The sequence below is a fragment of the Brachybacterium sp. JB7 genome, from assembly GCF_003335205.1.
GTDB lineage: Bacteria > Actinomycetota > Actinomycetes > Actinomycetales > Dermabacteraceae > Brachybacterium > Brachybacterium alimentarium.
Genome location: NZ_QPGN01000002.1, coordinates 168171 through 398856 on the forward strand (window position 1 = coordinate 168171; position 230686 = coordinate 398856).

Below are 230686 nucleotides of genomic sequence, written 5' to 3' on the forward strand. Positions count from 1 at the left end.
AGCACGGAGGGGTGTGCGGGCAGGAGTTCGGCGACGGCATCCGCCATGAACACGATGCGCATGTCCGTCGCGCCGTGCGCACGATGCTGGTGGACCGAACCTGCCGGGATCCAGGCGGCGCGATTCGGCGGCGCGATCCAGGAGCCGTCCTCGGTGACCAGCGAGAGCACCCCGCTGGCGGGATAGACGAGATGACCCTGGTCGTGGACGTGCGACGGCGTGCGTTCGTCGTGCCCGAGCACGTGGATCTGCTCGGGAACCAGGGAGTGAAGGCGGGATTCGAGCATCATGGGTCAGCGTACCGGTTGTGCGCCCCGTGTTCGGAGTGTCCAATGGAGGGGCCGCCGTGGTCGTCGTGTGAGCCCCAGTGGGCCCGGGCATCGCCGCTGGCAGCATTCCGTGGCCTTCATGACTGACAAGGAGCACAGCCCGTGCCCGCTGACGACCCCTCCCCGCTGGACGACTACCCGATCCCGGGCGGGCAACCGCCGGAGCCTGTCGAGATCGGGGCCCCACCCGAGGCCGTGCGCGGCCGCTGGGGACTGCTGCTGCTCGGCGCCGGCTTGATCCTCATCGGGCTGAACCTGCGCATCAGCGTCGGCTCCATCGGGCCCGTCCTCGGGGACATCCGTGCCTCCCTGGGCTTGTCGGCGACGATGGCCAGCCTGCTGACCACGATCCCGGTCTTCGCGTTCGGGGCCTTCGCCTTCTTCACGCCCGCGCTGACGCGCCGCATAGGGATGCATCGGTTGCTGGGAGCGACGATGATCGCCCTGGCCGTGGGGATCACTCTGAGACTTCACCCCAGCCTCATCGCCCTGTTGCTCGGCACAGTGATCGTGGGCGCCGCAATCGCGATCGGCAACGTCGTCATGCCGCCAGCCATCAAGCAGGACTTCTCGCACCGGGCAGGACTGATGATGGGGCTGTACTCGACGGCGCTGTTCGTCGGAGCGGCCGCGGCATCCGGCCTGACGGTGCCGATGCTCCCGCTCACGGGCGGTGGCTGGCGTGCTGCGCTGGCGCTCTGGGCGGTGCCGGCCGTGCTGGCCGCCGTGGTCTGGATCCCGCAGATCCGGCGTGCCCCCGGTCGTATGAGGGCCGGCAGCGACGTCGCGGACGCCCCTTCCGAGCGTGGTGAGCCGCCGCTGCGCTCGATCTTCACCCACCCGACCGCTCTCGCCGTGACGGCGCTCATGGGCCTGCAGAGCACCAGCTACTACGCGGCGCTGACCTGGGTTCCCACGATCCTCCAGGATGCCGGGATGGCGCGCGGGACGGCCGGATGGATGCTGTCCTACTCCGCCTTCCCTGGCATCCTCGCCGCGCTGGTGACGCCCACGATCGCCAGGCGACTGCGGCCTCTGTGGCTCCCTGTCCTGATCGCCGTGCTGCTCACCGCTGCCGCGTACCTCGGCCTCGCCGTCGTCCCGACCAGCGCCACCTGGGCGTGGATGACCATGATGGGCCTGGGGCAGGGCGCCTCGATCAGCCTGTCGCTGACATACATCGTGTGGCGCTCACCGGACACGCACCACACCGGCCAGCTCTCCACCATGGCGCAGGGGTTCGGGTACCTCCTGGCGGGCCTCGGCCCCATCGGCCTCGGGGCCGTGCACGCCCTCGCGGGCGGCTGGGACGTCCCCCTCATCGCGCTCGGCGTCCTGCTGATCGCCCAGCTCACAGCCGGTGTCGTCGCGAGTCGGCCCGTCCATATCCGCGCCAGCATCCCCGCTCAGCAGCGGTCTCTCGAACGCACGGCGGCCTGAGACGTGACGGGCGTGACGGGCGTGACGATCGCCACGACCGGGCCATCCGCTGAGGTCATGCGCTCAACGTTGGTCCGGATCTGTGAACCGCGCGTCGGTTTCCTGGGATACGGGCGTCTGCTCGTTCAGAAGTCCCAGTCCTCGTCGCTGGTGTTCTCTGCCGTGCCGATGACGTAGGACGAGCCGGATCCGCTGAAGAAGTCATGGTTCTCGTCGGCGCCAGGGGACAGGGCGGCGATGATCTCGGGGTTCACCTGGGTCTCCTCGGCGGGGAAGCGCGCTGGATAGCCGAGGTTCATGAGCGCCTTGTTCGCGTTGTAGCGGACGAAGGCGGCGACGTCGTCCATCAGGCCGAGCGGTTCGTACAGCTCGCCGGAGTACTGCAGCTCGAGCTCGTAGAGCTCCTCGAGCAGGGAGTAGGTGAACTCCCGCATGTGCTCGCGCGTCGCGTCGTCGTGGTGTTCGAGGCCCCGCTGGTACTTGTAGCCGGAGTAGTAGCCGTGCACGGCCTTGTCCCGCAGGATCAACCGGATCATGTCGGCGGTGTTCGTCAGGGTGGCACGGACGGAGAAGTGCAATGGCAGGTAGAAGCCGGCGTAGAGCAGCAGCGAGGACAGCAGTGTCGAGGACACCTTGCGCTTGAGCGGATCGTCCCCGTAGTAGTGCTTCAGCACCTTCTTGCACCGTTCCTGCAGCAGGTCGTTGTCGACAGCCCACCGGTAGGCGCTGTCGATCTCCGGAGTGCTGGTCAGCGTGGAGAACACGGACGAGTACGAACGGGCGTGCACGGACTGCATGAAGGCGATGTTCGTGTAGACGGCCTCTTCGTGCTCGGTGCGGGCGTCCTGGATCTGGCAGACCTCTCCGACGGTCGCCTGGACCGTATCGAGCATCGTGAGCCCGGTGAAGACGCGCATCGTCAAGGTGCGCTCCTCCTCTCCCAGCCTCCTCCACGCCTGGAGATCGTTGGACAGCGGCACCTTCTCGGGGAGCCAGAAGTTCGCGGTCAGCCGGTTCCACACCTCGAGATCCTTCTCGTCGGTCACGCGATTCCAGTTGATCGGACGCAGTCGGACGGAGGGGTCGTGGCGGTAGGTGGGCGGAGTGACGGAGCGCTCGGTGAGAGCGACGGCAGCTGTCGGAGTGGTCATCGGTGTCCTTCGTCGGTGAGGGTGGAGGGGATTGAGTGGTCGGCGGCGCGGTTCACGCAGGGACGTCGGTCGCTGCGGATCGTTCCCAGAACTGGTCCAGGCCATCGTCTACGCGCGCCACGTCCTGGGGCGTGCCGAGCAGCTCGAAGCGGTACAGCACCGGCACCTGGCATTTCGCGGAGATCACCGGGCCGGCCAAGCAGTAGTCGGCGCCGAAGTTCGTGTTGCCGGCGGCGATCACCCCGCGCAGCAGACCGCGATTGGTGGGGTCGTTGAGGAAGCGGATGACCTGCTTGGGGACGGCTCCCGACAGGGTGCCGCCGCCGTAGGTCGGGACGACCAGGACATAGGGGCGGGTCACGTGCAGCGAACCTTCGATCCGGGGCCGCAGGGGGATCCGCACCGACGGGCGTCGGAGCCGTTCGACGAACCGGTGCGTGTTCTCCGAAACGCTCGAGAAGTGCACGAGGTCGGGCGTCTCGGGAACGACGGACTCCGTCGCAGCGCTCGCGCCGCTGTCGTGGCGCCATGGAAGTGACATCTTCGGAGATCCTCTCGATCGCCGGGCGGCACTAGATGTAGTGATGTGGACGGGCTGGGGCCCTAGATCTAGTTGTAGCACGCAGAACTACGGTGAAGCAAAGTCGCAAGTACGACGCGACGAACTCTGCTCGCCATGGCGGACCGAGGACCATGGGGCTGATGCGTGTGCTGTGCGGAGAGCGGTCGGCCGCTCAGCGCGGAGACACTCCAGTGATGAGTGCTCCGTGGGCGACCGGGCACACTGGATCGATGGACGATCCACCAGGAGGGGCCGGCACCCCGCACGACCGGGCCGGGCAGCTCGCCTCCAGGCGCCGCGAGATGCAGACGCAGCTGCAGGACATCGAACGCGAACTCGCTGCCTTGAGGCGCTCGCGTGAGGGTGCGGCGGACGATGACGAGCACGACCCCGACGGGGTGCCGCTGTCGGAGCAGTGGTCCCGCCTGGAGGGCCTGCGGCTCGCACGCCTCGAAGCGCTCGCCGGGATCGACGACGCGACGGAGCGCCTGGCACGTGGGGAGGACGGTGTGTGCCGATCCTGCGGGAACCTGATCGCTCCGGCCCGGCTGGCCGTTCGCCCCGAGGTCACCACCTGCATCGACTGCGCTCCCTGAGTGCACAGGTGTCTGGGAGCGCACGCTTCCCGGCGCCGAGCATCATGCGGAACAGGAGGGCGTCGTATCGGTCGATGGGGTCCGCTTCTCTGGGTCTGCGGGCGAGTTCGGCACTCCCGTGGATGAAGATCGCACTGCCGTCCTCTCACTTGACCTCGGCGATGTCTTCGACGCTGCGGAGGAGCCGGGTCTCGCCCCATACGCTGAAGAGGTCCGCCTCGTCGAGCGGCTCGGACACGACGAGCTCGAGCTTCGCGAGGCCCTGGTGCGCGGCATGGTCGTCGGATCCCGACCACACGGGCGCGAAAGTGCTCGTAGCTGCGCCGCCCGAACAAGAGTGCCGAGGCCTCGGCGATCTCCTCGCCGTTCAGGAGAAGGACTCCGGGTTGAACAGGGTGGTGAGCGCCCAGCCTTCCAGAGGGTGTCCCTCAACAACCCCCTCAGTAGTACCCATGAACAGTCAGGCAACGCGGATCCCGTAGAGCAGTGCACGGACCGCCGTGACGATGAGGGCAACCATCCGGGTCTATCGCTGTGCCGTCGTCATGGCCTACTTCGCTTCGAGGGCTCAATCGTCGCTGAATCAGGTGGGCTCGCTTCCGAAGGTCTGCGGTGGGACGCGGACGAGGCTTCGAAGAGGATCTCAGCGCGCTCACGCGGGGTGTGGTGCCGATCGAAGTCACGCTCGTTTGGGATCCAGACGTCGTGCCACAACGCTTCGTGATCCCGACCGAGCGCTCGATCCCGTGCGATGCCACGTCGTGCGGCGACGTCGAGCTCGACGTCGCACCAGATCCGGATGTCGAGATGGGGAAGTGCGTCCGGATGGAAAAGTCCGATGAGGTCGACGATGAGGAGATCGGTGCGAGGGAGAGGCTCGGGATCGGCCAGGGACCGTGTGGACCAGTCGAAGCGACGGAAGGTGCCAGGCCGCTCTTGGCGTAGCGGGTCCAGGACCTCCGTGACAAGGCGTGTGCGGTCGACGCCGTCCCAGTCCGAGGACCTCTGGTGCGATCGACACGGGTCCAGGAAGTCATCCCCGCGAAGTCGCACCGCGCCGGGGAGCGATTCCGCCAAAAAACGGGCCAGGGTCGACTTTCCCGATCCGGCGTATCCGGAGATCCCGACGATGAGGGGCTGCCGCGTCGTGCGACGGAGAGAGGAGATGTGCTCGAAGATGCCGTCACGGTCCATCGGGCGAGTGTAGGCGCCGCACCGGATCCGCCTCTTCTGCGTCAGTCCGCCGTGCCGGCCGGACGCTCGAAGATGACGCGCGATTCCAGGAACCCCTGAGCCTGGAAGAAGCGGTGAGCCTGCTTGTTGAAGGACCATGAGTCCAGGCGCACGGTGTCGGCGGATGCCTGCCGCGCCCTCTGGGCGATCTCCTCCATGAGGAGTGCGCCGACGTGCTGACGGCGAGCGTCCTCATCGACCGCGATGTGATGCACGTACACAGACCTGTGGGCGAGGAGGAAGGGCGAATCGGGCCGCGAGACCACCTCCGCCAGCAGGTATCCGAGGGCCTTCCCGTCATGATCGCCCGCAATGAGGAGGATCGCGCCGTCCGCGAGGCGGGCGACCAGGAAGTCGCGCAGCGCACTCTCGTCGGCCGGGCGGAAGAGATCCGGGCGCCCCTCGGCGTGGAGCGTCTGCACCTGAACCGCGAGGCAGGTCAGTGCTTCGACATCATCGCTCGTCGCATCACGGACGCGGATCGGTGGGGTCTGCATGGGCAGAGCGTAGCCGCGTGCCGAGCCCGGCGAGCGGTGCTCACCGGGCTCGTTCCACGTGTGGGTCAGGCGGCCGACGGGCGCGCCGGATTCACGCGCTACAGCGCGTACGCGTACTGCTCGAGGAATCGGGGAGCCTCCCCGAGCAAGCGGGACGCGTGATTGGCCCAGGACGGGTCGCGAAGCATCTCGCGGCCGACGAATACCGCGTCGGCCTCACCGTTGCTGAGCAGTTCGGCGGCGCGGCGGGCGTCCTTCACCCGGCCGACCGCGGCGACGGGGACCGTCGTGTCCGTGCGCAGGCGTGCCGCGTAGCGCGTCTGATAGTCCTCCTCATGTGGGATCGGCACGATGTCGGTCCCTCCGGAGGAGGCGTCGACCAGGTCCACGCCGTGCTCGCCGGCCCAGGCGGTCAGCTGGGCGGACTGCTCGTAGGTCCAGCTCTCCCGGGAGTCCTCGGGGTTCTCCTCGATCCAGTCGGTCGTGGAGATGCGCAGGAAGACGGGCGCGTCCTGCGGCCAGACCGCGCGGACGGCGTCGATCACCTCGAGCGCGAGCCGGGCGCGGCCGGCGAGATCGCCGCCGTACTCGTCGGTGCGCTGGTTGGCGATGGGGGAGAGGAAGGAGTGCAGCAGGTAGCCGTGCGCGGCGTGCACCTCGGCCACCTGGAAGCCGGCCTCGAGGGCGCGGCGGGCCGCCTCGGCGAACGAGGTCACGACGGCCGCGATGTCCTCACGGCTCATCTCATGCGGGACCGGGCCGCCGGGGAAGGCGACCGGGCTGGCGCCGTACGGCATCCATCCGTACTCCTCGGTGCTCAGCCAGTCGCCGCCCTCCCACGGGCGGCCCGTGGATGCCTTGCGGCCGGCGTGCGCGAGCTGGATGCCCGCCACCGCTCCCTGTGCGCGGATCGCCGAGGCGATGCGCGCGAAGTCGGGGGTCTGTGCGTCGTCCCAGATCCCCAGGTCGAAGGGCGAGATGCGGCCTTCGGGGGCCACGCCCGTCGCCTCGACCATGACCAGTCCGGCGCCACCGGCGGCTCGGGCCGAGTAGTGGGCAAGGTGGAAGTCGGTGGGGCGCCCGGCCGCCGACGGCGAGGGATCCGCGCTGTAGGTGCACATGGGAGACATCCAAGCCCGGTTGGGGATCTCGAGGTCGCGGAGCCGGATGGGGCTGAACAGGGTCGTCACAGGAGGGGTCTCCAGAGGTCGTCGGATAGTACGAGGGTCACCGTACTACGAGAAGAATAGTACTATGGAGGTTGTTCCGAGAGACCAGGAGGCGACGGTGCGCTCACTCCCTCACCCCGACGTCCAGGAGATCGCCCTCGATCAGGTGCTCTCCGCACTGGCGGACCCGATCCGCCGGGTGATCGTCAGTCAGCTCGCGGGCGGGCATGACGATCAGGCCTGCATAGCCTTCGACCTGCCGGTCACGAAGTCGACGTCGACCCATCATTTTCGGGTGCTCCGGGAGGCCGGCATCATCTCGCAGCGCTACCGCGGCACCGCCATCCTCAACTGCCTGCGCGATGAGGAGCTGGCGGAACGCTTCCCGGGCCTGCTCGACGCCGTCCTCGCGGCAGAGGGTTCCGAAGTGCAGGGCACGACGGCGACAGCTGCCGCCGCTCGCTGACTCTGACTGCCATCGTCGAGCCTCGGCCGACCGAGGGGTCTGAATGAGCTCTCTGCTCAGGGCCGACGGGCGATCACGCGAAAGGTGTGCCAGTGCTTGGGGCCGCTGAAGGAGCGGCCGTCGCGTTCGTCCTCGGTGAGCTCGAGGATCTCGAGTTCGTACGGGAGCAGATCCGCCGGAGGCAGCTCTCGCAGCTGAGCGAGGTCGACGCTCGTGTGATGGATCGGCAGCTGCGCAGAGAGCGCCGCCATGGGGCGCTCGACGCTCGCGTCCCCGTCGACGGTGTGCACGGTGAAGCCGCTCTCGGCCAGGAAGCGTGCCTCGACACCGATACCGCATCCGAGCTCCACCGCTGTCGCCGGTCCGTCGGTCCGCGAGCACTCCGCCACCATCGTCGGCTCGCCGCGCCGGATGAGCGCGAACCCAGCGGGATGCGACCCAACGCGGAAGAGGTGCGCGTGGCGATCCGCCTCGTTGCGATAGGCGTCCAACCAGGCACAGTGATACTCGCCGCGCTCGTCGATGTCGTTTCCCGCGTGTTCGGAAGGCCTGATCGCGCAGTACCAGCCCGATCTGAACGAGCTGTGCGAAGACTGCCGATGAAGTCGAGATCCCGTATCGGTCAGGGCGCGACTGGCGGCGTGTGCTGACGCGCTCCTGCCCAGGGTCGGAGAGCGTTTACGGCGCCCGCCAGTCGATCACTTCGGCGGAGTGGAGCGGAACGGGACCCTTCGCGAGGATGTGCGGTGTCCCGTTGAACCAGGCCCCGCGCTTGCCCGCTCTCGCGAGCTGGTCGATCCACCGAGCATTTCGCGGCGTAGTCTCGTCCCGGGAGCGGTAGGCGGCGACGTCGAGGACCTCGATCTCCTGCGGATCGATCGGATCGCCCGTGCTGCTCAGATGCCGGTCGAAGACAACCGCGGGGCCGAGGTCGTCGACAGGGATCGCCCAGAACTCCTGCGCGGGCAGCTCCACCCCTGCGATGGCGCGCCACGCTTCCCGGATCGCGTGCGGCTGGATCGGGGACAGGAAGACCACCCCGGTCCACGTCGCCTCGAGAACCGGGATCCACGTCTCCCGGAGCCGTCGGCGTTCTGGCGTGTCGTCGTACTTGGCGATCGCGGCGGCGAAGGCACGAGGGTCCGTCCGCTCGAGCGCACTGAGAGGGTGCAGCTCGTCTGCGTCGGCGTTGTGCGTGGTGCGGGAATGGAACACGCAGCGCTCTGGGGTCATCACTCGATTCTGCCTCTTGAGGTGTCGCGTCTGCACCGTGCCGGAAAAGGTCTGACCCGTAGGAGATGAGCGCATACCCTCGTCGCATGCTCTTCGCGTGAGGTTCCGAGTCCATGACCCCGATCCGCAGGAGATCTATGTCCTTCACGATCCGCAGCTACGAGCCGACTGACGAAACCAGCTGGCTGCGATGTCGAGCCCTGTCCTTCCTGAGCACCTGCTACTACGACGATGTGTGGACGCAGCGCCCGGCGAGCCCCGCCGTGCAGCTCGTGGCGAGGTGCGGTGACACCGTCGTCGGCATCCTGGACGTCGAGATCGAGGATGATCTGGCAACGATCGACACCGTGGCAGTGCACCCGGACAACCAGGGCGAAGGAATCGCCGCAGCACTGCTCACGCACGCGCGGCGCGAGCTGCCCAGCACCGTGACCACCGTGGACGCGTGGACCCGCGAGGACGAGCCCGCACTGGGTTCGTACCACGCCCAGGGCTTCGTGGAATCGGAGCACTACCTCCACGTCTACAAGACCTGCGAGGACTCGGACGATGGCTGGACCAGCCCGGACCGGCTCTCTGCCCCGCTGGCGGCCTTCTGCCATGCGAGGCTTGAGGACGAGTCTGACCTCCGCGCTCGGTTCTCGCGGGTCTACGTGTGCAGGCGCTTCAGTCGGTCCGTCCCCTCGGAGTGACAGGGCGAGCCTGAGTGTCCGAGGTCGTCGGCCACGGCCTTTGTTCGTCGGACGCCGGTGCCCCCTCCCGTGCACAAAAATCGCTGGGCGCCTCCGTGCGCAGGGCCTAGGGTCTTTCCGTGACGCACTGTGAGCCCTACCGGCCCCTTCCTGATCCGGACGACGGTGTCCGCTACGAGTACGGCCCGTTCTCCGTGCCGCGGACCCGAGCACCAGGGGAGACCCGGTCCTTCGAGATCGTCGACCCCCGGGCCTACCCAGGAACGACCCGCCGTGTCTGGGTGCATACGCCCGGGGGCCACGACTCCACTGTTCCGGCGGCGGTGATGGTCTTCAACGACGGTTGGTGGTATCTCGATCCGGACGGGGACGTACGCGGCGGGACCGTGCTCGACAACCTGGCCGACAGCGGGGACGTGCCGCCTCTGGTGGGCGTCTTCGTCGACCCGGGTGTCTTCCCCGACGCGGAGAATCCGAAGAACCGCAACGTCGAGTACGACGCGGACGACGGCCGCTATGGCGATTTCCTCGCCACCGAGGTGCTCCCGCGGGTCGCGGAGATGCACTCACTGGCGGATGACCCGTCCGGGCGGGGCATCTGCGGAGGCAGCTCCGGCGGTGACGCCGCCTTCACCGCCGCTTGGCAGAGGCCGGACGTCTTCCGTAAGGTCATCACGTTCAATGCGAGCTTCGCCCAGATGCCCGACGGCAATCCCTACCCGCGGCAGCTCGCCCAGGGGGTCGATCGGCCGATTCGCGTCTTCCTCCACGCAGCACAGCGGGACCTCGGTTGGGGCCGGCGCGAGATGAACTGGTTCGCGGAGAACCTGGAGACGGCGGCGGCCTTGTCTCGTGCGGGGTACGACTCGCGCGTGGTGGTCGGCGACGGGGGGCATAGTCCCAACCACGGCGGTGTTCTCCTTCCCGACGCACTCCGCTGGCTCTGGCACTAGCAGCCCGAGCCGACCGGGTCGCCCAGGGCAACGTCCGTACTGTCGGGGCGGCATGGTGGCGAGCAGGTCGATCGTGGCGGCCGCGATGATGTCGCCCCGGAAGTTCTCGCCTCACCGGCCGAACGGCATGTGTGACGTGACCTGGTCGTAGCCGACGAGGTCCGGAGTCGGCACCCCAGCAGCCTGGACCAGCGGGATGACCTGTGACTCCTCTCAGCCACCGCAAGCACATCATCGTGGACGGCTTGGGGCAGGGGAGCGGGCATGGGCCCATCCTTGCGTGCGACAGCGCGGATGGCGAGCCGTGGCCAGGGCGCCCCCGCGCGCAGTTCATCGGATCGTCGCAGTCTGAGGGTCCGCCTGGACGGACAGGATTCGTGAACCCAGCGACTCCAGGTCGTTGCTGTACTCCAGGAGCGGCTCGTCGTCCTGCGGAGGTTCGAATCGGTCGATGAAGTCATCGAGTGCGCTCTCGGTCACCGTGAGGGAATTGGCGTCAGAGCGGTGATTGCGGAGCGTGAGCCGTGCCAAGAGCTCATCGCGTTCCACGGGCAGGTAGATCAGGACTGGTATTCCTCCGGAGCCGCGCGCGATGTCGCGCCATCGAGTCCGCTCGGCCCGCGTCCAGAGGCCGTAATCCAGCACGATGCTCATGCCGTCGTGCAGGAGAGTCGTGAATTCCCTGCGGACGGCGTCGACGACAGGTTGCTCTCGCTCGAAGTACGTGTCCTCCGGGTAGTCGATTCCGTAGCGTCCATGGAGACGGAACACTTCTTCGTCGACGGAAAGCCGCTGGAAACCCAGTTCGGTGAGAGCGGTGGCGACGGTTGTCTTCCCGGAGCCCGTGAGGCCGGCCAGGAGAACGGCGAGGGGTTGTGGAGCGCGTCGAATCGGATCGGCAGGGACCATCCTTGCAGTATTCAGCCCGGACCAGTCGTTGGCCAGCGCTATTGCCGACGCGGAGCCTCGCCGGGTCCCGATCCCGAGGTGACGTAGTGCGTACACAGTTTGATCTGCACCGACCGGGAGGCGCTGCAGCTGCGCTCAACCTCGCAGATCTGGGCCGGGGTGGGACACCTGCTTGTGCGGGCAGCATCGGCTGGCCAGCTGCCTGGTCTCGCCTTCAGGCGCGCTATCAGAGGTCACCCAGGCCTTCGGCGTGAGCCTCCGTCCGGGGAGATCTGGCAGTGCAGCCCGCTGCAGGATGACGGTCTGCCCGAGACCGCCGCTCTGAGCCGCCGTCCGATCTTCGATGACGACCAGTCGGAGCGGGTCCTTCCCTGGTGTGCCGCACAGTTCGCTGTCACCCGGCGGACTTCCTGGCGCGCCGCCCGGACGGTGCGGCGCAGGCGGACGATTCAGACGGTGCTGTCGAGGCCGTGCCGCCTGCTCCCGAGCACCCGTTCGCAGTTCGCCGCCTCCGCAGCGGGGGAGAACGGATCGTCAGCCTCGTCGGCGTCCGGTGTGTCAGGTCTGCGAGCGGCCCAGACGAGTCGCGTGGTGCGCAGGGTGAGGTCGGATCGGGACAGGATGCTGTGCGGGCTCGTGGTGTCCAGGAGCTCATCGAGAGCAGCGAGGTCCTCGGCGGGCAGGAGCTCCGCGCCCGCTCGGCGGAGTCCTGTGAGCGCGGCGAGGGCGTAGGGCCCGATCGCCTCGTTCTCGGTGCTGTCGATGGCGACGTCCAAAGCCAGGTGGGCAGCGACCTCCAAGCCGGCGGCAGTGAGCTTCGGCGCCCAGTCCGAGCCCCGATGAGGCATGCGGGCGGAGGTCGACGGCTCGAGGGCGGCGTGGCAGCGTTCCTCCAGGCCGGGACGGCCCTCAGGCGTGTCCGGCGAGAGGAATCTGGGGAGTCCGGAGAGTTCGAGGACGACGAACAGACCCTTGTCGCCGAGAGCGTCTCGGACGGTGCGAAGGGCGCGGTCCGGGTCGGCGAGGTGATGCATCGACGCCGAAGCCCAGACGAGATCGGGCCTGCCCAGATCGGGCCAGTCGGCCGCGTCGAGATCGACCTGCAGGGTCCGGATGCGGTCGTCGAGCCCGTCACGGCGTGCACGGTAGCGGAGGAACTCGAGGTGCTCCGCGGAGGAGTCGACGGCAGTCACGACGGCGTCGGGGAACGCGTGCAGCAGCGCGAAGGTGCCGGCACCGGTCCCGGCGCCGAGGTCGACGATCCGTGTCGGAGCGCTGTGCACAGGCATCCATTCGATCACCGCATCGACATGGTCGGCCATGACCTTCGCGTCCAGATCGAGCACCTGCGCCTGGATCGCATCGGCATGAGGGTGGGCCGTCGGGCCGTGCGCATGAGGTGAGTGCTGGTGGGGCGTGGTCGTCCTCATTGGGCGCTCGCCCCCGCGAGCACGAACTCGCCGACCATCGCGGAGGCCGCGGCAAGGCCGCTGGCTGCAGCGTTGACCACTTGGCCCATGGGCTCGCTGGCGTTTCCGGCGATCCGCACGCCCGGCACGTCAGTGGATCCGCTCGGCCCGGTCTCGATCTGCGTCGCCATGGTGTGGCCGTCCACGGCGAACTCCGTGGGCTGCAGTCCCAGGGGCGCGAGGAAGTCAGCGCGAGCATGCACGACGGGCGCCACGACCAGAGCGTCCAGCTCGATGCGCGTTCCGTCCTCGAGCACGACACCGCTGAGGTGATCGCTCTCGCTCAGCACCTCCGTGACGGTCCCTGAGGCGACGGCGATTCCCCGACGAGCGAGATCCTCGTGCTGTTCAGCGCTCGGCGCGGCGGTGTGCGCCAGCAGGGTCACGTGCGGGCTGAGCAGGCGGAACATCATGGCCTGGTGGGCTGCCATGGGGCTGGTGGCGAGCACGCCCACCCGCTGGTCCCGCACTTCGTAGCCGTGGCAGAAGCCGCAGTGGATCACGTCCTTGCCCCACCTCTCCGCCAGGCCCGGCAGCTGCGGAAGCTCATCCCAGCCACCGGTCGCCACGATCACGCGACCGGCAGTGAGCCGTTCGTCGGCCACGTCCAGGGTGAATGCGCCCAGCTCGCCGCGGACCGCGTCGACCGTCCCCCTCACGAACTCGCCTCCGAAGTCGTCCACCTCGTCCCGGCCGAGACGGTAGAGCTCCTCGGGTGAGACGCCATCGCGGCTCAGCAGGTTGTGGATGTGGCCGGCAGGTGCATTGCGCGGCGTGCCGTCGTCGATCACGACGACGGAGCGTCGGAAGCGCGAGAGGGCCACCGCGGCGCTCAGGCCCGCGGTGCCACCGCCGATCACTGCCACGTCATAGGTCGGGCCGTCGTCTGGTCGGACGGTTTCGGCGGGAGGGAGGGACGCGGTGGGGTCGCCGTGGCCCTCGGAGGCTGTCTGGTGGAGGTCAAAAGGTTCTGGGTGCATGCACCCAGAATGTCGAGACATCCCATAGCTCGCAACGACTCTTGCGGTAACCGCAAAAACTGGTGGACGGGGCGGATCTATGCCTCGGAGCGGGTAGACCGCCGGTGGGCCTGCTCGCCGTCCGCATCGAACATGGTCAGGATCTCGACCGTCCCCTCGAGGGTGCCGATGGAGTGCGGGGTCATCGTGCTGAACTCGGCGGCCTGGCCGGCTTCCACGGTGATCCGCCGCTCTCCCAGATGCAGCAGCGCGACGCCGGAGAGGACCATGAACCATTCCCGGCCAGGATGGACGGCCAGGCTGCCGGGCCCGTGCCGCCGCTGGCTGGTGATCCGCATCTTGGCGACCAGGGACCCGCCGTGCTGCGGGGAGTCCCGCGAGAGAGCCCACATGGTCAGGCCCGGTTCTTCGTGGGGAATCGGGCGGATGACCACGTCGTCGTCCTGATCCGAGGCGACCAGCTGATCGATCGTCGTCTCCAGCGCCCGGGCCAAGGGCGCCAGCTGCTCCAGACCGATGCTGCGATGGCCGGTCTCGATGCGGCTCAAGGTCGACGCGCTCAGCTGGCAGCGACCCGCGAGAGCCTCCAGGCTCCACCCGCGCGCCTGCCTCAGCCCCCGGATGCGCTGGCGCACCACCGTGGAGACCTCGGATCCGGAATCGGCTTCGTCACTCATGCCCGCACGACCTCTCCTCGAAGTGCTCCGAGTATCGCCCATCTCGTGAAGGCCCACGTCGCGACGCAGTCATTCAGGTGAGGTCGAGGAAGGCCTGCAGCTCGGCGAAGGCGGCGGGGATCACCGAGTAGTAGGCCCAGCGTCCACGTTGTTCTCGAGTCAGCAGTCCGGCGTCGACGAGCTTCTTCGTGTGGTGGCTGACGGTGGGCTGGCTGATGCCGAGCTCCTTCGTGAGATCGCAGGCGCAGACCGTCTCGCAGCCTTGGCTGGCGATGTGGGAGAGCAGCCGCAGGCGCGTGGGATCGGACAGGGCTTTGAGGAGTGCGGCGAGGCGCTCGGCGCTTGCGATCTCGAGGGGGCCGGTCGAGAGTGAGCAGCACCCCTGGCCGCCGGCTGCCGACGGGGCGTGGTTCGTTGCTGAACTCGCAGTCATGCCCTCACCTTACATTGACGAACATCAATGTGTCTGCGTACCGTTCGCATCGACAACCATCGATGCAAGGGAGTTCTGGACCTCGTGAGTACCAAGGCGGCTGCGGTGGAGCCTTCCGCTCCGGTGATGAGGGAGATGTCCTTCACGGACCGGTGGTTGGCGCTGTGGATCCTGCTCGCCATGGCCGTCGGACTGCTGCTGGGGCGGTTCGTTCCTGGCCTGAACGCTGCGCTGGAGTCGGTGAAGATCGGCGGGATCTCGGTGCCGATCGCGATCGGGCTGCTGGTGATGATGTATCCGGTGCTGGCGAAGGTCCGTTACGACGAGACCCGTCGGATCGGCGCGGACCGGCGTCTGCTGGTCACGTCGCTGGCGCTGAACTGGATCGTCGGCCCAGCACTGATGTTCTCCCTTGCCTGGCTCTTCCTGGCGGACCTGCCGGAATACCGCACGGGCTTGATCATCGTCGGGCTCGCGCGGTGCATCGCGATGGTGTTCGTCTGGAACGACCTGGCCTGTGGCGACCGTGAGGCGGCCGCTGTGCTCGTGGCGCTCAACTCCGTGTTCCAGGTCCTCGCATTCGGGGCGCTGGGCTGGTTCTACCTGCAAGTCCTGCCGTCCTGGCTGGGACTGCCGACCGCCTCAGCGGAGTTCTCGATCGGCACCATCGTGATCAGCGTGCTGGTGTTCCTGGGCATACCGCTCGTAGCCGGGTTCCTCACCCGCCTGATCGGTGAAAGGGTCAAGGGCCGCACCTGGTACGAGGGACGGTTCTTGCCCGAGGTCGGTCCGTGGGCCCTGTACGGGCTGCTGTTCACCATCGTGCTGCTGTTCGCGCTCCAGGGCGAAGCGATCACCACCAGCCCCCTGGACGTCGCGCGCATCGCACTGCCACTGCTGCTGTATTTCACTCTCATGTTCCTGGGCTCACTGTTCCTCGCGCGCGGGGTCGGGCTGAACTACGCGAAGTCGACCACCGTGGCCTTCACCGCCGCGGGCAACAACTTCGAGCTCGCCATCGCCGTCGCCATCGGCACGTTCGGCGTCACGTCCGGGCAGGCGCTGGCAGGAGTCGTCGGCCCCCTGATCGAAGTCCCGGTGCTCGTCGCTCTGGTCTATGTCTCTCTGTGGCTGGGGAAGCGGCTCTTCCCGAACGATGCCACCGTCCCGGCCCGCTGACCGCCTCACACAGGAGCTCCTGATGACCACCGACCCTCCGACAGTTCTGTTCATCTGCGTGAAGAACGGCGGAAAGTCGCAGATGGCGGCGGCCCTCATGCGCCATCACGCCGGCGAGGCCGTCGAGGTGCACTCGGCGGGAACTCTGCCCGGCACGAAGCTCAACGCGCAGTCGGCCGACGCCATCGCCGAAGCCGGTGCCGACATGTCCGGCGCGACCCCGAAGCCGGTCACCGCAGAACTGCTGCGCAGCGCTGATCGGGTGGTCGTCGTCGGCAGTGAAGCCGTCGTCGAACCTGTCGACGGGATGACGGCACCGATCCTCACCTGGCAGACCGACGAGCCTTCCGAACGCGGCATCGAAGGCATGGAGCGGATGCGTCTCGTGCGCGACGACATCGATGCCCGCGTCCGCGCACTGCTGTCCGAGCTCGCCTAGACCGCAGGCAGGGCGACCGTCGAGGAGTCCGCGCATGCTCGCCGGCCCGGTGGGAGTGCGACGCGGCACGCAGCGGCCGGAGGGTCTGCGATGACGGGGGCAGGCCCGGGACACCGCCCCGGTGGCAACAGCCAGCCCATCCTTGGCGTTCCCTGCTCAGGCGTCGCATCATGGAGCGATGAGCGAGCAGACTGCAACGGTGCCGACCATCCAGCCGATCCCCGAGGGTCTCGCGGAACGCGCCGCCCTGCTCGGAGGCCCGGAGGGCACGCTGACCGACGAACAGATCCGGGACTTCGTCGCCGAGCAGCTCGCGGGCACCGACTACGACGGCAAGAGCGTCTGCCTGATCATCCCCGACGGCACCCGCTCCGTGCCGCTGCCCAAGGTGCTGCCCGCCATCCATGACGCGCTCGCCGGCCGCGCCTCCTCGGTGACCGTGCTGATCGCGCTGGGCACCCATGCCGCGATGAGCGAGGAAGCGATCGACAAGCTCCTGGGCTCCACCGAGCGCGGAGCGAAGGCCGCCTATCCCGAATGGACCGTCGTCAACCACGCCTGGGACGACCCGGAGCAGATCGCCGACCTCGGCGAGATCTCCGCCGAGCGCATCGGCGAGCTCACTGGTGGCCTCCTCACCGACGTCCCCATGCGCGTGCAGATCAACAGACTGTGCGTCGAGAGCGACGTGAACCTCATCGTCGGCCCCGTGTTCCCGCACGAGGTCGTGGGCTTCTCCGGTGGCAACAAGTACTTCTTCCCCGGCTGCTCGGTGCACGACGTCATCGACATCTCCCACTGGGTGGGTGCGCTCATCACCGCCAGCCGCATCATCGGCGCTCTCGGCATCACCCCGGTGCGCCAGCTCGTCGACGCCGCGAGCGACCTCATCGATGCCGAGAAATACTGCCTCACCATGGACGTCAAGGAGGGCGGAGCGGACCTCGGCGCGATCGCCTACGGCGATCCCCAGGCCGCCTGGGCCGCCTGCGCGAAGATCTCCGCGCTCACGCACATCACGTACGTCGACAAGCCCTACCAGCGGATCGTCGCGCTGGTCCCGGAGATGTACGAGGACATCTGGACCGGCGCCAAGGGCTTCTACAAATCCGAGCCCGTGTGCGCAGACGGCGGCGAGGTCATCCTCTACGCCCCGCACATCACCGAGGTCGCCGCCATGCACCCGGGCCTGCGCGACATCGGCTATCACAACATCGAGTACTTCACGAAGCAGTGGGACCGGTTCAAGGACCACCCCTGGGGCGAGCTCGCCCATTCCACGCACGTCACCGGGTTGGGCACCTACGATCCCGCGACCGGCGAGGAGAAGCAGCGCGTCAAGCGCTCCTTCGCGACCTCCATCCCGCCCGAGGTGTGCGCCGAGTACAACGTGCCCTACATCGACCCCGCCTCCCTCGACCTCGAGGCGCTGCGGGCCGACCCCGACACCCTCGTCATCGACCACGCCGGCGAAGTGCTCTTCCGCCTGGCCACGGAACGTGACGGTGGAGAGGAGCAGGACCTGTGACCACCACCGACCGCCGCACCGGCCACCTCACCCTTGCGACCACCCCGTCGGCCCCGGACTCCCCACCGGCTGCCGACCCCTCCACGCGAACCGCATCGCTGTTCACCCCCGGGCGCCCCTCCTTCGAGGTCACCGAGATGACCGTCGCGGCGCTCGGCGGAGAGGAGCTCGCGCTCGCCGACGAGGTCTCCGCGCAGCTCGAGGGCGTCCAGCGCCTCGGCGTCGCCTACTCCGGCGGCGTCGACTCCGCGACCCTCCTGGCCCTGGCCGTCCGCGCGCTCGGCGCCGAGAACGTGGTGGCGCTGCTGGGCGTCTCCCCGTCCCTCGCCCGTCGGGAACGCCGCCTCGCCCACGAGGTCGCCGCCGTGATCGGCGCTGACGTGGTCGAGGTCCACACCCACGAGGGCGAGAACCCCGACTACCAGAAGAACGACGGCACTCGCTGCTTCCACTGCAAGAACGAGCTGTTCACCCGCATCGGGGATGACATCGTCGGCGCCCACCAGCTCGACGCCGTCGCCTACGGGGAGAACGCCGACGACGCCACCCGGCACGACCGTCCCGGCGCCGGCGCCGCCACCCGCCACCAGGTGCTGCGGCCCCTGTCGACCGTGGGCGTCACCAAGCAGCAGGTGCGCAGCATCGCCAGGGCCCTCTCGCTGCCCGTCGCCGACAAGCCCGCCGCGCCGTGCCTGGCCTCCCGGGTCCCCTTCGGGCAGAGCGTCACCCCCGAGAAGCTGCGCCAGATCGACGATCTCGAGGACGCCGTGTACGAGCAGGGCTTCAGCGACTGCCGGGTGCGCCATCACGGCGAGGTGGGGCGCATCGAACTGCCCACCGACGAGCTTGCACGCGCCATGGAGCCGCAGATCCGCGCCGCCCTCGTCGCCGCCGGCAAGGAGACGGGCTTCTCGCACGTCACCATCGACCTCGACGGCATCCGCTCGGGCCTGTTCTCCCTGCAGATCCTCAACTCCAGCAGCCGTGGCTGAGAGCGCTCCGGGACCGGACGGGCGTCCCGTTCCGGACGGTGGAGCGGCCGACGGGCAGATCGAGGGCGTCCTCGAGCTCGACCTGGACCGGACCCGTCGGCGCGGCGCCCCCGAGGCCGTGCTGTGCGACGCCAAGAGCGTGGACCAGGTGGCCTCGATCGCCGAGGAGTACGCCCGGCTGGCCGCAGCCGGGTGGGAGGACCTCGGGCCGGTGCTGTTCACGCGTGCCGATCCGGCCCGCGCCGAGGCGGTCCTCGCCGCCCTGCCGGGTGCCTTCCACGATGCGGACGCCCGCCTGCTCGCCTGGCCCGCCGAGGCCCCGGAGCCGACGGGAGGCCTGGTCATCGTGGCCTGCGCCGGGACCAGCGACCTGCCCGTGGCCCGCGAGGCCGAGCTGACCGCCCGCTACCTGGGCCGGCCCACGAGGCTCATCGCCGACATCGGCATCGCCGGTCTGCACCGCCTGCTCACCCGCCTTCCCGAGCTGCGCGAGGCGGCCTGCGTGGTGGTCGCCGCCGGCATGGACGGCGCACTGCCCACCGTGGTCGCCGGCCAGATCAGCGCGCCCGTGGTCGCCCTGCCCACGTCGGTGGGCTACGGCGTCGCGCACGGCGGCGTCACCGCGGCGCTCACCATGCTCTCGGCCTGCGCCCCCGGAATCGGCGTGGTCAACATCGACAACGGTTACGGCGCCGGTCACCTCGCCGCCCAGATCGCCCGCTGGGCCCCCGCCGCGGGGGAGTAGCGCTGCGGAGGCCGGGTCGGCGCCAGCGGGAGAGGGCCACGGCGGCCTGCAGATCTATGGATGGGCAGACCTCGCGACCTCACAGGGCCGTTGTCGGCCGATGGGCGGCGGAGTCGAGAAGACCGAGCTCCCTGACCGGCCCTGCTCCCAGGCCCTCGATGAGGGTGTGCAGATCGTCTCCGCGGCGTGCGCCGCTTACCTAGCCAACAGGTAAAGTAACACGCATGTCCCCTTCGTCCGACCCGATGGCCTCCGCGACGTCGGCCCGCCCCGCGCACCGACCTTCCGCCCGCGAAGCGATGCTCGACGCCGCCGAGGCGCATCTCGGGGCCGACGGCACGCTGAGCCTGGACTCCGCCGCCCGCGCGGCCGGCGTCACCAAGCCTGGGCTGATGTACCACTTCGCGACGAAGGAGCAGCTGCTCACAGCCATCCTCGACCGCCTCGCCGCCCGCTACGAGCAGGAGATGGCGGAGGCGGTGTCGACGCTGGTGAAGAGGGCGCCCGCTGGGCGCCCTCCGGCGGGGGCCGTGCTCGGCTCCATCGACCGTAGCCCGTCGGACGGTGCCCCCGAGGAGGGACGTCCTGCCGACGCCCAGGCCGGTGCTGGTGCCGGCACCCACGACGCCGTCTTCGCCGAGGCGACCGCGCCGCAGCGCTTCCTGGCCTACCTCGAGTGGGCCGGCCGGGCCTCGCTGAGCTCCGCCGACCTCGTGATCTTCGCGGATCCGAAGCTGCGGGTCGCGCTCACCCAGCGCTGGCAGGAGCAGGTGGATCGCTGGCTCGACGTTCCCGCGGGAACGTCCGTCGGCCTCCGGAGGCGCCTGCTCGCCGTGCGCCTCCTGGCCGACGGCCTCTGGTTCGACCGTGCCAGCGGCCTGCTCGAGACCTCCGCCGAGGAGGCCGTCACGCTGCGGAAGATCGCCGTGGACCTGCTGGGAGGCGACATATGAGTGCCTGGCTCCTGCTGATCGGCGCGATTCTCAGCGAGGTCACCGCGACCCTCTCGCTGCGCGGCGCCCTCGACCATTCCGCGCTCTACGTGGTGGTCGTCGCCGGCTACGCGCTCTCCTTCGGCTTCCTCGCGCTGGTGCTGCGCCGGGGGATGGGTCTGGGAGTCGCCTACGGCATCTGGGCCGCGTGCGGCGTGGTGCTCACGGCCATCCTCTCCGCACTGCTGTTCGGCGAGGCGTTCACCGTGCTGAAGGCCAGCGGCATCGTGCTGATCGCGGCCGGTGTGGCGGTGGTCGAGATCGGCTCCCACCGCGCCCGCGGAACCGTCGATGCTCGCTCCGACGGCTCCGACGGCTCCGACGGCTCCGACGGCTCCGACGGCTCCGTTGCCGCCGACGCTCCCCACGCCCCGGATGCCCTCGGCGCAGCGGCGCCCGCGCGACGGAGGGAGGACGCATGAGCTGGCTGCTGCTGAGCGGCGCGGTGGCGAGCGAAGTGGTCTCGACACTCGCGCTGAGGGTCGCCGCGGGCGGCCGACGATCCTGGTACGCCCTGGTCATCGTCGGATACGCCATCGCCTTCGCTCTGCTGTCCGGGTCGCTGCAGGCGGGCATGCCGCTCGGTGTGGCGTATGGGGTCTGGGCCGCGGCCGGGATCGTGCTGACCGCCCTGCTCTCCCGACTGCTGTTCCGGGAGGCCCTCACGCCGGTGATGATGGCCGGAATGGGACTGATCGTCGCCGGGGTGCTGCTCGTCGAGCTCGGAGGGGCCGGCTGAGGGCGGCAGTCCTGCGGGTCTGGCACAGTGGCGGGGGACCGGACCCCTCGCTCGTGGGGGCCCGGCGAGCAGGAGCGGAGGCGACATGACCGGAGCGAACTCGTCCGAGTCCGAACCCGGCACGGGTCGGCAGCTTCCCCCGCGCCGCCGGTTCCTGGTCCCCGCCGTGATCATCGTGGTCGTCGCGCTGCTCATCGCAGCCGTCCTCTGGCTCAGGCCAGGTGGCGAGCAGGCCGACGGCGACTCCGTCAGCACGGCCGGATCCTCCGTCGACGTCTCGGACCTTCCGCCTCCCTCCGAGGTCGCCGTGCCGGACCTCAGCGACGCGGAGTCACGGGACCCCGAGGACCTCCTCGCCGACGGACCGGTCGACGCACCCGTCGTGCTGGTCGTCTTCACCGACTACCAGTGCCCCTACTGCGCCCGCTGGACGCACGACACCCTGCCCGCCCTGCAGGACTACGTCGAGCGCGGAGAGCTGCGCATCGAATGGCGCGACGTGAACGTCTACGGCGAGGACTCCGTGCGCGCCGCCCGCGCGGCCCTCGCCGCGGCCATGCAGGGACGGCACGCCGACTATCAGCAGGCGCTCTTCGACGGGGGCGAGATCCGATCGTCCTCGCAGCTCAGCGACGAGGCGCTGATCGAGCTCGCCGACGACCTGGGGCTGGATCCCGTGCAGTTCGCGGAGGACATGCACTCCGAGCAGGTCGGGAGCACCATCGTCGACAACGCCGCCCGCGGCATCGAGCTGGGCGCCATGACGACCCCGTCGTTCGTCATCGGAGGCACTCCGAGCGTCGGCGCGCAGCCCACCGAGGTGTTCACCGACCAGATCGACGAGGCCCTCGAGGAGGCGGACGCCTGACATGGAGATCGGTCTGCTCTCGGCATTCCTCGGCGGGGCCCTCGCCCTGCTCAGCCCGTGCGGAGCCCTCCTGCTGCCCGGGTTCTTCGCCTCGACGGTGACCACGCGCGCCGGGCTCCTCCTGCACGGAGCGGTGTTCTACCTGGGACTCGTGCTGACGCTCGTCCCGCTCGGCGTCGGCGCCGGAGCACTGGGCACCCTGTTCGTCGCGCACCGCTCGGCGCTCATCGCCGCGACGTCGCTGGTGCTGATCGTGCTCGGCGCGATGCATGCGCTCGGGTTCGGCATCGACCTCGCGCGGATCCTGCCGGGAGCGGACCGCGCGCAGCAGGCGTCCCTGCGCGGCGCCGGCCTGCCGCGCACCTTCCTGCTGGGCGCCGTCGGTGGAGTGGCCGGATTCTGTGCAGGACCGATCCTCGGAGCCGTGCTCACGCTGGCCATGGGGCAGGGGAGCATCCCCCTGGCGGCCGTGCTGCTGGCCGTCTACGGCGCGGGCATGGTCGTTCCCCTGATGGTGCTCGCGGCGCTCTGGGAGCGTGTGGGCCCCCGAGCCCGTTGGGTGCTGCGAGGTCGATCGTTCACCGTGCTGGGCCGCACCCTGCACACCACCACCGTTCTCACCGGCGCGGTGATCATCGCCGTCGGGATCCTGTTCTGGGCGACGAACGGACTGGTCACTATGCCCTCTCTGATCCCGACGGCCGTCCTGGCCCGGTGGCAGGAGAGCACTGCGGCGCTGTCCGGCACGGGCCTTCAGATCATCGTGATCCTCGCGCTCGGTGCCCTCGCCCTGGCGCTGTGGTGGCGGGCCGACCGCCGTCGCCGCACGCAGGCAGGGGGCCGACGATGAGGCGCCGCGGCCTCCTCCTGGCCCTTCCGCTGGGTGCGGTCGCTCTCGGCTCGTGCGACCCGAATGCCCCGGCCCCTCCGGAGGACCCGCCGGGCTCCGGCGCGGGCACGGAGTCCGATGGTCGCCCGGACATCGCCGTGGATCCGGAGCCGACCCTCATCGGGGAGTTCGCCGACCCCGTCGACCCCACCACGGTGCGCCTCCCGCTCGAGATGGGCGTGATGATCGTGGTGGACCCCGGGTGGACGGCGATGCCCCAGGTGCTGGACGGGATCTTCCTCGGCTACGAAGAGGTCGGGGACGATGCAGGCGGCGCTGACGGCGCTGACGGTGAGGACGGCGCTGACGGCGAGGATCGGCTCCGCTTCACCGCGCTCGACCAGGACGGCACCGCCCTGTGGTCCGCGCAGCGGCCGCTCAGCTGCACCGGCTTCGCCCTGTCCCGGGATGCCGACGGTCGGGCCGTCGCCGTCCTCACGGACCGGGCGGCCGATGGGGGCGCGGACCCGATGACGACCGCGACCGGCTACGACCTGCGCACCGCCGAGACGCTCTGGGGCCCGGTGGCGGTGCCGGGACCGCTGGTCGCCCCGGGCCTGATCTTCTCCGCGGCCCCGGAGAGCGACGACGGTGCGCGCATCGCGTTGTCCGCCGGTACGGGGGAGGTGCTCCTGACGGACGACGCGCTCGACGAGGGCCGCCTGCTCGCCGAGCACAGCGGCCTCGTGCTCCATACCGAAGGAGCCGAGCTGGTGGCGCGTGACAGCGGGGACGGGGCCGACGGGGCGGACGGGGCGGACGGGGCGGACGGAACCGACGGCTCCGATCGCTGGCGGCTCGATCTCCCCGAGGGGGTGGACGCCTCGACCGTGCGGGTCGCCGGGCCGGTCGACGATTCCAGGCAGCGGGCGGTGCTCGTCGACGGTGCGCACTCCGGAGTCCTCGTGGACCTCGCCGAGGGTCGCCTCCTCGCCGAGGACGTCTCCGCCGCGGCCTACGACCACGGCCTGGACGTCACGGTCGTGGCCTCCGGGCGACTGGTCCGCGGTCTCGAGGGGGACGGCACCGAGGCCTGGCGGCACGAGGATCCCGAGGAGCTCGTGTTCCTCACTGCGGGGGAGCGGCTCGCCTATGCGCAGCGTCCCGAGGAGGGCACGCTGGTCGTGCTGGACACCTCGAAGGGAGAGATGGTCCAGCCCTACGACGCCGACCTCACCGGACTGCTCGCCGTGCCCGAGCTCTTCACCGAGGACGCCGCGACCTCCGTGCACGTCGAGGACACCCGGTATCTCGTGACGACGCGGCTCGACGAGGAGTACGGCATGCGCGGCTGACCGTGTTCGTGCCCGTGCCCGTGCCCGTGCTCATGCCTCGCGGATCTCGCATCGCGCTTTTCGCCCGGCGCCTCGCGTCTCGTGCTCGCACGCTGCGCACCCCACCGCACCCCCGTGGAGTTGCCGCTGGTTGCCCGTGACCCCGGGGTAGGATCATCGCGCACACAGCGGGTGCGAAGACCGCGTCGGCTCCTGGCCGATGCGGGTGGAGCCCCTCATCCGACAGGCATCGCCGAGCAGGCGAGGAGGGAGCCGGCCAGGTGGCGGACAAGCGCGTGACCATCTATGACGTCGGGAAGACGGCAGGGGTGGCCCCGTCGACCGTGTCCCGTGCCTTCTCCCGCCCGGGCCGCGTCAGCGCCTCCACCCACGCGAAGGTGATGGCAGCCGCGAAGGAGCTCGGGTATCGCACCGCCGCCCCGGATTCCCAGGAGCGCGGCGAGCGCCATCACCGCCTGGGCATCGAGATCGCCGACCTCACGAACCCCTACTTCGCCGAGCTCGTCTCCGGCATGCAGGAATCCGCGCAGGAGCAGGCCTTCCTGCTTCTGCTGCTGGACACCGTCGAGGACGAGGTGCGCGAGCGCTCGAGCCTCGAGAGCGCGATCCACGTCGTGGACGGCCTCGTGCTGTCGGGGACTCGGCTGTCGGACGCAACCCTGAACCACCTCACCAAGCGGATCCCGCTGGTGGTCCTGAATCGGCGCGTGGCCGGTCTGGATTCGGTGACCCCCGATTACGAGCACGGGATGCAGCAGGCCATGGCGCATCTCGCCGAGAACGGCATCCAGACCGTCACCTATGTCGCCGGTCCCGTGAACTCGTGGTCCGACGGGGAACGCTGGCGCGCCGCGCGCGCTGCGGCCCGCATCCACGGCCTCGCGATCCAGCGCCACGGACCCTTCGCCCCCACCACCGCCGGCGGGGAGCAGGCCTTCGAGGAGCTGCGCGACTCCCTGCCCCACGCCGTGGTCTGCTACAACGACCTGGTCGCGTTCGGTTTCCTGGTCTCCGCCCTGCGCGCCGGCGTGCGGGTGCCCTCCGAACTCTCCGTCATGGGGCACGACGACATCCCGCTGTCGCGGTTCATCGGCTCGGGCCTGACCACCGTGGTGACCCCGAAGCGTGCCCAGGGCCGCGCCGCCGTGGAGCGCCTGGTGCGCCGCATCGAGAACCCGTCGGCCCATCGCACCCCGGTCGAGGGCTCCCTCCCGGTGCGGCTGGTGCCGCGCGGCACCACCGGGCCGCGCAGGAAGAGCTGAGCACGCGCCACGCCTCCGACGCGGAGGCCCTGATGCGGAGCCACTGACGCGGACGCTCTGAGAGGCACGCTCTGACGCGGGGCCTCTGACCTGCTGGATCAGTCGCTCGCGAGTCGATTCTGTCGGCAACCAGTGACAACAGGGCGGCGGCCCGCGCCCCCTCGCGCCATCATGGGGGCATGAGCAACGACGCCTATGTGCCGCACCCTGATCGCCTCCTGCCCTCCGACCCCGCCGTGCGGGACATCGCGCGTGGACTCTATGCCGAGATGAAGGATCAGCCGATCGTCTCGCCGCACGGCCACGTCGATCCCCGCCTGCTGCTCGACGACGAGCCGTTCCGCGACCCCACCTCGCTGTTCATCACGCCCGACCATTACGTGAACCGCCTGCTGCACGCCCGCGGCGTCGACCTCGCCGACCTCGGCGTGGGCCGCGGCCCGCTGGACGAGCAGGACTCCCGCAAGGCCTGGGGCCTGCTCGCCGAGCACTGGCACGCCTTCGCCGGCACGCCCTCGCGCTACTGGATGGAGCACGAGTTCTCCGAGGTCTTCGGCCTGACCACGGTGCTGAACCCCCGCACGGCCGACGCGATGTACGACGAGCTCGCCGATAAGCTCACCCGGCCCGAGTTCCGGCCGCGTGCGCTCTTCGACCAGTTCAAGATCCAGGTCATGGCCACCACCGACGACCCGACCGACGACCTGGCCCCGCACGACGCCCTCGCGGCCGACGCCGCCTTCACCGGCCGGGTCATCCCCACCTTCCGTCCGGACAAGTACCTCGAGGCCGGGCGCTCGGACTTCCCTGGCCTCAGCGACGCCCTGGGCGAGGCCGCCGGGGTCGACGTCAGCACCTATGACGGTTACCACGAGGCGATGCGCGCCCGCCGCCTCTACTTCCGCGATCACGGCGCCGTCTCCTCGGATCACGCCCACATGGATCCGGGCACCGCGCGCCTCCCTCTCGAGGACGCCCGTCGGCTCTACTCGCAGGCCCGCGGCGGCACGATCGGTGAGGCCGACGCCGTCGCCCTGCGCCGTCACCTGCTCGGCGACCAGGCCCGCCTGGCCGCTGAGGACGGCCTGGTCATGACGCTCCACCCCGCCGTGTACCGCAACCACAGCGAGAAGATGTTCCAGAAGTTCGGGCCCGACGTCGGCTTCGACATCCCCGTCGCCGTGGACTTCGTCCACCACGTGGCGCCCATGCTCAACGACGTCGGCCACGACCCGAACTTCCGCACCGTGCTGTTCACGATCGACGAGACCGTGTTCTCCCGCGAGATCGCCCCCCTGGCCGGCGTGTACCCCTCGGTGTACGCCGGTGCACCGTGGTGGTTCATCGATGCGCCCGATGCGATCCTGCGGTACCGCCGCGCCGTGTCCGAGACCATCGGCTACAGCCGCACCAGCGGGTTCATCGACGACACCCGGGCGTTCTGCTCGATCCCCGCCCGCCATGACATGTCCCGTCGCCTCGACGCGACGCACCTCGCGGGACTGGTCGCCGAGCACCGGATGCGTCACGAAGATGCCCTGGAGCTCGTCGCCACCCTGCCCGATCAGCAGCCGCGCGAGGTCTTCCGCCTCGGCGCCGCAGGAGAGAAGAACTCATGAGCGCTCCCAGCCCCTCCGACGAAGGCCGCCTGGTCCACCTCGGCATCGGCAACTTCGCCCGCGCCCACACCCTGGTCGCCACGCAGCGCGCCGGCGGCTGGTCGGTGAGCGCCTTCACCGGTCGCACCGCCGCGATGGCCGACGCGCTGAACGCGCAGAGGGGCCAGTACGGCCTGATCGTGCGCGGCGCCGAGGACGACGAGGTCAGCATCGTCGACGTGATCGACGAGGTGTTCCCGGCCGACGACGTCGACGCCCTGGTGCGTCTGGTCGCCGACCCCTTCACCGCCGTGGTCACCCTGACCATCACCGAGAAGGGCTACGCGGCCGGCAACGACCCCGCGACCTCCGCCCCGGCCCGCCTGGCGCTGGGCCTGAAGGCCCGCCGCGAGGCCGGGGTCACCGAGCCCATCGCCCTGGTCTCCTGCGACAACCTCACCGGCAACGGAGAGGTGCTGCGCGAGGCCGTGCTCGCCGCGGCGGACGAGGACACCCGCACCTGGTTCGAGGACCACGTCGACGTGGTCTCCTCGATGGTCGACCGGATCACGCCATCGGCCGACGAGGGTGCAGCCGATCTCGTGCAGGAGCGCACGGGCCTCGCCGACACGGTCCCGGTCGTCACCGAGCCCTTCACCGAGTGGGTCGTGGAGGACAGCTTCCGCGGCCGCCGCCCCGAGTGGGAGAAGGCCGGCGTGCAGTTCACCGACGATCTCGAGATCCACGAGCTGCGCAAGCTGCGCCTGCTCAACGGGGCCCACACCCTCATGGCCTATGCCGGCCAGGTCGCCGGCGTCGAGCGGGTCGACGAGGCGATCGGCCACCGCGAGGTGCGCGCCCTGGTCGAGCAGCTGTGGTCCGAGGCCCGGGCCACGCTCGACCTGCCCGCCGCCGACCTCGACGCCTACACGGACGCGCTCGAGGCACGGTTCCGCAACCCGCGCCTCGCGGACAACCTGATCCGCATCGCGGCCGACGGCTCCGTGAAGCTCCCCGTGCGCGCCCTGCCGGTGATCGCCGAGCTCGGCGGCCCGGAGAAGGCCCCCGGAGAGGTCGCCGCCGTCGCCGCCTGGACCGCCTGGGTCACCGACCGCGTGCGCGCCGGCGCCGAGGTCAAGGACCCCAGGGCCGACGAGATCGCGACCGCCGCCGCGATCGAGGACCCGACCGAGCGGGTCACCGCTCTGCTGGCCCTGCTCGACGTGCCCGCCGGAGACCCCCTGGTCGCAGCCGTCGTCGCCGAGGAGCTCCGCCTGCCCCGGCCGTGACTCCGGCGGGGGCTCCGGCGGTGGCCCCGTCCGTGACTCCGTGACTCCGGCGGTGACCAGCCACGAAGCCAGTGCGGGGCAACGACCCTTCGCCCCGTCCATCACGGGGCTGCTCTGGGCCTACCCAGGCCTACCCAGCAGTTATGTGCACCTCTCTTCCAACCATGGCAGAGAGGTGCACATAACTGGTGAGTAGCCCGGCGCATGCAGGCAGCCCGGCAGTGACTGGTCCCCGGCACTGCGTGGTAGCCCGGCGGTGACCGGTCCCCGGCACTGAGTGGCGCCCGCCACTGCGGGGTAGCCCGGCACTGACTGGCGCCCGCCACTGCGGGGTAGCCCGGCACTGACTGGCGCCCGCCACTGCGGGGTAGCCCGGCGGTGTCTGGCGTCCGGAACTGGGAGGTAGCCCGCCAGCGACTCGTGCCAGCACTGATTGGTAGCGCGGGCGCGGGCCGGTCCCTGGGGGCTTCCCGGCGTCAGGTTCTCGGAGCACCGAGGTGCGCGATTCGGCCCAAGAACATCCCGGGGCTCTCCAGATCGGCGTCCGCGAGCCGCACGACGTTCCACGACAGCTCGTGCAGCACGTCGTCCTTACGTCGATCACGGCGGTGACGTCTTCTGTCGGTGCTGTGCCAGAATCCGTCGTACTCGATCGCCAGCCTCTGTTCGGGATAGGAGAGGTCCAGCCGGAAGGTCTCACCAGTGCCCGGTGCACGGACGGTCAGGTTCACGACCGGCTCCGCGAAGCCAGCCTCTCGGAGGAGCAGCCGTGTCTCGGTCTCCTTGGGCGACTCGACCCTCTCTCGGGAATCCCTCACCGCAGCTCGCACGTCGTTGATCCGATAGCCCGCCGTGGCCTCGTGCACCAGCTGCCGGAGGTCGGCGAGCGAGAGTCGTGGCCTCACGCGAGACGCAGGGCCGACGAGATGATCGCAGCAAGCGACGAGCTGCGTATGGTCGAGCATCCCGGCGAGCTCGCGGAGCATGGTCACCGGCGCGCTCAGACGCACGCCCCGTATGCGTGAGGCCGGATGATCGTCCGCGGTCGTATGCATGATCGCTCCGTGGCCCGAGCGGCGCCTGCGGACGGTGGGGACCGAGCAGTGCACAGTTCGAGACGTGGCGTATTCCAGGTGCCGGGGAAGGGGCAGTCCGAGCATCTCCGCTGCGGAGGCGTGACTGATCACCGCACCGGGGACGGCCTTCTGCTGCAGGGTTCTCGCCGCAAGCTCGAGAGAGGCTGGGGCGGCTGATGGGGTGAAGAAGCCGGGAACAGCTTCATGGAACTCACGTGAGGCGAGCCGCCGCGGATGGACGCCCCAGGCCAAGAGCTCGGCGCGGCTGTACAGACTACGAGGGTTGGGGGACCAGCGGGGTGTCATGACCTTGGATGCTAGGGAGCGCCGCGAGAGCAGCAAGCTCGGAGGCCCGCCTTGTGGATGATGAGCCCCTGTGGAGGGGCCTGTGCTCCGTGCATGCCACGTGGTGCTCGTGCATTCGCAACGTGGTGCCCGTGCTCTTGCTCCTGCCCGTACCCGTGCCCGCAGGGCTACCGGTGAGTTATGTGCGCGCTGGTTCCATGGGTGGAAGCCAGATGCTCATAACCGGGGAGTAGCGATTTTGGGCAGGAGCAGAGCCAGTGTGCACTGCGTGCGGGCCAGCGAGAGGGCGTGCTTGCGGGCTCCACAGCGCCGCTCACCGCGACCGCTCGGTCAGCGCGCTGTGAATGCTCCCGATCACCGCTCTGATCGGCGGCATTGCTCCGGGCCTGGTCATTCGCACGGTGGGGCGGACGGCTGCCGTGCTGGTCCGGCCCCGCCGTCGGGCATAACCTCGCGGCACGGCCACCGGAGCGGGGCACGCGCCGGGGCGCAGTCGGCGGGCGATGGCCCGCGGTCGAGGAGGAGGGCATGATGGCGCGCACCGAGCTGAAGACCGTCACGACAGACATACCGGCACGCTTGGACCGCCTGCCCTGGTCGCGATGGCACTGGAAGATCCTCATCGGGCTCGGGACCGTCTGGATCCTCGACGGCCTCGAGGTCACGATCGTCGGCAATGTGACCACCCGGCTGTCCGAGTCCGGCAGCGGTATCGACATCACCGATGCCCAGGCCTCCGGCACCGGCGCCGCGATGTACGTGCTGGGCGCCTGTCTGGGTGCCCTCTTCTTCGGCTATCTGACCGACCGCCTGGGCCGCAAGAAGCTGTTCATGGTCACCCTGATCCTCTACCTCGCGGCGACCGCCGGAACGGGCCTGGCCACGGAGGCCTGGATGTTCTTCATCCTGCGCTTCCTCACCGGTGCCGGCATCGGCGGCGAGTACGCGGCGATCAACTCCGCCGTCGACGAGCTGATCCCCGCCAGCCATCGCGGCCGGGTGGACATCATCATCAACGGCTCGTTCTGGCTCGGCGCGGTGGGCGGTTCGATGCTCTCCATCGTCGCCCTGGACACCTCGATCTTCCCCATCGACATCGGTTGGCGCCTCACCTTCGCCCTGGGCCTCGTGCTGGGCCTGGCGATCCTGCTGGTGCGCCGCACGGTGCCGGAGAGTCCACGATGGCTGGTGATCCACGGGCGCGAGGAAGAAGCTGAGCGTCTCGTCTCCGGCATCGAGGGCGAGGTACGCGCCGCCACCGACCGGGAGTTCCCGGAGCCGAGCGGCTCCATGAAGATCCGTCAGCGGCACTCGATCGGCTTCGGCGAGATCGCCTCGACGATGTTCCGCACGTACCCGAAGCGCTCCGTGCTCGGCTTCTCCCTGTTCATCGGCCAGGCGTTCCTGTACAACTCGATCACCTTCGGCTACGCGACGATCCTCTCGACCTTCTACGACGTCCCCTCCGGCAGCACCGGCTACTACTACGCGGTGATCGCGGCCGGGAACTTCCTGGGCGCGCTGCTGCTGTCGCGGCTCTTCGACACCTGGGGCCGGCGCCAGATGATCGCGAGCACCTATCTGCTCTCGGGTGCACTCCTGCTGGCCACCGCGTGGATGTTCAACGCGGGGATGCTCACCGCAGTGACGCTCACCGCCTGCTGGTGCGTTGCCCTGTTCTTCGCCTCCGCGGGCGCCAGCTCGGCCTATCTCACCGTCTCCGAGGTGTTCCCGATGGAGACCCGCGCACTGGCCATCGCCTTCTTCTACGCGATCGGCACCGCGGCCGGCGGCATCAGCGGCCCGCTGCTGTTCTCGAAGATGGTGGAGACCGGCGAACCGATCGACACCGCGATCGCCTTCGGGATCGGTGCGAGCCTGATGGTGGCCGCAGGCATCGTGGCCGTCTTCCTCGGCGTCGCCGCCGAGGGCAAGGGGCTCGAGGCGATCGCCCGACCGCTCACGCAGCAGGACGACGAGGAGGACGCGGACGAGAGCACGGCCGACGAGAGCAGGGCGACGAGCGCACGGCCGACGAGCGCAGGGGGTAGGGCGCGGCCCGCGTCCCGCGGATAACTGCCCCACCGCAGCGGTCGGCTGCGGCGCGTCGTTAGGCGAGGTCGGCGAGCTTCTCGAAGCGCTCGAGACGCTCGCGGTAGTACTCGGTGTGCTCGGCGACCGGCTCGACCCGGTTCAGCACCGGCACCTCGGCGACCTTCGTGTCGGGGGAGGCCTGCTCGAGGGCCATCACGGCGGAGCCGCGCATGGTCGAGCGGGACACCGCGACGTGGTCGATCGGCGCACCGATGGCATCGGAGAGCAGGTGCAGCCAGGCAGGGATCGCCTCGGTCATGCCGCCGGAGAGCACGATCCGCTCGGGCTCCCCGCCGGCCTCGCGCATCTGCTCGGCGATGCGCAGGAACGACAGCGCCACGCCCTCCATCGCACCGCGCAGCATGTCCTCGGCCGTGGTGGAGGCGCCGACGTTCGCGAACAGGGCCCGCGAGGAACCGCGCCACTTGGTACCGCGCTCACCGGAGAAGAACGGGATGACCAGCGGAGTCCCGGCCGACGGCGGTGTCGAGAAGAGGGTCGTGGTGTCCGTCTCGGAGATGTCCTCGGGGATGCCGAGCTGGAAGCGGGCCCAGTCGAGCACGCGCCCGCAGTCGCTCATCGCGGAGCCCACGAGAGTGCGTCGCTGATCCACGCGATAGGCCCACAGGCCGCTGGGGAGTGAGGCGATCTCGGTGTCCAGGAGCTGACGGATCGCGCCGGAGGTCGCGGTCGAGATGCCCCAGGTGCCGCTGCCGAGCGCGCCGATGCCCATGTTCGCGGCCAGGCCGTCCCCGATCACCGGGAGCCAGACGGCGTCCTTCAGCTGCGGGAACTCGGAGGCCAGGGGGGTGCCGGCCACGGGAAGGGCGTCGGACGGATCCAGCGCCGTGCCCATCGCCGAGGGGTCCACGCCCACAGCCTCGAGCAGCTCGGGGACATACTGCCCGGTGCGGCGATCGATCATGCCCGACCAGGCGGCGGACGCGGTGCCCAGCGCGCTCGTGCCCAGCAGCTTCAGCGCCGCGTACTCGCCCAGCGCCATGAAGCGCTCGGTGCGGGCGAAGACGTCCGGATGCGCCTGGCGCAGCCAGGCCAGCCGGGGCGCGGTGTACGAGGAGTGCATCCGTGCACCGGTGCGCTCGTGGAGGTCATCGACGTCGAGCGATCGCGCGAGCACGTCGACCTGCGCCGAGCAGCGGGTGTCCGCGTAGGTGATGCAGGGGGTCAGCGCATTGCCGGAGGCGTCGACCGCGATCAACGAGGAGGCGAAGGTGTCGAAGCCGATCGCGCGCACGGTGCCCGGCAGGTCGCCCCCGAGGACCGCCGCGAGGGAGTCGCGGATCTCGCGCACGACGACGTCGGCATCGATAGTGCTGGTGCCGTCGGCGCCGACGGTGAACTCGTGCGGCTCCTTGTGCGTGAGCTTGCCGACCTCGCGGCCGCTGACGTCGTACACCGCGGCGCGCGTGCCGCCGGAGCCGATGTCGATCCCGACGACCAGCGGGCCGTGGGCGTCGTCGGCGGAAATGTTGAAGCGAGGCATGGCTGTCTCCTGCGGATCGGATGTGTTGCCTGCGCTCCCTCGGGCACCGATGCGTGAGCGCGTGGCGTCGGACCAGCATACGAGCGGTCCGTCCCACCGTCCGGACTGCGCCACGGGTTGCCACCGGTGCGACGCGTCCACTCCGGTGCGTGTCCGGTGAATCTCACGCTCGTCACGCACAGTATTCGGTGCTCGGTGCTCGGTGCTCGGTGCTCGGTGCTGGGTGCTGGGTGCTGGGTGCTGGGTGCTGGGTGCTGGGTGCTGGGTGCTGGGTGCTGGGTGGCGGGTGCATGGTGCAGGCCGGCCCGAGCGGAGCCTCCGTGCCGTCTGACGCGTCGCAGCAGCGGCTTCCCGTCGACGCGTCAGACGGCACGGACGGGACGTGGCTATTCGAGCACGGACTGGCCGAGGTACTCGCCCTCGGCGCAGCCGGGCGGGATCGCGAACACCGCCGAGCCGATCGGAGTGGTCCATTCGTTCAGCAGATCCAGCTCCGCGAGACGCTGCTGGATGGGCAGGAACTGTCCGGCCAGGTCGGCCTGGAACGAGATGAACAGCTGCCCGGACTCCGAGACCGCCGTCGACCGCGCGGGCGGCGGCACGTCGTAGTTGTACGGCCTGCGGAAGATCTCCTGATGCTCGCCGTCGTCGACCCCGCGGGCCCGTCGCAGGTGCGAGAACTCCGGGATCACCGCGAAGCCGTTGTCCGAGACCTGCTCGAAGTCGGCGAGGGAGGACTCGGTGCCTCCGCTGAGCGGCGCCCCGTCGGACATCCGGGTGCCGGTGGCCTGCTCCCGGGCGGTGCGGTCGGCCCGATCCCATCCGTCGAGGTCCATGCGGATCCGTCGGACGACCATCGAGGTGCCGCCTGCGAAGGGACCCTCGTCGATCCACACCACGTGCGCGAAGTGGTCGCTGCCCAGCTCGGGGTTCGCGCTGCCGTCGAACTGCCCGAAGAGGTTCCGCATCGTGGTGCCGGGCGCCTGCGTGCCCGGTGAGCGGCGGAAGCCGCGCTGCACCCAGCGCACGGCCGCGAAGGAGCGGGCGTCCTTGAGGAGCATCCGTGCGGCGTGGGAGACCGTGAGGGGGTCCTCCGCGGCGATCTGCAGCAGCAGATCGCCGCCGCTGAGGTCGTCCTCGAGGTCGTCGATGTCGTAAGCGGGCAGCGGGGCCAGCCAGGCCGGCGGCGTCCGCTCCGCCCGTTCCATCAGCCGCGGGCCGAAGCCCACGGTCACCGTGAGGGAGGCCGGCTCGGCGGCCAGCTCCGGTTCGGTGTCGGCGAGGGCGCCGCGGCCCTGGGTGAGCCGGGCGGCGTCATCGGTGAGCAGACGGAGCATGCGCACGATCCCGTCCCGGTCCACGTCCTCGTGCAGATCGAGCGCGAGGAGCGTGGCCGAGGCGGGCGCAGGGGTCTCGATCCCCGCTTGGTGCTCGCCGTGGAAGGGCACGGTGTCGCTGCCGTGCAGGGCCGGGGCGGCCGACGCAGCGGGTGCGCCCCCGTCCCGCAGAGAACGGTCCAGGCCGACCGCTGCGGCGCCGACGCCGAGCACCCCGACGCCCGTCGTGCCGGCGAGCAGCAGCTGGCGTCTGCCCGGACCGGGCGTGGTCGACGGCCGGGAGGTCACTGGTCCTCCCCGTGCTCAGCGTGGCCGGAGTGTGCGTCCTCCGCGTCGTGATCCCCGTGATCCCCGTGCTCGTCGTGCTCGCCCCCGCCGTCGGACGCCTCATCGCCCTCGCCCGGGGCGTAGTTCTCCTCCGCGCCGGTGAAGTCCTTGACGGTCGCGGTGAACGGGTACTCGGTGCCCTCGGAGAACACCAGGGTCAGCTCTATCTCGTCGCCGGGCTGGAGGGGCTCGGGCAGGTCCATGAGCATGATGTGGTCCCCGCCCGGCTCGAGCACGAGCTCGGCGCCGGCGGGCAGCTCGAAGCCGTCCTCCTTCTCCTGCATGCTCATGCCGCCGGAGCCGTCTGACGTGGTCTCGTGCAGCTGCACCATGTCGGTGGCCGGGGTGGTGACGGCGGTGAGCACGAGGTCGGACCCGGTGCCGTTGACGACGGTGCCGAATGCTGCGGTCATGCCGTCGTCGGCGGCCTTCACCCAGGGGTCGGTGACAGTGATCGAGCCCGACGCGGTGGCATCGGCACCGCCGTCGGAGGCGCCGGTTGCTGAGTCGTCGTCCCCGTCGGCCCCGTCGCCCCCGTCGGCTCCGCCGGCGCTGCAGGCGGCGAGGGGGAGCACGAGGAGGGAGGCGAGCGCGGCGCGACGTGGCACGGCGCGGGCAGCAGCGCCGCTGGTGGGACCGGCAGGAGCGCGGCCGGCACTGCGGGCGACGGAACGGGCATCGGGGTGGAACGCGGTACGGGTGGTGCGGGACATGAGAGGTCCTCTCGGAAGGCGCAGGGCGGCCCCGGGCACGTCAGGGTGCGGAGGGCGCGATGCGCGGGGAGCCTGCCGGGGCATCGGGGCCGGGCAGGATGATCGACCGAAGGGCCGCCGGAGGAGCGACGCTGGGCGTCGGCAGGTCTCAGGCGGCCAGGACCAGAGGCGGGCCGCGCCGCAGCTGGGGTGCGGCCACCGCCCGGCGCACGGGGCGCACGGGGACGCCGACGGCGAGGATCCGCGCGGGGGCGGGCAGGACGAGAGCGGGGGCGGAGACCGCGGCGACGGGTCGGCGCAGCGCACCGAACAGGCGTGCGGCCAGCGCGAACGAGCCCAGCACGATCGACTCACCGCGATGCAGCAGCACCGCGGTGACGAGCGCGGCGACCACGTGCCACAGGAGCATCCGCAGATCGCCGTGGCTGCCGTGCAGGGCGTGCTCGGCTGCGGCGCCCACCCCTGAGGGGCCCGCGTGCGCGGCATGGGCTCCGGCGGAGGCCGATGCGTCGGTGAGCTGCCCGCCGTGGCCGGCGTGCGCGCCATGGCCGAGATGCGAGCCGGGCGGGGCGACCAGCTGCACGGAGGGATCGCCCGGGGTGCCTGCGAGGAACAGCCCATGGAACAGGGCCTGGCTGGCCAGCACGGCCGCGGTCATCCGCGGCAGTGAGAAACGGGTGCCCGCGAGCACGGTGCAGGCCGCGACCGACAGCCACCACGGCAGGGCGATACCGATCCACGACGGCACCGCGCCGCCGCCCACCAGGTGACCGCCCAGGGCGATCACGGTGGCCAGCGTCGCGGCGATGCCCCCGCGCACCAGGCGCAGGGGGGAACGGCTCGGGGTCACGACCCTATTGTGCCCCGTTCAGCGAGGACACTCAGCGCGGACGAGCCGGGTCGTGCTCACCGCTGCCGTGAGAAAGCGGGGGCACCACCATCACGGGGCCCTCGGCGCGCTGCAGCAGGGTCCGGGAGACGGAGCCCAGCAGGACGCTCGCGATCCGTCCGTGGCCTCGCGTGCCGACCACGGTCAGCTGCGCTCGGCCGCTGTGGTCCACCAGCTGGGTGGTGGGGTCGGCCAGCTCGACCTCGCAGGTCACCGTCAGCTCCGGGAACGCGGGGCGCAGGCTGTCGTCGGCGAAGTTCTCGAGGTCCGCCAGGAGCCGCTCGCGATGCTGCTCCAGCACGCTCTGGTCCGGCGGCATCGCGGTATACCACGAGCCCCAGTCCTCGGGCGGCTGCATCGTCGTGACCAGCAGCAGCGGGGCCGATCGGTTGTGCGCGGCCTGGGCCGCCAGCCGCGCGGCCTCGCGGCTGTGCTCGGAGTGGTCGACTCCCGCCACGATCGGTGCCTCGCCCTGGAACGGGGCGTAGCGGTCCGCGCCTTCGCCGGTGCCCGTCTCGTACTGCCGGGGGACGACGACGGTGGGGCAGTGGGCGTGCGCCGGCAGCGCGGAGGAGACGGATCCGAGCAGCCGGCCGACGAAACCGCCGCGTCCGCGTGCGCCCACCACGGCGAGCTCGGCCCGCGAGGAGAGGTGGACGAGCACGCCGGCGGCGTCGCCCTTCTCGGCATGCAGCTCGACCTCGCCGGGATAGCCGGCGAGCTGCTCGCGGGCCTCCGCGAGCACCTGTTTCGCGGCGTCGAGTGCGGCGACGTCCTCGGGCACCGCGGGCATCGAGGCCATGTTGACGTAGATCATCGACGGCACCGTGTACGCAGTGACGACGGTGAGGCGGGCACCGAGGCCCTGCGCCGCGCGCGCTCCGTAGTGCAGCGCCTGGTTCGCCTGGTCCGAGCCGTCGTACCCGACGATCACGCCGAGCGGCCTGGCCGCGGGGACATACGGGGTGGTCGGATCCGAAGTGCGGATGTCGTCGTCGTGCATCTCAACCTCCAGTGCCGGGGGTTCCCGAGGGTCGGCGACGACGCCCCCGAGTCGAGTCCGTCGCCGACACCTCCATGGTAGGCCCGCGGGCCGCGGTCGGCACCGGCGAAGGTCCCGTCGTGCTCAGACGCCCGGCTGGTCCGGCAGATCGAGCTCCTCGGCGTAGCGGGTGCGCAGCTCGTCCCAGCCGTGCTCGAGCGCGTCCCTGCCCACGATCCGCTCCTGCTCGACGCCTGCCAGGCGGGCGTCGAGCACCGCGAGGCACACCTGCCAGCCGGCGATGGAGGTCGGTGCGTAGCGGGGCTCGGCGAGCTTCATCAGCAGCGTGAGCCGCGCTTCGTCGACCAGCCACTCCAGGGTGTCGTCTCCCCAGCGGTGGCTGAGGGCGTGGCCGCCGGCCGTGGCCAGCACGTCCGTGGTCACCGGGTCCGCCTCCGGGGTCTCGCGGGACAGCACCGGCCCCACCCCGTCCAGTGCGCGCTCCGGGATGATCGGCGACCACGTGGCCAGGAGCTCGGGGTCCGTCAGGTGCGCCCAGATCTGGTCAGCCGTGCCGGAGAGGTCGACCTCGAGGATGACGGCGTCCTCGGTGAGATCCACGGCGACGGGGAGGTCGGCGATCCGCTGGTCGATGTCTGCTGCGTTCATGGGTGCTCCTTCCGGGCGCGGCCTCACGGGCGGCGCGAGAGACGTGAGGCCATTGTCCACCCGGGCGAACAGGCCCAGGGCCTCAGGCAGAGTCCGCGACGAGGTGCATGAGCCCGGGGATCTCAGCGGCGCGCCTGGCGGCGACGGCGTGGATGCGCTGGACGATGTACTGCGCCGCGGGGTTCCGGGCGACGGTGCGTCGCACCTGGACGCGCAGCCGCCGGCGCGGGGCCGGGGGAGCCAGCGGGATCGCGACGATGTCCGCACGGAGGTTCTGGGCGATCACCGAGGGCTGCACGCTCACGTGATCCCCGGTGGCCACGAACCCGAGCACGGTAGGGAAGTCCGAGGGGTTCACGTCGACGCACGGGGAGAACCCGGCGGCCCGGCACGCGGCGCCGATGCGGTCGAACCAGAACGAGTCGATCGGGTCGTCGGTCACCCAGGACTCCTCGGCCAGGTCCTTGAGCTGCACCGTCGCCCGTTCGGCGAGCGGGTGGTCCGCGCTCACGAGCGCGACGTATCCCTCCTCGAGGATCTCGTGGATCTCCCAGTCGACGGAATCGATGGGCCCCACGCCCTCGCCGACGACGATGTCCATCCCGGCCTCGGCGAGATCCTCGCAGCTGCAGTCCCGCAGGGCCAGCTCGAGGCCGAGATCCGGGTAGGCGCGTCGTACGTCGCGGGCGAGCTCGGGGACCCACGTCGCCGCGATCGAGGTCGCGTAGCCGAGGCGCAGGGTGCCGGTGCGACCGGAGCGCAGGTTGCTCACGGTGCGCTCGAGCGCGCTGAGCGCGTCGAGAGCGGGACCAGACTCCGCCGCGAGGAGCCGGGCATGGGCGGTGACGAGGATGCCGCGTCCCGACCGCTCGACCAGCTCCAGGCCGGTCTCCCGGCGCAGGGCCGAGAGGTGCTGGCTGACGGCCGACGGGGTGTATCCGAGCGCATCGGCGCTCGCGCGGATGCTGCCCGTCTCGACGACGGAGCGCAGCACGCGGAGCTTCACGGGATCGAGCATGGAAAGACACTACCTCTGTTCAGTGATGCTGAACAGAACGGTGCGAATCATCGCTTGTCCTTACGAGAGGGTCGACGCAGGATCGATGCATGGTCTCCGTACTGATCGGCATCGCCCTCATCCTCCTCATCGCCCTCGTCACCGTCGCCCTGGGGTCGCTGACCCGTCTGCTCGCCGCCCGGATCGCCGCGCCGCGCGCGCTCGAGGAGATCCCTCTGACCCCGCTCGAGCGCATCGCGCTGGGCAACGAGATCATCGCCCGTGACCTCCAGCCCGACGACATCCATCCCGTCGCCCGCACTGCGGCGCCCGGTGCTCTCGCGCGCGGCGCTCACGCTGACGCGGCCAACGCGCTGGTGCAGCGCCAGGACCTGGCCGTGCGCTACCCGGAGATCGCCGCCCACGCCCTGCGGTGACGACCGCCCACGCCCTGCGGTGACGACCGCGCAGGGCCGACTGGTGCGCGAGTCGCCCCCGTCGGCCCTGCGATCGCGGTCAGCCCTTCGCGTGCCCGAAGCGCGGCCCCGGCAGCGGCGGTGCGACGGCGGCTGGCGTCTGCTCGAGCAGCGCGAGCGCCTCGGTGACGCCGCGCTCGAGCTGCGGATCCTGGCCGCCCACCCAGGCGTTCGGCGGCAGGTGCACCTCGATGTCCGGATCCACGCCGTAGTTCTCGATGCTCCAGTCCACGCCCTCGAACCAGCTGGCGTACTTCGGCTGGGTGACCCCGGTGCCGTCGACCAGGTCGTAGCGGCCGTCGATGCCGATCACACCGCCCCAGGTGCGGGTGCCGATCACAGGACCGATCTTCATGGCCTTCGAGACGGCGTTCACGATGTCGCCGTCGGAGCCCGCCTCCTGGTTGGTCACCAGCACCACCGCACCGCGCGGCGCGAACTGCGGGTAGGTCCCCGGCGTCTCGTGGCGGGGGTAGTCCCAGGAGAGCACCCGCCGGGCCAGCCGGTCGGTGACCAGCTGCGAGGTGTGGCCGCCGCTGTTGTAGCGCACGTCGACCACGAGCCCCTCCTTGGTGGTCGCCTCGCGCAGGTCGCGGTGCATCTGCGCCCAGCCGGAGGAGACCATGTCGGGGATGTGGAGGTAGCCCAGGCGACCGCCGGAGAGCTCCTCGACCCGCGCGCGGCGGGAGGCCACCCAGGCCTGGTAGCGCAGCTGGGCGTCGTCGGCCAACGGGGTCACCGCGACGCGGCGCTCCACCCCGTCGCGCTCGAGCACCAGCTCGGTGGGCTTGCCCGCCGAGCCGACCAGCTGACCCTGCACGCCGGTCCCGGCCTCGCCCATCGGGCGCCCGTCCACACGCACGATCGCGTCGCCCACCTCTGCGGCCACGCCGGGCGCGAGCAACGGGGAGCGGGCGTCGGGATCGGAGGAGTCGCCGGGCAGGATCCGGGTGATCACCCAGCGGCCGTCCCGATGCTCGATGTCCGCGCCGAGATAGGCCGGGAGCATGGGCGGGTCCGCCTGGTACGGCGTGGCCTGCACATAGGCGTGGGAGGTGCCCAGCTCGCCCTGGACCTCCCACATCAGGTCCTGGAAGTCATCGTCGGTGACGACGCGCTCGATGACCGGGTCGTATCGCGAGGTCATCGCGTGCCAGTCCATGCCGTCCATGTCCGCGCGCCAGTACTGCTGAGCCATGATCCGGTAGTTGTCCCAGAGCATCCCGCGACGCTCCTTGACCGGGTCGACGAACAGGCGCAGGCGCCCGGTGTCGATGACCACGCGCGCCGGATCCTCGTCCTCGACCTTGCGGCCGGCGGGGATCTGCACCCAGTTCTCGCCCTGCTTGATCACGAGGGTGGTGCCGTCGCCGGAGGCGGCGAGCTCGGTGACGCCCTCGGCGAGCACGGTGAGCTTGCGGTCCGCGAGGCTCCAGTGCTCGAGGGTGGGCGCGGGGGCCTCGCCCTCCACGCCCGCCCGCGCGGAGCCGAGCACGCCCTGCTGCGGGTGGCGCAGCCAGACGAAGCCGCCGGTGACCGCGGTGAGGTCGGAGTAGGAGCCCGAGACGACGGGGAAGGGCACCAGGCGGGCCTCGACCGACTCGAGGTCCACGATCGTGGCCGGCGGCTTCGTGGCGTCCTCGGACCCCGCGGGGCTCGACGCGCTCGCCGGATGCACTGCACCCGCGGCAGCCGCTGCTGCAGATCCCGGCGCAGACCCGGCCGACGACGCGGCATCCTGCGCCGCAGCATCCGTGGTCGCCGCGGCGCTCGATCCCGCGGGAGCGCCGGGAGCATCCTTGCCGCTCTTGTCATCCTCGGCGCCGGGGCCCCAGCCGTCCGGATGGGGACCGAAGGGGTCGGCCGTGGATCGCTCCAGGGGGATCAGGAAGGGCCGTTCGGCGTTGACGAAGCCCAGGTCGAAGACCATGTCGTCGTAGACCGTCTCGAAGGTGCGCAGGGACAGCAGCGCCAGGTGCTTGCCGTCGGCGCTGAAAGCGGGAGCGGAGTCCTGGTACTTGCCGGAGGTGAGCGCACGGCCCGTCGGCTCGGCATCCTCGGTGTCCGAGATCATCAGCCGGCTGAGCATCCACGAGTTCGGCTCGGTCCACACCAGCCAGCGGCCGTCCGGCGACCAGGCCAGATCGGCGATCTCGCCGCCGGTGGAGCGACCCACCTCGCGCACATGGTCCAGGCGCGGCGAGGCCGGTGCGGGCTCCGCCGCGGCGGAGGCGTCGTCCGGGGCGGGCACGGAGACCGTGGCCGGGTCGGTGACGCCCCGCAGGGTCACCAGGCGCACCACGTTGTCATGGGTGGAGATCGCGATCTTCGAGCCGTCGGGGGAGGGGATCGCATGGAGGATGCGGCCCACGTCGCCGAGGTCGAAGCGGACCTCGTCGCCGCCGCCGTCCAGGCGGGCCAGTGCCAGCACGTCGGAGCCGACACCGCCGTTCTCGCGGTCCGCGAGCGCCTCGACGTCCGTCACGAAGACGGCGAAGGGCGTGCGGCCGAGCGGCCGCACCTCGCGCAGCCGCAGCCCGCAGGTGCCTGCCAGCAGGCGCGCCGGGCCACCGCGGTGGGTGAGGGCATGCGCGCCGCCGCGCCACTCGACCACGCTCGAACGGGCGTCGTGCACCGGGCGCATGGCCAGCAGGTTCGAGCTTGCCGAGGCCGGGCGGGGCACGCGGGCGGCGCCCACGCCGGAGACGGCGATCTCGACCTCGCGCGGCTCCGCGTCCAGGGAATCCATCGCGAACAGGCGCCCGCGGGAGGTGAACACGATCGTGCTGCCGTCGGTCGAGGGCTCGCGCAGATAGCCGTCCTCGCCGGTGAACGCCGTGTGGGAGGTCAGGTCGGAGCCGTCCAGGGCCACCGACCACAGGTTCGCGCTCGCACGGTCGGTGCGGGCGGCGCTGGGGCCGGGGGTGTCGGAGGCGAAGATCAGGCGGTCCCCGTACCAGGAGATGCTCAGCGTCGAGGCGAGCACGTCCTGCAGGATCCGTGACCAGGAGCGCGCGGCGTGCGCGGAGACCGGGGCCTCCAGCGCCACGTCCTCCTCGGAGAGCCACAGCTTCACGGCGGTGCCGCCCTGGTAGTGCTTCCAGGCGGACTGCTCGCGGCGCCAGGGGGTGGCGACCACGGTGGTGCCGGACGGATGGATCGCGACCTCGCCGCTGCGGCCCAGCGGGAGCACCTCGGCGTTGCCGTCCAGGTCGACGGCCCACAGCTGCGCATCCCGTGCGACCGGGGCGTTGTAGCTGGTCGAGGCGACGATCCGGCCGTCCGGCAACCAGCCGACGACCTTCGTGGACGCCTTGCCCCAGGCGGTCAGGCGCTGGGGAGCGGTGTCGCCCTCCGCGGCGATGACCCACACCTCGGGCCCGCCGGAGGTGCGGGAGGTGTACGCGACCTGCGTCCCGTCGGGCGAGAAGCGCGGGTAGGCGACGGGGGCGCCCTCGTCGGTCAGGCGCCAGGCCCGCCCGCCGGCGAGAGGAGCGAGCCACACGTCGTTCGCGGCGGTGAAGGCGATCGTGTCCCCGTGGACATCGGGGTGGCGGAGATAGGCGGCATGAGCGGGAGTCGAAGGCATGGCCCCATGCTAGGCGTGAGCGGAGACACGTCCAGAAGAATTCTCGCGCCGAGGCCGACGGATCCCGGCCTGTCCCCGCTCAGTCGAGCGCGTCGACGATCACCGTGTTCGCGCGGTGCAGCGCGGCGGCCAGGCCGGCGCGGGTCGCGTCGGAGTCGCCGGTGAGATCGGAGTCGCCGGCGGGAGCTGACTGATCGGCCCGCTCAGCCCCGGGGGCGGGCGACGGGGCGATGCCCGCCTCCTGCAGCCAGTCGGTATCGGTCGACGAGCCGTCCATGAGGGCCTCGCCGTCGAGCACCGGGCGCAGCAGGGCGGCGAGCAGGCCGGAGGCGTCGGCGACGGTCGCGGACCGTTCAGGATGAACCTTGAGATCGGCGTCGCCCCACAGGGCGCCGCGGCCGTGGAGCCACAGCAGAGCAGCGGCCTGCTCGGGCACGTCGCCCAGGTCGACGATCAGCGCGGGCAGGCCGCCGGGCACCTCGGGGCTGCCGGCGAAGCGGTGCAGCGCCACCGCGACGTCGCCGCGGGTGACGCCGGAGGAGGGGGCGTAGGTGCCGTCCGCGAGGGCGGGGAGCACGCCGACGCTGTCGGCCCAGACCATGGCGTCCAGGTCGTCGGCCCCATCGTCCACATCGGAGAACGGGCTCGAGGAGGAGCCGCCGGGGGCCGAGGCGAGCGAGCGCCCTTCGCCGCGGGTGAGCAGTGCTCCGGCGGAGACGGCACCGGTCACCGCGGCGGCGCCGCTGCGCGCGGCCAGCAGCACGGTACGGCGACGCATGCCCCGTTCGCCGGTGCGGGGCGCGACGCGGACGGTGGTGCGTGGGCGCGGGGGGGCGCGCTGACGCGGACGGGGGCGCCTGCCGCCGGTCGCCGTCGGCTCGGCAGCCGTCACCGTCTCGGCCGGCGCGATCGGAGCTGCGGGCGTGACCGGCGAGCTGCGGGCGTGACGGGCCGGCGCGGCACGGTCGGAGCAGCGGGCCCGGCCGGCTCGACCGGGGGCCGCAGGGGCCGGCAGAGCGGGCGCGACGGGCACGCCCGGGCTGCCGGCGTGGAGGCGAGGGGCGGCGGGTCGTCTCAGAGCCATTGCAGCTCCCTCATCCGGCGCACGATCGCCCAGCTCACGGCGAGGTTTCCCCAGCCGTTGAGGTGGATGCCGTCCGACGCGATCAGCAGCGGAGGGACCACGCCGCGCTCCAGGGCGTCCTGCGTGGCGCCCTGGTCCAGCAGCTGCAGGGGCGCGAGCGGCGAGCAGCGCAGACCGTCCTCGCCGGTCAGCAGTCGCTGCACGTCCAGGAAGCGGTCGCCGTAGCGGGAGGCCTGCTCGGAGTTGACGTCCGCGACGGCGTCGCCGGTGAGCGAGCCGCGGGCATCGACCTCGGTGCACCAGTGACCCAGCACCAGGGTGTCCGTCTCCGGGCTGCGGGTGGCCTCCCACATGCGATGGGTGTCCTCGAGCACGCCGTCGACGTCAAGGATGTTGTTCTTGCCCATCCACAGCACCTGGCGGGCGTCCTGGGCGACCTCTGCGAGCGAGGAGGTGAAGGTGCCGCCGGTGATCGCGGTGGAGCCGTCGTCGGGCGTGAAGCACCAGGTGCCGGTGCTGCCGTCGAGCGTCCCCGCGACGCCGTCGACCGTGCCGGGGATCGTGATCGGACCGGCCGGAGCCGGCCCCGGGTCGAGCGTGACCTGCACCCGGGCGGTATCAGGGTCCGGAGAGCCGATCGTGAGCAGGGAGGGGGAGTCCAGGCCGCGCATGAGCAGCGTGTGCGAGGAATTCGTCGCGCCCACACCGAAGGGATGCACGGCGGCCGGCGCGGCGGAGAGGGCGAGGTGCTCGTGGATGCGGATCGGCAGCGGGGTGGCGTCGCCGCCGCCCTCGGAGCTCATCGAGGAGGAACCCCACAGGACGAGGTCCCGGGCGCCCGTGTCGGGCTGGAGCAGGAGCCGGGAGGCATCGGTGCCGGTGCTCGAGGCGGGCGGCGCCGCGAGAACAGGGGCAGCAGGCGCGGCGGCGTGCTGCGGCGTGGGCATCGATCCTCCGTGAGCGGTGCGGAGCGAGCGCTCCGACCGGCACTCACGAGGCCTCATCTTACGGGAGGAAACGGTCGTCGACCAGGCCGGGCGGGTGTGATCCGCGCAGGCCGCCCTGCCCGGGCCGACGGACCGGCGCAGTGCCCGGATCCCGTCGGCCCTGCAGGTCAGCGCGGGTCCGGTGCCGTCACGCCTCGTGCAGTGCGGGCTCACCCGCGGGCACCACATAGGTGCGATCGATGCCGATCTCGGCGTCCGGCCGGGTGACGGCGGGCAGGGTCTTGAAATCCACGCGCAGCTCGTCGGTCGAGTACTCCGAGAGCACGTACCCGCGCCGGCCCCGGATGTACTTGATGTGCGGGTTCTCGGCGTAGACGACCTCCTCGCCGTTGACCGTGTCGCCGCCGTCCCCGCCCGAGGTGATCGACGTGGTCACCAGCTCGACGCCGACGGTGCGGGAGTCCGGATCCAGGAAGTCGGACTTGATCTCGTTGGCGAAGTGCACGTGGACGTCCCCGGTGAGCACCACGGGGTTGGCGATCTGCCGCTCGGAGAAGGCGTCCACGAGGGTGTCGCGGCTGGGCCGGTAGCCGTCCCAGCCGTCCGAGGAGAGCGTGGAGGTGGGGCCGGCGGCATTGTCGCGCCGAGCGAAGAAGACGCTCTGCGGGATCAGGTTCCAGGTCGCGGTCGACTCCGTCATGCCGTCCAGCAGCCATTGCTCCTGACGGTCCCCGAGCATGGTGCGCGAGGGATCGACCTGCTCCTCGCAGTCGGTGAACCACCAGGTCTTCCCGCCGTCGTGGCAGGCCTGCAGGTCCCGGTGCTGACGGGTGTCCAGCACGTGGAAGGTGGCCAGGTCTCCCCAGCTCAGCCGACGGAACAGCTGGATGGAGGAACCGTTCGGAGCGCTCGAGCGGCGCAGTGGCATGTTCTCGTAATATGCCTGCTCGGCCGCGATCTTCCGTGCCACCCAGGCGTCGGTGGGCACACCGTCCTTGGGGTACTGGCCGGCCCAGTTGTCCTGGATCTCGTGGTCGTCCCAGGTGACGATCCAGGGCGCGGTGGCGTGCAGCAGCTGCAGGTCGGGATCGGTCTTGTAGGTCGCGTACCGCAGCCGGTAGTCCTCCAGCGTGGTGCACAGCTTGTGGGGGTGCGTGCGGATGTCGGACTTCCCGGGGCCGCCCTCGTAGATGTAGTCGCCCAGCCCGAAGACGAGGTCGGGACGGTCCTCGGCGGCGCGGCGATAGGCGGTGAACCAGCCACCCTCCCAGTGCGAGCAGGACAGATGCACCATGCGCAGCGAGCGGGTGTCACCGGGCGGAGGCGTGGTCAGGGTGCGGCCGACGGGGGAGACGTGACGCCCTGCGCGGAAGCGGTAGAAGAACTCGCTCCCGGCTGGCAGGTCCTCGAGCTCGACATGCAGGCTGTGCGCCTCCTCGGGCCGGGCGGTCTCCGTGCCGCGGCGCAGGATCGACCGGAAGCTCTCGTCGGACGCGAGCTCCCAGCGCACCTCGACCGGCACGTTCGGCATGCCGCCGCGGCCGTCGAGCACGTGCGGATCCACCGCGAGACGGGTCCACAGCACCACCGAGCTGCTGGTGGGGTCCCCGGAGGCGATCCCGAGCGTGAACGGGTCCTTCTCCCGCCAGGTCACCTCGGCCGTGGCCGGCAGCGCGCCCAGCACACCGGCGGTGGCGAGCGAGGTCAGGGCGGTGCCGGTGAAGATGCGTCGACTCATCCGGCGCTGGCGGGCGAGGTTCGCCCGACGGTCCGGGGCGATGAAACGGGTGGGCTGAGGGGGCTCAGGGGACTCAGGGGATTTTTCGCCGAGGAGGCCGCCGGAGAGATCGCTCATGATCATCCTGTTCAGGAGGGGCGCGGGCTTCCCATCCTGACCATGGACACTGCAGGTCACAGACCGATCTGCGCAGGGTTGAATCGATGGTCATCCAGTGGTCATCGTGCGCCACGCAGGCGTTCACGATCGCGCCATGGACGACCGGGATCCGGGGCGGCCATGACGGATGCCGGAACGTGACGCTCAGCGCAGGTCGTAGTCGACGACCACCGGCGAATGGTCCGAGAGCCGCACACCGCGGAACTCCCGATCCACCTCCGCGCGGACAGCGCTGCGCGCGAGATGCGGCGTGGCCAGGTGGTAGTCCAGGCGCCATCCTGCGTCCTTCGCGAAGGACTGACCCAGCCACGACCACCACGAGTACGGACCGTCTTCGTCGGGGTGCAGGCTCCGGACGACGTCGACCAGCGTGCGCGGGGAGAGCTGCTGCCCGAACCACTCGCGCTCCTCCGGGAGGAACCCGTCGTTCTTCTGGTTGCGGCGCCACGCGGCGAGATCCTGCGTGGTGTGGGCGATGTTGAGGTCACCCATGAGCAGGAACTCGCGGCCCGCTGCGGCAGCCGCTCGACGGGTCCGCGTCAGGTAGCGGGAGAACGCGGCCATGAACCTCATCTTCCGGGCATAGCGCGCCCCGCCGTCCGGTGCCTCGCGCATCCGCCCCGGCCGCTGCAGGTGGGCGGGCAGGCCACCCTTGGGCAGGTAGAGGCACGCGATCGTGACCGGCACGTCCGCCAGGTCGACCTCGAGATAGCGGCCCTGGTCGGCGAACGGGCCGAGACCGCGTGCGAGCGGGACATGATCGGGCGAGGCGACGGGGGCAGGAGCAGGGGAGGAGTCCGGCCGGTCCGCCGGTTCGGCCGAGCCCGGCGCTGAGAGGGCGGAGCCCGGTGCCGATAAGGCCATGTCCGGCGCCCATGGGGCCCTGCCCGGTGCCGATGGAGCCGTGCTCTGCATCGATGGGGCCAAGCCCGATGCTGATGGGGCCGTGCTCTGCGTCGATGGGGCCATGCCCGATGCTGATGGGGCCGTGCTCTGCGTCGATGGGGCCGTGGCCGGTGCTGATGGGGCCGGGTTACTGTCGTCGGCGGGCCGCTGGTGAGGCGCTCTGGCAATATCGCCAGAGCGCCTCACCAGCGGCCCGCCCGTGACCGCGTCGCGCCCCGGGGGATCCGGGACGTGGCCCGTCGGCCCCACCGCCTCCGCGAAAGCACCCGTCTCCGTGAAAGCACCCACTTCCGCGCGAGCAACCACCTCCGCAGGAGCATCCGACGCCGCAGGAACGCCCATGAATGCGGTCCCGCCCCAGGTCCGGACGGCAGCAGGCGGGTGGCGGGTGAGCACGGCGACACCGTTGCGGCCGGGCAGCGTGCCGGTGTCGAGGGCGACGTGGTAGTCCCCGAACGACCCGTCGGGGATCTTGTCGGCCTGGGCCCGGACCTCCTGGAGCGCGACGACATCGCAGCCGCGCCCGGCCAGCCAGTCGTCGAACCCTCGGCGGCGGGAAGCCCGGATCCCGTTGATGTTGGCGGTCGCGATGCGGAGCATCCCCCGAGGCTACGTGCTGGTCAGGCAAGTGCCCTCCCCGGCTTCGCGAACCTTTCGAATGTCAGCCGCCGGCTCCGGGATGAGCCGGGAGCCAGGCCCCGTGCGTATCGTGCGGCTCGCCCGACGGACTAGGCAACGCGGCCCGCGCCGCCAGCCCGTCCAGAAGGATCTCCAGTCCTGCGAGGAAGTCCCGATCGGCCTCGTCGGCTCCGGTCCTGTCGGTCGCGAGTACCTGGGATGCGAGCATCGCGGCCGTCTGCGGGAACCTCTCCGCGTCGACGAGGCTATGCAGGGCCTCCCCGTACTCACGCTCGCTCTCGGATTGCGCCTGGCCGGCCTCGCGACCCTCCTCCAGTTCGTGCTGAAGCAATGAGGATTGGCGCACGAAGCCGCTCAGCAGTGTGAGTGCCGTGAGCTTCTGGTCCCAGTCGAGCTCCGTCGACTCCAAGAGCTCGAAACCGCGCTCGAGCCACGCGATCTGATGGGGGCCCGAGGGTGCGCGGTAGATGGGGACGCGGGGGATCCATGGTCGGTCCTGGTAGAGGGACCAGAGGTCGGTGGCCCACCGCCGCAGTCCGTCGCGCCATCCGGTGGAATCGTCCGGCGCGGGTGCGCCCGGCTCGCTCGCCGCATCCATCATGAGCTGGAGCAGCTCGTGCTTGGAGCCGACGTGCCGATACAGCGACATGGCTGTCACGCCCAGCTCTTCGGCCACCCTGGGCAGGGTCGCCGCTTCCAGGCCGCCCGCGTCGGCGAGCCGGACGGCTGTGCTGACCACTGCCTCGACATCCAGGGTGGATTTGCGGCCCATCCGGTGAGGGGCGACCGGCAGGCGCCAGAGCCGCCGGAAGAAGTCGGGCACGGACACGTCGTTCATACGATCACTCCTCCGGCTGGTATGGCCTGAGCCTACACAGCACCTAGCACATAAACTCTATGCCATATAGTTTATGTGCTAGGTTTCGACGCATGACTTCTCGAACAGTCGCGCGCAGGCCCGTGGTGAGCGGGCGGGTCCATGATGTCGACGCCCTCCGCGGGTTCGCCCTGCTGGGGATCCTCGCCGTCAACATCACGTTCATGGCCTCGGCCTATCCGGGCAATCTGGTCGACGATCCGGCGTTCTCCTCGCCTCTCGACGACGCAGCCCGGTTCGCGGTGGCGTCCCTGTTCTCGATGAAGTTCTACCTGCTCTTCTCCTTCCTGTTCGGCTACAGCTTCGTCCTGCAGATGGATGCCGCTGAGCGCGCCGGCACGGCGTTCGTGCCGCGGATGCTGCGCAGGGTGCTGGGTCTTTTCGTGCTCGGGGCGGCGCACATCGTCCTGCTGTACGGAGGGGATGTCCTGACCACTTACGCGGCGGTATGCCTCGTGCTGCTCGCCATGCACCGAGTGAGTGACAAGGTGGCCCTGCGCACGGCTGGCGTGATCTATGCGGTGGTGATCGCCTCTCTCGTGGGAAGCGCCCTGTTCCTCGATCGGTCCGCGTTCATGCCCGAGCACGACGAGGCACTCGCCGCAGCGGCCGCGCAGACGCAGGCCATGCTCGGGCCACCGGCCGACATCATCGGCCACCACCTTGGGGGCCTCGACCTGCTCGTCGTTCAGGCGGTGTCCCTTCAGGGGCCGACGGCGCTGGCGATGTTCCTGCTGGGGATGGTCGCCGCCCGGAGGCGCCTGTTCTCGGACGTCGGCGATCAGGCCTCACTCCTGCGTCGAACACAGTGGATCGGCTTTCCGGTGGGGCTGGCCGGCGGCACCGTCTACGCCGCGCTCGGGGCCGACGGCAACACCTGGGCCACTGCGGTGAGCGTCCTGACAGCCCCGTTCCTGACCGCCGCCTATGTCGCGACCCTGGTGCGGCTGATGCACTCTCCTGGTGCTGCGTGGGTGCGCGCGGTCCTGGCGCCGGTCGGTCGCGTCGCGCTGACGAACTATCTGGCGCAGTCGGCAGTGGGGATCATCGTGTTCACCGGTGTCGGTCTCGGGCTCGCCGGACGGGCGTCGCCGCCGATGCTGCTCCTGCTCGCCGTCGTCGTCTTCGCAGGCCAGGCGGCCGTGAGCGCCTGGTGGCTGACGCGTCACCGCTACGGTCCGGCGGAGTACGTGCTGAGGTGGTTCACCACCTGGCGCAGACCGGGCCGCTGATCAGGCGGAGTGCACCGGCTCGCCCTGGACGGGACCTTCCGAGTTCGGCACCCAGCCCAGCGCCGGCGCGACATGCTGCGCGAAGCTCTCGAGGATGTGGAGGTTCAGCTCCACGCCGGCCTGCGAGGGGATCGTGAGCATGAGCGTGTCGGCCTCCTGCACGGCCGCATCGCCCTTGAGCTGTTCGATGAGCTGGTCCGGCTCCCCGGTGTAGGTCTTGCCGAAGGTGGAGCGGTGGCCGTCGATGATGCCGATCTGGTCCGCGCCGTCGCCCGACCGCAGGCCGAACATCATCCGGTCCTGCTCGGTGACGATCGGGAACACGCTGCGGGAGACGGAGACGCGCGGGGTGTGGGCGTGCCCGGCCTCGCGGAACGCCGTGCGATAGGCGTCGATCTGCTCGGCCTGGAGATCGCCGAACGCGGCGCCCGTGGCCTCGGTGAGCAGCGTCGAGCTCATCATGTTCAGGCCCTGCGTGCCTGTGCGCTCGGCGGTCTCCCGGGAGCCGGCGCCCCACCAGATCCGACGGATCAGCTCAGGGGAGTGCGGCTCGATGCGCAGGCCCTGGCCGGGCTGGACCGGCGCGCCGTAGGGCTGCTCGGCGGCGCGGGCCATCGGCTCGCCCTGGATGGCCCGCAGGAAGGCGTCGAACTTCGCGTGGGCGATGTCGGCGCCGCGGGGGTCGGTGGAGCCGGTGTAGCCGAACGACTCCCAGCCGCGCTCGGCGGGCTCGGGGCTCCCACGGGAGACGCCGAGGGCTACCCGACCGTCCGCGATGAGGTCCAGCGCGGCGGCCTCCTCCGCGAAGTACAGCGGATTCTCGTAGCGCATGTCGATGACCCCGGTGCCGACCTCGATCCGCTGCGTGCGCGCGGCGACCGCGGACAGCAGGGGCATGGGGGAGGCGGACTGCTGGGCGAAGTGGTGCACGCGGAAGTAGGCGCCGTTCACGCCGAGCTCGTCCGCGCCGACGGAGATGTCGATCGCGTCGTGGAGCATCTGACGGGCGCTGAGACCTCCCTGCGCGGGGCTGCCGCCGTAGTGGCCGAAGCTGAGGAATCCGAAGGCTCGCATGAGCTCAGCCTACAAGATGATTGATAAATAAAACAGATGGGGTCGGCGGTATCGACGAGCTCGTCGCGGCGACCGGCGAGACGGTGGCTGCGCATTCCTGGCAGCCCTGGCCTTCTCCGGATATCGCGCGCTGCGGTCGCTCATCGGGCGTGCCGACCGTGCGGCAGACGCTCTCCCCAGGGACTCCGACGAGAGATCTCCCGGGTCTCTGACGAGAGATCTCCAGGGACTCCGACGAGAGGTCGTGAGTCGGCGCGGACGAGACCTGCGCCCCATATTTCCGCGAGAGCACCCGGTGCAGGGCCTTCTTCCCCTTAGGGTGGGGCGCTCCGCGACCGGACCTCGCCGCATGCCTGTCGGCTCGTCGACCGTCGCAGCCCCCCTCATCTTTCGCTGCCCGCCCTCATGCCTTCCTGCATTCCTCGCGCGGCAGCGCCCTCACGATCGGACCGCGCCATGTCGCTGGACACCCCTGCCGACCCACTTCCCGCTGAGCCTCGCCCGGCCGACCGATCGTCGGCCGCCGATCTCCCGGCCGACGCCGACGACGACCCCGGACCACGCCGCGCCCGGCGCGAGGCCGACCGCTTCCCCAGCGCCCCGCAGGTCCCCGGCAGTGCCCGCGGCGCCGTGGTCTGGGTGGCGGTCGCGCTCATCGTCGCCCTCCTCATCGCCGCCGGCTTCTGGCCGGCGCAGATGAGCTCCGCCGCCGGCGCGGCGATGCAGTGGGTGACCACGACCGGCGGCTGGTCGCTGCTGCTGATCCCGCTGTGCCTGATCGCGCTGCTGCTGGTCCTCGCCTGCACCCGCTTCGGCGACATCCGGCTGGGCCCGGACGATTCCCGGCCCGAATACCCCACCTTCGCGTGGATCGCGATGCTGCTGGGCGCGGTGATGGGCATCGGGATGGTCACCTACGGCGTCGCCGAACCCGTCTCCCACCTGGTCTCCCCGCCGCACGGCCTCGCCGAGCCCGGCAGCCAGGAGGCCGTGGTCGACGCCCTGCGCTTCACGTTCCTCGACTGGGGCCTGCACGCCTGGGCCGTGTTCGCCACCTTCGGCCTGGCGATCGGGTACTCCACCCACCGCCTCGGGAACAAGGGGCTGGTCTCGCCGATCCTGCGGCCGCTGATCGGTCGTCACGCCGACGGCCTGGTAGGCAAGGCGATCGACGTGCTGGTCATCCTGTCCACCCTGTTCGGCACGACGACCTCGCTGGGACTCGGCGCTGCCCAGATCAGCCAGGGGATGAGCCGGATGACCGGCCTCGACCTCACCACCACCGGCGTGCAGCTCATCATCATCGCGCTGGTCACGGTGCTGTTCACCGCGTCGGCGATGAGCGGGATCGGGCGCGGGATCCGCTACCTGAGCCAGACCACGATGGTCATCGCTGCCGCGCTGCTGCTGTTCGTCCTGGCCACCGGCCCCACCAGCTGGCTGATCAACCTCTTCCTCCGCTCGCTCGGCGGGTACGCCGGAGGGTTCGTCGAGATCAGCCTGATGCTGCCCACCGACGGCGCGGACGTGGAATGGATGCAGGCCTGGACCTACTTCATGATGGCCTGGTGGATCTCCTGGGGCGCTTTCGTGGGCATCTTCCTGGCCCGGATCTCGCGCGGTCGCACCATCCGGCAGTTCGTGCTGGTCGTGCTCGGCGTGCCGAGCCTGATCTTCTCCGCCTGGTTCACGGTGTTCGGCGGCTCGGCGATGTTCATGGATCTCGAGCGCGATGCGGGGATCGGCGAGGCCGCGACGGAGAACGTGAACACTGCCTTCTTCGCACTGCTCGACCAGCTGCCGCTGACGGGGCTCACCTCGGTGGTCGCCGTGGTGCTGGTGATCATGTACTTCGTGACCAGTGCGGACTCCAACACCTACGTGCTCGCGGTGATCTCCTCCGACGGCCGCTTGCATCCCAGCCGCCCGCTGATGGGCATGTGGGGCGTGCTCACCGGGGCGACGGCCGCCGTGCTCCTCTACGCCGGCGGTCTGGAGGCGCTGCAGACGGCGGTGATGCTCTCGGCGGCCCCGTTCATCTTCGTGATCCTCGCGCTCGCGGTCTCGCTGGTGATGATGCTGCGCCGCGATCCGCTGATCAGCGGGCGCGGGCCTCGGGCGGCCAAGGGCCCGCAGGCCAGCAGGAATCCTCAGGCCGACGAGGATCGTCAGTCCCACGAGGATGCCCAGTCCCACGGGGATGCTCAGCCCGACGAGGATGCTCCCATCGGTGAGGACGCTCCGATCAGCGCCAGCTGAGCCATCGCACGACGAGAAGCGCGCGCCACCCGAACCGGGTAGCGCGCGCTTCTGCGTGGGCGGGTCAGTTCTCGTCGGCCTCGGTGGACTCGGCGGGCCGACGACCCAGCTCGGCGTCCAGGCGCAGGAGGCCGGAGCCGTCGTTGCCGATCAGCTTGACGCGGCCGATGATCTCGGAAGCGGTCGCCTCCTCCTCGATCTGCTCGTCGACGAACCAGTTCAGCAGCGGGCGGGAATCGTAGTCGCCCTCCTTGTCGGCGCTGCGGTACAGCTCGCGGATCGACTCGGAGACCTTCTGCTCGTGGGCGAGAGCGGCCTCGAAGATCTCGAGCACGGACAGGCCGGGGCGCACGGCCGGCGCATTGATGGCGCCGATGGCAGCGTGGTTGTCGCGGTCGGAGACGTGCTGGATGAACTTGTTGGCGTGCACGATCTCCTCGTCGGCCTGGTGGCGCAGCCACGCGGCGATGCCGGGGAGGTCCTGCTCGTCCGCTTCGATGGCGAGCTGGCGGTAGGTGATCGAAGCCTCGAACTCGAGGGTGATCTGGGCCTGGAACTTCTTCTCAAGGTCATTGCTCATCTTCATGGCACTGACGATAGCCGCCTTCGGCACCCCTGTCATCCATGGAAAGGCTTCCCTGACCTGCAGTGATGCGGTTTGGGCAGGCTTACCTCGCCGCCCGTGACGAGGTGGTGATCCGGCGTCGGGTCGCCGAGCCCCCGCCGGCGCAGACGCCCGCCACGCACAAGGTCTCTTGACTTCAAGATAAATCGGGAGCATCATCGAAGTGCGGCTTAGGTGAGGCAAGCCTAACCTGCAATTCCGGTCCGTCTCCCCACGCCCGAAGTGCTCGGGGCGCTCGACCGGAACCGGTCCGTCACCACGAGGAGGACATCGTCATGGCCGCATCCGCCCATCGCTCCCCATCCGCCGTCGCCGTCTCCACGGCATCGCCGGGCACTCCCGCAGTCGCCGTCTCCGGGGCGCCGAGCGCCTCGCCCGAGGCCCTGGACGGGAGCCGTCCCGGTGGGCCCACGGAGGTCCAGGAGCTGGCCGCCTACGTCCACTCAGCCACCTTCGAGCAGATCGGGGACGAGGCCCTGGAGCAGCTGAGGATCCGGATCCTCGACACCCTCGGCGTCGCGATCGCGGCGCTCGACGCGGAGCCGATCCGAGCGGTCCGCGAGCTGCTCGAGGATCTCGGCGGCGCGCCTCGTGCCACGCTCATCGGCGGCGGACGCACGTCCCCCGATCGCGCCGCTTTCTACAACAGCGCGCTGTCGCGCTACCTCGACTTCATGGATTCCTACCTGGCGGCAGGGGAGACCAACCATCCCAGCGACAACCTCGGCGCGGTGCTCGCCGCCGCGGAGAGCGTCGATGCGAGCGGCCAGGAACTCCTGACGGCCCTCGCGGTCGCCTACCAGATCCACACCCGGCTGTCCGATGTCGCCCCGGTGCGCGCGAAGGGCTTCGACCACACCACCCAGGGCGCCTATGCCGCCGCAGCCGCCGCGGCCAAGGCCATGCGCCTGCCCGCAGAGCAGATCGCGCACGCCATCGCGATCGCCGGCACCGCGAACAACGCACTGCGCGTGACCCGCACCGGCAGCCTCAGCCACTGGAAGGGCCTCGCCTACCCGCAGGTGGCGAAGGAGGGGACCTTCGCCGCGCTGCTCGCCGGGCGCGGCATCACCGGCCCCGAGGAGGTCTTCGAAGGCAACAAGGGCTTCAAGGACTCGATCGCCGGGGACTTCACGATCGACTGGTCCTCCGAGGGCCTCGACGCCGTCCGCCGCACGATCATCAAGAAGCACAACGCCGAGATCCATTCGCAGTCCGCGCTCGATGCCGCCCAGGACATCCGTGCTCAGGACGGCTTCGCCATCGAGGCCGTCCGGAGCATCCGGCTGCGCACCTTCGACGTCGCCCACTCGATCATCGGCGGGGGTGAGGAGGGGGACAAGCGGACCGTCCGCACGAAGGAGGAGGCGGACCATTCGCTGCCGTGGATGCTCGCCGTGGTGCTGCTGGACGGTGAGCTGACCCCGGCCCAGTACCACCACGAGCGCATCGTCGCCGATGACGTGCAGGACCTCATGCGTGCGGTCGAGATCGTCTCCGATGACGCGTCCTCCGCCCGGTTCCCGGATCTCATGCCCGCGGACCTCGAGGTCACTCTCGCCGATGGCACCGTCTTCCGCTCCGCTCAGGACTCCTACGAGGGATTCCATACCGATCCGCTGAGCTGGGAGGGCGCCCGGGCGAAGTTCGACCTGCTGACCACGCCTTTCGCCACGGAGGAGCTCCGGGAGGAGATCGCCGGCATCGTCCGCGACCTCGAGCACCACAGTGTTCGCGAGCTCACCGGGGCCCTTGCCCGTGCCGGCACGAGCCGTGCCACGCCCGCCGAGCGCTGAGCCCACCCCGACCGGACGCACCGACCGCACCGACCGCACCCATCGAACACCGGAAGGACACACCATGACCCACGAGATCCCCTTCGACGTCGCCTTCAACATCGTGCCGCGCGCTGCGCGCCCCACCAAGCCGCGCAGCCACGGCCTCACCGAGATCCGCGCCCCGTACTACTCCACCTTCGGCACTCGCCACCTGCAGGACGTCTTCGACGTCGCGGGGCAGTGGGTGGACGGCATCAAGTGGGCCGGCGGCTCCTTCGCCCTGGTCCCGCCCGAGCAGGTGCGGCGCTTCTCCGAGATCGCCCACGAGAACGACGCGTACGTCTCCTCCGGGGGCTGGATCGAGACCGTGCTGCGCTACGGCGACGAGGCGGTGGACCACTACCTCAAGGAAGCCAAGGAGGTCGGCTTCGACGTCATCGAGATCTCGACCGGCTTCATCATGCTGCCCACGTCCGGCCTGGAACGACTGGTCGAGAAGGTCACGAAGGCGGGCCTGAAGGCCAAGCCCGAGCTCGGGATCCAGATCGGCTCCGGCGGGGACTCGGGCGAGGTGGAGCTCGCCGCCGAGGGGGCCAAGGACATCGGCGACCTCATCGACCGCGGCAGGCGGGCGCTGGACGCCGGCGCCGAGATCATCATGATCGAGTCCGAGGGCATCACCGAGAACGTGACCAGCTGGAACACGGGTGCGGCCGCCTCGATCATGAACGGTCTCGGGATGGAGAACGTGATGTTCGAGGCGGCCGACGGCCCTGTGTTCGAGTGGTACGTCAAGAACTACGGCAACGAGGTGAACCTCTTCGTCGACCACTCGCAGATCCTGCAGCTGGAGGGCCTGCGCCAGAACATCTGGGGCAACAAGTCCACCTGGGGCCGGGTCATCAACCCCGCCTGACCGGTCCGGGCCGACAGGTCCGCTCCGGCACCGCGCCGGCTCACTCCACGAGCTTGCCGCGCGGGGTGTCGTCGAGATGCTCCGCGGCCAGGTCGCGGAACGAGTCCGGGGCCGGGCCGACGGGCTCGAACTCGACGCCCGTACGCGGCGTCCACACCATGCTCCCGCGCAGCGCGGGATCCTGGTCGGGGAAGTCCGAACGGTTGTGGCAGCCGCAGGTCTCGCGGCGCTCGAGAGCGCACTCGAGCGTCGCGCGGGCCGCCAGCAGGGAGCCGCGGAGGTCGAAGGCATGGACGAGGTCGTCGAAGCCCGCGACGTCCGGATGCGCGGTCACGCGGGTGGCCCGCTCCTCGAGGAGCGCCAGCTTCTCCAGGCCCTTCCGCAGCCCGGAGTCGTCGCGCACCACCCCGGCGTGCGCGGTCATGAGATCCCGGACCTCGCGCTGCAGGCGACGGGGCACCTCCATGCCGTCGCCCGTGAGCAGGGCGGCCTGTTCGGCGCGGGCCTCGGCGACGGCCTCGGGGTCCCGTCGGACGCTCGTACGGCCGGCGGCGAACGCGGCGGCCACCTGGCCTGTGATCCGGCCGTAGACCAGCAGCTCGATCAGCGAGTTCCCTCCGAGCCGGTTCGCCCCGTGCAGTCCCGAGGAGGCCTCACCGATCGCGAACAGGCCCTCGACGCCCGTGCCGTGGTCCTCTGGCCGCACCCACACCCCGCCCATCGAGTAGTGGGCGGTGGGGGCGATCTCGATCGGCGTGGTGGTGATGTCGAGCATCTGCAGGTCGATCAGGGTGCGGTAGACCCGCGGCAGCTTCGCGAGGATCTGCTCGCGAGGCAGATGGGAGACGTCCAGGTGCACGCCGCCGTTCGCGGTCCCGCGGCCCTCCGCGATCTCGGTGTGGTTCGCGAGCGCCACCCGGTCGCGGGTGGACAGCTCCATCCGTTCGGGGTCGTAGCGCTCCATGAAGCGCTCGCCCTCGGCGTTGCGGAGCACGCCGCCTTCGCCGCGGGCGGCCTCTGAGACCAGGGTGCCGGCGGCGTCGTCGGGCTCGAGCAGGCCCGAGGGGTGGAACTGGACCAGCTCCGCATCGCGGATCCGCGCACCCGCGAGGGCCGCGAGGCGGAAGGAGTCCCCGGTGTTCTCATCGCGCCGCGAGGAGGTCACGCGCCAGATGCGGGTGTGGCCTCCGGCGGCGAGGATCACGGCGTCGGCGTGGATCTGCACGCCCTGCCCGGTGACGACGTCGAAGCCGTAGGCACCGAAGATCGTGCCGTCGGCGACGAGCAGGCGGGTGATGTAGACGGTGTCGATGACGGGGACGCCCAGCTCGGCGGCCCGGCGCATGAGGGTGCGCTGGATCTCCAGCCCCGTGTAGTCGCCGGCGTAGCAGGTGCGGCGGTAGGTGTGCGCGCCGAAGAAGCGCTGGGAGAGGCGGCCGTCGGCCTCACGGGCGAACGGCATGCCCCAGCGCTCGAGATCCTCGATGCCGCGCGCCGCGCCGCGCGCCACGGTCTCGACGATCTCGGGGTCCGCGAGGAAGTACGACTCGCGCAGAGTGTCCGCGGCGTGCTGCTGCCACGAATCCTCAGGATCGATGGTGCCGAGCGCCGCGTTGATGCCGCCCGCCGCGAGCGACGTGTGGGCGTCGTGGGCGCGTCGCTTGCCGACGGCGAGCACCTGCACTCCCTGCTCGGCGAGCTCGATGGCCGCGCGCAGGCCCGCGCCGCCGGTGCCGATGACGAGGACGGACGTGGCGATCAGGCGTTCATCGGCGGTAGTGGAGGGGGAGACCGGGGAGCTGGTAGAGGCCGTGTGCGAAGACATGCTTGTCAGGCTAGGCAGACCTGCAGGAATACGGCCAATGCCAATGTGGCAACCGTTCCATGCGGTTAATGTATAGCTCATGAGGACAGAGCATCTGCGGGCGTTCGAGACGGTGGCCCGGCGCGGCACCTTCACCCGTGCCGCGCAGGAGCTCTACCTCACCCAGCCCTCGCTCTCGCGGCAGGTCGCGGCGCTCGAGGCGGAGCTCGGTGCGGAGCTCCTCGAGAGGGGCAGGCGGGGCGCCGTGCCGACGGCCGCCGGAGCAGCCCTGCTCCCGATCGCCCGGCGCATGCTCGCGGACGCGGACTCCCTCCGGCTCGAGCTCGACGAGCTCGCGGGCCTGCGCCGCGGCAGGGTGCGGCTCGGCGCTCCGCCCACGCTCTGCGTCTCCCTCGTCGCCGAGGTGCTCGCCGACAGCGTCGTCCGCTTCCCGGGGGTGGAGCTGCAGATCAGCGAGGCGGGCTCGCTCGCGGTCATGCAGAAGCTGCACGAGGGCGACCTGGACCTCGCCGTCGTGGTCACGCGCGGAGACACGTTCGAGAGCGAGGGGGCGGAGCTGATCCCACTGCTCCGAGAGCGCCTCGTGGTCGTCTCCGCTGCGACTCGCGAGGGGTCCCTGCCCGAGTCGGTCACCCTCGCTCGGCTCGCCGAGATGCCTCAGGTCTGCTTCGACCGCAGCTATGCCCTGCGCGCCGCGACCGACGCCGCCTTCGCCGCCGCGGGCCTCACGCCGCGGATTGCCGTCGAGGGTGCCGAGATGGATGCGGTGCTGCGGTTCGTCGAGCGGGGGATCGGAGTCGCCGTGGTGCCCGCCATGGTGGTCGCCGGACGCCCCGGCCTGACCTGGTCGCCTCTGATCGAACCGGAGCTGGACCGCACCGTGAACCTCGCCCGCCGCCGCGGCGTGCGGTTGTCCACGGCAGCGGCCGCGATGCAGGAGCTGGTCTTCGAGACGGTCGCGCTCATGGAACTGCCCGGGGTGCTGCGCCTCGGCGACTGACGCCGAGGTGCCGGGCGTCGGCGCAGGGTAGCGCAGAGGAGACGGCCCATCGGGGCCGACGGGTGACTGCCGGGTGAAGCCTCGGTGCGCCGAGGCCCCGAACGGCGGGGCCCGCGGGGAACAGTTGCGGACCGGGCGATGAACAGTCGGTGGACCGCGGCCCGAGAAGCCCTCGGAGCTGCTGCCGACGACTCTGCGGAGCGTCCGTGATGTCCGCTCTCACCTGCAGTGATGCCGTGAGTTCAGGTCTGGTTCACCGGGGTGTCGGGGCGCTGGCCATGCCGGTCGAGGCCTCCCTACGGTGAGCGGGAACGACGAGGGGAGCAGCCGTCGGCTGCACCCCGTCGATCGCCCGGCCGCACCGCGGCCCGTTTCTCTCACCGGCCCCTCCAGCTGCGGTGGACCGGCCCTTCGACCAGGAAGCTGGGAACGCATCCATGACAGTCGTCGCTCGACCGCAGCCCCACCGGGGCTCGTCGGCCCCGCACAGGGCCGAGGGGAAGGGCGGTCCCTCGGAGCCGTCCGGTGCGTCCGCCGCGGGGACCGGGACGCACCGCCCGGTCGCGCCCCGCCGGCCCTCGGCACAGCGTCGCCGACGCCGTCGCCGCGACGCGCTCCTGTTCGGCGCGCTGATCGCCCCCAACCTCATCGCGATCATGGTCTTCTCGTACTACCCGGCGCTCTACAACATCGGCCTCAGCTTCGCCGAGTGGGACTTCGTCGCACCGACCCCCGAATTCGTGGGCCTGGAGAACTACCGCGACCTGCTCACCGACCCGAGCTTCGGGCAGGTGCTGCTGAACACGCTGATCTTCACGGGCGTGAGCGTGGTCGGCTCGATCATCTGCGGCCTGCTGCTGGGCAGCCTGCTGGCGACCAAGGTCCCGCTGACAGGCTTCGCGCAGACCATGGCCTTCGCGCCCCATATGCTCCCCGGCGCCGCCGTCGGCATCCTGTGGCTGTTCATGTTCGACCCCAACTACGGGCTGTCCCGGTGGGCATTCTCGCTGGTGGGAGCGGCCTCGCCGGACTGGACCACCACCTCGGACTGGTCCCTGTGGGCGATCACCATCGCGTACACCTGGCAGCGCCTCGGCTTCGTCACCGTCATCTGCTACACCGCGATCCTGGACCTGCCCAAGGACCTCTACGAGGCTGCGGCCCTGGACGGGGCGCACGGCTGGAAGCTGTTCCGGAACCTCACGCTGCCGCTGCTGAGCCCGATCACCTTCTTCCTCTCGGTCACCGGCATCATCTCCGCAGCCCAGGCCTTCGACATCATCTCGATCATGACCGACGGCGGCCCGGGAGTCTCCTCGACCACGCTCAGCTGGATGATCTACGAGGAGGCCTTCAAGAAGTTCGACATCGGCTCCGCCTCGGCGGCCGCCACCGTGCTGCTGGTGCTCCTCCTGGTGATCACCTTCGTGCAGGTCCGCTACGGCGAGAAGAAGGTGAACTACGCATCATGAGCACCCTGACCGCCGATGCCGCCCCCAGGACGGGCGCCCCGACACCGCGCAACCGGGGCCGCAGCCGTGGCCCGCGCCGTCCGCTGTGGGCGACGATCCTGCTCACCGCCGGAGTGCTCGGCACCATCGCCCTGTTCCTGGTGCCGCTGTACTGGCTGTTCTCCTCGTCGCTGAAGCCCCACCAGGACATCTACTCCTGGCCGCTGCACTGGGTCCCCGGGTCGCTGACGTTCGACAACTTCACCGAGGCCTGGAGCTCCGCGCCCTTCGACCGGTTCTTCCTCAACTCGATCGTGACCACCGGGGCGGGGACGTTCCTGGAGATCTCGCTCGCGATCCTGTGCGCGTACGCGTTCGTGTTCGTCGACTTCCGGTACAAGAAGATCGCCTTCGGCCTGATCATCGCCTCGATGATGCTTCCGGGCCACGTCACCCTGATCGTCAACTACATCACCGTGGCGAACCTGGGCTGGCTGAACTCCTATGCCGGGCTCGTCCTGCCCGGGGTCGCCAGCGCCTTCGCGATGTTCCTGCTCTACCAGTTCATGCGCACGATCGACCGGGACATCCTGCAGGCCGCCGAGATCGACGGGGCCGGCCACCTGCGGCGGATGCTCACGATCGTGGTGCCGCTGACCAGCCCCATGATCCTCACCGCGACCCTGATCGTGATGGTCGGGAAGTGGAACGAGTACGTGTGGCCGCTGATCGTGACGAGCACGGCCAGCATGCGCACCCTGCCCGTCGGCCTGCTGTTCCTGCGCAGCCAGGAGGGCTACAGCAACTGGGGCGTGATCATGGCCGGCGCCGTGTTCGTCTCCCTGCCGATGCTCATCCTCTTCTTCCTCGCCCAGAAGCGGATCATCGGCGGGCTCACCGCGGGCGCCCTGAAGTGAACCCCGCCCGCATGCCCGATCCCGCCGGCACTTGCAATCTGTCCCGCACCTCCAGCCCCTCCCGTTCCTCCCGCTCGATCCGTCACCAAGGAGCCACCCGCATGTCTCGCACCCTCCACACCCCCTCCCGTCGCCACCTGCTGGCCGCCATGGGCCTCGGCGCCGGTGCCGCGGGGCTCGCCGCCTGCGGTGCACCTGCCGGTGGCGACGAGGCCTCCGGCCCCGTGCGCGACGGCTTCACCCAGGCGGACCTCACCGTGCCCGGCGAGTACGAGGGCCGCACGCCGATCCTGTTCTGGGCACCGTTCACCGGCGACACCTACGCGGTGCTCGCCCAGCTGTTCCAGGACTTCAACGAGTCGCAGGACGAGATCGTCGCGATCGCGGAGTCCGTCGGCAGCTACGCGGACCTGAACCAGAAGTTCACCGCGGCGCTCCAGGCGCGCGCCGTGCCCGACATCGTCTGCTTCCCCGAGATGCAGTGGCTCCAGTTCTACTTCTCCGACGCGCTCGCCCCGTTGGACGACTACTTCGACGACACCTGGAGCCTGGACAGCTTCCTGCCCAACTACATCGCCGAGGGCAAGGCCGCCGGAAAGACCTACGTGGTGCCCTTCGCCCGGTCCACGCCGCTGTTCTACTACAACAAGTCCCGCTACATCGAGGCCGGGCTGCCCGAGGAAGGGCCCTCCACCTGGGAGGAGCTCGCCGAGTTCGCCCCCGAACTGGCCACGTTCGACGTGGACGGCCGCCCGCTGTCCGCGCTCGCCCTCTCCGGGGACGCCTGGCACGGCCAGGCCGACATCTGGGGCTTCGGCGGCGCGAACTCGACCGACGGCTTCGAGGTCACGATCAACGGCGACGCAGGCATCGAATGGCTGGAGTGGCAGCGCCAGTTCATCAGCGACGGGTTCGGCTACCTCGCCAAGGATGCGAGCACCGACTTCTCCTCCGGCATCGCCGCGGGCATGCGCGGATCGACCGCCGGCCTGACCGGCACGACCGCCGCCACGGAGGGCGTGTTCGAGCTCGGCACCGCGTTCATGCTCTCCAAGGAGGGCGAGGACAAGGCGGTCCCGACCGGCGGCTCCGGCCTGTCGATCGTGCGCAGCGAGTCGAAGGAGCGCCAGGACGCCTGCGCGGAGCTGTTCCGGTTCCTCGGCGGCGCCGAGCAGTCCGCGACCTGGCACCTCGGCACCGGCTATGTGCCGATCGTCAAGGAGGCCGCGGAGACCTCGCAGGTCAAGGAGCAGGTGGCGAGCAACCCGAACTACGGGGTCGCCCTGGACCAGCTCGCCAATGCCCGCACTGCGGACTACACCAACTGGAACCAGGGTGCGGTCACCGAGATCTCGGCCGCCCAGGCGGCGGTCTACGGCGACGGCACCCCGGCGAAGGAGGCCCTGGACGCCCTGGCCCCGACCCTGCAGGAAGTCCTCGACGACAACCGTGAGGACTACGAGTCCATCGCGTTCGAGGGCTGGAAGTGACCGCCCCCGCGCGCACGCCGGGCCCGACCGGGACCCCGCAGGTGCGCCTCGACCTGCCTGCACTGGTGGGTCACCGCGGCGCCGCCGAGGTGTCCCCGGAGAACACCGTGGCGTCCTTCGTGCGCGGCATCGCCGAGGGCTCCCGGCTGCTGGAGTGCGATGTGCACCTCAGCAGCGACGGCGTGGACGCCGTGATCCATGACGCGACCATCGATCGCACCGCGCAGGAGGACTCCCCGCTGCGCACCGGCGCCGTCGCGGACCTCACCCGCGCGCAGCTGGACCGAGTGCTGGTGGGGGAGGGGCAGCACATCCCCACCCTCCGCCAGGTGCTCGACGCCGCAGTGCGCGAGGACGGCGCCCGGGTGCCGCTGCTGGTGGAGATCAAGGCCCCGGCAGCGGCCCGCCCGGTCGCCCGGATCCTCACCGAGTACTTCGGCGAGGAGACCTGGAACGCGCAGGCCTGGAAGGATGCGAGCGCCACATCGGCCCCCGCCCACGTGATCTCCTTCCATCCCGAGGCGCTGCGGACCGCCGCGGAGGAGAACCCCCGCATCCCGCTGCTGCTGACGACCACCGCCACCTCGCCCGAGTTCTTCGAGACGGCGCGCGAGCTCGGGGTCTCCCAGGTCGGGGTGCGGATCGCGGACGCCCGTCAGGCCGATGTCGAGCGGGCGCGGGACCTCGGCGTGCGGCTGAACCTGTGGACCGCTCGCTCCGAGGAGGAGCTGGCGCGGGCCCTCGAGCTCGGCTGCGACTCGCTCACCGTGGACGACCCCGCCTGGGCGTCCGCCCGACTGGAGGAGCTGGTGCAGCCATGACCCGACGTCGACCCCACGCCCCGCTGATCACCGGTCATCGCGGTGCGGCGGCCGTCGCCCCGGAGAACACCGTCACGGGTTTCCGCCGCGGTGTCGCCGACGGGGCCGACCAGCTCGAATGCGATGTGCACCTCAGCCGCGACCGGCGCGACGTGATCATCCACGATGCGACCATCGACCGCACCGCGCAGGAGGACTCCCCGCGGCGCACCGGAACGGTCGCGGACCTCACCCGGGCCGAGCTCGACGAGGTGCTGGTGGGGGAGGGCGAGCACATCCCCACACTCCGCCAGGTGCTCGATGCCGCGGTGCGCGAGGATGGCACCCGCGCCCCGGTGCTGGTGGAGATCAAGGCCCCGGCCGCCGCAGCGCTCGCCGCCCGGATCCTCACCGACACCTTCGAGGCCGCGGCGTGGTCCTCGGATCAGCCGGCCCCGGCCCGGATCATCTCCTTCCACGCCGATGCCCTGCGCATCGCGCTCGAGAAGGCGCCCGACGTGCCGCGCGGGCTGCTCGCCAGGGAGCTCTCGGACGAGGTGCTCGATGCCGCGATGGAGACGAAGGCCGAGATCCTCGGCATCCGTCTGTCCGACGTGCGGGACGGAGATTTCGAGCGGATCCGCGGGGTGGGCCTGACCCCGTCGGCCTGGGCCGCGCGCAGCGACGAGGAGATCCGCCAGGCGATCGACCTCGGCGTCCCCGAGATCGGCGCCGATGATCCGGCCCGCGCCCGACGGGTGGTCGAGGAGCACCTGGACGGGCAGTGAGCCCTCCGCCCGAATCTCGAGAGCCCTCCGCGCCTCGGGAACCCTCCTTGCTCCGGCACGTCAGCCGATGCCGCGAACAGGCGCGGCGCGCGTCGGAGCGCTGCGCCCGGTGTGACCCATAGCACCGATAGGGTGCAACAACTCCCACGGTCCGCCGTGAGCACCGGCCGCAGCACCAGCGGCCGGAGATCCGTCCCTCACCAGGAGAGTCATGTCTGAGCAGCCCACCTCGTCCGCGCAGCGCCCCGCGATCGTCGGGCACCGCGGAGCCTCCGCGCACGCGCCCGAGAACACCCTGGCGGCCTTCCGCCGCGGCATCGAGGACGGCGCCCAGCTGCTGGAGTGCGACGTCCACCTGAGCGCGGACGGCCAGGTGGTGGTCATGCACGACGAGACGATCGACCGCACCGCTGCTGCGGACTCCCCGCTGCGCACGGGCGCGATCGGTGACCTCACCCGGGCCGAGCTGGACACCGTGCTGCTGGAGGATGGCGAGAAGGTCCCGTCGCTGAAGGAGCTGCTGGAGATGACGACCGTGCCGGTCTTCATCGAGGTCAAGATCGCCGCCGCCGCGAAGGCCGTGGCCGAGCAGCTGCGCGCGCTGCCCGCCGGCTCCCCGGCGGCCGCCTCCACGGTGATCTCCTTCCACGCCGACGCACTCGCCGAGATCCGCCGCACCACCGACACCCCCGTCTCCTATCTCGTGGAGCAGGTCGGGGAGAAGGAGCTGGCCACTGCCAGAGAGCTCGGTGCCGCCGGGATCGGCCCCTCGGTCAAGGGGCTCTCGCTGCGCGCCGCCGCGGCCGCGCGCGAGGCGGGGCTGGCGGTGAACCCGTGGACGATCAACTCGCCCGAGCAGCTTGACGTCGCCCTCGCCTGCGGCGTCGCGTCGGTGACCACCGATGACCCGGCATGGGTGCAGCACGAGCTGGACGTGCGGGGCCGCTGAGGCGGAGCACGCCCAGGGGCCCTGCCCCACCGGCCCCGAAGGCGAGGGCGCCGATCCTGCTGATCGTCGGCGCCCTCGCCCTTCGTGCGGGAAGGGGCTCAGCCGTTCCTCCTGTCGTGGGACGCCTGGTGCGCCTGGACGTACTCCTCGAGCCCCATGTTCTCGAACTGGGCCACGTAGTCGTCCCACTCGGACAGGGGCTTCTTCCCGGTGATGAAGGCCGACCGGGACTCCTCCAGATGCTTGGTCAGGTCGTTGCCGACCGAGCTGAGCATCAGCGACTCCTCCTCGGTGAAGGTGAACTTCGGCCAGACCTCCTCGAGGGCGTACGGCTCGACGAGCTCGGAGCCGGCGACGGCCTGATCCGTCGTCTCGACACCGCGGAACCAGGTGTCGTTGGCGAGACCGGGATAGCGGCCGCCGAGGTAGAGGGCGTAGGGCTCGAGACCCTCGTCGATGGAGCCCGCCTCGGTGATCTCCGGCAGCAGCTCGTAGCGGCCGTCGACCTCTTCGTAGCTCTCTCCCTCGATCCCCATGAAGAACGCCTTGGCGCCCTCGTCGGAGAACCACCAGTCCATCCAGCGTGCGAGCTCGACCGGATGCGAGCAGCGATCGGTCATCGCGAACTGCCCGATCGAGGCGACCTCCGAGCGCACTGCGTGCCAGGCAGGGTCAGGATTGCCCTCGCGCGTGAGCGGAGCGAGAGCGGTGTACGCCTCGCCCTCCTTCCCGAAGAACCCGGCGGGCGTCTGCGTGTAGGTGCTGCCGACCAGCCCGTCGGACCCCAGAGCGTTCACCTTCTGGGCGTCGGTGCTGAAGATGTCCTTCATGATCAGGCCGTTGGAGTACAGCTTGTTCAGGTAGGTGAGGAGGTCGCGGTATCCGTCGGTGACCGGGTAGAAGCGGACGGTCCCCGGGGAATCGGGATCCTCGTCGATGGTCCCGACGTCGGTCCCCTGGTTGCCGATCTCGAAGGTCCCCAGCAGCGCTTCGATGAGGGTGTTGATCCCGTCGGCGACGAAACCGTTCCCGGCCCCGGCCTCCTTCGGGCCGTTCTTGACGGACTCCTCGAGGTAGGCCTCGTAGGCGTCGAGCGAATCGGGCGTATCCATGCCGAAGCGGTCGAGCCAGTCCTGCCGGACCCACAGCTTGAACATGTACCTCATGCCGAGGAACTCGGGGTCGTAGATCTGCGGCAGGGAGTAGATGTGGCCGTCGGGCTGCGTCAGCCCGTCGCGGATGGTCGGATTCTCCGTCATGATGCCGGAGAGGTTCGGCATGTACTTCTCGATGAGGTCGTCCAACGCGATGAACGTGCCCTGCGAGGAGTACTTGGCCAGGTCACCGTTGCTGATGCTGGTGCGGTAGAAGGCCTCGGGGTACTCGCCGCTCGCCAGCGAGAGGTTCTGCTTCTCCCCGACGCCGTCCAGGGGGACGAGACCGAAATCGATGTGGAGGTTGGTGGTCTCCTCGGCGAGCTTCACGCAGGCGACGTCGTCCCAGTCCTCCGCCGTCGTCGGCGGGCGGCCGGACATCAGCGAGATCGTCGTCTTCTCCTTGACGATCTTCGGATCGTCGGTGTCGGTGATGACGTTCTCGTCGGGGGATTCGATGGCTCCTTCGGTGTCGATCTCGTCGTCTCCGCCGCCGCACGAGGTGAGGGCGAGGGTCGAGGCCAGGGCGGCGCCTCCGGCGAGGGCTGAACGTCGGGTGATGGGACGCATGGGTCAGATCCTTTCGGGGATGGTCGTGCCAGTCGTGCCAGTCGTGCCAGTCGTGCCCGTCAGCGGGCGCGGGGGCGAGGAGGAAGGAGGCGGGTCGTCATCGGGGGCGACGGATACCCGGGCCAAGCACCAGGCGCCGACGAGCAGCGGGACCGATGCCCCGCACACGGGCAGCAGACCCGGCCACCTCGCCAGCACCAGGGCGACGGGCCAGACGATCCATGTCGCGGCCATCAGCACGGTGAGCACGGGCCGGGAGACGGCCACGGCGAGCGCAGCGGTGAAGACGCGGGCGACGCCTGGTGCGCGTCCGCTCTCGCGCTCGCGCAGCTCCGCCGCGCTCAGCCAGATCAGGTGCGGGATGATCGCGGCCATGACCAGCAGGCCGACCAGACATGCGCCCTGGGCCCCGGCGGCGAGCAACGGGGGCCCGCTGCGTGAGAGCAGCCATGTCAGGGCCAGCGCCCCGACCAGAGCGCCGGCCAGGAGGGCGACCCGGTTGGCGGGCCACCAGCAGCGTCGCCAGATGGACGTCATGACGTGGGGGACGGAGTGGACCTCCTGCCCCCGTGCCCACGTGGCGGCGACCTGATGCGCGGCGACGGTCGCGGGGCCGATCCCGAGGAGGATGCCGCCTGCAAGGCTCAGCAGCAGCCACCAGAAGTTCAGCCAGACGAGCCGCACCACCCAGCCCAGCAGCCGATCGATGCCCGCGAGCAGGCCGCCGGAGCGGGGCGCGGTCCACGCGGTGCGAGAGGCCGTGTTCATTCCTTGACCGATCCGATCAGCACGCCCTGGGTGAAGAAGCGCTGCAGGAACGGGTAGATCACGAGCAGCGGCAAAGACGAGACGATCATGACCGCGTATTTGATCAGGGACGCCAGTCGCAGCTGTTCGGTGAGCGACTCCGCGGAGTCGCCGTCGCCACCGCCCTGCGAGGCGTCCTGGGAGACGACGAGCAGCTCGCGCAGGACGAGCTGCAGGGGATATTTGTCGCGGTCGGAGAGATAGATGAGCGCGTTGAAGTACTCGTTCCACAGGCCTACGCCGTGGAAAAGTGCCAGGGTCGCGATGATCGGCGCGGACAGTGGGATCGCGATCCGGAAGAACACCTGGAAGTCGCTCGCGCCGTCGACCTTCGCGGACTCGTTCAGCTCCTCCGGCACGGTCTGGGTGAAGAAGGCTCGGCCCACGAGGATCGCCCAGGCACCGGCCGCTCCCGGAAGGATCACCGCCCACAGGGTGTCCAGCATCCCGAGGTCCTTGACCAGCAGGTAGGTAGGGATGAGACCGCCGGAGAACAGCATCGTGAACAGGATGTACCAGGTCACGAGCTTGCGGCCCACGAACTGGGTGCGCGACAGCGCGTAGGAGCACGGCAGGACGATCGCGAGATGCACGGCGACGCCGACGAGCGTGTACACGATCGTGTTGCGGTAGCCGATCCAGATGGAGGACTCCGCGAAGACGCGTCGGTACCCGTCGAGCGTCATGTCCACGGGCCACAGCCACACGCGCCCGGTGTCCACCGCCTGCGGGTCGGAGATCGACGCGATCATGACGAACCACAGCGGGTAGCCGATCACGAGGATCACGACGATCAGGAAGACGATGTTCACGCGGTCGAAGCGACGATCGCTGATCCGTCGGACGGGACGGTGCAGGATCGCGCTCCCGTCGAGCGGCGCTTTCGCAGCGGGGTTCTGTCGGGTCGGGAGGCTCATGGCATCACCACAGACTGGTATCGGAGATACGGCGAGCCAGGTGGTTCACGCCGACGATCATGAGGATGTTGATGACCGAGTCGAAAAGCCCCACCGCGGCGGCGTAGCTGTACTGCCCCTGCAGCAGACCGGACTTGTAGACGAAGGTCTGGATGATGTCCGAGGTCTCGGCGTTCAGCGAGTTCGACATGAGCAGGACCTTCTCGAAGCCGACTGACATGAACGAGCCGAAGTCGAGGATGAACAGGATGACGACGGTCGGCAGGATCGCGGGGATGTTCACGTGGCGGATGCGCTGCAGCCTGGTCGCCCCGTCGACCTCTGCGGCCTGGTGGAGCTCCGGGTTCACCCCCGCGAGGGCCGCGAGGTAGATGATCGTCCCCCACCCGAGCGACTGCCATACGCCCGACCAGACGAACAGGTGGCGGAACCATCCGGCCTCCTGCATGAAGGGGATCGAGTCGATCCCGATGAGCCCGAGGAAATGATTGGCGATCCCGATGCGTGGATCGAGGAAGGCGACCATCATTCCTACGACCACGACGACGGACACGAAGTGGGGGGCGTAGGTCAGGGTCTGGGCGAAGCGCTTGAAGAAGCGGTTCTTCACCTCGTTCAACGACAGCGCCAGGATGATCGGCAGCGGGAAGAGGAGCAGCTGGTACAGGCTCAGGCCGAGGGTGTTGCGCAGCAGCCGCCAGAAGTAGAACGAGCTGAAGAAGCGCTGGAAGTGTTCGAGGCCTACCCACTCGCTGCCCCAGATGCCCTTCGAGGCGATGAAGTCCTTGAACGCGATCTGGACGCCGTACATGGGGACGTACTTGAAGACGAAGAAGAAGACGACGGCGGGCAGGACCAGGATCCACAGCTGCCATGAGTTGCGGACCCGGCGACGGAAGCGTCCGCCGCGCCGAGGGAGAGCCTGCGCCGGCTGCGTGCCGACGGTCCGGCCCGGCGCGATGACGCTGTTCATCGATCGACCTTCTTCCGCTCGGCGCGCACCGGAGTCGGCGTGCTGCGACCCCTCCGGGCTGCGGTGACCGGACGGGCAGCAGCACCCAGGGGTGATTTCGCACACACGATATGCAAATGACTTACGTAATGCAAGACGCGGGGGCGGCGGGCTCGGACGTCGGGGCGGCCGGTCGGACTAGGCCAGCGGCGCGCGCGGGTCGAGGATCTGAGGAATCGGAGGGTCGTCGACCTGCAGTGTCGTGGTGAGGACGTCGCGCAGCGCAAGGGTGAGCGCACCGTGCAGCGTCGCGTCCTGCCCCCGTTGATCGGTGAGGATGAGCGGGGCGTCGCCGATGGTGGTGCGCTCGGCCAGTCGCTCGCGCAGGCTCTCGAGTTCGGCCGGCCCGGTCGTCGCAGGCGGTCCGTCGATGATGAACGCTTGGGGATCCAGCATGTAGCGCATGGCGAGCAGGATGTCGACCAGGGCGTCCTGGAGGACGGCCAGCCAGCCGGCATCGAGCGTGCCGTCCTCGAGTCCGAGGGCGATGCGTCGGAACTCGACCTCCAGCCCGTCATGGCGGAGGGTGCTGGGCACGAGTCCGACGTGGGTGAAGCTGTTGTCCTCGCCGAGCGTGAGGTGGGCGCCCCGGCGCAGATGGCCGCCGAGGACGACGGCCGGGCGCAGATGGCCGTTGTCGGTGAGGTAGACGAAGTCGTGCAGCCCCTGGGCGGAGCCGTCGTGCATCGCCGCGAGGGCGCGCAGGTTCATGTCGTTCTCCACTCGAACCTGCGCCGTGGGGAACCGTGCGGACACGATGTCGCGCAGGGGGAGACCGGTCCAGGAGGGGATGATCCGCGAGAGTCGGACGGTCCCCGAGGGGTCGACGATGCCCGGCACCCCGAGCACGACGGCCAGCGGTCCACCGGTGCCGCAATCGTTCGCGACCTCGTCCATGAGCGCCTCGACGGATCGGAACACCTGCTCCAGGCGGATGTCGTCGTCGACGTGCTCATGGGGCAGATCCTGGCGGCCGTGCACTCGACCGGTCGTGCTCGTGCAGATGATGTGGGTCGAGAGGGGGCGCACATCGATGCCGACGAGTCCGGGGGTGCCCGGGCCGCGTTCGTACTGCACCGCCGGACGCCCTGCATCGGAGGCGCGCAGTCCGGCGGCGCGGATCAACGAGTGGGATTCGAGTCCGTCCAGGGCGCGGCGCACGGTGGGCCGGCTCGCGGAGAGCCCTTCCGAGAGCTCGGTGATGGTGCGGGGTCCCGAGTCGACGACCCTGCCGAACAGCTCGGAGCTCAGTGCGCGGAACGCCTCGGTGATCTCCGGTGCGGGGCCTCGGGGTCGGGGGGATTTCTCGGAGTCTGACCTTTCCATGCGATGCACTCACTCCATCTCCGGGGGCGCCTGCCACAGTGCCGTCGCGAGGTCGAGAACGGTTTCCGCAAGGTACCTCCGGCCGCGAGGGTGGTCAAGAATTCGCGGCGGCGCCGACGACCCTGTTCGGGCCCGGCGCTGAGAACCCGAGACCCGTGCCCTCCTTCCTGGTACGTTGGGCGGGACCCTATGGCGCACGTCACAGCATCGTGGTGTGCGTCGTCCCGCGTCCCCCACCCCGCGCCTCCTGCTGCGAGGCCTCGGAAGGTCCCTGTTGTGAATCGATACACTGCCGGTCATCAGCTCCTGCCCGCCTCCTTCACCCGCCGTGCCGCTCTCGGACTCGGCCTCGCCGCCGGAGGCGCGATCGCGCTCCCGATGAGCGGTGCGCTCGCCGCCGGCGAGGGCTCCCGCCCCGGCGACCGCGTGGTGCGCCCGCAGCCCAGCGCCCTCGAGCGCACCGAGCGCGAGGTGGCGCTCGGCCGCACGGTCTCCGTGATCGTCGGCGAGGACACCGACGAGGTCGCCCTGCAGGACCTCACGGAGCTGCTCGAGGCCAACGGCTGCACGGTCGCGACCGTCCTCGCCGACGACGCGGGCACCACCGCCTCCGGCACCCGCATCCACCTCGGCAGCCCGGAGGACAATCCCACGCTCCCCGCCGCCCTGGAGGTCGTCGGCGTGCCGGGCCCGGAGGATCTCGCGGCCGACGGCTACGTGCTGGCCGCGGCGAAGGACAAGGGTGCCGTGGTGGTCCTCGCCGGGCACGACGCCCGCGGCACCTACTACGCCGTCCAGACCCTGCGCCAGCTCCTGGCCGGCGGCACCCGTCTGCCCGCCGTGCAGGTGCGCGACGAGCCGCTCATGGAGATCCGCGGAGCGATCGAGGGCTTCTACGGGATCCCGTGGTCCCATCAGTCGCGTCTGGACCACTTCGCCTTCTACGGCGCCCACAAGCTGAACACCTACATCTATACGCCGAAGGACGACCTGCTGCTGCGTTCGAAGTGGCGCGAGCTCTACGCCGGCGAGGATCTCGACCAGCTCGCCGAGCTGGTCGAGGCCGCGAACGCCCATCACGTGGACTTCACCTTCGCCCTCTCGCCCGGCAACGACATCACCTATGGCAGCGACGAGGACTTCGAGGCCACCGTCACGAAGTTCGAGCAGCTGCGCGAACTGGGCGTCTCCAGCTTCTACATCGCCCTGGACGACATCCCCACCGAGCTCGGCGAGGACGACGCCGCGCAGTTCAGCTCCCTCGCCGAAGCCCAGATCCACTACCTCAACCGTGTGCAGACGGACTATGTCGAGGCCCATGACCTCGCCCCGCTCCAGACCGTCCCCACCCATTACTCGGGATCCGACCCGAGCGACTACAAGACAGAGTTCGGCAGCAGCGCCCACCCGGAGATCCGCATCCAATGGACCGGGGAGGGCGTCTTCTCGCCGTCGATCACGGAGGAGTCCGTGGTCACCGCGGTGGCGTCGTACCACACGGAGCACCTGTACATCTGGGACAACTTCCCGGTCAACGACGGCCGCCGCGACCGGCTGTTCCTCAATCCCCTCGAGGGCCGGGCGCCGACCCTGCACGAGCATCTGGCCGGTTTCACCGCCAACCCGATGATCGAGCCGTACGCCTCGCTGATCTCGCTGGCGAACTACGCCGACTACTGCTGGAACCCGCCGGTCTACGACGCCGAGGACTCCTGGGAGGCGGCAGTGGACGAGCTCGCAGGATCCGCGCCGGAGGTGCGCGAGGCCCTGCGCGTGTTCACGGATCTCCACCAGAACTGGCCGTACCGCGAGGGGTCCCCGTCGGCTCCCGCGCTCACGGCCGACGTCGAGGCCTTCTGGGCCGGGTACGACGAGGGCGAGGACGACTCCGCCCTGGTCGCCCGGCTGGAGGCGATCGTCGACCTGGAGAGTTCGCTCGCGCCGATGGCCTCGGCCGGCTTCTACGAGGACACCCTGCCGTGGATCGTCGCCGGCGGTCACTGGGCCCGCGCCCTCCTCGCCCAGCACGAGATGCTCCTGGCGCTGCTCGAGGACCGGCTCGAGGACGCCTCGGATGCGGCGGCGGAGGTGGCGCAGCATGTGGCCGCCGCCGGCGAGGCGACCGTCCCCGACCAGCGCGAGGACGGCGTCTACAAGGAGGATCAGATCGTCCCGAGCGTGGGCGACGGCGTGTTCGAGGGCTTCCTCGCCCGTGCCTGGGAGGAGCTGCGCGAGGTGCTCCCCGAGGACCCCTCCCTGCCCTTCCGCGGCCTGCCGGGCACGGCGACGACGACGCTGGACACCTACCAGGACTACGCCGTCGAGCGGATCGTCGACGGGGACCTGGCGACCATGTTCTGGTCCAGCAGGGCCCCGAAGGTGGACGACGTGGTGCAGGTCGAGCTCGACGGGTCCCATCCGATCCGGGCCGTGAAGGTGCAGATGGCCGGGAGCGACACGACCGCGGGCGATCAGATCCACGAGGGCGTCCTCGAGCTCTCGGCCGACGGGGAGAGCTGGGAGGAGGTCGGGGCGACCGACGGCACCCCCGTGCTCGAGGTGGCGCTGGACGAACCGGTCGACGCCCGGTTCGGCCGACTCCGCGTGACCGGGAAGAATCCGAGCGGTCAGTGGGTGCAGATCCGCGAGTTCGGCCTGGCGGAGACCGCGCCGTCGTCCTGACGTGCGTGCCTCCGGGCTCCCGCTAGGGTCGGTGCATGCCAGCCCGCCCCCGTCGCCACGATCCGCAGCGCCGTGATCGCATCATCGACGCCTGTCTCGACGTGATCGCGGACCACGGCGTCGCGGGCACCTCGCATCGTCGGGTCGCGGCGAGGGCGGATGTGCCGCTGGGGTCGATGACCTATCACTTCGACGGGATGGACGACCTCCTGCGCGAGGCCTTCCTGCGGTACGCGGACCAGGGTGCCGCCGTGGTGGAGCGCCGCATGGCCTCCGCCACGACGCTCGATGAGGCGCTGGACGCGTTCGCCGTGAACATCGACGAGGACGTCTTCGGGACCCAGCGCGATCTGGTCATCAGCCAGGAGCTCTACACCCTGGCGGCCCGTCGGCCGGAGTTCCGGGACATCACCAGCGGCTGGATGGCGCGCACGCGGGCGACGCTGGCCGCCTTCGTCGACGCCGACACCGCGGTCATGCTCGACGCGCTGAACGAGGGCCTCGCCCTGCATCGCGCGCTGCACACCGATCCCTCGGCCGCCGCCCTCATCCGCGGGGCGCTGGGGCGCCTGGCCCGCCCCGACTGATCGCGCGCGGGCCTCACACCGCCGCAGAGATCTGCTCGGATTTCTGGTGAGCGCCTCGGCGCCGGCCGCTCAGCACCCCGGAGAACACGAGGACCAGGATCCCGGCGACGGGAAGCACCAGCAGACCGGTGCGCAGGCCGGCGTGGTCCGCGATCAACCCGACCAGCGGTGGCGAGACCAGGAACCCCAGCCGCATCAACCAGGACACCACGGTGAGACCGGTGCCGTGACGGAGACCGGGGAGGTCGTCCGCCTCCTGCATCGCGGCCGGCACGAGGGTCGCGCTGCCGAGTCCGGCCAGGGCGAAGCCGGCGATGGTTCCGGGCACGGAGGGGACTGCGAGGGCCGTGGCCATGCCGACGGCGATGACCCCGCCGCCGGCCCGGGCGACCGTGCGCTGCCCGAAGCGGTCCACCAGCGTGTCCCCGAGCAGCCGGCCCACGAACTGCGCTCCGACCAGGGCGATGAAGCCCGTCGCCGCGATCGCCGCCGGGGCGCCGAGATCCCGCGAGAGGTAGAGCGTGGCCCAGGAGTTCCCGGAGTCCTCGACGAGCGTGCCGCCGATGGCGATCACGACCAGCGCGCCCAGCAGGAACGCGGTGCGGCCGCGGCCGGGGCGCATCACGCGGGCCGACGTGGCTGCTCCCGCGGTGCCCGCTGCTCCCGACGCGCCGTCGGCTCCCACCGCGGAGGCGGGGTTCTCCGGATCCTTGCCCGGCAGGGCGAAGCGGAGCGCCACCAGGGCGGTCACGGCGAACAGGGTGCCGGAGACCGCCAGGTGCACCCGCAGCGGCACCTCGAGCGCGATCGCCGCGGCGGCCATCGAGCCGCCGAGCACCGCGCCGATGGACCACACGGCGTGGAACGAGTTGATGATCGAGCGTCCGTAGCCGCGCTGCACCCTCAGGCCGTGGGCGTTCTGCGCGACGTCGGTGATCGCGTCGCAGGCGCCGGCGACCAGCAGGGCGAGGGCGAGGGCGGCGGCCACCGGGGCCCAGGAGGCGGCGATGAGCCCGAGCGCCGTGAGGATCGTGCCGACGACTGCGAGCGGGGCCGAGCCGAATCGGCGGATCAGGGTTCCGGCTCCCAGCCCGGCGAGGATCGCGCCGGCCGGGAACGCGGCGAGCACCAGGCCATAGGTGGAGTTCGCCAGACCCAGCTCGCCCTTGATCTCCGGATACCGGGGCAGGATGTTCGCGATCAGGGCGCCGTTGGTGAGGAACATGGCGGCGACGGCCCCCCGGGCACGACGCACCTCGGGGAGGGCAGCAGTCATGCGTACGAGCGTACGCAGCGGCGCTGCGGGATGTCGACAGTGATCCTCGACTCTCTTCACCGCGAAAGCGTCCGGCCAGCAGAAATCCCGGCCGAGCAGGGACTTCTGCTGATCTGGACCAGAAGTGCTCCCGGCACCTGCCCACCGCTCGGACTCCGTATTCCGACATCTGGGATGACTGCGTACTCTGGAACGGCTCTGACCGCAGGGCGCCGCGGGCGTGCCACGCCTGCAGTCGCCGCAGACGCCCCTCTCCAGAGGACCCTGAAAGGACCGCGATGATCGATTCGATGCTCCAGAACACGTATGACCAGGTGCTGCACCGCAACCCGGGTGAACCCGAGTTCCACCAGGCAGTGCGTGAGGTCTTCGAGTCGCTCGAGTACATCCAGGGTCGCCACCCGGAGTACAACGATGAGGGCATCATCATGCGCCTGTGCGAGCCGGAGCGTCAGATCATCTTCCGCGTCCCGTGGGTAGACGACGAGGGGACCGTGCAGATCAACCGCGGCTTCCGCGTCGAGTACAACTCCGCCCTCGGCCCCTACAAGGGCGGCCTGCGCTTCCACCCCTCGGTGAACCTCGGCATCGTGAAGTTCCTCGGCTTCGAGCAGATCTTCAAGAACTCCCTGACCGGCCTGCCCATCGGCGGCGGCAAGGGTGGCTCCGACTTCGACCCGCACGGCCGCTCCGACGGCGAGGTCATGCGCTTCTGCCAGTCCTTCATGACCGAGCTGCACCGCCACATGGGCGAGTACACCGATGTTCCCGCCGGTGACATCGGTGTGGGCGCCCGCGAGATCGGCTACCTCTTCGGCCAGTACAAGCGCCTCACCAACCGCTACGAGGCCGGCGTGCTCACCGGCAAGGGCCTGGACTGGGGCGGCTCCCTCGTGCGCAAGGAGGCCACCGGCTACGGCGCCGCCATCTTCGCCGACGAGATGCTCAAGGTCCACGGCGCCGCAGTCGACGGGCGTCGGGTCTCCGTCTCCGGCTCCGGCAACGTCGCGATCTACGCGATCGAGAAGATCAGGCAGCTCGGCGGCACTCCCGTGACCGCCTCGGACTCCTCCGGCTACGTGGTCGACGAGAAGGGCATCGACTTCAAGCTGCTCCAGCAGATCAAGGAGGTCGAGCGCGGCCGCATCGCCGAGTACGCGGAGCGTCGTGGCGACAGTGCCCGCTTCGTGGCCGGCGGCAGCGTCTGGGACGTCCCCGTCGACATCGCGCTGCCCAGCGCCACCCAGAACGAGCTCGGCGTCGACGCCGCTCGCACCCTGGTCAAGAATGGTGTGCGCGCGGTCTCCGAGGGCGCGAACATGCCCTGCACCCCCGAGGCCGTCTCGGTGTTCCGCGAGGCGGGCGTCGCCTTCGGGCCCGGCAAGGCCGCGAACGCCGGCGGCGTCGCGACCAGCGCGCTGGAGATGCAGCAGAACGCGAGCCGTGACGCCTGGAGCTTCGAGCACACCGAGGAGCGCCTCACCCAGATCATGAAGGGCATCCACACGACGTGCGTGGAGACCGCCGACGAGCTCGGCCGCCCCGGCGACTACGTGGTCGGCGCGAACGTGGCCGGCTTCCGCAAGGTCGCCGACGCCATGATCGCCTTCGGCGTCATCTGAGCCGACACCTCCTGGTCGCGCCGCCGGTCCGTCCGGCGGTCGACCGATGACGGGCCCTTCCGTGCCGTTCCCTGCGCGTGTGCAGGTCGGCGGCACGGGAGGGCCCTCGTGCGTGCGCCTGTGCATTCTGTGACCTGGAACACCACCCTCTCGCTGAGAATGGTTCTCAGGAACTGTTAGTGTTCCTTTCATGCATCAGATGAGAACCATTGTCATGAAACGACGTGCTGTCGCCCTGCTCGGCGCGGGCGTGCTCGCGCTGTCCGCGTGCGGCGGCCCGAGCGGGGGCGCCGCCGACGAGGGTGCCTCCGACGGCGGCGGCGAGGCGGCTCCGACCTCGGACCGCACCGAGGTGGGCGCGCTGTCCCCGCGGATCGTGCTCGCCCACGACGGCGGCGTGACCACCCTCGACTCCTCCGACGGCAGCACCCTCGGCACGGCTGACGTCGACGGCTTCGTGCGCCTGAATCCCGCCGGGGACGGCCGCCATGTCGCAGTCAGCGCGTCGGACGCGATCACCATGTACGACACCGGCCTGATCTCCCAGGCCCACGGCGACCACTTCCACTACTACACGCAGGATCCGGCGCTCACCGAGCTGTCGCTCGACGCCCCCATGCCCGGGCACGTCGTCCCCCACGGCGATCGCACCGCTCTGTTCGCCGACGGCACCGGCGGCATCACCGTGATCGACCCGAGCAAGCTCGCCGACGGCGACCTCGGCGTGGTCGAGGAGACCGCCGCAGCCGATCCTCACCACGGGGTCGCGGTGCCGCTGTCCGATGGTGGGCTGCTGCGCACCGAGGGCACCGAGGACGAGCGCCACACCGTCCAGGTGCTCGACGCCGACGGCGAGGTCACCGCCGAGACCGACGACTGCCCGGGCGTGCACGGCGAGGCCGCCGCCCAGCCCACCGAGTCCGGCGACGTCATCAGCCTGGGCTGTGAGAACGGTGCGGTGATCTACCGCGACGGTGAGTTCCACAAGGTCGACATCGAGGGCGACTACGAGCGCTCCGGCAATCAGAAGGGCCATGAGGACTCCCCGATCGTGCTGGCCGACCGAAAGGTCGAGGCCGACCCCGAGGGCGGCATCGAGCGCCCCACCGAGATCGCCCTGATCGACACCCGTGACGACACCGAGCAGATCGTCGACCTCGGATCCGAGTACTGGTTCCGGTCGCTGGATCGCGGACCGGATGGCGAGGCCCTCGTGCTCACCACCGACGGCGAGCTGAACATCCTGGACCCCGAGTCCGGCGACATCCTCCACGAGGTCCCGGTGACCGAGGAGTGGAGCGAGCCGGACAACTGGCAGGAGGCCGGCCCGATGATGTCGGTGGCCGACGGCACCGCCTTCGTGGTCGACCCCGAGGCCAAGAAGCTCACGATGGTCGACATCGCCAGCGGCGAGGTCTACCGCGAGCTGGACCTGCCCGTGGTCCCGCACGAGATCCAGGTCGCCACCGGCACCGCCTCGGGCGAGTACGAGATCACGCCGGGCGCGGATGACCACGACGACCATGACGAGGACGCCGACCACGACGAGGACGCCGACCACGCCCACGACGAGACCAGCGATGGCGGAGGCCACGAGGGCCACGACCACTGACGTCGCCGCGTGCCTGCCCCGCCGGACTGAGCCTCTCAGCCTGCCGGGGCAGGCACGCGTTCCCAGGGGCCGACCTCGATCACGGCTCCTCCGGGCACCCCGGACACGAGATCGAAAGGCGCTTCCCCGGGCCCGACCTCATCACGGGCGGCAGCGGCCGGGGCGTCGTCGCCCGATCCAGGAGTCTCCGGATCATCGCTCCCGGAGCCGGAGAGGTCGACGGACTGGGGCGCGCCCCCGGGCGCGAGGCGCAGGGTCAGGGTCTGCGGGGTCTCCTGATCGGCGGCGGTGCGATACCCGGGCCAGTACAGCAGCGATCGCGCGGAGTCGCCGGGGCGGAGTCCGATGCCGTCCTCCGGCTGCTCCGTGGCCTCGAGGTGCGTGAGGGGCTCCGGACGCAGGGCGATCTCCTCGCCGCCCTGCGTGAGGGTCAGCTCCGGGGTGCCGCGCACAGCACACGCCTCCTCGCCGTCGTTCGTCGCGGTGAGGGCGCCGGCCGAGTTGCCGGTCCACCAATCCCAGCCGCCGGCGCTGATCGCCAGGTTCCCGGCGGCGCATTCGGGCAGGTCAGAGGCGTCCATGGGAGGGGAGGACTCGGGATCCCGGGGCCGGCCCGCAAGCGTCCCGTCCGCCGTTCCCTCGCCCGAACCGGTCGAGCCGTCGCCTGACGTGCTGCCGCCGTCGGCCGATCCGTCGCTGTCCGATCGCCCGCCGGGGCCCACCTCCGTGCCCGCCCCCTCGGGGGCCTCGGACCTCGCCGCGTCGACCCAGGCATCGTCGGCAGGTGCGTCGACCGGCCAGGCCGCCCGCACCCCGAGCGCCAGCAGTGCGACGACGGCGAACGCCGTGACGAGCCTGCCGGCGTCGGGTCGTGCGGGCACCGGCCGGGCAGCACCGCCGGACGCCCTGCTCTCCACGGCTGCCTGCCGGGGGAGCAGCCGGCCCGTCACGACCGCCCCGGCGAGCACCAGTGCGCTGAGCATCGGGATCCCGCGCAGCGGGGCGGCCACCACCAGCATCGTCACCACGAACGCCACCGGGTGCAGGCATACCAGCCCCAGCACGAGCAGCGGGCCGCCCGTCCCGGCGCCCGCCATCCAGTACGCCGTCCGATCGGACGCTGCGCCGGGCCGCATCCAGCGCCAGGCGCCGCCCGCGGCCACGGCGACTGCGACGCCGGCCCCCGCGAGGCCCATCGGCCGCGACACAGAGATCGCCAGCCATCCGGCACCGACGAGCAGTGCTCCGGCCAGGAGCATCACGCCGAGCAGTCGCCAGACCCCGGTCGCACGGCGCCCGCGCGGCGTGGGAGATGGCGGTGCCGGTGCCGGTGCCGGTGCCGGTGCCTGTGCCGGAGCGGGAGCCGACGCCGGGGCGTCGTCGGTGCGGAGCACCGGCTCGGGGGCAGCGACGGAGGGGGCAGCAGGCACCGGACGAGCGGGCACGGCGAATCCTCCTACCAGCCAGCCGAGGACCGCGGCGACACCGGCCCCTGCGGAGACGCCGAGGTAGTGGCGTCGGGCGTCGATCCAGAGGTCGGTGCAGGTGGTGTCATCGCAGTCGAACGCCCACGCCGGAGGATCGCCGAGGTGACTCGCCCAGAGGCCCACGCAGATCAGCACCGCCAGCGCACCGACGCACAGGGTGAGCGCGATGGCCCAGGGCGCCGGCCGCAGAACGGCGAGGGCGCGGCGGGGCGGGGTGGGGCTGGGCACGCTCGAAATCTAGTCGAGCGGGCCGGCGCCCACGCTCAGCCGGGACGGATCTGCACGATGCGCGCACCGATCCTGCACGCTGACGAGAATGCGGCGCTCAGAAGCCCAGCTGACTCGGTAATCCCACTGGTTCAGGAGCCCAGCTGGTTCAGAAGCCCAGCTGGTCGGCACGGGCGGTGATCGCCTCGGCCGTGGCGATGGCCTGGTCCACATAGGCCTCGCCGAACAGGTGGACGTGCGCGAGCAGGCCGAAGAACAGGTGCGCGCAGAGGTCCTGCTCCCAGTCGCCCGGCATCGGGTGCTCGGCCTCGTATCCCTCGAAGATCTCCTCGAGGAAGGGCGCCCCGAACAGGGACAGCATCGCGAGGTCCTCGAGGCGGTGCCCGCCGTGCGCGGCCGGGTCGATGAGGGTGGCGCCGTCCGCCGTCCACAGCAGATTCCCGGACCACAGGTCACCGTGGACTCGAGCGGGCTCTTCCGTGCCCTGCCCGCTGATGCCGTCGAAGGCGCCGTCGGCGATCACGTCGATCGCCTCGTCGATGGTGTCGTGCCCGTCGGCACCGAGGGTGCGGGTGATGCGATCGGCCAGCGGTCGCAGGCGGTCCTCGGACCAGAAGTCGGGGAAGTCCTCGTGCTCGGCGGTGGCGACCTCGAACGGGCTGTCGAGGGGACCGAACCAGGCGGTCGGGGCGGGGGACCAGCCGAAGCTCTGCGCCCCGGCGTCGTGCAGTCGGGCGAGCTGCGCACCGAACTCGCGGGCGGCGTCGGCCGAGGGTGCGACCTCCTCCAGGCGCTCCAGTCGCAGGAAGTCCTTGCCCTCCTCGAGCACCGGGACCACGGGCACCACCTGCGGCTCTGCCAGCCACTGGAGGCCGGCGGCCTCCGCGGCGAAGTAGCCCTTGGGGGCGTTCGGTCCGTTCTTCTCGAAGTCGCTCATGGCCCCACCGTACGCAGATCGCTCCGCGTGGCAACCGAGGTCGGTCCCACCGTGGTGCGCGCCGCAATGCGCGGTGGAGCGTGGGGCGGGCCGTGCGCGGCCGCGGCGAGATCTCAGGCGGGCAGTCCGAGCTCCTGGGCGAGGGTGCCGCGCAGGATCGGCAGCACCCGACGGTGCAGGGATCGGGTGGAGGCCCGGGAGGCGACGTGCACCAGCATCGCGGTGCGCTCGTACGCGATCCATGCCCGCATCCGGTCGCGGAGGGAAGCTGTGTCCGCGACCGAGGCGGGCAGCTCGCCGGCCCGGCTGCGGGCGCGCACATAGGCGTCGACGAACGCGGTCACCTGGTCCGGGTCCAGCGGGACGTACCAGGGCCCGCCGTGCACCGCGCCCCCGATGATCGCCAGGTCACGGGCGGGATCATCGCCCTGCGCCCACTCGAAGTCGATGTATCGGGCCGTCGGGCCGCCCGCCCCGTGCTCCCACAGGATGTTCGTGGCGCACAGGTCGCCATGGGCCAGCACGAAACCGTCCAGAGCGGCGAGGTCCTGCTCGATCGTCGCGACCCGGGCGAGCGCCGCCTCCAGGAAGGGCTCCAAGCCGTGCTCGGCGATCACCGGGCCATGCGCGCTGCGCCAGGCAGCGACCTCCTCCTCCACCTCGGTGAGCAGGGACTGCGCACCGCGCGGCACGGCGGCCCATGGATCCGGACCGAGCCCCACCGGGCCCCGCCCGGGGGCGGGGACGGAATGCAGACGGGCGAGGACGTCGGCGTGGGCGGCCAGCTCCAGGTCGGTCCAGGCCTCCGGGGCGGCCGCCGTGCCGGGCACGTCGGATGCCACCACGAACGCGTGCCCGATCGGGCTGGTCGCGGGGTCCTCATGGGCTACGACCGGTGCAGGGCCGACCGATGCGGGGAGCAGGGACAGCGCCGCGATCTCCTGGCCGAGGTCCTGGGTCAGCTCATCCGGTGCGACGTGGGGGACCCGCACGATCACTGCTGCGCCGCGCTGGGGCACCACGCGCCAGGCGGCGAAGCGCTCGCCCACACCCGCGAGGGAGACCTGCGCCTCGCCCGACGGGGTCACAGCGGCCGATTCGGAGCCGTCGCGGCCGGGCCCGCTCGGAGCCAGCTGGCCCGTACCCGTCGGCCGCAGCAGGGCTCCGGCGCGCCAGGCCTCCCGCAGCTGCTCGCCCAGGGCGGGCGAGGCCGGATCCAGCAGGGCCGCGGAGCGGCTGGACGGTGAGCGGACCACATCGACTCCTGGGGAGACGGGGGAGAGGGGGTCTCGATCCTACGGGGGAGCGGGCGCGAGCACCCTCGGACTCCGCGTACCGTGGGAGGGTCCTGATCACTGTCGCGACCGGCCGCCGTGAAGCACCGCCGACTCCAGCCGCCCGTCGCCCTGCACCCTCGAGGAGTTCGTCCATGGAGCTCGCCCTGCTCGCGATCGGCGTCGGCATCGGTGTCGGCATCGTGGTCGGTGCGCTGGGAGCGGGCGGCGGCATCCTCGCGGTGCCGGTGCTGGTGTTCCTGCTCGGCATGCCGGCGCACTCCGCGACGGCCTCGAGCCTGATCATCGTGCTGATCACCGCGCTGGTGAGCCTTCCCCACCATGCCCGGCACGGGAACGTGGAGTGGAGGAGCGGCGCGGTGTTCGCCGCGATCTCCGTGGCCGGTGCCGTCGTCGGCTCCCGGCTCTCCGCACTGGTTCCGGAGCAGGTGCTGCTCACGCTGTTCGGGGTGCTGCTGGTCGCGGTCGCGTTCGCCATGCTGCGCCGCGCGCTGCGCACCCGGAGCGAGGAGCGCGCCGAGGCCGCCGCCCACGGCTCTCGCGGGGCCGACGCCGAGGCGACCGTCGCGATCCACGATGATCCCGTGCTGGACCAGCCCGGCCCGGACACCACCGAATCGGCCGACGGCCTGCTGCACCATCACGGCGAGGCCGAGCTGCCCACCACCCCGACCCGGCCCGCCTCGCCCCGGCTGCCGCTCGTCATCGCGGCAGCCACCCTCACCGGGCTCCTCACCGGTTTCTTCGGCGTCGGCGGCGGCTTCATCGTGGTCCCGATGCTGGTGATCGCCCTGGGCCTGGCCATGCGCCGCGCCTCCGGCACCAGCCTGCTGGTCATGGTGATCGCCACCGCCGCGAGCCTGCTGGCACGCGTGGGCACCGACGTCCAGATCGACTGGGCCACCACCCTGATCTTCGCGGCCGGCTCCGCAGCGGGAGGCATCGTCGGCGGCCCGCTGTCGGCGAAGGCCCGCGCCTCCACGCTGACCCTGCTGTTCTCCGGGCTGCTGGGCGGCGTCGCCGCGGTGACCCTGGTCCAGACCCTGCTCGTCTGATCCGGCTGGGGCGCGGGGCGCGGGGCGCGGGGCGCAGGGCGCGGGGGCGCGGTGGAAGCGGTGGAGCAGGGAGCAGGCGGGTGGGAAGCGGGCGGGCGAGGTACTTGGGGAACAGCGAGCAGACGACCGGGAAGCGGGCTGGCGAGGTACCAGGGGAGCGGCAGTTCTACCCCGGCGAAATAGGCGTTGAGAGCCCGCTATTCCGCCTCTTCGGACGGGGTGCTCGGGGTGGAGCACTGTCGGGCCGGCGCGTGCTTGGCCGCCGAGCAGCGTGCCGGGCGGTGCGGGCGCCGAGGCCGAGGGAGGAGCTCAGCTCCACCATGCTGCACGCCTCGCCGGGCCCGCGGCGCGGAGAAACCACTGGCCGCTGGAGGGAGCCCGTGGAAAGGTGCTCACCATGAGCACTCCCGACGACTCCGCCACCTCGACTCTGCCCTCGTCGCCCGATGCCTCGTCCCCGGACTCGGCGTCCGACACCTCGACTCCGCCCTCGGCGTCCGACACCTCGTCCGCGGCCCCATCGCCCGCCATCTCGACCGCGCGCTCGCTGCCCGCCACCCGGGTCGACCCTCCGCCGATGGCCGGCGAGCGGGAGTCGCTCGACGCCTGGATCGAGTACTACCGCGAGACGGCACTGCGGAAGATCGACGGGCTGGACGCTGAGCAGCTGTGCACCAGGTCGGTGCCGCCGTCGGCTCTCAGCCCGATCGGGATCATCCGCCACCTCACGGACAACGAGGCCTACTGGCTGCGCGAGGTCCTGCTCGATGACGAGCAGCCTGATCCGCACTGCAGCGAGGACAATCCCGACGGGGATTTCGAGGACATCGAGCCCGCCACCGCGCTCGCCGATATCGAGGCCTACCGCCAGGAGCTGGACGCCACCCGCGCCGCACAGGCGAGCTGGAGCGACCTGGACGGGCCGGTGCGGGGACTGCGCCACGGGGAGCACGTCAACCTGCGCTGGATCCTCACCCACCTCATCGAGGAGTACGCCCGCCACCTCGGGCATCTCGACCTGCTGTGCGAGGTGATCGACGGTCGTACCGGAGAATGAGCGCCATGCCCGCTGTGCCGTTCCCGCCTGCCGTGCCCTCCACACCAGTCACACCCACCACACCAGCCTCACCCTCCTCACCCGCGACACCCTCCTCGCCCGCCTCGCCGTCCTCACTCACCTCGCCCGCCTCGCCGCCGCGTCGTCCCATCCGGCCCGATCAGGTCACGCTGACCCTCCTCGCGGCGGATGACGCCCCCGCGCTCGCGGAGCTCGAGGCACGCAATCAGGACCAGCTGCTGGTGGCCGCGCCCGCACGGGAGGAGGACTGGTGCACCGAGGTCGCGCAGCGCACGGCGATCGCACACGCCCTCGCCGACCGCGAGATGGGCCGCAGCCTCCCGCTCGCGATCCGGTTCGAGGAGGAGGGTGTGACCAGGCTCGTCGGCCGACTCAACCTCTCGGGCATCACGCGCGGCGCGTTCGACTCCGCCTCGCTCGGCTACTGGGTCGACCATGCCGTCACCGGTCGCGGAGTCGCCACCGCGGCGGTGCGCAGCGCGATCGCCGTGGCGTTCGGCGGCCTCGGACTGCATCGGATCCAGGCCGAGGTGAAGGTGGGCAACGACGCCTCCTGCCGCGTGCTCGAGCACTGCGGGTTCGCCGAATACGGTCTGGCGCCCTCCTACCTCCGGCTCGGCGGGGAATGGTCGGACTGCCGCCTGTTCCAGCTGGTCGACTCGCGGTGGCGGCCGACGGGGTCGTCGATGCCGCCTGCGACCGAAGGGACTGTCATCGGCCCGGAGGTGCCGGCGCTGCAGGAGACCCTGGACCTCTACGGGGCGGTGGGCTGGGGCGCCTACACGGACGAGCCCGCCACGCTGATGCGTGCACTCGCCGGCAGCGCCCGTGTGGTCACCGCCCGACGCGACGGCCGCCTGCTGGGCCTCGCCCGGGTGATCGGAGACGGCGCCACCATCGTCTATCTGCAGGACGTGCTCGTGCACCCCGATGCACGACGGTCAGGAGTCGGCCGACGCCTCGTCGACGCGGCCTTCGCACCCTTCGCCGACGTGCGCCAGCAGGTGCTGCTCACCGATGCCGAGCCGGGCCAGCGAGCTTTCTACGAGTCGCTCGGGTTCACCGAGGTCCACGATCACGAGCCGGAGCTGCGCTCCTTCGTGCGCCAATAGCGGCGGTCGCGGGGGCGTGGGGACCGCAGCGGTCCGGGGTGGCTCGGCGGTCGCGGGGGTCGCCATGCTCGGCCAGCGACGGTCCGCTCGAGCCAGCGCAGGTCTACCCCGGCGAAATAGGCGTTGAGAGCACCCCTATTCCGCCTATTCAGGAGGGGTGCTCGGGTTGGGGCAATGTGGGCCAGCGCGGAGTTGGCTCGGCGGGGTCCGAGGTGGTTCGGTGCTGGGTGCTGGGTGCTGGGTGCTGGGTGCTGGGTGCTGGGTGCTGGGTGCTGGGTGCTGGGTGCCGGGTGCCGGGGAGAGCGCGCCAAGCGGTGCGGGCCAGCGGCTCAGGCGCTCCCGCCGACGACCGTGCGCACGGCATCGTCGATCAGTCGGGCTGCGGCGCGAGCGGTGCGCCCCTCGATGTCGAGGGCGGGGTTCAGCTCCACCACGTCGAGCAGGGCGAGCTTCCCGCTGCTGGCCGCAGCCTGCACTGCCGCGGCGATCAGCGGTAGCGGCACCCCGTAGGCGGCGGGGGCGGAGACGCCGGGAGCCACAGCTGCCGGAAGCACGTCCAGATCGATGGTCAGGTACAGGATGTCCAGGTCAGCGGCGAACTGCGCGACGAAATCGCGGATCCCGTCGGCACCGGCTGCCAGGCACTGCTCATCGGTCCACCACTGCACGCCGAGCCTCCGCGCCGTGGCGAAGAGGGCGCCCGTGTTCGACGGCTCGGCGATCCCGAGCACCGCGTAGTGCAGGGTGCGCTCGGCGGCCTCCTCGGCCTCGGCCATCTGTGCGAAGGGCGTGCCCGAGGTGGGCTGCGGCTCGTCGCGCAGGTCGAAGTGCGCATCGAGGTTCAGCACTCCCCAGCGCCGCTCAGCGCTCGTCGTCCCGGGATCGGCGGCGCCCGCAGCAGCGCCAGTACCAGGGCCAGTACCAGTGCCAGCCCGAGTGTCGGTACCAGTGCCAGCCCCGGTCCCAGCGCCAGTTCCCGTGCCCGTACCCGCTCCCGGGCCCTTTCGGGAGCCGACCAGCCCCAGGTAGGAGGACCACGCCGTCTCGTGCCCGCCGCCGAGCACCACGGTCAGGCGGGACCCGGGGCGATCGAGGGCGCGGGCAGTGAGCTCGGCGGCCGCGGCCTGACCGGCCTCGAGCTCCTCGCCGAGCGTCACCGCGTCGCCCAGATCGTGCAGGCCCACCTCGCCGCGGGCGAGCGGACCGTGCAGGGCGAGCGGTGCGAGCGCCCGGCGCAGGGCGACGGGCCCCTCGGCGGCTCCGACCCGGCCCTGATTCCGGCGCACTCCCTCCTCGGAGCGGAAGCCCAGCAGCGCGACGTGGGGCTCGGCCGCGGGCTCGTCGGCCTCGTCGTGCCCGTGCAGCCCCATGACCTGCACCAGCTGGTGCCAGCGGGCGTGCTCGGGGCCGTCACCGTCGTGCCGCCCGGACCAGTGTTCGGCCATCTCGGCAGGTGTGGTCGTCATCGAAGCTCCTCGCGTCATCGTCCGGATGGCATCCTGAACCATCATGGCACCCCCGAAAGTCCCGGCGGCCGACGCGACGCTGCGTCTGCTGACCTTCCTCGCCTCGCGGCGCACGCCGATAGCGGCCACCCGCATCGCCGAGCAGCTCGAGCTGCCGCGGTCGCGCACCTACGATCTGCTGGCGACCCTCGTCGAGCACGGATACGTCATGCATCTGGGCCAGGAGCGGCTGTACGGGCTGGGTCCGGCCGCCTACGAGCTCTCCGGCGCCTACCTGCGCCAGGAGCCGCTCGCGCGCATCGGCCGACGGGTCATCGAAGCGATGGTCGACGAGATCGGGGAGTCCGGCCACCTCGCCGTCCTGCATGGTCGGGACGTGCTCTACGTCGTCGAGGAGCGCGCACGGAATCGGCCGAGCCTGGTCACCGACGTCGGCGTGCGGCTGTCCGCGCACCTCACCGCGAGCGGCCGGGCGATCCTCGCCGAGCTCCCTCCCGCGCAGCTGCGCGCCCTGTTCGGCCACCGCGACGACTTCACCTCCCGCACCGCGGCGCCCGTCCCGGAGACTCCTCGTGATCTGCGCGAGCTGCTGGTCACGGTGCGCGCGGACGGTATCGCCCACGAATCCGGGGAGGTCACCGACGAGCTGGGCTCATTGGCCGCGGTGGTGCGGGACCACAGCGGCTGGCCGGCGGCCTCCGTCGCACTGACCTTCGTCGAGTCGCAGGTCGATGAGGAACGGCGCCGGCGGCTCGCCGCGGTGGTCCGGCGCGCGGCCGACGAGATCACGCGGCGCCTGCTGGGCCGCCGGATCGCTGCTGATCTCCCCGAGTGATCTCCCCGATTCGCCTACTCAGGGGTAGCCCAAGTGTCAGGATGAGCGGCTTGCCCTGTCTGCCTCATCTGTCCTATCTGGTCAGGCGGCGTGACCGAGCCTCCGCCGAGCTCGGCGGCATCGACGACACCAGCCCGCATAGACGCACAGCGTCGTGCGAACACCCCGAGGCCCCCTGGAGCCCCCGGGAGTTCGTCGTGTGCAGCACCGGCGCGCTCACGCACCGGGAAGAGCTGACCACCTGGGCGTCGCGAAGCTGCTTGGCCATCGCTACGGGAGCCGCGGGCTCCTTGCGGACGAGGGGCCATCGTGGACGGCGAGGGCTTGCCTGGCATGCGCTTTTCGTCGGCGCAGCTCCCAGTAGGCGGCGAGGAAGTAGAGCACCGTTCCGACGGCTGCGATCAGGAAGAACCGGTCGCGATGCGCTTCGAAGGTCGCCAGATCCGGACTGGAGAAGAGGACGATGAGGGCGTCCGCGAAGATCACGACGAGGACGATCATCCAGACGACCCTGAGCACTCTGGTCAGCGTCCGGCGGTCCCGCGTGTCGACCTCGGAGGGTTCCTCGCGCGCCTGCTGGGCATGGAACACCTCCACCCGCTCCGCGAAGAGCTCGTCGGCAGCCTTGCCGTCGGGATACGGCTCGGCCGCTCCCATCAGCTTGGCGAGCACGACGTAGAGGACCACGCTGAGGGCCCAGGCGGGCGGGAAGAGGAAGTACACGGGGACGAGACCCATGACGAGCACCACCGCCGCGGCGGCCAGCGGGATCCCCCAGGCCAGCAGTGCGGCGACGTTCTGCACGCCCTTGTAGCGAGCCCAGTACCGGGTCATCCCGAGCCTGGGCAGGAGCCAGTACTCGGCGAAGAGGATCCCGCCGATCGGCACGAGCGCGATCCCGGCGTAGGTCACGAGGTTCAGGTAGCCCCGGTAGATGAACGGGAAGACGGCCGCGACGACGACCACGCCCCCGACGATCAGCGTGACCTTCGCCCTCGAGAACTGAGGGAAGACCCCCTGACCGGCCAGCCCGGCGCGGTACAGGTTGGCGTTGGCCGTGGTCCATCCGCCGACGACGAGAACGACGAAGCCTGCGTAGCCCAATGCCTGCAGCGCGACCTGCCCGGGTTCGAGGACCGTGATGCTCTTCATCGTGATCGCGGCAGTCGCCGCGCCCATGAAACCTGCCGAGATCCAGGCCATGTAGTGGCCGAGGAACATCCCGGTGGCGGACATGTACCCGTACCAGCTCTTCTTGGCGTACCGGAACAGCGACATGTCGATGAGGCCGGCGTGCGCGAAGGTGTTCGCGGCCCAGGCGTACCCGATCACTCCCAGCAGGCCGATGCCGTCTGCGCCGTCCGGGGTCTTGCCCGTGAAGACGGTGTCTCCGCCGATGGCGATGAAGTCGCTCCATCCCGACATCACGGTGGTTCCGAGTGCTTCGTCGGCGACCCTCGGAATGAGGACTATGCCCCCGGCGGCGAACATGACCATCAGCCATGGCCCGCAGATGCTGGCGAACTCGGCGAGCGCATTGAACCCGAAGGCCGCGACGAGCACGGCGACGACCCCGAAGACGATCGCGAGGACGATGAAACCCACGCTGGTGGGATACGCCTCCGTCTGCGCGGGGAAGTCGAGGATCAGACGCAGTGCAGTCGCCGAGACCGTGATCATGGCTGCGGAGATGATCGCGAAGACGACAGCGTTCAGGCCGTTGTAGATCTTGGACGTCATCCCCCCGGCGACCCGGTCGAGGAAGGTGTAGACGCTGAGCCGTGTCCGAGTAGCGATCGGCGCGGTGAGGAACCGGTAGCTCAGCACCGCGAGCAGATTGCCGACGGCCAGACCGATGAGGACATCCCAGATCCCGGCGCCGAGGATGACGAAGGTCGCGCCGAAGACGAATTCCGTTCCTGCGACGTTCTCGGCCGCATACAGCCCCGCGAAGTGGCCTGCCCCGTGCAGCTCGTGCTTGCCGGCCGGGAGCTGTTCGGAGTCCATCCGGGCGATCTCCCGATCGACCTCATCCGGTGTCTTCCGTGACATCAGGTTCGCCTCCACGTCTTCAGCGTCCGTCGTCCTCGTCGGTGACCATGCTCGCGTCCGTAGCGTCGAACACCGTCGTGATGTTCCGGCGAGCCGCTCCCGGCTCGTCGTGGTGCGTGGCGAATGGCCCTGTCGTCGAGCGTTCACGCCGGAGTTCCCGCCGCGCTGGGTGCCAGGATACGTGCGCGGCGGTCGAGGGGGTGCGGACACCTCGTCCGGCGCGGTCCGTCCCTGCTGGTAGCGTGCGCCGCACCGTTTCTCCACCGTCATTCCCGAGGGAAGGTTCCGGCCATGGTCACTGAGGGCGAGCAGGAGCGCAGGGACGAACCGGACCGGCCCGACGGACCGGACCGACCCGACGACGAGGACCGACCGGACGAACGGGGCGGCCCCGACGAGCGCAGCACCCCTGCTGCGCCCGGCACACGGGACACGCACGGTGCGCGGCGTCGGCGGGCCAAACAGGGGGAGATGGCCGAGCGCGAGTGGCTCGGGGAGTCCGACGAGCCGGTCGAGGACAAGCTCGTCGACGAGTTCCGCAGCACCGTCGAGGAGGGCGCGAACCGCCTGAACCGGACCTGGCGCGCCCTGATCATCACCGGCCTGTTCGGCGGGATCGACGTCGGGCTCGGGCTGATGGCGATGCTCGCCGTGGTCGATGCGACCGGCTCGAAGCTGCTCGGCGGACTCGCCTTCGGCATCGGCCTGTACGCCCTGCGCCTCGCCCATTCCGAGCTGTTCACCGAGGACTTCCTGGTGCCGATCAACGCGATCGCCGCCGGTCACGGCACCTGGACTCAGCTGGTGCGGCTGTGGTCGGTGACGCTGGTGACGAACCTCGTCGGCGGATGGTCGTTCGCCTGGGTCGTCGTCGCGGCGTTCCCCCGCTTCGACACCATCCTGCTGGAGACGGCCGATCAGTACCTGGGCAAGGGCCTCACCTTGGAGACGGCCGCCCTCGCACTGCTGGCGGGCTTCACCATCACGTTGGTGACGAGGATGGCGCAGGGGTCCAGGGAGGGCATCGCGACGATCGCGAACTCCCTGATCAGCGGGTTCCTCGTGGTGGGCCTCGGCATGCTCCACGGAGCGCTGAGCTCTGCGGTGATCTTCGGGGCCATGCATGCGGGGTCCGACTACTCCTATGCCTCCTGGCTCGTGTGGTTCGCCTGGGTGATCCCGTTGAACATGGCCGGCGGCCTGGTGATGCTCACGCTCCCGCGTCTGGTGCGCACCTGGGAGCTGGTGCGCGAGGAGCGGGAGGCGCTGATCGCCGCGCGCGGACAGTAGCGTCGGGGCATGGAATTCATGACGATGAGCGACGGTGCCCGCCTGGCGACCTGGACCGATCCCGGCCCGGAGGACGCACCGGCGGTGATCCTGGTCCACGGCGGGCCGGGGCTATGGGACTACCTCTCCCCGGTGGCCGAGATGCTGGCGGGTCGAGCCACGGTGCACCGCTACGACCAGCGTCGCTGCGGCAGGTCGACCAGCCCGACTGGCGAGTCCGACGGGTCCGGCGCCTCGCCCGGCGACCTCACCATGGAGCGCTTCGTCGAGGACATCGACGAACTGCGTCACGCCTTCGGCCACGACCGCGTAGTGGTGATCGGGCATTCCTTCGGGGCGACCCTCGCCCTCGCCTACGCCGGCACCCACCCTGGTCGGGTGACGGCGCTGGGCTACGTCGACGGGGTGGGCATCGGCGACTGGCGCACGCCGTACCGTGCTGAACGTGCCCGCCGTCTCGCGCCGTGGGCGGAGCGGTTCGCCGAGTTGGACGGCCGCGAGCGCACCACCGCGGAGGAGGTCGAGTGGCGACGCCTGTCCTGGGCGACGGATTACGCCGACCCGCAGGCCGGCTACGACCTCGCCGCGGCGATGGCGGCCTCGTCGCACGCGATCAACCACCAGGCCAACCGGGCGTTGGTGAGTTTCGACGACATGGATCAGATCACCTGGGCGACCGCGGTGCGCTGCCCGATCACGTTCATACACGGCATGGCGGATCCCCGGCCGGTCGGCCCGGTGGTCGCGCTCGCCGCCCATGCCCGCGCACCCCGCAAGAGAGTCGTCTCCGACGCCGGGCACCTGCCCTGGGTCGAGCAGCCCGAGCGCGTTCGGGAGATCCTCGCGGAGATCGTCGCCACCGCGAGCCATCACGACTGACGAGGTAGGACTGACCCGCCGTCGGCCCTCCTCGCCGCGCCCCGTGTCCGGTATCCCGGACAGATCCGCTCCCGCGCCCCTCGACCCGCCCGGTCGGCGGTGGTGTCCTGGAGGGAACACCTCAGCAGCACCCGACCCCAGGAGCCGATGATGACTCTCCCCGGAGCCCGCCCCGTCCGCGCTGCCCGCGGCACCTCGCTCAGCGCCAAGTCCTGGCAGACCGAGGCTCCGCTGCGGATGCTCATGAACAACCTCGATCCCGAGGTCGCCGAGCGGCCCGACGACCTTGTCGTCTACGGCGGCACCGGGCGCGCCGCCCGGTCCTGGGAGGCGTTCGACGCGATCGTCGACACCCTGCGCGACCTCGAGGACGACGAGACCCTGCTGGTGCAGTCCGGCAAACCCGTCGGCGTGCTGCGCACGGACGAATGGGCGCCGCGCGTGCTGCTGGCCAACTCCCACCTCGTGGGGGACTGGGCCACCTGGCCCGAGTTCCGCCGCCTGGAGGCCGAGGGCCTGACCATGTACGGGCAGATGACCGCCGGATCCTGGATCTACATCGCCACTCAGGGCATCCTCCAGGGCACCTACGAGACGTTCGCCGCCGTGGCCGCCAAGCGCTTCGGTGGCACCCTGGCCGGCACGATCACGCTGACCGGCGGCTGCGGGGGCATGGGCGGCGCCCAGCCGCTGGCCGTCACACTCAACGACGGGGTGTGCCTCATCGCGGACGTCGACCGCACGCGCCTGGAGCGTCGCGTCGCCAAGCGGTACTGCCACGAGATCGCCGACGACCTCGACGACGCGATCGTCCTCGCCAACGCCGCTCAGGCTGAGCGGCGCGGTCTCTCGATCGGCATCGTCGGCAATGCGGCCGAGGTGTTCCCCGCCCTGCTCGAGCGCCACCGCGCCGGCGACCTCCGGATCGACGTGGTCACCGACCAGACCAGCGCCCACGACCCGCTGTCCTACCTGCCCACCGAGGTGAGCCTGGAGGACTGGCAGCGGGAGTCGGAGGCGGACGCCGAGGGCTTCACCAAGAAGTCGCGCGAGTCGATGGCCCGCCAGGTGCAGGCGATGGTGGAGTTCCAGGACGCCGGCGCCGAGGTGTTCGACTACGGCAACTCGATCCGCGACGAGGCCCGCCATGCCGGCTACGAGCGTGCCTTCGAGTTCCCCGGCTTCGTGCCCGCCTACATCCGGCCGCTGTTCTGCGAGGGCCTCGGCCCGTTCCGCTGGGTGGCGCTGTCCGGGGACCCTGAGGACATCAAGGTCACGGATGCCGCGATCAAGGAGCTCTTCCCCGAGAACGAGCATCTGCACCGCTGGCTCGATGCGGCCGACGAGTTCGTCGAGTTCGAGGGCCTGCCCGCACGGATCTGCTGGCTCGGCTACGGCGACCGCCAGCGCGCCGGCATGCTCTTCAACGACCTGGTGCGCGACGGGAAGGTCTCGGCGCCGATCGTGATCGGCCGCGACCACCTCGACTCCGGCTCCGTGGCCTCCCCGTACCGGGAGACCGAGGCCATGCTCGACGGCTCCGACGCGATCGCCGACTGGCCGCTGCTGAACGCCCTGACCGCAGCGTCCTCGGGCGCCACCTGGGTGTCCCTGCACCACGGCGGCGGGGTGGGCATCGGCCGGTCGATCCACGCCGGTCAGGTGGGCGTGGCCGACGGCACCGACCTGGCCCGCCGCAAGCTCGAGCGCCTGCTGACCAACGACCCTGCGATGGGGGTGATCCGCCACGTGGATGCCGGATACTCCCGGGCCGACGAGGTCGCCCACGAGCGCGGGGTGCGCGTGCCGATGACCCCCACCCGACGGGACTGATCATGACCAGCACCCTGCTGACCGGTATCAGCGAGCTGTGGACGCTCGACCCCGAGCTCGACGACCCTGCCCGCCCGGGCACGGTCACCGACGACCAGCTCCGTCATGACGCGGCCCTGGTGATCGACGACGGCATCGTCGCCTGGAGCGGCCCGGCCGCCGAAGCGCCGCCCACCGACCAGCGGGTGGACCTGGGCGGTCGCGCCGTGCTCCCCGGCTGGGTGGACTCCCACTCCCACCTGATCTTCGACGGGGATCGGGCCGCGGAGTTCGAGGCCCGCATGGCCGGGGAGGCCTATGCGGCGGGCGGCATCGGCGTGACCACCTCCGCCACCCGCTCCGCGACCGACGACCGGCTGCGCGCGCTCGTGCGCGGCCGGATCGCGGAGGCGGTCGCCGGCGGCACCACGACGCTCGAGACCAAGACCGGCTACGGCCTCACCGTGGAGCACGAGCTGCGCGCCGCCCGGCTCGCGTCCGAGCTGGTGAGGGAGGGAGAGCTGGATGAGGCGACCTTCCTCGGTGCCCATCTGGTGCCCGCCGAATTCGACGGCCGCGAGGGCCGCCCGGGCGCGGAGGACTACGTGGCCCTGGTGACCGGGGAGATGCTCTCTGCCGTCGCCCCGCACGTGCGCTGGATCGATGTCTTCTGCGAGGAGGGCGCCTTCGATCCCGAGCAGTCCGAGCGGGTGCTGCGCGCCGGCGCTGAAGCGGGTCTCGGCCTGCGGGTCCACGGCAACCAGCTGGGCCGCTCCGGGGGCGTCGCCCTCGCCGCCGGGCTGGGCGCCGCGAGCGTCGACCACGTCAACCACGTCTCCGCGGCCGACGTCGAGGCCCTCGCCGCGACCGCCTCCCGGCCCACCCGCCCCGCCACGAGCAGCGGCTCCCCGGCTTCCGTGCCCGGTTCCACGGTGGTCTCGCCCGGCTGCGCGGACGTCTCCGGCCGCCTCGCGGTCGACGCCGGGCCGACGGTCGCGACCGTGCTCCCGGCCTGCGACCTCTCCACCCGCGCCCCGCTCGCCCCGGCCCGGGACCTGCTGGATGCGGGAGCGGCCGTCGCGATCGCCTCGAACTGCAACCCCGGCACCAGCTACACCAGCTCGATGAGCTTCTGCGTGGCGACCGCCGTCCTGCAGATGCGCCTCTCGCTCGCCGAGGCGATCCACGCCGCCACCCGCGGCGGGGCCCTCGCACTGCGCCGCGGCGACGTCGGCCACCTCGCCGTCGGCGCCCGCGCCGACCTGCACGTGCTCGACGCGCCCGCCGCCATCCACCTCGCCTATCGCCCCGGCATGCCGCTCACCCACGAGGTGTGGCGGGCTGGCGTCCCGCAGCGCTGAGAAGCCGCTCCGACCACGGCGGCCGCGCCACGCCCCGGCCCTATCGCAGACATCCCGCGCCCCTGAGCCACCTCCTCCGCTGACCGAAAGGCACCCATGACCAGCACCACCGCCCGCACCGCCGACGACTCCGCCATCACCCTGTCCACCTCCGGGCTCTCCGCCGCCGACGTCCTCGCGGTCGCCCGCCGCGGGGCCCCGGTGCAGCTCGACGCCGCCGCCCGGGAGGAGGTGGTCCGGGTGCGCGCCCACATCGATGCACTGGCCGCCCCGGGGCACGCTCCCGTCTACGGCGTCTCGACCGGATTCGGCGCCCTCGCCGACACCGCGATCGCGCCGAGCATGCGCCATGCCCTGCAGCGGTCCCTGATCCGGTCCCATGCCGCCGGCGCCGGCCCCGAGGTGGAGACCGAAGTGGTGCGTGCCCTGATGCTGCTGCGTGCCCGCACCCTCGCCTCCGGCCGCACCGGGGTGCGCCCCGTGGTGGTCGAGACGATGCTCGCGCTGCTGAACGCGCAGATCACGCCGATCGTCCACGAGTACGGCTCCCTCGGCTGCTCGGGCGACCTCGCGCCGCTGTCCCACTGCGCGATCGTGCTGATGGGAGAGGGGCGGGCCCGTGACCACGACGGCACAGAGCGCCCCGTGCCCGAGCTGCTCGCCGAGGCGGGCATCGAGCCCGTGCTGCTCGAGGAGAAGGAGGGCCTGGCGCTGATCAACGGCACCGACGGCATGCTCGGCATGCTGCTGATGGCGATCGCCGATCTCGACGAGCTGGTGCGCACCGCGGACCTCACCACCGCGCTGACCGTGCAGGGCCTGCGCGGCCGCGACACCGTCTTCCGCCCCGAGCTGCACGCGCCGCTGCGCCCCCACCCGGGCCAGGAGGCGTCGGCCGCGAACATCCTCGCCCTGCTCGAGGGCTCGCCGATCATCGCCGATGTCGCCGCCGAGGGCTCCCGCGTGCAGGACGCCTACTCGCTGCGCTGCGCCCCGCAGGTGGCCGGCGGCGTGCGCGACACCATCGAGCACGCCCGCACCGTCGCCGAGCGCGAGCTGGCCAGCGCGATCGACAATCCCGTCGTGCTCGAGGACGGCACCGTGACCTCCAACGGAAACTTCCACGGCGCCCCTGTCGCCTATGTGCTGGACTTCCTCGCCGTGGTCTCCGCGGATCTCGCCTCGATCGCCGAGCGCCGCACCGATCGCATGCTCGACAGGTCGCGCTCCCACGGGCTGCCGCCCTTCCTGGCCGACGACCCGGGCGTGGACTCGGGCTTCATGATCGCGCAGTACACCCAGGCGGCGATGGTCTCGGAGATGAAGCGGCTCGCCGTCCCGGCGAGCGTGGACTCGATCCCGTCCTCCGCGATGCAGGAGGACCACGTGTCGATGGGCTGGCATGCCGCCCGCAAGCTGCGCACGAGCGTGGAGAACCTGCGCCGCGTGCTCGCCATCGAGCTGCTCACCGCGTCTCGTGCGATCGATCTGCGCGCACCGCTGGAGCCGTCGGCCGCGAGCGCGGCAGCGGTCGAGGTGCTGCGTCGCACGGTGCAGGGCCCCGGCCCCGATCGCTTCCTGGCCCCCGACATCGCCGAGGCCGAGGCGCGCCTGCTGGACGGGACCGTGCTCGCGGCCGTCGAGGAGGTCACCGGAACGCTGCGCTGAGGGCACCTGGTGCGCTGCTGCCCTCCCTCGGGCCTGCCCGACAGCCGGCAGGGGGCGGGCCCGCGCCGGGACGGCGGGCCCTCTCGACGATGTGCCCGGCGACGGTGACAGCGCGCCGTCCGCGGGCGCATGCTCGGACGCATGAGCCTCCCTGCACCCCCTCACGTCGACCGTGGTGATCGCCGTCGCCTGCCGCAGCTGCTGCTGGGCATCGTCCTGTTCGTCGTCGCCGAACTCGTGATGGTCGCGGTCTCCGTCGTGGCCACGGTCCTCGCCGGAGGGGACGGGGCGCAGGGCGCTGAGCCGTGGGCGCTCCTGCTGGGTGCCGCCGCGGGGTCCGCAGTCGCCGTCGGCGGCTATCTCCTGCTCGTCGGACCGCTCGGACGTCGGCCCGGAGTCGGCCTGCGCGGGCCCGGGAAGCTCACCGAGCTGGGAGCGGGCCTGCTGGCCGGCACGGCGCTGATCTCCCTCGCGGTCGGTCTGATCGCGCTGCTGGGCGGCTACCGGGTGACCGGCTTCTCGGCGTCGCCGCAGCTGCTGGCACCGCTCGCGATCGGCATCGGGGCCGGCGTGATCGAGGAGATCCTGTTCCGCGGGATCCTGCTGCGCGTGCTCGATGCGTGGCTGGGCAGCTGGGCCGCCCTCGGGATCACCTCGCTGCTGTTCGGGCTGATCCATATGACGAACCCCGGGGCATCCCTCGTCACCGCGCTCGGCCTCGTGGTCGAGGCCGGGGTCCTGCTGGGCGCCGCCTACCTGCTGACCCGTCGGCTGTGGTTCGCGATCGGGCTGCACATCGCCTGGAACGCGGTGCAGGCCGGCGTGTTCTCGTCGACCGTCTCCGGGACCGGCGAGCAGCGCGGATTGCTGCTCGCAGAGATGGACGGACCGGCCTGGCTGACCGGCGGAGCGATGGGCATCGAGGGGTCCGCGGTCACCGTGCTGCTGGGGCTCGTCGTCGGGATCGTGCTGCTGGTGCTCACCGCCCGCCGCGGGCATCTGCTGCCCGCGGCGCGGGTGGCCGATCGTCTCCCCGCTGCGCAGGCGTGAGCGGCCGATCACGGCCCCGCGGGTGAGCGCGGGCTCGCCACTTGTACTCTTGGGGCGGGTTGCCCCCGCCGGCCCGTCCCGTCATCTCGGGAAGAACGTCCGCCCCACCCCAAGGACTGCACATGGGAGAGCTCCACCTCGGATTCGAGATCGCGGCCCTGGTCGTGCTCGTCACCATCCTTCTCGTCGACCTCCTGATGGTCCTCAAGCGGCCCCACCTGCCCTCGATGAAGGAGTGCGCCGGGTGGATCGGGTTCTACGTCAGCCTGGCCATCGTGTTCGCGGTGGTGCTGTTCTTCGTGGGCGGGATGGAACCGGCCTCCGAGTTCGTCACCGGGTGGCTGCTCGAGTACTCGCTGAGCATCGACAACCTGTTCGTCTTCATCGTGATCATGTCGAAGTTCGCCGTGCCGAAGAAGTACCAGCAGGAAGTGCTGATGGTGGGCATCATCATCGCGCTGATCGCCCGCGGACTGTTCATCCTCGCCGGTGCGGTGATCATCGACAACTTCGCCGGCGTCTTCTACCTCTTCGGGCTGTTCCTGCTGTGGACGGCCTGGAAGCAGACCCAGGAGGAGGACGACGAGGACTCCGACTCGTTCATCATGCGCACGGTGCGCAGGATGTTCCCCGTCTCGGACAGCTACGACGGCAACAAGCTGCGCACCATCGTGGACGGGAAGAAGCTGTTCACCCCGATGCTGCTGGTGTTCGTCACCATCGGCCTGACCGACGTCATGTTCGCGCTGGACTCGATCCCGGCCATCTTCGCGGTCACCCAGAACCCGTTCCTGGTGTTCACGGCCAACCTGTTCGCCCTGATGGGACTGCGCCAGCTGTACTTCCTGCTGGGCGGCCTCCTGGAGCGACTGGCCTACCTGCACTACGGCATCGCCGCGATCCTCGGCTTCATCGGCATCAAGCTGCTGATCCATGCCATCCACGAGGCGCCGCTGGACATCATCCCGGGCTTCTCGGTGCTGCAGAAGATCCCCGAGGTGCCGATCTGGCTGTCGCTGAGCGTCATCGTGCTCTCCATGGCCGGTGCGGTCGTGGCGTCCCTGGTGTTCGCTCCGAAGACCTCCACGACGGCCGACGCCGCCGACGACGAGGGCGGCTCCGGCGCGGAGCGCTGAGGACCGCCGGGGCACGGCGCGCGGCGTACAGTCGTGAGCACGGGCCCGAGCAGGAGCGCCCGGGCCCGGAGGATGCGGCGCGAGGAGTCAGCGGTGGACGAGGACGTCGAGCAGCCAGGCCCCGCCGGTGAGGCGGTGTGCTGGATCGGCCTGCTGTGCCCGGAGTGCGGTGCGATGCCGGAGGGGGACGGCGCACGGGATCCGAGCGTGCCCTGCTGGCGCTGCGGCGCCGTGCGGACCGAGCCTCCTCAGAGCGCCGGTGACGCGAATCCTCCGTTGGAGTAGAGCAGCTGCCCGCGGATCCATGCACCCTGCTGCGAGACGAGGAAGCGCACGAGGTCCGCGACGGTGTCGGTGCCGCCGAGGCGCCCGGCCGGGGTGCTCGCGGCCCCGGAGGCACGGATCTCGTCGTCCATCCATCCGGTGTCGATCGGTCCGGGGTTGATCACGTTGGTGCGCACGTCGCGATCGGCGAGCTCGTGGGTGCCGGCCAGCACGAGGCGGTCCAGCGCCCCCTTGGTCGCGCCATAGGGAAGGTTGTGCACCGTGTGATCGCTGGTCAGCGCGATCATCGCGCCGCCCGCGGTGTCGCGGCCCGGCTCGACCTGCTCGGCGAAGGCCTTCAGCAGCAGCCAGGTGGCGCGCACGTTGACCGCGTAGTGGCGGTCGAAGCTCTCCACCGTGGTGTCCAGGATGGAGGAGTCCACCGACTCGCAGTGGCAGGTCACGAGCACGCCCAGCGGGCCCAGTTCCTCCCGGGCCGCGGCCACGAGCGACGGTGGGACCGCGGGGTCCTCGAGGTCACCGGGGAGCAGTTCGACGCGCCGACCGTCGGCCCGCAGCTCCTCGGCCAGCAGGTCCACGTCCACTTTCTCCCCGAGCACCCGGCGGTCGTAGGGGTCGTGGTAGTTCAGGGCCAGGTCATAGCCGTCGGCGGCGAGACCGCGGGCGATCGCGGCGCCGATCCCGCGCTGCCGGCCCACGCCCGTGATGAGAGCGGTGCGGGGCAGGGGCGGGGTGGTGCGCGAGGTCGGAGAGTGCATGGGGCCGACGGTAGGGCCTGGGTGCCTTCTCGGCCACCGGTTTTTCCGGCGCGGCCAGGGCGCGGACCGCTGGGGCCCTGCGCGGTCAGGACTCGTCGCCGTCAGGACTCGTCGCGGTCGGGCAGGTCCCAGACGACATGACCGTTCTCGTCGAGCCGTGCCCCCTCGCTCGGCTCGTGGGGGCGCTCCTTCCCGGTGTGCATGAGGTCCGCGACCTCGACCTCGTGCTCCAGGAGCATCACGTCGGCGATGAGGCGGCGGTGGCAGCGCCACCACACGGCCTCGGAGCACATCACCGCGGTGCGGGAGCGGGCCACGTCGGCCCGCAGGTCGGTGATCCCGGCGCGGAAGTCGTCGCTGCGGGTCCATCCGGCGTAGGCGCGGAACTGCTTCACGCGCCACCAGGTATCAGGAGACTGCGCGTCCTCGTCCTTGGTGAGCCGGCGCCGTCCACCCAGGCGCTCGTCCCAGCGGTACGAGATGCCGGCTTCCGCGCAGATCTCCTCGACGACGCCGCGGGCCGCGGCGTCGTTCGCCCGGGAGCCGGGGAAACGGCGCACGTCCACGAGCTGCTCGATCCCTGCTCCGTGCAGCAACTCGGCGAGCTCCGGGCGCGACAGCGTGCCGTGACCGACGGTGAGCAGTGCTTCAGCCATGTCCCCAGGCTCGCATCTGCCGAGGGGTCTGGACGTCCGGGGCCTCATGGTCGGGCAAGAGCTTCCGGTCGGCCAGGATCTCGTCGGTGCTGCGCAGGTCGACCTGCGGCGGGAACAGGCTCATCGTGTGCAGCGCCGGCGGGCCGTTCTCCGCCGCCGAGTGGGCGACGGCATCGGTGACCACGCTCAGCCGTACCCCGGCATCGGCCGCGGGGAGCACCGTCGAGATCACGCAGCAGTCCGTGGTCACCCCGGTGACGAGCAGATGCGTGCCGGGATTCTCCACCCAGCCCACGCGCTCGGCCAGCTGCGACCCCCATTTCCCGAAGGTCGGCTCGTCGATCGTCGGATGCGCGGACAGTCCGCGGGCGGCCTCGACCAGCTCGTACCGGGAGTCCTCCGCGGGGACGTCCGCGAAGGGCCAGGCGCGGAAGTAGTCGCCCCAGGCGGTAGCACGGTCCGCCGTGGGCAGCCAGCGGGTGACCAGGGTGCGCTCGGGGCCGACGGACTCCGCCAAGCGCGCGATGTTCTCCATCGCGGCGGGGAAGAACGGCGAGCACCACTCGGAGGCGGGGTCGGCGAAGATCCGTTGCGGATCGATGATCAGGAGCCAGGGGGCGCTCATGCGCCACGCTCCTGGCGGCGGATCTTCTCGCGCCGCGCCACGAACGTCACCACGAAACCGAGCACCAGCGCGAGCAGCACCCCGAGGTTGGAGTACGCCCAGTTGCCGTCCCAGTAGGCGCCGGCCGGATCGTCGACGAAGGTGCCCAGGCCCAGCGGCTCGAGCAGGTAGCCCTGCCAGTTGTTCCACGGCGCGGCGTCGGCGAAGGAGTTCACGACCAGGCCCCAGCCGAGCACCGAGGCGACCACCATGGTGAGCACGGACGCCCAGTCCACCGAGCCGTAGCGACCGGCCGGATCGAACAGGGCCTTCTCGTCGTAGTCCGCGCGGCGGGAGAGCACGTCGGCGATGAGGATCCCGGCCCACGCGGCGATCGGCACGCCCAGGGTGATGAGGAAGCTCTGGAACGGCCCGATGAAGCTGGTCGCGAAGAACGCCACCCAGATCGTGCCGGCGGTGAGGATCAGCCCGTCGACTGCTGCGGCGGCCGGGCGGGGGATCCGGATCCCCAGGCTGATCAGCGTCAGGCCCGAGGAGTAGATGCCCAGCACGGCGCCGGAGACCAGGGTCAGCACGGCCACGATCCAGAAGGGGATCAGCGCCCACAGCGGCAGGATCGTCACCAGTGCGCCGATGGGGTCGTTCTCGATCGCGCCGGCGAGACCCTCGTCGGAGCCGGCCAGCAGCAGCCCGAAGGTCACCAGCACCACGGGGGCCGCGGCGCCGCCGATCGTGTTCCACAGGACGATGGATCCGTCGGACGCCGAGCGCTTCTGGTACCGCGACCAGTCCGCGGCGATGTTGATCCAGCCCAGCCCGAAGCCGGTCATCACCATCACCAGCGCGCCGACCATCGCCTGCGGGGAGCCGTGCGGCATCGACGCCACGGCGGACCACTGGATGTGGGGGATCGTGAGGATCATGAACACGATGGTCATGGCGCCGGTGGCCCAGGTGAGCACCGACTGGAGCTTCATGATCGTGTGATAGCCCAGCACGCTCGCGGTGACGATCAGCGCGGCGATGAGGATCGCGGCGATCACGGTGACCGCCTGCCCGGAGGCCAGGCCCAGCACGTCGAACACGGTGGCCGTGGCGAGCACGGCGGAGATCGCCAGCGACGTCTCCCAGCCGATCGACGTCAGCCACGAGACGATGCCCGGCACCTTCTGCCCGTGCACTCCGAAGGCGGCGCGGGAGAGCACCATCGTCGGCGCGCTGCCGCGCTTGCCGGCGATCGCGACCAGCCCGCACAGCAGGAAGCTGAGGACGATGCCGACGACCGCCACGATCGTCGCCTGGAGGAAGCTGATGCCGAAGCCGAGCAGGTAGGAGCCGTAGCTCATGCCGAACACGGAGACGTTCGCGGCGAACCAGGGCCATACGAGATCACGTGGCCGGGCGGTGCGCTCGGCCTCGGCGATGATCTCGATCCCGGTGGTCTCGATGACCCCGGCTCCGCCGACGGCGGCCGGCGGGAGGGGAGCGGTGGAGCGGTCAGGGGGTGTCATGTCGACTCCGCAGGAGCAGGGCCGGCCCGAGGGCCGGACGACGGGGATGCAGCAGGGACTGTCCGGATTCTCCCACTTGTGACGCGACCGATGGGGGAGGGGGCGCCCGGCCCCGCTCTATCATCGAAGGGAGCGCTGTCGCTGCGCTCCCCGTCCGAGGAAGCGTGCGATCGCCCTCGTCGACACCCCGCCACCAGCACAGGGACGGCCCGCGGTATGCCCTGCGCGGCTGTTCGGAAGGAGTTCTGTGCCCGCACTGCCCGTCCAGATCCAGGGGACGGCCCAGCGCATGCTGAGCCTCGGACCCCGTCGCGTCGACCACATCCCGGCGTTCCGCATCGCCGTGGGACTCGCGATCCCGATGTCCGTGCTGCTCCTGACCGACCACGTCTCCTGGGCGATGTACGTGGGGTTCGGCGCGTTCACCGGCATCTACTCGCGCTACGAGCCCACCCGGATGCGGTTCCGACGCCAGGCGCTCGCCGGGGCGATGCTCACCGTGTGCGTGACCCTCGGGGCGACGCTCTCCAGCGTGGGCGAGCTGATGGACCCGACGGCGGCGTCGTGGACCACGCTGCTGGTCAGCTCCGTCGTCGCGGGACTGGCCGCCGTGCTCGTGCTCGCGCGCGGGTTGAAGCCGGGCGGGGCGATCTTCCCGCTCTTCGCGGTCGCCGCGGTGGCGTCCGCGCCGCCGGCCGCTCCTGTGTGGGCGGCGTTCCTGGTGGCTGCGGGTGCGGCGACGCTGTGCGTGGGGCTGGGCCTGCTCGGCCACTGGGCCGGCGAGCGGCATCCGGCTGCACACGTGGATCCGGGCGCCGAACGCTGGACCGGTGCACAGCTGGGCGCCGAGTTCTCGCGATTCGCGATCGCCTCGGCGGTCGCCGGGATGCTGGGCCTGGCCTCCGGGCTGCCCTTCCCGTACTGGGCGCAGATCGCGGCGATCGCCCTGCTGTCGGCTCCTGGCCGCACGCTCCAGGTCGAGCGCGGGCTGCACCGCGTCATCGGCACCACGCTGGGCATCGTCACCACCGCGTTCCTGCTCTCCTTCCCCAGCGAGCCCTGGCAGTTCGTGGTCTGGGTGGTGGTGCTGCAGTTCCTCGCCGAGATGTACGTGCTGCGCAACTACGCCTTCGCCCTGCTGTTCATCACTCCCCTCGCGCTGCTCATGGTGCAGCTGGCGCACCCCCAGCCCGTCGGGCCGATGCTCGAGGCGCGGGTGCTCGAGACGGCCATCGGCGTGGTGGTCGGCATCGTGATCGTGGTGACCGCGGCCCTGGTGGACCGGCATCGGAACCGCTCGGCATCGGCCTGATCCGCCCGAGCTCACCGATCCGCCCCGAGTCCGCTGACTCGTCCGGAGCCCACCGAGCACCGTGACTCCCAGCAGTCGGTCGCTCCTGCTCGGCGCGCGCAGCCGGGCGTAGCGTCGGCGCATGCCCACCACCCCGTCCAGCACCCCCTCCTCCGGCGCCGCGTACACCCACGGCTACGGGGCCGCCGTGCTCGACAGCCATCGCGCCCGCACGGCCGAGAACTCCGCCGCGCACCTGCTCCCGCAGCTTCGAAACGGGCAGCGGCTGCTCGACGTGGGCAGCGGCGCGGGCACGATCACCGCGGGCCTCGCCCGGATCGTCGGCCCCCGGAACGTCACGGCGCTCGAGGTGGGGGAGGAGGCGGCGGCGTTCACCCGCGCCGAGCTGCAGCGCCAGGGGCTGGCCGAGGTGGAGGTCGTGGTGGGGGACGCCCAGGATCTGGCCTTCGAGAGCGACGCCTTCGATGTCGTCCATGCCCACCAGGTGCTGCAGCATCTGCCGCGCGCGGTGGCCGCGCTCGCCGAGGCCCGGAGGGTCACCCGCCCGGGTGGGATCGTCGCGGTGCGCGACAGCGACTACGAGGGGTTCCGGTGGTTCCCCGAGGCGCCGGGGATCGACCGCTGGCGGGAGCTGTACCTGCGTGCCGCCCGAGCCAACGGCGGCACGCCCGACGCCGGTCGGCGGCTGCTCGCCTGGGCGCACGAGGCGGGCTTCGAGGACGTTGAACCGGGTGCCTCGACGTGGCTGCACGCAACCCCCGAGTCCCGTGCGGCCTGGGCGGCGACCTGCGCCGGCAGGCTCACCGCAGGCCCGTTCGCCGACCAGCTCGAGCGGGAGGGCTGGGCCGACGCCGCGGAGCGCGGCGCGATGGCGGAGGACTTCCGCCGCTGGGCCGCGAACGAGGATGGCTGGTTCGCCCTGCTGCACGGGGAGGTCATCGCCCGGGCCTGAGCGGACCCGCTGACCGCCGGCGGCCTCACACCGCGATGAGCACGATCCCCGCGAGCACGATCGCTGCGCCGAGCATCCGTCGCAGCGGATCGGGCTCCTTGAACAGCCACCAGGCCAGCAGCGAGCCCACGACGATGCTCGACTCCCGGGCGGGGGCGACGAGGGAGACGGGCGCGGTGCGCATCGCCTCCAGCACCAGGATGTACGCCAGCGGCGACAGGACCGCGACCAGCACGATCTCCCGCCAGTGCAGGCGGAGCACCGGGGGCAGGCTCGCGCGATGGCGTCGCAGCAGCGTCGGCGTCATGAGCACGACCTGCCACAGGCAGCTGGTCACGAAGTAGAGGACGGGCGGCAGCTCGAGGGTGGCGACCGAGTAGCTGTCCCACAGCGTATAGGCGGCGATGGCGAGCCCTGTCGCCGCGCCCCAGGCGACGCCGGCGCGCAGCCCGTGGCGGCCCGCGGCGGAGCGCCCGGTCGCCACCACCACGATGCCGCCGACCACCACGAGCGCGCCCAGGGCGGCCGCCCAGCCCGGTCGCTCGCCGAGCACCAGGATCGCGACCACCATGCTGAGCACCGGACCGACCCCGCGGGCCACCGGATAGACCACCCCGAGATCGGCGCGGGCGTATCCCGTCTGCAGGGTCAGCTGGTAGGCGATGTGCAGCACCCCGGAGACCAGCGGCGCCAGGAGCAGCGCCGGCGAGAACCCGATCCCGGACTGCACGAGGGAGATGATCGCGAGGGGCGCCCACAGCAGGACGGAGCCCAGGTCGTAGCTCCACACGAAGGCGTAGCCGTCGGTGCGCACCCGTTTCGCCGCGAGGTTCCACACCGCGTGGCAGAGTGCCGCCACGAGGACGAGAGCGAGGGCGAACGTGCTCATCAGGGTGCGGGCGCGGAGAGGTCGAATGCTGCGGGGAAGAACATCGTGCCAGTATCTCGCGACGGGTCGACAGCCGCGCCGCCCTGCCTTATGGTTGAAAACGAAAGCATCCCGATCCAGGAGAACCTCATGTCGCTCAGCACCGCCCTCCTCCGCGCCGTCCCCGGCGCCTTCATCCTCAACTCCGGCATCGGCAAGCTCGGCCTGCCCGCCGAGGCGGCCGCCGGCCTGCAGAGCATGGCCGCCCAGGGCGTCCCGCCCCTGGCGAAGCTGACCCCGGAGCAGTTCGCGAAGTTCCTCAGCTACGGCGAGATCGCCGTGGGGGCCTCGCTGCTGCTGCCCTTCGTGCCCACCAAGGTCGCCGGCCTCGGCCTCGCGGCCTTCTCGGGCTCCATGGTGTCGATGTACCTGCGCACCCCCGGGATGACCGAGTCCGACGGCGTGCGCCCCACGCAGGACGGCACCGCCATCGCCAAGGACACCTGGCTGCTCGCGATCGCCGGTGCGCTGCTGTTCTCCGGCGGCGCGAAGAAGTCGCTCGACGCCTGACCCCGCTCGATGGCGACTGACGCCGCCTGATGACGGCGGCGTCAGCCGGCGTGGATCAGGTGCCCCGCACGGATGACCGGTGCGGGGCACACTGGTCTGCGTGACCACTCCTGCGACGCCCCCGCCTTCCCGGGACACCCCTCGCGCCGTGCCGCCCCACCCCACGCCGCCCGACACCGTGCCGTCCCACCCCGCGCCACCCGACGCCGACGCACGCCGCAGCGCTCTTCGGGCCGGGCTCCGGCTCGGGGCGGTGATCCTGGGCCTGGTCACGGTGGTGGCCCTGCTGGGCCTGCTGGTTCGCGGCTCGGCCGCCGTGGCCTCCCTCGACCTGGCCCTGAGCGATGCGGCGAACCGCACGCTCACGGGGCCTGCTGCCCGCATCGCTCTCGGCATCGATCTCGTCTTCGGGCCGCGCGTGGCAGTCGCTCTCGCAGTGGCCGCCGCGCTGGCTGCGGGCATGGTGCGGCGCAGCCTGCTCATCGGAGCGCGCCTGGCTGTGATGATCGCCGTGCCCTGGGGGTTCGTCGCAGTGGTCAAGCTCGTGGTGCGTCGCCCCCGCCCCGACGGCGATCTGCTGCTCCATCAGCTGCTCGCCGAGCCCACGTCCTTCAGCTACCCCAGCGGCCACACCGCCTTCGCCACCGCCCTCTGCCTCGCGATCCTGTGCGCACTCCCGGCCGCCACCACCCGGTTCCGGATCGGTCTCGGAATCGCCCTCGCCACGCTCGTCGTCCTGGCCACCGCCTGGTCCCGGGTGGCCGTGGGCATGCACTACTCGACAGACGTCCTGGCTTCGATGCTCCTGATCCCGCCGCTGAGCCTCCTCCTCGCGCGAATTATCACGAGAACCGTCCCTGACCACGGGTTCCGTGACCGGATTGTTGCCTGAGGGAACGATCACAGCGCGGAAAGTCCAATAACGCAAGCCTGCAGTGGCGAAAAGTTCGGAGGTGAGGCTAGCCTCAGTGGCAGCTCCACCGTGGAGCGATTCCCCCACCACTGATGAGCAGAGGTCTTCTCCATGACTGCGATCACCCGTCGGCACCTCGGCGCCGTCTCCGCCGCCGGTGCACTCGGCCTTGCCCTCGCCGCCTGCGGCGGCTCCAGCGACGCGGCGAGCGGCGGTGCGTCCGACGCGGGCGCCGCCGACGCCGCCGGCACGATCGAGATCGAGGACAACAACGGCACCCAGAGCGTCCAGGTCCCGCCCAAGTCCGTCGTCGCCACGGACAACCGCACCTTCGAGACCCTCGAGAGCTGGGGTGTCACCCTGACCGCCGCAGCCCGTGCCCTCATGCCGTCGACCAACTCCCTCAAGGACGACGAGTCGATCATCGACCTCGGCAACCACCGCGAGCCCGACCTCGAGGCCGTCGTCGCCGCGGAGCCCACGCTGATCATCAACGGCCAGCGCTTCTCGCAGTACCACGACGACTTCGTGAAGTACGCCCCCGACGCCAGCATCCTCGAGCTCGACCCCCGCGACGACGAGCCCTTCGCGGAGGAGCTGAAGCGCCAGGTGGCGGTCCTCGGCCAGGTCTTCGAGAAGGAGACCGAGGCGGAAGAGCTCGGCACCGCGCTCGACTCCTCGATGGAGCGCGTCCAGGCCGCCTACGACGGATCCTCGACGGTCATGGCCGTCAACGTCTCCGGCGGCGAGATCGGCTACATCGCCCCCGGCGCCGGCCGCGCGCTGGGCTGGACCTTCGATGCCTTCGACTTCGTCCCGGCGCTCGAGGTCGAGGGAGCGAGCGACGACGACCAGGGCGACGACATCTCCGTCGAGGCCATCGCGGACTCCAACCCGGACTGGATCCTGGTGATGGACCGTGATGCCGCGATCTCCGCAGACGATCCGGAGTACGAGCCGGCCGACACCGTCCTGGAGTCCTCCGAGGCGCTGGCGGGGGTCACGGCCATCACCGAGGGCAACATCGTCTACATGCCGGCGGACACGTACACCAACGAGTCCATCCAGACGTACACCGAGTACTTCGAGACGCTGGCGGACGCCTTCGAGGGCAACGCCTGAGCCATGCTCGTCCCGTGAGCACCGCGCGGCGGACGGAGGCCCACAGGGCCCCGTCCGCCGCGGTGTGCGTTCACCCCGTCCTTCCGTTCTCTCTCCTCTCTTCCTGTCAGGTGCTCTGATGTCCCACGCCTCCCTCACGGCCGACGCGCCGCCCGCGCGCCGGCGCGGTCGCGAACGGCTGCTCGACGGCAAGCTCGTCGTCGGCATCGTCGCCGTGGCGCTGCTGCTGGTCGCCTCGCTCCTGACGGGCGTCTACGACGTCTTCGGCGCCGAGGACGGCGCCGAGATGTTCGCGATCACCCGCGTGCCGCGCACCATCGCGCTGGTCCTGGCCGGGGCCGCGATGGCGATGTCCGGGCTGATCATGCAGCTGATGACCCAGAACCGCTTCGTGGAGCCCTCGACCACGGGCACCACCGAATGGGCGGGCCTGGGCCTGATCCTGGTGATGGTCGTGAGCCCCGGGGCCGATCTGCTGACCCGCATGGTGGTCGCGATCGTCTTCTCCTTCGTGGGCACGATGGTGTTCTTCCTGTTCCTGCGACGGGTGACCCTGCGCAGCTCGCTGATCGTGCCGATCATCGGCATCATGCTGGGCTCGGTCGTGGGCGCGGTCTCCTCGTTCGTGGCGCTCCAGTTCGACGCGCTGCAGAACCTCGGCGTGTGGTTCGCGGGGTCGTTCACTTCGGTGCTGCGAGGGCAGTACGAGGTGCTGTGGATCGTGCTGGCCGTCGGCATCGCCGTGTTCTTCGTGGCGGATCGCCTCACCGTGGCCGGGCTCGGGGAGGACATCGCCACCAACGTCGGCGTGAACTACCAGCGCGTGCTGCTGATGGGCACCGGCCTGGTCGCGATCGCCACCGGCGTGGTCACCGTGGTGGTGGGCAATCTGCCCTTCCTGGGCCTCATCGTGCCCAACGTCGTCTCCCTGGTCCGGGGCGACGACCTGCGCAGCAACCTGCCGTGGGTGTGCCTGCTGGGCATCGCCATCGTCACCGTGTGCGATCTGGTCAGCCGCACGATCATCATGCCCTTCGAAGTGCCGGTCTCCCTGATCCTCGGGATCCTCGGCGCGATCGTCTTCATCGCCCTCCTGCTCAGGCAGCGCCGCCATGGATGATCTCCGCACGCGCACCGCTCCCGGGAGCCGCCGTCTCGGCGGCCCGACCGGCGACGACCATCTCGACATCTCCACCGCCCCCACGGACACCGCGGAGGACATCGCCCCGCTGGGCGTCCCGCACCGGTCCCGCAGCGGCTCGGGCGCGTTCCGCGACCGTGCGGCCCAGGTGCGCTACTGGATCGTGCTCGGCGCCCTCCTGGTGCTCGCCGCGGGCTTCGCGCTGGGCCTGCTCGCGATCGACAACCCGATGCCGGTGGGCAGTCGCGGGTTCTGGCTGATCGCCGAGATGCGGGCGACCTCCCTGGTGGTGATGGGCGTGGCCGCGTTCTGCCAGGCCGTCGCCACGATCGCCTTCCAGACGGTCACCAGCAACCGCATCATCACGCCGTCGATCATGGGCTTCGAATCGTTGTACACCGTGATCCAGACCGGCGCCGTGTACTTCCTCGGGGTGGCCGGTGTGGTCGCCCTGCAGGGCACGGGCCAGTTCCTGCTGCAGGTGGCGCTGATGGTGGCGCTGTCCGTGGCGCTGTACGGCTGGCTGCTGCGAGGAAAGTACGCGAACCTGCAGGTGATGCTGCTGATCGGCATCATCCTCGGAGGTGGCCTGGGGTCGGTCTCCAGCTTCATGCAGCGCCTGCTCACCCCGAGCGAGTTCGATGTGCTCACGGCTCGCCTGTTCGGCTCCGTCACCAATGCGAGCGTCGAGTACCTGCCCTACGCGATCCCGCTGTGCCTGGTGGCCGGGGTGCTGGTCTGGCTGAATGCCCGCACCCTGAACGTGATCTCCCTGGGCCGGGATGTGTGCCTGAACGTCGGCGTGGACCACGGCCGCCAGACCATCTACACCCTGGTGCTGGTCTCGGTGCTGATGGCGGTCTCGACCGCGCTGATCGGACCGATGACCTTCTTCGGCTTCCTGGTCGCGACGCTGACCTACCAGCTCGCGGGCACCCACGACCATCGCCGTCTGCTCCCGGTGGGCGTGCTGATCGGCTTCGTCGTGCTCGCCGGCGCCTACTTCGTGATGAACCACGTGTTCTACGCGCAGGGCGTCGTCTCCATCATCATCGAACTCGTCGGCGGGACCGTGTTCCTCGTCGTCATCATGCGGAAGGGGCGCCTGTGATCAGCATCGATGCGGTGCGCAAGCAGTATTCGGAGACCGTCGAGATCGGGCCGGTCACCCTCGACATCCCCTCCGGCGGCGTGACCGCCCTGGTGGGCCCGAACGGCGCGGGGAAGTCCACGCTGCTGACGATGGTGGGGCGGCTGCTGGGGATCGACGAGGGCGCGATCGAGGTGGCCGGGTACGACATCGCCTCGACGGCCTCGAAGGACCTCGCGAAGATTCTCTCGGTGCTGCGCCAGGAGAACCACTTCATCACCCGCCTCACCGTGCGCCAGCTGGTGGGCTTCGGGCGGTTCCCCTACTCCAAGGGGCGCCTGACCCCGCTGGACGAGCAGAAGATCTCCGAGGCGATCGACTTCCTCCACCTCGACGAGCTCGAGAGCCGCTATCTCGATGAGCTCTCCGGCGGGCAGCGTCAACGCGCCTACGTGGCCATGGTGCTCGCCCAGGACACCGAGTACGTGCTGCTGGACGAGCCGCTGAACAACCTCGACATGCGCCACAGCGTGCAGATGATGGGTCGCCTGCGCGATGCCGCCCGGGAGCTGGGCCGCACCATCGTGGTGGTGCTGCACGACATCAACTTCGCGGCCCACTACGCGGACCACATCGTCGCCATGAAGAACGGCGGAGTGGTCGAGGCCGGCCCCGTCGCCGAGATCATGGACGGCGCGGTGCTCAGTCGTGTGTTCGACACCCCGGTGCAGGTCATCGAGGGGCCGACGGGGCCGCTCGCGGTCTACTTCTGACGGAGGTCGCAGCGCGCGGGTCGCAGGGCGCAGGGCGCGGGGACGTGCCTCGCGCCCTGCCCCGGGTCAGGAGGTCTTGGTGGCCGGATCTGCGCCGCCGCGGCCGTCGGGCCGGTCCAGGTCGTCGATCGCGGCGACCTCGTCGGCCGTGAGCTCGAGCTCAGCGGCCGCGAGGTTCTCCACGATGCGGGAGGGCGTGACCGACTTCGGGATCGTCACGATGCTGTGCGCGAGGTGCCAGGCCAGGACCACCTGCGCCGGGCTCGCGCCGTGCGCCTCGGCGATGCCGGTGACCACCGGGTTCTCCAGCAGGTCGGACTTGCCCTGGCCCAGCGGTCCCCACGCCTCGGTGAGGATCCCGTGCTGCGCATGGATCTCGCGCAGCTCGCGCTGCTGGAAGTAGGGGTGCAGCTCGATCTGGTGGATCGCGGGAGCGACGCCCGTGGTCTCGATGATCTCCTGGAGCTGCTCCGCCGGGTAGTTCGAGACGCCGATGGCGCGGACGAGACCCCGCTGCTGCAGCTCGATCAGGGCCTTCCAGGCCTCGACGTACTGACCCTGCGAGGGCACGGCCCAGTGCACGAGGTACAGATCCACGTAGTCCAGGCCGAGACGCTCGAGGGAGGCCTCGCACGCGGCGATCGCGTCGTCGAAGGCCTGCGCGTCGTTCCACAGCTTGGTGGTCACGAACAGCTCCTCGCGAGGAACCCCGGAGGTGCGGATCGCCCGGCCCACGCCCTCCTCGTTGCCGTAGACCTTCGCGGTGTCGAGGTGGCGGTAGCCGGCCTCGAGGGCCGTGAGCGTGACGTCGGCCGCGACGTCGTTCTCGACCTTGAACACCCCGTAGCCGAGCTGCGGGATCGAGTGGCCACCGGCCAGCTCGAGGGACGGGACGGCGGGCTTGCCTGCAGACATGGGGGTTCCTCTCCTCGGGGTCTCGGCCCAGGCTACGGGGTGGCCGACGATCGGCAGGACGCTGCCGACCCGCGAGCGCGTCGGCCCCTGAGCACGAGGATCAGCCGAGCGCGAGGATCAACCGTTCGATGTATCGACGTATCTGACGGCGTGTCATAACCTGGTCGGCATGACGAACCCCCGCCCCTCGCGCCACGGGGCGACCGCATCGGCCGCCTCCGCGCCCCGAACCCCGTCCATCCCTCCCGCTGATCCCTCGACGGACCCCCGCCGCTGGAAGGCACTCGCCGTGCTGGCCACCGGCCTCGCCCTGATCGTGATCGACGGATCGATCGTCGCCGTCTCGCTGCCCACGATCATCGGCGACCTGGGCCTGGACCTCACCGACGCCCAGTGGGTCTCCACCAGCTACGCCGTGGTCCTCTCCGCGCTGCTGCTGATCACCGGACGCGTCGGCGACCTGGTCGGCCGGCGGAAGCTCTTCCTGGCCGGTGTCGGCCTGTTCGTCATCGCCTCGGTGCTCGCCGCGATGGCCGCGGGAGCGGCCGCGCTGATCGCCGCGCGACTGCTGCAGGGCGTCGGCGGCGCACTGATCCTGCCCTCGACGCTGTCCACCGTGAACGCGACCTTCCGCGGCTCCGAGCGCGCCGCCGCGTTCGGCGTCTGGGGCGCGGTGATGGCCGGCGCCGCGGCCCTCGGCCCGCTGCTCGGCGGCTGGTTGACCAGTTCGTTCTCCTGGCCGTGGATCTTCCTGGTCAACGTGCCGATCGGTGTACTGGTCCTCGCCGGCACCCTCGCGTGGGTGGGGGAGACCCGTGAGGCTCCGCGTCCGCAGCGCCGGCGGCGGGACCTCGACGTGCTCGGGGCACTGCTCAGCGCCCTCGCGCTCGGCTCGCTCGTCTTCGCGATCGTCGAGTCCACGACGCTGGGATGGTGGACGGAGAAGTCCCCGCTCGAGCTCGGCGGCCTCACGCTCCACGCCCCCGGCGGGCTCTCGTTCACCCCCGTGCTGCTGCTCGTCGGTCTCGTGGCACTGGTCGCCTTCGTGCGGCTCGAGGCCGCTCGCGGCGCTGCCGGACGTGAGGTCCTGCTGGACCTGTCGCTGTTCCGTCTGCGCGCGTTCGCCTGGGGGAACCTCACCGCCGGGACCGTCGCGATCGGCGAGTTCGGACTGCTGTTCGTGCTGCCGCTGTACCTGGTGAACGTGCTGGCCATGAGCTCGCTCCAGGCCGGTCTGGTGCTCGCGGCGATGGCCGGCGGCGCCTTCCTCTCGGGCACCCTGGCGCGGCATCTGGCCGCAGCCATCGGAGCGCCCGGCACGGTGCTGGTCGGGCTCGGTCTCGAGGTGCTCGGCATCGGCGTGCTCGCCGGGCTGCTCGGCCCGTCCACCCCGGTTGCCCTGCTGGTCGCGACCCTGGTCGTCTACGGACTCGGTCTCGGGCTCGCCTCCGCGCAGCTCACCTCGACCGTGCTCGCCCCGGTGCCCCGGGAGCAGTCCGGGCAGGGGTCGGCCACGCAGTCCACCGTCCGCCAGCTCGGCACCGCGCTGGGCACCGCGATCTCCGGGGCGCTGCTGGCGGTCGGGCTCGCGGCCCGCACCGACTCGCTCACCGGGGACGCCGCCCGCTACGGGCAGGCGATGACGGACTCGGCCGGATCGATCCTCTCGCAGCTGCGAGCCCAGGGCGCCGGATCCGGCACGCTCGACCAGCTCGACACCGTCTTCGCCGACGGCGCCCGGATCGCGATGGCCGGCTCGGCGGGATTCCTGCTGCTGGGCCTGATCGGCGCGGTGGCGGTGGCTCGCGCCGCGCGACGCCAGGGCGCTGTCCCGCAGTCCTGATGCAGACAGCGGCCCGGCTCCCGTCGTGGGAGCCGGGCCGCTGCGCGCGGGGTGCGAGGATCGATCAGAGGATCAGAAGTCGCACTCCTGCGGGTCGCCGCCGATGCGGCCGTCGGCCCGATCCAGGGCATCGATCCGGGCGATCTCGCCCTCGCTGAGCGCGACGTCGGCGGCGGCGAGGTTCGAGACGATCCGCTCGGGCGTGACCGACTTGGGGATCACGACGAAGCCCTTGGCGAGGTGCCAGGCGATGACGACCTGCGCCGGGGTCACGCCGTGCGCCTCGGCGATGTCGGTGACGACGGGGTCGCCGAGGTCGTCGCCTGCGCCGCCCTGGCCGAGCGGCGACCAGGACTGGTGGAGGATCTCGTGGGCGGCCTCGACCTCACGCAGCTCGGTCTGCTGGAAGGTGGGGTGGGTCTCGACCTGGTGGATCACCGGGGTCACGCCGGTGGCCTCGATGATCTCCTCGAGCTCCGCCTGGGGGAAGTTCGAGACACCGATCGAGGTGGCCTTGCCGCTCTTCTGGATCTCGATGAGCGCCTTCCAGGCCTCGAGGTACTTGCCCTGGATGGGCTTGGCCCAGTGGATGAGGTAGAGGTCCACGTGGTCCAGGCCGAGCTTCTCGAGCGAGGTGTCGATCGCGGCGAGGGCGTCGTCATGGGCGTGGGAGTCGTTCCACAGCTTGGTGGTCACGAAGATCTCCTCGCGCGGGACGCCGGAGGCTCGGATCGCGCGGCCCACACCCTCCTCGTTGCCGTAGACCGCAGCGGTGTCGATGTGTCGGTAGCCGGCGCGGAGGGCCTGCTCGACGACGTCGGCCGCCACGTCGTTCTCGACCTGCCAGACGCCGTAGCCGAGCTGGGGGATCTCATGGCCGTCGTGGAAGCGGACGGCAGGAATGCTGGTCATCAGGAAAGCTCCTTCGATGGGGGATGCAGTCAGAGTACGGCCGAGCTGGAGGGAACCCCGGGTCGGTTCGCCGACGGCGCATCCAGGGAGATCCCTGGACGAGCGCCGCCGCCCGTCCCCCTACGATGTGCCCATGACGTCGTGGAGCCCGGAGCGCTGCCGGTGACGCCCGCACGCGAGGCGCGCCTGGTTCCGTCGGAGCGTCCGATCCCGGAGCAGCCCCCTGCCTACGATCATGCCCGCGGCCATACCCAGCGGGGCCGACGGTTCGAGCTGTACGGCTTCCTGGACACGCTGTTCATCGTCGCCGGTGTGGTGGTGTCCATCTGGCTCGCGCTGCTGTACCTGGTCGAGGGCTTCTCCCTGACGCCCGCGCGGCTGCTGTACCTCGTGGGGTTCTGGGTGCTGCTGACCTACATCACGCTGCCGCGCCTGCACCAGCTGATGACCTGGATCTACCTCCCCGACTACTTCTTCGGGCGCACGCGCACCACCGAGGGGGTGCTGTCGGACCCGATCAACCTCGCCTTCGACGGGCCCGAACGGGACCTGCACGTCGCGATGCGCCGCGCCGGCTGGGTGCTGGCCGAGGAGCGCACGCTGGCGTCGGCCTGGTCGATGGTCCGCTCCACGCTGCTGCGCCGCTCCTACCCGAGCGCCCCCGTCTCCGACCTGTTCCTCATGGGACGCCGCCACGACTTCACGTACCAGCAGGAGGTCGGCGGCACCACCACCAAGCGCCACCACGTGCGGTTCTGGCGGATGCCCTCGGACTTCGTGCTGCCGGGCGGGTACCGGACCGACTGGCTCGCGGCCGGAACCTACGACCGGGCCGTCGGCTTCTCCTTCTTCACCCTGCAGATCACGCACCGCATCGACGAGAACATCGACGTCGAGCGCGACTACCTGCTGGACACCGTGCGCTACGCGGATCCGGAGATCGGGGTCGAGGTGATCGAGGAGTTCTCCACCGCCTATCACGACCGCAACGGCCAGGGGGATCGCTTCGCGACCGACGGGCACCTGCCCGTGCTCGACGTCTCCGGCGCCGCGTCCCGCTCCGACGGGGCGACCGCGATCATGCTGCCGCGGCATCGGCCCACCGGCACCACCGTGATGAAGTCCCGCGCTCGCGCCGCCACCCAGTCGGCGCTCGCCGCGGCGAGGCTGACCAGCGCCGGCGCACGTGCGGACGCACGCGCCGAGCTGGGCGACGAGCTGTCGGCGCAGTGGCACGGCACGGTCGACGACGTCCACGAGATCATCTCCCGGGCGACGGACCACCACCTGCCTCCGCCCACCGTGGTGTTCACCGGCGCCCTGGTGCTGGGCCAGGCCTGCGTGGTGGTCGCCGAGTGGATCGGGCTCCTGCTGGGCGTCGACTTCTCGGCCCTGTTCGTCGACGCCTCCCTGTTCCTCCCCGCCGGGGACCAGATCTACCTGGCCTCCGCCTTCGCGGTGGTGCTCGTGCTGCTGCTGGTGGGGGTGGTGCGTCGCAGCCGCTGGGCGCGGATCGCGCTGATGGCGCTGTTCACGGCCGATGCGTTCACGCGGCTGGTGATCGCCACCTCGACGTCCGGCGAGATCACGCACTCGCTGCTGGTGGGGGTCGGCGCCTCGGCCCTCGGCGTGCTGGCGATCAGCTCCGACGCCTCCCGGCAGTGGGTGCAGACTCTCCGCCTGACGATGCTGGAGGCGTCGGCCGACGACCCAGCTGATCCAGCTGATCCAGCCGCCGCCCGTGCCCTCGTGGGGATGCGGAGTTCCGACACGATGTGACGAGGCCGACGACAGGATAGAGTGCGCGCACAGCCGCCCTCGGTCCCCGGGCAATGGTGCTCTGCCCGAGCCCGTCGCCGCCCTGGTCGGTCAGCACGAGTCCCCATCCCGGGAGGATCACCATGAGCGAACCGCACGAGGTCGCCCCCACCGCACCTGAGGGCTCCGGCACCTCGGACCAGCCGGAGCTGAAGAAGGCGATCACGCCCAAGCTCCTGCTGCTGTTCATCGTCGGCGACATCCTCGGCACGGGTGTCTATTCGCTGACGGGCAAGGTCGCCGGCGAGGTCGGCGGTGCCGGCTGGATGCCCATCATCATCGCCTTCGCCATCGCGATGGTCTCCGCCCTCTCCTATGTGGAGATGGTGACGAAGTATCCGCAGGCCGCCGGGGCGGCGCTGTACGTGCACAAGGCCTTCGGCATCCACTTCCTGACCTTCATGGTCACCTTCGCCGTGCTGTCCTCGGGCATCACGTCGGCGTCGACCAGCGCGATCTTCCTCGCGGAGAACGTGCTGAAGGCCTTCGGGCTCGAGGAGACCCTGGGCGCCGCCTCCGGTGGGGTCACCACTGCCATCGCGCTGGTGTTCCTGCTGCTGGTGGCCCTGATCAACCTGCGCGGCGTCTCCGAGTCCGTCAAGGCCAACGTGGTGCTCACCGCGATCGAGCTGACGGGCCTCTGCCTCGTGATCCTGGTCGGCTTCTTCACCGTGGCCCGCGGCGAGGCGGACTTCTCCCGCGTCATCATCTTCGAGACGCAGGACGAGAAGGGCATGTTCATGGCGATCATCGGGGCGACCGCCCTGGCGTTCTTCTCGATGGTGGGCTTCGAGGACTCGGTGAACATGGCCGAGGAGACCGTCGACCCGGTCAAGAACTTCCCGAAGGCCCTCATCACGGGCCTGTCGATCACCGGTGTCATCTACGTGCTGATCTCGATCCTCGCGGTCGCGGTGGTGCCCATCGGCCGCCTCACGGACTCCACCACCCCGCTGCTGGAGGTCGTGAAGGTCGGCGCACCGGAGATCCCGATCGACACGATCTTCGCGTTCATCTCGATCTTCGCCGTCGCCAACACGGTGCTGATCAACATGATGATGGCCTCGCGCCTGCTCTACGGCATGTCCAAGCAGGGCGTGCTGCCCGGCTTCCTCAGGGGCGTCCTGGCCTCGACCCGTACCCCGTGGGCCGGGATCGTCTTCTCCACCGTGCTGGCCTTCGCTCTCGTGTTCACGGTGCGCTTCGTGCTCGCCGAGGAGACCATCGCGGCGCTCGGCGGCACCACGGCGCTGCTGCTGCTGGCGGTGTTCGGCATGGTCAACATCTCGGTGCTGGTGCTGCGCAACGACACCGTCGACGTGAAGCACTTCCGCACCCCGACCGTTCTCGCGGTGATCGGTGCGATCACCTCGTTCGCGCTGATCACCCCGCTCGCGCAGCCGATGCAGAACTACGTGATCGCCGGCGGTCTGCTCGCGGTGGGCCTCGTGCTGTACGCCATCACCTGGTTCTACAACAGCGCGGTCAGGGCCCGACGCACCCGGTTCCGCCATCCCGACGACCTCGGCAAGCCGTGAGTCGGCGCGCCGCGCAGCCCAGCTCGCCTCAACCCCCTCGCCTAGCCCCCGCTCGCCCAGCCCCGCCCCGCCCCGCCCCTCCGTCCGCTCCACCCGGGAGATGCCATGACCACCATCCTGCTGGCCTACGTCCCCAGCGCCACCAGCGAAGCGGCGCTCGCCTACGCGATCGAGGAGGCGAACCGTCGTGACGCGAGGCTGCTCGTGCTGGCCTCCGAGCGTGCGCCCGATCCCCGCAAGGCCCGCGGGGTGACGGATCAGCGACCGTTGCCCGAGCGCCTCGCGGAGACCGGTCTCGAGCACGAGCTGCGCACCGTCCCGCGGCGCGACGATCCGGCCGACGACATCCTCGATGCGATCGATTCGGAGCCGGTCGCCCTGGTGGTGCTCGGCATCCGTCGGCGCACCCCGATCGGGAAGATCCTGCTCGGCTCGACCTCGCAGCGGGTCGCCATCGAGGCCCCGGTCCCGGTGGTGCTGGTCAAGCCCGACACCTTCGTGGCGCCCACCCGCTTCTGACCGTCTCGGCCTGATCCGAGACTGAACCCTGAACGCCCGGTCCCTCCACGGGGCCGGGCGTTCTCCGTCCCGCACCTCAGTGTTCATCCGCCCGTTCCCTGGGGGAGAGGGCCGGGACATGATTCTGGCGCATCGTCATCTCGACCCGTCCGTCCAGACGGACGGGACCTGATCGACTGCAAAGGATCCCCATGGCTCTCATCGACCTCCCCCTGCTCATGAAGGACCACGTCCGCGGCAAACGATCGCCCGTGACGTGCGCCCTGAAGTGCGGGAACGCCTGCACCAAGACGACGTGCAACACGACCGGCAACGACTACTTCCGGGACATCGCCTCGGGGGTGCTCAGCCGTCGTGCGCTGCTGGGCGGCGCCGCGGCCGGCGCCGTCGCGATCGGGGTGACCGGTACCGGCGGCATCGGAGGCCCCGCGCCGGCGGCCGCGGCACCCGGCGGCAGCCCGCTGGAGTTCGACGCGATCGACCCGGTCCACTTCGAGGTCGACAGCTTCGACGTCCCCGAGGGCTTCGCCTGGCACCCCGTCATCAGCTGGGGCGACAAGCTGTGGTCCGACGCTCCGGACTTCGACTGGAACGCCCAGACCGGGCAGTCGCAGGCCCAGCAGTTCGGGTACAACAACGACTACACCGAGATCCAGGAGATCGAGGGCACCGACGGCACGCGGGCCCTGATGTTCGTGAACCACGAGTACACGAACGAGAACATCATGTTCCCCGCGGACACCGATCCGCAGACCCTGGCCGAGGTGACCCTCGCCGCCCACGGCCTCACCGTGGTCGAGCTCGAGCGGAAGACCCGCCGCCATCCGTACACCCCGGTGGTGGGCAGCGACTACAACCGTCGCTTCCTCGCGGACACCCGCTACGAGTTCACCGGGCCCGCCCGCGGCGACGACCTGCTGAAGACCGTCCAGTTCTCCACCGGCACCCGCACCCAGGGCACCTTCGGCAACTGCTCGGGCGGCCTCACCCCGTGGGGCACGCTGCTCTCGGGCGAGGAGAACTTCAACAGCTACTTCCGCACCTCCGGGACCTCGGCGGAAGACAAGCGCTACGGGCTCGGCGAGAACGAGCTGGCCCGCGGCTGGCAGGAGATCGATCCCCGCTACGACGCCACCGCCGAGGGCCTGGAGAACTCGGTGAACCACTTCGGCTGGATCGTCGAGGTCGATCCCTGGGACCCGACGTCGACCCCGCGGAAGCACACGTCGCTGGGCCGCTTCAAGCACGAGGGCGCGAACGTCATCATCGCGGAGGACGGCCGGGCCGTCGCCTACTCCGGGGACGACGAGAAGTTCGACTACCTCTACAAGTTCGTGTCCCACGAGAGCTACATCGAGGGCGATCGCGAGCACAACAAGACCCTGCTCGAGAGCGGCGACCTCTACGTCGCGAAGTTCACCGGCAACTCCCCGTCCGGCCAGATCGACGGCACCGGCGAGCTGCCGGCCGACGGCGCCTTCGACGGCACCGGGGAGTGGCTCCCGCTGGTCGTCGACGGGGAGTCGGCGGTCGAGGGCATGAGCGTCCAGGAGGTGCTCGTGCACACCCGCCTCGCGGCGGACTCCGTCGGCCCCACCAAGATGGACCGCTGCGAGGACGTCGAGCCCTCGCTCGCCAGCCGCCGCGTGTACGTGGCCTGCACCAACAACTCCGATCGCGGCACCGATGGCAAGGCCGCGGCCGACGAGACGAACCCCCGTGCCGAGAACCGTGACGGGCACATCGTGGAGATCGACGAGCAGGGCGACCAGGCCTCGACGACCTTCGCCTGGAACCTGCTGCTGGTGTGCGGGGACCCGGAGACCGATGAGGGCACCTACTTCGGCGGCTACCCGCAGGACAAGGTCTCGCCGATCTCCTGCCCGGACAACCTGGCCTTCGACTCGGCGGGCAACCTGTGGATCTCCACCGACGGCGCACCGGACGGCATCGGCTACAACGACGGCCTGTTCCGCGTGACGCTCGAGGGCGAGGAGCGCGGCCGGGTCGAGCAGTTCGCCTCGATGCCCGCCCAGGCGGAGACCTGCGGCCCGATCGTGCGCGACCAGGACCGCACCGCGTTCGTCGCCGTGCAGCACCCCGGTGAGGACGGCTCCTTCGACGAGCCCACCTCGATGTTCCCCGAGTTCGACGAGGGCACCGGCCCCAAGCCGACGATCGTGCAGATCCTGCCGGTCGCCGAGGAGCGGCCGTTCACCGACATCGGCCCGGGCGACGAGCACTACGACGCCGTGCTCTGGGCCTACGACGAGGGCATCGCCACGGGCTGGGACGACGGCACCTTCCGCCCCCTCGCACCGGTGAACCGCGATGCGATGGCCGCGTTCCTGCACCGCCTGGCCGGCTCCCCGAAGGTCACGCCGCCGCGCACCGAGCCCTTCACGGATGTCGCGAAGGGTCAGGAGCACTACGACGCGATCATCTGGGCCTACCAGCAGGGCATCACGACCGGATGGAGCGATCGCACCTTCCGTCCCACGGCGCCGATCGCCCGCGACGCCATGGCGGCGTTCGTACACCGCTTCGCCGGCTCGCCGAGCGTCGACCAGCCCACCGAGGCGCCGTTCGCGGACGTGCCGGCGAGCAGCCGGTACGCGCTGGAGATCGCCTGGCTGCGGTCCGCGGGGATCGCGAACGGCTGGGCCGACGGCACCTACCGCCCCCTGGAGCCGATGCACCGCGACGCCACCGCCGCATTCCTCCACCGCATGAGCGAGGAGCAGCAGATCACCTTCATGATGGGCGGCTGAGCCGGTTCGCAGGCGCGACGGCTCATCCTCCGGCGGCCCCCGGCGTCCGCGCCGCGGGGCCGCTCTGTCGCTCCCGGTGAGTCGTCCTATCTGCCTGATGCGGTACTACGTACACATTCGATCACGATCACAGACACTCGTTCTGCGGAGCTCGAGAATCGCGTAATCTGCGAGCAGGGCTTTTCTGGAAAATCGTCTCGGACACCCTCGTGACGCTTGACGTACTACCCGCGCAGGAGGATCTGTGATCGCTCACCCTGAGCCTTCTGAGTTTCAGAACGCACAGCTGCCTCCTGGACGGCTCGAGGAGATCGCGGACGAGTACCCGGAGTTCCACGAACTCGTCGTCCAGCACCAGAACTGCCCGTTGCCGCTCAAGGCATGGATCTTCGATCACAAGCCTGCGCTGCGCGAGTCCGAAGAGCGACGCCTCGCTCTTCTCCAGAATGGGCCGCAGGGGCAGCCCGGCGCTCTCCCAGCCCCGGCTGACGCCGCTGAGGCCAGACGTCGTGAACGGAAGGCGGCTCAGGACGCGCGCAAGGAGAAGCGACGCGTCGAGCAGCTGGCCAGGCGTGCCGCTATCGGCGCCGAGCACCATCCGGCGGTGAGCGTGGACACGGGGGCTGTGCCCGCGAACTCTTCCCAGCGTCCGGGAATCCTGTCGACTGCCGGGAGGGTCCTGTTCGTGCTCTTGGCGCTTCTCGCTCTGGGACGGTGCACAGGTGTGATCGGTGGCGGAGACGAATCGGCGATGAACGGTTTTGTGGGCACAGACAGCGACGTTGTCGTTTCGCAGCCGGCATTCGACGGATTCGGACAGGACCGATGACCCCCGCGCCCGGGTGGAAGGACACGGGAAGCGACTATCTCTCGCGCCGCCGTGCGCGCCGCGGGGACAGCGGTGGCTGGGGAACGGCAGCTGTCCCCTCGGAGGGGAACGGTACGGCAACGCCTTCGGGCTGGGGGAGCGGGACCGGTGCCCGTGCGGGTGATCCTGCGGGGCTGGATGCGACGGGCTGGGGGAGCATGGCGCAGGGCAGCACTGCTATAGCGGGGACGCAGAGCCCGGTGCGGCGGTTCGAAGGCTCGCCCAGGCTGCCGCTGACCACGCTTGCGCTGGTTCTCGTCGGCGGCCTGGGCCTCGGCATCTGCGTACGACAATTCCTCGCTTCGATCGACATCGTCGGCTGGATCGTTTCCGGGGCCCCACTCTTCTCTGGGGCATTGCTCGTCGTGGTTGTGCTGCTCGGACTCGTCGCGGTGGCCGGCGTCGTGCTTGCGATCGTCGTGCTGTTCCGAAGGCCCCCTCGATGGGTCGGTGCGGCTCTCCTCGCGGCGTCGCTGCTCCTTCCTCTGTGTGCGTCGTGGGGCGGCGCGAACAGCGGATATATCGCCTTTCAACGCGGTCTCCTATGGGACGTGCGCACCCAGGCGTCGTCGATCGAGCCAGAGACCGTCGAGAATGTCTACGACTCCTTCGAGAGCTACGGAGTAGTCCTCCCTGCTAAGCAGGAGGTGCTCGAGATGCTCGACGACGAAGAGGCCGGCACCGGAGCACAGGGCACTACGACAAAACCACACGACACGGATGAGGAGGGAGGCGACACGTGAGCAGAGCGTCATCATCAAACCCCTGGGGGAACAATACTCACGCACGGCCAGAGCCCGGCCCGGCGACCTCCGTGCGAAGCTCGTCCGCTGACTCTGGCGCTCCGCCCACCGGATGGGGCTCGCCGACGGGCCCGGCCGCCGGGCCCGGCTGGCAGCCGCCCGCCGGACCCGCACCTGCGCAGCGCACCTTGGTTCGGCCAGCCATGACGTACCTCTGGGCGTCCTTTGGAGCGGCTCTGCTCGCGATAGTGCTCGTGATGATCCCTTCGGGTTTGCCCGTCTACGTGACGGCATGGATGCTCGCCGCATTCGTGGGTTTCGGGTCCTCGGCGCTCTTCGTGCACCAGGACGCTCGCCGCCAGCTCGAGACGTTCTACGTTCGGGATCCGCGCGTGCCCTGGCTGCATCGCGGGGCGGTCCTCCTCAGTCTGGTGGCGGTGGTGCTCGCCGCCGTGCGAATCGCTCTCGTGGTGGGGAGGATGGGATGACCGGCATCGATCGGACCACCCGACCAGGAGCACGGTTCACCTCCACTCGAGTTGGCAGGTTGATGCTGCTGCTCGTCTCTCTCGCTCTTGTGACAGGCGGGATTGGAGCGACCATCCTGCCCGCCTCGGCGGAGCCGGAGGAGTCCGAGAGCTCCGCGCCACTGCTCTCGGACTTCGGGTCCTGCCTGGCTGGAGGGGAGACGGGCAGCATTGTGCTCCTGATCGATCAATCCGGGTCCCTTGAAAGAACGGATCCGGAAAAAGCCCGCGTGGAAGCTGCGGAGTTCCTGGTGAAGCGCCTGGAGAACTTCTCGGCAGAGTCCGGATATCCCCTGGAGGTGCGGGTCGCGGGCTTCGCGGCGGCATATGAGCCCTCCGGGGACTGGACGACCCTGTCAGAGGGGGAGACCGGAGCTGTGGATTCGGAGATCGGGTCCGTCGGCGACGATCTGCGCAGCCATGACACCGATTACTGGAACGCACTCGAGGGCGCGCGACAGGATCTCGCGGATCACGGGAGCTCCTGTTCGGCGATCTTCTGGTTCAGCGACGGTGAGTACGACATCGATCCTCGGGAGTCGGCAGGCAGCCGCTCAGAGTACGGGGAGACGAAGTCCTACGCCCCGGGGATCGAGCTCGGAGACGAAGCGGGTGCCGGTGCGGCGGTCGCCGCCGGGGAGGAGGACATCTGCCGCTCTGCCGGAGTCGCCGATCAGCTCCGCGGCGCCGAGATCACCGTCGTCGGTATCGGACTGACCTCGGAAGGGGCTGACTTCTCCTTCCTCCGCAGCGTCACCACAGGCGGGGGGAAGGACACGGCCGCGCAGAATGATGTCGCGCAATGCGGTGATTTGGCATCGCCGGAAGGAGCGTTCTTCGAAGCCGATGATCTCGACTCGCTGCTCCTCGCCTTCGACTCTCTCTCGTCGCCCGGTGATTCGCTCGGGTCGACGACCCTCGATATCTGTCAGGGCGGATCCTGCGCGGCGGGTGAGGTCGCCTTCGTACTCGACCGTGCCCTGACATCCGTGCGCATCCTGGCCACCGTGGACGTCGAGGGACTCGAGGCATACGTCGTGCCACCAGGGGCTTCGGAACCGGTGAGCTTCCCCGCGGGCGAAGTCGGGGAGACGGTGAGTCGGGACGGCATGGACGTCACGTGGCTGACCTCGAAGACCGTCGAGATCGAGATGGCTGCGGACGATGTGTCGACGTGGGACGGAACCTGGCGGGTCGGGTTCGTCGACCCGGAGTCTGTGACCGACGGCGAGCAGGTCGTGGTCAATCTGCACCTCACCTCTCCGCTCGCGCTCGCCTGGCAGGGCATCGACGACGCTGATTTCCGGCAGGGCGCATCGGTCGAGGACACGTCCCTTGAGCTGGTGGATCGCACGGATGGCTCGGTCGTCGATCCGAAGGAGCTCGGGGGAAGCGTGACCGCCGCGGTGCGGCTGACGGACGCTCTCCAGGCTGAGCACGAGCTGTTCACGACGGACGAACCGGAGAGCCTCACGGATCCGCCTGATCTGACCGTGCCGGAGGGTGTCGCGCTCGGCACGGGGCGTGTGACGACATCGCTGCAGATCACGACGGCGGAGCCGACCCTCGCGGACGGCTCGACGGGTGAGGGCATGGTGCTGCAGCCCGTCCTCATCGGCGACTCGGTCACCGTTCTCCCGCCGCAGAACTATCCGGTGGTGGGGTCCGAACTCGACTTCGGGCTCCTCGAGGAGGAGACCGCCGCGTCGGCCGCCCTGGAAGCTACTGGGCCCGGGTGCGTGTGGGTGGATTCCTCAGCGACCTCTGTCGCCGGCGCACCGTCAGAAGCAGGCGACATCGCGATTGCCTCCGATGCGATGAGCGCAGAGGACTGCTTGCAGGTCGGGGAGGGCGAGACGGCGTCCCTGCCCCTGACCCTCGAGACCGGTAGCCATGCGAACGGGGCCGTGCAGGGCACCGTCACGGTGATGGTCGCCCCGGAGGGCGACCCCGAAGCCGCACAGCCCGTCACGGTCCCCTTCGACGCCGACATGCGACGGCCCCTCGACGTGACGACCGCGTGGACGACCTTCGCGGTCGCCCTGGTGCTGGGCATCGGCATTCCGGTGGCGGCCCTCTATCTGCTGACATGGCTCACCGCTCGAGTACCTCGGGGCACGCTGGTCTCCGGCAGTACGAGAGTCCGGATCCCTGATCCCGGAGTCCCGGCGCAGATCGGGCTCAGCCGTCGCGAGCTCACGATGTCCGCGCTCAGCTCTCCCCAGCGCACCGTGATGGCTGCGGGGCGGACGTTCCGCACGCGTGTCGCGCCGTTCCCGTCCGAATCGCCCTGGGTGGAGCTCGCCGACGCTGCGCCCTCGGTGTCGAGCGCGACGCCAGGAACCCGCCGGGGGACCTCACGGCTTCCGCTCGGTATGAGGGGCAACTGGGTGGCGATCCCGGATAGGGCCGACCCAGGATGGGCGACGCTGATCGTGCTCCTGGGATCCGAGGACCAGGAGGCACTGGATACTGTTCTCGACGACGCGCGAGTTCGACTCGGTGATCGTCTGCGGTCGCTCGGAGGCGGCGTGGTGGCACCTGCTGCCGGGCCGGGCGAGGACGGAGGAAGTGCGGTGCTGTCCGACGCCTCGGGATGGGGGCCCGCAGGAGGGCCTGCGGGCTCGTGGGGCGGAGTCTCCGATCCTCCGACGAGCGGTCCCGGATGGGGCGACTCCGGGCAGACCGGTGGATCGTCGGGATGGGGTCCATCAGGCAAGACTGACTGGCCGGGTTCCGACAATGGTCAGCAGAGCCGCTGAGCGGCTGCCTTCGCTCGACGAATCATGAAACACGGCGAACAGCCGACGGAAGGGAAAGCACATGCGCAAGGTACTCATCATCGGGTGCGGAGGTTCCGGGGCGAAGACCCTCTCCTACATGATGGATCAGCTCCGTGCAGACCTCGCGGTCCATGGAGTGGACGAGATCCCCGGATGCTGGCAGTTCGTCAACGTGGACACTCCGATCCAGGAGGAGCACGGCGCGCACCTTCCTTCGGTCGGGGATCTGGGTGGCACATACGTCTCCTGCGGAGATACCGGCAGCTATGCCCCCGTCGATGCCGCTGTGACGCAGAAGCTGCAAGCGAATGGGAGCGAGGGCTTGCGGGCCGCAGCCAGCTGGATGCCGCGGGACCCGTCGGACGTCACGTTCCCGATCTCGGTCGGCGCCGGGCAGTCGCGCGCGATCGGCCGTATGCTCACGCTCTCGAAGGCGGCGCAGATCGGGCCCGGCATTCGTCGTGCCATCGACGCCATGAACAGCGAGCGCTCGCGGGAGCAGGCGCGCCGCACCTCGGAGGCCGTTCCCGGGCTGGGCGGCGTGCCGGATCCGGCTGCGGGAGCAGTCACCCTGGTCGTCTCGTCGATGGCCGGGGGATCGGGCGCCTCGATGACTCTGGATGTGTGCCGCATCGTCAGCGCGATGCCTGAGGTCGACGAGGACCTCACGTCGCTGTTCCTCTACACCGCCGACGTGTTCGGTGAGCTGCCGCATCAGGACCGGCTCGGCATGTCCGGGAACACGCTCGCCATGCTCGGCGAGATCTTCGCTGCGCAGGGATCCGCTGACGGCGGACGCGCCGGCAGGAACGACGCTGACGTCTATGAGCGTCTCGGCATTTCGGGCACCGCTGGGCGCCCCTTCCGTCGGGTCTTCCCGATCGGCCGCCGGACCGGTGTCGACAACATGGTGTTCGGCGACGGGTCCCCGGATGGCGTGTACCGAGGAATGGGGCGCGGCCTGGGCCGACTGCTGCTCTCTCCGCGTTTCGACAGCATCATCAGCTATCTCATCGCGAACGTCGCGGGCGGGCTGCTCTCCACCGACACAGTCGCCTGGGGGTCGAAGGCCGACGACCTGATCTGGTCCTCCTTCGGGTACGCCTCACTCTCCATGGGGCGGGATCGGTACCTCGAGTATGCGGCGGAGCGCATCGCGCGCTCATCCGTGAAGCATGTCCTCGACGGGTTCCGGCAGGAGGGGAGCACGCACGGCGATCAGCAGCAGCTTGCTGAGCTGTGGCAGTACAAGCAGGCTGACGAGCTCACCCGCGCCGGGCTGCCCATCGGGCCGGCCAACGCCACGATGGCGGGGGACTCCGCGGTCGACAGCACGGTGCAGCAGTGGTTCCTCTCGTCAGCTGGGCTCTCCCAGGAAGCACTGAGCCGTGAGGCGGGCGAGGCGGTCACCGAGGCGATGCGCAGGCGTCCCTCGATCGATCCGAACATGCCTCTGGAGCAGTGGGCGACGAGTATCGACCCATGGGCCCGCATGGAGGATGGTGCGGTGCAGACGGCTCTCGAGCGGTCGGCGAACGCACTGGCCGCTGCCTTCGCGCGGGACTTCCACGATCGAATCTTGGACACGCTGCGCCAGGCTATCGCCGAGCACGGCGTCGTCTATGCCGGATACGTGCTGGAGAAGCTCGCGGGCCCCGGGGGCGAGATCGCTCAGCTGGTCCCCCGACTCCGTGATCTCGAACGGCTGAGGAAGAACCGGGCGGCGCTGAGCGTGTCCCCGGAATTCCTCGCCCCGTACACCGGCCAGCGCAAGGCGATGGTCGGGCAACGGGCCGCCGGCGAGCTCGAGGACGACCTCTTCCACGCGCTGCGCGACTCCGCCTTCGGATGGCTCGCCTCGACGGCGGCCCAGAAGGTGGCCACGCTGCTCCAGGACTTCGGGGCCTCGGTGGCGCAGCCGTTGCGCAAGGAGTTCGATGATGTCCGCCGGGGTCTCATCTCTGACTCGGAACAGACGCCGAGCGCACAGGGCGTCGCACAGTTGGAAAGTCCCTTCGTCAAGGCATGGCCGACTGAGCCCGACCCTGGTCAGCCCGAGAGCGGTTCCGTGCCCGATCGATTCACGATCGCGCACAACGAGGTCGTGTTGATGGGCGTCGACGAATATGTGCCGCGGTTCAGTGTGGACATCCTCGACTCGGTCGCTGCCGAGCGTGCCGGCGATACGCACCAGAATTCGAGTGATCCGCAGCAGGCGCATGCCCGGGCACGTCGGGACGTAATCCTCGGGGAGTGGACCAAGGGCGCCGGAGACGTCCCGCCCGCGGATCTGCTCGTGACGACGCGAACCTGGGTGCCCAAGGGCGTCCCGGGCGCCCTCGCGCCCACCAGCGGGCAGTACTCGCTCCGAGCACGCAGCTCGGACTTGCTGCGTCGAGCCAGGTCCTTCGTCCACCGTCGAGGTGAATCTTTCGAGGCCTTCGCCGCGGAATCAATGCGGTCGTACATCACTGATCCCCAAATCGGGGAGCACGAGCGAGAGCTGCGCCAGAAGCAGCTTCTCACCGCCTTGCGGAAGACGCTGGTCATGGCGCAGCCGCTGACAACGATCAATACAACCGTCCAGCGTGAGCTGGGGACCCCGCCGCTCCAGCTGAACTACCAGTTCTCCTCCATCCCGTTCAACGGCCTCGATGGCCTGGTCGCGGAGCTCCAGGACATCGTGGCGCGAGACTCGCAGATCAGCACCGATTCGGTGCTTCCGGCCATCGAGCACGCGCTCAGCGCACTTCCCGTGGGGAAGATCGACGTCTTCGGCTCATACCCGATGACGTTCCCCGTCGCGTACGGGCTGTTGCGCGACGTGGCTGAGGACTGGAAGGGACGCACCGATGCCGGCCGTCGCGACTTCTGGCACTGGCGGCGTTCTCGCTCCCTCCCCGGAGGGCTGCCGTTCAGTGATGCCGAACGCACTGCTCTCGTACGCGGCTGGTGGGTTGCGCAGCTCGCGGGCGGACTCGACATCCCGTCGGGCGACGGTGATCGTACGCCGGTGAGGATCTGGGACCCAGAGGCGGAGGAATGGGTCAGCTTCCCAGCCCCGATGCTCACGCCGCCCTCGCGGATGATCGTGTCCACTGCCTGGTTGCCCGCCGTCCTGGAATCCTCGCTCCTCGCGTACACCGAGGCCGACGAGAAGGGGCTGCGCGCTTTCCGCCCCTGGACGGTGCTGCGCCGATGGGCAGATCTGGGCCAGTTCGGACCGACGGTCAGCCTCGACGGCACCACCCGAGATGCTGAGATCATCTCGCTCCTGCTCGGCACCGGCGAGTTCTCGCACGGCCTGCGGCCCGTGGTGGACCTGTCCGCCGCCACGGACCCCGAGGAGCGGCGGACGCTCCTGCTGGACTATTGCGACCGGGTGGCCGCCGTTCTCGATCAGCGTTTCCTGCCCGGTGCCGGCAAGAAGGACCACCCTCAGGTGTTCGCCAACTTCCGCCATCGCTCCCAGGTGGCGACCACTCCTCTGACGATCGACCTCGCCGAGGAGATGCGCGCTGAATTGCTCGCCCTGCGCAGGACGATCGAGTCCGCCTCCCCGTCGGGGCCCGGCGCGGATCCCATCGACCTGGACGACTCGTTCGTCTTCTGAGTGGAGCAGCCATGCAGCAGCGTTCCATCCTCATCGGCCCGCCCAGTCAGCGACCGATCCTCGAGTCGCTCCTCGACCTGTCGGCTGCAGGAGCGCTGGAGGCGTTCACCTGGATCGAGGCCGGATCGGATCCGGCGAGCGAAGCAGACCGCGAGGATCCTCGCGCTCTCCGCATCGCCGACGGACAGATCTCGTCGACCACTTTCTCGAAGTCGGTCAACGTGCGGAGACTGGCGCGCCTGCGCATCGTCATCCTCGTCCCGGTCGGGCATCCGGACGCCGATGCGCTCACGGCGTCTGCGGAGAACTTCTACCAGAGTCTGGATATCCCCGGCGGGGCGTCGCGAGTGTTCGTCAGAGTCCTGATTCCGTGGAGCGCGGAGCCGATCGCTGCTGAGCTCGGACGTCCGGGCTGGAACGACGTGATGCTCTCGCCGGAAGGCACCGCGGAGCCCGAGTTCGCTGCAGTCCCCTGGTGGAATGATCCGTTGTCGATCCCCGGGGCCGCGGCCGCGGGAGTCGCCGTGCAGGCTGGATTGCTGCCGGGCTTGGACGAGGCGCCGGCGGACGACGAGAAGCCGGGGATGTCCACCGACGTTCCCCTGGCACGCACGTTCATCCGACGGATCGATGCCGAAGCGGTCGAGTCGGCCCTGAAGGAGCGGGTCCTGCGGATCGACGAACAGGTGCCGGCCCCCACGAGGTCGACAGGATCGTCGGTTCCGCCCTACGCATCGCCGGAGAATCTGATCCGGGACACTGCAGCGGTCTGGACGACTCGGCATGAGCCGTCGGTGCGCCGTCCTGGGCCTCAGATTCCTCAACCCGACTCGGAGACGATCGGCTTCGGCGAGGCGATCAAGCTCTTCATCAGCTTCCTGCTCCGTGCACTCATCGGAGCGCCCGAGGCGTGGTTGCGCAAGGCTCTTCATTCGGCGCAGTCGACAGTTGCCGCTGGGACCACAGCGATGATCTTCGGCAAGGAATCGCCCGTCGGTGTCATCGTCGGCGGCGTGGCCGCCGACGGCAGCACGGCGACCTGGCGCACCATCCGCGACGCGGCGAAGGCTGTCGACCTCGGCGCAGGTCGGGACGCCGGACGCCTCGGCCAGCCAGCCCGGAGGGACTTCTCCGCGCTCTGGGCGGACATGCTCCAGGGCAGTCGAGCGTTGCTCGACGCCTCAGCCTGCCAGAACCTCGAGCTCGACTCAGCTGCCGGGTACATCCCCCGCCGAGAGATGGTGGCCCCGGAACTGGACGGAGACGGTGTCTACGAGATCACGGAAGCTCTCGGGGAGTTCAGAGCTCCTCAGACGCTCAGGGCGTGGGACCACCTCGAGATCGAGCGTTCCCGTCACGTGCTCGAACGAGCGGCGGGCGAGAACGACACCCGTGCCGCCAGCGCACGTCGCCATCTCGAGCAGATCGATCGCTGGAGAGGCCGTAACGAAAGTCGTTTCCTGCCGTTGCTCGGCCGTACTCTCGGAGAGTGGTTCACCGCGACCCGGCAGGAGATCGCGGGGACGCAGGACGCTCTTCGCGGGCTGCTCATGCCGACCGTCGACGAAGCTCTGGGACGTGCGCAGAGGCGGCTCGCATGGGTCCTTCGGGGACTCGCCGTGCTCGCGGTCATCGTCGTGATTGTTCTGGGTATCCTCGGCTGGCGGGAGTCCATCACCCTGCAGACGATGGCCATCAGCATGGGCGTGACGGCTATCGTCTGGCTCCTCGCCTCGCTCATCGTCTTCGTGCTCCTCCAACGGGAGGTGTTCCGGCTTCTCCATCTGCAGAGGCAGAGGGACCTGCAGGTCCCCGCGCTCACGGAGAGACTCCGCATGGCGATCGAGGATCTGGACGCTCTCGGTGACGCCTATGCGCAGTTCGATCGATGGGCCCTCCTCATGACCGGTTTTCTCGCAGAGCCGCTGGGTCGAGGCGACGAGTCCGAGGCGGCGGAGCGGCCATCGGCAGCTCTGCCCGCCGCTCTGCAGATGCCGACTGTCGACGTCGCTCCGTCGGCCATCGACGAAGCAGCCGCCCATCTGCGCGCAGACGTCTTCACCGTGGGATGGCTCGGCGAAGCCTTCGAGGACTTCGAGAAGTCCATGACCGACGATCTCACTCCCGAGCAGCGCGTACGGATGAGCACGGCTGGTTCCTCGCCCCTTGCTCTGCTTCTGAGTTCTCGCGCGGACCCAGGCAGCGAGCTTTCCCTCTGGGCGGAAGGAACCGTCGAGCACGGAGTCAGGTCGGGACGTGGTGATGAGATCTGGTCCCGCTGCTCCTCACGACTCGATGACGAAGAGCTTCTTGATCTGACCTTCGTCCGCGATGACGGCGGAGGTCGCGCCGAGTCCGTGAGCGTGCTGCGCAGCGAGCTGTGGAAAGCGCGATCTGCATCGATCGTCGAGGAGGTGCTGGAGCTGTCCGCCCGGACCGCCGACACCCGTATCGTCGATCCGGGACGCTCTTGGCGACGGTCCGGAGGGACCGGCCTCAGCTCCGACTTCGTCCTCGTCCAGAGGACGCCGGCGGTCTCTGCGGAGGCGTTCGTCTACCCGCGCACCACGCCCCTGGAACATCGCCCTGCACAGGGGCAGGACGCCACTCTGGACTTTCCCGATGACCTGGTCTTCTGAACGAACTGAACCGCTCGCCCGACGAGCGGCCTGAGAGGACGGACATGCTGTTCGCCGACTTCCTCAAGCGCCTCATGCCTGTGGCGCAGTCGCACCCTGCATATAAGGAGCACTTCCCACCCTCGAGCTGGAAGCGACTGTTCGACACGGCGCGGCCATACGGCGATGACGGCTTGGTCTTCGAGGTCGGCGCGATCGTCGACTCGGGCCTCGGTGACGGGCGCATCGAAGAGGTCGTCGTCCCATTCGTGCGAGACCTGAACGGCGAGTTCGCTCCCGGATGGGAGACCAGGGAGGCTGACGAACCCGTCGAGGACCCCTGGACATCGGACGCCTGGGCTTCTGAGGCGAGTGAGGAGGCGCAGCATGCCCCGTCCTCCTCGGCCGTCGAACCCGAAGAGCCCCGGGTTCCTGAAGCCGTTGTCGCACCCACTGCCGAGGCAGCTGCTGCTGACGTTGCTGGACCAGCTGCGGACCTCCTCGAGGAACGGTGGATCTTTCCGCAGTACGACTACTCGCGGGAAGACCTCGCTGTACCGCTCCCCGACGTGGACATCCAGGAGCTTCCTGGTGGGGTCCTGCAGTATTCGTGGCCCGATCCTGGCGAGGGCGAGCTCTACCGGGTGACCACCAGTGATCACGAGGCACTGTTCAGCCCGGAAGAGGCCGACGCAGAGCTGGTCGCCTGCTGGGCGCCGAACGCTCAGGATGCGCGGACCTCCGCGACTTCTCTGCGTTTCGTGACGGTGTGGGGCTACCGCGTGATCGATGCGAACGCCGGCATCCTCGGGCAGCCTCGTAAGGTCGCTGAAGGGATTCGTATCCAGCAGCTTCAAGGGTGGACTGTCGAGTTCATCCCGAGTGAGAGAAAGGTGTTTTCGCGCTGGGAAGCGCCCGCTCTGCCCTCTCACGTCCGTGCGAATGTGCGAACCGCTCGGCTCCCGCTCGACGAACCGATCGCGAGGTATCTGAGAGGTCAGAGCTGGCTCAGAAGCCAGTTCGAGGTGCCCAACAACGGGCACGGTTTCCAGGATGCTGACCTCGAGCCCGGCCGACGGCACACCTACGTCGCTGCGCTTGAGGTCGAGATCGATGGAACGACCAGGCTCTCCGCTCCTCAGCGATTCGATGTCACCCCGGTCGCCGAGCCGGACCGTATCGAGGATCTCGTGGTCGAGTCACGCACCAGGGACCATCGCGAGGAGCTGAGGCTCGCCTGGAGCCAGCAGCGGGGAACACGAATGAGTTTCTACCGCACCACCTCGCCGGCCCATCCGGAGGCCGTATCCCGTGGTCGTGTGCCGGCATCGCAGCTGTCCGCGGCGGGACTCGAACCGCAGGCGATCATCCGCAATATCGCCGGTCGGACAGGCGAGACTCTTCAGAACGGCCGCGAGCGCTGGGTTCTCGAGGGGCTCGAATGGCCTGAGGGCCGGGAGTGGGACACGCTTCATCTGACGCCCGTCACGATCATCGACCAGGATGATGTGCTGATCGGTGCTCCGCGGCAGCTCCGTCGGGCGGGTCGGATCGAGGATGTCCGTCTCGTCCAGAGAATGAACTGGCAGCTGGTCACGTTCGCCTGGCCTGGCGAGGCGGTGGCGGTCGAGCTGCGGATCGGGTATGTCGATGCTGAGCCGGATCTGCGCACGCAGCCCCTCGCGACGGTGGAGAAGACGGCATACGAGCGCGAGGGCGGCTTCAGGATCGATTCTGGTCTCCCGCCGCAGGGTTGCCGGCTCTTCCTGACCGCCGTGACCCACTTCGAGGGCAGGCGAATCTCGTCGGAGCCCACGATCGCTGTCATCGAGCCGCTCTGGGGGTATCAGTACGAGATTCAGTGGCCGAGATGGCGAGGCTCCGCGGGAAAGGGCCTTTTCTCCCGGGCGACGAGCATGTTCGGGCAAGGGGCGGCGGAGGTCACCATCTCTGCGCGGGTCGGAGTATGCCCGGAGGAGGAGCTCCCTGAGCTGGTGCTTCTTCACAATCCCGATCGTCTGCCGCTGCACTCCACGGACGGGACCCGCATCGATCTCCTCGCCGAGAAGCCGGGTGGCCAGGTCCAGCCACAGCCGATGAAGGTACTGCGCGCACCGAGCAGTGGGGTACGCAGCGTGTGGTTCGATCACGCGGGGCCGGGGCCCGGCTGGTATCGGCTCATGGTCGACGCACGCCCTGCCTCGACGCTTTCTGCCGAGGAGAGGCGCACGGCTCTCGAGCGCTACGCACTCGCGGACCCGGACCTCGCAGTGCTGGACCGGCGTCGGTGAGCGGGGGCCTGGAGCAGCTGCTGTACGGGTCCGTCGACGTCGTCACTGACGGCGTGGAGAGCAGCGGCTGGCAGGTAAAGGCGAAGACCGACGGGATTGCCGAGTCCAGGGCGAGGGAACTCATCCAGCTCATCGAGCCGCGTCTCATGCCGCTCCGACCGCTGCCCGGGTTCCCTACGGAGGAGGAGATCGAGCGGGCTGACCGCCGGCTCGTCCATCGGGGAGCCCGGCACGGGAGCGCGGCCGTGCTGCTGCATACGGCTCCCGCTGGTCAGGACACGACTGGTCGCCCGAACACCATGACACACGTGGTGGTCGACGGATCCGATGACACGGCACGGCCGCTGCTCGGCCCGAGCACGTGGAGAGCCGCGTGGTGGTCGACGCCGTTCGGGTCGGAGCAGATGCGTGAGGCGGAGCTTCCTGCTGCGGCCACGATTGGGCCGGGAGAGACGGTGACTGCCGACTCCGGACTCGCAGTCATTCTCGAGCCCGGTGCGGGTGAGGTTCTCACCGCATTGGCCGATGTGGTCGCACAGAACGAGATGCGCTCGGACGCGCTGGCCGGGCAGCTTGCTGTCCTGGTGGTCGACTCGGCGGATCAGGCGGCTCAGTGGCTCGGAGCTCTGCTCAGGGCGACTGCTCCGGAGCCGGCGCGGGCACTCACATGGTCCACTTTGGAGCGGGTGAACGGAGAGAACGACCTTGAGAATCTGCGTGACGGCGGCTTCGACATCGTGGCCGTGCCGCGGCATGACCTCGAGTCCCTGATGCGAGTACCTGATCGGTGCATCATCGTCGATGCCTCGCATCCTCCGCAGGGAATAGCTCTTACGAGTTTCGGGGCCCTGGTACAGGCGATGGCATCCGACGTCGGCACGTGGATGGCCGCGCAGGAAGCGATCGACTCCTGGGTCCTGCGAGGGCTGTTCGCGCAGCATGGAGTGACGCTGGCGTGGCCGGCGGCGATGGCACAGGCTCTCGCCTGGCGAGAGAGGACGGACCCGAGCGAGCCGGTACTGCTCGACACTGCGTTCGGCGCGGACCTCCACCATGTGGTCGAGAGCGTGCTGCTCGGGACGCATGTCCCGGCGACCGACGCCAGCCCCGAACAGTCTGACGCCATGGCTTCTCTCCTCGGCCCACCACAGGGACGCAGCGCGCAGGCGTGGGTTGATCTGAGCCGCCGTCTGGAAGCCTCGGCTCCGGACAAGGTCTTCGAAGAGATCGCCGTGTCGTACCTGCAGGCGGCTGTCAAGGACCCTTCCTGGCTGATGCGGGAGCCGTCGGGCTCCTCCACGCTCAGCACGCCGCCGACAAGGCTGCGTGAGATGCTCTCCTCCTGGAGCCTGCGGCCGGAGAAGCTCGTAGACGCTTCCAAGTGGGTCCGCGAGGCCGAGGCGACGTGCCGGAACGCGTTCGGCGAGCCCGGTGACGACATTCATCGGATGGCCTCCGAGAACGTGCGTCTCGTCGCGGCGCTGCAGAGCGACGGGCTGGTGGTTCCGCCCGAGATCCTCCGCCACCTGATCCGTCCGCTCGGCGATATCCTCGTGGCGGACGTGACGGACACGCCCACCGGTGACGGGCGGCGACAAGGCGCTCGTCCGGACAGCCTGCTCTCCTCGCTCTCGGCGGATGCCCGGCGTCCGGTCGCAGAGATGGTCGACGAGGGTCTGCGGGTAGCCGTCGCGGCTGATGGCCGAGGCATGCCCGTGCCGAGCCTCTCCAGCGCAGTCACCGAGCGCCTGACGGAGGGGGTCCTGACGGCCGACCTCCCGTTCGTGGATGTGGAGAGAGCCGCTGTGTCCCTGCACCGAGGGAACGCCGGACCGTTGCTGGCTGCTCTGCAGCAGGTCCCGGGCGAGAGAATCGAGCTGAGCGTCAAGGCATTGGAGGCGGTGGAGGAGACGGCTGACGCAGGGTCGCTGGAGCTGCTGGATGCGATCGCCCTCCCTCCCTCGCAGTGCCGGCGTATTGCACGCAGTGTGGCGCTGCGGTACCCGGAGGATCCGCGCAGCCGCAGAACTCTGGCACAGCTCCGTCGAGAAAGCGAGGATGTCCGCCTCCGCTCGGTGCAGGAGGTGGAGGCGAAGACTCTCGACTCCGCCGAAGTGCAGCTCGCCGAGGCGCTCGCCGAGAACTTCTTCGATCCGACGGTGGAGCAGGAAACGGCGTGGAGACGTGCCGAGAACGCGCTGCACGCGAGCGTGAGAGTCATCGAGGTCCTCGACCATGCAGAACTCGAACGGCGGCAGAGCGCTCATCGCCGCGCGGACGCTGTTGCGCGACGCGCAGTTGCCGCTCTCGTCGTGCTGGCTGCGGCGCATCCTTCGCCGCAGCGATCAGTACGAGATTCTCGGAGATTCCACGCGGTGCAGTCGGTCGTGGCGAAAAGCGAGCCTGGAGAGGCTCCCGGTGCACTGATCGCTCCGCAGGGAGGCCCCGTGGAGCCGGTATTCCGCAGCGCTCTGCTGGCACTCGTCGCCGGAAGTGCTGTGCAACCTGAGCGGTCAGGCCGATCCCGCACCGATAGCGCTCCTCCCCCCTTGCAGATGGAACAACGCGTTGACGCCTTCGCTGGGGCGGCGCACCACCCGCGGCAGCAGTCGAAGCCTCTGGGCGCTCCGTCGGCGCAAGCAGTGGCGGCCGTCCTCGATGCGCGTGTACGGCAGGCCGACCCTGAGCATCGCGAAGCCTGGGTGCGGGACGTGAAGACATGTCTGCGAAGCACTGATGGCTGGGATCGCGCCCGGGAACTGCTCCCCGCGCTCGCCGAGTCCTCGGAGAATCGTGTGGAGCGGATCGGCCGTCTCGTCCGCACCAACCGGAGCACTTCGCGGAAGCAACGAAAGGATGGACGCAATGGCTGAATCCGAGATTCTGCGCGGGCAGAGCTGGTCCCCACGGCATTTTCGCGCTGCAGGCGCGGTGCACGTCGAGGTGATGGGGTCTCGAGGCGTCCAGGCCGGTCTCGAGGTAGATGGTCTCGGAGGGCAGCTGCGGAAGCAGCGCCCGTCGACCGGCGCCTTCGCCCTCGACATGGCGCGGGACGGCGTGACCTTCCAGGCGATCGCCGATGGTGGAGATGCTTTCCCGGGCGGAGCAGCTGTTGACCTGGCGCTCTCATTCCCGGCCACGGGGCGCACCTTCCTGATCGAGCGCGTCGACGTCTCGGGCCACCGGCGCGCGCCACTGGTGGAGCTCGTGCAGGAGGGCGACCTGTGGAGGATCTCCTCTGCGGTATCTATCCGTGAAGACAAGATCGCTGCGGACCCGGACCCGACCGGGGCGCCCCGAGAGGGTCGCTCGACCGGTTCCCGAGAGACCGGCACCTCTATTCCCGCGATGCTCGGCTCCTGGTATGTGCGCAGATCCGCTGAGAACGGACAGCCGCTCCGGCTGGAGCTCACGGAGATCATGATCGACAACTCGGCGTCGATGACTGCCCACCGTGCCCGAGCAGCACTGCTGGTCGATCTGCTCGACGCTCTCCTGCGAGCGGCCGAAGACCGTGCCGCAGAAATCACCGTTGCGCCCGTCGGTGGGGTGGAGGAGAACGGCGTCGGCTCAGCGCACGTCCGGCGCCCGGCCGAGACGGGCGCGGCCTCCGGCCCCCGGGTGCTGATCACGGACCTTCCCGGCCGTCGCGCGGATGGCGTTGCCTCGCTCGTGATCGGGGAGGAAGGCATCCTGCAGGCGTTGAGCGGTCCGGTCGGCCACGCTCATGTCGTCGGGGACACTGTCTGGCAGCAGCTTGAACGAAGCGGCGCCGACTTCGACGACTCGACCCTCCAGTGCATGGCCCCTCTCGTGCACTGGCTCGAAGATCTCTCTTCCGATAAGGACGCTGTTCGATGACCGCATCGTGCCCTGCTTGCTTCGCCCGTCTGGTGCCCGAGGAAGCGCGTTTTCGCTGCAACTCCGGTCAGTGCCACCCTGCCCCCGACCCGGAGGCGGCGCGGGTCGCGGGCTACGAGATCATGCTCCGGCCGTCCTACCGATGGACGCCGACAGACGGTCAGCGGACCATGCCCGACTGGATGCCGTGCCGTCGCTGCGGAGGGCCCTGCAACGTCCAGGCCTGCCCGGTGTGCCATCAGGACCTGCCGCCCCAATGGCGGCATGCTGAGGTGTTCACCGTGGCGGTCACGGGAGCTCGCGGATCCGGCAAGTCGGTGTACATAGGCGTGCTGATCTATGCGCTGGAGCAGTACCTGCGTCGCTCCGGACGGACCATCCAGCCCTACAGCACAGGCACGAAGGCGGTCTACGAGCAGAGGTACGAAGCGCCACTGTTCCGCGAGAACCGCGTGATGGAAGGGACGCCAACCCTGCTGAGCGGCGGTGCCTACCAGCGTGACCCGATGATCTGGAGAATCTCGGACGCACAGACGTCGACGTTCCTCGTGGTCCGTGACGCTGCGGGGGAGGACATCGAGACCTCGACAGGAGATCTTCCTCAGCTGAGCTACTTCGGCAGGGCGGATCTCGTGGTGTTCCTCTTCGATTCCCTGCGCCTGCCCTCGATGATCCAAATCCTGGCCGGGCTCATCCCCGCCGTCGACGATCAGAGGCTCGGATCCTCTTCGGCCGAGGTGCTCCCGACCGTGCTGCAGCAGATGTCCGGCGGCGACGCCGATCTCGCGCTGGCCTTCTCGAAGTTCGACGCGTTTCATGAGCTGCCGAAAGCGGACACCGAGCACTACGCGCGCGTCATGGGGAACCCCTCGGCGCACTTCAACCGTGACGAGACGATGCTGCGGCCAGCGGGGCCGGGTCGGGTCGCCGACGCGCAGAGATGGTTCCGGAACGATGCGGCATTCCTGGACCAGGAGATCCGCTCGCTGTTCCGACTCATCCACGAGGAGTCCGTGACGCTCCAGGCCGATCAGGCGGCTCAGAACAAGCAGATCCGGGGCGTCGGCCATTTCGCAGTCTCCGCGGTCGGCGAGACCCCTCAGCATTCTGCTCGGCTCACCACTCGCGGGATCTCTCCGTTCCGCGTGCTCGACCCGATCCTCTGGGGCATGTACCGCAGGGGCATCTCGATCTGATCGTCGTTCAGGCCGGTGGGGCCGAAAGCGGCACATCGCAGCCGCCGTCGTCTCCTTCCTCGTGACGGATGACGAGGCGAGGGGCCGCACCGGCGTAGCAGTCGACAATCGACTGCTGCCCGTTGGCGGCATCATCGTCCAGGCAGGCGAGGAGATCTGCAGCCCGTGCGTCGGCGGACACCCTCTGTTCCCCGTCCCAGCTCCCCGGGACTTCCCCGAGGGCGATTCCGGCCGAGCTGACGGTGATCTCGCCACCATCGAACGACAGCTGGACCTGTGCGTCACCAGGGTGCGCTCCCATGCCCTCGGCAACCTCCAGAAGCATGCGCAGCTCGGCCGACGGCACGATCGCCCGTCCCTGCGCAGCATCCGGCTCAAGGACCGGCTCGATGGGTGAGGGATGAGCGATGACTGCGCTCTCCGACGCAACCACATAGCCGTGAGGGGCGGCGAAGCCCTGCTCCCTGGGCGGATACACCGCGGGCTCGGTCGTAGAAGGCCCGTAGGGACTGGGCGCGGAACGGGCAGGGGCGATCGGCGACGGCATGGCGGGGCGCGCACCGGGGGTGGTGTTCGTATCCGCCGACGAAGCAACTGCATCACTCCGTCGGCGGAAGATGAGCCACAGGATGATCTGTACGAACAGGCATCCGAGCAGGAGGAGCGGCCAGAGCAGTGTGCTGATGATGAGTGTCCACGCATTGACGTCCGTGACCTGGGAAGGGTAGGCGCTGGAGAGGATCACCAGGCCCCCGAGGTCGAGGATCAGCAGCAGCGCCGTGGCTCCGAGCATCAGCCAGATGCTCCGGCGCACGGGACGCCACACAGTGAGCCAACGTGCGAGGAGGACGACGACGATCCCTACCGGGATGGAGAGCGTCCAGGCGAAGCCGCCGTGCCCGACTTTCGGCCACGCCCAGAGGACAGCCATGAGTGCGGTCGGGATCACCAAGATGAGGCTGTTCGCCACTCTGAGAACCCGATAAGTGCCATCTGTATGCACGGCGGGTGGCTCCTTTGAGGAAGGGATGTCGCAGGAGGCCAGTTTGTCAGCTAGGACGCGGACCGGCGGCAGCGTACAGATTATTCAGGCAGCTTGTTGTCGTTTCCGGCCGCCCCCTCCGCCGCCTGCTCGCGGCGGTGCATCGCATTGCGGGGGACGAGGATCGCGGCACCGAGCACGGCGGCCAGCGCCGAGGCGGTCAGCACGCCCACCTTCGCCGCGTCGTATATCGGGTCCCCGGCGGTGAAGCTGAGCTCGGAGACCAGCAGCGAGACGGTGAAGCCGATGCCGGCCACAGCGGCCATCCCCAGCATGTCCGGCCAGCGCAGCGAGGGGTCCAGGCGGGCGCTGGTCAGCTTCGTGAGCACGAACGACGTGCCTACGATGCCGAGGATCTTCCCGCCCACGAGGCCCACGATGATGCCCAGGGCCACGGTCGACTGCCAGGCGTCGAGCAGACCGGTGAGGCCGCCCACGGCCACGCCCGCGCTGAAGAACGCGAACACCGGCACGGCGATGGCGGAGGAGAAGGGCCGCAGACGGTGCTCGAGGGTGTGGGAGAGGGAATGCTGCTTCCCGTACGGGGAGAGGCCGCGGGTGGGGACCATGAAGGCGAGCACCACACCCGCGATGGTGGCGTGCACCCCGGAGTTCAGGAACAGCACCCAGGTGATGACGGCGAGGGGCAGCAGGAGCACCCAGGCGGTCCAGTAGTGCTTCTTGAACAGAGCCTCGGCCTTGTTGGTCAGCAGCCAGAACAGGGCCACCGGGATCACCGCCAGGGCGAGGAACCCGAGCCGGAGGTCGCTGGTGTAGAAGATCGCGATGATGGTGATCGCGATGAGGTCGTCCACGATCGCGAGGGTGAGCAGGAAGGTGCGCAGAGCGGTGGGGAGGCTCGATCCCAACAGCGCGAGGATGGCGACCGCGAAGGCGATGTCCGTCGCCGCCGGGATCGCCCAGCCGCCGCCGGCACCCTCCGGGCCGCCGAGGTTGATCAGCGTGTAGAGGAGAGCCGGCACCGCGACGCCGCCGAAGGCCGCGGCCACCGGGACCAGGGCCTGCGAGGGGGAGCGCAGGTCGCCGACGACGAACTCCTGCTTGAGCTCGAGGCCCGCGAGGAAGAAGAAGACCGCGAGGAGTCCGTCGGCCGCCCAGTGCCCGATCGTGAGATCGAGGTTCAGCGGTCCCAGGGTGAAGCCCACATGGGCGTCGCGCACTGTCGAGTACAGCTCCGAGAGCCCGGAGTTGGACATGATCAGCGAGAGGATCGTGGCGATCAGCAGCAGTGCGCCACCGGGGACGGCGCGCACCACGATCTCCTCAAGCCGCGAGTGCTCGCGGTAGGTGCCGTGCTCGAGGGTCGCTCGTGTGCTCATGATCTGGTCTCCTGCGGTGCGTGGCTGCGGTCGGATGAGGTGGCCGGGCCCGGCGCCGCGGGGGTCAGAGCTGCGGCGGAGCGTCGGCCTCGGGGTCGGAGGTCGGGGCGGGGTCGTCGCGGCGGCGGTCTCCGCGGCTGAGCACCTGCGGTGGCGGGGAGGTCGCGAGCCGGATCGCCCGTACCAGGATCAGCGCGACCACGAGCGCGCCGAGCGCCTTCGCCCACCACGGCTCCGCGATGAACAGCAGGAGCATGGCCAGCAGCACCGGGGCGAGGTAGATGAAGGCGGCGCGCACGTAGCCGAAGAAGGCCGGCATCTTCACGCCCTGGTCCTCGGCGACGGACTTCACCATGAAGTTCGGTCCGTTGCCGATGTAGGTCAGCGCCCCGCACAGCACGGCACCCAGGGAGATCGAGATCAGCAATGCTTCGGGCACGTCGCCGATCCGGGGCTCGCCGGGCATCTGCGTGGCCATCTCGAAGAAGGTCACGTAGGTGGGGGCGTTGTCCAGCACGGAGGAGAGCCCGCCGGTGAACACGAACAGCGTGATCTCGTTCAGCGGCAGGTTCGGGGCGGCGGCGCGCAGCACCTGCAGTGCCGGGACCATCGTGAGGAAGATGCCGATGAAGAGGGCGCCGACCTCTGCGATCGGGGACCAGCTGAATTCGTTCTCCTCGAAGCGGACCTTCTTGGACCCGAGCAGGAAGGACCCGGCGGCGGCGGCGAGCATCAGCATCTCGCGCCAGGGCACCCAGTTCGTGCCCTCGAGCTCTCCGTGTGCGACAGCATCGATGTCCAGGGAGGGCACCAGGGCCACGGCGAAGATGATGACGGCGAACCAGATCAGGTGCGGGGCACCGACCAGGCGCAGCTTCTCGCGGTTCTCCGTGTCCATCGCGAGGGCCTCGGGGGCCTCGCGGGAGTGGAAGCGACGATCCAGCGCCCAGTAGGTGATCAGCAGCAGAGCGTTGACGAACAGCCACATCGGCAGCAGCGAGAAGGTCCAGGTGAACGGTACGCCGCGGAGCATTCCCAGGAACAGCGGCGGGTCGCCGAGCGGCGTGAGCAGGCCGCCGCAGTTGGCGACCACGAAGATCGTGAACACCACGGTATGCACCCGGTAGCGGCGCTCTGCATTGGTGGCGAGGATCGGGCGGATGAGCAGCATGGCAGCTCCGGTGGTGCCGATGAAGCTGGCCAGGACGCCGCCGATGGCCAGGAAGGCCGTGTTGGTGCGTGGGGTGGCCGCCAGGTCGCCGCGCAGCACGATGCTGCCGGACACCGTGAACAGCGCCAGCAGCAGCACGATGAACTGCCCGTACTCCATGAGGGCATGCGCGACGAGCTCGGGGTGGGCGGCCAGCAGCAGCCCGATCGCCACCGGGACGCCGAGCGCCAGGGCATAGATCAGCTGGTTGCGGGGCTTCTCCCAGAGGGGTGCGAGAGCGGGGACCAGGGGGATGATCGCGATGCCGAGCAGCATCAGCACGAACGGGATCAGGGTCCACACGGGGAAGGACATCGCGGGTCACGTCACCTTCGGGGCCAGGCCGGAGGGGATCAGTCGCGCTCCGGCCGGGCGGCCGTGAGGGGAGGGGGCCGATCCGCGCACCGACTCGCGGACTGAGGGGCTGGGGAGCCATGGGGTGTTCCTTGACGGCGTCGCTGAGTGAGGACGGGATGTTCCTCCCGTGCCGACCAGACTTCCCGGCTCTCCGCGGTCAGTCTCTCACGACGTGCTGGGCCGGGGTGACGGCGTCCGTTCGACGTCGGCTCGAGGGGCGTGCCGACCGCGTTCCGCCTACTTCCTACCAGTTGGTCACCGTGTGTCGAAGGTTTCCTGTGACCTGCGGCATCGGCCTCGCACCGGACGTCTCTGCTGGTCGTTGGCACTCGATCTACGTACCGTGATCCTGTTTTTCGGCGGGAGCATTCGGCCGAGCGGGTCTCGGCCCGGACGCTCCCGCCGCTCGTCCGATGACCACCTGCCATCGGCCGCCCCCGGAATGTCGAGCGCCTCCCGGCGCCCCCGGGAGCGCCGCCATCACGCGCCGCGGCGCGTGCGCGAAGAACGGGAAGTTCCGTCCGTGACGACACCGATCGCCGCTGAATCCTCGTCCTCCGAGGGCACCGCCTTCGAGGACCTCCCTCCCCGCCGCACCATCCGCCAGGCCGTCGCGGCCTCGGCGATGGGAAACGCCACCGAGTGGTACGACTACGGCGCCTATGCCGTGGTCGCCACCTATATCGCGGCGCACTTCTTCCCCTCGGGGTCCGAGGGGCTGTTCTGGACCTACGCCTTCCTGGCGATCTCCTTCATCGCCCGGCCCTTCGGCGGCTTCGTCTGGGGCCCGCTGGGCGATCGCCTGGGCCGCAAGCACGTGCTGGCGCTGACGATCATCCTGATGAGTGCGGCGACCTTCCTCATCGGTGTGCTGCCCACGTACGAGCAGGTGGGCATCCTCGCCCCGATCCTGCTGGCGGTGCTGCGCCTGGTCCAGGGCTTCTCCACTGGCGGCGAGTACGGCGGTGCGGCGACGTTCATGGCCGAGTACGCCCCGGACAAGCGGCGCGGCCTCTACGGCAGCTTCCTCGAGTTCGGCACGCTGGGCGGCTTCGCCCTGGGCACCGTGGTGGTGCTGGTGCTGCAGCTGATCATCGGCGAGGACGCGATGGCCGCCTGGGGCTGGCGGGTGCCGTTCTTCGTGGCCGCGCCTCTGGGCCTGATCGGCCTCTACCTGCGGTCCCGGCTCGACGAGACCCCGGTGTTCCAGGACCTCGAGAAGGCCGGGGAGTCCGAGGAGAGCGCGACCGGCGGGCTGCGCGATCTGGTCACCGAGTACTGGCGGCCGATCCTGGTGATGGCCGGTCTCGTGATCCCCCTGAACATCGCGAACTACACGCTGCTGACCTATATGCCCGGCTATCTCGAGACCAAGATCCACCTCACCCCGAACGAGTCGCTCATGGTGATCCTGATCGGAGAGATCGCCATGATGGCGATGCTCCCGTTCTGCGGATCCCTGTCCGATCGGATCGGCCGCAAGAGGATGTGGTGGTTCTCGATGATCGGACTGTTCGTCATGGCCCTGCCGATGTACATGCTCATGGGCCAGAGCTTCGGCCTCGCGATCCTCGGATTCGCGGTCCTGGGACTGCTGTACATCCCGCAGCTGTCCACCATCTCGGCGACCTTCCCGGCGATGTTCCCGGCACACGTGCGCTTCGCGGGCTTCGCGGTGACCTACAACGTGTTCACCTCGGTCTTCGGCGGCACCGCCGCCCCGCTGAACGAAGCGGTCGTGGAGTCCACCGGGTTCCTCGAGTTCCCGGCGGTCTACGTGATGATCGGCTGCGTGTTCGGCATGGTCGCGCTGCTCTTCCTCAAGGAGACCGCCGGCGCGTCCCTGCACGGCACGGAGATCCCCGAGTCCGAGCCGGAGGACTACGGCATCGACGCGATGCTGGCCGAGGACAAGGCCCTGGACGAAGCGGGTCGCTGAGCCCGGAGCCCGGTTCGCTCCAGACGCCTGGGACGGAGGAGAGAGGATGGGGTCATGCCCCGGACTCCCTCTGCGCCGCCGCGCCGTCATCGCTTCCTCCAGCTCGACGTGTTCGCCGACCGCCCCCAGCGCGGCAACCCGCTCGCCGTCGTGCTCGACGCGGACGCGCTGCGCACCGACGACATGCAGCGCATCGCGCGCTGGACGAACCTCTCGGAGACCACCTTCCTGCTGACCGCGACCGTCCCCGACGCCGACTACCGGGTCCGGATCTTCACCCCGTCCGGCGAGCTGCCCTTCGCCGGTCATCCCACCCTCGGGACCGCACGCGCCTGGCTGTGGGCGGGCGGCGAGCCGGCTGGCGACCAGATCGTGCAGGAGTGCGAGGCCGGGCTCATCACGGTGCGCCAGGATCAGGACCGGCTCGCGTTCGCCGCCCCGCCGCTGCGGCGCAGCGGCCCCCTCGACGAGGCCGACGTCGCGCGGCTCGCGGAGGCTCTGGGCGTGGAACGCTCGTCGGTTCGCGGGCACACCTGGGCCGACAACGGACCGGGCTGGAGAGTGCTCGAGCTGGAATCCGCCGAGCAGGTGCTGTCGCTGGCTCCCGACCTGGCGTGGATGGCGGACGCGAAGCTCGGCGTGGTGGGCCGGCACCGCGCTCCGGCCGACGGGAACACCCCTCTCGACGCCGACAGACCGCTCTACGAGGTCCGTGCCTTCACGCTCGCCGGCGTCGAGGACCCCGTCACCGGCAGCCTCAACGCCGGCATCGCGCAGTGGATGGTGGCGCGCGGCGGGATGCCCGCGCACTGGGTGGCCACCCAGGGAACGGCCCTGGGCCGCGACGGCCTCATCGTGGTGGACGTCGAGCAGGACGGCACGATCTGGATCGGCGGGAGCACCGTTCTCACCGTCGACGGGCGGATCCTGGCCTGAATCGCGCCGGGGGCCTCTACCCTGAACCCATGGTGACGACACTCCCGTACGGGTCCTGGCCCTCGCCCATCACCGCCGAGCAGCTCGCCACCGGCGGCATCCGGCTCGGCGGCCCGCAGCTGGTGGGTGACGCCGTGTGGTGGACGGAGGGCATCGCGACCGAAGGCGGTCGCCAGGCGATCATGCGCTCCGCCGGCGACGTGGGGCCCGAGGGGCCGGATGCGGCCGCCGAGCCCGTGACCGTGCTCCCCGGGCCGTTCAACGCCCGCTCACGGGTGCACGAATACGGCGGCGCGAGCTGGACCGCGCTCCCGGATGCCGAGGGCACGCCGCTCGTCGTCTTCGTGAACTTCGAGGACCAGCGCGTCCACGCGTTCCGCGAGGGCGAGCGGCCCCGGCCGCTCACGCCGGTCGGCCCCGAGGTCGACAGCGCGCAGGGCCCCTCCCTGCGCTGGGCCGACCCCACGGCGGTCACCCTCGAGGACGGCTCCACCGAGATCTGGTGGATCTGCGAGGACCACACCGGCGGTGCGGAGGGCCCTCGCGCGGGAGCCGACGGCGCGCCGCTGATCGAGCGCTATGTCGCCGCCGTCCCGTTGGACGGCTCCGCCGCGGAGGACGGCTCCGCGATCCGCCGGGTCACCCCCGCCTCGCGCTTCGTCGCGCATCCGCGCGTGAGCCCCGACGGCGCCCGGGTGGCCTGGCTCAGCTGGGAGCATCCGCAGATGCCCTGGGACGGCACCGAGCTGCACGTCGCCCCGCTGCTGGCCGGCAGCGCCGGGCAGGGCGAGGTGGTGCTCGGGGACGCCGAGACCTCCGTGATGCAGCCCGAATGGCTCGACGACGAGCATCTGCTGGCCGTCTGCGATGCGTCGGGCTGGTGGAATCCCTGGGTGTGGTCGGCCGACGACGGCGCCCGTCAGGTGCTCGAGCTGGATCAGGAGTTCGCCGGGCCGATGTGGGCCCTCGGCACCACCTGGTTCCAGGTCCTCGACGCGGACACCGCGCTCGTGCAGTACGGGCGCGCCGCCGTCGGCCTCGGGATCCTGCGGCTCACAGATGCCGGCGGAGCGGAGCTCACGCCGCTGGACTGCCCGCTCACCGAGATCACCGCGGCCCGGCTCCGGAGCGACGGCCTGCTCGTGCTGGCCGGTTCCTCGCCCACGCGGTTCGCCGCGATCAGCACGGCGCGGCTGGACCCGTCGGCCGGACTCTCCTCGCTGACCGTCCTGCGCTCCTCCCGCACGGACGCCCCCGACCCCGCCGTGCTGCCCACCGGCGAGAGCATCGAGGTGCCGCTGCCGGATGGCGAGATGGTGCACGCGATCGTCCACCGCCCGCATCAGGAGGGGCTGGCCGGACGTGAAGGGGACCTGCCGCCGTTCATCGCGCGCGTGCACGGAGGCCCCACGGGCCACGTCCCCCCAGTGCTGCACCTGCCCACCGCGTACTACACCTCGCGCGGGCTCGGAGTGGTGGACGTGAACTACGGCGGCTCGACCGGCTACGGCCGCGCGTACCGCAACCGGCTGCGCGGGCAGTGGGGCGTGGTCGATGTGGAGGACACCGTCGCGGTCATGGAGCACCTGGTCAGCGAGGGCATCGCCGACGGGGACCGGCTCGCGATCGAAGGCGGCAGCGCGGGCGGATGGACCACCCTGGCGTGCCTGACCCGCACCGACACCTTCGCCGCCGGTGCCTCGAGCTTCGGGGTCGCCGAGCTCGAGCGCTTCCGCCTGGACACCCACGACTTCGAATCGCGGTACATCGACGGCCTCGTCGGCCCGTATCCGGAGCGGCGGGACCTGTACGTCGAGCGCGCGCCGCTCAGCCACGTCGACGAGCTCGAGGTCCCGGTGCTGCTGCTCCAGGGAGAGGAGGACAGGATCGTGCCGCCGAGCCAGTCGGAGCTGTTCCGCGATGCGCTCGCCGCCAAGGGGATCCCGCACGCCTACCTCCTGTTCGCGGGCGAGCAGCACGGCTTCCGCAGAGCGGACTCGATCATCCGCGCCACCGAGGGCACGCTGTCGTTCTACGGGCAGGTGCTCGGCTTCAGCCCGCCCTGCGTCCCGGTGCTCGAGCTCGATAGGGGCTGAGATGGACGTGGATCCGTTCAGACAGCCGGTGCGGCCGGCGATCTGGGCCGCGGCGCTGTCGGCACTGCTGGGAGCGGGCGGCCTGATCATGCAGCTCGTCGGGCTCGTGAGCCCGGACGCCGTGGTGAACGTCGATGTGGTGCCGGCGTCGATCGTCCTGGCGTTCCTGGCCATCGCCGGGGCGCTCCTCGCGCTGGGCCTGGGCGTCGCGACCCTGGTGCTCGCCATCGTGGTGACGGTTCGGGGCAGGGGCCCGCTGCGCCGGGGCGGGATCGTGCTGCTGGTGGCGTGGGCGCTCAGCCTCTCGGTGTCCTTCAGCGCGAGCGGGGACGTCTCCGGCGCGGCCGCCGCGGTGTCGCGTGCGGCCGGCGTCCTGGAGACCGTGGTGGATCTCCTCCAGTCCGTGCTCCTGCTGGTCGGGGCCGTCGTCCTGCTGCGCGGTGTCGCCGAGGTGCGTCGGCAGCGGGAGGCCGTCGGGGAGGTGTGACGGTTGCCACGTCGGCGATGGTGTCGATAACGTGGCTCGCGGCCCGCACCGCATCCCGCCGGTGCGCGGGCCCCTGATGCGAAGGAGCTTCATGGACCTCCCGATCTCCCGTCGGACCGGACTGACCGCAGCCGCCCTGGCCACCGCCACAGCCACCGCCGTCGGCCTCCCCGCCGCGGCCCGCGCCGAAGGCGACCCGGCACCGAAGAAGGGGGCGCCCCGCACCCGCTCCGGGACCACCTGGCGTCATGGGGAGCCGATCCGCCACCCGTGGGACCGGAGGGGATCGGGCGACACCCTGCACACGGCCGAGCCGTCGGACGTCGGATTCGACGCCGCGGTGCTCGACGATCTGCCCGGGATCGTCTCGGACGCGCTCGGGGTCGATCCGCCGCGGTTCGCCGGGGCCTCCCTCCTGGTCGCCTCGCAGGCCGGCATCGCCTATGAGCATGCCGACGGCTACGCGCTGCGCTGGAAGGATGCGGGCGAGGAGCTGCCGGAGGACCAGTGGATCCCTGCCCGCACCGACACGATCTACGACCTCGCCTCGATCTCGAAGATCTTCACCGCGACCTCCCTGATGCAGCTGGTCGAGCAGGGCCGGCTATCGCTGGAGGACACCGTCGCCTCCCACCTGCCGAGCTTCGCGGAGAACGGGAAGGAGCAGGTCACCCTGCAGCATCTGCTCACGCACGTGGGCGGACTGCCGGCGTTCATCAACCTCTACTCCGCCTTCCCGGACATCCCCTCGCGGCTCGACGCCGTGCTGACCGTCGAGCCGGACAACCCGCCGGGCGTCGAGTACGTCTACAGCGACCTGGGGCTGATCACCCTCGGCCTGATCATCGAGAAGCTCTCGGGGCAGAGCCTGGACGAGTACGTGCGCGAGCACATCACCGAGCCGCTCGGCATGGCCGACACGATGTACAACCCGCCGAGCGCGCTGAAGGATCGCATCGCCGCGACCGAGTACATCGACTTCTACGGCTACCTGGTGCACGGGCATGTGCACGACGAGAACGCCTACTCGCTCGGAGGTGTCGCCGGGCACGCCGGCGTGTTCTCGACCGCGCGCGACCTCGCGGTGTTCGCCCAGATGTTCCTCGGCGGCGGCCGCTACGGGGACGCGCGGATCCTCCAGGCCGGAACCGTGCAGGACATGTTCACCGACCGCATCGCCGACGTGACCGGAGTGGGCGGCGCCCGCCGTGGCCTGGGCCCGGAGCTCGAGGCCTGGTACTACCACGCAGGTCTCACCAGCCCCTACAGCGGCACCCACACCGGCTTCACGGGCACGTCGCTGGTGATCGACCCGCTCACCGACACGATCGTGGTGCTGCTCGCGAACTCCGTGCATCCCACCCGCGAATGGTCGACCACGTCGGAGACCCGACGCGAGGTCTCCACCTGCGTGGCGCACGCGCTCGGGATCGTGCCCGAGGAGGTGCGCTCCGGCTGGTACGCAGGGGGCGAGGACGAGACGACGGCGACGCTGACCTGCGCTGTCGACCTCCCGAGCGGCGCCGGCGAGCTGCAGCTGGACCTCTTCGCCCATCTCGAGACCGCGTACGACGTGCTCACCGTCGAGGCCTCGCAGGACGGCGGCTCGGCCTGGACCCCGCTGGCGGGGACGCTCTCGGCCCCGCATCAGGAGAGCGTCGAGGTGCCCGCCGGCGAGATCACCGGCTGGGGCAGGCGTCAGCGCTGGACCGGCACGTTCGCCGTCCCGGGGTCGGGCGAGACGCAGCTGCGCCTGAGCCTGGTGACCGATGCCGCCACCCGCGGCCTCGGCGCATGGGCGGGCAGGGTGCGTGTGCTCGACGGCGGCGAGGCCGTGCTGGACACGGACCGCCCCGCCGACCGCGATCTGGTCGTGGCCGACGGGTGGGAGCTGGGGGAGTAGCGGCTCAAGCCTGCTCGGCCAGGGCCTTCTCGACGTCTCCCGCGATGCTCGCCGGCTCGACGTCCGAGGCGTATCGCCCGATCACGGCACCGTCGCGGTCCAGCAGGAACTTCGTGAAGTTCCAACCGATCTCGCCGGCGGGGATGTCCCCGTGCGCTCCCGTGAGCCACTGGTAGAGCGGGTGCGCGCCCTCGCCGTTGACCTCGACCTTGGCGAACATCGGGAACTCGACGCCGAAGTTGACCGAGCAGAACTCGGCGATCTCGGACTCGGAGCCGGGCTCCTGGTTCATGAACTGGTCGCACGGGAAGCCGAGGACGGCGAGCCCCTTGTCGTGGAAGCGGGCGTAGAGATCCTGCAGTCCGGCGTACTGCGGCGTGAAGCCGCACTTGCTGGCGGTGTTGACCACCAGGACGACGGAGCCCGCGTAGTCCGCGAGGTCCTTCTCGGTCCCGGTGATCGTGGTCGCGGTGAAATCGGCGAGTGAGGTCATGTCTCCATTGTGGCCCCGGGTGCTGCGAGCGGGGTGGGGTGCGCCGGTGGGCGTGGCCGATGCGGCTGGCCGACCTTTCCTCCACCGACGCTGTTCATCCACAATTCGCGTGGTTCCCTGGATTTTTCCGGAGGTGGTGGAGATGGCTTCGTGACGTATTTCTGGGCGTTGTTCCGGTGATTTCGTTCCCGGCTCTGTCGGGAGTGCTGGAGGGAGCGGACGGAGAGGTGTCGTAGCAGGTAGTGGTCATGTAGTGGGGTCGTTCTCAGGTTGGCTCCTTTGAGTGTGCGTGTCGGCGGGCGACGATCAACCGCTTTCTGCGAGGCGTTCGAGCGAGTTATCCACAATTCCCCGCGGAGGGTGTCGATGATGAGGCGGCGCGGGGAGAATGAGAGCATGACGAATGCGCAGAGGTTTTCCGGCGGCCCGGAGGAGTCCCCCGACTCCCCGTGGTCGCCGGAGGCCGTGCGTGCAGCCGGCCCGGAGGGTCTCGCCCGGCTGCTCGGCGACGTGGGGCACGCACTCGAGGAGGTCGCGAAGGACCCCGGCGACCTGTTCACGACGCAGGGCGCGGAGCGCAGCGCCTTCGTGGACCTCATGACGTCCCAGCAGGTCATCCGGGGAGCCCAGGATGCGCTGGAAGCGCGCACCGTCGTCGCGCTCGCCGAGGTCACCCGTCGCGACCGTACGGCGGCGGCCCGCGACGCCGCCGCGCACGAATCGAGTGCCGTGCCCTCGCAGGCCGTCCTGGACAAGCAGGCGGGCGGCATCTTGCGCCGGGACCTGTCCCTGATCACGCGGTGCTCTCCCTCGGCAGCAGGCAGCACGCTGGCCTCGGCTCGCCGCCTGGTGTCGTCGATGCCGAAGATGCTCGACGCCCTCGCGGGGCGCAAGGTCTCCGCCCAGGCCGCCTACGCGGTGTCCGGTGCGGCGTCGGTTCTGACCGAGGAGCAGTGTCGGAGCGTCGACGAGGCCCTCGCTGCACGACTGCCCTTTCTCGACGGGGCCGGGGTGCGCGGATGGCGCGCCGAAGCGGCCGCCGCGATCATGGAGCTCGACGCCGAGGGCGCGGCCTTGCGTCACCGGAGGGCGCGGAGGCATCGCAGCGTGACCCTCACACCGGGGGAGCACGGGATGGCACGCTTCAGCGCTCATCTCCCGGCCCTCGATGCGCGCCTGCTCCACAAGCGGCTCTCCCTCGAGGCGGAGCGCCGTCGCGCTGGCGGAGCGGACGCAGGGCACAGCGCGCTGATGGCCGACGCCCTGGTGGACACCGTGCTGGGCCGTGATGGAGCGATGGACGCCGTCGATCTCGACGTCGGCGTGATCATCACCGATCGGGCGCTGTTCAGGCCCGATGCGGGGGATGCCGCCCAGATCGAGGGCTACGGCCCCGTTCCCGCCGAGGCCGTCCGCGAGCAGCTCCGCGCTGTGACCACGCCTCCCTCGTCCACCGAGCCGGACCCGTTCGGGGAGGACGGCGAGGAGACCCGTGCGGTGCTCCGCCGCCTGTACACGCACCCCGCCACCGGCGACCTGGTCGCGGTCGAGGCCCGCGGGCGTGCGTTCCCGCCGGCGATGGCCAAATTCCTGACCTGGCGCGACACCCACTGCCGCGGGCCCTTCTGCAATGCCTACACCCGGCAGCACGACCACATCAGACCGTTCTCCCGAGGCGGTCCCACCAGTGTCGACAACGGGCAGGACACCTGCGCGCACTGCAACCAGAAGGAGCACGACGCCGCGAGCGTCGAACGCATCGAGGGTTCGGGCGGCACCGGTCATCGGGTGGCCTGGACCGGGTACTCCGGCATCACCCGGGTGACGGGCCCGACGCGGCTCCTCGGCCCGCGCTCCCCGAAGCACCAAGACAGCGCGAAGGACCGCGCCGGCCCTCAGCCCGGTGCCCCGCCGGACGCCGCACCCCAGGAGGACGAGGGCGGATAGACGGATAGACGGATAGACGGATCGCAAGGTGAAGCCAGGTCACCCGACCCCGTCGTCCGCCAGCCGCATCGCCGCCTCCGCCGCGCCGTCCGCGACACCGGCCTCCTGCACGCATCGCGCGAACAGCCACCGGCGCGACCGTGCGGGGTCCAGCCCGGTCAGCTCGGCCATGCGATCGGCGAACGCACCGGGCCGAGCGCGGAGCCGATCCGCATCGTTGAGCATGTGCTGCAGCAGGTCGTAGTGCGGATCGCCCACATACGGCTTCGGGTCGATCAGCACCCACTCCCGCGATCCGTCCTCTCCGCGCGCCAGCACATTGTGGTGATGGAAGTCGGTCGCCAGCAGCACCTGCTCGCCGTCCCAGTCCTGCGGGAGCGACCTGAAAAGCTCCAACCCCCGCTGCACCACCTCTCCGGGCAGCGGGGAGTGCCCGGCCTCGGCGCGCGCCTGCGCCTCGTCGGCCCACCAAGCGCACATGTGGGCGAGGGGGCGGAACGGGGTCCTCTCCGGCGTCGGGAGCAGTTCTTCCGGGGTCACCCAGAGGCGGCGCAGCATGCTCGCCACGACCTCGTCCCGCTCCGGCCACGTCAACAGCTGTGCCAGTTCGGTGCCCGGCACGACTTTCTCCATGAGCAGCACGGATGTCGCCCCGCGCCGCTCGCTGCGATGCACCGTGGCCGCGCCGCGACCCTGCCAGGCCGTCATCCCCGCCGCCTCGTCGCGGGACTCCTCATGCGCCCACGCCACCTTGAGCACCAGGTCAGCGCCGGCCTGATCCCGCACCGGGGCGACCCACGCGGACGAGCCCCCGGGCTCGAACGGCGCCGCCGGGATCAGGTCCCACTGCGAGAGCAGCTCGGTGACCACGCCGTCCAACCCCGCCCGCCACGCGACGACGCCCCGGTCATCGGCGGCCGCGAGCTGCTCGGGCAGCGGAAATCCGGCGACGAGGGCCGGGGCTGAGGGATCTGGGGGATCTGGGGGATCTGCGGGCGGCGTCATGGCGGTCTCCTTCGATGCCGCCCACGACGGAGCAGCAGCAGTGCGCAGCACCAGCGTATGTCCGCGAGCTCCGGCCCCGACCGTTAGCATTCTTGCGTGAAACCGTTCGTGCAGATCGCCACCCGCCCCGAAGACGACGTCGCCCTCACCGAGAGGGAGGCCGTGCTCGCCTTCACCGGCCTGGGCGAGGACGACCTGATCTGGGCTCGCCTGGATCGCGGCCCCTTCCCGGTGGAGGATCTCGAGGACATCTCCGGGATCATCCTGTGCGGCAGCCCGTTCACCGTCTCGGAGCCGGAGGAGTCGAAGCCCGAGGCGGAGAAGCGCGCCGAGAAGGAGATCTTCCGCGTGCTTGACCAGGTGATCGCCCAGGACATTCCGTTCCTCGGCGCCTGCTACGGCATCGGCACCCTCGGCACCCACCAGGGCGCCCTCATCGACCGCACCTACGGCGAGCCGCTCGGCGCCGTTGAGGTCACGCTCACCGCGGCCGGTCTCGAGGACCCGCTGGTGAAGGAGGCCGGCCTGCCGACGACCTTCACCGGCCTCGTCGGCCACAAGGAGGCGGTCCACACCCTGCCGTCGTTCGCGACCGTCCTGGCGAGCGGGGCGACCGCGCCGGTGCAGATGTTCCGCGTCGGCACCCGGCAGTACGCCACCCAGTTCCATCCGGAGCTCGACATCCCCTCGATCATCGAGCGGGCCCGCGCCTACCGCGACCACGGCTACTTCTCGCCCGACGAGATGGAGGACATCTTCGCCGCCCTCCAGCGCGAGACGGCCGACGAACCACCGAAGCTGCTGCGCGCGTTCGCCACGCTGTTCGCTCGATGATGCCGGGGCGGGCGACGCCTCTCCGGTAGCGTCGCCGCGTGCCCCGATTCACCCCAGAGCAGGTCCGGCGTCGCCAGCTGATAGCCGGCGCGCTCGCCGTGATCCTCCTGCTGGTGCTCGGCGGCTGCACGGCCCTGCTCATCGGCGGCCTGCGCGGAGGGTCCGACGGAGCCGCTGCGCGCACCCCCTTCGAGGCCGATGACGACGCCCTGTCCGTGCGCGCGATCCCGCCGGACGCCGCTGCGACGGAGAACCTCCCCGACGGAGTCGACCTCGCCCAGAACGAGGTGATGGGTCTGGACGTCTCGGCTCATCAGAAGGAGATCGACTGGGAGGAGGTCGCCGCCGACGGCTACTCCTTCGCCTACATCAAGGCCACGGAGGGCGCCGGCTATACCGACGCGATGTTCCAGCAGAACTGGGATGGAGCCCGCGCGGCAGGCCTCACCCCGGGCGCCTACCACTACTTCACGCTGTGCTCCTCGGGCGCGGACCAGGCCACCGATTTCCTCGCCGCCGCCCCGCCGGACGACGCCGCCCTCCCGCCGGCCATCGATCTCGAGTTCGACGGTGCCTGCGCGGAGCGTCCCGGCGGGGTCGACGCCCAGGCCGAGATCGACGACTTCACGGCCGCGGTGGAGAAGGCCTGGGGCCGCCGCCTGCTCATCTACTCCTCGAAGGAATGGCGCGACCATTACGGACTGCCGGTCACCGAACCGCGTCCGGACTGGCTGTTCCGTGCCTCGGATCGCCCTCAGCAGGAGGATTGGGCCGTCTGGCAGCTGCGCTTCGACGGCACTGTCTCCGGCATCGAGGGCGGCGTCGACATCGACGTGGCCCGCATCGAGATCCTGCGCCAGGGCTCCTCCATCGCGGACGGCGAAGGCGCGATCGCCCATGAGGTCGACGGGTAGGACCGGGCAGACGGGCAGGGCGGGACCGACCGGGCGAGCCTCAGGCCGCCTCGACGGCCTCCTTGACGCTGCCGGGAGCGGCGAGGTCGCCCGTGAACTGCTCTCCGTCCAGGAGCACCGTCGGCGTGCCCTGGGTGCTCGATCCGGCCTCGGGCTCCACCACGTCCTCGATCCAGGGCAGATAGGTGCCCTCGGCGATGCACTGGCCGACGTCCAGGCCGGTGGCCTCGTCGACCACCTGCGCGAGCTCGTCATCGGTGAGCCCCTCGGTGCCCGGCTGGGCCTCGAACAGGGCCGATTCGGCCGGGAACCATAGCTCGGGATCCTCGGCGTGGGCGCACACGGCAGCGTTCGCCGCCCGGCCGGAGTAACCCACGGGCGTGGAGTTCGGGTCGAGCATCGGGCGCGGATGCATGCGCAGCGTGATCTCGCCGTCGAGCGCCAGCTGCGCGAGGTCCTCGCCCTGCGCCTCCTCGAAGGTCTTGCAGTGCGGGCAGAGGAAGTCGAGGTAGACATCGACCACCGGCCCATCCGAGCTGGTGCTGAGCTCGAGGTACGGCTGGTCCTCGTCGACACCGGGCGGGGTGATGAGCTCACCGGAGGTCGACGTGCCGTCGCGCTGGTCCCCGGAGCCCCCGGAGTCCCCGGAGTCGAGGGAGCGGAAGTACACGATGCCGGCGATGAGCGCGGCCACGACGAGCAGCACGAGAGCCAGGCAGGCGATCGCGGCGAAGATCCCCACGATGAGCGGGGTGCGGGAGCGGGGCTGGGCCATGATCCACCTCGGGAGCTGGTCGGTCGAAAGACCCGCCGTGTCCCGGGCCCGCAGGAGAGCCTAGCGGCTGCGGTGTCCGGCCCGTGGTGCGCTCCGAAGCCATGACGGCCGACCTCCCGAGCGATCTGTGGCTGCTGGCCGAGCCCGAGTCCGCGCTCTCTCTCAGTGGCTGCCTGGCCCTGCTGGGGCTGCTGAGCCGGAGAGTTCCGCAGCCCGGAGAGCTCTGTCCTCAGGGCTGGAGGCGGTGCCGCTGCCAGTTGCCGTCGGCCGTGACGTCGTAGACGATCCGGTCGTGAAAGCGGTTCTCGCGGCCCTGCCAGAACTCGACGCGCTCCGGATGGATCCGCAGGCCGCCCCAGAACTCCGGCCGTGGCACGTCGGCACCCTCGAAACGGGCCTCGATCTCGGCATACCGCGCATCGAGATCCACGCGCGAGTCGATCGGCTGGGACTGGTGGGACGCCCAGGCTCCCAGCTGCGAGCCGCGAGGGCGCTGCGCCCAGTACGCGTCGGAGTCCGCCGCAGGCAGCCGCTCGACCCGCCCCTCGATGCGCACCTGCCGCTGCAGCGGGTACCAGGGCAGCAGGAGGGCGGCGCGCGGGGTGGCCTCGAGCTCCGCAGCCTTCGGGGAGGAGAGGTTCGTGTAGACGACGAAGCCGCCGTCGTCGTGCCCCTTCAGCAGCACCGTGCGCGAGCGGGGGCGCGGGACGCCGCCGGGATCCAGCGCCACGGTGGACAGCACCACGGCCGACGGGTCGGAGAGATCGCCGTGCTGCTCGCGGCGGGCGAAGGCCTCGTCCATCCAGACGTCGAACAGGGCCAGCGGGTCCGCGGGGGCGTCGTCGGGCAGGGACCCGGCGAGGTAGTCGAGGCGCTCCTCGGCCAGATGATGTGCGGCGGATCGATCGGTCATGCTCGTGATCCTAGTGACCTCCGGCGCGGCCGACGGCGGCTCAGACGGTCGCGAGACGGCGCCTGTGGTGGCGCGGGATGAGGCGGCGGCCGCGAGCGGCCGGACGGGATCCGGTCGCGGCGGTGTCGCGGGTCGTGGGCCTGGTGCTCTCGGGCGCTGTCGTGGCCTCGAGGGCCAGGGTGCTCGGGTCGAGCCCCTGCTCGGCGGCGCGGGCCTTGGCGGCGCGCACGGCATGCAGCGCCTCGACGTCGCCCCACGCGGCAGGCAGGGGACGGTAGGCGATGGGCTCCTCGGAGGCGGCTCGGGTGCGGCTGGTGGCGATGGTTGCGTTTCTCATGCCTCGAGCATCGCGGCGGACGGGGTGCCGGAGCGTCCCCCCAGGAGCGCGGACCGGTCCTCCTCGGGTCGGATCCTTCGAGGCCGGCCCCCGACCCCGGGTGGAGCCGTGCCCGGAGCGCCGTCCGCCTCGCTGGAGGCCGACCAGGTCAGGGCGTCAGGGCCCGACGACGGGGGCCGATTCCTCGATGCGGTCGCGGGCGTCCTCGAGGGCCGCGATGATCTCTTCCCAGCGCCCCGGGGTGAGTCGACGGATCGGCACCGAGCAGCTGATGGCGTCGGTGACCGGGCGGGTGTAGCGCAGCGCGAGGCCGATGCACCGCAGCCCCTCGGTGTTCTCCTGCTCGTCGATCGCGTAGCCGCGCTGCTCGGCCAGGGCGAGGTCCTCCTCGAGCTCTGCGAGCCGGGTGTGGGAGAAGCGGGTCAGGGCGGGCGCCATCTCGGTGGGCCGGGCGGCCGGCTCCTCGGCGAGGATCGCCTTGCCGAGCGAGGTGTGCACGGCCGGCAGCCGACGGCCCACGCGCGGCATGACCCGCGTGTACTCGCGGGACTCGACCGTCGCGAGGTAGACGACCTGGTCGCGGTCGAGGCGGGCGAGGTGGACGGTCTCGCCGAGGGAGGTGGCGAGGTCCGCGAGGATCGGATGCGCCAGGCGCACCCGCGGATCGCGGTCGATGTAGCTGGTCCCGGCGAGCAGGGCGCGGATGCCGATCGAGTAGTAGGAGCCCGTCGGCTCGGTCTGCACCCAGCCCCGGGCGACCAGGGTCTGGAGCAGTGCATGGGTCGAGGAGCGCGGCCATTCCAGGGCGTCGGAGACCTCGCTCAGCCGGGTGAGCGTCCCTTGCCGGGCGGCCAGGAACTCGAGGACCTCGATCGTCCGGGCAGCGGACTTCACCTCGCGGACGCCGGAGGCACCGGCTGCGTCGGAGGTCGGGTTCGTGGCCATGGCCCGATGGTAACCGGGAACGCGCCTCTGATTCCGGTTCTCGGAGAAAAACACTCGAGCCCCCTTGTGTCACGTTGTCCACATATGTGAACCTGACTCCGACCTACTCGCCTCTGCACCGGAGCAGCCCATGAGCAGTCCGCACGGAATCATCCCCGCCCTCGTCACCCCGCTGACCGAGTCGGGGGACCTCCTCGAGGACGGTCTGCGCGACGTCCTCGACTTCACCATCGACCGCGGTGTGCACGGCATCTTCGTGCTCGGCAGCAGCGGCGAGATCTACGGCCTGGACGAGGACCAGAAGCGCCGGGTCGTCGAGATCACCGTCGAGCACGTCGCCGGCCGCGTCCCCGTCTACGCCGGGGCCAGCGAGATCACCACCCGCGACTGCCTGCGCACGGCGCGGATGATCGAGGAGGTGGGCGGCGTCGCCGGCCTCTCGGTGCTCACCCCGTACTTCATGACGCCCACCCAAGGTGAGCTGGTCACCCACTTCCGGGAGATCGCCGGCGGCACCGACCTGCCCGTCCTGCTCTACAACAACCCCGGGCGCACCCACGTCGAGCTCTCCGTCGAGACGGTCCTCGAGCTCGCCGAGGTCGACGGCGTGGTCGGCCTGAAGGACTCCGCGGGGGACCTCGAGCGTCTGCGCACGATCCTCGACGCGCGCCCGGCGGGCTTCACCGTCCTCGTCGGCCTCGACACCCACATCCTCCCCGCCCTCGAGGCCGGGGCCGAGGGGGCGATCGCCTCCACGGCGAACGTCGCCCCGCAGGTCGTCTCGGGCATCTACGAGGCGTACCGGGCCGGGGACCTCACCCGGGCCCGCAAGCTGCAGGAGGCTCTGACGTCGCTGCGGGACCTCGTCGGCCGCGCGACCTTCCCCCTGGTCCTCAAGGAGGGGCTGCGCATCGCCGGCATCGACGCCGGCAGCTGCTTCGCCCCGGCACGCGAGATCGATCCCCGGCTGCGCACGGAGCTGACGAGCGTCGTGGAGTCGCTCGCGGCTCTCTGACCTTCCCCGCGCTGCACCAGGAGTCCCATACCCACCACCGCACAGGAAGAGAGGACCTCATCATGAGGATCGGATTCATCGGACTCGGAATCATGGGCCGCCCCATGGCGGCGCACCTGCTCGCAGCAGGTCACGAGCTGGTCGTGCACAACCGGTCGCCCCGCGCCATGCAGGAGCTGGCCGACCAGGGCGCCGACACGGCGGACACCCCGAAGGAGGTCGCCCAGCAGGTCGACGTCATCCTCACGATGCTCCCGGACGGCCCCGACGTCGAGCAGGTCGTGCTCGGCGAGAACGGCGTCCTCGAGGGCGCCGCATCGGGATCGCTCCTGGTGGACATGAGCTCGATCGCCCCCGCGGTCAGCCGTCGCCTCCATGAGGCGCTCACCGAGCGCGGTGTCGGCATGCTCGACGCGCCGGTCTCCGGCGGAGAGCCCGGCGCGATCGAGGGCACCCTGGCCTTCATGGTCGGCGGTGCGCAGGCGGACCTCGACCGGGTCCGCGAGATCCTCGACCTCATGGGCAGCTCCGTCACGCTCGTCGGCCCGATCGGCGCCGGCAACATCGCCAAGCTCGCCAACCAGGCCATCGTCGCGGTGAACATCGCGGTCCTCGGCGAGGCGGCGGTGCTCGCCCGGAGCGCCGGCGTGGACCCCGCCTCGGTCATCGACGCGATCCGCGGCGGCCTCGCCGGCTCCAAGGTCATGGAGCAGAAGGCGCCGAAGATGCTCTCGGGCGACCACGCCCCGGGCTTCCGCATCGACCTGCACATCAAGGACCTCGACAATGCGCTGGGCACCGGGCACGAGAGCGGGTCGTCGCTGCCGCTGACCGCAGCCGTTCGCGAGATGATGACCGCGATCTCGGCGGCCGGGCACGAGCATGACGACCACTCCTCGCTCGCCACCTACTACGAGACGCTCGCCGGGCGGAGGATCGCCGAATGAGCACCGTGGCACGCACCCCCGCACAGGAGCACTCGATGACCGCCCAGGGCACAGCAGCACGAGGCACGACGGCACCCACCGTCGAGCGGATGGACGTCTTCCCCGTCGCGGGCCGGGACTGCATGGAGCTGAACCTCTCCGGCGCGCACGGTCCGCTGTTCACGCGCAACGTCGTGCTGCTGACCGACTCGAACGGCACCACCGGCGTGGGCGAGGTCCCCGGCGGCGAGCCGATCACCCGCACCCTCGAGGACGCCCGCCGGCTCGTCGAGGGCGCGAGCATCGCGGACCGCAAGAACGTGCTGCGCCGTATCGGTGAGGAGTTCGCCGACCGCGACAGCGCGGGCCGCGGCGACCAGACCTTCGATCAGCGCACCACGGTGCACGCCGTGACCGCGATCGAGGCCGCGCTGCTCGACCTGCTCGGCAAATGGGTGGGGCTGCCGGTCGCAGCCCTGCTCGGGGACGGGCAGCAGAGGACCGCGGTGAAGACCCTCGGGTACCTGTTCTACGTCGGCGATCCGGACCGCACCGACCTCGACTACGTGCGCGAGAGGGAGGCGGACGACGACTGGCACCGGCTGCGCCACGAGGAGGCCCTCACACCCAAGTCGATCGTGCGGCTCGCCGAGGCCGCCTACGACCGGTACGGCTTCGAGGACTTCAAGCTCAAGGGCGGAGTGCTCGACGGCGCCGAGGAGATGCAGGCGATCCGGACCCTCAAGGCCCGCTTCCCCGACGCCCGGATCACGCTGGACCCCAACGGGGCCTGGTCGCTCGAGGAGGCGATCGAGCTGTGCTCGGACGCGCAGGGCCTGCTCGCCTACGCCGAGGACCCCTGCGGGGCCGAGGGCGGCTACTCGGCGCGCGAGGTGCTCGCGGAGTTCCGACGGGCCACGGGGCTGCCGACGGCGACCAACATGGTCGCCACCAACTGGCGCGAGATGACCCATTCGCTCGCGCTGCAGTCGGTGTCTATCCCGCTCGCCGATCCGCATTTCTGGACCATGGAGGGCTCGGTCCGGGTCGCCCAGCTGTGTCACGACCTGGGCCTGACCTGGGGCTGCCACTCCAACAACCACTTCGACATCTCCCTGGCGATGATCGCCCACTGCGGCGCCGCCGCCCCCGGGAGGTACAACGCGCTGGACACCCACTGGATCTGGCAGGAGGGGCTCGAGCAGCTCACCCGGCAGCCGCACCGGATCGTCGGCGGCGAGATCACGGTGGACCCGGACGCTCCGGGGCTGGGCATCGAGATCGATCGCGACCGCCTCGAGGCCGCGCATGCGCTGCACCGTGAGGGGATCGCCGGCACCGGCGGCCGCGACGACGCCGTGACCATGCAGTACCTCGTGCCGGGATGGGAGTTCGACGCCCGGCGTCCCTGCCTCGTGCGCGACGAGGCCCCGACCCTAGGGCCGACGGCAGCGTCGACGGCAGCACCGGCCACCGCACCAAGCACAGCGACAGGAGCTCGACGATGACCCTCACCCACCAGATGCCGGGACAGGACCGGATCCGCTCGGTGGAGCTGTCGAGCGTGGTGCTCCCGCTGTCCACGCCGATCAGCGACGCCAAGGTGCTCACCGGCCGACAGCGGCCCATGACCGAGGTGGTGCTGCTGTTCGCGGAGATCCGCACCGAGCAGGGCCTGGAGGGCATCGGCTTCTCCTACTCCAAGCGAGGCGGTGGGCCGGCGCAGTACGCGCACGCCAAGGAGGTCGCCGACCTCCTGATCGGGGAGGACCCCTCCGACATCCCCCGCCTGTACGAACGGCTGCTGTGGGCGGGGGCCTCCGTCGGCCGCTCGGGACTCGCCACCCAGGCCCTCGCGGCGCTCGACATCTCCCTGTGGGACCTCAAGGCCAAGCGCGCCGGGCTCCCGCTCGCCAAGCTGCTGGGCCCGTACCGGGACTCCGTGCGCACCTACAACACCTCGGGAGGCTTCCTCAACGCACCGCTCGAGGAGGTCACCCGGAACGCCGTCCGCTCGCTCGAGGCCGGCATCGGCGGCATCAAGATCAAGGTGGGCCACCCCGACCCCGCCGTGGACCGTGCGCGCGTCACCGCCGTGCGCGAGGCGATCGGGGAGGATGCCCCGCTCATGGTCGACGCGAATCAGCAGTGGGATCGGCCGACGGCCCTGCGCATGGGGCGCTGGCTCGAGCAGTTCGACCTGGTGTGGATCGAGGAGCCGCTGGACGCCTACGACGTCGAGGGGCACCGGCAGCTCGCCGACGCCCTGGACACCCCGATCGCGACGGGGGAGATGCTCGCCTCCGTCGCCGAGCACGTGCGCCTGATCGACTCCCGAGCCTGCGACATCATCCAGCCCGACGCGCCGCGAGTCGGCGGGATCACCCAGTTCCTGCGCCTGGCGACCCTCGCCGACCACGCCGGCCTCCAGCTCGCTCCGCACTTCGCGATGGAGATCCACCTGCACCTGGCCGCCGCCTACCCGCGCGAACCCTGGGTCGAGCACTTCGACTGGCTGGACCCGCTGTTCGAGGAGCGGCTGGAGACCCGCGACGGGCGCATGCTCGTGCCAGACCGCCCCGGCCTCGGCATCACCCTGTCGCAGCGGTGCCGTGCCCTGACCCGCGAGTCCGTGGTGCTCGGCAGGAGCTGACAGCCAGGACGCGGGGCTCGGGATGCGGGATCCGGGGTGCAGGTCTCGGGGTCGGGGTCGGGGCGCCGGGTGCAGGTCTCGGGGCACCGCTCCTGCGCTCAACCGCCTCGTCGGCGTCGTCCGGGCCGTGGATGGTCGGGGCCCATGTCGCGGGCGGGCCGCTGGTGAGGTGCACCGGCGATATCGCCAGTGCTCGTCGCCAGAGGCCCGTCGGTGACACGGTGACCGCCCCTGTCGGTGGGATGGCTGCCGCTCCCAGGGGCGGGGGCTCGGCCGCTCAGCGCACCATGCGGATGTCCCGGATGTTCCCGAGCTGCTCCTCGACGCGGGCCGCCCCGTCGGGCGTGAAGCCGAGCTTCTCGTAGAAGCGGCGTGCCCGGGGGTTCTCCTCGGCGACCCACACCGAGGCGGGCCCGCCGTCGAGGACCGACTCCGCGAGCGCGCGCCCCAGACCGCTCCCGAACCACGCCTCCTCGATGTAGAGGATCGACAGCTCCCGGCCGCGCACAGGCTGCTTCTCGCGGGGAGGCCAGGAGGCCGCGAGCCCGATCGGGGTGCCCTCGGCGTCGCGACCGATGCGGTAGATCCCCTGGTCGTGAGCAGGCGTGTCGGGCGTGAGCCAGGAGGTCCACTGGGTGGTACGTCGGTCGACCGCCTGCTGCCCGAACCACTGCTCACCCGCGAGCAGATGCGAGTAAGCCGCCCTCCACCCGTCCACGTGGATCCGCGCGATCGCGGGGACGTCCTCGAGCCGCGGACGGTCGATCGTGAACGTCGGCGGGGTGGTGGGCGTGGAGCTCATACGCCGAGTCTGCCTCAGCGGGCGGGGGAGGGCGTCCTCACGCCGCAGGCCACGGAGGATGCAGGGACCCCGCGTAGGCCCTTATGCTGTCCATAAGTTGTGCTTCGGGTGTGTTCCCGAAGATTCCGTCGAGAGGTGTGACATGGCTCTGTTCCTGTTCGAGATCGAACCCGCTTCCGCCACCCGTGAGGGCGTCCAGGCCGTTCTGGACGCTCTGGTGGGAGGCGCCGGGGCCGACGCATCCCGTGAGGTCATCGAGTCGCAGGTCGCGGCCGACCACTCGCGTCTGTTCACGATCGTCGAGGCGGAGTCCGCCGAGACCGCCGGCGAGATCTCCGCCGCGGTGGGCGATGCGGCGACGTCCGTCGAGGGGCCCGACGAGGTGCGCCTGGTCGGGGCGGAGCTCGAGGACATCAAGGCGCTGCGCCGCGGGGCCGGATACCTCGTGGAGTGGGACATCCCCGCCGAGATCACGATGGAGAAGTACCTCGCCCGCAAGAAGGCGAACGCCCCCAAGTACGCCGAGGTCCCCGAGACGTCGTTCCTGCGCACCTACGTGCGCGAGGACACCGCGAAGTGCCTGTGCTTCTACGACGCGCCCGACGAGGACGCCGTCCGTCGTGCCCGCGACGCCGTCGAGACCCCGGTCGACCGCATCTGGGCGCTCGGCGCGATCGATCTCGGGGCCTCGTCCTCGTGAGCCCGGAGGCGGTGACGGCCCCTGTCCGCTCCCGTCTGGGGCTCGCGGAGCTGCCTGCGGGAGCGCTGCCGGTGCTCGAACGGGCCGGTGAGCGGGCCCGCGCCGTCGATCGCGAGGGGGGAGACCCCTGGGAGACTCTGCGCGAGCTCGGTGAGCTGGGGCTGCTCGCGGCGCCGCTGCCCCTCCAGGTCGAGCTGATCCACGCTCTGGCCAGGCGCTGCACCGCCACGGCGTTCTCGCTGTGGGGGCACCATTCCGCGCTCGAGTACCACTGGGTCACCGGCTCGACGCCGCCCGACGGTGCCGAGGCGGGCAGGCTCGCCCTGGCCTCCGGCATGGCCCCCGCCTACAAGGAGGAGGCCGGCCTCGGCGAGATCCCGCTGGTCGCCACCGATCGTCCGGACGGCTCGCTCGCGGTCGATGGCGTCCTGCCCTGGTGCTCGAACCTGCGCGAGGGCGCCTGGATCGTGATGCCCGTGCGCTGGGAGGACGGCCGGCGCGCGATCGTGCGCATCGCCCGGGACGCCCCCGGTGTCGGCGTGACGCCGCTGGTCGGGCTCATGGCGCTGGACGGAACGTCCTCCGGCGTGCTTCGTCTCGAGCAGGTCGCTGTTCCGGCGGGGGACGTGCTCACGCAGGACGTCCCGGACTTCCGCGACCGCGCTCGCGCCGCCTTCCTGCTGCTCCAGAGCGGGATGTGCCTGGGACTGGCGGGAGCGGCGCTCGACGCCGCCGAGGCCGCGGCGGATCCCGTCGCGCAGCGGGTGCTGGCCGACGAGCTCGCGGCCGGGCGCGCCGACTGGGAGTCGCTGCGCGATGACCTGGTGCGCACGGTCCGGACCGCCGCGTGGGATGCCAGGGATGCCAGGGATGCCAGGGATGCTGGGGATGTAGGGGAGGCCGACGCCGCTGCAGCGGCCGTCTCGCCGCGCGAGCTCGTCAGCGTCCGTCTCGAGGTCGCACTGCTCACCGGGCGCGCGACCCAGCTCGAGCAGAAGACCGTCGGCGGGCGCGGCTACGCGCAGGCGTCCGACACTTCGCGGCGCGCCCGCGAGGCGGCGTTCCTCCCGGTGCAGTCGCCCACGGAGACCCATCTGCGTCATCTCCTCGTGCCGGCCGACGACAGCGCCAGGAGCCGGCCATGAGCAAGCTCGCGCTGCGAGGAGTGACCCGCTGGCACACGGGCGCCCCGGCCCCTGTGCTCGCCGGTCTCGACCTCGACGTCGGCGAGCACGAGACGGTCTGCGTGCTCGGCGCCTCCGGAGCGGGCAAGTCGACCCTGGTGCGTGTGCTCGCAGGGCTCGACGAGCCTCAGGCCGGCAGCATCGACCTCGCCGATTCCCGTCGGCCCGCGCTCGTGCCGCAGTCACCGGACCTGTTCCCGTGGCTGACCGTCGCCGAGAACGTCGGCCTCGGGGCCCGCTACGCCGCGAACGCGGGGCGCGTCAGCGATGCCCGCGTGCGCGAGCTGCTCGAGGATCTCGGGATCGCAGAGCTCGCCGCCGCCCTGCCCGCGGAGCTCTCCGGCGGGCAGGCCCAGCGCGTCGCCCTCGGCCGCGCGCTCGCCGTGGACCCCGGCGTGGTCCTGCTCGACGAGCCGTTCTCCGCCCTCGATCCCGCGATCCGCGCCGACCTGCAGGTGTGGCTGCGCGAGGTCCTCACCCGGGTGCAGATCGCCGCGGTGCTCGTCACCCACGACGTCGACGAGGCCCTGGTGGTCGCCGACCGCATCGTCTACCTCGAGGGCGCCCGCGGGTTCACCGCCCAGTGGCGCCCCCGGGAGGACGGCACCACACGCCAGGAGATCCTCGCCCACTACCGCGGCGGCACCGTCCAGGCAGCGGTGTGAGAGCGGCTCCGAGCCGCCGTGCCCTGCTCGGCGCGGGCGGATCGCTGCTGCTGTCCGGCGCGGCCGGCGGCGCCGTCGGGCTCGGCGTGCGCCGCAGCAGCGCCTCCCCGGTGGATCCGGACCGTCCTCTGCGCATCGCCTACCTGCCCATCACCGATGCCGCACCGCTGCTCGTCGCCCACGCGCGCGGCCTCTTCGCCGAGGAAGGGGTCGAGGTCGACGAGCCCGTCCGCCTGCGCTCGTGGGCGTCGATGGGGGAGACCCTGCTCGGGGGCAGCGTCGACCTCGTGCACCTGCTGTTCCCGATGGCCCTCCAGATGCGGCTGGACCTCGGTGCGGACATCCGCGTGCTCGGCGCCAATCACGTCGACGGTTCGGCACTCACCCTCGGCCGCGATGTCCCCGAGGTCGGTGCACTGGCCGGGCGCACGATCGGGATCCCCGCCTGGTACTCGATCCACAACGTCATCGTCCAGCAGATGCTGCGCGCCGAGGGGCTCACCCCCGTCGTGCGCCGCACCGCCTCCCGTGATCGCGGCGAGGTCACCCTGGTGCCGATGGCCCCGTCGGACATGATCCCCGCCCTGGACGCCGGCTCGATCGGCGGCTACACCGTGGCGGATCCCTTCAACGCGATGGCCGAGGGCAAGGGCATCGGCACCATCGGCCGCTACCTCGGCGACGTCTGGCGCTCCCACCCCTGCTGCGTGACCGTCGCGACCGGCGGGCTCCTGCGCCGGCCGCCCGAGCAGATCCAGGGCGTCGCCAATGCCCTCGTGCGCGCCCAGCAGGCCTGCCGCGAGGACCGCGAGGCCGTCGCCGCCGAGCTCTCCGGCCGCTATCTCCCGCAGCCCCTTCCGGCCATCACCGCAGCGCTCGGCCGGCCCGATGCCGGGCACGCGCACGTCGCGCACCCCGACTGGCACGGCGAGACCATCGACTTCACCCCGGTCCTGCGGCCGGGCTTCACCACCCGGCTCGTCGAGGAGATGCGCTCGACGCTGCTGGACGCCCCGCTCGGCGCGCTCGACCGGCTCGACGCGGAGGACGCCCACGGCCTCGTTGTCGACGACGGGGCGCTGCGCGATGCCGCCCGCCGCCTGGACCCCTCGGCCCTGACCGGCCTCGACGACCCCGAGGAGATCTCGCCATGAGCATCGCCCCCACCGACCTCGAGACGGCCGACGCGCCGCACGCCGGTGCCGGCGCCTCGCCGCCTGCCGACGGCCGACGCTCCGCCCCCTGGGCCTGGGGACTGCTCGGCGTGGTCGCGGCGGTCCTCGCCTGGTGGGCCCTGACGGCCGTCGGCGGTGCGGGAAGCCCCATGCTCGCGGCGCTGTCCCCCTGGGGCGTCCCGCAGGCGCTGGCCTCCCTGCTGTCCACCGGTGTGCTGCTCGAGGACCTCCTGACCAGTACGACCCGGCTCCTGCTGGGTCTCCTCATCGCCACGGTCCTCGGGGTGCCGCTGGGTGCGCTGATCGGGCTGCATCGGCCCACGCGATGGGCGAGCGGGGGCGTGGTCCAGTTCGTGCGGATGATCTCGCCGCTGTCCTGGGCCCCCGTGGCCGTGGCACTGCTCGGCGTGGGCTCCGCGCCGGTGGTGTTCCTGGTGGCGGCCGCCGCCGTCTGGCCGATCCTGCTGGGCACCTCCTCCGCCGTCATGTCGATCGATCAGCGCTTCATCGCCGTCGCCCACACGCTCGGAGCGCGCCGCGGCGAGATCCTGCGCACCGTGGTGGTGCCCTCCGTGCGCCCGGCGGTGCTGCAGTCGGTGCGCATGGCCCTCGGGATCTCCTGGGTGGTGCTGGTGCCGGCCGAGATGCTCGGGGTCACCAGCGGCCTCGGCTACGAGATCCTCAACGCCCGCGACCGCCTCGCGTACGACGAGATGATCGTGGTGATCCTCGTGATCGGAGCACTCGGCGCTGCGATCGACGCCCTGGCTCGCCTGCTGCTGACCCCGCGCCGCCGCAGCGGACGCCCTCTGCCTGCCTGAGCGGCCGCACGGCGTCCGCCCGGTCGGCCGCGCGGGCCCCCGACTTCCCACGAAGTATCTAGAACCCTTAGTATCGGGAAAGCTGGTCGCGGCCGCTCGGCTCCGCCGATGTCGTGCCCGCGTCCACGTCTGCCGCCATCGAAGGAGATCTCCGTGCCCGAGGCCGTCATCGTCGCCACCGCCCGCTCACCCATCGGCCGCGCCCGCAAGGGCTCCCTGAAGGACGTCCGACCGGACGACCTCGCGGCCCAGATGATCCGGGCCGCCCTCGACCAGGTCCCGGAGCTGGACCCGTCCACCATCGACGACCTGCAGCTGGGCTGTGCGATCCCCGAGGGCTACCAGGGCGGCAACCTCGCCCGGACCGTCGCGATCCGTCTCGGCCTGGACTCGGTGCCCGGTGCGACCGTGACCCGGTTCTGCGCCTCCTCGATCCAGACCACTCGCGCCGCCTTCCACGCGATCGCCTCCGGCGAGGCGAGGGCCGTGATCTCCGCCGGCGTCGAGTCGATCTCCCTGAGCTCCGGCAAGCTCATGGAGGAGGACGCCCGCAATCCGCAGTTCCGGGAGGCGTGGGAGCGCACCGACAAGCGTGCGAGCCGCGAGGTCCCCGCCCCCTGGCACGATCCGCGCGAGGACGGCGAGCTGCCCGACGCCTACATCCAGATGGGCCAGACCGCCGAGAACGTCGCCGAGCTGCGCGGGATCTCCCGTGCCGCCCAGGACGAGTACGCGGTGCGCTCGCAGAACCGCGCCGAGGCCGCGAAGGCCGCCGGATTCTTCGACCGCGACATCACGCCCGTCACTCTGCCCGACGGCACCGTGATCAGCGCGGATGACTCCCCGCGGGCCGGCGTCACGCTCGACGCCGCGGCCGGCCTGGACCCCGTCTTCCGTCCCGACGGCACCGTCACCGCCGGCAACTGCTGCCCGCTCAACGACGGCGCCGCCGCCCTGGTGATCATGGAGGCCGAGTACGCCAAGGAGCTCGGCATCACGCCGCTGGCCCGCGTGGTCGCCACCGGCGTCTCCGGCCTCAGCCCCGAGATCATGGGCCTCGGCCCGGTCGAGGCCACCCGTCGGGCCCTCGCGCTCGCCGACCTGACCATCGACGACATCGACCTGGTCGAGCTCAACGAGGCCTTCGCCGCGCAGGTCATCCCGTCGGCCGAGGATCTCGGGATCGACCACGACAAGCTCAACGTCCACGGCGGCGCGATCGCGCTGGGCCACCCCTGGGGCTCGACCGGAGCCCGCCTGACCACCACCCTGCTGAACGGCCTGCGCGAGCGCGAGGGCCGCTTCGGCCTGGCCACCCTGTGCGTCGGAGGCGGGCAGGGCATGGCCCTCATCATCGAGAGGATGTCCTGATGACCAGCACCAGCACCAGCGATTCCGTCGCGACCGATCGCGCCGTCGTCTCCGCGCCGGACGCCTCTGCCGCCACCCCGGCGGACCTCCTGCCCCGCACCGCCGATCACCTCTCCCTGTTCCAGGACGTCACCGGTGACGACCTCGCGGCCTGGGCGGACGCCCGCTCGCTCGCCGACGAGGTGCTGCCGCGGATCAACGACTGGTGGGACCGCGGCGAGTACCCGATCGAGCTGATCGGGCGTCTCGGCGAGCTCGACCTGCTCACCGACGGACTCGACGTTCCCGGCCACCGCTCCCTCACACCGCTCGCGACAGGCCTGGTCAACATGGAGCTCTCGCGGATCGACGGCTCCGTCGGCACCATGGTCGGCGTGCAGGGAGGGCTCGCGCTGCGCTCGGTCATGCTGCTCGGCTCGGAGGAGCAGAAGCAGCGCTGGGCCGAGCCGCTCGCCGCCGGCACCGAATACGGCGCCTTCGCGCTCACCGAGCCCGACCACGGCTCCGACTCCGTCTCGCTCGAGACCGTGGCCCGCCGCGACGGGGACTCGTGGGTGCTCAGCGGCGAGAAGCGCTGGATCGGCAACGGCGCGGACTGCCACCTCTCCGTGGTGTGGGCGCGGGTGGAGGACGAGTCGGACTCTGCGCTGAACGGCCAGGTCAGCGGCTTCCTCGTGGACCAGTCGCTGCCCGGCTACGAGGCCGAGGTGATCCGCGGCAAGGTCGCCCTGCGCGCCATCCACCAGGCGCACATCTCCCTGCACGACGTGCGGATCCCGCTGGATGCCCGCCTGCCGGGCGCCCGCTCCTTCAAGGACACTTCTCGCGTGCTGTTCGCGACGCGCGCCGGCGTGGCCTGGGGCGCTCTCGGCCACGCGACCGCCTGCTACGAGGCCGCCCTCGAGCACGCGCAGAACCGCATCCAGTTCGGTCGCCCGCTCGCCAAGGCCCAGAACGTCCAGGTGCGCCTGGCCTCCATGCTGCAGACCCTCACCTCGATGCAGCTGTACTGCGTGCGGCTCGCCGAGCTCGAGGCCGCCGGCGCCATCCGGCCCGAGCAGGCCTCACTGGCCAAGGTGCACAACACCCGCGCGGCCCGCGAGATCGCGACCGATGCCCGCGACCTGCTCGGCGGCTCCGGGATCCTGCTGGAGAACCGTGTGGTGCGCCATCGCAGCGACATCGAGGCCCTGCACACCTACGAGGGCACCGACACGATGCAGTCGCTCATCGTGGGCCGCTCGATCACGGGGGTCAGCGCCTTCGCGTGAGGGCTGCCGGGTGCGCCCGGTTCGCTGTCTCCTGCGGTCACAACGGTGACCCGGCGTGGCTGGGCCGATGCATGTGCAGACCGCGATGACGCGTCGCCAGTGCCTCGCAGAGGCGGGTGACCAGCAGGTTCCCGGTCAGGCCCACGAAGATCGAGTGCGCCTCGGGGCGGGCGTGGTCCCCGTGCAGCCACTCGCCCGCCCAGGCGTCGAGGGCCGCGCAGGCCCGCAGTCCGCCCGGAGTGCCGGGCTCGCACGGGAGGATCCGGGTGGAGATGCCGGGCGGTGTCGAGGGCAACGGGCCGTGCTCGGCAGGGAGCTCGAGGACGAGCTCGCCGGAGGCGTCCTGCGGGAAGGAGGGGAGCAGCGCGCGCAGCAGGGGCAGATCCTGCTCGTCGCCGATCAGGAGGTGACGGTCGGGGCGCGCGGGCACGGTGCTCCTCAGCGGGGTCGACGGGTCGGCGGATCGCCGGAATCCCAGCGTAGAGACTCGACTGACGCTTAGGCAAGGCTCACCTAAGATGTGAACGGTGGTGGCGTCACGCTCGGGACCCGACCCTCCGAACTCGGAGCGAGGGCTGCCAGCGGCGGCGGCGCCGATGGCCACCGATGCCCCCGGTCGCGCGCGTCAGGTGCCCGGGCGGGTGTCCTCGTCCCATCCCGTCTGCGGGGTGGTGCAGGACTCGCGGAACACGAACTGGGAGGGCAGCTTCCGCTCCCGGCTCGACCAGTCGATCGCCGGCCGGCGCATCTTCTCCGGCAGGTAGCCGAGCCGGTAGACCGCCATCAGCTCGAGATCGTCGGGGACCTCCAGCAGCTCGACGATCTGCTGCCAGTTCTCAGGGACCTCCATCGGGAAGGAGACGAACTGGATGCCCATGCCGAGCTGCGTGGTGGTCAGCCAGAGATTCTCCATCGCCGCCCCCATGCTGAACACCGAATAGAACCCGGAGAGGGCCTCCGGCCGGTACTCGCCGCGCTCCAGCATCACGCCGACCAGCAGCGGGGACCCGGCCACGAGCTTCCGGTTCTCCTCGCCGAGCTTCTGCGGCACCCTCAGCCGGTTCATCATCTTCTGCCCCGACTCCGTGAACACCTGCCCGGTGAAGGGGCGCAGCAGGGCCGGGAGCCGGTCGAAGAGCATCCCGCTGCGCGTGCGGTCCATCTCCTGGCGGGAGAAGCGGAAGTACTTGCGATAGCGGTGGAAGAAGGTGCCCTCGCCCATCACCTGGGTCATGCTCTCGCCGCTGAGAGCCGCGACCCGGTCGATGGTGGCACGGTCCTCGAACAGCACGAAGCGCCAGGGCTGGCTGTTGAACTGCGAGGGCGCCGCCGCCGCGGCACGGATCAGCAGCTGCTGATGGTCCTCACGGACGGGATCGGGCAGGAAGGGCCCGTTGGTCGTGCGTCGGCCGAAGACGGCATCGAGGAACTCCATCATCACCTCCGGGCCAGGGCGAGCGCCCCGGCATAGCAGGGAGCTGCGAGCACGGCGGTGCGGGCGTGGCGGCCCAAGGGCCGGGACCCGTGGTGCTGCAGCAGGAACAGGGGCACGACCGCCGGGGCGAGGGCGAGTGCGGACGGATCCCGTCGCAGGGTCGCGGTCGCGATCGCCAGCAGGGTCGAGGTCACGGTCGCTATGTACAGACCGTGGTGGAGCCAGCGCATGGTCGAGGTGTCCACCGCGCCCACGGCGACGGACAGCCCCAGCGCGCCGTTGACGGTGTACGCCGCCGTGGCGGTGCGTACCGCAGTGCGGACGAGGAGTGTGTGCACCATGCCAGCATGCCGGGCGGAGCGCCGCGAGGGAACCTGGTGGACCGAACGGGCGGCCGAGACCCGGCTCAGACGCTCAGGATCGGAAGCATCCGCTCCAGCTCGGCGCGCCACGGCGCGAGGTCCCAGCCCTGCTCCGCGACCCAGTGGTCGTCGAAGTAGGTGTCCGAGTACCGGTCGCCCGGATCGCACAGCAGCGTCAGCACGGAGCCCTGCTCGCCGCGCTCACGCATCTGGGTGATGAGCTTCGCGGTCGCCACCAGGTTGGTGCCGGTCGAGGCACCGACCCGTCGGCCGAGCTTCTCGGAGAGATGGCGCGCACCGGCGACCGAGGCCGCATCGGGCACCCGGATCATCCGGTCCACCACCTCCGGGACGAAGCTCGGCTCCATCTGCTGCCGGCCGATGCCCTCGATCCGCGAGCCGGTCTCGGTGGTCACCGACGGATCGCCCTGCACCCAGCCGCCGAAGAAGGCGGAGTTCTCGACATCGGCGACGCACAGCGACGTGTCCAGGCTCCGGTACCGCAGGTAGCGGCCGAAGGTCGCGCTGGTCCCGCCCGTCCCGGCGCCGACGACGATCCAGCGCGGCACCGGGTGGGGCTCCAGCTCGAGCTGAGCGAAGGCGTTCACGGCGATCGAGTTGTTCCCGCGCCAGTCGGTGGCCCGCTCGGCGTGGGTGAACTGGTCCAGGAACAGGCCGCCCTGCTCCTGCGCCAGGCGCGCGGCCTCGCTGCTCATGAGCTCGGCCCGCTCCACGAAATGGCAGCGCCCACCCGCTGATTCGATGAGCGAGATCTTGCGCAGGCTGGTGCCGCGCGGGACGACGGCGATGAAGGGGAGGCCGAGCATCCGAGCCACGTGCGCCTCGCTGACCGCGGTCGAGCCGGAGGATGCTTCGATGACCGGCATGCCCGGGCGCAGCCAGCCGTTGACCAGTGCGAACAGGAACAGCGAATGGGCCAGCCGGTGCTTCAGGCTGCCCGAGGCATGTGTGGATTCGTCCTTGAGGTACAGCTCGATGCCCCAGTCGGCCGGCAGCTCGGCCTTGATCAGATGCGTGTCGGAGGAGCGGCGGTCGTCGGCATCCAGGCGGCGTATCCGCTCCGCCACCCACGCCCGCAGGGATTCGTCGCTGCGGTCCACGTCCTCGAGCTGCGTCAGCAGGGTCGGCTGTTCATCCATGCGACGACGGTACCCGGGTGCCGTCACGAGGCGGACCGCCCTCGGGGTCGGCGTCAGACGGTCGAGGCGGTGGCAGTGGAGGAGGTCGAGCACCGCCTGTCCTCGCGTCGAGCACGGTCGCCGAGCAGCTCCACCGTGCGGGCATCGTCCCAGCGGAGGAGGGTGTACAGCGTCACCGGCAGGAGGATCGTGACCGCGATGCGCCAGGGCAGGGCGACCTCCGTCGGGAAGTTCGCCAGCAGGGGCACGAGCGCCACGGAGAACACCGAGACGACGATCCGGGCCGGGGTGAGGGCCGGGGCGAGCAGCGTGCCCCAGCAGCGGATCTGCATCGTGAGGGAGACGACGACGAACAGGCCCGCCACCACGAGGAACAGCACGAGGCCGAGGGTGAGCGGAACCGGGACGAGGGCCAGCCGCAGCACGAAGGCGAGGCCGAGCAGGACCGATGCGCTCGCGTGGGCCCATCGGGGCACCCGGCGCGGCGTGGCCTGCCGGACAGTGGTCGACGTGCTCATCGGCTGCTCCTTCGGGGCGTTCTGCTCCTGCGGGGTCTCCGTCGAGGCTACGGGGTGCGCACCGCCCCGAACAGCACCTCGCGACGCAGCCGGAAGCCGAGCTTCTCGTAGCCGGCGATCGCTCCGGTGTTGCCGGCCGAGGCGTGCAGCAGGGCCTGGTCGCCGCGCTGCTGGATGTGGAAGGCGACATCGCGGATCAGCCGCGAGGCGAGCCCCTGGCGGCGAAAGTCCTCGTCGACCGCGACCGCACTGATCTCGGTCCATCCGTCGGGATGCAGTCGCTCGCCGGCCATGGCGATCAGGCGTCCGGCGCGCCGGATCCCGACGTACCGCCCCAGCTCATGGGTGCGGGGGAGGAACGGCCCGGGCTTGGTCCGCTCGACGAGGGAGAGCATGTCGGTGGAATCCGCGGCGCCGAGCTCGATCGCCTCGTCGTCCGGCCGGGCCTCGAACCGGTCCGTCTGCACCAGCTGCACGCCGGGGATGCTGAACACCGGGGTCCAGCCGTCCGGGAGCAGCGGGTCGGCGTGGGAGACGCCCACCACGGCGTCGTGCCCGAACACGTCCAGGATCGCGTCCCAGACCTCCGGGTGCTCCCAGTCCTTCACCCCGACGAACGGCGAGACGTCCGCCGGGAAATGCCGGACCAGCTCGTTCCCGATGGCCAGGTGGGCGTGACGCCCGGTCAGCGAGGACCAAACAGGGTTGTCGAGCACGGGGTCGCCGAGTGCGTCGGCGTGCTCGGTGCGTTCGGCCGGTCCGGGCTGGTCAGCCTGCCCGTTCTGCGCGTTCTGCAGGGCCATGCGTGCTCCTCGATCGAGCCGGTGAGGCCCGGCCTCGCGAGGCCGGGAGATGCCCCCGACACGCTACCCTCCGCGGGCGCGGACGCCGCGGATCGTGTCACGCGGCGTGACGACGCGTGGCGCGATCCGCGACGACCTGCTGATCAGGCGATGAGACCGTCGATCTGATCGATCGCCGTGCGCGAGCCCTCCTCGACACCCATGTCGAGCACGGTCTGCAGCCCCTCGCGGGACGCGAAGCTGGTGACATAGGTGGCCAGCGTGCCGTCCCCCTGCGCTGCGAAGGTGCTCACGCAGGTCGAGACGGGCAGATCGGTGTTCGGGGAGAAGTCCTCGTGCGCGAAGCCGTCCTCGTAGGTGAAGGACTCCGGTTCCTCCACCGCGAGCACCGTCCAGTAGCCGTAGTGCCGCTCGCCCTCCGGGCCGGTCATGTAATAGGTGACGCGGCCGCCCGGAGCGAGGTCGTGGTCGACCACCGTGGCGGGGAACTCCGGCGGGCCCCAGACCTTCTCGAGCTGGCGCGGATCCGCGTAGATCTCCCAGATGCGCTGGACAGGGGCGGCGAACTCCGCGGTGATCGTGAGGGTGAGGGCGTCGAGATCGTGGCGGATGTCGGTGACAGGCATGGTCAGTCCTTCCGAGGGGGCGATGAGGCCGCCGCACGATGCTGCGCTGCCGGCGGATGCTGCGGTGCTGCGGGCAAGGAGGCTGCCTCCGCGCCCAGGAGGTCGTCGATGCGGGCGATGCGCTCGCGCCAGACGTCCTCCAGCTCGGCGAGGAGCCGCGCGGCGGACCGCACTGCTCCGGCCTGGCCGCTGGCCAGGGTCTCCCGGCCGCTGCGACGCCTCGTGATCAGGCCTGCCCGCTCGAGGGTCACGACGTGCTTCTGCACGGCCGTGAGACTCATGGAGTAGTTCCTGGCCAGCGATGAGACCGACTGCTCTCCCCGCATCACGCGCCGCAGGATGTCGCGCCGCGTGCGGTCGGAGAGGGCATGGAACCAGGCGTCGGCCCGCTCCTCGTCGATCGTGTCCATACCCGGAATCTACAACCAAATGGTTGTGCGTTGCAAGAGCCCGATGTGATCGGGTGCGCTGCTGGGCCTGTCGGATCCCCGGGGACGGGAGGTCCTGTCCGCACTTATGCTCGGGGGGTGACGCAGCACCGGGGGCCTCGGCCCGACTACGACTGGGACGGCGCCTCCGTCCCCGCGGAGCCGGCGCCCGTCGAGCTGCCCGACCGGCGCGAGAGCGAGCCCGTCGGCCCGGGCGATCTCGGCGACTCGCTCTTCGCGGGGCCGGAGGGTGTGCCGGGGGCCTCGGCGGAGTCCGGGCCGGTGAAGCATCCCGGCCGACGGTTCACCCCCTGGTCGATCCTCGCCATCGTCGCCCTGCAGGCCGTCGTCACGGTCGCCGTCGCCGCGCTCGTCGTCGGCGGGGTGCTGTCGCTGCTCCGGGGCGACCCCGCGCCCGCACCGGACGCAGCCCCGCCCGCCACTCAGGCGCCGACCGACGAGCAGACCCCGCGGACGAAGGAGCCCGGCACGGTCACCGACGCGCAGGGCAAGGAGCTGACCGACGGCACCGGCGGGTACGACCACCCCGGCGACGTCGGCGAGCACACCTTCGGCTGGACCGTCTGGACCGAGGGCACGCTCAGCGTGAGCGCGCGAGAGGTCGACCTCGAGGCCACGCTGCCGCGCGCCGGCGAGGACGGTCTGCTGGAAGACGGGTTCCAGCTGGTCGAGGTCACCTATGAGGCCCGGTACGACGGTCCCGGCCAGTTCGCCCCCGTCGAGGAGCTGTGGCTCGCCGGGGAGACCGACCGGACCTACTTCCACGATGTCGCCGAGGGCCTCCTGCCGGACACCCTGCGCGCCGTGAAGCCCCTGTCCGACGGGGAGAGCGCCGAGTTCCGCGCCCTCTACGTGGTGCCCTCGCAGGAGATCGACGAGTTCCGTCTCGGTGTGGAGACGTACAGCGGCGAGGTCCTCTACTACGGCGTCGCCTGAGGTCTCCTCCTGCGGCATCGCGTGACGGGTGCTTCCGGGATCCTCCCGCCGAGCGGCGTCGGAGGAGCCCTGTGCTGCGCGGCGCCGAGGATCCCTGTCCAGCGCGGTGCCGAGGGCGCCCTGCACTGCGCTGCGCAGGTGGACACCGGCGCGCGATCTGAGGCATGATCTACCTGAAACCCGCGGTATCAGACAACCGTGCGGGGCGCCGCCACCCTCGACGAAGAGATCGCGAAAGGTCACTGATGAGCAGCTACACCGAGCACGTCACCCGAGTCCTCACCGAAGACCGTGAGCATCCCGGATTGGGCACCGTCGCCGTGCTGACCTTCGCCCCGCCGGAGGGCGAGGAGAAGCGGCCGGCGACTCTCGGGCCGCAGTCCATCGACGCCGTCACCGGAGAGATCGCGGCCGCGCTCGACCGCGCCGAGGCCGGCGAGATCCAGGCCATCGCGATGACCGGCACCGGCCGCGTCTTCCTCGCCGGCGCCGACCTGTCGATGTTCGCCGACCCCGCCGCCGCCGGCAATGTCGAGTCGATGACCCGCGCCGCCCATGACCTGCAGGTGCGCGTGCGCACCAGCCCCGTCCCGCTCCTCGCGCACCTCAACGGCGTGGCCCTCGGCGGCGGCCTCGAGGTGGCGCTCATGGCCGATGTCCGCACGGCCGCCGCCTCCGTGAAGGGCATCGGGGTGCCGGAGACGGGCCTCGGCATCCTGCCCGGCTGGGGCGGCACCACGCTCCTGCAGTCCGTCGTCGGCCCCGAGACCGCCGTGCGGATGATCCTCGAGGACCCTGCCCGCGACAAGCAGCTCGGCGCCGAGGAGGCGCTCGAGATCGGCCTGGTCGACGAAGTCGCCGAGGATCTCGACGAGGCGCTCGACGAGTTCGCCGCCCTGGTCGCCGCGCACATCGACGTCGACGTGGCCGATGCCGACGTGGTCGATCCCGTCGTCGCCGAGGCCGCTGCCGAAGCGCCCTCGGACGCTCTCGGCGCCTGGGCCGGCCGCACCGCACCGCTGCCAGGTGTCGACACCCCCGAGGCCGAGGCGCTGCTCGACGCGCTCGACGCCGCCCACGGCAGCGCCGAGACCCGCCGCACCTGGGCCGCGCGCCTCGAGGGGCAGGGAGCCCCGTCCGTCGGCCGCGCCCTGGAACTGCTCCAGAAGCTGCCCGGCTCGAGCCTGCCCGAGGCCCTCGCCCGCGAGGGCGAGGCGCTCGCCGACCTGGTGCGCTCCGATGCCGCCGCCGCCTCGATCTACAGCGCCGAGCTGCTGCGTCGCGGCAAGCCCGGCCGCAGGCCCGTCGAGGGCGCCCGCGAGATCACCCGCGTGGGCGTCGCCGGCGCCGGCCTCATGGCCTCCCAGATCGCCGCGCAGCTCGCGCTCGGTCTGCAGGTGCCCGTGGTGATGCGCGACCTCGACGAGTCGATCGCCGCCAAGGGCCTCGCGGCCGCCCGTGACGTGGTCGCCCGCACCGCCGCTCGCGGCACGATCGACGAGGCCACCGCCACCACGATCGCCGAGAACCTCTCGTCCACCACCGATCTGCAGGAGCTCGCCGGCTGCGATCTCGTGCTCGAGGCGGTGCCCGAGGTGCTGGCCATCAAGAAGTCCGTCTTCGCGGAGCTCGAGAGCGTGCTCGCGCCCGACGCGCTGCTGGTCACCAACACCTCCTCGCTGTCGGTCACCTCCATGTCCGAGGAGCTCGCGCATCCCGAGCGCGTCGTCGGCCTGCACTTCTTCAACCCGGTGGCCAAGATGCCGCTGGTCGAGGTGATCCATACCGGCGCGACCGACGAGGCGACGCTGGCCACCGGCCTCGAGGTGGTGCGGCGTCTGCGGAAGTTCGCGGTGCGCAGCGCGGACGCCCCCGGCTTCATCGTCAACCGCCTGCTGTTCCGGGTGCTCGGCGAGGTGCTCTCCTCGCTCGATGCCGGCGCGGACCCGGCCGAGGTCGACGCCTCCCTCGACCCGCTCGGCATGCCGATGCGACCCTTCGCGCTGCTTGACCTGGTGGGTCTGGCGGTCGCGGACCACGTGGGCACGGTGCTGCGCGGTGAGCTCGGGGACCGCTTCCACGCCTCCCCGGGGCTCGGTGCGATGGCGGAGAGGTCGGCGCGGTTCACCGAGGCCGGCAAGAACTCCGTGCACCCTCCGGTCTCGCCGACGGTCGCCGAGGCCTTCGGCACCGGCGCCGACCCCGCCGCGGCCTCGTCGGCGCCGGTGGGCGACGCCCTGCTCGAGCGGGTCCGGGATGGTCTCGCCGAGGAGATCGGCATCATGCTCGACGAGGGCGTGGTCGAGCGCCCCGAGCAGATCGACCTGGCCCTGATCCTGGGCGCGGGCTTCCCCCGTCACCGCGGCGGCGTCACCCCGTACCTCGACTCCACCGGCGCCGCGCAGCGCGTCGCCGGTCGCAGCTTCCACGGAGAGGCGTTCACCGCGCGCCGCTGACCAGGGCACGCGGATCGTCGCCGGATCGCGATCTCCCTGCCCTCTCCGGACGGCCCTCGTGGCGACGGGCCCGTCGTACCATGTGGCGAGCGAGCCCAGGGGGGTTCGACCAATGTTGGTCGTCTGGAGAGAGGGGACGGTGCCGTCACGGCACCGGAGAAGAACATGTCGCAGCCACCGCAGAACGGATGGGATCACCCCCAGTCCGGTGATCCGTACGGCCAGTCGTCCCCGAACGGCTACGGCCCGGGGCAGCCCGGGGGCGACGGCTCGCCCTCCTTCGCGCCCGCGTTCGGCAGCTCCGAGCAGTTCCCCCAGCAGCCGCCCGTGAAGAAGGGCCCCGGCAAATGGCCGTTCATCGTCGGCGGCTGCTGCGTGCTGCTCGTGCTGCTGATCATCGTCGCCGGCGCCGGCATCTATTTCTTCACGCGCGACAGCGGCGGCACCGAGGAGCAGAGGACCACCGGCAGCAGCACCTCTGAGGAAGCCACCACCGAGGAGGAGGCGACCACCGAGGAGGAGGCGACCACCGAGGAGGAAACCGCCACCGAGGAGGCGAGCGCCGATGCGGCGGCCGACGGCAAGGGCGCGAAGGACAGCCCCTACGCGACGGGCGAGACCTTCACGATCGACGACGGCGACGGCGGCACGCTGGACGTCACCCTCGGTGAGGTCGACTGGGATGCCACGTCGACGGTGATGGACACCAATCAGTTCAACACCGAGCCCGCCGATGACGAGACCTACGTCCTCGTTCCCCTCGAGGTGACGTACCACGGCGACAGCGAGGCCGAGGCCTACATGTCCGTGACCGTCGAGTACCTCAGCAACAGCGGCGAGAGCTTCACGGACCAGGGCACGGTGACGCCTCACAACTCGATCGATGTCGACACCCTGACCGACGGTGACACCGGGAAGTGGGACATGGGTCTGATCGTGCCGAAGGACCAGATCGACGACGGGATGTTCTCGGTGCAGGCCCTGCTCGATTTCGAGGCCGAGCCGGTGTGGGTCGCTCCCTGACTCGTCCCACCCTGACCCGTCCCACCCTGCACAGCGCGCACGGCTCGAGCAGTGCTCGAGAGACGCGCGGCAGCTGAAGGGCCCGCCCTGCCCGCCGGTGATCCGGTGAGCAGGGCGGGCCTTTGCTGTCCTCGAGGGAGCGGTTCGGGCGCTCTCGCGCAGCTGCGGCGAGTGGGCTGCTCAGTCGCTCACCCCCTCAGCTGTTCGGTCGCTCAGCGCCGTGGAGCCGCCCAGGCCTCGAGCCGCTCGAGGGACTGCTCGATCGTGGCGCGGGACTTGCAGAAGGCGAGGCGCAGGTAGGAGCCGGCTTCCCCGGCCTGCCCGTCCCGGTAGAACGCGGACAGCGGGATGCCCACCACGCCGGCCTCCGCGGGCAGACGCTCGCACAGTGCGGCGGCGTCGTCCTCGCCCAGCGGCGCGGCGTCGGCCACCGCGAAATAGCCGGCCTCCGGCACGCTCACGCGGAAGCCGATCCGGCGCAGACCGTCGGTGAGCAGGTCCCGGCGCTCACGCAGGTCCTGCGCGATGTCGTGGAAGGCCGTCGAGGGCATGGTCAGCCCTTCCGCGACAGCGGGCTGGAAAGGGGCCCCGGAGGCGTAGGTGAGCCATTGCTTCACGCCGGTGATCGCGGTGATCAGCTCGGGGCGAGCGGTGATCCAGCCGATCTTCCACCCGGTCACGGAGAAGGTCTTGCCTGCCGAGGAGATCGACACGGTGCGGTCCTGAGCGCCGGGCAGCGTCGCGATCGGCAGGTGCGCGGGGCCGAAGGTGAGGTGCTCGTAGACCTCGTCGGTCACGATGATCGCGTCGTGCCGGGCCGCCTCCTCGACGATGGCCTGCAGCGCTCCCACCCACAGCATCAGCCCGGTGGGGTTGTGCGGGGTGTTCACGAGCACCAGTCGCGTGCGGTCGGAGAACGCGGCGCGCAGGTCCTCCTCCGCGACGTCGAGCACCAGGTCGCCGTTCTCGCTGGAGCGGGAGGTGATGGGCACGGTGCGGTGCACTCCGCCGGCGAGGGCGATGAGCGCGGCGTACTGGTCATAGAAGGGTTCGAGCGTCACGACCTCGTCGCCCGGCTCCACCAGGGCGAGGATCGTCGCCGCCAGCGCCTCGGTGGCGCCGGTGGTCGCCATCACCTCGCGGGCAGGGTCCCAGCGCAGGCCGTACCACTGGGCCTGGTGCTCGGCGATGGCCTCGCGCAGCACGGTCTCGCCGAGGCCCGGCGGGTACTGGTTGCGGCCCGCCCGGATCGCGCTGACCGCCGCCTCGGCGACCAGAGCGGGCGGGGAGTCGTCGGGGAAGCCCTGCCCCAGGTTCATCGCACCCGTCTCGGCCGCCTTCGCCGACATCCGGGCGAAGACGGTGGGGCGGGCCTCGCCGCCCACGAGCAGTCCTGCAGCGCGCGAGGCGCGGGTCCAAGGGCCGGTGGTCTCCATGGGCTCGAGTCTGTCAGAGTGCGAGCGCCCGCCTCTACGCGGTCCGTTCCCGGAGGCCCGGGGAAGGGCCGAGCGGAGGGATCGGCGGAGGCGTCAGCGACGGGGGAAGACGAACCGGCCGTAGGTGACGTATCGGAAGGACGTCGAGACCGCCTGGCCGATGAGCGTGCCCGAGATGTTGTCCGCCAGCACCGAGTCCAGCCCCAGCACGTAGCGGGAGAAGCCCAGGCAGGACAGCTGCAGCCCGGAGGCGATCACGTTGATCAGCACGAACAGCAGGATCGAGCGGGAGGTGTCCGGCCGGGGGCGATCGCCGAACGTCCACAGGCGGTTGCCGAGGTAGGTGAGGCACGAGGCCGCGGCGATCGTGAGCACCTTCGCCGGCAGCGGGCTGCCGTGCATGAGGCCCTCGCCCCAGCCGTGCGCGGGATGCCAGAACACGAGCAGGTTGTACATCGCGGCGTCCAGCAGGAACACGATCCCGCCCACCAGCAGGAACTTCGTCGTCGATCCCAGGTGCTCCTCAACCAGGGAGCGCAGCGTGGACCGCGGTCTACGTCGTACGGCCGACGGACGGCGGCGGGTGGTGGAGGGCTCCTCGTGGCCGGCCAGCTCGAGCGAGGAGCAGGCGTCCCATCCGGGTGTGCGGGGGCGCGCGGACCGGTGGTGGTCCGCGGTCTCCGCCTGCGGTTCTGGCGTCAGCACGCCGGGAACTGTACCCGAGGCGTTAGGATCGGTCTTCTGCCGCAGCGACGGGCCGGTGGGACCTCACATCAGGTTCCCGTGGCCCTGGGAGCGCGCGGCACGACCGCTGCGACGGGTCCGACGGGACGTCGGCCCCTGGGAGCGCGCGGTCGGGGCCGTGCCGTCGGCCCCCATCGGACACCATCTCGCAGGAAGAGACGCTCATGACTCACGTCGCCCTCACCATCGCCGGCTCCGAGACCACCGGAGGCGCCGGGGCGCAGACCGACCTCAAGACGTTCCACCAGCTGGGGACCTTCGGCACCGCCGCCCTCACCTGCATCGTCTCCTTCGACCCGCAGAACGACTGGTCGCACCGCTTCGTGCCCGTCGAGCCGCAGGTGATCGCCGACCAGATCGAGGCGACCACGGCCGTGCACGACATCGACACCGTGAAGATCGGCATGCTGGGCACTCCGGTCACGATCGACACCGTCGCCACCGCGCTCGCCGAGCGCTCCTTCACGAACGTGGTGCTGGACCCGGTGCTGATCTGCAAGGGCCAGGAGCCCGGCGCGGCGCTGGACACGGACAACGCGCTCAAGGAGCAGATCCTGCCCCTGGCCACGTACGTGACCCCGAACCATTTCGAGGCGCTCGCGCTGTCCGGGATGGAGAGCATCGAGAGCGTCGAGGACCTCACCGAGGCCGCCCGTCGCATCCACGACACCTACGACGTGGTCGTGCTGGCCAAGGGCGGCGTGGTGCTCGACGGCCCCGACGCCGTGGACGTGTTCTACGACGGCGAGCAGGTCGTGGAGCTGCGCAGCCCCAAGATCGGTGAGGAGCGGGTCTCGGGAGCGGGCTGCACGCTCGCCGCCGCCGTCACCGCCGAGCTCGCCAAGGGCGCCACCCCGCTCGAGGCGGCCCGCGTCGCCAAGGCCGTGGTCTCCAGCTCGATCGAGAACCGTCAGGGCGGGCACGCGCCCTTCGAGGCCGTGTACCAGGGCGAGTACCGCGCCTGAGCCCCGGCCCGAGCCGGGCGCCCCCTTCCCGTACTGGTCACGAAACCGTTCCGACATGCGGTCTGCGTTGCGGAGTTGTGGACAGATGCCCTGCTGACCCGCATTCTCGAGGAATGAGCGACAGCACCACGACCCCGGGGACGCCCCGTCCGGCCGGATCCGGCGCCTCCGCCCCGAAGGAGATCGGCGAGGCGCTGATCTCGCTGCGCGGCGTCGACAAGTTCTTCGGCGACTTCCAGGCGCTGAAGGACATCGACCTGGACATCCACCGCGGCGAGGTGGTGGCGCTGATCGGTGCCTCCGGTTCCGGGAAGTCGACCCTGTGCCGGTGCATCAACCGCCTCGAGACCATCTCCGACGGGGAGATCACGATCGACGGTCAGCTCCTGCCCGAGGAGGGCAGGGAGCTCACGAAGCTGCGCAGTGACGTGGGCATGGTGTTCCAGAGCTTCAACCTCTTCCCGCACCTCAAGGCGATCGACAACGTGACCCTCGGCCCGCGGAAGGTGCGCGGGGCGAGCAAGGCCGACGCGGATCAGCAGGCGATGGAGCTGCTCGAGCGAGTAGGTCTGGCCGACAAGGCGAACTCCCTGCCCACCGCGCTCTCCGGCGGGCAGCAGCAGCGCGTCGCGATCGCGCGGGCGCTGGCCATGAAACCCAAGGCGATGCTCTTCGACGAGCCCACCTCCGCACTGGACCCCGAGGTCATCAACGAGGTGCTCGACGTGATGTCCGAGCTCGCGGAGCAGGGCATGACGATGCTCGTCGTCACCCACGAGATGGGCTTCGCCCGCCATGTCTGCGACCGTGTGGTCTACATGGACCAGGGCGAGATCGTCGAGCAGGGTGAGCCCGAGGAGTTCTTCACCGCTCCCCGCAGCGAGCGTGCGAAGGCCTTCCTGTCCAAGATCCTCGCCCACTGAGCCCCTTCCCCTGCCCCTGAGACCCCTGAACCACCGCACCCCTGCTTCGACCGGAGCAGCACGAGAATCGGAGAGATCCATGACCAGCACCTCCTTCCGGCCCGGCCGTCGCGCCGTGGTCGCCGCCGCCGCGGCCCTGCCCCTGGGCGCCGCGCTCGCCGCCTGCTCCTCCGACACCGGTGACGGCCCCGCCCTGGGCGAGGACGACGCCGCCGAGGGTTCGCCCTTCGCGGACGCCATCGAGTCCGGCCCGGTCGCGGAGGACGACGCGATCTCCGCGAGCGCCTGGGCCACCGCGATCAAGGACAAGGGCTCGCTGATCCGCGGCGGCACCGTCGCCAACCAGGTGTTCTCCCTGGCCAGCACCAGTGGCGGCCAGCCCACGGGCTTCGACGCCGGCATCACCCAGCTGCTCGCGAAGTACATCCTCGGCGAGGGCGGCGACGAGAAGGTCGAATACGTCGACACCACCGTCGAGACCCGCGAGAAGCTCGTGGAGAACGGCACCGTGGACTGCGTGATCGCCACCTACTCGGTCACCCCCGAGCGTCTCGAGGTCATCAACTTCGCCGGCCCGTACTACCTCTCCGGCACCGCGATCCAGGTGCGCACGGAGGACAAGGACACGGTCTCCGGGCCCGAGGACCTCTCCGGGCTGAACCTGGTCACCCAGTCGAACTCGACCGGAGTCCAGGCGATCGAGGAGTTCGTGACGGATCCGGGCGACGTGCAGACCCTCCCGGACAACGAGTCCTGCGTGGCCGCGCTCAAGCAGGAGCGCTCCGACGCCTACGTCCTGGACCAGGGCGTGCTGCTCGGCAACTCCGCCGCGGATCCCGACGTCACCGTGGTCGGCGAGCCCTTCGTGGACGACCCGTACGGCATCGGCCTCTCGCAGGACGACGAGGACGCGGTGGACTTCGTGAACACCTTCCTGCAGGCGATCATCGACTCCGGCACCTGGGAGTCCCTGTGGACCGCCACCGTCGGCGAGGTCATCGACGGTGACGCCCCGGAACCGCCGGTCCCCGGCGATCTCCCCTCCTGAGCTGAGCTGAGCTGAACCGAGTTGAGCTGAGCTGAGCTCAGCCGAGCCCGAGCCGACGTCGGCGGGCCGTCCGCCCCACCGCAGCGTGAGGACGGCCCGCCGCACCGGACCCCCGCACCGAGAGGCACCGATGCAGCCCATCGTCGAGAACATCCCCCTGCTGGCGCAGGGCATCGCGTACACCGTCGCGCTGACCCTGCTCGGCTACGGGCTCGCGCTCGTGGTCGGCACCGCGCTCGCGGTGTGCCGGGTCAGCCCGGTCCCGCCGCTGAGATGGGCCGCGACGGTGTACGTGGAGATCTTCCGCAACATCCCGCTGCTGAGCCTGCTGATCCTCATCGCCTTCGGGCTGCCGGACGTCGGCCTGCGCCTGCCCTACTTCTGGTGCGGCGTGCTGGGACTGACCCTGTCCTCGGCCGCGTTCGTGTGCGAGAACGTGCGCTCGGGGATCAACACGGTGCCCGTCGGCCACGCGGAGGCGGCGCGCTCGATCGGGCTCGGCTTCTTCGGCACCCTGCGTCACGTCGTGCTCCCGCAGGCGTTCCGCAGCATGATCCAGCCGCTGGTGAACGTCTTCATCGGCACGGTGATCGGCTCGGCGCTGTGCTCGGCGATCGCGGTCAGCGAGGTCACCTGGGTGACCCAGACCCTCAACATCCAGTACGCGCAGGCAGTGCTCATGTTCCTGGTCGCCGGCGCCGTCTACCTCGGGATGTCGCTGGGCGGCGCCGCGCTCGGCGGCATGATCGAGCGGGCCGTCTCCCCGGGCGGTCGTGGCTCCGGCCCCTCCCGCAGCACGGGCGCGCTCGACGTCACGGCCGGAGCACAGGCATGAGCGCCGCGACCGCCCAGGTGCCCTCGCGCGCCACGCCCCGGGCGACCTCCCGCGGCGCGACCCAGGTGCTCTTCGACGCCCCCGGACCCAAGGGCCGACGCCGCATCCTGCTGCTGTCCGTGGTCAGCGCCGTGGTGATCCTCGGCGTGCTCGCGGCCGGGCTGTGGACGTTCGCCGAGAACGGCGAGCTCGACCCGGACAAGTGGGTCGTCTACCTGCGCGCGGACTATCTCGCGTTCCTCGGGCACGGCCTGCTGGGAACCCTCAAGGTCACCGCCGTCGCGGCCGTCGTCGCGTTCCCGGCGGGGCTGCTGCTGGCGCTGGCGCGCATGTCCCGTCTCTCGGTGCTCAGCCGAGCCTCCACGGTGTGGATCGAGTTCTTCCGCGGCATCCCGATGCTGCTGGTCGTCTACGCCTTCCTGTTGGCGCTGCCCGCCTACGGCGTGACCTTCCCGCGGTTCTGGATGCTCGTGATCCCGATGATCCTGGTCTCCGCCGCCAGCACCGCCGAGGTGTTCCGCGCCGGCATCAAGGCGGTGGACGTCGGCCAGCACGAGGCCGCCGCCGCGATCGGTCTGGGCCGACGCCACGCCCTGGTCCATGTGATCCTGCCGCAGGCCGTGCGCCTGGTGCTGCCCAGCCTGATCCTCGCGCTGGTCACCCTGCTGAAGGACTCGACCCTGGGTTACGTGGTGAGCTACAACGAGCTGCAGTTCCAGGGCAAGACGATGGTCTCGATCACCCGCTACCTGGTGCAGACCTACCTGGTGGTCTCCCTGATCTACATCGTCATCAACTTCCTGCTGACCCGGGTCGCGCTCGCGCTGGACGCGCGGATGAAGGCGCGGGCCTCGGCAGGCTGAGCCGCTGCCGCGATGTCAAGCGGTGTCAGGGCGATCCCCTGCGGTGTCACCACGATGGCGTAATGTCGCCACCAGCTGACCGACGTTGGACGACCCTGATGTGGAGCTGGCCGTGATCGGATTCGAGAACGTCCGCAAGGAGTACCCGGGCGGGACGATCGCCGTCGAGGATTTCAGCCTCGAGGTCGCCTCGCACGAGTCGATGGTGCTCGTGGGCACGTCCGGGTCGGGCAAGACCACGTTGATGCGGATGATCAACCGTATGGTCGACCCCACCTCGGGCCGCGTCCACATCGACGGGGACGATGTGGCGGGCCTGGATCCCGTGAAGCTGCGCCGCAGCGTCGGCTACGTCATGCAGGCCTCGGGCCTGCTCCCGCATCGCACCGTGCTGGACAACATCACCACCGTGCCGGTGCTGCGCGGCACCTCGAAGAACGAGGCCCGTTCCCGCGCCCATGAGCTGATGGAGACCGTCGGCCTCGATGCCGCGCTCGCGAGCCGCTATCCCGCGCAGCTCTCGGGCGGCCAGCAGCAGCGCGTCGGCGTCGCCCGCGGCCTCGCCGCGGATCCGAACATCCTGCTGATGGACGAGCCCTTCGGGGCGGTGGACCCGATCGTGCGCGGGGAGCTGCAGCAGGAGCTGCTGCACCTGCAGCGGGATCTGCGCAAGACGATCGTCTTCGTCACCCACGACATCGACGAGGCATTCCTGGTCGGCGACCGCGTGGTGATCCTGCGGCCCGGCGGCGTCATCGCCCAGATCGGCACCCCGCAGGAGATCCTCGCGGATCCGGCCGACGACTTCGTGGCGAGCTTCGTCGGTGCCGACCGCGGCGCCCGCACCCTGCACGTGGAGCGCACCGACGGGCAGGACGTCGTGGTGGACGCCGACGGGCGGGCCGCCGGAGTGCTGGACGCCGGCGGGAGGAGCACGTCGTGAGCTGGGTGCTCGCCAATCTCGACGTGATCGCCGGGTACACGGGGTCGCACCTGCTGCAGGCTCTCCCGCCGATCCTCCTCGCGTTCGTGCTGTCGCTGCCGCTCGCCAAGCTCGCCAACTCCCGCGGCTGGCTGCGCACCTCGGTCACCACCTCCTCCGGGCTGCTCTATGCGATCCCCTCGCTGCCGCTGTTCGTGCTGCTGCCGGGGCTGCTGGGCACGGGCGTGCGCAGCCCGCTGAACATCTCGATCGCGCTGTCGCTGTACGCCCTCGCGCTCATGGTCCCGGCGGCGTCCGACGGATTCCGCTCCGTGAGCCGTGACGTGCTCGGCTCCGCGACCGCCCAGGGCTACGCGCCGACCGCGCGCTTCCTCCAGGTCGAGCTGCCGCTGGCCGGCCCGGTGCTGCTGGCCGGCGTGCGCGTCGTCGCCGTCAGCACGATCTCGCTGGTCACCGTCGGCGGCGTGCTCGGGGTGCCGAGTCTGGGCATGCTCTTCGTGGACGGCTTCCGCCGCGGCATCCTCGCGGAGATCACCGCCGGCGTGGTCCTCACCGCGGTGCTCGCCCTGGTCACCGATGGGCTGCTGGTGCTGCTGGGCCGAGCCCTCATGCCCTGGACCCGAGGCAGGACGGTGAAGCGCTCATGAACGGCAACCCCTACCTCGAGGCGTTCGACTGGCTCGCCGACCCGGTGCACTGGTCCGGGCCGTCGGGCATCCCGATGCGCGCCCTCGAGCACCTCGGCTACACCGCGCTCGGCGTGTTCGTCGCCGCGCTGATCGCAGTGCCGATCGGCCTGCTCGTCGGCCACACCGGGGTCGGCAAGGGCGTCGCCGTCGCCGCGGCCGGCGCCGCCCGCGCCCTGCCCACGCTGGGCCTGGTGACGCTGTTCGCCCTGATGCTCGGCATCGGCCTCAGCGCGCCGCTGCTGTCCTTCGTCGTGCTGGCGATCCCGTCGCTCCTCGCGGGGGCCTACTCGGCCGTGGAATCCGCGGACCCGGCCACGGTCGACGCCGCGCGCGCCCAGGGCATGACCGAATGGCAGATCCTCTCCCGCGTCGAGGTCCCGCTGGGCATGCCTCTGCTCGTGGGCGGCTTCCGTGGCGCGACCGTGCAGGTCGTGGCCACTGCGATGCTCGCCGCATACGTCGGCAACGGCGGGCTCGGGCGGTACATCTTCCTGGGACTCGGCTCCCAGGACTATCCGCAGATGATCGCCGGCTCCGTGCTGGTGATCATCCTGGCACTCGTGCTCGACCTCGTCCTGCTGCTCACCCAGCGGCTCACCGCCCCGCGCGGCGCCCGCACCGCCTGATCCTCGCGACCTCTTCGATCCCCTCGATCCCGACCCCAGGAGAACTCCCATGACCATCCACAGCACCCGCCGGCACCTGCTCGGCGCATTCGGCATCGGCGGCGTCGCGCTCGGCGCGGCCGCGTGCAGCTCCGAGGATCCCTTCGCGGAGGGGGAGGGCGACGGCGGGTCGGCATCCGACGGGGGCGGCTCCGCGGCGGACTCCGGCACGATCGTGGTCGGCTCGCAGGCGTACTACTCCAACGAGATCATCGCCGAGCTGTTCGCCCAGGTGCTCGAGAAGGCCGGCCTCACCGTCGACCGCCAGTACCAGATCGGCCAGCGCGAGGTGTACATGCCCGAGCTCGAGGGCGGCTCCCTGGACGTGATGCCCGAATACCTCGGCAACCTGCTGCAGAACTACGAGGCCGACGCTGAGAGCGCGAGCCCCGAGGAGATCCACTCGGCGCTCTCCGACTCCCTCCCCGAGGAGCTGCGGGTGCTGGACTTCGCCGAGGCCACCGACCAGGACTCCTACACCACCACCTCGGACTTCGCGAGCGAGAACTCCTTGACCACGATCGCGGACCTGGCCGGGATCGACGACCTGAAGATCGCTGCGAACAGCGAGTTCGAGGTGCGTCCGTACGGCCCCGAGGGCGCGAAGAAGGTCTACGGCGTGGACATCAGCGTCGTGCCCGTCGAGGACGGCGGGGGCAGCCTCACCGTGCAGGCCCTCACCGACGGCGACGTGCAGCTCGCCGACCTCTACACCTCGGATCCCGCGATCGCCGAGAACGACTTCGTGGTGCTCGAGGACCCCGAGTCCCTGATCCTGCCGCAGAACGTGGTGCCCGTCGTCTCCGCGAAGCTGGACGACGAGGCGGAGAAGGCCCTGAACGGCGTCATCGCGGAGCTCAGCGCCGACGATCTCGTGGAGCTGAACCGTCGCAGCGTCGAGGATCAGGCGAGCTCCGCGGACATCGCGAAGGGCTGGCTGGAGGAGAAGGGCCTGGCCTGACGCGCCTCGCGATCACTGCGTCGCCCGCCTTGCGACATTGCGCCGCGCCAGGACCCGCACCGGTGGTCGTCGGTCTGAGAGCGGGCTGGCCCGTGGTGCCTGGACTGTGGGGTGGGCTGGCCCGTGGAACCTGGACTGTCGGGTGGGCTGGCCCGTGGAGCTCGGAATGGGGGTGGGCGGGACTGTGGAGCGCCCCGTGAAGCGCCTGTGACCAGCGGTGAGAACCGGGCGGTCGGCTCGCGGATGACATCGTGGGCGGGAAGCGGCAGGGTGAGGGCATGACGAACAACGAGACCCATGTGACCGTGACCCGCACGATGGACGTGCCCGCCAAGGAGCTCTTCAGCGTGCTCACGCTGCCGGCCCGCCACCACGAGTTCGACGGCTCGGGGACGGTGCGCAACTCGGACGACACCGAGCGCATCACCAAGACCGGCGAGAAGTTCGTGATGAACATGCACCGTGACGCGATGGGCGGCGACTACCGCACCCACAACTTCGTGACCGCGTACGACGAGAACAAGATGGTGGGATGGAAGCCCGCGCCCGAGGCCGAGGACGGCACCGCCCCCACCGAGCCGCTCGGCTGGGAGTGGCTGTACGAGCTGAAGTCCCAGGGCAACGACTCCACCGAGGTGACCCTCACGTACGACTGGTCGGACGTGACCGACGAGAAGCTCCTCAAGCAGGTCGGCTTCCCGGCGATCCCTGAGGAGGATCTCGAGGAGTCGCTGAACCTGCTGGCTGCGGCGGCCACCAAGGACTGACGTCGGCCGCACGCTGCCTGGTGCGCCGCGGACGCGAGCACCCTGGCGCACCTCGACGGCGCCTCCCGTTCGGGAGGCGCCGTTCGGCGTCGGACCGCACGTGACCGCGTGATCCGGCGCTGCGGGGCGTTCGCCCTTGACTGCGGCCCGGACTCTGCCACTCTGGGGTCAGGCGGCACAGTGGCCGCTCACTGAACGGGAGGAGCTCCATCATGAGAGACGACGCCACCCACGCCGCGTCGGACGACGTCCCCGACGAGATCGTGCGGAGCATCCACATCAAGGCCACCGCCGAGGTCGTGTTCGCCATCGTCCGCGAGCCGGGCTGGTTCATCAACGACGGGGAATACCGCAAGCACGACGTGCAGACCGCGGGCGGGATCTCCCGCGTCGTCGACCCCGTGTACGGCACGTTCAGCATCTCGGCCATGGCCCACGAGCCGCCGTACCGGGTCGGTTTCCGCTGGCTGGGCGGCGGGATGGGCGAGATCTCCGATGCCTCCAACACCGTCGAGTTCACCATCGACCCTGCCGGTTCCTCGAGAGACGACGAGGTCCGCCTGACGGTGCGAGAGCGCGGCTTCGCCCGGCTCAGCGAGGACGCCTCCGTGCGTCGGAGGAACTACGAGGAAAACTCCAAGGGCTGGGAGCAGGAGCTCGAGCTGGCGCGCACGCTGGCCGAGAAGCGCTCGCCGGCGGTGAAGCGGACGGACTGACGCGCTCCGCGCCTCGGGCCGACGGAGCTCCCGGGTCGGCGGGCTGCCAGCTGCTGGTCTGCCGCACCGCAGGTGAGAGGACTACCCTCGACTCATGGGCAGGGTTATCGAGAGCGCACGGATCCGCACCGTCCGGGTGCGTGAGGGAAAGCTGTACGCCGGGCGCAAGGGTGATCGTGTCGCCGTCGAGGAGCCGCTCGACATCCGTCTGAATGGCCAGCAGCTGTCGCTGACCATGCGCACTCCCGGCCATGACGTCGAGCTGATCCACGGTTTCCTCCACGGTGAGGGCATCATCCGCGACCGGGAGGACATCACCGAGGCCCGCTACTGCGACGGCGCGGTGCTCGACGATGGCAGCGGTTTCGCCCGCAACACCTACAACGTCATGGACTTCACGACCACGCGACCGCAGCTGCTTCCGCTGGTCACAAGGAACTTCACCACCACCTCGGCCTGCGGCGTGTGCGGGTCCGAGAGCATCGACGCAGTACGGCAGAAGAGCCGCTACACCCTGCTGAACAGCTGGTCCCTGGACCCCCGCACGATCCTCGTCGCGTCCGGCGCGCTCACCGACCAGCAGGCCGTCTTCGCCCGCACCGGCGGCGTCCATGCCGCTGCTCTCGTCGACCTCGAGGGGAATCTGCTGGTGGTGCGCGAGGACGTCGGCCGGCACAACGCGGTCGACAAGGTGATCGGCTGGGCGCTGCTCGAGGATCGTCTGCCGCTGCGCGACTGCTTCCTGCTGGTCTCCTCGCGAGCCAGCTTCGAGATCGCCCAGAAGGCCTATATGGCCGGCGTCCCGCTGCTGGCCTGCGTCTCCGCCGCGAGCTCCCTCGCCGTGGAGACCGCCGACGAGTTCGGCATGACCCTGGTCGGCTTCACCCGCGAGGCCGACGACGGCGACGGCCGCATGAACGTCTACACCCACCCCGAGCGCCTGGATCTCTCCGCTGCGGAAGGGTGAGCGTCGAGGGAGGCTGAACGCTGCGGGTCGAAGACAGCTGGGCGCCGGTCGTCGAGGACGGTGGGGCGCCCGCGGACGGTTGGGCGCTGCGGAGTGCTGGGCAAAAAAACCTGGTCGCGCCGGTGTTCTGGGCGTAGCGTCGCCGAGTGACCGCTTCCGACCGCACTGAGTCCGCTGGTTCTGGATCTGCTTCTGATGCGTCCACTGCTTCTGCAGGCTCTGCGGGCTCTGCAGCCAGCGTTGACGGCGCCGACTTCTGGGCCGAGGCCCGCGCCGAGCATCCTGCGCTCCCCGTGGAACCGCCTGAGGCCTGGGCTTTCGGGGCGACTCCTGAGCAGGCCGATGACCTGCTCGCCCTGGTGCTCGACGGGACGAAGACCGCGACGGCGTCTGCGGCGGGGGACTACGAGTCCGAGGGCGAACCCTTCCCGGCCGTCGGTGATCTGTCTATCGTGCTGGACGGTGCCGGGGTGTCGCGCGCCGTCCTCGAGGTGAGCGCGATCGAGATCGTCCCCTTCGGCGACGTCACCGCCGAGCATGCCCTCGCGGAGGGGGAGGACGACCGGACCCTCGCCTCCTGGCGGCGCATTCATCAGCAGTTCTGGGCAGATCACTCCGTGCACGGATTCGCCCCGCACATGCCCGTCGTGTGCGAACTGTTCCGGGTGCTGCACGTCGGATCACCTCGCTGACCCTGAACGTGCCGGTCACGGGCGGGCCGCTGGTGACGTCACGTGGCGATATCGCCAGTGCTCGTCACCAGCGGCCCGTCGATGACAACGTCGGTCCCGGCAGGAGGCAGGAGGCAGGAGGCAGGAGGCAGGAGGCAGGAGGCAGGAGGCGGGAGGCGGGACGCAGGGCGGCAAGGTGGAGGCGCCCCAGCTCACGGCAGGGTGCCCAGGCCGCGGCAGGGCGCCCAGGCTCACGGCAGGGCGAGCACGCTCGCGGCGGTGACCTCGTCGACGACGACGTCGGTGGCGACGCCGGCGCGCAGGGCGGCTCGCAGGGGCAGGGCCTTGCGGGAGCCGGCCGCGAGCAGCAGGCGGTGGGGGATCCGGGCGAGCTGGGAGGGGTCGGGGCCGGAGCAGCGGGCGTTCATGCCGATGTCCCGGAAGGTGCCGTCGGCCCGGAGGAAGACGGTGCACACGTCCCCGACGGCGCCGTCGGCCCGCAGCGAGCGCAGGTCCGCACCGGTCAGGTAGTTGTTGGTGTAGACGTGGCTGGGGACCTCCGCATCGAAGGCGCCCACGCTGAACACGGCCAGCGTGCACTGCTGCTGGGCCTCGAGGACGCGGTGCACCGAGCGCTCGCGCCACATGGCGTCCCGGGTCGCGGCGTAGTCGAAGAAAGCGGGCACGGGGAAGTGGTGCACGGTCGCGTCCCAGAGCGTCGCGGCCCGGGCGAGCACCGTGGAGACGTACGTGAGGCCCGACCCCTCGGTGTTGATGGCGCCATTCAGCTGGACGATCCGCAGGCCGGGCACCGGGCGAGGGTGGAGGGAGCGCACCAGGGCCGCGAGCGTGGTGCCCCAGGCCATGCCGACGGTCATGCCCGGTTCGAGCATCCCGTCGAGCACCTCGGCCCCGGTCTCGGCGACGGACTGCAGGCGCTCGCGCTCGCCGTATCCCGAGCCCACGGGCACCATGTGCACCCGCACCCCGTACTGGCGGGCGATGCGGCGCCGCAGCTCCTCGACGCGATGGGCGCCGGGCGGGCGCAGCGAGATCTGGACCAGACCGGCATCGCGGGCATCACGGAGCATGCGCGAGACGGTCGAGCGGGAGACGCCCTGGGCGGCGGCGATCGCCTCCATCGTCTGCTGCTCGCCGTAGTACATCCGTGCAGCCTCGTAGAGCGCGTCGAGGCGGGATTCGGCAGTCATGGGCACAGTCTTGCACGTTCGTGCAGCGTACTTGCGTCGAACTGCACGGAGGTTCCACCATGTCCAGATCAGGTGCCGCGGCCTACGGCGGTGCCGATGACGGTTCCCGGCCGCGAGGCCCGGACGCCGCCGAGCAGATGTCACGGCAAAGGAGCAGCCACGTGTCCGATCAGCAACGGTCCGCCCTCACCCCTAGATCCCGAGCGGAGCACCTCTCGCGCCTGCGCGCCGCCACGGTCGACGATCCGCTGGACGTGCTCGTCGTCGGCGGTGGTGTCAACGGAGCCGGAGCCGCGTTCGACGCATCCACCCGCGGCCTCTCCGTGGGCCTGGTCGAGAGTCGCGACTGGGCCAGCGGCACCTCCTCGCGCTCCTCGAAGCTCATGCACGGCGGCCTGCGCTACCTGCAGATGCTCGACTTCAAGCTCGTCGCCGAGGCCCTGCGCGAGCGCGACCTGCTCCTCGAGCACACCGCGCCCCACCTGGTGAAGCCCATCAAGTTCGTATTCCCCTTCTTCAAGAAGGTCGTGGACCGCGCGTTCATCGGCTCCGGCGTCATGCTCTACGACGCGATGCAATCCGTGGGCCGCAAGCGTGCGGTGCCGATGCATCGCCACCTGCTGCACGACAAGATGCTGAAGGTCTTCCCGGCGCTGGACGGCGAGAAGGCCGTCGGCGCGCTCGAGTACTACGACGCGCAGATGGACGACGCGCGCTTCGTGATGATGCTGGTGCGCTCCGCCGCCCAGAACGATTCCGCGGTCGCCAACTACACGAGCGTCGTGGACTACCTCCACGAGGGCGAGCGCGTGATCGGCGCCCGGGTGCGCGACGAGGAGACCGGCGAGGAGTTCGACATCCACGCCCGCCGGACCATCCTCGCCGGCGGCGTCTGGACCCAGGACCAGCAGGAGCTCGCCGGGGCCGACGCCGGCCTCGAGGTGCTCGCCTCCAAGGGCATCCACGTCACGATCGCCCGCGACCGCATCCCCGCGGTCCCGGACACCGGCATCATCACCCAGACCGAGAAGTCGGTGCTGTTCATCATCCCGTGGGACGAGTACTGGGTGATCGGCACGACCGACACCGCCTGGACCCAGGACCCACGCGACGTGGGCGCGACCAGGGACGACATCGAGTACGTGCTCGAGCACGCGAACGAGGTCCTCGCCGACGATCTCACCCGCGAGGACGTCATCGGCGTCTACTCGGGCCTGCGCCCGCTGCTGCAGCCGGTGCGCAAGAACTCCGGGGCGGGCTCCACGAAGGTCTCCCGCGAGCACACCGTGATGGAGATCGAGCCGGGCTTGGCCGCGATCGCGGGCGGCAAGTTCACCACCTACCGCGTGATGGCCGAGGACGTCGTCGACTTCGCGATCAAGGACTCCGAGCCGGGCCGTCCGAGCCTCACCCGCTCCGTGCCGGTGATCGGCGCGCAGGGCTACGAGACGCTCGTGCGCGACAAGCATGAGATCGGCCGACGCTACGGCTTCGACGAGGTCCGCGTGGATCGCCTGCTGTTCCGCTACGGCGCACTGCTGACCGACGTGCTCGCGCTCATCGACGAGGACCCCTCGCTGGGGACGCCGCTCGAGCACGCCCCGCGCTACCTGCGCGCCGAGGCGCTCTACGCGGTCCGCGCCGAGGGCGCCCGCCACCTGATCGACGTGCTCCAGCGCCGTACCCGGCTGGACTACGAGACCCGTGACCGCGGTGTCGCCGCGGCCGATGAGGTCGCAGCGCTCGTCGGCCCCGAGCTGGGCTGGGACGACGCTGCCCGCCGCCGCGAGGTCGAGACCTACCGTGCCCTCATCACCGCCCGCCTGGAGGGCGAGCGCGCCACCAGCGATGACCAGGCCGCGGCCTGCCTCGCCGACGTCGCGGAGGTGCCGCCGAGACGATGACCGAAGGGGCGCCCGGAGACGAGATCCGGGCGCCGTGGACATGCACCATCCGGGGCGGCAGAGCGCACGCCCCCGCAGGCCGCCCTCGGCCTGCCACCGGCACTGAGCCGGTACCGACCCGCACCGACGCGGGTCGGCTCTCGATGAGGAGAACATATGGGAACGATCGGAACGATCCTGCTGTCGGAGATCGCGGGCACCGCGATGCTGACCCTGCTGGGCGGTGGCGTCGTCGCCAACAACATCCTGGGCAAGACCAAGGGCAACGGCGGCGGCTGGCTGATGATCAACTTCGGCTGGGGGCTGGCGGTCTTCGCCGGCGTCTGGACCGCCTACAAGACCGGCGCGCACCTGAATCCTGCGGTGACCATCGGCCTGCTCTCGAGCGAGGCCACCGAGTTCGCACCGGGCATCCCGATGACGTTCGGCACGACGATCACCTACTTCGTGGCGGAGATGATCGGGGCCTTCCTCGGCGCCGTGCTGGCCTGGCTCGCGTACAAGAACCACTACGACCAGGAGACGGACGCCGGCACCATCCTGGGCACCTTCTCCACCGGCCCGGAGATCCGCTCCAAGGGCTGGAACCTGGTCACCGAGATCATCGCGACCTTCGTGCTGGTCTTCGTGATCATCATGTTCGGCAACACGCCCCACGAGCTCGGGCCGCTCGCGGTCGCGCTGCTGGTGCTCGCCATCGGCGCCTCCCTCGGCGGGCCGACGGGCTATGCCATCAACCCGGCGCGAGACCTCGGGCCGCGCCTGGCCCATGCAGTCCTGCCGATCAAGCACAAGGGCGGCTCGGACTGGGGATACTCGTGGGTGCCGGTCGCCGGCCCCATGATCGGCGGCGTTCTCGCGGGCGTAGCCTCGATCTTCTACTTCTGATCCACCCCGCGGCTCCGCGCCGATTCGCGCAGCTGCGACCATACCACCCCTCATCCATGACGAAGGAGTTCCGATGAACGACAAGACCATGTACATCATGTCCATCGACCAGGGCACCACCTCGACCCGAGCGATCATCTTCGACCACGACGGTCAGATCGTCGCCTCCGGCCAGAAGGAGCACGAGCAGATCTTCCCGAAGTCGGGCTGGGTCGAGCACGACCCCAAGGAGATCTGGAAGAACACCCGCGACGTCGTGGGCCAGGCGCTCGTGGGCGCCGAGATCAACCGTCACCAGCTGGCGGCCGTGGGCATCACCAACCAGCGCGAGACCGCCGTGGTGTGGGACAAGAACAACGGCGAGCCCGTGTACAACGCCATCGTCTGGCAGGACACGCGCACCCAGAAGATCTGCGATGAGCTCGCGGGCGAGGAGGGCGCGGACAAGTATAAGGAGCGCGTGGGCCTGCCGCTGGCGACCTACTTCTCCGGCCCGAAGATCAAGTGGATCCTGGACAACGTCGAGGGTGCTCGCGAGAAGGCGGAGGCCGGTGACCTGCTGTTCGGCAACACCGACTCGTGGCTGCTGTGGAATCTGACCGGCGGCCAGAGCGGCGGCATCCATGTCACCGACGTCACCAACGCCTCGCGCACGATGCTCATGAACATCGACACCCTCGACTGGAACGAGGACATCGCGAAGGACATGGGCATCCCGCTGTCCATGCTCCCCGAGATCAAGTCGTCCTCCGAGGTGTACGGGCACGGCCGCAAGAACGACCTGCTCATCGACACCCCGCTCGCCGGCATCCTCGGCGACCAGCAGGCGGCCACCTTCGGCCAGGCCTGCTTCGAGGTGGGCCAGGCCAAGAACACCTACGGCACCGGCAACTTCATGCTGATCAACACCGGTGAGGACCTGGTGCGCAGCGAGAACGGCCTGCTCACCACGGTCGCCTACAAGATCGGCGACAACAAGCCGATCTACGCCCTCGAGGGGTCGATCGCCGTGACCGGCTCCCTCGTGCAGTGGGTGCGCGACAACCTGGGCCTGATCAAGGACGCCCCGGAGATCGAGGATCTCGCGAAGGAGGTCGACGACAACGGCGGCCTGTTCATCGTCCCGGCCTTCTCGGGCCTGTTCGCTCCGCACTGGCGCTCCGACGCCCGCGGCGCGATGGTCGGCATGACCCGGTTCCACACCAAGAACCACATCGCCCGCGCCACCCTGGAGGCCACGGCCTTCCAGTCCCGCGAGGTGCTGGACGCGATGGTCGCCGACGCCGAGAGCGAGGGCGTCGAGCTCTCCGAGCTCAAGGTCGACGGCGGCATGGTCATGAACGAGACCCTCATGCAGTTCCAGGCCGACATCCTCGGCGTGCCCGTCGTGCGGCCGAAGGTCATCGAGACCACCGCGCTCGGTGCCGCCTACGCGGCCGGCATCGCCGTGGGCTTCTGGGACGGTGAGCAGGACGTCATCGACAACTGGGCCGAGGACAAGCGCTGGGAGCCTGCGATGGACGACGAGACCCGCGACCGCTACCTGCGCCTGTGGAAGAAGGCTGTCGAGCGCACCCTGGACTGGGTCGACGAGGACACCGAGGCGCTGTACAGCTGATCGACGAACTGCGGATGCGGGGTCGGCGACGAGGTACGAGTCGGCGGCGCAGCGTTCGCGGGAGGAGACCAGCAGAGCAGTACAGCTGATCGACGAACTGCGGATGCGGAGTCGGCGGCGAGGTACGAGTCGGCGGCGCAGCGTTTGCGGGAGGAGACCAGCAGAGCAGTACAGCTGATCGACGAACTGCGGATGCGGGGTCGGCGGCGAGTTTGCGTGCGCCGGGTGATCGATGATCGGGTGGCCTCGATCGATCGTGCTTCGCGCCCGTGAGGGCATGATGCGCTGGACCTCCCTGCGGGGAGGCCAGCGCATCGTGCTGTCGTGGTCCGGATGCGCAGTCCGTGCGCCGCGCACCTGTGCGTGCGTCGCCCTGCGCCGCTGCGGATGCGCCCGTGCGACGGCACGGGCTACCTGAGAACGCTCTGTCCCGGGTCGCCGTCTCAGGTCACCGTCCGGCAACGAGAGGCGGCTTCGGCCGCGCCGAGGCGTATCCTCGGCGCAACCGCGTGGTTCCTGACGCCCGTACGGCATCCCCTGTGGATGCTCGGGCAGCATCGGTCGGGATGGTTTCCACTGGGGGACTGCCCGACTTCGCCTCGACGAGCACCATCGCATCCGACCCTGTCCGCCCCCACCAGACCCTGTCCGCCCCAACCCCCTCCTCGTCCCTTCCCCATCACTGAGATCGGAGTCCTCTCATGGATCTCGTCTTCAAGCTGATCGCCCTCGGCATCTACTTCGCCGCCATGATCGGCATCGGCATCTATGCCTTCCGCAAGACGACGGGAGGTGAGGACTACATGCTCGGCGGGCGGCAGCTGCATCCGTTCACCGCCGCGCTCTCCGCTGGAGCCTCCGACATGTCCGGCTGGCTGCTCATGGGCCTGCCCGGCGCGCTGTACATGAACGGGCTGGTCGAGGCATGGATCGCCGTCGGCCTGACCGTCGGTGCCGGGCTGAACTGGTTCTTCGTCGCGCCGCGACTGCGGCAGTACACGCAGCTGGCAGGCAACTCGATCACGGTGCCCAGCTTCTTCGGCAACCGTCTCCATGACCGCACCAACATCCTGCGCATCGCCGCGGGCCTGATCATCCTGGTGTTCTTCACCTTCTACGTGTCCTCGGGCATGGTCGCCGGCGGTGTGTTCTTCCAGTCGATGTTCGGCGGCCCGTACCTCACCGGCATGCTGCTCGTCGGCGGCGTCACCATCCTGTACACGCTGTTCGGCGGCTTCCTCGGGGCCAGCTACACCGACGTCGTCCAGGGCATCATCATGCTGGTCTCCCTCCTCGTCGTCCCGATCACCGCCATGTTCGTGGTCGGCGGTCCGGCCGCGATGTTCGCTTCTGTGCGCGAGGTCAACGCCGATTTCGGCTCCATGACCGCCGGCGGCACCTTCATCGGCATCATCTCCTCGCTCGCGTGGGGCCTGGGCTACTTCGGTCAGCCGCACATCATCGTGCGCTTCATGGCCCTGCGCTCCTCGCGCGATGCCCGATATGGCCTGGTCGTGGGCATGAGCTGGATGATCATCTGCGTCATCGGTGCGGTCTTCACCGCGCTCGCGGGCCTGGCCTACTTCCAGCAGAACGCGGACGCCGTCATCAGTGATTCCAAGAACGGCGAGTCGGTCTTCCTCGACCTCTCCCAGATCCTGTTCCACCCGTTGATCGCCGGCATCCTGCTGGCCGCGGTGCTCGCAGCCATCATGTCCACGATCTCCTCGCAGCTGATCGTCAGCAGCTCGGCCCTGGTCGAGGACCTCGTCGGCGGTGTGGGGATCAAGCTCAGCGACCGGGCGTCCTTGTGGGGCGGCCGCATCGGCGTCCTGGTCATCTCGGTGGTCGCCGTGGTGCTGGCGCTGAACCCGGAGAGCTCCGTGCTGGGCCTCGTGGCCTTCGCCTGGGCCGGGTTCGGTTCCGCCTTCGGACCGATCGTGCTGCTCTCGCTGTTCTGGCGCCGCCTGACCGCGGCCGGCGCCGGGGCCGGGATGGTCGCGGGCGCGGCGGTCGCGTTCGTGTGGGGCCAGTTCACGCCCGACGAGACGTGGGGTCTGTTCGGCGGGGAGCACCTCTACGAGATCATCCCCGGATTCCTCATCTGCCTTGTGCTCGCCGTCGTGGTGAGCCTCCTGACGCCGCGTCCGCCGGCCTCGACGATCCAGGAATTCGACGACATGGAGGAGTCGCTCGCCACCGGCGAGATCCCCATCCATGGCGCCCATGCGGCACCCACCGAGGCGGGAGCCGCCGGGACCCTCTGAGCGCCTGCGCCTGCGCCGGCACGAGCACGGCGCACCACTGGCCACTGTGCAGAAGAACGGCGGGGCATCCAGGATCTGGATGCCCCGCCGTTCCTCTGCGTGGTGCGCTCAGCCGCCGAAGACCCGCTCGTCGGCCGGGCCGCGCACGCCCGGCTGCACCGCGAACAGGGACCCGGCCTCCGGGTCCTCCCCGTCGGCCAGGTTCTCCCGGCTGGTGGTGATGAACAGCGTGGAGCGGTCCTCGCCGCCGAAGGTGCAGGCGGTGACCTGCCTCGGACCCACCGCGATGCGCTCGGCGACCTGCCCCTCGGGATCGAGGCCGAGCACCTGGTGGCCGCTGTGCATCGCCACCCACACGTTGCCCTCGCTGTCGAGCGTGAGCCCGTCGGGATGACCGTCCTGCGAGGTGAGGTCGGCGAACGGCCGGCGCTCGACGAGACCCTGCTCGTCGTCCCAGCCGAACTGGTCGACGCGGCCGGTGGGGGTGTCGACGTAGAACGCCCGCGTGCCGTCGGCCGAGAACGCCAGACCGTTGGAGATGGTCAGGTCCGTGAGGATCTCGGTGGTGGTGCTGTCGGGGCGCAGGCGCCACATCGAGGCCGCGCCGGGCGTCGCGCCGTAGGCCATGGAGCCGCACAGGAAGGAGCCGTCGGGGGCGATCGCGCCCTCGTTCATGCGGATCGGGCCGTCCCACAGCGGGGGCAGCGGCACGAACGAGCCGTCGGCGTCCTCGAAGGCGAAGCCCTTCTCGAGGGCCAGCACCGCGCCGCCGCTCGAGGCCGGGCGCACGCACGCGACCACGGGGGAGGGCGCTTCGATCCGACGGACCTCGTCGCGAGGGCCGAGGTGCATGATGTCCCCGGCGAGCATGTCCACCCAGCGCAGACCACCCCACTCGTCGGACCAGTAGGGGCCTTCGGCGTGATGGCAGAGCGAGTCGGTGATGCGGTCGGCGTGCATGGGGGCTCCGTTCGCGCAGGGAAGCGGTGTCTGTCCACCGTACGGGGTGGGGCGGCCGTGCGGGCCTCCGGTGGCCACCGGTCTTCGGCCGCCCCTCCTCCCAGGAGCCAGGAGCCAGGAGCCATGAGCCACGAGTCGGGAGCCGGGAGTCGGGAGCCAGACGTCATGCGTCCGGCATCAGCCCGCAGGCGTCAGCCGTCGCGCTGCAGCGCCGCCAGGGAATGGGCGATGTCGCGGGTCGCGGGGTAGAGCTCCCGGTACATCCGGTACAGGTCGTCGTAGCGTGCCGTGGCCGCCGGATCCGGCTCGCAGGCCCGGTCGATCGCGTTCCAGCCGTCGGTCTCGATGCCGTGGGCGGCCCGGGCGGCGAGCATCGAGGTGCCGTAGGAGGCGCCGACGGTGCGGCACGGGATCTCCTGACGCAGCCCGGTGACGTCCGAGACGATCTGCGGCCACAGCGCGTTCTGGGTTCCTCCGCCCACGGCGACCACGCGCTCGATGCGCACCCCTGCGGCGCGCAGCTCCTCGATGTGGTGGCGCACGCCGTAGGCCGCGGCCTCGAGAGCGGCCCGGTACAGGTCGCCCCGGGTGTGGGACAGGGTCAGTCCGGCGATGACGCCACGGGCCGACGGGTCGTGCATGGGGGAGCGCTCGCCGGCGAAGTAGGGGAGCATGAGCAGGCCGTTCGCGCCCACCCCCGCCGCGTCGGCCTCGCGCACCAGGGTCGCGAAGTCGGCCCCGCCGGTGAGGTCCCGCATCCAGCCGGTGATCGCTCCGGAGGCGGCCATCCCGCCGGAGAGGGTGAACGTGCCCTGCGAGGTCCCCGAGGTCACCCATAGGGAACGGCTCGGCGCAGGCTGATCGGTGATCGCGACCAGGAACGTCGTCGTCCCGTACATCAGCATGACGTCCCCCGGGGCGGTCGCGCCCACGCTGATCGCCTCCGCCCAGGCGTCGGTGCTGCCCGCGACCACGGGGGTGCCGGCCTCGATCCCGGACAGCGACTGCGCGGCCGCCTCGGAGACCGTGCCCATCACCTCGCCGGACCACAGCACCGGCGGCAGCTCGAGGCCCGGGGCGACGTGCTCGGCCCAGGGGCGGTGCCAGTCCAGCGTCGCGGAGTCGTAGGCCGGGGTGACCATGCTGGCACTGGCATGGTCCAGTGCGTACTGCCCGGTGAGGCGGAACCCGAGGTAGGAGGCGGGCATGAACAGGCGGGTGGCGCGCGCGAACGCCTCGGGCTCATGGTCGGCGATCCAGCGGATCTTCGGGCCCGCGGCCTGCGAGGACAGCACGCTGCCGCAGCGATCGAGGATCTCGTCCTCGCCGAAGCGGGCGGTGAGGTCCTCGATCTGCTGCTCGGCGCGGGAGTCCACGCCGTACAGGATCGCGGGGCGCACGGGCTCGCCGGCGTCGTCGGCCAGGAGCACGCACGGGCCCATTCCGGACACGCCGATCCCCGTCACGTGAACATCTGTGCCGGAGACGAGCTCGGAGGAGATCCCCACGAACTCCTCCCACCACACGTGGGCGTCCATCTCGACGTGCCCGGGGGCCGGCCGCTCCACGGTGTGCTCCCGGGTCGCCGTGCGCAGGATCGTGCCGTCGAGCGCGACGAGCACTCCCTTCGCGCTCGACGTCCCGATGTCGACGCCCAGCACCGCCTCACGTGTTTCCAGCATTGACCTGCCCTTTCGTCGCCGCCTCGGCGTTCTTGCCCGATCGGTTCCGCCGAGAGGGCCTGGACCATCCTGCCACTGTCCGGCGCCCCGGTCGGCGAGTTCCCTGGACATCGCGGAAGCGGGGCCGGCCGGGCTCGGAGCGATCCGTCGGGAGGGGACGGCGGCGGCCGACGAGGGGGCCGCCGGGGGCGGAGCCGTGCGCTCCTCCATTAGGATCGACGCGCCGGGACCGGAACCGCAGCGAGTTCCGGCACATCCGTGCCTCGACGTGGACGTCGGGGACGGGACGACGAGGAAAGGAGCAGGCGTGCTCGACTCGCACATGGATCCGCAGCTCCTGCATCGCGCGGCCTCCGCGTACTATCTCGACAACCTGCGCCAGGCGGAGGTGGCGAGCAGGCTCGGGGTCTCCCGTCCCACCGTCAGCAAGCTGCTCACCGAGGCCCGCCGCATCGGCATGGTGCGCTTCGAGGTGCTCGACGTGACCGGGCCCGACATCACCGAGCTCGAGGTGCAGCTGCGCGACCTGCTCGGGGTGCAGCGGGTGCGGATCGCGCCCGGCGACCAGAGGGAACGGGAGTTCCGCGGCATCGGGGATCTGCTGGGGGAGGAGCTTCGCCGTCTGGACCTGCGCCGGGGTGACGTGCTGCTGATGTCCTCGGGGAAGACCACCCACGCGGTGAGCCGGATGTCGGGCATGCCCGATCTGCACGGCGTCGTCATCGCTCCGACCGTCGGCGGCCAGCAGGAATCGGACCCGGCGTTCCAGACCAACGAGACCGTGCGCAACCTGGTGGACCGCACGGGAGCGACCCCGCGCTTCATCTTCGCGCCGGCCCTGCCCAGCCCCAGTCTGTGGCGATCGCTGCAGGCGGATCCGAGCTTCGTGGAGATCACCGACCTGTGGGCACGTGCCCAGGTGCTGGTCTCCGGGATCGGTGCCCCCTATGCGCACCGTGAGGCGCTGACCTCGGTGGTCCCGCGCGATGACCCCTCGCTGCATGACGCGGTAGGGGACATCTGCCTGCATTTCTACGACGCCGACGGCAACACCCTGCTCTATCCGGGTGCGGACCGTCTGGTGCGCCCGTCGGTCGAGCTGCTGCGCGCGATCCCCCATGCGATCGCGCTGGCCGCCGACACGGCCAAGGCCCCGTCGATCGTCGCAGGGGCGAAGGCACGCCTGTTCACGACCCTCCTCACCGATGTGGAGACCGCCGAGGCCGTGCTCGAGGAGTTCGGCCAGCAGCCCTGACGCCGCCTCTCGCTCACCGGGCCGGACGTCGTCCCCCGCCCTGCTGGCCCACCCACCTGACCGGACGGCACTGACGGTGCCCCGCCCCCGGGTCCGCGCGTTCCCGCCCGTGCGTCGGCGGCACCAACGGTCGGAACATTTGTGCTTGACGAATGTTCGGAGGGTGTCTAGGCTCACTGGCGACCGGGTCCCGTCATGCCGACGGGCGCCGATGTCGACCGGTACGAGCACTGCGACCGGAACGTATCGAAGGAGATGTGTCGAGATGACAGAGACCGCCGGAGCAACTCCCGCCAGCATGAAGGCCGTGGTCATGCACGCGCCCGAGGACTACCGCCTCGAGGACAAGGCCGTGCCCTCTCCTGCGGCCGACGAGCTCCTGATCAAGGTTCAGGCGGTCGGCGTCTGCGCGAGCGATCTCAAGGCCTACGCCGGCGCCGCAAAGTTCTGGGGCGACGAGAACCGGGAGCGTTGGGTCGAGCCCGGCATCACGCCCGGCCACGAGATCACCGGCGAGGTCGTCTCCGGATCCGCCGAGGCGCTCGCGCTGCACGGGGTCGAGCTCGGTGACCGCATCGTGCTCGAGCAGATCGTGCCGTGCGAGGAGTGCATGTACTGCAAGCGCGGCTGGTACTGGATGTGCGGACCGCACGACATGTTCGGCTTCAAGCACTACGACGGCGGCATGGCCGAGTACATGATCGTGCCGCCCCTGGCCCGAGCCCACAAGATCTCCTCGGAGATCCCGCCGCACCACGCCGCGTTCGCCGAGCCGCTGTCCTGCTCGCTGCATGCCGTCGAGCGTGCCCAGCTCACCTTCGACGACGTGGTCGTCATCGCCGGCGCCGGCCCCATCGGCCTCGGCGCGATCATCGGTGCCGCGCACAAGAACCCCAAGATGGTCATCGCCCTGGACTTCGACGAGCACAAGCTCGAGCTCGCCAAGAAGTGCGGCGCCGACCTCACCCTGAACCCCTCGAAGGTCGACGTCTACGAGGAGATCCGGGCTCTGACCGGCGGTTATGGGGCTGACGTGTACATCGAGTGCACCGGCCACCCCAGTGCCGTCTCGCAGGGCCTGAACCTGCTGCGCAAGCTCGGTCGCTACGTCGAGTACTCGGTGTTCAAGGAGAACGTGTCGGTCGACTGGTCGATCATCTCCGACGACAAGGAGCTCGACGTGCTCGGCGCCCACCTGGGCCCGCACTGCTGGCCCGCCGCCATCAAGATCATCGAGTCCGGCGTGCTGCCGCTCGACGAGATCTGCACCCACCAGTTCGGTCTGGACGAGGTGCAGAAGGCTCTCGACACCGTCGCCGACTCCGCCGGCGCCTCGATCAAGGTCTCGCTCCTCCCCGGAGCCTGATCCCTCCGGCCCCGCGGCCGGATCGTCCCGCCTGACGACCCGGCCGCGGCCCCCGCGCGACAGTCCGCGCCCGCGACTGTCCGCACCCGTCCCGTCTCCAGCCTCGTCTCCTACCCCGTCACCCACCCCTTCTCCAGCCCGTATCCCGTCGGGCGCTCGCCGCAGAGCGCCCACCCCGCCCGTCCCATCCAGCCGACGGCACGCGCATGACCCGCCGACGAGGGCGAGCCGTGCAGTGCTCCCGTAGGCTCCCGAGGATCCTCGCGCCGAGGCGTCGACGTCGTCGCCCACGCAGGAACCGCACCCACCATCCACCGCAGCGTCCCGCCCACGGCACTGCGGGGACCGTCATCGTCGACGGCTCCAGACAGGAAGGATCGGCATGAGCACTGCAGCTGCCGACGCACCCCCGGCCGCCCCTCGTCCCGCGCGACGACACGTCAAGCACGTCGGCCGCTGGATCGGCGCCGCCCTCACCGTGATCGCCCTGCTCGTGGTGGTCCTGGGCACCAAGGTGGTGCCCGACGGCCAGGAGCAGGAGCTCGCAGGTCCCGCCGAGTTCGACAAGTCCACCTTCGGCGCCGAGGAGTTTCCCGCCGTCCAGGAGCAGATCACGGAACGTGCCGTCCCGGCGACCGAGCTCGCCCCCGCCCTGCTGGAGGATCCCGAGGCCACCGCCGAGGAGCACGGCATCGAGGCCGCCGGCAACACGGTGTACTCCACGACCTTCACCGGCACCGTCGGCGAGGGACAGGCAGGGATCTACGACGTGGCGATCGAAGGCATGCCCGAGGACGTCACGGTGCGCCTCCAGACCGGCCCGGCCATCAACGGCACCGAGCTGCGCGATGCCACCGGCAGCTACGACTTCGGCCAGTTCACCAACCAGATCGAGTTCCAGGACGCCGGCGCCGCGCTGAACGACGAGATGAAGAAGCAGGTGCTCGATCCCGTCGACCCGAGCACGCTGAGCGGGAAGACCATCACCGTCACGGGCGCCTTCACCGCCATCAACCCCGAGGGCTGGCTCGTCACCCCCGTCTCCCTGGAGGTCCAGTGAACACCGCGGCGGACGCACAGCACCCGGCCCGGGACGTCGTGCTCGCGGCCCGTGACATCGTGAAGACCTACGGCGGCACCCGCGCCCTGAAGGGCGTGAACTTCGAGATCCACCGCGGCGAGGTCACCACGCTGTTCGGGGAGAACGGCGCCGGGAAGTCGACGCTGATGAAGATCCTCTCCGGGGTCGAGCAGCCCACCTCCGGGCAGATCGAGCTGGAGGGCGAACCCGTCTCCTTCGCGACCACCACCGAGGCCCGCGACCACGGCATCGCGATCATCCACCAGGAGCTGAGCCTCGCCCCGAACCTCTCGGTGCGCGACAACATCTACCTGGGCCGCGAGATCACGCACGGCGGGAGGGTCGACTTCGCCGAGGAGACCCGTCGCACCGCGGCCCTGCTCGAGGACATGCACCTGGACGTGAGCCCGTCGGCGCTGGTGGGCGACCTGCGGGTCGGACAGCAGCAGATCGTCGAGATCGCCAGGGCGCTCTCGATCGACGCACGCATCCTCATCATGGACGAGCCCACCTCCGCCCTCGCGGCGAAGGAGGTCGAGATCCTCTTCGGCATCATCGACGAGCTCACCGCCCGCGGCGTCTCGCTCGTCTACATCTCGCACCACCTGGAGGAGGCGCTGCAGGTCACCGACCATGCGGTGGTGCTGCGGGACGGGAGCATGACCGCCCGCGGCCGTCGCGAGGAGATCGACCTCGACTGGATCGTGCGGCACATGGTCGGCGAGAACTTCGACCTCGGATCCCCTCCGCGGGGCCACGAGTTCGGCGAGAGCGTGCTGCGGATCGAGGACCTCACCGTGCGCGATCCCGAGAACCCCGAGCGCGCCGTCGTCGACGGGGTCTCGCTCGAGGTGCGCGAGGGCGAGATCGTCTGCGTGTACGGGCTGATGGGCGCGGGGCGCACCGAGATGCTCGAAGCGGTCGCCGGTCGTGGCGAGATCGCCGGCGGTCGCGTCCTGCTGCGCGGCGAGGACATCGCCGCGCAGTCGCTCCGCGAGCGGCTGTCCCGCGGGATCGGTCTGGTCCCCGAGGATCGCCAGCGCGACGGGCTGGTGCAGACCATGACCGTCGGCCAGAACCTCACCCTCGCGAGCATCAAGCAGTTCCTCCATCGCGGATTCACCTCGCGCCGGGCGGAGGAAGACCTGGCCACGGGCCTGATCAAGGACGTGACCGTGAAAGCTCCCGGACCCGGCGTCGGCATCGGCTCCCTCTCCGGCGGCAACCAGCAGAAGGTCGTGATCGGCAAGGTCCTCGCGACCCGGCCCGACGTCATGCTCCTGGACGAGCCCAGCCGCGGCATCGACATCGGCGCGAAGGCCGAGGTGTTCGGCCTGCTCGCCGAGCGCGCCCGCGAGGGGCTCGCCGTCCTCTACTCCACCTCGGAGATCGACGAGTGCTTCAGCATCGCGCACCGCATCGTCGTGCTGCGCCGCGGGAGCATCTCCGCCGAGTTCGGGCCCGACGCGGCGAAGGCCGACGTCATGGCCGCCTCCGGTGAAGTCGTCACCTCCTGACCCTGCCCCACGAACGGATACGCATCATGAACTCCACCGCCGCAGGCACCGCCCCCAGGAAGCTCGACATCTCGAAGCTCCTCATCGAGAGCCGGGCCTTCCTGGCCCTCGCGCTCATCATCGTCATCTTCTCGCTGCTGTCCCCGAACTTCCTCACGGTCAACAATCTGCTGATCATGTCCTCCCACGTGGCGATCTTCGCGCTGCTGTCGCTGGGTCAGCTGCTCGTGGTGCTCACCGGGGGGATCGACCTCTCCGTCGGCTCGATCCTCGGCTTCACCGCCGTGATCGCCGGATTCCTGCTGCGCGGCGTGCCGATCAGCATGTTCGGCGTGACCCTGTACCCGAACGTCCCGGCGGCGGTGCTGATCGCGATCGTGCTCGGCGGGGCGCTCGGACTGATCAACGGCGTGCTGGTCGCGAAGTTCAAGGTGGCGCCGTTCGTGGCGACGCTGGGCATGCTCTACGTGGTGCGCGGCTTCGCGCTGCTGATGACCAACGGCCGCACCCTCAACGACCTCTCGGGGGACGAGGCGCTGGGCAACACGGGCTTCGAATGGCTCGGCTTCAACCGTGTTCTGGGCATCCCCGCCGGAGTGCTCATCATGGCCGTGATCGCCCTGGTCATCGCCGTGGTGCTGGGACGGACGACCTTCGGCCGCTGGCTGTACGCGACCGGTGGCAACGAGCGGGCGGCGCAGCTGTCCGGCGTGCCCGTGCGGAGCGTGACGATCTGGGTCTACGTGGTCTCGGGCCTGTGCTCGGCCGTCGCCGGCATCATCCTCGCCTCGACCCTGACCAGCGCGAGCCCCACCGCCGGGAACACCTACGAGCTCACCGCCATCGCCGGCGTGGTGATCGGCGGCGCGGCCCTCTCCGGCGGTCGCGGCACCGTGCGCGGCACCCTGCTGGGCGCCTTCGTCATCGGCTTCCTCTCCGACGGCCTGGTGCTGATCGGCGTCTCCGCCTACTGGCAGACGGTCTTCGTGGGCGCCGTCATCGTCGTCGCCGTCCTGCTCAACACCCTGCAGTACGGCCGCCCCGGCAAGGCGAGCAGGGCCGGGCGGAAGACCGGCGGGGTCGGCACGCCCGGTGGGCCCGGTGAAGCCGGTGGGCCCGGTGGGCCCAGCGGTCCTCGGGCACCGAGCGATCCCGGCGGCTCGAGCGAGAGCGCTGGGCCTGCTGGGCCCGCTGGGTCCGCTGGCCCCCGCTCCCCGTCCTCCGACTGACCGACCCCCGATCCGACCCGTCCTCATCCACCCCGCTCACCGCATCTCGCGCACGAGCTCCGATGCCTCCCCACCGGCGGCATCCCTCCGAAAGGAAGACATCATGGAACGCAGGCATTTCCTCTCCGCTCTCGGCATCGGCGCCGCGACGGCCGGCCTCGCAGCGTGCTCCGGCGGCTCCGACGACTCCGGTGACTCGGGTGGTTCCGGCGGCGGTTCCTCCGACTCCGGTGGCGGCGGGGCCGACGGCGGCCTCATCACGATCATCGTCAACGACCCCTCGAACCCCTACTGGAAGACGGAGGGCGACGTCGCCGCCGCGAAGGCCGAGGAGCTCGGCTACACGACCACGATCGGTGCCCACAAGGGCGACACCAACACCGAGAACACGCTGGTGGACACGGCGATCTCGAACCAGTCGGTGGCTCTGATCATGGATCCCGCCAACGCCGACGGCTCGATCGGCACCATCAAGAAGGTCCTCCAGGCGGACATCCCCGTCTTCCTCATCAACGCGGAGATCAACGAGGCCGGGCTGGTCAAGGCGCAGCTGGTCTCCAACAACGCCCAGGGCGCGGCGCTCGGCGCCCAGGAATGGGTCGAGCGCATGGGGGAGGAGGGCACCTACGTCGAGCTGTTCGGCCTGCCCTCGGACAACAACGCCCAGACCCGGTCCAACGGCTTCACCACCACGATCGCCCAGTACCCCGATCTCGAGAAGGTCGGCGAGGAGGTCGCGGACTGGGACCGCACCAAGGGGCACGACAAGGCGCAGTCGCTGCTGCAGGCGAACCCGGACATCACGGGGCTGATCTCGGGCAACGACGAGATGGCGCTGGGCGCGATCGCGGCCCTCAAGGAGGCCGGGGCGCTGGACGGCATCGTCGTGGGCGGGTTCGATGGCTCGCCGGACGCCGTCGAGGCGATCAAGAACGGCGAGCTGGCCTACACGGTGCTGCAGCCCGTCGCGCAGTTCGCGGAGCTGGTGATCGAGATGGCCGATGACTTCCTGCGCAACGGCACCGAGCCGGAGGAGGAGAAGCAGGCGCTGGACTGCATCCTCATCACCGAGGAGAACGTCGACAAGATGACGGCGCCGTTCACCTACACGGAGTGAGTCGCAGCACTCGCGCGAGGGGTCGACCGCGCGGGTGCGGAGGGTGGGGGCCGACGCCTGCGGGTGGCGTCGGCCCCCGTCGGCGCCCGACATCGGACCCGCTGCCGTCGTGGCGGAACACACGCCGGGACGCCCACCGGGTACGCGTACCCCGACCACGTATCGGGAGCAGATGCCGGGGCCGCAGGCCGCGAGCACTCCTCGGGAACACACGTCGGTTCTCGTCGGAACATTTGTGCTTGACGTATGTTCGGACGAGGCCTATGGTCATCCCGTCCCGCGCCGGCCGAGCCGTGCGCGAGTCGTGCACGAGGGCCGGGCGACCGGTCGCGCCCACACGAAGGAGTGTCCTGTATGAGTTCGACGACCGAAGCATCCGGTCAGGTCGACGCGCCGGACGGACGGGAGACGTTCCTGGATCGTCTCGGCATCCCGCATGTCCTGCGCTGGGGCTTCCTCGGCGTGCTGGTCTTCATGACCGGCAACGGCATCGAGTCCAACTTCGTCTCCACGCACATCGCCACGACCTTCGGCGGCGGCGACGACAAGATCGACCTCGCCGCCAAGATCATCGCCGCGTACAGCGCCGCGGTGCTGGTCGGTTCGTACCTGGCCGGCGCCCTCTCGGACCTCATCGGCCCGCGCCGCGTGATGGCGCTGGGCCTGGCCGTGTGGGTGGTCTTCCAGCTCGCCTTCCTCGGCTCGCTGCAGCTCGAATCGATCCCGCTGATCGCGATCTCGTACTTCCTGCGCGGCTTCGGGTTCCCCTTGTTCGCCTTCGCATTCCTGGTGTGGATCAACGCCGTGATCGACAAGGAGCGCAACGGAGCCGGCGTCGGCTGGTTCTACGTGATGTTCACCGGCGGCTTCCCCACCCTGGGCTCGATCGTCGCCGTGGCCCTGATCCCCGCCTTCGGCAGCGGCTTCGTCGGTGAGACGGGCGCGATGCTGGCGTCCACGGCGATCGTGGTGATCGGCTTCCTCATCGCCTGGTTCGGCGTGCGCGAGAAGCACGGCTCGATGAGGCTGGCCCCCGAGGGCGAGTCGTCGTCCGGCGTGATCCTCTCCGGTCTGCGGCTCACGTTCACGAACAAGCGCATCGCGATGGGCTTCCTGACCCGCCTGATCAACACTGCGCCCGAGTTCGGCATGTTCATCATCCTGCCCAACGTCATCGCCGGTTCGATCGACGACGGCGGACTGGGCTGGAGCCAGTCCCAGTGGCTCGTGATGACCGCGATCGTCTACGCCGGGAACATCCTGTTCAACGCCGCCTTCGGCACGCTCGGCGACAAGTGGGGCTGGACGAAGACGGTGCGCTGGTTCGGCATCCTCGGCTCCGCGATCGGGCTGCTGGCCTGGTGGTACGTGCCGCACCTGGTCCCCGCCGGCTCCGACTGGGGCTTCGTGGTCTCCGTCATCGCCGGCACCGTCTTCGGCATCATGCTGGCCGGCTTCGTGCCGCTGGGCGCGATCATGCCCGCGATCGCTCCCCGGCACACCGGTGCGGCGATGGCGATGTACACCACCGCCGCCGGCGGTGCGACCTTCCTGGGGTCCGCCGTGGTCGCGATCGTGCGTCCCTTCGGCGGCAACGTCGGCGTGGTCTGGGCCTTCATCCTGCTGTACGCCTGCGCCTTCACGATGACCTTCTTCTTCAACGTCCACCAGCCGCGCCTGCACGGACCGGCCGTGGACGACGACGCCGAGGCCGACGCGCCGACCGTCGCCTGACCGTCGGACGCCCCTCGCCCTGCAGTTCCCACCTGAGAGAGACGTGTGATGACCTACCTCTTCGATGATCCCAAGTCCTTCCCCGCCGACGCCGTGGAAGGCCTCGTGGCCGCCCACCCGGAGGAGCTGCTCCAGGTGCACGGCGGCGTCGTGCGCAAGAACGCGACCCCTGCGGGCCAGCCGGCGCTCGTGGTGGGCGGCGGCTCCGGCCACTACCCGGCCTTCGCCGGATGGGTGGGCCCGGGCTTCGCCCACGGCGCCCCCTGCGGGAACATCTTCTCCTCGCCGTCCTCCGACCAGGTGTACTCGGTGGCTCGCAATGCCGAGAACGGCGGCGGCGTGATCCTCGGCTTCGGCCACTACGCCGGCGACGTCCTGCACTTCGGTGTCGCCGCCGAGAAGCTGCGCGCCGAGGGCATCGACGTGCGCATCGTGGCCGTCAGCGATGACGTCGCCTCGGGCCAGACGGGCGAGCACCGCGATCGCCGCGGCATCGCCGGTGACCTGCCCGTGTTCAAGATCGCCGGCGCCGCGATCCAGGCCGGTGCGGATCTCGAGGAGGCCGAGCGCCTGGCCTGGAAGGCGAACGACGCCACCCGGTCCCTCGGTGTCGCCTTCGACGGCTGCACGCTGCCCGGAGCCGATGACGCGCTGTTCCATGTCCCCGAGGGGAAGATGGCGATCGGGCTGGGCATCCACGGCGAGCCCGGCATCGACGAGACCCCGATGCCGTCGGCCGCGGAGCTCGCCGAGGTGCTGGTGGACGGCGTGCTGAAGGAGACCCCGGAGCTCGACTCCGAGCGCGTCGCCGTGGTCCTCAACGGCCTGGGCACCGTGAAGTACGAGGAGATGTTCGTGGTGTGGAAGCACGCCGCACAGCTCCTCGCCGACGCCGGCCTCACCGTGGTGCGCCCCGAGGTGGGCGAGCACGTGACCAGCCTCGACATGGCCGGGCTCTCCCTGACGGTGATGCGCCTGGACGACGAGCTCGAGCAGCTCTGGCTCGCCCCGGCCGACACCCCGGCCTTCCGTCGCGGCGGCACCGTGGGCGGGGAGCGGGGCGAGGAGCGCGGGGAGCTGTACAGCCCTGGAGAGGATCCGATTCCCGAGGCCACGGAGGAGTCGCGCGATAGCGCCCGCACGATCACCTCGATCCTCGGCGAGGTCGAGTCCCTGCTGGTCGAGCTCGAGCCGGAGCTGGGCCGGATGGACGCGGTCGCCGGGGACGGCGATCACGGCCAGGGCATGGTGCTCGGCATCCGCGCCGCGCACGCCACGGCGCAGCGGGCCGCCGAGAACGGGGCCGGCGCCCGTACTGTGCTCGTGCAGGCCGGGGCGTCGTGGTCCGCCGACGCCGGCGGCACCTCCGGTGCGCTCTGGGGCGCGGCGCTGACCAGCCTCGGCAGCGCGTTCGCGGACGATACGGCGGTGGACGACGAACAGCTCCTGACCGGGCTCGTGCAGGCCGTCGAGGCCGTCGAGCGGCTGGGGCGTGCGAAGCCCGGAGACAAGACGATGGTCGACGCCGCCGTGCCCTTCCGCGAGTCCCTCGCCGAGGCGAAGGGCTCTGGCTCGTCTGCGGCCGACGCCGTGGCCGCGGCCGCGGAGAAGGCCACCGCCGCCGCCGAGGACACCGCCGACATCGCCGCCACCATGGGGCGCGCCCGCAACCACGGCGACAAGTCGGTGGGCACCCCGGACCCGGGCGCGATCTCCTTCTCGAAGATCGTGACCCTGCTGGGCGAGCAGCTGTCCGCCTGAGACGGCCTCCCTGCGGGGCGGGCGGCCGTCCGCCCCGCGCGGGAGACCACCGATCGGTCGGACGCCCTCGGTCAGGGAACACTCCGCCGCTCGTCCGCGTTGCGCTGGGGAGAGGTTCCCGGGGCTCGGGGGAGAGGGCCGACCTCGAATCACTACGAACCGCTACGAACCACCACGAACCACTACGAAGGAGCAGTCATGGGCTGGAAGATCGTCACCGGATCCGACAACGCGGGCTACGGCCACAAGAGCGCGCTGAAGGAGCTGCTGGAGTCCGATCCGCGGGTCGACGAGGTCATCGACGTCGGCGTCACCGGGCGCGAGGACGGCACCTACTACCCGAACGTCGCCGTCGAGGCGGCGGAGAAGATAGCTGCCGGTGAGGCCGACCGTGCGCTGCTGGTCTGCGGCACGGGCCTCGGCGTCGCGATCGCGGCGAACAAGGTCTCCGGCATCCGTGCCGTCACCGCGCACGACCTGTACTCGGTGCAGCGCTCGGTGCTCTCGAACAATGCGCAGGTCCTGTGCATGGGTGAGCGTGTGGTGGGCCTCGAGCTCGCCAAGGAGCTCGTGAAGGTCTGGCTGGACCTCGAGTTCGATCCCGAGTCCTCCTCGGCCGCCAAGGTCGACGCGATCTGCGCCTACGACGGGTCGCTCGAGCAGGCCTGAGGCCTCCCGAGCTCACTGCGCCAGCGCGCGCCCTCGTTGTTCCGGCAGGGTGAAGGCGGCTGCCGCTGCGAGGGCGAAGGCGATCGCGAAGCAGACGAAGGCGAGGGTCTGCCCGCCGGCCACCACCAGCACCGGCACCAGGAACGGGGCCAGCATGGAGGCGATCCGGCCGAACGCCGCCGCGGCGCCCGTCCCTGTGCCGCGCACTGCCGTCGGGTACAGCTCGGGTCCGATCGCGTACAGCGCGCCCCACGCACCGAGGTTGAAGAAGCTCAGCGCGCAGCCGGCGGCGATGATCGTCGCCTCGGAATCCGCGAGCCCGTACCCGATCGCGGAGAGCGCGGATCCGGTGAGGAACACGGTCAGCGTCCAGCGCCGACCGAGCACTTCGATCAGCCAGGCGGCCATCGCATAGCCCGGGATCTGGGCGAGCGTGATGATCAGCGTGAAGGTGAAGGACTGGGTGAGCGTGAATCCCCGCTCCACCAGCAGCGTCGGGATCCAGATGAAGGCGCCGTAGTAGGCCAGATTGATGCAGAACCATACGGCCCACAGGCCGGCGGTGCGCCGGCGCAGCGCGCGCGACCAGATGCCGCCGGTGCTCTCGACGGTGTCGGCCTGAGGGATCTCGCCCACGGCGTCGGGAGCCGCGGCCCGAACCGTCGCCTCACTCGCCTCACTCGCCTCGCGCGGCGCCGGCGGCGGCGTCGGCGCGCGACGGTGCGCTCGGCCCGTCGGCCGTCTGCGCGCGCGGCGCTCTGCTCCGCGGCCTCCTCGAAGCTGCGCACGATGGTCTCGGCCTCGTCGTGCCGGCCCTTCTGCTCCAGGAATCGCACCGACTCGGGCATGCCCCACCGCACGACCAGCGAATACGCGGCCGGCACGAGGCCCACTGCGAGCGCCCACCGCCAGCCCGTCGGCCCCGACGCCGCGACGAAGGTGCCGATCACCGCGGCGAGGATCCAGCCCAGCGCCCAGAACGCCTCGAGCCAGACGATCACGCGCCCACGGATCCGGGCCGGGGCGAACTCGCTCATGAGCGTCGAGGCCACGGGCAGCTCCGCGCCGAGGCCCAGCCCGACCACGAAGCGCAGCACGATCAGGGTGCCCACGCCCATCGCGAGCGCCGAACCACCGGTGGCGAGGCCGTAGACCAGCAGTGTGAGGGCGAAGACGGACCGTCGGCCGATCCGGTCGGCGAGCAGCCCGCCCACGCTCGCGCCGATCGCCATGCCGGCGAACCCGGCGGAGGCGATGAGGGAGCCGTCGCCCTTGGAGATCCCCCAGTGCACGCTCAGAGCGGCGATCACGAAGGAGATCAGTCCCACGTCCATCGCATCCAGCGCCCAGCCGATCCCGGAGGCGCCCAGAAGCTTGCCGTGCTTGCGGGTGAAGGGCAGGCGGTCCAGCCGCTGGGACCTGGTCAGCGAGTGCTCGGCCTGCGGTGCGGCCGGCACTGACGAGGAGGTGCTGGGTGTCATCGTGTTCTCCGAAAGGGGCGGGGTCAGCGCTGGGCGTGGGCGGCGAGGTCCAGCTCGGCCTCGCCGCGCAGCACCGCGAGAGCGCGCCGAGCGCGAGCACCGCCCCAGGGGGAGAGGATCTCGGCGTCCGCCTCGTCGATCAGCGCCCAGTCATCGAGCTCCTCGACCTGAGGCACCACGGTCGCCTCGAGCTGAGCGCGGGGGATCACGCCCGCGTCGAAGACGAAGTGCACGCCCATCGGGGCGCTGCGGGCAGCACTCGAGGGCATCCAGTCGATCGCGAGCAGACGCCCCACCTCCAGGTCCAGTCCGAGCTCCTCGAGGACCTCCCGCCGGGCGCAGCGCCGAGGGTCCTCCCCGGGATCGACGCCGCCGCCGGGCAGCAGCCAGTGGTCGCGGTAGTTCGGCTTCTCGACGACGAAACGGCCGTCCTCATCGCGCAGGATGACGGCGCCGGAGCTGATCACCTTGGGCAGGGAGGCGAAGTAGGCAGGATCCGGGAGCAGACGAGGCATGCCCCTATCGTGGCACCGTCGGGCGCTGCGGGGCAGGGGCAGTCCGCGAGCGGGCGCCTCAGTCCGCGGGGACGAACCGCACAGTGCTGCCCGGGGCCGCTTGGGCCAGCAGGTCCAGTCCCGCCCGGGTGACGACGGCGAGCACCGGATAGCCGCCGGTGCTCGGATGATCCGGCCCGAACACCACCGGCAGCCCCGACGGCGGCACCTGGATCGCGCCGGGCACCGTCGCCTCGCTCGGCAGGGAGCCCGCCCCCTCCGGCACCGGCAGGGCCGGGCCGTCCAGGCGCACCCCGATGCGGTCGGAATCGCCGCGGACCGTCCACTGCGTGCTGGTCAGCGCATCGAGCGCCTCGCTGCCGAGCAGCTCGTCGCGGGGCCCGGCGTGCACGCGGATGCGAAGGGACGGGGCTTCGGCCGACGGGGAGCGCTCGTCGGCCCCGGAGGCGTGCTCCTGCTCCGATTCGCGCTCCGCTCCCGTCGGACCCGGCGCACGGTCGGGCACCGCATCGAGGCCGTGCACGGGGCCGATCAACAGCACATCCCCTGCCTCCAGCGGGGCGGGGCCCAGCCCGGAGAGCGTGTCGCGGGACAGGGAACCGAGGACGGCGCCGGATTCTGTGCTGGCTCCTGGGCTGGCTCCTGCGCTGGCTCCTGGGCCGGGATCGGCGGTCGTCCGCCGCACTCCCCGGACCCCGCCGCGGATCGCGAGGAGACGGCGCAGACCCTCGGCGGGGGGACCGATGACCAGCACGTCCTGGGGATCCAGGGCGATCGCATGGTCCTGGGCCTCGGCCGGCTCGAGCTCGAGCTCTCCGACCTCGGGATCGGTGCGGTGCACGGTGAGCGTGCCGGGCGCACCGGAGACGGCGACGACCGTCGGGACCAGCGCCCGCAGCCGCACCGGGCCCCACAGCGATTCGAGCACGGCCGCGCGCGGGGAGTTGCCGACCGCGACATCGGCCCGCACCAGCGCGCCACGATCGAAGGCCCCCGACGCGCTCACGCCGATCGCCCCCTGACCCGCACGCCCGCCATCCTGCAGGAGCAGGAGCTGCCCGGGGGCGAGCACTTCGAGTGCGGGCCGAGCATCCTCCAGGGGCACGGCCCGGGCACCCCGCCGACGGGCCAGCCTCGATGGCACGGCAGCGGCCTCCGAGCGCGCTCGGGCCAGCGCCGAGGTCGTCGCCGAGAGGCGCGAGACGGCCCGCTGGGCGGTGAATCGCACGCGCGTCCCGGGGGTGAGCAGCGCCGGCGGCGTGCGCGCGGTGTCGAACAGCTCGGCCTCGGTGCGGCCGATCAGCTGCCATCCGCCGGGGGAGGAGCGGGGATAGATGCCGCAATAGCGGGCGGCGAGTCCCACGGCGCCGGCCGGGACGGCGGTGCGCGGTTCCGCACGACGGGGCACGTCCCACGGGGGCCCGGGCGAGCCCGACCCGTCCGTCTGCGCGGAGACGACATCGGAGGCGTCGGGGACGTCTCCGGGCACGAGATACGCGAAGCCCGGGGCGAAGCCGCCGAACGCCGCCGTCCAGGTCGCACCGGTGTGGGCGGCGATCAGGGCGTCGGGGCTGAGACCGAGCAGCTCGGCTACCTCGGTGAGGTCCTCGCCGTCGTAGACGACACCGATGCTGCGCTCGGTGCCCGCGCTCTGCTCCTCGCCCGGTGCCGGGAGATGGTCGAGCAGCGCGCGCAGCGAGTCGAGGTCCCGGGCTGCGGTGCCGGACAGCAGCAGGGTGGTCTCCGCAGGCACCAGATCCACCAGGTGCGGCGGATCCAGGGCCTGGACGGCCGCCGCCGCGGCGAGCACCGAGGCGGTGTCCGGATACTCCGCGAGCAGCGCGGACTCCCCCGCGCGGTGCACCGCGCGGGGCGCAGCGAGACGGGTCCCCTCGGAGGGCGCGGACGGGCTGGTCACAGGGCCGCCTCGAGCAGCACGCCGGCGCCCTCGAGCGTCGAGCGGACCGCGCGGGCGAGCTCGACGGCACCGGGGGTGTCCCCGTGCAGGCACAGCGAGCGTGCCGGCAGAGCGATCCAGGAGCCGTCGTCGGCGCGCACCCGCTGCTCGGTCGCGATCTGCAGGGCCTGTGCGGCCACGGCCTCGGGATCGGTGAGCACGGCGCCGACCCGGCTGCGCGGCATGAGCGTGCCGTCGCGGAGATAGGCGCGATCGGCGAAGCCCTCCAGGACCACGTCGATGCCTGCCTTCTGCGCGAGGTCGACGACGACGGCGCCCGGTGCGGCCACCAGCGGGAGGTCCCCGCCGAGCTCCGTGAGCGCCTGGACGACCGCCCCCGCCTGGCCCTCGTGGTGGGCGATCGCGGAGTACAGGGCGCCGTGCGGCTTCACCCCGCGCACCGTCGTGCCCGCAGCCCGGGCCATCGCCTGCAGACCTCCCACTTGGACGACCACCTGGTCGACGAGATCGGCCGGAGCGATGTCGAGGAAGCGTCGGCCGAAGCCCTGCAGGTCCGGATAGGCGACGTGCGCGGTGATCACGACGGACCTGTCCGCGGCGGCGCGGGTCGCCGCGCGCATCGTGCCGGGGCCCCCGGCGTGCCCCCCGCAGGCGACGTTCGCCGTGGTCACGACGTCGAGCATCGCGGCGTCGTCGCCCATCGACCAGTCGCCGTAGCCCTCCCCGAGGTCGGCGTTGAGATCGAGCGGCGCGGGCAGGGCGGTCATCGGCGAGCGTCTCCTTCGATCGGTGCAGCGGTGCTCATCCATTATCGGCCCTCGGCGGCCCGGATGTCGTCGGACGGCCGCGGAGGCCTGTCGAGGGGCGAGGGCTGACGGGCAACGGGCGACCGATACTGTCGAGGCATGAGTCAGAGCTCCGACAGACCGCACCCCGCCGGCCCCGCTCCGTCGGCCACTGCGTCGTCGGGCCACGGGTCATCGACCCCGGGCGCGGTGCCTGACCTTCCGGGCGGCCTGACCTCGAACGATCCTGCCTCGCCGATCCGCTACACGGCAGAGGATGCCGCGGCGGCCGCCGATGTGCTGCGTCGCGGCGAGGAGGGCCAGGCGGAGCTGCTGGTGTCGCTGACCGACGAGCAGATCGCGGCCCTGGACGGCTATGAGCGACGTCAGTTCACCGCGACCCCGTGGCTCGAGGAGCAGGGGGAGCATCGGCGCCTCGCCGCGGCCGTGGGCCTGCGCGCGCTGATCGCCGCCGGACGCGTCAGCGCCCTCGCGGATCCGGGAGGCGGCGAGCCGAGGTGGCGGGCGGATCCGGAGATCGCCGGCTGCCTGGTGCTGCGCCGCACCGCGACGCTGTTCCTCACGGCTGAGCGCACCGTGCAGACCCCGCAGGGCCCGGAGGTCCAGCGCCTGCACTACTGCGTGCACGACGACGGGGTGCTCGAGGAGGAGGTGACCGCGCTCGGCATCCATCGCTTCACCCCGCTGCGCCTCGAGCAGGCCATCGCCCGGCTGGTCGTCCTGATCGACCCCTCCGGGGTCGCCGCGGGCGAGGGGCAGCCACAGCGAGTGCGCTCCTCCGAGCTCGCCACCAGCGCGATCGGTCAGCAGCTCGCCGCGACCCGTGCCCTGACCGTGCTCACCGTCGTGCGCACGGCGGACGGCTCGGTGCAGCAGGCCAGCAGCTATGCCACGGCGGACGCAGTGCTCACGATGGAGGCGCTGGACCCGGGGTCCGAGGATCCGCAGCTCGAGTTCCGTGCGGTCGGCCCCGCTGACCTGCGCGCCCTGGCGACCGTACTGGTCAGCGGCGGCGGGGCCGGCTGAGAAGGACTCGTCGGCCCCAGGGCCTCAGACCTCCCGGACCAGGGCGTCCCGCAGAGCCCGCGCGGCGGCTTCGGGGTCCCTCGCCGCGGTCACGGCGCGCACCACCACGATCCGCTCGGCACCTGCCTCGCGCACCTCGGGGACGCGGCCGACGTCGATCCCGCCGATCGCGAAGAACGGCGTCGGCGCCTGGCTGGTCGAGGCCAGCTCGGCGGCGGCACGCGGCAGCTCGAGTCCGATGGCGGCCCGGTCCGGCTTCGTCGGCGTCTCCCACACCGGGCCGGTGCAGAAGTAGTCGATCCCGGGATCGGCCTCCGCCTCGCGCATCTGCTCGATCGTGCGCGTGGAGCGCCCCACCAGGACCTCCGGGCCCACCAGTGCGCGCGCATCCTCCGTGGTCAGATCGCCCTGACCGAGATGGAGCACGTCGACCCCGGCGAGCACGGCGACGTCGGCCCGATCGTTCGCGGCGAGCAGGTCGCCGTGGGCCTCGGCGACGGGACGCAGCGCCCGCAGCGCTTCGACCTCGGCGCGTGCTTCGGCGTGCTTGTCCCGCACCTGGAGGATGTCGACGCCCCCGCGGAAGGCCGCCTCGGCGAAGTCGAGCAGCTCGGGCAGGCCCCGCGAGAGGTCCACGCACACGTACAGGCGCGCGTCGGCGAGAGCGCTGCGACGCCGATCTCCCGCCTCGTCCCTCACGACGCGGCGGCGCACTGGTTGGACCGGCTGGACAGGCTGGGCCGGCGGAATCGGCTGGACCGGCTGGACAGGCTGGGCCGGCGGAATCGGCTGGACCGGCTGGGGAGTGCCTGACGCGGACGGAGCGTCGGTCGACGTATCCGGGGGAAGATCGGGGTTCATGGCAGAAGCGTCCCACAGGAGCTGGGCCCGATGGCTGCGGGGTCCCGCGCTCCGGTCCGCCCACGGCGTAGACTCGGGGCGTTCCGTGGGAGCCCGAGACGACGGGCTGAGAGGGCGCGCCGCGCCGACCACCAGCACTGGATGCGGATCATGCCGCCGTCAGGAGGAATGCGCTCATGCAGCGTGTCACCGTCATCGGAGCGGGCATCGTCGGCCTGCTCACCGCTTTCGAGCTGCGCCGTCGCGGCCACCGTGTGCGGCTGCTGTCCGAAGGGATCGCCGAGGGCGCGAGCTTCGCCGCCGCCGGGATGCTCGCCCCCGCCGCCGAGATCCAATACGGCCAGGGCCCCTTGTGGGACATCATGCGCGAGGCAGGAGATCTGCATCGTGACCTGGCCCGTCGTCTCCCGGACGCGGGCTATCGCGACGACTCCACGCTCGTCGTCGGCCGAGACGCCGCGGACCTCGCCGCCCTCCGGGACCTCGCCGCCGTGCAGCGCTCGACCGGCGCCGAGGTGCGCGAGCTGACCGGTGCGGCCCTGCACCGCGAGGAGAGCGCGCTGCGACGCGGTCTCGCCGGAGGCACGCTGCTCGCCCGTGACCATCAGGTCGACCCGAGGCTGCTCGCCGCTGCGGTCCGCGCGGCGCTGACGGCGGAGACCGCGGAGCACGTCGGCCCGCCCGTGGAGGTCTGCTGTGAGACCGTGACCTGCTGTGACGACCTGTCCGCCGACCGCATCGTCCTCGCCGCGGGCCTCGGCGTCCCTGCGATCGACGGACCGCATCGTGCGCTGGACCTGAACCTGCGACCGGTGCGGGGCGACATCCTGCGCCTGCGGGTCCCGCCGTCCCTGCTGCTGCCCGGGGAGGAGAACCTGGTGGCGCACACGGTCCGTGCGATCGTCCGCGGACGCCCCGTCTACCTCGTGCCGCGCGCCGACCGCACGCTCGTCCTCGGCGCGACCAGCCGCGAGGACGATCTGGCGGGCACCTCCGCGGGCGGGGTGCTCCAGCTGCTCCAGGATGCTGCGGAGATCCTTCCTGCCGTGCGCGAGACCGAGCTGATCGAGGTCACCACGCGCGACCGCCCCGGCACGCCCGACGACCTCCCGCTGCTGGGCGCGGTGCCGGGGGACGAGCGCGTGATCATCTCCACCGGCTACCACCGGCACGGGATCCTGCTGTCGGCGTGGGCCGCCCGCCGCACCGCCGACCTGATCGACGAGATCCCGCCTGATCCCTCGACGGCGGCGCTGCTGCATGCTGTGCGCCCGCACCGCTTCACCCGCGGAGCCGTCGACGACCCCGCCGCTGCCTCTGCCCCCTCCAGCACCACATCCACCCCCTCCAGCACCACATCCACCACCGAGTTCTCCGTCCCTGCTCTGGAAGAAGCCCGATGACCAGCATCATTCCCCTCACCGTCAACGCCGAGGACCAGTCGGTGCCCTCCGGATGGACCGTGCGCGACCTCGTCGCCGCGCGTCTGGGGCAGAGCGTCGGCGAGGACGGTCGTGCGGCCGACGGCAGCCCGCTCGGAGTGGCCGTCGCTCTCGACGACGCCGTCATCCCTCGCAGCCGATGGTCGGCGACCGCGCTCGCCGACGGCGCGCGCTGCGAGATCGTCACCGCTGTCCAGGGAGGCTGACCATGACCACGACCGACATCACCACTGACAACCGCACCGGCACCACCGCCGGCACGACTGCCGGCACCACTGCCGATCGCGCCGGGATGGGCGCTGCGGCGCCCGCAGACGATCCACTGGTCATCGCCGGGGAGTCCCTCTCCTCGCGCCTGATCATGGGCACCGGCGGCGCGACGGACCTCGCCGCACTGGAGCGCGCCCTCGTCGCGTCCGGCACCGCGCTGACCACCGTGGCCATGCGGCGCTTCTCCACACAGACCCGTGGCTCCGTGTTCGAGATGGTGCGCCGCCTCGGGATCCGCGTGCTGCCCAACACCGCCGGCTGCTACAGCGTGCGCGATGCCCTGCTCACCGCAGAGCTCGCTCGCGAGGCGCTCGAGACCGACTGGGTGAAGCTCGAGGTCATCGCCGATGACGAGACACTCCTTCCCGACGGGGTCGAGCTGCTCGAGGCGACCGAGGAGCTCGTGCACCGCGGCTTCACCGTGCTGCCGTACACGAGCGATGACCCCGCCCTCGCCCGGCGCCTCGAGGACGCGGGCGCCGCCGCCGTGATGCCGCTGGGCAGCCCGATCGGCACCGGGCTGGGGATCCTGAACCCCCACAACATCGAGCTGATCTGCGAGCGCGCGAACGTCCCGGTCGTGCTCGACGCCGGGATCGGCACCGCCTCCGACGCCGCGCTCGCGATGGAGCTCGGCTGCTCCGCCGTGCTCGTGGCCAGCGCCGTCACCCGCGCGCAGGACCCCGAGGCCATGGCCCGCGCCATGGATCTCGCAGTGCGGGCGGGCCGCGCCGCCGCCGGAGCCGGACGCATCCCGCGCCGCCGCCTGGCCCTGGCCTCCTCCGCCTTCGACGGCCTCATCGACCCGGTCCAGCAGAGCGAGGGCAGCGGGCGGGAGGCCGAATCGTGGTGACCCCGCAGACCCACCAGGCCGGCCCGACCCTCCCGCCGCTGGTCGAGCCCGGGCCGGAGCTGACTGCCGCGCAGATCGACCGTTACCGCCGCCAGATCACCCTTGCGGCGATCGGCACGCTGGGTCAGCGCCGCCTGGGCGCCGCTCGGGTGCTCGTGATCGGCGCGGGCGGTCTCGGCACCCCGGCGCTGCAGTACCTGGCCGGCGCCGGCATCGGCACCCTCGGCGTGGTCGACGACGACGTCGTGGACCTGTCCAACCTGCACCGCCAGGTCATTCACGGCACCGACGTGCTCGGCCGCCCCAAGGTCGACTCGGCCGCCGCCGCCGTGGAACGGATCAATCCCGAGGTCAATGTCGAGACCCACCCGGTGCGGCTGAGCGCCGAGAACGTCGTCGAGCTCGTGCGCGGCTACGACCTCGTGCTCGACGGGGCCGACAACTTCCTCACCCGCTACCTCGTGGCCGACGCCAGCGAGATCACCGGCGTGCCCGTGGTGTGGGGAGCGATCCTGCGCCACCACGGCCAGGTCAGCGTGTTCTGGCCAGGCCGGGGAGCCCACTACCGGGACGTCTTCCCCGAACCGCCGGCCCCCGGGGAGGCCCCTTCGTGCGCCGAGGCCGGGGTGCTCGGCACCCTGCCCGGTCTGATCGGCACGATCATGGCCTCCCAGGTGATCCAGCTGGTCACGGGCACGGGAGAACCGCTCGTGGGGCGGCTCGCGCTGTGGGACGAGGCCACCAGCTCCACGCGCACGCTGCGCATCGAGCGTGATCCCGCCCGGCGACCGGCGACGCGGGTGGAGGTGCCCGCAGCGCTGGATCCGTCCTGTCAGGTGGGTGGTCCGACGGCCGACGAGACCCTCGATGTGCCGGCGCTGCACCACCTGCTGTCCACCGGCGTCACGCTGATCGACGTGCGCGAGCCCTGGGAGACGGCTGCCGGCACGATCGACGGGGCGCTCACGGTTCTGCTCGGCGAGGTGCTCGACCGTGGCGCGGACGTGCTGCCGGGCGGCGCGGGCGGCGGCGAGGTGGTCCTGTACTGCCAGGGCGGGGTGCGCTCGGCGCAGGCTCTCGAGCGCCTGCGTGCTGCCTGGGGCGGCCGAGAGGGCCACCTCCGTCATCTCGACGGCGGGTACGCGGCCTGGCGGGCCGCCCGGCCGGGAACGTCGTCGGGCCCGACGGACTAGCCGAGTCCGGTCGTCTGTCGCCAGCGCTCCAGCACGACCTCGAGGCGACCGTGCAAGCGCAGCGTGGCATCCGGATCGGCGCGAGTGGGACCGTCGTTGAGGATCACGACCGGTGTGTGCTGGCGCCCCGCCGCGCGCACGAAACGCAGCCCGGATTGCACGGTCAGGCTCGACCCGAGCACCAGCAGGACCTCTGCCCGCTCCAGCGCGTCGAAGGCGGCGGCGACGATCTCGGGCCGTGCGGATTCGCCGAAGAACACGACGTCGGGCTTGAGGATCCCGCCGCACAGCGGGCAGGGCGGGTAGCGGAAGGAGCTGGTGCGATCCACC

At 70.6% G+C, this 230686-nt stretch carries 200 protein-coding genes, 2 pseudogenes and 1 riboswitch (2 of these 203 only partly in view); of the genes and pseudogenes, 123 read left to right on the forward strand and 79 right to left on the reverse strand.

All coding sequences use genetic code 11. The features are described from left to right. Window positions 1-290, reverse strand: the start of a protein-coding gene (locus CIK81_RS03120) for a helix-turn-helix domain-containing protein (protein ID WP_241963907.1). Its footprint begins 499 nt before the window's first position; the window shows 290 of its 789 coding nt (coding positions 1-290); its start codon is at window positions 288-290; the stop codon falls past the left edge of the window. A gap of 141 nt (window positions 291-431) precedes the next feature. On the opposite strand from CIK81_RS03120, the gene CIK81_RS03125 reads away from it, so the two are divergent. Continuing rightward, a complete protein-coding gene (locus tag CIK81_RS03125) occupies window positions 432-1769 on the forward strand; it encodes an MFS transporter (RefSeq protein WP_096164782.1) in 1338 nt (445 codons plus the stop codon). Window positions 1770-1894: 125 nt separating this feature from the next. Here CIK81_RS03125 and nrdF read toward each other — a convergent pair whose 3' ends face one another. Then, entirely contained in the window at window positions 1895-2920 is a 1026-nt protein-coding gene (nrdF, locus tag CIK81_RS03130) for a class 1b ribonucleoside-diphosphate reductase subunit beta (protein WP_096164780.1), read from the reverse strand. 52 nt (window positions 2921-2972) lie between these two features. Further along, the gene (gene nrdI / locus CIK81_RS03135; RefSeq protein WP_114304899.1) at window positions 2973-3461 is read right to left on the reverse strand and encodes a class Ib ribonucleoside-diphosphate reductase assembly flavoprotein NrdI; all 489 of its coding nucleotides are present in this window, start codon (window positions 3459-3461) and stop codon (window positions 2973-2975) included. A 251-nt stretch (window positions 3462-3712) separates the two neighbouring features. Between nrdI and CIK81_RS03140 the strand changes: the two genes are divergently transcribed. Continuing rightward, window positions 3713-4078 carry a TraR/DksA C4-type zinc finger protein gene (locus CIK81_RS03140; protein ID WP_114304898.1) on the forward strand — a complete coding sequence of 122 codons (366 nt, stop codon included), beginning with the start codon at window positions 3713-3715 and terminating at the stop codon, window positions 4076-4078. Between the two features lie 145 nt (window positions 4079-4223). Here CIK81_RS03140 and CIK81_RS18110 read toward each other — a convergent pair whose 3' ends face one another. From CIK81_RS18110 to CIK81_RS03155, 4 genes are all read right to left on the reverse strand, one after another. Next, on the reverse strand, window positions 4224-4376 hold the full coding sequence (locus tag CIK81_RS18110; protein WP_158541896.1) for a hypothetical protein: 153 nt from the start codon (window positions 4374-4376) through the stop codon (window positions 4224-4226). Window positions 4377-4621: 245 nt separating this feature from the next. After that, a complete protein-coding gene (locus CIK81_RS03145) occupies window positions 4622-5410 on the reverse strand; it encodes a phosphoglycerate transporter (protein ID WP_346218054.1) in 789 nt (262 codons plus the stop codon). After that, window positions 5314-5808: a GNAT family N-acetyltransferase gene (locus tag CIK81_RS03150; protein WP_096164776.1), complete on the reverse strand. Its 495-nt coding sequence runs from the start codon at window positions 5806-5808 to the stop codon at window positions 5314-5316. The genes CIK81_RS03145 and CIK81_RS03150 overlap by 97 nt, the downstream gene beginning before the upstream one ends. Window positions 5809-5906: 98 nt before the next feature. Next, window positions 5907-6998 carry an NADH:flavin oxidoreductase/NADH oxidase gene (locus tag CIK81_RS03155; protein WP_114304896.1) on the reverse strand — a complete coding sequence of 364 codons (1092 nt, stop codon included), beginning with the start codon at window positions 6996-6998 and terminating at the stop codon, window positions 5907-5909. Window positions 6999-7095: 97 nt separating this feature from the next. On the opposite strand from CIK81_RS03155, the gene CIK81_RS03160 reads away from it, so the two are divergent. Further along, window positions 7096-7443 (forward strand): helix-turn-helix transcriptional regulator, encoded by a 348-nt coding sequence (locus CIK81_RS03160; protein ID WP_241963909.1) that lies wholly within the window; start codon window positions 7096-7098, stop codon window positions 7441-7443. 56 nt (window positions 7444-7499) lie between these two features. Here the strand turns inward: CIK81_RS03160 and CIK81_RS03165 are convergent, their stop codons facing one another. Together CIK81_RS03165 and CIK81_RS03170 are read right to left on the reverse strand one after the other, a co-directional pair. Then, window positions 7500-7934 (reverse strand): hypothetical protein, encoded by a 435-nt coding sequence (locus CIK81_RS03165; RefSeq protein ID WP_241963910.1) that lies wholly within the window; start codon window positions 7932-7934, stop codon window positions 7500-7502. Between the two features lie 187 nt (window positions 7935-8121). Then, window positions 8122-8676, reverse strand: a complete 555-nt coding sequence (locus CIK81_RS03170; protein ID WP_114304894.1) for a hypothetical protein — start codon at window positions 8674-8676, stop codon at window positions 8122-8124. Between the two features lie 137 nt (window positions 8677-8813). Here CIK81_RS03170 and CIK81_RS03175 point away from each other — a divergent pair, with 137 nt between their 5' ends. Both CIK81_RS03175 and CIK81_RS03180 read left to right on the forward strand, forming a co-directional pair. Then, window positions 8814-9368: a GNAT family N-acetyltransferase gene (locus tag CIK81_RS03175; protein ID WP_114304893.1), complete on the forward strand. Its 555-nt coding sequence runs from the start codon at window positions 8814-8816 to the stop codon at window positions 9366-9368. Between the two features lie 119 nt (window positions 9369-9487). Beyond that, complete coding sequence (locus CIK81_RS03180) at window positions 9488-10321, forward strand: esterase family protein (RefSeq protein ID WP_114304892.1); 834 nt, start codon at window positions 9488-9490, stop codon at window positions 10319-10321. 330 nt (window positions 10322-10651) lie between these two features. Here CIK81_RS03180 and CIK81_RS03185 read toward each other — a convergent pair whose 3' ends face one another. From CIK81_RS03185 to CIK81_RS03205, 5 genes are all read right to left on the reverse strand, one after another. Further along, on the reverse strand, window positions 10652-11230 hold the full coding sequence (locus tag CIK81_RS03185) for an ATP-binding protein (protein ID WP_114304891.1): 579 nt from the start codon (window positions 11228-11230) through the stop codon (window positions 10652-10654). Between the two features lie 449 nt (window positions 11231-11679). Then, the gene (locus tag CIK81_RS03190; RefSeq protein WP_114304890.1) at window positions 11680-12660 is read right to left on the reverse strand and encodes a class I SAM-dependent methyltransferase; all 981 of its coding nucleotides are present in this window, start codon (window positions 12658-12660) and stop codon (window positions 11680-11682) included. Next, window positions 12657-13679 carry an NAD(P)/FAD-dependent oxidoreductase gene (locus CIK81_RS03195; protein WP_114304889.1) on the reverse strand — a complete coding sequence of 341 codons (1023 nt, stop codon included), beginning with the start codon at window positions 13677-13679 and terminating at the stop codon, window positions 12657-12659. Before CIK81_RS03195 ends, CIK81_RS03190 begins: the two co-directional genes overlap by 4 nt. 77 nt (window positions 13680-13756) lie before the next feature. Next, window positions 13757-14356 (reverse strand): helix-turn-helix transcriptional regulator, encoded by a 600-nt coding sequence (locus tag CIK81_RS03200; protein ID WP_096164767.1) that lies wholly within the window; start codon window positions 14354-14356, stop codon window positions 13757-13759. A 73-nt stretch (window positions 14357-14429) separates the two neighbouring features. Continuing rightward, entirely contained in the window at window positions 14430-14789 is a 360-nt protein-coding gene (locus CIK81_RS03205) for a helix-turn-helix transcriptional regulator (RefSeq protein WP_096197939.1), read from the reverse strand. 126 nt (window positions 14790-14915) lie between these two features. Between CIK81_RS03205 and arsB the strand changes: the two genes are divergently transcribed. The 14 genes from arsB (at window position 14916) to CIK81_RS03280 (ending at window position 28604) form a co-directional block, all read left to right on the forward strand. Next, window positions 14916-15968: an ACR3 family arsenite efflux transporter gene (gene arsB, locus CIK81_RS03210; RefSeq protein WP_096197938.1), complete on the forward strand. Its 1053-nt coding sequence runs from the start codon at window positions 14916-14918 to the stop codon at window positions 15966-15968. Window positions 15969-15990: 22 nt separating this feature from the next. After that, entirely contained in the window at window positions 15991-16407 is a 417-nt protein-coding gene (locus tag CIK81_RS03215) for a low molecular weight phosphatase family protein (RefSeq protein WP_114304888.1), read from the forward strand. Window positions 16408-16585: 178 nt separating this feature from the next. Then, window positions 16586-17935: a lactate racemase domain-containing protein gene (locus CIK81_RS03220; RefSeq protein ID WP_096164759.1), complete on the forward strand. Its 1350-nt coding sequence runs from the start codon at window positions 16586-16588 to the stop codon at window positions 17933-17935. Between the two features lie 137 nt (window positions 17936-18072). Beyond that, the gene (gene larE / locus CIK81_RS03225; protein WP_096197962.1) at window positions 18073-18927 is read left to right on the forward strand and encodes an ATP-dependent sacrificial sulfur transferase LarE; all 855 of its coding nucleotides are present in this window, start codon (window positions 18073-18075) and stop codon (window positions 18925-18927) included. Further along, entirely contained in the window at window positions 18920-19672 is a 753-nt protein-coding gene (gene larB / locus CIK81_RS03230) for a nickel pincer cofactor biosynthesis protein LarB (RefSeq protein ID WP_114304887.1), read from the forward strand. The genes larE and larB overlap by 8 nt, the downstream gene beginning before the upstream one ends. 224 nt (window positions 19673-19896) lie before the next feature. Further along, entirely contained in the window at window positions 19897-20625 is a 729-nt protein-coding gene (locus tag CIK81_RS03240) for a TetR/AcrR family transcriptional regulator (RefSeq protein WP_241963911.1), read from the forward strand. After that, on the forward strand, window positions 20622-21086 hold the full coding sequence (locus tag CIK81_RS03245) for a multidrug efflux SMR transporter (RefSeq protein WP_114355370.1): 465 nt from the start codon (window positions 20622-20624) through the stop codon (window positions 21084-21086). Before CIK81_RS03240 ends, CIK81_RS03245 begins: the two co-directional genes overlap by 4 nt. Then, window positions 21083-21403 (forward strand): multidrug efflux SMR transporter, encoded by a 321-nt coding sequence (locus tag CIK81_RS03250; protein WP_114304885.1) that lies wholly within the window; start codon window positions 21083-21085, stop codon window positions 21401-21403. The genes CIK81_RS03245 and CIK81_RS03250 overlap by 4 nt, the downstream gene beginning before the upstream one ends. Before the next feature lie 85 nt (window positions 21404-21488). Beyond that, window positions 21489-22271, forward strand: a complete 783-nt coding sequence (locus CIK81_RS03255) for a thioredoxin domain-containing protein (protein WP_114304884.1) — start codon at window positions 21489-21491, stop codon at window positions 22269-22271. Window position 22272: 1 nt separating this feature from the next. Then, entirely contained in the window at window positions 22273-23121 is an 849-nt protein-coding gene (locus CIK81_RS03260) for a cytochrome c biogenesis CcdA family protein (RefSeq protein ID WP_114304883.1), read from the forward strand. After that, window positions 23118-24455 carry a hypothetical protein gene (locus CIK81_RS03265; RefSeq protein WP_114304882.1) on the forward strand — a complete coding sequence of 446 codons (1338 nt, stop codon included), beginning with the start codon at window positions 23118-23120 and terminating at the stop codon, window positions 24453-24455. Before CIK81_RS03260 ends, CIK81_RS03265 begins: the two co-directional genes overlap by 4 nt. Before the next feature lie 260 nt (window positions 24456-24715). Further along, window positions 24716-25717 (forward strand): LacI family DNA-binding transcriptional regulator, encoded by a 1002-nt coding sequence (locus tag CIK81_RS03270; protein WP_114304881.1) that lies wholly within the window; start codon window positions 24716-24718, stop codon window positions 25715-25717. 179 nt (window positions 25718-25896) lie between these two features. Further along, window positions 25897-27336, forward strand: coding sequence for a glucuronate isomerase (uxaC, locus tag CIK81_RS03275; protein ID WP_096164747.1), 1440 nt, complete (start codon window positions 25897-25899; stop codon window positions 27334-27336). Next, window positions 27333-28604 (forward strand): mannitol dehydrogenase family protein, encoded by a 1272-nt coding sequence (locus CIK81_RS03280; RefSeq protein WP_114304880.1) that lies wholly within the window; start codon window positions 27333-27335, stop codon window positions 28602-28604. The genes uxaC and CIK81_RS03280 overlap by 4 nt, the downstream gene beginning before the upstream one ends. Window positions 28605-29080: 476 nt before the next feature. On the opposite strand, the gene CIK81_RS03285 is transcribed toward CIK81_RS03280, so the two are convergent. Next, window positions 29081-29659 (reverse strand): hypothetical protein, encoded by a 579-nt coding sequence (locus tag CIK81_RS03285; RefSeq protein WP_241963912.1) that lies wholly within the window; start codon window positions 29657-29659, stop codon window positions 29081-29083. Between the two features lie 855 nt (window positions 29660-30514). On the opposite strand from CIK81_RS03285, the gene CIK81_RS03290 reads away from it, so the two are divergent. After that, window positions 30515-32062, forward strand: coding sequence for an MFS transporter (locus tag CIK81_RS03290; protein ID WP_114304879.1), 1548 nt, complete (start codon window positions 30515-30517; stop codon window positions 32060-32062). A gap of 34 nt (window positions 32063-32096) precedes the next feature. Here the strand turns inward: CIK81_RS03290 and CIK81_RS03295 are convergent, their stop codons facing one another. From CIK81_RS03295 to CIK81_RS03325, 7 genes are all read right to left on the reverse strand, one after another. Next, window positions 32097-33584 (reverse strand): gluconokinase, encoded by a 1488-nt coding sequence (locus CIK81_RS03295; protein ID WP_096197009.1) that lies wholly within the window; start codon window positions 33582-33584, stop codon window positions 32097-32099. Window positions 33585-33970: 386 nt separating this feature from the next. Next, window positions 33971-35209, reverse strand: a complete 1239-nt coding sequence (locus CIK81_RS03300; RefSeq protein ID WP_114304878.1) for a Dyp-type peroxidase — start codon at window positions 35207-35209, stop codon at window positions 33971-33973. Then, window positions 35206-35961, reverse strand: a complete 756-nt coding sequence (locus CIK81_RS03305; protein WP_096197011.1) for a copper chaperone PCu(A)C — start codon at window positions 35959-35961, stop codon at window positions 35206-35208. The genes CIK81_RS03300 and CIK81_RS03305 overlap by 4 nt, the downstream gene beginning before the upstream one ends. A gap of 148 nt (window positions 35962-36109) precedes the next feature. After that, the gene (locus CIK81_RS03310) at window positions 36110-36811 is read right to left on the reverse strand and encodes a hypothetical protein (RefSeq protein WP_114304877.1); all 702 of its coding nucleotides are present in this window, start codon (window positions 36809-36811) and stop codon (window positions 36110-36112) included. A gap of 31 nt (window positions 36812-36842) precedes the next feature. Further along, complete coding sequence (locus tag CIK81_RS03315; RefSeq protein ID WP_114304876.1) at window positions 36843-37853, reverse strand: universal stress protein; 1011 nt, start codon at window positions 37851-37853, stop codon at window positions 36843-36845. A 123-nt stretch (window positions 37854-37976) separates the two neighbouring features. Continuing rightward, window positions 37977-38501: a hypothetical protein gene (locus tag CIK81_RS03320; protein ID WP_114304875.1), complete on the reverse strand. Its 525-nt coding sequence runs from the start codon at window positions 38499-38501 to the stop codon at window positions 37977-37979. Window positions 38502-38583: 82 nt separating this feature from the next. After that, the gene (locus CIK81_RS03325; protein ID WP_114304874.1) at window positions 38584-39519 is read right to left on the reverse strand and encodes a LysR family transcriptional regulator; all 936 of its coding nucleotides are present in this window, start codon (window positions 39517-39519) and stop codon (window positions 38584-38586) included. Window positions 39520-39608: 89 nt separating this feature from the next. Between CIK81_RS03325 and CIK81_RS03330 the strand changes: the two genes are divergently transcribed. Next, window positions 39609-39935 (forward strand): hypothetical protein, encoded by a 327-nt coding sequence (locus tag CIK81_RS03330; RefSeq protein ID WP_114304873.1) that lies wholly within the window; start codon window positions 39609-39611, stop codon window positions 39933-39935. 79 nt (window positions 39936-40014) lie between these two features. On the opposite strand, the gene CIK81_RS03335 is transcribed toward CIK81_RS03330, so the two are convergent. The 7 genes and pseudogenes from CIK81_RS03335 to CIK81_RS03360 form a co-directional block, all read right to left on the reverse strand. Next, window positions 40015-43563: a S41 family peptidase gene (locus CIK81_RS03335; protein WP_114355371.1), complete on the reverse strand. Its 3549-nt coding sequence runs from the start codon at window positions 43561-43563 to the stop codon at window positions 40015-40017. 79 nt (window positions 43564-43642) lie between these two features. Beyond that, the gene (locus CIK81_RS03340) at window positions 43643-44341 is read right to left on the reverse strand and encodes a hypothetical protein (protein ID WP_114355439.1); all 699 of its coding nucleotides are present in this window, start codon (window positions 44339-44341) and stop codon (window positions 43643-43645) included. 296 nt (window positions 44342-44637) lie between these two features. Next, window positions 44638-45594, reverse strand: a complete 957-nt coding sequence (locus CIK81_RS03345; RefSeq protein WP_114304870.1) for a hypothetical protein — start codon at window positions 45592-45594, stop codon at window positions 44638-44640. Window positions 45595-45781: 187 nt separating this feature from the next. Beyond that, the gene (locus CIK81_RS03350; protein ID WP_241963913.1) at window positions 45782-47449 is read right to left on the reverse strand and encodes an alkaline phosphatase; all 1668 of its coding nucleotides are present in this window, start codon (window positions 47447-47449) and stop codon (window positions 45782-45784) included. A gap of 186 nt (window positions 47450-47635) precedes the next feature. After that, window positions 47636-48355 carry an exodeoxyribonuclease III gene (locus tag CIK81_RS18475; protein ID WP_241963952.1) on the reverse strand — a complete coding sequence of 240 codons (720 nt, stop codon included), beginning with the start codon at window positions 48353-48355 and terminating at the stop codon, window positions 47636-47638. A gap of 363 nt (window positions 48356-48718) precedes the next feature. Continuing rightward, a pseudogene (locus CIK81_RS18480) lies at window positions 48719-48997 on the reverse strand (endonuclease/exonuclease/phosphatase family protein); the annotation flags it as partial. A gap of 61 nt (window positions 48998-49058) precedes the next feature. After that, window positions 49059-49874 (reverse strand): TetR/AcrR family transcriptional regulator, encoded by an 816-nt coding sequence (locus CIK81_RS03360; protein ID WP_096164724.1) that lies wholly within the window; start codon window positions 49872-49874, stop codon window positions 49059-49061. A 92-nt stretch (window positions 49875-49966) separates the two neighbouring features. On the opposite strand from CIK81_RS03360, the gene CIK81_RS03365 reads away from it, so the two are divergent. Beyond that, entirely contained in the window at window positions 49967-51145 is a 1179-nt protein-coding gene (locus CIK81_RS03365) for a DUF418 domain-containing protein (protein ID WP_114355373.1), read from the forward strand. Here CIK81_RS03365 and CIK81_RS03370 read toward each other — a convergent pair whose 3' ends face one another. Continuing rightward, complete coding sequence (locus CIK81_RS03370; RefSeq protein ID WP_114355374.1) at window positions 51146-52219, reverse strand: LLM class flavin-dependent oxidoreductase; 1074 nt, start codon at window positions 52217-52219, stop codon at window positions 51146-51148. A 456-nt stretch (window positions 52220-52675) separates the two neighbouring features. Here CIK81_RS03370 and CIK81_RS03375 point away from each other — a divergent pair, with 456 nt between their 5' ends. Next, the gene (locus CIK81_RS03375; protein WP_241963914.1) at window positions 52676-54478 is read left to right on the forward strand and encodes a BCCT family transporter; all 1803 of its coding nucleotides are present in this window, start codon (window positions 52676-52678) and stop codon (window positions 54476-54478) included. 64 nt (window positions 54479-54542) lie between these two features. Here the strand turns inward: CIK81_RS03375 and CIK81_RS03380 are convergent, their stop codons facing one another. After that, window positions 54543-55064, reverse strand: a complete 522-nt coding sequence (locus CIK81_RS03380) for a ferritin (RefSeq protein WP_096164721.1) — start codon at window positions 55062-55064, stop codon at window positions 54543-54545. Between the two features lie 314 nt (window positions 55065-55378). Between CIK81_RS03380 and CIK81_RS03385 the strand changes: the two genes are divergently transcribed. Continuing rightward, window positions 55379-56899 carry an MmgE/PrpD family protein gene (locus CIK81_RS03385; RefSeq protein WP_096197016.1) on the forward strand — a complete coding sequence of 507 codons (1521 nt, stop codon included), beginning with the start codon at window positions 55379-55381 and terminating at the stop codon, window positions 56897-56899. A gap of 64 nt (window positions 56900-56963) precedes the next feature. After that, window positions 56964-57797 carry a phosphosulfolactate synthase gene (locus CIK81_RS03390; protein ID WP_096197017.1) on the forward strand — a complete coding sequence of 278 codons (834 nt, stop codon included), beginning with the start codon at window positions 56964-56966 and terminating at the stop codon, window positions 57795-57797. A 40-nt stretch (window positions 57798-57837) separates the two neighbouring features. Here CIK81_RS03390 and CIK81_RS03395 read toward each other — a convergent pair whose 3' ends face one another. Continuing rightward, entirely contained in the window at window positions 57838-59622 is a 1785-nt protein-coding gene (locus CIK81_RS03395; RefSeq protein ID WP_114304867.1) for an L-aspartate oxidase, read from the reverse strand. Between the two features lie 79 nt (window positions 59623-59701). On the opposite strand from CIK81_RS03395, the gene CIK81_RS03400 reads away from it, so the two are divergent. The 7 genes from CIK81_RS03400 (at window position 59702) to CIK81_RS03430 (ending at window position 67017) form a co-directional block, all read left to right on the forward strand. Continuing rightward, entirely contained in the window at window positions 59702-60622 is a 921-nt protein-coding gene (locus tag CIK81_RS03400; protein ID WP_096197019.1) for a LysR family transcriptional regulator, read from the forward strand. Between the two features lie 437 nt (window positions 60623-61059). Next, window positions 61060-62094 (forward strand): carbohydrate ABC transporter permease, encoded by a 1035-nt coding sequence (locus CIK81_RS03405; RefSeq protein WP_096197020.1) that lies wholly within the window; start codon window positions 61060-61062, stop codon window positions 62092-62094. Then, window positions 62091-62990, forward strand: coding sequence for a carbohydrate ABC transporter permease (locus CIK81_RS03410; RefSeq protein WP_114304866.1), 900 nt, complete (start codon window positions 62091-62093; stop codon window positions 62988-62990). Before CIK81_RS03405 ends, CIK81_RS03410 begins: the two co-directional genes overlap by 4 nt. Window positions 62991-63091: 101 nt before the next feature. Next, entirely contained in the window at window positions 63092-64480 is a 1389-nt protein-coding gene (locus CIK81_RS03415) for an ABC transporter substrate-binding protein (RefSeq protein WP_096164715.1), read from the forward strand. Beyond that, on the forward strand, window positions 64477-65301 hold the full coding sequence (locus CIK81_RS03420; RefSeq protein ID WP_241963915.1) for a glycerophosphodiester phosphodiesterase family protein: 825 nt from the start codon (window positions 64477-64479) through the stop codon (window positions 65299-65301). The genes CIK81_RS03415 and CIK81_RS03420 overlap by 4 nt, the downstream gene beginning before the upstream one ends. Then, window positions 65298-66068, forward strand: coding sequence for a glycerophosphodiester phosphodiesterase (locus CIK81_RS03425; RefSeq protein WP_096164714.1), 771 nt, complete (start codon window positions 65298-65300; stop codon window positions 66066-66068). The genes CIK81_RS03420 and CIK81_RS03425 overlap by 4 nt, the downstream gene beginning before the upstream one ends. Before the next feature lie 211 nt (window positions 66069-66279). Continuing rightward, window positions 66280-67017: a glycerophosphodiester phosphodiesterase family protein gene (locus tag CIK81_RS03430; RefSeq protein ID WP_096164713.1), complete on the forward strand. Its 738-nt coding sequence runs from the start codon at window positions 66280-66282 to the stop codon at window positions 67015-67017. A 98-nt stretch (window positions 67018-67115) separates the two neighbouring features. On the opposite strand, the gene CIK81_RS03435 is transcribed toward CIK81_RS03430, so the two are convergent. The 5 genes from CIK81_RS03435 to CIK81_RS03455 all read right to left on the reverse strand — a co-directional run bounded on the left by CIK81_RS03435 (window position 67116) and on the right by CIK81_RS03455 (window position 72803). Then, window positions 67116-68741 (reverse strand): extracellular solute-binding protein, encoded by a 1626-nt coding sequence (locus CIK81_RS03435; RefSeq protein ID WP_096164712.1) that lies wholly within the window; start codon window positions 68739-68741, stop codon window positions 67116-67118. A 3-nt stretch (window positions 68742-68744) separates the two neighbouring features. Beyond that, window positions 68745-69509 (reverse strand): YesL family protein, encoded by a 765-nt coding sequence (locus tag CIK81_RS03440; protein WP_096197021.1) that lies wholly within the window; start codon window positions 69507-69509, stop codon window positions 68745-68747. Further along, window positions 69506-70465 carry a carbohydrate ABC transporter permease gene (locus tag CIK81_RS03445; RefSeq protein WP_096164710.1) on the reverse strand — a complete coding sequence of 320 codons (960 nt, stop codon included), beginning with the start codon at window positions 70463-70465 and terminating at the stop codon, window positions 69506-69508. The genes CIK81_RS03440 and CIK81_RS03445 overlap by 4 nt, the downstream gene beginning before the upstream one ends. Window positions 70466-70469: 4 nt before the next feature. Continuing rightward, window positions 70470-71438: a sugar ABC transporter permease gene (locus tag CIK81_RS03450; protein WP_096164709.1), complete on the reverse strand. Its 969-nt coding sequence runs from the start codon at window positions 71436-71438 to the stop codon at window positions 70470-70472. Between the two features lie 177 nt (window positions 71439-71615). After that, window positions 71616-72803, reverse strand: coding sequence for an ROK family transcriptional regulator (locus CIK81_RS03455; RefSeq protein ID WP_096164708.1), 1188 nt, complete (start codon window positions 72801-72803; stop codon window positions 71616-71618). Between the two features lie 276 nt (window positions 72804-73079). Between CIK81_RS03455 and CIK81_RS03460 the strand changes: the two genes are divergently transcribed. Together CIK81_RS03460 and CIK81_RS03465 are read left to right on the forward strand one after the other, a co-directional pair. Further along, entirely contained in the window at window positions 73080-75485 is a 2406-nt protein-coding gene (locus CIK81_RS03460) for a beta-N-acetylglucosaminidase domain-containing protein (protein WP_114328629.1), read from the forward strand. Between the two features lie 35 nt (window positions 75486-75520). Then, window positions 75521-76072: a TetR/AcrR family transcriptional regulator gene (locus CIK81_RS03465; protein ID WP_096164706.1), complete on the forward strand. Its 552-nt coding sequence runs from the start codon at window positions 75521-75523 to the stop codon at window positions 76070-76072. 13 nt (window positions 76073-76085) lie between these two features. On the opposite strand, the gene CIK81_RS03470 is transcribed toward CIK81_RS03465, so the two are convergent. Further along, a complete protein-coding gene (locus tag CIK81_RS03470; protein ID WP_114355375.1) occupies window positions 76086-77348 on the reverse strand; it encodes an MFS transporter in 1263 nt (420 codons plus the stop codon). Window positions 77349-77626: 278 nt separating this feature from the next. Here CIK81_RS03470 and gdhA point away from each other — a divergent pair, with 278 nt between their 5' ends. Together gdhA and CIK81_RS03480 are read left to right on the forward strand one after the other, a co-directional pair. After that, a complete protein-coding gene (gdhA, locus tag CIK81_RS03475) occupies window positions 77627-78970 on the forward strand; it encodes an NADP-specific glutamate dehydrogenase (RefSeq protein ID WP_096164704.1) in 1344 nt (447 codons plus the stop codon). A gap of 214 nt (window positions 78971-79184) precedes the next feature. Continuing rightward, window positions 79185-80582, forward strand: a complete 1398-nt coding sequence (locus CIK81_RS03480) for a hypothetical protein (RefSeq protein ID WP_114355376.1) — start codon at window positions 79185-79187, stop codon at window positions 80580-80582. Window positions 80583-80617: 35 nt separating this feature from the next. Here CIK81_RS03480 and CIK81_RS03485 read toward each other — a convergent pair whose 3' ends face one another. The 3 genes from CIK81_RS03485 to CIK81_RS03495 form a co-directional block, all read right to left on the reverse strand. Next, the gene (locus CIK81_RS03485) at window positions 80618-82297 is read right to left on the reverse strand and encodes a DUF4232 domain-containing protein (protein WP_114355377.1); all 1680 of its coding nucleotides are present in this window, start codon (window positions 82295-82297) and stop codon (window positions 80618-80620) included. Between the two features lie 148 nt (window positions 82298-82445). Then, window positions 82446-83234: a fructosamine kinase family protein gene (locus tag CIK81_RS03490; protein WP_096164701.1), complete on the reverse strand. Its 789-nt coding sequence runs from the start codon at window positions 83232-83234 to the stop codon at window positions 82446-82448. Between the two features lie 113 nt (window positions 83235-83347). Further along, the gene (locus CIK81_RS03495; protein WP_114355378.1) at window positions 83348-84490 is read right to left on the reverse strand and encodes a phosphotransferase family protein; all 1143 of its coding nucleotides are present in this window, start codon (window positions 84488-84490) and stop codon (window positions 83348-83350) included. A gap of 173 nt (window positions 84491-84663) precedes the next feature. Here CIK81_RS03495 and CIK81_RS03500 point away from each other — a divergent pair, with 173 nt between their 5' ends. The 3 genes from CIK81_RS03500 to CIK81_RS18815 all read left to right on the forward strand — a co-directional run bounded on the left by CIK81_RS03500 (window position 84664) and on the right by CIK81_RS18815 (window position 87774). Next, a complete protein-coding gene (locus tag CIK81_RS03500) occupies window positions 84664-85584 on the forward strand; it encodes a sulfite exporter TauE/SafE family protein (RefSeq protein ID WP_096164699.1) in 921 nt (306 codons plus the stop codon). A gap of 397 nt (window positions 85585-85981) precedes the next feature. Beyond that, the gene (locus CIK81_RS03505) at window positions 85982-86641 is read left to right on the forward strand and encodes a DinB family protein (protein ID WP_199586250.1); all 660 of its coding nucleotides are present in this window, start codon (window positions 85982-85984) and stop codon (window positions 86639-86641) included. Between the two features lie 5 nt (window positions 86642-86646). Then, the gene (locus CIK81_RS18815; protein WP_338065758.1) at window positions 86647-87774 is read left to right on the forward strand and encodes a GNAT family N-acetyltransferase; all 1128 of its coding nucleotides are present in this window, start codon (window positions 86647-86649) and stop codon (window positions 87772-87774) included. A 329-nt stretch (window positions 87775-88103) separates the two neighbouring features. Here CIK81_RS18815 and CIK81_RS03520 read toward each other — a convergent pair whose 3' ends face one another. Further along, the gene (locus CIK81_RS03520) at window positions 88104-89240 is read right to left on the reverse strand and encodes an arginase family protein (RefSeq protein WP_241963916.1); all 1137 of its coding nucleotides are present in this window, start codon (window positions 89238-89240) and stop codon (window positions 88104-88106) included. Window positions 89241-89283: 43 nt separating this feature from the next. On the opposite strand from CIK81_RS03520, the gene CIK81_RS03525 reads away from it, so the two are divergent. Beyond that, window positions 89284-90075 (forward strand): IclR family transcriptional regulator, encoded by a 792-nt coding sequence (locus tag CIK81_RS03525; protein ID WP_096197024.1) that lies wholly within the window; start codon window positions 89284-89286, stop codon window positions 90073-90075. Window positions 90076-90345: 270 nt separating this feature from the next. On the opposite strand, the gene CIK81_RS03535 is transcribed toward CIK81_RS03525, so the two are convergent. Continuing rightward, the gene (locus CIK81_RS03535) at window positions 90346-92127 is read right to left on the reverse strand and encodes a cytosine permease (protein ID WP_114328907.1); all 1782 of its coding nucleotides are present in this window, start codon (window positions 92125-92127) and stop codon (window positions 90346-90348) included. Window positions 92128-92598: 471 nt separating this feature from the next. Between CIK81_RS03535 and CIK81_RS03540 the strand changes: the two genes are divergently transcribed. The 7 genes from CIK81_RS03540 (at window position 92599) to CIK81_RS03570 (ending at window position 101323) form a co-directional block, all read left to right on the forward strand. Further along, window positions 92599-93417: a formate/nitrite transporter family protein gene (locus tag CIK81_RS03540; RefSeq protein ID WP_241963954.1), complete on the forward strand. Its 819-nt coding sequence runs from the start codon at window positions 92599-92601 to the stop codon at window positions 93415-93417. A gap of 9 nt (window positions 93418-93426) precedes the next feature. After that, window positions 93427-94296 carry an alpha/beta fold hydrolase gene (locus CIK81_RS03545; protein WP_114355379.1) on the forward strand — a complete coding sequence of 290 codons (870 nt, stop codon included), beginning with the start codon at window positions 93427-93429 and terminating at the stop codon, window positions 94294-94296. Window positions 94297-94446: 150 nt separating this feature from the next. Continuing rightward, entirely contained in the window at window positions 94447-96129 is a 1683-nt protein-coding gene (gene hutU / locus CIK81_RS03550; protein WP_114355441.1) for a urocanate hydratase, read from the forward strand. Window positions 96130-96131: 2 nt separating this feature from the next. Continuing rightward, the gene (locus CIK81_RS03555; protein WP_114355380.1) at window positions 96132-97469 is read left to right on the forward strand and encodes an amidohydrolase family protein; all 1338 of its coding nucleotides are present in this window, start codon (window positions 96132-96134) and stop codon (window positions 97467-97469) included. A 96-nt stretch (window positions 97470-97565) separates the two neighbouring features. Beyond that, window positions 97566-99137, forward strand: coding sequence for a histidine ammonia-lyase (gene hutH / locus CIK81_RS03560; protein WP_096197027.1), 1572 nt, complete (start codon window positions 97566-97568; stop codon window positions 99135-99137). A gap of 141 nt (window positions 99138-99278) precedes the next feature. Beyond that, complete coding sequence (locus CIK81_RS03565) at window positions 99279-100187, forward strand: CPBP family intramembrane glutamic endopeptidase (RefSeq protein ID WP_158541897.1); 909 nt, start codon at window positions 99279-99281, stop codon at window positions 100185-100187. Window positions 100188-100309: 122 nt separating this feature from the next. Then, window positions 100310-101323, forward strand: a complete 1014-nt coding sequence (locus CIK81_RS03570; RefSeq protein ID WP_114328827.1) for a TerC family protein — start codon at window positions 100310-100312, stop codon at window positions 101321-101323. 248 nt (window positions 101324-101571) lie between these two features. On the opposite strand, the gene CIK81_RS03580 is transcribed toward CIK81_RS03570, so the two are convergent. From CIK81_RS03580 to CIK81_RS03595, 4 genes are all read right to left on the reverse strand, one after another. Beyond that, complete coding sequence (locus CIK81_RS03580) at window positions 101572-102366, reverse strand: SDR family oxidoreductase (protein ID WP_114328829.1); 795 nt, start codon at window positions 102364-102366, stop codon at window positions 101572-101574. Between the two features lie 101 nt (window positions 102367-102467). Further along, on the reverse strand, window positions 102468-103022 hold the full coding sequence (locus tag CIK81_RS03585; protein ID WP_096197031.1) for a DUF488 family protein: 555 nt from the start codon (window positions 103020-103022) through the stop codon (window positions 102468-102470). After that, window positions 103015-103647 (reverse strand): cysteine hydrolase family protein, encoded by a 633-nt coding sequence (locus CIK81_RS03590; RefSeq protein WP_096197032.1) that lies wholly within the window; start codon window positions 103645-103647, stop codon window positions 103015-103017. Before CIK81_RS03590 ends, CIK81_RS03585 begins: the two co-directional genes overlap by 8 nt. Beyond that, window positions 103644-105158 carry a cytosine permease gene (locus CIK81_RS03595; protein WP_114355381.1) on the reverse strand — a complete coding sequence of 505 codons (1515 nt, stop codon included), beginning with the start codon at window positions 105156-105158 and terminating at the stop codon, window positions 103644-103646. The genes CIK81_RS03590 and CIK81_RS03595 overlap by 4 nt, the downstream gene beginning before the upstream one ends. A gap of 247 nt (window positions 105159-105405) precedes the next feature. Between CIK81_RS03595 and CIK81_RS03600 the strand changes: the two genes are divergently transcribed. Continuing rightward, window positions 105406-106470, forward strand: a complete 1065-nt coding sequence (locus CIK81_RS03600; protein WP_096164686.1) for an FUSC family protein — start codon at window positions 105406-105408, stop codon at window positions 106468-106470. A gap of 121 nt (window positions 106471-106591) precedes the next feature. Further along, on the forward strand, window positions 106592-107422 hold the full coding sequence (locus tag CIK81_RS03605; protein WP_114355382.1) for a methyltransferase domain-containing protein: 831 nt from the start codon (window positions 106592-106594) through the stop codon (window positions 107420-107422). A 25-nt stretch (window positions 107423-107447) separates the two neighbouring features. Here CIK81_RS03605 and CIK81_RS03610 read toward each other — a convergent pair whose 3' ends face one another. Further along, window positions 107448-108311 (reverse strand): DMT family transporter, encoded by an 864-nt coding sequence (locus CIK81_RS03610; protein WP_096164684.1) that lies wholly within the window; start codon window positions 108309-108311, stop codon window positions 107448-107450. Between the two features lie 129 nt (window positions 108312-108440). On the opposite strand from CIK81_RS03610, the gene CIK81_RS03615 reads away from it, so the two are divergent. The 6 genes from CIK81_RS03615 (at window position 108441) to CIK81_RS03640 (ending at window position 113899) form a co-directional block, all read left to right on the forward strand. Beyond that, window positions 108441-108860 (forward strand): hypothetical protein, encoded by a 420-nt coding sequence (locus CIK81_RS03615; RefSeq protein ID WP_096164683.1) that lies wholly within the window; start codon window positions 108441-108443, stop codon window positions 108858-108860. A gap of 100 nt (window positions 108861-108960) precedes the next feature. Further along, a complete protein-coding gene (locus CIK81_RS18315) occupies window positions 108961-109752 on the forward strand; it encodes a phosphatase PAP2 family protein (RefSeq protein WP_199586252.1) in 792 nt (263 codons plus the stop codon). 132 nt (window positions 109753-109884) lie between these two features. Then, entirely contained in the window at window positions 109885-110895 is a 1011-nt protein-coding gene (locus CIK81_RS03625; RefSeq protein ID WP_096164682.1) for a siderophore ABC transporter substrate-binding protein, read from the forward strand. A 118-nt stretch (window positions 110896-111013) separates the two neighbouring features. Further along, window positions 111014-112015: an ABC transporter permease gene (locus CIK81_RS03630; RefSeq protein WP_096164681.1), complete on the forward strand. Its 1002-nt coding sequence runs from the start codon at window positions 111014-111016 to the stop codon at window positions 112013-112015. Then, on the forward strand, window positions 112008-113147 hold the full coding sequence (locus tag CIK81_RS03635; RefSeq protein ID WP_096164680.1) for an iron chelate uptake ABC transporter family permease subunit: 1140 nt from the start codon (window positions 112008-112010) through the stop codon (window positions 113145-113147). The genes CIK81_RS03630 and CIK81_RS03635 overlap by 8 nt, the downstream gene beginning before the upstream one ends. Next, window positions 113144-113899 carry an ABC transporter ATP-binding protein gene (locus CIK81_RS03640; protein WP_096164679.1) on the forward strand — a complete coding sequence of 252 codons (756 nt, stop codon included), beginning with the start codon at window positions 113144-113146 and terminating at the stop codon, window positions 113897-113899. Before CIK81_RS03635 ends, CIK81_RS03640 begins: the two co-directional genes overlap by 4 nt. A 66-nt stretch (window positions 113900-113965) precedes the next feature. On the opposite strand, the gene CIK81_RS03645 is transcribed toward CIK81_RS03640, so the two are convergent. Continuing rightward, a complete protein-coding gene (locus CIK81_RS03645) occupies window positions 113966-114814 on the reverse strand; it encodes an aldo/keto reductase (protein WP_096164678.1) in 849 nt (282 codons plus the stop codon). 169 nt (window positions 114815-114983) lie between these two features. Here CIK81_RS03645 and CIK81_RS03650 point away from each other — a divergent pair, with 169 nt between their 5' ends. After that, complete coding sequence (locus tag CIK81_RS03650) at window positions 114984-116657, forward strand: MFS transporter (RefSeq protein ID WP_096197038.1); 1674 nt, start codon at window positions 114984-114986, stop codon at window positions 116655-116657. Between the two features lie 72 nt (window positions 116658-116729). Here the strand turns inward: CIK81_RS03650 and CIK81_RS03655 are convergent, their stop codons facing one another. After that, complete coding sequence (locus CIK81_RS03655) at window positions 116730-117569, reverse strand: aldo/keto reductase (protein WP_096197039.1); 840 nt, start codon at window positions 117567-117569, stop codon at window positions 116730-116732. Window positions 117570-117710: 141 nt separating this feature from the next. On the opposite strand from CIK81_RS03655, the gene CIK81_RS03660 reads away from it, so the two are divergent. The 14 genes from CIK81_RS03660 (at window position 117711) to CIK81_RS03725 (ending at window position 142715) form a co-directional block, all read left to right on the forward strand. Further along, window positions 117711-119348, forward strand: a complete 1638-nt coding sequence (locus CIK81_RS03660; protein WP_241963917.1) for an LssY C-terminal domain-containing protein — start codon at window positions 117711-117713, stop codon at window positions 119346-119348. Window positions 119349-119470: 122 nt separating this feature from the next. Next, entirely contained in the window at window positions 119471-120925 is a 1455-nt protein-coding gene (locus CIK81_RS03665) for an APC family permease (RefSeq protein WP_096164675.1), read from the forward strand. Between the two features lie 105 nt (window positions 120926-121030). After that, entirely contained in the window at window positions 121031-121444 is a 414-nt protein-coding gene (locus CIK81_RS03670) for a universal stress protein (RefSeq protein ID WP_096164674.1), read from the forward strand. 191 nt (window positions 121445-121635) lie between these two features. Continuing rightward, window positions 121636-124215, forward strand: a complete 2580-nt coding sequence (locus tag CIK81_RS03675) for an alkaline phosphatase PhoX (RefSeq protein ID WP_114355383.1) — start codon at window positions 121636-121638, stop codon at window positions 124213-124215. 244 nt (window positions 124216-124459) lie between these two features. Continuing rightward, the gene (locus tag CIK81_RS03680; protein ID WP_114355384.1) at window positions 124460-125044 is read left to right on the forward strand and encodes a hypothetical protein; all 585 of its coding nucleotides are present in this window, start codon (window positions 124460-124462) and stop codon (window positions 125042-125044) included. Next, window positions 125041-125826, forward strand: coding sequence for a hypothetical protein (locus CIK81_RS03685; RefSeq protein WP_147272337.1), 786 nt, complete (start codon window positions 125041-125043; stop codon window positions 125824-125826). Before CIK81_RS03680 ends, CIK81_RS03685 begins: the two co-directional genes overlap by 4 nt. A 257-nt stretch (window positions 125827-126083) precedes the next feature. After that, the gene (locus CIK81_RS03690) at window positions 126084-126314 is read left to right on the forward strand and encodes a hypothetical protein (RefSeq protein ID WP_147272338.1); all 231 of its coding nucleotides are present in this window, start codon (window positions 126084-126086) and stop codon (window positions 126312-126314) included. A 269-nt stretch (window positions 126315-126583) separates the two neighbouring features. Beyond that, a complete protein-coding gene (locus CIK81_RS03695) occupies window positions 126584-129115 on the forward strand; it encodes a VWA domain-containing protein (RefSeq protein WP_114355387.1) in 2532 nt (843 codons plus the stop codon). 61 nt (window positions 129116-129176) lie between these two features. Next, window positions 129177-132749, forward strand: coding sequence for a tubulin-like doman-containing protein (locus CIK81_RS03700; protein WP_114355388.1), 3573 nt, complete (start codon window positions 129177-129179; stop codon window positions 132747-132749). An 11-nt stretch (window positions 132750-132760) separates the two neighbouring features. Further along, entirely contained in the window at window positions 132761-135388 is a 2628-nt protein-coding gene (locus CIK81_RS03705; protein WP_114355389.1) for a hypothetical protein, read from the forward strand. Between the two features lie 44 nt (window positions 135389-135432). Then, a complete protein-coding gene (locus tag CIK81_RS03710; protein WP_114355390.1) occupies window positions 135433-137658 on the forward strand; it encodes a hypothetical protein in 2226 nt (741 codons plus the stop codon). Next, the gene (locus CIK81_RS03715; RefSeq protein WP_114355391.1) at window positions 137655-140531 is read left to right on the forward strand and encodes a hypothetical protein; all 2877 of its coding nucleotides are present in this window, start codon (window positions 137655-137657) and stop codon (window positions 140529-140531) included. Before CIK81_RS03710 ends, CIK81_RS03715 begins: the two co-directional genes overlap by 4 nt. Beyond that, window positions 140524-141519, forward strand: a complete 996-nt coding sequence (locus tag CIK81_RS03720; RefSeq protein WP_114355392.1) for a hypothetical protein — start codon at window positions 140524-140526, stop codon at window positions 141517-141519. The genes CIK81_RS03715 and CIK81_RS03720 overlap by 8 nt, the downstream gene beginning before the upstream one ends. A gap of 281 nt (window positions 141520-141800) precedes the next feature. Then, window positions 141801-142715, forward strand: a complete 915-nt coding sequence (locus CIK81_RS03725) for a hypothetical protein (RefSeq protein ID WP_199586254.1) — start codon at window positions 141801-141803, stop codon at window positions 142713-142715. A 7-nt stretch (window positions 142716-142722) separates the two neighbouring features. On the opposite strand, the gene CIK81_RS03730 is transcribed toward CIK81_RS03725, so the two are convergent. From CIK81_RS03730 to CIK81_RS03740, 3 genes are all read right to left on the reverse strand, one after another. Further along, a complete protein-coding gene (locus tag CIK81_RS03730) occupies window positions 142723-143664 on the reverse strand; it encodes a hypothetical protein (protein ID WP_147272339.1) in 942 nt (313 codons plus the stop codon). Between the two features lie 134 nt (window positions 143665-143798). Further along, window positions 143799-145097, reverse strand: a complete 1299-nt coding sequence (nhaA, locus tag CIK81_RS03735) for a Na+/H+ antiporter NhaA (RefSeq protein ID WP_114355395.1) — start codon at window positions 145095-145097, stop codon at window positions 143799-143801. Window positions 145098-145161: 64 nt separating this feature from the next. Next, the gene (locus tag CIK81_RS03740) at window positions 145162-146622 is read right to left on the reverse strand and encodes a sodium:proton antiporter (protein ID WP_096164671.1); all 1461 of its coding nucleotides are present in this window, start codon (window positions 146620-146622) and stop codon (window positions 145162-145164) included. 565 nt (window positions 146623-147187) lie between these two features. Here CIK81_RS03740 and CIK81_RS03745 point away from each other — a divergent pair. The 5 genes from CIK81_RS03745 (at window position 147188) to CIK81_RS03765 (ending at window position 154025) form a co-directional block, all read left to right on the forward strand. Further along, window positions 147188-148603 carry an MFS transporter gene (locus tag CIK81_RS03745; protein WP_241963918.1) on the forward strand — a complete coding sequence of 472 codons (1416 nt, stop codon included), beginning with the start codon at window positions 147188-147190 and terminating at the stop codon, window positions 148601-148603. 54 nt (window positions 148604-148657) lie between these two features. Next, window positions 148658-149539 carry a PhzF family phenazine biosynthesis protein gene (locus CIK81_RS03750; RefSeq protein ID WP_096164669.1) on the forward strand — a complete coding sequence of 294 codons (882 nt, stop codon included), beginning with the start codon at window positions 148658-148660 and terminating at the stop codon, window positions 149537-149539. Window positions 149540-149568: 29 nt separating this feature from the next. Beyond that, window positions 149569-151635: a prolyl oligopeptidase family serine peptidase gene (locus CIK81_RS03755; RefSeq protein ID WP_096164668.1), complete on the forward strand. Its 2067-nt coding sequence runs from the start codon at window positions 149569-149571 to the stop codon at window positions 151633-151635. 7 nt (window positions 151636-151642) lie between these two features. Continuing rightward, the gene (locus CIK81_RS03760) at window positions 151643-152122 is read left to right on the forward strand and encodes a hypothetical protein (protein WP_141393704.1); all 480 of its coding nucleotides are present in this window, start codon (window positions 151643-151645) and stop codon (window positions 152120-152122) included. A gap of 91 nt (window positions 152123-152213) precedes the next feature. Beyond that, window positions 152214-154025, forward strand: a complete 1812-nt coding sequence (locus CIK81_RS03765; protein ID WP_241963919.1) for a serine hydrolase — start codon at window positions 152214-152216, stop codon at window positions 154023-154025. Between the two features lie 4 nt (window positions 154026-154029). Here the strand turns inward: CIK81_RS03765 and CIK81_RS03770 are convergent, their stop codons facing one another. Beyond that, the gene (locus tag CIK81_RS03770) at window positions 154030-154518 is read right to left on the reverse strand and encodes a glutathione peroxidase (protein ID WP_096164666.1); all 489 of its coding nucleotides are present in this window, start codon (window positions 154516-154518) and stop codon (window positions 154030-154032) included. Between the two features lie 396 nt (window positions 154519-154914). On the opposite strand from CIK81_RS03770, the gene CIK81_RS03775 reads away from it, so the two are divergent. After that, window positions 154915-156465 carry an HNH endonuclease gene (locus CIK81_RS03775; protein ID WP_158541899.1) on the forward strand — a complete coding sequence of 517 codons (1551 nt, stop codon included), beginning with the start codon at window positions 154915-154917 and terminating at the stop codon, window positions 156463-156465. 39 nt (window positions 156466-156504) lie between these two features. Here the strand turns inward: CIK81_RS03775 and CIK81_RS03780 are convergent, their stop codons facing one another. Then, window positions 156505-157470, reverse strand: coding sequence for an aminoglycoside phosphotransferase family protein (locus CIK81_RS03780; RefSeq protein ID WP_114355397.1), 966 nt, complete (start codon window positions 157468-157470; stop codon window positions 156505-156507). A gap of 96 nt (window positions 157471-157566) precedes the next feature. On the opposite strand from CIK81_RS03780, the gene CIK81_RS03785 reads away from it, so the two are divergent. Then, a complete protein-coding gene (locus CIK81_RS03785) occupies window positions 157567-158304 on the forward strand; it encodes a glutamine amidotransferase (protein WP_114306721.1) in 738 nt (245 codons plus the stop codon). A 38-nt stretch (window positions 158305-158342) separates the two neighbouring features. After that, window positions 158343-159218, forward strand: a complete 876-nt coding sequence (locus CIK81_RS03790; RefSeq protein ID WP_114306720.1) for a GH25 family lysozyme — start codon at window positions 158343-158345, stop codon at window positions 159216-159218. Window positions 159219-159258: 40 nt separating this feature from the next. On the opposite strand, the gene CIK81_RS03795 is transcribed toward CIK81_RS03790, so the two are convergent. The 4 genes from CIK81_RS03795 to CIK81_RS03815 all read right to left on the reverse strand — a co-directional run bounded on the left by CIK81_RS03795 (window position 159259) and on the right by CIK81_RS03815 (window position 162188). After that, complete coding sequence (locus tag CIK81_RS03795) at window positions 159259-159993, reverse strand: thioredoxin domain-containing protein (RefSeq protein WP_114355398.1); 735 nt, start codon at window positions 159991-159993, stop codon at window positions 159259-159261. 229 nt (window positions 159994-160222) lie between these two features. Continuing rightward, window positions 160223-160906 (reverse strand): pyridoxamine 5'-phosphate oxidase, encoded by a 684-nt coding sequence (gene pdxH / locus CIK81_RS03805; protein WP_114306718.1) that lies wholly within the window; start codon window positions 160904-160906, stop codon window positions 160223-160225. Window positions 160907-160946: 40 nt separating this feature from the next. Further along, window positions 160947-161243 (reverse strand): hypothetical protein, encoded by a 297-nt coding sequence (locus CIK81_RS03810; RefSeq protein ID WP_114304843.1) that lies wholly within the window; start codon window positions 161241-161243, stop codon window positions 160947-160949. 156 nt (window positions 161244-161399) lie between these two features. Beyond that, on the reverse strand, window positions 161400-162188 hold the full coding sequence (locus CIK81_RS03815) for an IclR family transcriptional regulator (RefSeq protein ID WP_114304842.1): 789 nt from the start codon (window positions 162186-162188) through the stop codon (window positions 161400-161402). 130 nt (window positions 162189-162318) lie between these two features. Here CIK81_RS03815 and CIK81_RS03820 point away from each other — a divergent pair, with 130 nt between their 5' ends. The 4 genes from CIK81_RS03820 to CIK81_RS03835 are packed head-to-tail and all read left to right on the forward strand — an operon-like array spanning window position 162319 to window position 166782. Beyond that, window positions 162319-163203 (forward strand): dihydrodipicolinate synthase family protein, encoded by an 885-nt coding sequence (locus tag CIK81_RS03820; RefSeq protein WP_114355399.1) that lies wholly within the window; start codon window positions 162319-162321, stop codon window positions 163201-163203. 11 nt (window positions 163204-163214) lie between these two features. Next, on the forward strand, window positions 163215-164150 hold the full coding sequence (gene garR, locus CIK81_RS03825) for a 2-hydroxy-3-oxopropionate reductase (RefSeq protein WP_255411048.1): 936 nt from the start codon (window positions 163215-163217) through the stop codon (window positions 164148-164150). A 35-nt stretch (window positions 164151-164185) separates the two neighbouring features. Further along, window positions 164186-165637, forward strand: a complete 1452-nt coding sequence (locus CIK81_RS03830) for an enolase C-terminal domain-like protein (RefSeq protein WP_199586269.1) — start codon at window positions 164186-164188, stop codon at window positions 165635-165637. 14 nt (window positions 165638-165651) lie between these two features. Beyond that, window positions 165652-166782 (forward strand): mandelate racemase/muconate lactonizing enzyme family protein, encoded by a 1131-nt coding sequence (locus CIK81_RS03835; protein WP_114355444.1) that lies wholly within the window; start codon window positions 165652-165654, stop codon window positions 166780-166782. Between the two features lie 277 nt (window positions 166783-167059). Here the strand turns inward: CIK81_RS03835 and CIK81_RS03840 are convergent, their stop codons facing one another. Continuing rightward, a complete protein-coding gene (locus CIK81_RS03840; RefSeq protein ID WP_096164652.1) occupies window positions 167060-167584 on the reverse strand; it encodes a GNAT family N-acetyltransferase in 525 nt (174 codons plus the stop codon). A 142-nt stretch (window positions 167585-167726) separates the two neighbouring features. Between CIK81_RS03840 and CIK81_RS03845 the strand changes: the two genes are divergently transcribed. The 7 genes from CIK81_RS03845 (at window position 167727) to CIK81_RS03875 (ending at window position 174771) form a co-directional block, all read left to right on the forward strand. Beyond that, window positions 167727-168284, forward strand: a complete 558-nt coding sequence (locus tag CIK81_RS03845; protein ID WP_096164651.1) for a DUF4242 domain-containing protein — start codon at window positions 167727-167729, stop codon at window positions 168282-168284. 11 nt (window positions 168285-168295) lie between these two features. Then, window positions 168296-169429 (forward strand): acyl-CoA/acyl-ACP dehydrogenase, encoded by a 1134-nt coding sequence (locus tag CIK81_RS03850; protein WP_147272340.1) that lies wholly within the window; start codon window positions 168296-168298, stop codon window positions 169427-169429. Next, complete coding sequence (locus CIK81_RS03855; protein WP_114304840.1) at window positions 169426-170133, forward strand: ABC transporter ATP-binding protein; 708 nt, start codon at window positions 169426-169428, stop codon at window positions 170131-170133. Before CIK81_RS03850 ends, CIK81_RS03855 begins: the two co-directional genes overlap by 4 nt. Then, window positions 170130-171287, forward strand: a complete 1158-nt coding sequence (locus tag CIK81_RS03860) for an ABC transporter substrate-binding protein (protein ID WP_096164648.1) — start codon at window positions 170130-170132, stop codon at window positions 171285-171287. Before CIK81_RS03855 ends, CIK81_RS03860 begins: the two co-directional genes overlap by 4 nt. Next, window positions 171284-172129 carry an ABC transporter permease gene (locus tag CIK81_RS03865; protein ID WP_114355402.1) on the forward strand — a complete coding sequence of 282 codons (846 nt, stop codon included), beginning with the start codon at window positions 171284-171286 and terminating at the stop codon, window positions 172127-172129. The genes CIK81_RS03860 and CIK81_RS03865 overlap by 4 nt, the downstream gene beginning before the upstream one ends. 153 nt (window positions 172130-172282) lie before the next feature. Next, complete coding sequence (locus tag CIK81_RS03870) at window positions 172283-173500, forward strand: acetyl-CoA C-acetyltransferase (RefSeq protein WP_114355403.1); 1218 nt, start codon at window positions 172283-172285, stop codon at window positions 173498-173500. After that, window positions 173500-174771: an acyl-CoA dehydrogenase family protein gene (locus CIK81_RS03875; RefSeq protein WP_114355404.1), complete on the forward strand. Its 1272-nt coding sequence runs from the start codon at window positions 173500-173502 to the stop codon at window positions 174769-174771. Before CIK81_RS03870 ends, CIK81_RS03875 begins: the two co-directional genes overlap by 1 nt. 37 nt (window positions 174772-174808) lie before the next feature. Here the strand turns inward: CIK81_RS03875 and CIK81_RS03880 are convergent, their stop codons facing one another. From CIK81_RS03880 to CIK81_RS03915, 8 genes are all read right to left on the reverse strand, one after another. Then, entirely contained in the window at window positions 174809-175201 is a 393-nt protein-coding gene (locus CIK81_RS03880) for a hypothetical protein (RefSeq protein ID WP_096164644.1), read from the reverse strand. 195 nt (window positions 175202-175396) lie between these two features. Continuing rightward, window positions 175397-176206, reverse strand: coding sequence for a nitroreductase family protein (locus CIK81_RS03885; RefSeq protein ID WP_114355405.1), 810 nt, complete (start codon window positions 176204-176206; stop codon window positions 175397-175399). 2 nt (window positions 176207-176208) lie between these two features. Continuing rightward, window positions 176209-176547 (reverse strand): hypothetical protein, encoded by a 339-nt coding sequence (locus CIK81_RS03890; protein WP_096197055.1) that lies wholly within the window; start codon window positions 176545-176547, stop codon window positions 176209-176211. Window positions 176548-176612: 65 nt separating this feature from the next. Then, entirely contained in the window at window positions 176613-177728 is a 1116-nt protein-coding gene (locus CIK81_RS03895; protein ID WP_096164879.1) for a PLP-dependent cysteine synthase family protein, read from the reverse strand. A 53-nt stretch (window positions 177729-177781) separates the two neighbouring features. Further along, window positions 177782-178246: a hypothetical protein gene (locus CIK81_RS03900; RefSeq protein ID WP_096164641.1), complete on the reverse strand. Its 465-nt coding sequence runs from the start codon at window positions 178244-178246 to the stop codon at window positions 177782-177784. Between the two features lie 47 nt (window positions 178247-178293). Further along, a complete protein-coding gene (locus CIK81_RS03905; RefSeq protein WP_096164640.1) occupies window positions 178294-179049 on the reverse strand; it encodes a GNAT family N-acetyltransferase in 756 nt (251 codons plus the stop codon). Window positions 179050-179192: 143 nt separating this feature from the next. After that, entirely contained in the window at window positions 179193-179675 is a 483-nt protein-coding gene (locus CIK81_RS03910; RefSeq protein ID WP_096197057.1) for an SRPBCC domain-containing protein, read from the reverse strand. A 2-nt stretch (window positions 179676-179677) separates the two neighbouring features. Next, window positions 179678-180085, reverse strand: coding sequence for a helix-turn-helix transcriptional regulator (locus CIK81_RS03915; protein WP_096164638.1), 408 nt, complete (start codon window positions 180083-180085; stop codon window positions 179678-179680). A 117-nt stretch (window positions 180086-180202) separates the two neighbouring features. On the opposite strand from CIK81_RS03915, the gene CIK81_RS03920 reads away from it, so the two are divergent. From CIK81_RS03920 to CIK81_RS03930, 3 genes are all read left to right on the forward strand, one after another. Next, window positions 180203-181060, forward strand: coding sequence for a hypothetical protein (locus CIK81_RS03920; RefSeq protein WP_114355406.1), 858 nt, complete (start codon window positions 180203-180205; stop codon window positions 181058-181060). A gap of 245 nt (window positions 181061-181305) precedes the next feature. After that, window positions 181306-183516, forward strand: a complete 2211-nt coding sequence (locus CIK81_RS03925) for a 3-hydroxyacyl-CoA dehydrogenase NAD-binding domain-containing protein (RefSeq protein WP_096197060.1) — start codon at window positions 181306-181308, stop codon at window positions 183514-183516. A gap of 165 nt (window positions 183517-183681) precedes the next feature. Continuing rightward, window positions 183682-184539: a hypothetical protein gene (locus tag CIK81_RS03930; protein WP_114304833.1), complete on the forward strand. Its 858-nt coding sequence runs from the start codon at window positions 183682-183684 to the stop codon at window positions 184537-184539. Window positions 184540-184751: 212 nt separating this feature from the next. Here the strand turns inward: CIK81_RS03930 and CIK81_RS03935 are convergent, their stop codons facing one another. Together CIK81_RS03935 and CIK81_RS03940 are read right to left on the reverse strand one after the other, a co-directional pair. Further along, complete coding sequence (locus CIK81_RS03935; protein WP_096164634.1) at window positions 184752-185975, reverse strand: aminotransferase class I/II-fold pyridoxal phosphate-dependent enzyme; 1224 nt, start codon at window positions 185973-185975, stop codon at window positions 184752-184754. Window positions 185976-186068: 93 nt separating this feature from the next. Further along, window positions 186069-186680 (reverse strand): GtrA family protein, encoded by a 612-nt coding sequence (locus tag CIK81_RS03940; RefSeq protein WP_241963920.1) that lies wholly within the window; start codon window positions 186678-186680, stop codon window positions 186069-186071. A gap of 203 nt (window positions 186681-186883) precedes the next feature. On the opposite strand from CIK81_RS03940, the gene CIK81_RS03945 reads away from it, so the two are divergent. The 13 genes from CIK81_RS03945 to CIK81_RS04005 all read left to right on the forward strand — a co-directional run bounded on the left by CIK81_RS03945 (window position 186884) and on the right by CIK81_RS04005 (window position 197753). Beyond that, the gene (locus tag CIK81_RS03945) at window positions 186884-187684 is read left to right on the forward strand and encodes a hydroxymethylpyrimidine/phosphomethylpyrimidine kinase (RefSeq protein ID WP_096164633.1); all 801 of its coding nucleotides are present in this window, start codon (window positions 186884-186886) and stop codon (window positions 187682-187684) included. 113 nt (window positions 187685-187797) lie between these two features. Beyond that, window positions 187798-188607, forward strand: a complete 810-nt coding sequence (locus CIK81_RS03950) for an amino acid ABC transporter ATP-binding protein (RefSeq protein WP_275542206.1) — start codon at window positions 187798-187800, stop codon at window positions 188605-188607. Between the two features lie 79 nt (window positions 188608-188686). Further along, window positions 188687-189655 carry a glutamate ABC transporter substrate-binding protein gene (locus CIK81_RS03955; RefSeq protein WP_096164632.1) on the forward strand — a complete coding sequence of 323 codons (969 nt, stop codon included), beginning with the start codon at window positions 188687-188689 and terminating at the stop codon, window positions 189653-189655. 130 nt (window positions 189656-189785) lie between these two features. Further along, window positions 189786-190490, forward strand: coding sequence for an amino acid ABC transporter permease (locus tag CIK81_RS03960; protein ID WP_096164631.1), 705 nt, complete (start codon window positions 189786-189788; stop codon window positions 190488-190490). Next, complete coding sequence (locus CIK81_RS03965) at window positions 190487-191353, forward strand: amino acid ABC transporter permease (protein ID WP_096164630.1); 867 nt, start codon at window positions 190487-190489, stop codon at window positions 191351-191353. Before CIK81_RS03960 ends, CIK81_RS03965 begins: the two co-directional genes overlap by 4 nt. A 112-nt stretch (window positions 191354-191465) precedes the next feature. Further along, window positions 191466-192296 (forward strand): ABC transporter ATP-binding protein, encoded by an 831-nt coding sequence (locus CIK81_RS03970; protein ID WP_096164874.1) that lies wholly within the window; start codon window positions 191466-191468, stop codon window positions 192294-192296. Beyond that, window positions 192293-192943, forward strand: a complete 651-nt coding sequence (locus tag CIK81_RS03975; protein ID WP_114304832.1) for an ABC transporter permease — start codon at window positions 192293-192295, stop codon at window positions 192941-192943. Before CIK81_RS03970 ends, CIK81_RS03975 begins: the two co-directional genes overlap by 4 nt. Then, a complete protein-coding gene (locus CIK81_RS03980; protein ID WP_114306712.1) occupies window positions 192940-193611 on the forward strand; it encodes an ABC transporter permease in 672 nt (223 codons plus the stop codon). Before CIK81_RS03975 ends, CIK81_RS03980 begins: the two co-directional genes overlap by 4 nt. A gap of 49 nt (window positions 193612-193660) precedes the next feature. Beyond that, on the forward strand, window positions 193661-194611 hold the full coding sequence (locus tag CIK81_RS03985; protein ID WP_114306711.1) for an ABC transporter substrate-binding protein: 951 nt from the start codon (window positions 193661-193663) through the stop codon (window positions 194609-194611). A 278-nt stretch (window positions 194612-194889) separates the two neighbouring features. Further along, entirely contained in the window at window positions 194890-195378 is a 489-nt protein-coding gene (locus tag CIK81_RS03990; protein WP_114304923.1) for an SRPBCC family protein, read from the forward strand. A gap of 212 nt (window positions 195379-195590) precedes the next feature. Continuing rightward, the gene (locus CIK81_RS03995; protein ID WP_096197067.1) at window positions 195591-196094 is read left to right on the forward strand and encodes a polyketide cyclase; all 504 of its coding nucleotides are present in this window, start codon (window positions 195591-195593) and stop codon (window positions 196092-196094) included. 94 nt (window positions 196095-196188) lie between these two features. After that, window positions 196189-197061: a formate dehydrogenase accessory sulfurtransferase FdhD gene (fdhD, locus tag CIK81_RS04000; RefSeq protein WP_114355407.1), complete on the forward strand. Its 873-nt coding sequence runs from the start codon at window positions 196189-196191 to the stop codon at window positions 197059-197061. A gap of 293 nt (window positions 197062-197354) precedes the next feature. Further along, complete coding sequence (locus CIK81_RS04005; protein WP_241963922.1) at window positions 197355-197753, forward strand: ASCH domain-containing protein; 399 nt, start codon at window positions 197355-197357, stop codon at window positions 197751-197753. A 230-nt stretch (window positions 197754-197983) separates the two neighbouring features. Here CIK81_RS04005 and CIK81_RS04010 read toward each other — a convergent pair whose 3' ends face one another. Continuing rightward, a complete protein-coding gene (locus CIK81_RS04010) occupies window positions 197984-198943 on the reverse strand; it encodes a sugar-binding transcriptional regulator (protein ID WP_096164623.1) in 960 nt (319 codons plus the stop codon). A 161-nt stretch (window positions 198944-199104) separates the two neighbouring features. Here CIK81_RS04010 and CIK81_RS04015 point away from each other — a divergent pair, with 161 nt between their 5' ends. From CIK81_RS04015 to putP, 4 genes are all read left to right on the forward strand, one after another. Continuing rightward, window positions 199105-200847 (forward strand): glycerol-3-phosphate dehydrogenase/oxidase, encoded by a 1743-nt coding sequence (locus tag CIK81_RS04015; protein ID WP_114355408.1) that lies wholly within the window; start codon window positions 199105-199107, stop codon window positions 200845-200847. Window positions 200848-201012: 165 nt separating this feature from the next. Then, window positions 201013-201735 carry an MIP/aquaporin family protein gene (locus tag CIK81_RS04020; protein WP_096164870.1) on the forward strand — a complete coding sequence of 241 codons (723 nt, stop codon included), beginning with the start codon at window positions 201013-201015 and terminating at the stop codon, window positions 201733-201735. Window positions 201736-201808: 73 nt separating this feature from the next. Next, window positions 201809-203353, forward strand: coding sequence for a glycerol kinase GlpK (gene glpK / locus CIK81_RS04025; protein ID WP_096164621.1), 1545 nt, complete (start codon window positions 201809-201811; stop codon window positions 203351-203353). A 701-nt stretch (window positions 203354-204054) separates the two neighbouring features. Next, window positions 204055-205620: a sodium/proline symporter PutP gene (gene putP, locus CIK81_RS04030; protein ID WP_096197071.1), complete on the forward strand. Its 1566-nt coding sequence runs from the start codon at window positions 204055-204057 to the stop codon at window positions 205618-205620. Window positions 205621-205728: 108 nt separating this feature from the next. Here putP and CIK81_RS04035 read toward each other — a convergent pair whose 3' ends face one another. Beyond that, window positions 205729-206580 carry an SMP-30/gluconolactonase/LRE family protein gene (locus CIK81_RS04035; RefSeq protein WP_096164619.1) on the reverse strand — a complete coding sequence of 284 codons (852 nt, stop codon included), beginning with the start codon at window positions 206578-206580 and terminating at the stop codon, window positions 205729-205731. 191 nt (window positions 206581-206771) lie between these two features. Continuing rightward, window positions 206772-208262 (reverse strand): FGGY-family carbohydrate kinase, encoded by a 1491-nt coding sequence (locus CIK81_RS04040; protein WP_096197073.1) that lies wholly within the window; start codon window positions 208260-208262, stop codon window positions 206772-206774. A gap of 307 nt (window positions 208263-208569) precedes the next feature. Between CIK81_RS04040 and CIK81_RS04045 the strand changes: the two genes are divergently transcribed. The 9 genes from CIK81_RS04045 to CIK81_RS04085 all read left to right on the forward strand — a co-directional run bounded on the left by CIK81_RS04045 (window position 208570) and on the right by CIK81_RS04085 (window position 219991). Next, window positions 208570-209517 carry a sugar-binding transcriptional regulator gene (locus CIK81_RS04045; protein WP_096164617.1) on the forward strand — a complete coding sequence of 316 codons (948 nt, stop codon included), beginning with the start codon at window positions 208570-208572 and terminating at the stop codon, window positions 209515-209517. 265 nt (window positions 209518-209782) lie between these two features. Further along, a complete protein-coding gene (locus CIK81_RS04050) occupies window positions 209783-210883 on the forward strand; it encodes a zinc-binding dehydrogenase (RefSeq protein ID WP_096197074.1) in 1101 nt (366 codons plus the stop codon). 382 nt (window positions 210884-211265) lie between these two features. Further along, window positions 211266-211943: a DUF2291 family protein gene (locus CIK81_RS04055; protein ID WP_096164615.1), complete on the forward strand. Its 678-nt coding sequence runs from the start codon at window positions 211266-211268 to the stop codon at window positions 211941-211943. Next, the gene (locus CIK81_RS04060; protein WP_096164614.1) at window positions 211940-213481 is read left to right on the forward strand and encodes a sugar ABC transporter ATP-binding protein; all 1542 of its coding nucleotides are present in this window, start codon (window positions 211940-211942) and stop codon (window positions 213479-213481) included. The genes CIK81_RS04055 and CIK81_RS04060 overlap by 4 nt, the downstream gene beginning before the upstream one ends. 26 nt (window positions 213482-213507) lie before the next feature. Then, window positions 213508-214710 (forward strand): ABC transporter permease, encoded by a 1203-nt coding sequence (locus CIK81_RS18690; protein ID WP_255411047.1) that lies wholly within the window; start codon window positions 213508-213510, stop codon window positions 214708-214710. A 103-nt stretch (window positions 214711-214813) separates the two neighbouring features. Then, window positions 214814-215827, forward strand: a complete 1014-nt coding sequence (locus CIK81_RS04070) for a D-ribose ABC transporter substrate-binding protein (RefSeq protein ID WP_096164612.1) — start codon at window positions 214814-214816, stop codon at window positions 215825-215827. Between the two features lie 354 nt (window positions 215828-216181). After that, window positions 216182-217561 (forward strand): RbtT/DalT/CsbX family MFS transporter, encoded by a 1380-nt coding sequence (locus tag CIK81_RS04075; protein ID WP_096164611.1) that lies wholly within the window; start codon window positions 216182-216184, stop codon window positions 217559-217561. 48 nt (window positions 217562-217609) lie between these two features. Next, window positions 217610-219322, forward strand: a complete 1713-nt coding sequence (locus tag CIK81_RS04080; RefSeq protein ID WP_096197075.1) for a dihydroxyacetone kinase family protein — start codon at window positions 217610-217612, stop codon at window positions 219320-219322. 198 nt (window positions 219323-219520) lie between these two features. Further along, window positions 219521-219991 (forward strand): ribose-5-phosphate isomerase, encoded by a 471-nt coding sequence (locus CIK81_RS04085; protein ID WP_096164609.1) that lies wholly within the window; start codon window positions 219521-219523, stop codon window positions 219989-219991. Between the two features lie 12 nt (window positions 219992-220003). Here CIK81_RS04085 and CIK81_RS04090 read toward each other — a convergent pair. The 4 genes and pseudogenes from CIK81_RS04090 to CIK81_RS04105 all read right to left on the reverse strand — a co-directional run bounded on the left by CIK81_RS04090 (window position 220004) and on the right by CIK81_RS04105 (window position 224672). Beyond that, window positions 220004-221472 (reverse strand): annotated as a pseudogene (locus tag CIK81_RS04090) (MFS transporter). A gap of 23 nt (window positions 221473-221495) precedes the next feature. After that, entirely contained in the window at window positions 221496-221987 is a 492-nt protein-coding gene (locus CIK81_RS04095; RefSeq protein ID WP_096164607.1) for an NUDIX hydrolase, read from the reverse strand. A gap of 58 nt (window positions 221988-222045) precedes the next feature. Beyond that, window positions 222046-223905: an urea amidolyase family protein gene (locus CIK81_RS04100; protein ID WP_096164606.1), complete on the reverse strand. Its 1860-nt coding sequence runs from the start codon at window positions 223903-223905 to the stop codon at window positions 222046-222048. After that, on the reverse strand, window positions 223902-224672 hold the full coding sequence (locus tag CIK81_RS04105; protein ID WP_096164605.1) for a LamB/YcsF family protein: 771 nt from the start codon (window positions 224670-224672) through the stop codon (window positions 223902-223904). Before CIK81_RS04105 ends, CIK81_RS04100 begins: the two co-directional genes overlap by 4 nt. Window positions 224673-224810: 138 nt before the next feature. On the opposite strand from CIK81_RS04105, the gene CIK81_RS04110 reads away from it, so the two are divergent. Then, window positions 224811-225737 carry a hypothetical protein gene (locus CIK81_RS04110; RefSeq protein ID WP_141393702.1) on the forward strand — a complete coding sequence of 309 codons (927 nt, stop codon included), beginning with the start codon at window positions 224811-224813 and terminating at the stop codon, window positions 225735-225737. Between the two features lie 24 nt (window positions 225738-225761). On the opposite strand, the gene thiE is transcribed toward CIK81_RS04110, so the two are convergent. After that, window positions 225762-226436 carry a thiamine phosphate synthase gene (thiE, locus tag CIK81_RS04115; RefSeq protein ID WP_241963925.1) on the reverse strand — a complete coding sequence of 225 codons (675 nt, stop codon included), beginning with the start codon at window positions 226434-226436 and terminating at the stop codon, window positions 225762-225764. A gap of 237 nt (window positions 226437-226673) precedes the next feature. Beyond that, window positions 226674-226780, forward strand: a riboswitch (TPP riboswitch). On the opposite strand from thiE, the gene thiO reads away from it, so the two are divergent. The 4 genes from thiO to moeB all read left to right on the forward strand — a co-directional run bounded on the left by thiO (window position 226775) and on the right by moeB (window position 230356). Continuing rightward, window positions 226775-228001 carry a glycine oxidase ThiO gene (gene thiO, locus CIK81_RS04120; protein WP_114355445.1) on the forward strand — a complete coding sequence of 409 codons (1227 nt, stop codon included), beginning with the start codon at window positions 226775-226777 and terminating at the stop codon, window positions 227999-228001. (Overlaps the previous riboswitch by 6 nt.) Next, window positions 227998-228246, forward strand: a complete 249-nt coding sequence (gene thiS, locus CIK81_RS04125) for a sulfur carrier protein ThiS (RefSeq protein ID WP_096164602.1) — start codon at window positions 227998-228000, stop codon at window positions 228244-228246. The genes thiO and thiS overlap by 4 nt, the downstream gene beginning before the upstream one ends. Before the next feature lie 86 nt (window positions 228247-228332). Continuing rightward, on the forward strand, window positions 228333-229163 hold the full coding sequence (locus tag CIK81_RS04130) for a thiazole synthase (protein WP_096164867.1): 831 nt from the start codon (window positions 228333-228335) through the stop codon (window positions 229161-229163). After that, window positions 229160-230356, forward strand: a complete 1197-nt coding sequence (gene moeB / locus CIK81_RS04135) for a molybdopterin-synthase adenylyltransferase MoeB (RefSeq protein ID WP_114355446.1) — start codon at window positions 229160-229162, stop codon at window positions 230354-230356. The genes CIK81_RS04130 and moeB overlap by 4 nt, the downstream gene beginning before the upstream one ends. On the opposite strand, the gene CIK81_RS04140 is transcribed toward moeB, so the two are convergent. Next, window positions 230353-230686: the 3' portion of a Sir2 family NAD-dependent protein deacetylase gene (locus CIK81_RS04140; protein ID WP_114306703.1), read on the reverse strand. 674 nt of this gene lie beyond the right edge of the window; only the last 334 of its 1008 coding nucleotides appear in the window; the start codon falls outside the window, past its right edge; its stop codon occupies window positions 230353-230355. The two genes, moeB and CIK81_RS04140, sit on opposite strands and share 4 nt — an antisense overlap.

Coding starts and splice junctions, on each gene's coding strand:
- thiO (WP_114355445.1), top strand. CDS start 226,775: ATGCAGCGTGTCACCGTCATCGGAGCGGGCATCGTCGGCCTGCTCACC.
- CIK81_RS04055 (WP_096164615.1), top strand. CDS start 211,266: ATGAGCACTGCAGCTGCCGACGCACCCCCGGCCGCCCCTCGTCCCGCG.
- CIK81_RS03505 (WP_199586250.1), top strand. CDS start 85,982: ATGAGCACTCCCGACGACTCCGCCACCTCGACTCTGCCCTCGTCGCCC.
- CIK81_RS03585 (WP_096197031.1), bottom strand. CDS start 103,022: ATGGCTGAAGCACTGCTCACCGTCGGTCACGGCACGCTGTCGCGCCCG.
- CIK81_RS03410 (WP_114304866.1), top strand. CDS start 62,091: ATGAGCACCCTGACCGCCGATGCCGCCCCCAGGACGGGCGCCCCGACA.
- CIK81_RS03400 (WP_096197019.1), top strand. CDS start 59,702: ATGAGGACAGAGCATCTGCGGGCGTTCGAGACGGTGGCCCGGCGCGGC.
- CIK81_RS04110 (WP_141393702.1), top strand. CDS start 224,811: ATGAGTCAGAGCTCCGACAGACCGCACCCCGCCGGCCCCGCTCCGTCG.
- CIK81_RS03875 (WP_114355404.1), top strand. CDS start 173,500: ATGACCAGCACCAGCACCAGCGATTCCGTCGCGACCGATCGCGCCGTC.
- arsB (WP_096197938.1), top strand. CDS start 14,916: ATGAGGGAGATGTCCTTCACGGACCGGTGGTTGGCGCTGTGGATCCTG.
- CIK81_RS03945 (WP_096164633.1), top strand. CDS start 186,884: ATGACTCACGTCGCCCTCACCATCGCCGGCTCCGAGACCACCGGAGGC.
- CIK81_RS03200 (WP_096164767.1), bottom strand. CDS start 14,356: ATGAGTGACGAAGCCGATTCCGGATCCGAGGTCTCCACGGTGGTGCGC.
- CIK81_RS03525 (WP_096197024.1), top strand. CDS start 89,284: ATGGCACCCCCGAAAGTCCCGGCGGCCGACGCGACGCTGCGTCTGCTG.
- CIK81_RS03390 (WP_096197017.1), top strand. CDS start 56,964: ATGACCCACGAGATCCCCTTCGACGTCGCCTTCAACATCGTGCCGCGC.
- CIK81_RS03740 (WP_096164671.1), bottom strand. CDS start 146,622: ATGTCCTTCCCCGTGTGGACCCTGATCCCGTTCGTGCTGATGCTGCTC.
- CIK81_RS03140 (WP_114304898.1), top strand. CDS start 3,713: ATGGACGATCCACCAGGAGGGGCCGGCACCCCGCACGACCGGGCCGGG.
- CIK81_RS03450 (WP_096164709.1), bottom strand. CDS start 71,438: ATGAACAGCGTCATCGCGCCGGGCCGGACCGTCGGCACGCAGCCGGCG.
- CIK81_RS03775 (WP_158541899.1), top strand. CDS start 154,915: ATGACGAATGCGCAGAGGTTTTCCGGCGGCCCGGAGGAGTCCCCCGAC.
- CIK81_RS03965 (WP_096164630.1), top strand. CDS start 190,487: ATGAGCGCCGCGACCGCCCAGGTGCCCTCGCGCGCCACGCCCCGGGCG.
- CIK81_RS04095 (WP_096164607.1), bottom strand. CDS start 221,987: ATGCCTCGTCTGCTCCCGGATCCTGCCTACTTCGCCTCCCTGCCCAAG.
- CIK81_RS03990 (WP_114304923.1), top strand. CDS start 194,890: ATGACGAACAACGAGACCCATGTGACCGTGACCCGCACGATGGACGTG.
- CIK81_RS03240 (WP_241963911.1), top strand. CDS start 19,897: ATGTCCCCTTCGTCCGACCCGATGGCCTCCGCGACGTCGGCCCGCCCC.
- CIK81_RS03415 (WP_096164715.1), top strand. CDS start 63,092: ATGTCTCGCACCCTCCACACCCCCTCCCGTCGCCACCTGCTGGCCGCC.
- pdxH (WP_114306718.1), bottom strand. CDS start 160,906: ATGACCGATCGATCCGCCGCACATCATCTGGCCGAGGAGCGCCTCGAC.
- CIK81_RS03395 (WP_114304867.1), bottom strand. CDS start 59,622: ATGTCTTCGCACACGGCCTCTACCAGCTCCCCGGTCTCCCCCTCCACT.
- CIK81_RS03980 (WP_114306712.1), top strand. CDS start 192,940: ATGAACGGCAACCCCTACCTCGAGGCGTTCGACTGGCTCGCCGACCCG.
- CIK81_RS03765 (WP_241963919.1), top strand. CDS start 152,214: ATGGACCTCCCGATCTCCCGTCGGACCGGACTGACCGCAGCCGCCCTG.
- CIK81_RS18475 (WP_241963952.1), bottom strand. CDS start 48,355: ATGGCCTTATCGGCACCGGGCTCCGCCCTCTCAGCGCCGGGCTCGGCC.
- CIK81_RS03935 (WP_096164634.1), bottom strand. CDS start 185,975: ATGGAGACCACCGGCCCTTGGACCCGCGCCTCGCGCGCTGCAGGACTG.
- CIK81_RS03895 (WP_096164879.1), bottom strand. CDS start 177,728: ATGGATGAACAGCCGACCCTGCTGACGCAGCTCGAGGACGTGGACCGC.
- CIK81_RS03245 (WP_114355370.1), top strand. CDS start 20,622: ATGAGTGCCTGGCTCCTGCTGATCGGCGCGATTCTCAGCGAGGTCACC.
- nrdF (WP_096164780.1), bottom strand. CDS start 2,920: ATGACCACTCCGACAGCTGCCGTCGCTCTCACCGAGCGCTCCGTCACT.
- CIK81_RS03995 (WP_096197067.1), top strand. CDS start 195,591: ATGAGAGACGACGCCACCCACGCCGCGTCGGACGACGTCCCCGACGAG.
- CIK81_RS03375 (WP_241963914.1), top strand. CDS start 52,676: ATGTCGCTGGACACCCCTGCCGACCCACTTCCCGCTGAGCCTCGCCCG.
- CIK81_RS03185 (WP_114304891.1), bottom strand. CDS start 11,230: ATGGTCCCTGCCGATCCGATTCGACGCGCTCCACAACCCCTCGCCGTT.
- CIK81_RS03250 (WP_114304885.1), top strand. CDS start 21,083: ATGAGCTGGCTGCTGCTGAGCGGCGCGGTGGCGAGCGAAGTGGTCTCG.
- CIK81_RS03380 (WP_096164721.1), bottom strand. CDS start 55,064: ATGAAGATGAGCAATGACCTTGAGAAGAAGTTCCAGGCCCAGATCACC.
- CIK81_RS03470 (WP_114355375.1), bottom strand. CDS start 77,348: ATGACTGCTGCCCTCCCCGAGGTGCGTCGTGCCCGGGGGGCCGTCGCC.
- hutH (WP_096197027.1), top strand. CDS start 97,566: ATGACCAGCACCACCGCCCGCACCGCCGACGACTCCGCCATCACCCTG.
- CIK81_RS03385 (WP_096197016.1), top strand. CDS start 55,379: ATGGCCGCATCCGCCCATCGCTCCCCATCCGCCGTCGCCGTCTCCACG.
- CIK81_RS03770 (WP_096164666.1), bottom strand. CDS start 154,518: ATGACCTCACTCGCCGATTTCACCGCGACCACGATCACCGGGACCGAG.
- glpK (WP_096164621.1), top strand. CDS start 201,809: ATGAACGACAAGACCATGTACATCATGTCCATCGACCAGGGCACCACC.
- CIK81_RS03265 (WP_114304882.1), top strand. CDS start 23,118: ATGAGGCGCCGCGGCCTCCTCCTGGCCCTTCCGCTGGGTGCGGTCGCT.
- CIK81_RS03255 (WP_114304884.1), top strand. CDS start 21,489: ATGACCGGAGCGAACTCGTCCGAGTCCGAACCCGGCACGGGTCGGCAG.
- CIK81_RS03195 (WP_114304889.1), bottom strand. CDS start 13,679: ATGCACCCAGAACCTTTTGACCTCCACCAGACAGCCTCCGAGGGCCAC.
- CIK81_RS03610 (WP_096164684.1), bottom strand. CDS start 108,311: ATGAGCACGTTCGCCCTCGCTCTCGTCCTCGTGGCGGCACTCTGCCAC.
- CIK81_RS18690 (WP_255411047.1), top strand. CDS start 213,508: ATGAACTCCACCGCCGCAGGCACCGCCCCCAGGAAGCTCGACATCTCG.
- CIK81_RS03430 (WP_096164713.1), top strand. CDS start 66,280: ATGTCTGAGCAGCCCACCTCGTCCGCGCAGCGCCCCGCGATCGTCGGG.
- CIK81_RS03285 (WP_241963912.1), bottom strand. CDS start 29,659: ATGCATACGACCGCGGACGATCATCCGGCCTCACGCATACGGGGCGTG.
- CIK81_RS03545 (WP_114355379.1), top strand. CDS start 93,427: ATGGAATTCATGACGATGAGCGACGGTGCCCGCCTGGCGACCTGGACC.
- CIK81_RS18815 (WP_338065758.1), top strand. CDS start 86,647: ATGCCCGCTGTGCCGTTCCCGCCTGCCGTGCCCTCCACACCAGTCACA.
- CIK81_RS03865 (WP_114355402.1), top strand. CDS start 171,284: ATGAGCATCGCCCCCACCGACCTCGAGACGGCCGACGCGCCGCACGCC.
- CIK81_RS03780 (WP_114355397.1), bottom strand. CDS start 157,470: ATGACGCCGCCCGCAGATCCCCCAGATCCCCCAGATCCCTCAGCCCCG.
- CIK81_RS03175 (WP_114304893.1), top strand. CDS start 8,814: ATGTCCTTCACGATCCGCAGCTACGAGCCGACTGACGAAACCAGCTGG.
- CIK81_RS03855 (WP_114304840.1), top strand. CDS start 169,426: ATGAGCAAGCTCGCGCTGCGAGGAGTGACCCGCTGGCACACGGGCGCC.
- CIK81_RS03590 (WP_096197032.1), bottom strand. CDS start 103,647: ATGAGCGCCCCCTGGCTCCTGATCATCGATCCGCAACGGATCTTCGCC.
- nhaA (WP_114355395.1), bottom strand. CDS start 145,097: ATGAGCACACGAGCGACCCTCGAGCACGGCACCTACCGCGAGCACTCG.
- CIK81_RS03145 (WP_346218054.1), bottom strand. CDS start 5,410: ATGGTCCTTCAACAAGCAGGCTCACCGCTTCTTCCAGGCTCAGGGGTT.
- CIK81_RS03900 (WP_096164641.1), bottom strand. CDS start 178,246: ATGAGCACGTCGACCACTGTCCGGCAGGCCACGCCGCGCCGGGTGCCC.
- CIK81_RS03650 (WP_096197038.1), top strand. CDS start 114,984: ATGACGAACCCCCGCCCCTCGCGCCACGGGGCGACCGCATCGGCCGCC.
- CIK81_RS03890 (WP_096197055.1), bottom strand. CDS start 176,547: ATGGTGCACACACTCCTCGTCCGCACTGCGGTACGCACCGCCACGGCG.
- CIK81_RS03570 (WP_114328827.1), top strand. CDS start 100,310: ATGGGAGAGCTCCACCTCGGATTCGAGATCGCGGCCCTGGTCGTGCTC.
- CIK81_RS03520 (WP_241963916.1), bottom strand. CDS start 89,240: ATGACGACCACACCTGCCGAGATGGCCGAACACTGGTCCGGGCGGCAC.
- CIK81_RS03535 (WP_114328907.1), bottom strand. CDS start 92,127: ATGTCACGGAAGACACCGGATGAGGTCGATCGGGAGATCGCCCGGATG.
- CIK81_RS03690 (WP_147272338.1), top strand. CDS start 126,084: ATGATCCCTTCGGGTTTGCCCGTCTACGTGACGGCATGGATGCTCGCC.
- CIK81_RS03930 (WP_114304833.1), top strand. CDS start 183,682: ATGTCGCAGCCACCGCAGAACGGATGGGATCACCCCCAGTCCGGTGAT.
- CIK81_RS03830 (WP_199586269.1), top strand. CDS start 164,186: ATGACCGCCCAGGGCACAGCAGCACGAGGCACGACGGCACCCACCGTC.
- CIK81_RS03205 (WP_096197939.1), bottom strand. CDS start 14,789: ATGACTGCGAGTTCAGCAACGAACCACGCCCCGTCGGCAGCCGGCGGC.
- CIK81_RS03905 (WP_096164640.1), bottom strand. CDS start 179,049: ATGGCCCTGCAGAACGCGCAGAACGGGCAGGCTGACCAGCCCGGACCG.
- CIK81_RS03675 (WP_114355383.1), top strand. CDS start 121,636: ATGGCTCTCATCGACCTCCCCCTGCTCATGAAGGACCACGTCCGCGGC.
- CIK81_RS03645 (WP_096164678.1), bottom strand. CDS start 114,814: ATGTCTGCAGGCAAGCCCGCCGTCCCGTCCCTCGAGCTGGCCGGTGGC.
- thiS (WP_096164602.1), top strand. CDS start 227,998: ATGACCAGCATCATTCCCCTCACCGTCAACGCCGAGGACCAGTCGGTG.
- CIK81_RS03840 (WP_096164652.1), bottom strand. CDS start 167,584: ATGAGCTCCACGCCCACCACCCCGCCGACGTTCACGATCGACCGTCCG.
- CIK81_RS04070 (WP_096164612.1), top strand. CDS start 214,814: ATGGAACGCAGGCATTTCCTCTCCGCTCTCGGCATCGGCGCCGCGACG.
- CIK81_RS03360 (WP_096164724.1), bottom strand. CDS start 49,874: ATGAACGACGTGTCCGTGCCCGACTTCTTCCGGCGGCTCTGGCGCCTG.
- CIK81_RS03340 (WP_114355439.1), bottom strand. CDS start 44,341: ATGCGTCGCCGTACCGTGCTGCTGGCCGCGCGCAGCGGCGCCGCCGCG.
- CIK81_RS03315 (WP_114304876.1), bottom strand. CDS start 37,853: ATGCACGACGACGACATCCGCACTTCGGATCCGACCACCCCGTATGTC.
- CIK81_RS03215 (WP_114304888.1), top strand. CDS start 15,991: ATGACCACCGACCCTCCGACAGTTCTGTTCATCTGCGTGAAGAACGGC.
- CIK81_RS03465 (WP_096164706.1), top strand. CDS start 75,521: ATGCCAGCCCGCCCCCGTCGCCACGATCCGCAGCGCCGTGATCGCATC.
- CIK81_RS03720 (WP_114355392.1), top strand. CDS start 140,524: ATGGCTGAATCCGAGATTCTGCGCGGGCAGAGCTGGTCCCCACGGCAT.
- CIK81_RS03295 (WP_096197009.1), bottom strand. CDS start 33,584: ATGCCTCGCTTCAACATTTCCGCCGACGACGCCCACGGCCCGCTGGTC.
- CIK81_RS03345 (WP_114304870.1), bottom strand. CDS start 45,594: ATGCCCACGCCGCAGCACGCCGCCGCGCCTGCTGCCCCTGTTCTCGCG.
- CIK81_RS03810 (WP_114304843.1), bottom strand. CDS start 161,243: ATGAGAAACGCAACCATCGCCACCAGCCGCACCCGAGCCGCCTCCGAG.
- CIK81_RS03350 (WP_241963913.1), bottom strand. CDS start 47,449: ATGAGCGATCTCTCCGGCGGCCTCCTCGGCGAAAAATCCCCTGAGTCC.
- CIK81_RS03190 (WP_114304890.1), bottom strand. CDS start 12,660: ATGAGGACGACCACGCCCCACCAGCACTCACCTCATGCGCACGGCCCG.
- CIK81_RS03435 (WP_096164712.1), bottom strand. CDS start 68,741: ATGCGTCCCATCACCCGACGTTCAGCCCTCGCCGGAGGCGCCGCCCTG.
- CIK81_RS03370 (WP_114355374.1), bottom strand. CDS start 52,219: ATGCGAGCCTTCGGATTCCTCAGCTTCGGCCACTACGGCGGCAGCCCC.
- CIK81_RS03170 (WP_114304894.1), bottom strand. CDS start 8,676: ATGACCCCAGAGCGCTGCGTGTTCCATTCCCGCACCACGCACAACGCC.
- CIK81_RS03750 (WP_096164669.1), top strand. CDS start 148,658: ATGCCCCGGACTCCCTCTGCGCCGCCGCGCCGTCATCGCTTCCTCCAG.
- CIK81_RS03960 (WP_096164631.1), top strand. CDS start 189,786: ATGCAGCCCATCGTCGAGAACATCCCCCTGCTGGCGCAGGGCATCGCG.
- CIK81_RS03330 (WP_114304873.1), top strand. CDS start 39,609: ATGGTCTCCGTACTGATCGGCATCGCCCTCATCCTCCTCATCGCCCTC.
- CIK81_RS03605 (WP_114355382.1), top strand. CDS start 106,592: ATGCCCACCACCCCGTCCAGCACCCCCTCCTCCGGCGCCGCGTACACC.
- CIK81_RS03885 (WP_114355405.1), bottom strand. CDS start 176,206: ATGGAGTTCCTCGATGCCGTCTTCGGCCGACGCACGACCAACGGGCCC.
- CIK81_RS03655 (WP_096197039.1), bottom strand. CDS start 117,569: ATGACCAGCATTCCTGCCGTCCGCTTCCACGACGGCCATGAGATCCCC.
- CIK81_RS04130 (WP_096164867.1), top strand. CDS start 228,333: ATGGGCGCTGCGGCGCCCGCAGACGATCCACTGGTCATCGCCGGGGAG.
- hutU (WP_114355441.1), top strand. CDS start 94,447: ATGACTCTCCCCGGAGCCCGCCCCGTCCGCGCTGCCCGCGGCACCTCG.
- CIK81_RS03595 (WP_114355381.1), bottom strand. CDS start 105,158: ATGACACCCCCTGACCGCTCCACCGCTCCCCTCCCGCCGGCCGCCGTC.
- CIK81_RS03280 (WP_114304880.1), top strand. CDS start 27,333: ATGAGCGCTCCCAGCCCCTCCGACGAAGGCCGCCTGGTCCACCTCGGC.
- CIK81_RS04050 (WP_096197074.1), top strand. CDS start 209,783: ATGACAGAGACCGCCGGAGCAACTCCCGCCAGCATGAAGGCCGTGGTC.
- CIK81_RS03700 (WP_114355388.1), top strand. CDS start 129,177: ATGCGCAAGGTACTCATCATCGGGTGCGGAGGTTCCGGGGCGAAGACC.
- CIK81_RS03845 (WP_096164651.1), top strand. CDS start 167,727: ATGGCTCTGTTCCTGTTCGAGATCGAACCCGCTTCCGCCACCCGTGAG.
- CIK81_RS03815 (WP_114304842.1), bottom strand. CDS start 162,188: ATGGCCACGAACCCGACCTCCGACGCAGCCGGTGCCTCCGGCGTCCGC.
- CIK81_RS03710 (WP_114355390.1), top strand. CDS start 135,433: ATGCTGTTCGCCGACTTCCTCAAGCGCCTCATGCCTGTGGCGCAGTCG.
- CIK81_RS04040 (WP_096197073.1), bottom strand. CDS start 208,262: ATGCTGGAAACACGTGAGGCGGTGCTGGGCGTCGACATCGGGACGTCG.
- CIK81_RS03480 (WP_114355376.1), top strand. CDS start 79,185: ATGAAACGACGTGCTGTCGCCCTGCTCGGCGCGGGCGTGCTCGCGCTG.
- CIK81_RS03795 (WP_114355398.1), bottom strand. CDS start 159,993: ATGGCCCAGCCCCGCTCCCGCACCCCGCTCATCGTGGGGATCTTCGCC.
- uxaC (WP_096164747.1), top strand. CDS start 25,897: ATGAGCAACGACGCCTATGTGCCGCACCCTGATCGCCTCCTGCCCTCC.
- fdhD (WP_114355407.1), top strand. CDS start 196,189: ATGGGCAGGGTTATCGAGAGCGCACGGATCCGCACCGTCCGGGTGCGT.
- CIK81_RS03615 (WP_096164683.1), top strand. CDS start 108,441: ATGTCGCTCAGCACCGCCCTCCTCCGCGCCGTCCCCGGCGCCTTCATC.
- CIK81_RS03910 (WP_096197057.1), bottom strand. CDS start 179,675: ATGCCTGTCACCGACATCCGCCACGATCTCGACGCCCTCACCCTCACG.
- CIK81_RS03325 (WP_114304874.1), bottom strand. CDS start 39,519: ATGCTCGATCCCGTGAAGCTCCGCGTGCTGCGCTCCGTCGTCGAGACG.
- CIK81_RS03835 (WP_114355444.1), top strand. CDS start 165,652: ATGCCGGGACAGGACCGGATCCGCTCGGTGGAGCTGTCGAGCGTGGTG.
- CIK81_RS03820 (WP_114355399.1), top strand. CDS start 162,319: ATGAGCAGTCCGCACGGAATCATCCCCGCCCTCGTCACCCCGCTGACC.
- CIK81_RS03950 (WP_275542206.1), top strand. CDS start 187,798: ATGAGCGACAGCACCACGACCCCGGGGACGCCCCGTCCGGCCGGATCC.
- CIK81_RS03580 (WP_114328829.1), bottom strand. CDS start 102,366: ATGCACTCTCCGACCTCGCGCACCACCCCGCCCCTGCCCCGCACCGCT.
- CIK81_RS03635 (WP_096164680.1), top strand. CDS start 112,008: ATGGATGATCTCCGCACGCGCACCGCTCCCGGGAGCCGCCGTCTCGGC.
- CIK81_RS03290 (WP_114304879.1), top strand. CDS start 30,515: ATGATGGCGCGCACCGAGCTGAAGACCGTCACGACAGACATACCGGCA.
- CIK81_RS03335 (WP_114355371.1), bottom strand. CDS start 43,563: ATGCCTTCGACTCCCGCTCATGCCGCCTATCTCCGCCACCCCGATGTC.
- larE (WP_096197962.1), top strand. CDS start 18,073: ATGACCGTCGCGGCGCTCGGCGGAGAGGAGCTCGCGCTCGCCGACGAG.
- CIK81_RS03405 (WP_096197020.1), top strand. CDS start 61,060: ATGACAGTCGTCGCTCGACCGCAGCCCCACCGGGGCTCGTCGGCCCCG.
- CIK81_RS03490 (WP_096164701.1), bottom strand. CDS start 83,234: ATGAGCGACTTCGAGAAGAACGGACCGAACGCCCCCAAGGGCTACTTC.
- CIK81_RS03455 (WP_096164708.1), bottom strand. CDS start 72,803: ATGGAAAGGTCAGACTCCGAGAAATCCCCCCGACCCCGAGGCCCCGCA.
- CIK81_RS03565 (WP_158541897.1), top strand. CDS start 99,279: ATGAGCCTCCCTGCACCCCCTCACGTCGACCGTGGTGATCGCCGTCGC.
- CIK81_RS03915 (WP_096164638.1), bottom strand. CDS start 180,085: ATGGACACGATCGACGAGGAGCGGGCCGACGCCTGGTTCCATGCCCTC.
- CIK81_RS03755 (WP_096164668.1), top strand. CDS start 149,569: ATGGTGACGACACTCCCGTACGGGTCCTGGCCCTCGCCCATCACCGCC.
- putP (WP_096197071.1), top strand. CDS start 204,055: ATGGATCTCGTCTTCAAGCTGATCGCCCTCGGCATCTACTTCGCCGCC.
- CIK81_RS03705 (WP_114355389.1), top strand. CDS start 132,761: ATGCAGCAGCGTTCCATCCTCATCGGCCCGCCCAGTCAGCGACCGATC.
- CIK81_RS04080 (WP_096197075.1), top strand. CDS start 217,610: ATGACCTACCTCTTCGATGATCCCAAGTCCTTCCCCGCCGACGCCGTG.
- CIK81_RS03540 (WP_241963954.1), top strand. CDS start 92,599: ATGGCCGAGCGCGAGTGGCTCGGGGAGTCCGACGAGCCGGTCGAGGAC.
- CIK81_RS03425 (WP_096164714.1), top strand. CDS start 65,298: ATGACCCGACGTCGACCCCACGCCCCGCTGATCACCGGTCATCGCGGT.
- CIK81_RS04075 (WP_096164611.1), top strand. CDS start 216,182: ATGAGTTCGACGACCGAAGCATCCGGTCAGGTCGACGCGCCGGACGGA.
- CIK81_RS04035 (WP_096164619.1), bottom strand. CDS start 206,580: ATGCACGCCGACCGCATCACCGACTCGCTCTGCCATCACGCCGAAGGC.
- CIK81_RS04105 (WP_096164605.1), bottom strand. CDS start 224,672: ATGACCGCCCTGCCCGCGCCGCTCGATCTCAACGCCGACCTCGGGGAG.
- CIK81_RS03500 (WP_096164699.1), top strand. CDS start 84,664: ATGGAGCTCGCCCTGCTCGCGATCGGCGTCGGCATCGGTGTCGGCATC.
- CIK81_RS03220 (WP_096164759.1), top strand. CDS start 16,586: ATGAGCGAGCAGACTGCAACGGTGCCGACCATCCAGCCGATCCCCGAG.
- gdhA (WP_096164704.1), top strand. CDS start 77,627: ATGATCGATTCGATGCTCCAGAACACGTATGACCAGGTGCTGCACCGC.
- CIK81_RS03365 (WP_114355373.1), top strand. CDS start 49,967: ATGACTTCTCGAACAGTCGCGCGCAGGCCCGTGGTGAGCGGGCGGGTC.
- CIK81_RS03445 (WP_096164710.1), bottom strand. CDS start 70,465: ATGAGCCTCCCGACCCGACAGAACCCCGCTGCGAAAGCGCCGCTCGAC.
- CIK81_RS03260 (WP_114304883.1), top strand. CDS start 22,273: ATGGAGATCGGTCTGCTCTCGGCATTCCTCGGCGGGGCCCTCGCCCTG.
- CIK81_RS03665 (WP_096164675.1), top strand. CDS start 119,471: ATGAGCGAACCGCACGAGGTCGCCCCCACCGCACCTGAGGGCTCCGGC.
- CIK81_RS03625 (WP_096164682.1), top strand. CDS start 109,885: ATGACTGCGATCACCCGTCGGCACCTCGGCGCCGTCTCCGCCGCCGGT.
- nrdI (WP_114304899.1), bottom strand. CDS start 3,461: ATGTCACTTCCATGGCGCCACGACAGCGGCGCGAGCGCTGCGACGGAG.
- CIK81_RS03630 (WP_096164681.1), top strand. CDS start 111,014: ATGTCCCACGCCTCCCTCACGGCCGACGCGCCGCCCGCGCGCCGGCGC.
- CIK81_RS03440 (WP_096197021.1), bottom strand. CDS start 69,509: ATGAACACGGCCTCTCGCACCGCGTGGACCGCGCCCCGCTCCGGCGGC.
- CIK81_RS03685 (WP_147272337.1), top strand. CDS start 125,041: ATGACCCCCGCGCCCGGGTGGAAGGACACGGGAAGCGACTATCTCTCG.
- CIK81_RS03320 (WP_114304875.1), bottom strand. CDS start 38,501: ATGAACGCAGCAGACATCGACCAGCGGATCGCCGACCTCCCCGTCGCC.
- CIK81_RS03150 (WP_096164776.1), bottom strand. CDS start 5,808: ATGCAGACCCCACCGATCCGCGTCCGTGATGCGACGAGCGATGATGTC.
- CIK81_RS03925 (WP_096197060.1), top strand. CDS start 181,306: ATGAGCAGCTACACCGAGCACGTCACCCGAGTCCTCACCGAAGACCGT.
- CIK81_RS03985 (WP_114306711.1), top strand. CDS start 193,661: ATGACCATCCACAGCACCCGCCGGCACCTGCTCGGCGCATTCGGCATC.
- CIK81_RS03305 (WP_096197011.1), bottom strand. CDS start 35,961: ATGTCCCGCACCACCCGTACCGCGTTCCACCCCGATGCCCGTTCCGTC.
- CIK81_RS04085 (WP_096164609.1), top strand. CDS start 219,521: ATGGGCTGGAAGATCGTCACCGGATCCGACAACGCGGGCTACGGCCAC.
- CIK81_RS03955 (WP_096164632.1), top strand. CDS start 188,687: ATGACCAGCACCTCCTTCCGGCCCGGCCGTCGCGCCGTGGTCGCCGCC.
- CIK81_RS03555 (WP_114355380.1), top strand. CDS start 96,132: ATGACCAGCACCCTGCTGACCGGTATCAGCGAGCTGTGGACGCTCGAC.
- CIK81_RS04010 (WP_096164623.1), bottom strand. CDS start 198,943: ATGACTGCCGAATCCCGCCTCGACGCGCTCTACGAGGCTGCACGGATG.
- CIK81_RS03670 (WP_096164674.1), top strand. CDS start 121,031: ATGACCACCATCCTGCTGGCCTACGTCCCCAGCGCCACCAGCGAAGCG.